Source organism: Labrys sp. HAY1-8F, from assembly GCF_056754975.1.
Genome location: NZ_JBPGWZ010000002.1, coordinates 1470302 through 1695194, shown reverse-complemented (window position 1 = coordinate 1695194; position 224893 = coordinate 1470302). Strand labels below are relative to the sequence as shown.

Sequence of the window (224893 nt, the reverse complement as noted above, 5' to 3'; positions counted from 1 at the left end):
GATGCCAAGAGCCCGGTCAAGGTGATGCGGGTGAAGGCGCCCAAGGGCACGGTGCTGCATTTTGCAGCGAACGGACCGGATGCCGAGACAGCGCTATCGGCTATTCTGGGACTGATCGAGGACAAGTTCGGAGAAGAGTGACGATGCTGCATCCGGGGGGCTGCCAAGGAGGGTGTCATGACTGAACGGCGGATGGCGGGACGTCCTGCATCGCCTGGGCTTGCCTCCGGACCCGTCTTCATGATCGGCAAGCCGAGGCCGCGGACCGGGAAAGCACCAGTGCAGGAAGATGGCGACGCCGCCTTGCGGACCGCCATCGATGCGGCGCTGGTCGATCTGGTGTCCCTGGTCGAGGCCGTCGATGAAGAAGGAGCCGACATCATCGGCTTCCAGATCGCCATGCTTGAGGACGAGGCCCTGTCGGAGGGCGCCTTCGATGCGATCGCAGCCGGGGTGGGCCCCGTTCACGCCTGGCGTTCGGCCCTCGACGCGGAAATTGCCGATTACGAACGCAGCGAGGATGCCTATTTTCGCGCGCGTGGCACCGACCTCGCCGATATCCGCGACCGCGTGCTCGCCCATCTCACCGGAGCAGCCGAAAGCGAGAAGGTGCCGCCCGGTTCGGTCCTGGTGGGCGAGGACCTGCCGCCATCCCTGTTCCTGTCGGTCGACTGGAGCAAGGGCGGCGCGATCGCCCTGGGTGCCGGTTCGCCATCCTCCCATGTCGCCATGCTCGCGCGCAGCCGCCGCGTGCCGATGGTGACCGGGCTAGGCGTGCTCGGGGAGGCAAGCCAGGCCATCGTCGACGGGGCGGCGGGAACGGTGACCTTCGATCCCGACAGTGCCTCGCTCGCCGATTTCGGCCCGGCCCTCGCACGCCGGCACGAAGCCGATGCCCGGGCGGAGACAATGAAAAGCGAGCCGGTGTTTCTTCCCAATGGCACCCGCGTCGACATCATGATCAACGTCGCCTCGCCGGATGATCTCAAGGGCATTTCGCCTCAGATTTGCGATGGCATCGGCCTGGTGCGCACCGAGTTCCTGTTCGAGCCTGGCCGCCCCCTGCCGGACGAGGAAGCCCAATATGCCGCCTATGTCGCCATCGCCGCCTGGGCGGCCGGGCGGCCGGTGACGATACGCACCCTCGACGCCGGTGGCGACAAGCCGATCGCCGGGGTCACCAGCGATGGCGAGTCCAATCCTTTCCTGGGTCTGCGTGGATTGCGGCTGTCGCTGGCTCGTCCGGAAACTTTCCGCGTCCAGCTCAGGGCCTTGGCGCGGGCCAGCCTGCATCACGAGATCCGCATCATGCTGCCGATGGTGACGGTGCCGGGAGAACTGGCCGAGGCCTCCGCCCTGCTCGACGAGGTGGTGGCTTCCCTCATCGCCGAAGGCACGCCCTGCCGCCGGCCGCCGCTCGGCATCATGGTCGAGGTTCCCGCTGCCGCCCTCGGGGCGCTGCGTTTCCCGGCGGATTTCTATTCGATCGGCTCCAACGATCTCACGCAATACACCATGGCCGCAGCCCGCGACATTGCCGATGTCGCCGGCCTCAACGATGCCGGCGATCCGGCCGTGCTGGAATTGATGGCCCGCGCGGTTGGGGCCGGCAAGGCCCGCAAGGTTCCGGTCTCGATCTGTGGCGATGCCGCCGGCGAGGTGCGCCTGGTGCCGAAACTGCTCGGCGTCGGCCTGACCTGCCTGTCCGTGCCGCCCGCTCTGGTGGGAGCCGTCAAGGCGGCGATTGCGGATCTCAAGCATGTCTGACGCCCGCGATGCCAGCACGCGCTCGATAGCCGCCTACAAGGCGCTGCTGCGGCGCGCGCTGGACAATCGCCCCTCGGGCACGAGGCTGAAACTGGCCGCCGCGCTCGGCACCAACAGATCCTTCATTTCGCAGATCACCAATCCCGGCTACCCCATTCCGATCCCGGCCCAGCACCTCGACGTCATTTTCGAAGTCTGCCACCTCGCGCCGGCCGAGAAGGCGGAATTCCTCAAGGCCTATCAGGCCGCCCATCCAGGGCGGACGCAGGCCCAGGGCAGGCCGGCACAAGGGCGTAGCCTGACGCTGACCCTGCCGGATCTCGGCGATGTCAGGCGCAATCAGGCGATGGATAAGGCCATTCTCGATTTCGTCACAAGCCTGGTCCACTACACGCGTGCACTCGATCGCAAGAGCAAGGGGGAGGAGGAACCGGCATCCGATGAATCCGGAGACAGCCAGGTTCAGAATTGACAGCCGGAGATCGGTTCCTGCTGCGACACGTCCTAACCAAGAACAAAGGGAGGCCCATGGAATGAAAAAGCTCATCAACGCAGTCGACGACGTGCTGGCGCAGAGCCTGGACGGATTCGCGGCGGCTCACGCCGATCTCGTCACCCTGGGCGAAGAGCGTAAATTCGTGCGCCGCCGCCAGGTCAAGCCGGGCAAGGTGGCCCTGATTTCGGGCGGTGGTTCCGGTCATGAGCCGCTGCATGCCGGCTTCGTCGGCTTCGGCATGCTCGACGCAGCCTGCCCCGGCCAAGTCTTCACCTCGCCCACGCCCGACCAGATGATGACCGCTGCCGAGGCCGTCGATGGCGGCGCCGGCACGCTCTATATCGTCAAGAACTACGAGGGCGACGTGATGAACTTCGCCATGGCGGCGGAGATGGCGTCGGGCCCTGTCGAAAGCCTGATCCTCGACGACGACGTCGCCGTGGAGAACTCGACCTGGACCACCGGCCGGCGCGGTGTCGCCGGCACGCTGATCGTCGAGAAGATGCTTGGCGCCGCGGCCGAGCGCGGCGACGACCTCGCCAGCCTCAAGGCGCTGGGCGCGCGCGTCAACAGCCATACGCGCTCGATGGGTGTGGCGCTCACCTCCTGCACGGTGCCGGCGGCCGGCAAGCCGACCTTCAACCTCGGCGAGGACGAGATGGAGATGGGTGTCGGCATCCATGGGGAGCCCGGCCGGCGCCGCGTCAAGCTGGCTTCTGCCGATGCCATCGTCGACGAGATGCTGGGCGCCATCGTCGGCGACCTCTCGCTGACCTCTGCCACCGAAATCCTGCTCTTCGTCAATGGCTTCGGCGGTACGCCGTTGATGGAGCTCTATCTGATGCAGGATCGGGCGCGTAAATGGCTTGACGCCAAGGGCATCAAGGTAGCCCGCTCGCTGACGGGCTCCTATGTCACTTCGCTCGACATGGCCGGCTGCTCGCTGACGGTGTCGGTGCTGGACGAGCAGGCCAAGGCGCTGTGGGATGCGCCGGTGCATACGCCAGCCCTGCGCTGGGGGGTGTGAGGGACGAAACTACGACATTCGTCGGTTCTGACCGAGACGAATGAAGCGCGAGGCCCTTCTCCCGCAGGGGGAGAAGGTGCCCCAAAGGGGCGGATGAGGGGTGAAACATGCCCCATCCAAACGTTCGCCGACACCCCTCATTGCAGCGCAATGCCACCCAAGGCACTTCCAAAGGAAGCGCCAGGTCCCGCAAGGGGAGAAGGTAAGCCGCGCCTCTTTCTACTCCACCTTACCCCGCCAGCAGCTCGTCGGTCGAGACGAGCTTGGCATAGCCGAAGGCGAGCGATGCCATGGCGGCGGCATGGACCTGCGCGGCCGGCACGGTGACGCCGCCGAATTCCAGGTCCCGCGTGGCCGCGGCGTCATGGGCGACGGTGACCGCATAGCCGAAATCGGCCGCTGCCCGGGTCGTCGCCTCGATGCACATATGGCTCATTGCGCCGGCGATCAGGACGTCGGTGACGCCGGCATCGTCGAGCAGTTTCTTGAGGCCGGTATCCCTGAAGGAATTGGGGAAGTTCTTGACGACGACCTGCTCGCCAGCGCGGTTGGCTACGCCCGGGTTGATCTCGGCGCCCGGCGTACCGGCCACGAAGAAGGGAGCATCTGGCTTGGCTGCTTCATGGCGCACATGCACCACGACTTCATCCTTCGCCCGGGCCGCCTCCAGCAGGCGCGCGGCGTTGGCGGTGGCTGCCTCGATGCCGGACAGGGTCCATTTGCCGCCCGGGAAATAGTCGTTCTGAATATCAACGAGGATCAAGGCGCGCTTGGACATGGGGTATTTCTCCAGTTTCAACAGACGTTGTGATTGCTGAAATAGGACGCCCCGGGCAGAATGCCGATTGGCACATGTGACAAAAATCAGGGCGAAAGTGACAAATGACCATGCCTCCCTCCGAGATCGGCCTGTTGGCCTATCCCGACGTACAGCTGGCAGCGCTCTATGGTCTGGCCGATCTCTTCGCCATCGCCGACAGGATCGCCAGGGAGCGCAGGGAAGGCAGTGGTCCGCTGCTGCGGGTGAGCCGCTGGGAGTGTGACGACAGCGGCCAGGTCCGCAATCGTGACGGCGACGACAGCGCAATCCCGAGCATGATCATTCTGCCGCCGAGCTTGGCAAAGCCGCCGAGCGAGGCCTGGACCGCTGATCTGGCCGACTTCCTTCGTCGCTGCCATGGCCGCGGCAGCGTGCTGGCCTCGGTCTGCGTCGGTGCTTTCCTGCTCGCTGAAACCGGCTTGCTGGACGGGCGTCAGGCGACCACCCATTGGAGCTATGCCGAGCTTCTCGCCGAGCGTTTCGGCAAGGTCCGGGTGGATTCGGCCAAGATCGTGATCGATGATGGCGACATCGTTACCGCAGCGGGGCTGATGTCCTGGACCGATCTCGGCCTGAAGCTGGTGGAAAGGCTGCTCGGCACCAGCGTCATGGTGGAGACCGGGCGTGCCATGCTGGTGGATCCCCTGGGGCGCGAACAGCGCCATTACAGTGTGTTCTCGCCCCGGCTCAATCATGGCGACGAACCCATTCTCGTGGTTCAGCACTGGCTCCAGCAGGCCTATGCCGGTGAGATCGACGTATCGGCCATGGCAACCAAGGCAGGGCTGGAGAGACGGACGTTCCTGCGCCGCTTCGGCAAGGCCACGGGTCTGAGGCCTGTCGAATACTGCCAGCAGCTTCGCGTTGCCAAGGCCCGCGACATGCTGGAGACGACGCGGCTTTCCTTCGATCGCATCGCCTGGAATGTCGGCTATGGCGACCCGGTCTCCTTCCGCAAGATCTTCGTGCGGACGATGGGGCTCACCCCGGGCGATTATCGCCGCCGCTTCGGGGCGGCGTGAGCGTTTTTGACGCTATTCCTTCAGGCTTGCATCGATCAGCATGTCGGCGATCACGGCGACGGAGCTGGCCGGTCCGCCTTCGTGAAAGATCTGGCCGCTGATGAAGGCGCCTTCGATCAGCAGCAGCAGCCCGTCTGCAAGCAAGCCCGGCTTCCTGGCGCCCATGCGCTCGGCCATGCCTTCCAGGCGCTCGCGCAGCAACACCTTGCCGCCCTCGGCGACCATGCGGGCGGGATTGTCCTCTTCCGGATATTCCACCGCAGCATTGCTCAGCCCGCAGCCGCGATAGCCCGCCAGGGTCGCCCTTTCGCCGAGGCCTGTCAGGTAGTTGCGCAGATGGGTGCGCGGGTCGTTCTCGAAGCCGACGCCTGCACCCTCGAAGCGGGCCCAGAACTCGGCATCGTAGACCCGGACATAGGCGGCGGCCAATTCGTCCTTCGAGTTGAAACAGCGATAGAGCGTGGGTTTGGTCACGCCAGCTTCCGAGGCGATGGTGTCGACGCCGACAGCCCGGATTCCCTCCTTGTAGAAGAGCTCGCGGGCGGTCTTGAGGATGCGATCTGCCGCGCGTGGCTGCGGCGGCGAAGCGACGTTTGCAGATCCGGTCATTTGCCTCTTTCCAATTTCCAGCAACGATGTTACAGACCGGTACGTATCAAGTCAATCTCGACAGTGCAGGTCTTCCGATGCAGCCCGTGAGCCGTCGGCCTTTCGGCCAGAAATATGCCTTCGTCGTGGTCGCCGTCATCTTTCTTTGCCTGCTGGTGGCGGCCGGCGTGCGAGCCTCTCCCGGGCTGCTGCTTCAGCCTCTGCACAAGGCGTTCGGCTGGGGTATCGACACGATTTCGCTCTCCGGTTCGATCGGCATCCTCCTCTACGGCCTGGTCGGCCCGTTTGCCGCGGCCCTGATGAACCGCTTCGGCATACGCCAGGTGCTGGTCATCGCACTGACGCTGATGGCGGGCTCCATCGGCCTCAGCCTGCTGATGACGGAATCCTGGCAGTTGATCGCGACCTGGGGCGTGCTCTCAGGTCTCGGGTCCGGATGCGTCGCCATGGTGCTCGGCGCCACGATCGCCAATCGCTGGTTCAAGACCAATCGCGGCCTGATCATGGGGCTGATGGCGGCCAGCGCGGCAACGGGCACGCTGATCTTCCAGCCCGGGCTCGCCAAGCTCTCCGAGATCGGTGGCTGGCAATTGGTGGTGGCGGCGGTGGCGATCGCCTGCGCCGTCTTGATTCCGCTTGCCTTCTTCCTGGTGCCCAACCATCCCAGCGACATCGGTCAGCGCCCCTATGGCGCCGATCCCTCGGCCCCGGTTGAGCCGCCACAGGCCCAGACCGGTCTTATCGATGCTTCGCTCGGCGCGCTGGTGCGGGCGGCCCGCACCCGCACCTTCTGGTATCTCTTCGCCACCTTCTTCATTTGCGGTTTCACCACCAACGGCCTGGTGGGAATGCATCTGATCTCCTTTTGCGGCGACATGGGCATCCCCGAGGTGCAGGCTGCCAGCCTGATGGCGATGATGGGGATCTTCGACCTCTTCGGTACCACCTTCTCGGGTTGGCTGACCGATCGCTACGATCCGCGCAAGCTGCTCTTCGTCTATTACGGCCTGCGTGGCATTGCCCTGATCTACCTGCCCTTCAGCGGCTTCAACATCTATACGCTCACCGTCTTCGGCGTGTTCTACGGCCTCGACTGGATCGCCACAGTGCCACCGACCGTACGCCTGACCAACGAGGCCTTCGGCGATCGCGATGCCCCCGTGGTGTTCGGATGGATCGCGGCAGGGCACCAGATCGGCGCAGCCAGCGCCGCGGCCCTGGCCGGCTATATGCGGGTGCTGCAGGGAAGCTATGTCGAGGCCTTCCTCTTCTCCGGCCTCACCGGCATCGTCGCCGCGCTGATCGCCCTCCTGATCGTGCGCCGGCGCGTGACGGCCGTTGCGGCTGCCTGAACAGGTGGCGCTGGAAAATGGCTGGCCGCGTCAAGCTGCCGGTTTGCGCCGGGCATTGGTTAGACTAATGTCCGGCCAGTTTCTCTATCTTCAGGATTGCATCGATGACACTGCACGCCCGTAACTTCATCGCCGGCGAATGGGTCGCCTCGTCCGATCTCGCGCCGGACGTGAATCCCTCCAACACCGCCGAGATCGTCGGGCATTTCCCGCGGGCGACCAAGGCCGAGGCCGAAAAAGCTATCGCTGCGGCCAAGGCTGCGTTCCCGGGCTGGAGCCGCTCGACCCTGCAGGAGCGCCATGATGTGCTCAAGCGCATCAGCGACGAGATCCTGGCGCGCAAGGAAGAACTCGGCGCCATCCTTTCGCGCGAGGAAGGCAAGACCCTGCCCGAAGGCATCGGCGAGGTGGCGCGGGCCGGCCAGATCTTCGGATTCTTCGCCGGTGAAGCCCTGCGTTTGGCCGGCGAGATCATCGGTTCGGTGCGCCCCGGCGTCGGCGTCGAGGTCACACGCGAAGGCATCGGCGTGGTCGGCCTGATCACGCCCTGGAACTTCCCTGCCGCCATTCCGGCCTGGAAGATCGCGCCGGCGCTGTGCTACGGCAACACCGTGGTGTTGAAGCCGGCCGATCTCGTGCCGGCCACCGCCCATGCATTGGGCGAGATCATCGCGCGTTCCGGCCTGCCTGCCGGCGTGTTCAATCTGGTGATGGGCCGCGGCTCGGTGGTCGGCGAGGCGCTCTTGTCCTCGCCTGACGTCGATGCCATCTCCTTCACCGGCTCGGTCGGTACCGGTCGCAAGATTGCCGCGACCTGCGTCGCTTCTTCGCCGATGAAGAAGGTGCAGCTCGAAATGGGCGGCAAGAACCCCTTCGTCGTGCTCGACGATGCCGACGTCAAGGTGGCCGTGGAGGCCGCCGTCAACGGTGCCTTCTTCTCCACCGGCCAGCGCTGCACCGCCTCTTCGCGCCTGATCGTCACCGACGGTATCCACGATGCCTTCGTGGCGGCGTTGGTCGAGCGCCTCAAGGGCCTCAGCGTCGACGACGCCATGAAGAGCGGCACCCATATCGGCCCGGTGGTCGACCAGAGCCAGCTCGACCAGGACCTGAACTACATCAAGATCGGCAAGGAAGAGGGCGCCAACCTGGCCTTCGGCGGCGATCTGGTAAAGCGCGAGGCGCCCGGCTTCTATCTGACGCCGGCCCTGTTCACCGGCGCCAGCAACGACATGCGTATCGCCCGCGAGGAGATTTTCGGGCCGGTTGCCGCCGTGGTGCGCGTCAAGGATTACGACGAGGCACTCTCCGCCGCCAACGACACCGAATTCGGCCTCTCCGCCGGCATCGCCACCACCAGCCTGAAATACGCCACGCATTTCAAGCGCAATGTCCAGGCCGGCATGGTGATGGTCAACCTGCCGACGGCGGGCGTCGACTATCACGTACCGTTCGGCGGTCGGAAGGGCTCGAGCTACGGCTCGCGCGAGCAGGGCCGCTACGCCGCGGAGTTCTACACCACGGTGAAGACCAGCTACACGCTGGCCTGAGGAGGCTGGTCGCCTGACAGGTTTGCGAGGGAGCGCGCGAGATTGGCGCGCGCTCTTTCCTCCAGCTTTTCGGCGAAGAGATTGCTGAAATAGAGCCTTGGCCGGACCATGAAGCGCTGCAGCACGGCAGTCCGCCCGATGCGCCAGGCCGTTTCAGGCACATGCGCATATTCTCGGCGCACCGCGGCCTCATAGGCATCGAAGCGTTCCGCTTCTGCGCCGAGGATCTGCAGGTCGAGATCGAGGAAATAGGCCAGGTCGGATCGCTCCTCAGCTCCTGTGCCGTCAGTGAATTCATGCTTTTTGGTGGCCAGGATCAGCGCTGCCACCCGTTCCAGTCTTTCTATCGAGAACCTGTCGGGCGAGATCGGCGCTGCGCTCCTCATTGTCCGGGGCCGCTGCATCGTACACGGCATCGTGGAACCAGATTGCGAGTTCGATGGCTCCGGCATCATGGAGGAGGGGCGACAGTCCTGAAAGCCCGCCAGCATGGCCTCGATATGGCCGATATCGTGATAATGTCGGCGCGGATCCCGATAGGCCGTAAGCAATTCGGCGAAAGCCGGCTCGGAAATGGCCGGCGGCCTGGAAAGGTGATCGCCAACGCTCATGGCAGCAACTCCCGGCGTGCCCATTCGGCCAGATCGCCGGAATCATCGCGGGCTCCAGCACCGGATTGAAGTTTGGCAAGCAGGCTCCGGCTGAAGGCCGCCTCTCCGACCTCACCGATCAGTCTGAGAATGACGGCCTGCGCCTCGTCCTGATTGGCCTGTACCTCGGCAGGTGTATGCCCGCTCCACAGATAGCCCTTGTCGTTATAGCCGGCGATGGCCTGGAGATGATCGACGAGACGCTGGCGGGCTGTAATGGGCGTTTTCATGCAGCAGCTTTCGGAGTTCGGCGGATTGTCGACGCCACCAGATCTCCAAGTCAATCAACTGTCATGCTTTTCGACGAGGTCTGCCGTTGGCGCCTGGATAGTCCAGGCGCCCGTCGGGGCTTTAGTCGTAGAAGCCCGGTGATTGCTTGAAGGCCGGCCAGGCGTCCGGGTCGTGGCCGGTGACCACCTTGGCCTCGGTCTTGGCAGCGAGGGACCGCAGCTTCTGCACCGAGCGCACCGTGTCCACGGTCGAGGCAAGGAAGCCGGGCAGGGCCTTCTCATTCCAATGGTCGAGCGTGTAGGCGGCATCGACCGCGAGCAGGATGGCGCCGCTGTTGGGCAGGGTGACCAGGAAGGATTGGTGGCCCGGGGCATGGCCGGGTGTGAAGATCATCTTGAGCGTACCGTCGCCGAACAAATCATAACCATCGGTGGCCTCGGCCTCCAGGAACTGCCATTTCAGGCCAGGCCGGTCGAAATCCTTGCGGATATAGCCGCCGGCGGCGAACCAGTCGGGTGCGTAGGCATATTCGTATTCGCGGCGCTGGACGATATGCACGGCATTGGGGAAGCGGCCGATCGCGCCGGTATGGTCGAGATGCAGATGCGACTGCACGACATGGGTGACGTCATCGGGCCGGATGCCCATGGCTTGCAGCTTCTGCACGCAGCCATCGCTTTCCTGCATCACCGGCCAATAGGTCCTGGAAATGCCGCCCCAATAGCCGCGCGGATCGCTGGCGCACTCGACGGCATTGCCGCCATCGATCACCACCAGCCCCTTGGGATGCTTGAGCAGATACCAGGGGACCGGAATTTCGTAGTCGGTGTTGGCGCCCTGGTTCATCTTGATGTTGTGCAGCTTGCACTTCAGCGTGCCGCACTGGAACATGTGCAGTTCGATCTCACCCATGGTTTCCTCCTGGTCATTCTTCCGTCAGCACGCCTACCAGTTGCGCAGGGATTGGCGCATGACGGCCTCGATCCCGGCGGCGTCGATGGGTTTGGGGGCACCGACCAGGAGGCGCTGCTGCTTGAGCGCGCCCTGCACCAAGGCTGGAATGTCTTCCTCGCCATAGCCGAGCTCGGCGATGCCCGATGGCGCGCCTACCGCCTTCATCAGCCTGATCAGGGTGTCCGGCAGCGAGTCCGGGCCCGGATTGGCGATCGGTCCGGCATTGAGCAACTCGGCGGCCTGGATGTGCTTGTCCGGTGCAGCATCATAGGTGAAGCGGAATACCGCCGGGGAGGTGACGATCACCGAGAAGCCATGTGGCACGAAATTGTGGCTCGTCTCGTAGCCGGGGGCGCTGTAGCTGTGCTTCAGGCCGGCGAGGGGATAGGCACAGGCATGGGGGATGTGCACGCCCGCCGTGCCGAAGCCGATGCCTGCCATGGTGGCGCCGAGCATCATGGTGCCGCGCGCTTCCAGGTCGTTGCCGTCACGTACGGCGCGCTCGAGAAAATGCCCGCCGAATTCGATCGCCTTGAGGGACCAGATGTCGGCCACCGGGTTGCTGCCCTGATAGGGCGGACGGTCATCCGGCGTGGCCGGGCGCGGTCGGGCGTCGAAGGGGCGGGAAATGAAGGATTCCACCGCGTGGCAGACCACGTCGAGGCCGCATGAGGCCGTGACGGCTCCCGGCGTGGTGCGCGCCAGTTCGGGATCGACGATGGCCAGCGTCGGCCGCATATAGCGGTGCGAGATACCGGTCTTCATCTTGAATTCGGGAATGTCGAGAACGGCGACCGTGGTCGCCTCCGAGCCCGAGCCGGAGGTGGTCGGGATGGCGATCAGGGGACGCAGGGGTGAAGGTGGCTTGCGGCCCCCTCCGACGGGCGCATTGACATAGTCGATAATGGCGCCGCCATGGCTGCGGATGAGGTTGGCGACCTTGGCGGTGTCGATGGTGGAGCCGCCGCCCAGGGCGACGAAGCCGTCTACGTCCTGGGATGAAGCGAAGGCGGCAGCCTCCCCCAGCGACTCGATGGTTGGTTCGACGAGAATGCTTTCGAAGACGCTGATCTCGACGCCGGCGCGCGCGATGATTTCGGTGACACGTTCGGTAATTCCTAGCCGGCGCAACCTTGGGTCGGCGACCAGCAATATCTTGCGAAGCCCAAGGCGCTTGAGCTCCCAGTCGAGTTCCTCGACCGCCCCGTTGCCGAATTTGAGCTGCGTTGCCTCCAGGGTGAAGATGGTCTCGTTCGCGCCCCGATCGGTGGGTGCCATCGTCATGTCCTCCTGCGCCGACGATCATTCGACCAGGCGAGGCAGCCAGGCTGCGCAACCATGCTCGCGATCGGGTCGTGTGTCCTGACTTGCGAAGTTGGCGGAAGGCTTCCACAATGGTAAGAACATGTCAATATCACATGGTGACATGGTCATATGATGAATTCTGTTTCTGTGTGTTTTGAAACGAGCAATCGATCCGCATAACATCCTGAAACCGGGCAGGGCTCTGTCCGAAAGCCGAAGAGGAGGGGTGTTTGGCCCTCAAAGAGCGAGTGCGCCCGGCCCCGGAACCTGCCGGGCAAGATGGTGAGGCGGACAGGCGTCTGGGGCGCCCGCTTCCTCTGGCCGATCGGGTGGTCGCCGCACTGCAGGAGGACATCGAGAAGGGGCGCTTCGAAGCTGGGGCCCGCCTGCCCACCGAACCCGAACTTGCCGCCAGCTTCGGCGTCAGCCGCACGGTCATCCGCGAGGCGGTATCCCGCCTTAAGGCCGACGGCATCGTGGTCAGCCGGCAGGGAGCTGGGGTCTTCGTCAGCGCCGCCCCGCTGCAGCGTTCCTTCCGGATCCGAGACGCAGAAGTCGGCAGCGGGGTCGCCCTGCGCGAGATCTTCGAACTGCGCCTGTGTCTCGAAGTGGAGGGGGCCGGGCTTGCGGCGATCCGTCGTTCGCAGGACGACCTGGCCGCACTCCGGCATTGGCTGGAGGAGATGGATCGCACCAAGCTCGGCCAGGATCTCGGTGTTGGCGCCGATATCGAGTTTCACCGGGCCGTGGCGGCGGCGAGCGGCAATGGCAAGGTTGCCGATTTCCAGCGCTATCTATCCTTGCTGCTGCACCAGAGCGTGACCGTCGCCCGCAACAATACCCTGCAGAAAGGCCCGGCCCACGTCGACAGCGTCATCGAGGAACATGGCGACATCTACCGCGCGGTCGAGGCGTGTTCGGCTGCCAATGCGCGCAACGCCATGCGCCGCCACCTTCTGCTGGCGGCGACGCGGTTGGGTGTGATTGGGGTGGAAGAGGCAGCGCTTCTGGCTTAGAGCGCCGTTATTCGTCGTAGCCGCCGGCCGGAACCTCCTGGATCGAGCCGGTATAGTCATCGGAAGGCGGCGGCGCACCGCCGGCACCACGTTGCGCGGCGGCCACCCAGCCGGCGGGAGCGCGCGGACGGCAGATGCTCTTGCTGCGCGCGCCATGGCGGGCAAGATCGAGATGCAGATGATTGTCGTGTAAGGGGGCGCCGGGCCCGAGCACGGTGGTGAATTTAGGGCAGGCGCCAAAGGCGATGTCACGCCAGAAGCTGCGCTCCTGGGCCGAGCCGCGCCAGCCGGTCAGGATGCGCGTCTCGCGTCCGTCGGCCAGTTTGAAGCCCTTGACGTCGACAGCATTGGCAAAAGCATGTTCGGACATTCGGCCGAAATGGCCGTTGTTGCGCCGGCGGCAGGAATAGCTGCCGAACGTCGTCATCTCCACGATGGGTGAGCCGAAATTCGCCATCGCCGCTGGCTGCACGTCCTGAACCAGCCAGCGGGTCAGGGCCGGGATCATGGAGCAGGACAGCACCAGGCTGCGGTCCATCGAAACCGCGAAGGGGCCGCCATCGGCAATACGGACGGGACCAGGCGACGGGGCTGCCCGGTAGGACATCGGCGCGGAAGCGCCGCTATCGCCGAGTGCGCCGGTCTGGTCGCCGACGGCTGCGGGCGGCAGCAAGCCGTCTGGTGTCCCCGAAGCCGGAGGCGCATATTGTGGCTGAGGCTGAGGTGCGTAATTGGGCTGCGGGGCCACGGTCTCTGGCGCCCGAGGCTGAAGGGTCGCGTAGACCGGGGCGGACTGTCCGCCATTGGTATTGAGGGCTGTGACACGGAAGGGATGGTCGACACCGCATACCCCGGGCCCCTCGATCGCCTGGGCGATGCGAATGCCGGCGCTTTCCCGGACCGCGCCCGAGGCCAGGCACTGCGACTCCGCCTGGGCACGCCAGGGCTCACGCTCTTCGAGATTGAAGAACGACCCGCAACCAGCCAGGCTACCGAGAACCGTACCCAGCACGAGAGAACACACAACGCGACGCAACATGGCCACAGCTTAACGGCCATTTTCAAAAAGAAGCGTTAACCGCGCGGCCGTGATTGATTTCGTCGACGCGAGACGCTTCCATGATGGCCAAGCATGATAAAACCGTGTATTCGGCTTTGCCTTTCCCAAAGAGCGAAGTGTCATCCATGCCCTCGGACGATGATCAGCCTTTGGCGAATTACATTGCGATCGTTCTCGCCGGCGGCGAGGGGCGACGCATGGGGCGCAACAAGCTGTTGCTCGACATTTCCGCCCGCCCGATGATCCGCCATGTCGTCGAGACCATCCGCGGCGTCATCGCCGACGTCATTGTCGTGACCGGCCACCAGCGGGAACGCATCGAGGAGGTGCTCGTTCGTACGCCGGTCGAATTCGTGGACTCGCCCTCGGCCGATGGTCCAGCGGCGGCGATCCGGCGCGCTTTTGAGCGGGCAAGCCTGTTGGCGGCCAAAAGGGGCTGCGACGGTATCATGTTATGTGTCGGCGACCAGCCGCGCCTGACGGAACGTGAAATTGCCGGGTTGATCGACCAGTACCGCGCCGGCGACCGGCGCAAGGCCCTGGTTCCGGTGCGTGGTGACCGGCGGGGTTACCCTGTGATGGTACCGCCGGATTTCGACGTAGGGGGCATTGATCTTTCGAGTGAAAGTCTGATTGCCGATTATCCCGACCAAATCGCGGCTTTTCCTACACGCAATCCTGTTTATGATTCCAGCTTGGACACGCCGGAAGATTTTCGGAGCTTTTTTGCAATCTCGAAACTTCCATAGCACGTACTTTAATACCTAAGATGTGCCCTATCCTGGTGAATTCGTCCGACTAGTCGCATGCGGGAGATGGCCGAACCGGGACGTAAACGCTAAGTTTTGTGTGTTAAACTTTTAAAACAAAGCCTAATACGAAAATATTAACGTTTCATTTTTTGAAATATTTTGTATCCATCTCGTTGTATATTAGATGACCGCCAAAAATCATGAGAATACGATGATAGTCAATTTTGGCTACCGCTTTATGGCTGTTGAGTTAGTCCACATTCATAGGGCGCATATCTTTGTATACCGCTTATGCAAGTCTTGCCCCTCCGCACGGTTGACGCTAAGGGCAGGTTGATAGAGTTCTCACCACTCGCGAGGCCCGCAATGTCGTTCACGCTCACCCCCGAAAATACCCTCCCGGTCGACGGTGTCGCCGGGACATTGATCGGGCGTGTCTGGCTGCCGGATGTCGAAGGGCCGGCCGTCGTGGTTGCCAAGGAGGATGGTCTGCATGACATCACCTCCAGCTTCCCCACGGTCAGGGACCTCTGCGAGGCCCGAAATCCGGCCCAGGCCGCCAAGGCGGCCCCCTCGACCGAGATCGGCCCCCTCGCCGAAATCCTCGCCAATACGCCGCCGGTCAACCGCGACCTGCGCAAGCCCTGGTTGCTGGCGCCGATCGATCTGCAGGCCATCAAGGCGGCGGGTGTCACTTTCGTGGTTTCGATGCTCGAGCGGGTGATCGAGGAAAAGGCGCGAGGGAACTCGGCTGCGGCGGCATCCCTCAGGGCCGAGATCGTAAAGCTGGTCGGTGACGACCTTGCGCGCCTGCGTCCCGGCTCGGCCGAGGCGGCGCGGTTGAAGGAGGTGCTGATCGCCCAAGGTGCCTGGTCGCAATATCTGGAGGTCGGTATCGGACCGGATGCCGAGATCTTCAGCAAGGCCCAGCCCATGGCAGCCGTCGGCACCGGCGCCGATGCCGGCCTTCATCCGAACTCCACCTGGAACAATCCCGAACCCGAAGTGGTCTTGGTGGTGTCTTCGGCCGGCAAGATCGTCGGAGCAACGCTGGGCAATGACGTCAATCTGCGCGATTTCGAGGGGCGTTCGGCCCTTCTGCTTTCCAAAGCCAAGGACAACAATGCCTCGGCGGCGATCGGTCCCTTCGTGCGCCTGTTCGATTCCACCTTCTCGCTCGATCATGTCAGGCGTGCCGATGTGACGCTCGAGGTGCGCGGGCCCGAGGGCTACCGGCTCACGGGTGTCAGTTCGATCTCCAAGATCAGCCGCGATCCCGGCGACCTCGTTTCCCAGATGATCGGCGTGAACCATCAATATCCCGATGGTGCAGTTCTCTTCCTGGGTACCATGTTCGCGCCAATCGACGACCGCGACGAGAAGGGCAAGGGCTTCACCCACAAGATCGGCGACGTCGTCACCATCGCGGCCCCGGAACTCGGCTCGCTTACCAACCGCATGGTGCGCAGCTCGGATGCACCGCCCTGGACTTTCGGCGCCAGCCACCTCCTGCGTAATCTCGCCAAGCGCGGTTTGCTGTGATCGCCTGTCGGTGAATTAATCACGTAGCGGCTGATCCTGGCTGAAGGTCTGAAAGGGGCGGCTTCGTCCGCCCCTAGCGTCTCCGCTGCTTTTCAGGCCAGCTCTTGCGAGCGCAGCTCTTCAGGCGGGTGGCCGGCGGCTACGAAGCCACGGACGGTCAGTCCGATTTTCCAGTTCTTCTGCTTGCCGGTGATCGAGAAGAGATTGTAGGAGGCCGGCCAGCGGGCACGCTCCGGCGCAGCCGAGGCCGAGGGCGTGCAGACCACCGGGATCGTTCCCTTCGGGCCCTTGAGACGATGCACCAGTCCGGTATGGATATGCCCGTGCAGGACGAGCTCCGCGCCCGTCCGGCGCAGCACGGCGTTCAGCCGGTCGCAATCGATCAGCATCGCGGTCGGCCCGGCATCTTGGCGGCGCACAGGGTGGTGCAGCATGACCACCCGGCAATAGCCCTCATGCTCCAGATGTTCGAGAATGGGACCGAGCTTGGCGATCTGTCGTGGGCCGAGCTTGCCGGTCGCCATGAAAGGCGCTGTCGGAATGGCGCTGGACAGGCCGACGAGAGCTACCTTTCCGCGGATGCGTACATAGGGAAAGCGTTCGTCTTCGTCGAGCGGATGGGCACCGGTGTTGTCGCCACGCATCCAGGGATCGAAGGCCGAGAGCAAGTGGAGGGCGCCGCCCTTGGTGTAGGCGTCATGATTGCCGGGCACCAGCGAGACGAAGTCGGGCGCGCCGACCGTTTCAAGAAAGGCGCGCGCCGCCGGGTACTCGCCGGGCAGAGCGAGATTGACCACGTCGCCGGTCAGGGCGATGTGGTCGGGCGATTGTGCATGCAGGTCTGCGAGAAGCTGCTGCAGCACGTCCATGCGATGGACGTCGCGGCGCCCTCGATTCCAGTTGATCCAGCCCAGAACCCGCTTTCCCGCCAGTTCCTTGGCCCTGGCTCGCGGCAAAGGCCCGATATGGGGGTCTGAAAGATGCGCGAGCTTGAACATCAGGAGACAATCGGGGAGGCAGGTATCACGAAGCGACAACCGATGATGCTATGGCGTTTTGCGATTCGACGGAGCCACCGAGGACCGCAAAAAGGCGTTGAAACAAGAGGCTAGAGCAAAGTGCGTTCAGCCGTGAACGTGCTTTGCTCTAGCGTGGCCATAGGACCTGTCTGTGTCAACGCAAAACGCCTGCGCGTTCTCGTGAACGGCAGGCGTCGTTTCGGCCGGGGATCATCGACCACCGTTGTGGGGCGGGACGATCGTTAAGCTTTGCTGAAGGTCAACAATGCGACAGTGTCGCGGGTAGCCTGGGTCTTGGCATGAATACGAACGGCGCTGGCAAGCAGCCGGAAATAGGTCAACATTGATCTCTACCGGGGCGAAGGCCCCTGGGTCTCCTCTATTGGGGTGACGCATCTATAACGTGAGATTAGGTATTTTACCATCCGATAAAGGCTGCTTGGCACGCTGGACAGCCATGCATGGGCGGGATGGCAGGGTGCTGGAAGTTTTTTGCCGCTGCTATCTCGAACAAGCCTTAGCCGTTCTCTTTCAATCACTGAGCATCGACGGATGATTTCTTCTTCAATTACATTACGACAGAAGATCGGACGTCTGGTGACTCCGCTTTTCATGATCTTTTTTCGAATGCAGCGCGGTATGACTTTGGGGGTGCGTGCCGCCGTGCTCGACGGAGAGGACAGGGTCTTTCTGGTGCGGCATACCTATGTGCCGGGCTGGTATCTGCCGGGCGGTGGCGTCGAGACCGGAGAAACCGCGCTGGAAGCCTTGGCCCGGGAGTTGGAGGAGGAGGGGCATATCCGTCTCAAGGGGCCGCCTGAGCTGCAGGGCCTCTATTGGAACCGGGAGGTCAGCCGTCGCGATCATGTCGCCTTCTTCGTGGTCCGGCACTACGCCCAGGCGCAACCCCGCCTGGCGGATCACGAGATCGCCGAGGCAGGCTTCTTCGCCCTCGACGCCCTGCCGGAAGATACCACCAAGGCGACCCGCCGCCGGCTCGATGAAGTGGCGGGACGGCGCCAGCCGGATGGCCTGTGGTGACACGGTGACCCGCGTCGGCCGCATCTGGAGCAGGTCGATTCTCGAAATGGCACGATCGGCGCGCCAAAATATCGTTCGATCGCTAAATCCGGTTGTAAGGCGACCGCTTTTGTTGTACGCGCCGGCCATGATGACGAAGAGCCTTCAGCTGCGACGACGAACCGTGGTTTCGCTCCACCCCCTTTCGCGCGCCTGAACCGTTGAGCCGGCGGGCGCCTCTGCCTGTCGGAACCATCGCAAATGCCTGAAATCGCCATCGACCTCACCCTGGAGACGCCTGACGACGGCGCCGTCATCGACAAGCTGCACGAACGGGCTTTTGGTCCCGGACGCTTCGCCCGCACGGCTTTTCGGCTGCGCGAGGGAGTGCCGCCCCATCCCAAATTGTCCTTCGTGGCACGCATCGGTTCGATGATCGTGGGTTCGATCCGGCTGACGCCCATCCATGTCGGCGAAACCTCGGCCCTGCTGCTCGGACCTTTGACGGTGGAGCCTGCGTTCCGCTCGCTCGGCATCGGTCTCACGCTGATGCAGGCCAGCCTGACCGAAGCCGCGACGATCGGGCATCGGCTGGTCATTCTGGTGGGCGACGAGCCCTATTACAGCCGTGTCGGCTTCAAGCGCATCGCGCCGGGAAGAGTACTGCTGCCCGGACCGGTCGATCCGATGCGTTTCCTGGTGAAAGAGCTCGTCGAGGGGGCCTTCGAGGGGGTCACGGGCGCTGCCCGCGGCGGCTGATCACGGCCGCCTGTTCCCCACGGAGCAGCCGGTTATGCGGTCTTACGCACGGCTTCTTCCAGGATAGCTTGGCGCTGCACGCCATCCTCGGCAAAGCCGCCGTCGATCCAAGCTCTTTCTGCGCGGGCAAGAATGCGACCGATGCGCGGGCCGGGCTCGATGCCGAGGCGCGCCAGATCCCTGCCGCTGAAAGGCGCATCGGGAACGACCCAGCGATCCGGCAAAATGAGAACCTCGGTAAAATCCTCGTCGGCGTGATGCGCGGCCGCGACCAGCATGGCGTCGCGATAAAGCTCGGGACCCAGGCGATAGAGCCACTCCCGGGCCTTGGGAAGCGTCGGAGCGCGCCTGACGCGCTCCAGCACCATGGCAATCGCCGCGAGGCGCTTGGCTTCGGCCTTGGAAAGGCGCAGCCGTGCCGCCAGACGCTCGGCATCGAGGCGCGTGAACAGGCTGAGGGCGGCCAGCCGCCTGATGGCGTCTGGTTCCACCAGGCTCCTGGCCTCCAGCCCTGCGATGCGCCGGAACGCCTCGACACGTGCCACGCCCCCCAGCAGAATGCCGAGAAAGCCGGCATCGTCGATCTCGGCGAGGACCCCCGCCGCCTGGGGGGCTTTGAGTAATTTGAGGAGTTCGGCCCTTATGCGTTCGGCCGAGAGCTGGCGCAGGCCCTCGCGCCCGCGTATCGCCGCCGCAAAACTCGCCCCGTCGAGCGGTCCCGTGCCGAAACGGGCATGGAAGCGAAACAGGCGCAGTATCCTTAGGTAATCCTCGGCGATGCGCTGATCGGCATCGCCGAGAAAGCGCACGCGCCGGTCGGCAATGTCGGTGAGGCCACTGGCATAGTCATGCAACCGGCCATCGGGGGAGAGCGAGAGGGCGTTGATGGTAAAGTCGCGCCGGAAGGCGTCGGCCCGAAAGTCGCGGCCGAAATGCACCACGGCGCGGCGACCATCCGTCTCGATGTCCTCCCGCAGCGTCGTGACTTCGAGGGGGTGGCCGTCGATGACCACGGTCACCGTGCCGTGCTCGATGCCTGTTGGTACGACTTTCCAACCCCGGGCCCTGGCCCGGGCCTGGGTCTCGGTGGGCAGGGCGGTGGTGGCGATGTCCCAGTCGGCGACGGCCTCGCCCAGCAGGGCATTGCGCACGGCTCCTCCCACCACCCGTGCTTCTTCCCCGTCGCGGTTCAGAGCCGCAAGCAGCATCGACAAGGGAGGCTGGTCGAGCCAGGGAAAACGCTCATCCATCCGATCATGCATCCAAAAGCATTTTCTGGAAAAGCTGACAGGCCTTTCGACTAAGAAAATGCGTCAAAACAATAGGTTAGAGCAAGGCTCGATTCGGAGAAATCGCACTTTGCGCTATCGCGTCTCAGGCTCGACCAGCTTGCCATTTTCCATATGCGCAGGGACGTAGGCACTCCCGGCAGGAGCTCCGCCATAGTGGGCAAAGAGAGCGAGGCCAGCCGCCATGCACATCACACCAAGCGCGATCAGCCGCAGCAGCGGGATACCCGTCGGTGCGGGGGCGTCGGGCCGCTCGCCGCGCAGCAGCAGCCAGATCCCGTAAATCAGGAAAGGCAGAATGAACAGTACTGCCTCGAACAGGAAAGGCCGGAACATCAGCGTGCGACTTTCATCGTCTCAGCCATAGAGCCGCTCGTAGAGGGTATGGATGATCCCCGCCGTCACACCCCAAATATAGTGGTCCTGCCAGGGAATTGCATAATATTGGCGCATGGCGCCGCGCCATTCGCGGCTTTCGGCAATGTGATTGACCGGATTCATCAGGAAGGCCAGCGGGCATTCGAACACGCTGTCGACCTCGGCGGGATTGAGACGCAGCACCATGCCCGGATCGGCCAGAGCCACCACCGGCGCGATACGATAGCCTGAGCCGGTGAGATAGAGATCGAGATAGCCGATCGGCCTGATCAGGCTAGCAGACAGGCCGACCTCTTCCTCGGCCTCGCGCAAGGCGGCCGCGAGCACGCTGCCGTCGTCGGGATCGATGCGACCGCCGGGAAAGGCGATCTGGCCCGAATGATTGCGCAGCGCGCTCGAGCGGTGGGTGAGCAGCACCGTCGGCCCGTCGGGCCGGTCGATGAGCGCGATTAGCACGGCGGCCGGCTTGGAGGGCGTCGCGGGCAATTCGGCGAGCAGGCCGGGGGAGAAGCGGTGATCGCCATGATCGGGCACGCTGTCGAGATGGAGCCCGACTGGCGGCTCCGCGGCAAGCCGGTGCCGGGCCCGCTCGAGAAAGGCTTCGAGCTCGGGATGGTGGGTCGACGGGGGAAGGGCGGTCAGCATGTCGGGACCTGACACATCAGGGCTTGGCACATCATCATGACTTCACACATCATGCCTCGGCGCCGATTTCATCCGCGGGCGCCATGGCAAAGAAGCTGCCGCCTGAGGTGACGCCGAACATGGCGACACCGTCGATCTCGCGAACTTCGCCGAGATCGGCAAGGTCGTAATACAAAGCACGGTTGACCCGGGCCCAAAGGCCGGCACGCACATGCACATAGGGCTTGAGCCCTTCGGAAGCCCCGATCTCGAACCGCATCGGATGATCCGGGCCGGCTTCGGTCCAGTCGTCGACATTGGTGCGGAAGGCCAGAGTTCGCCCGCTTGCACCCTCTTCCACGCGCATCTCCACGGCGACGAAGGGCACGTCATCAACCACGATGCCGACGCGCTCCACCGGCGTCACCAGGACATAGCGATCCTCGTCGCGGCGCAGGATCGAGGCAAACAGCTTGACGAGCTCGATCCGTCCGATCGGGCTCTTCATGTAGTGCCAGCTGCCATCGGCTGCGATGCGCATGTCGATATCCCCGCAGAAGGGAGGATTCCACAGATGCACGGGACGGGCGCCAGCTTGCTTGCCGGCCTCCTTGATGGCTTTGGTCAATCCGGCCAGATCGGTCTGGGCCATATTCGAAATCACTCGGTGATAAAACGGACGTGAAAACGGCAGAGAAACTCTCGCTCCTGCCTTAGTTGCTCTCTAGTATCCTGCGATACAAGGGAATCGTGCAAGCTTCCCATTCTTAAGCGCCGCCGCCCGGCGCCCTTCCTGCGAGGCATGATGACGGCCGATACTGCCACCAATCTCGACGAAGCCATCATCCGTTCGGCGGAAACCACCGCTGATCTGATCAGGCAGGCCCGCGAAGCGGTGCATGGCGTGATCTTCGGCCAGGAGGCCGTGGTCGATGGCGCCCTGATCACCTTGCTGTCCGGTGGCCACGGTCTGCTCGTCGGCGTGCCCGGCCTTGCTAAGACCAAGCTGGTCGAGACGCTCGGTGTGGTGCTCGGGCTCGATGCCAAGCGCGTGCAATTCACGCCTGACCTGATGCCTTCCGACATCCTCGGCACCGAAGTGCTCGATGCCAGCGAGACCGGCAAGCGCAGTTTCCGTTTCGTGCGCGGGCCGGTTTTCGCGCAATTGCTGATGGCGGACGAAATCAACCGCGCCTCGCCGCGCACGCAGTCGGCCCTGTTGCAGGCCATGCAGGAATATCACATCACCGTGGCGGGCGAGCGCCATGACCTGCCCAAGCCCTTCCATGTCCTGGCAACCCAGAACCCGCTCGAGCAGGAAGGCACCTATCCCCTGCCGGAAGCCCAGCTCGACCGTTTCCTGATGCAGATCGACGTGCCCTATCCCGATCGCGAGGATGAGAAGCGCATTCTGCTCTTCACCACTGGCGTCGAGGAGAGTCCCGCGCGGCCTGCCATGAGTTTCGAGGATCTTCTGAGCGCGCAACGCCTGGTCCGGCGGCTGCCGGTTGGCGAATCGGTGGTGGAAGCGATCCTCACGCTGGTGCGCTCGGCCCGTCCTGGCGAGACCCCCGACCTTGCCGGCAAGATCGCCTGGGGACCGGGGCCGCGCGCCAGCCAGGCCCTGATGCTCGCGGTGCGGGCGCGGGCTCTGGTGCAGGGCCGGTTCTCGCCCTCGATCGACGATGTGGTTGCCCTCGCCGAACCGGTGCTCAAGCACCGCATGGCCCTCAGCTTCGCTGCCCGGGCCGATGGTGAAAGCATTGAGGGCGTGATCGGGCGCCTCGCGCGCAAATTGGGCTGAGCCGGATGGTGGTTTCCACGCGGCTGATCGACGAGCACAAGGCGGTCAGATCCGCTGGCCTGCAGCAGGCTGCGCTCGATCTGGCCGAAGCCATGCCCAGACTTGCCTTGGAGGCACGCCGCGTGGCGGCGACGGCGCTGCACGGCCTGCATGGCCGCCGCCGTGCCGGGCAGGGCGAGAATTTCTGGCAGTTCCGCCACTTTGCTCCGGGAGAGGCCGCCGCCAATGTCGACTGGCGCCGTTCGGCGCGCGGCGACGAACTCTATGTGCGCGAACATGAATGGGACGCGGCCCAGACCCTGTGGCTGTGGGTCGATCGTTCGATCTCGATGAATCTCGCTTCCAGCCTGGCGCAGACCTCCAAGCTCGAACGGGCCTTGGTGCTGTGTCTGGCTTTTGCCGACCTCCTGGTGCAGGGGGGGGAGCGCGTCGGCCTGATCGGCCTGGCCCGGCCGACCTCGCAGCGGGCGATCATCGAAAAATTTGCCCTCGCCTTGATGACGGCGGCTCTGCCCGCTAGGGCGGAGCGCAGCGGCCTGCCCGAGCGTATCGCGCTCGGCCCCCGCAGCGAAGCCATCCTGATCGGCGATTTTCTCGACGAGCCGGAGGTGACGGCCGGCACCATCGCCGCCTTGGCGGCGCGCGGCGCGCGCGGCCATCTCCTGGTCATCGCCGACCCCATCGAGGAGACCTTCCCCTTCGCCGGCCGCACCGAGCTCATCGATCCCGAAACCGGAGCCAAGTTCCAGGCCCCGCGTGCACAGGATATCCGCCAGGCCTATGAGGATCGGCTTTCGGCCCATCGCGATGCCTTGCGGGCGATCACGCACCGCTATGGCTGGAGCATGACTCTGCACCGCACCGACAAGCCGGCTTCCCAAGCCGTGCTCGCCCTGCATCCGCTGCTGCAGCAGGGAGAGGGTGTGTGATGGTGGCGATCGAGAGGCTTGATCGATGCTAGGTTCGCTGGCTCTCGCATCACCCTGGATGCTGGCGGCGCTGGCCCTGCTGCCGGCGATCTGGCTTCTGCTGCGCCTGGTGCCGCCGCGGCCGCAGCGCATCGACTTTCCACCGTTGCGCCTGCTCTACGGCCTGTTGCCACGCGGACGTGTGGCGGCGCGCTCTCCCTGGTGGCTGACGGCTCTGCGTCTGGCTCTCGCCGCCTTGGTAATTGCCATGCTGGCCGTGCCGACGCTTCGGCCTTTCAATCAGGTCGGGCCGACGCGTGCGGCGCCGCTCTTGTTCCTCATCGACAATGGCTGGGGTTCCGCAGCGACCTGGGCAAAGCGCCGGGAAGTGATCCAGGCCGCGCTTGCCGCAGCCGATCAGGATCGCCGCCCGGTGGCGATCGCGGCCCTGGCCGAACCGCTCACGGATCTCTCGCTCAGCCCCGCCGCGAGCCTCGGTCCTCGCCTTACGGCGCTGGCTCCCCAGCCCTGGCAGGCCAGTCGCGGTGCCTATGCGCCCGCCATCGCTTCCTTCCTGCGCGCCGCGCCAGAGGCCGAGATCGTCTGGTTCTCCGATGGTCTGGCTGATGACGGCGACGACGTCTTTCTCACCGCTCTGTCGGAAGCCGGCAAGCAGGGGCGCGTGACGGTCTATCGTGACGATGCCCGCAGCTCCCTGGCGCTCGCCGGCGCGTCCAATTCGCCGAGCGGCATCTCGGTGCGCGTCCTGCGCATGAGCAAGCTCGACCGCACCTTGTCCGGCACGGTCAGGGCACTCGACCTCAAGAACCTGCCGGTCGGCCAGGCCGATTTCAACTTCCCGGCGGGCGCGGCCGAGACGACGGCCCAACTCGACTTGCCTGTGGACATCCGCAACGATGTGGCGCGGCTCGAAATCGTCGGCGATGCCTCGGCCGGCGCGGTGCAACTGCTCGACCGCACCTGGCGCCGCCGCATGGTCGGCATCGTCTCGGGGCAGGACAAGGATGTCAGCCAGCCCCTGCTCTCGGCGAACTACTACCTCACGCGGGCGCTCGAACCCTATGCCGATGTGAGGACCGCCGAGGGAACGTCTCCGGCCGAGGCGATCGGCCGCTTTCTCGACGACAAGCTGCCGGTGTTGATGCTGGCCGATGTCGGCAATCTCGGCGATGCGGAAGCCAAGCTTTCCGCCTGGATCGAGAATGGCGGTGTTCTGGTACGCTTCGCCGGTTCGCGTCTTGCCGCCGCCGAAAATACGCTGCTGCCGGTGAAGTTGCGCCAGGGCGGGCGCACGCTGGGCGGGACGCTCTCCTGGGAGAAGCCGCAAAAGCTCGGCAGTTTCGACGCCAACTCTCCCTTCGCCGGCCTGGCCTTGCCGGATGACGTCAGCGTCAAGCGCCAATTGCTGGCCGAGCCCGATATCGATCTGCCCGGCCGGACCTGGGCAGCCTTGGCCGACGGCACGCCGCTGGTCACGGCCGAGAAACGGGGCAATGGCGTCGTTGTGCTCTTTCACGTGACGGCGGACACTACCTGGTCCAATCTTGTCTTGTCGGGGACCTTCGTGGAGATGCTGCGCAAGGTGGTGGGGCTGGCCAAATCTGCGCCGGTTGCGGGCGCATCCGCAACGCCGGCGGGCGCTGCGGCACCGGTCTATGCGGCGCCGAGCCGGACGCTCGACGGGCTGGGGGCCTTCCAGGTCCCGCCGGCGACCGCCCAGCCCGTGCGGGTGGACCAGCCCGGCATCGGCCGGCCCGATCATCCGCCCGGTTTCTATGGGCCGCCCGATGGTCTGGTGGCCGTCAATGCATTGGCAGCCAATGCCGTGTTGAAACCCCTGGACTACAAGGCGCTGAATGCCTCCCTGGCCGATTATACGGTTGCCAAGCCGGTCGCCCTTGGGCCCGTCCTGCTGCTGGTCGCCTTGGCGCTGCTGCTGGCCGATGCATTGATCGTCTTCTTCATGGCGGGCGGCTGGACGCGCCTTGCCCGCGCCGGCGCTGGTTCGGCGGCTTTGGTTGTGTTGGCTCTGACCTTGCTCGCGCCGCCGGACGCCCAGGCGCAGAGCCGTCCCTTCGACGCGGCACTGAAGACGCGCCTTGCCTATATCGTGACCGGCGACAAGGAGACGGATGAAACCAGCCTCGCCGGCCTCAAGGGCCTGACCGCCTATATCGCCGAGCGCACGGCGTTGGAGCCGGGGCCGCCCGATGGTATCGATCCAGCCAAGGACGAACTCGCCTTCTATCCTCTGATCTACTGGCCGATCGTGCCGGGCAAGGAACCTCCGCCGCCGGCGGTGATGGCGCGTATCGACGCGTTCATGAAATCGGGCGGCACCGTCATTTTCGATACGCGCGACGCGGTACAACAGGATGCCGGCGGGGCAGCGACGCCGGCCGGCGAAACGCTCAAGCGCCTGCTCTCGGGGCTCGACATTCCCGAACTCGAGCCCATCCCGGCCAAGCACGTGCTGACCAAGACCTTCTACCTGCTCGATAAATTCGTCGGGCGCTATGACAATGGCGAGACCTGGGTGCAGGCCACCGCGCCGACGTCGGAGGACAGCGACAAGCCGGTGCTGGGGGGAGACGGCGTATCGCCCCTGATCATCACCTCCAACGATCTGGCTGGGGCCTGGGCCGTGGATGCCCAGATGAACCCGCTCTTTCCTGTTTCCACCGGGCTGGAGCGCCAGCGTGAGCTGGCCTATCGCGCCGGCGTGAACATGGTGATGTATGCGCTGACCGGCAATTACAAGGCGGATCAGGTGCATGTGCAGGATCTGCTGGAGAGGCTCGGACGCTGATGAGCGATTTCTCCCTCCAATTCCTGCCTCTGCTGCCCTGGCCTGTCGTCATCGGACTGGCCGTGCTGGCGGCTGCCGTCGCGGGGCTGTGCCTGCTGGCGCGGTTGCGCGGGGCCTGGCTGCGCACGCTGGTGCTGGGCCTGTTCGTCCTTGCTCTCACCGGGCCCATTCTGACACGCGAGCAGCGCGCCGTGCTGCCCAATGTGGTGGCGCTGGTGGTCGACCGCTCCGCGTCCCAGTCGCTGGACGAAAGGACGCGGCAGACGGACGAGGCGCGCGACGCGCTGAGCCGGCAGATCAAGGCGTTGGGCAATACCGAGCTGCGCGTGGTCGAAGCAGGCGGCGGCGTCAACTCCGGCGCTGACGGCACCCAGCTTTTCGCTCCATTGGCCACCGCCTTGTCCGACGTGCCGCCCGACCGGGTCGGCGGCGCCATCCTGCTGACGGACGGCGTGGTCCACGACGTGCCGGCACGGGCGGCAGCCCTCGGCTTCAAGGCGCCGCTCCATGCCTTGATCACGGGCCGCGAGGATGAACGCGACCGCCAGATCACCCTGGTCGAGGCGCCACGTTTCGGCCTGGTGAAGCAGGCCACCACTATCCGCTTCCGGGTCATCGATCGCGGCCCGAACATGCCGTCGACGGCGGCAGTGATCCTGCGCCGTGATGGCGAGGAGATCGCGCGCACCACCGTACCGGTCGGCGAATTGTCCTCGCTGCAGGTGCCGATCGAGCATGCCGGCGTGAACGTGGTCGAGCTCGAGGCCGAAACCGTGCCGGGCGAGCTCTCGCCCGTGAACAACCGGGCCGTGCTGCAGATCGAGGGCATCCGCGAGAAGATGCGCGTCCTGCTGGTGTCGGGGGAACCCAATGCAGGCGAGCGCACCTGGCGCAACCTGCTCAAGGCTGACGCCAATGTCGAACTCGTGCACTTCACCATTCTCCGGCCACCGCAAAAGGGTGATGGCACCCCGATCAACGAGCTCTCCCTGATCCAGTTCCCGACCCATCGTCTGTTCGACGAGGAGATCAGCCGCTTCGACCTGATCATCTTCGACCGTTATGCGCAGGAGGGCCTGCTGCCGGCCGCCTATTTCGACAACATGACGGAATTCGTGCGCAATGGCGGCGCCATTCTGCTCGCGTCGGGCGCCGATTACGCCTCAGAGAACAGTCTGTGGGGCACCGGCCTGGCGGAGATCCTGCCGGCCGCGCCTTCAGGCAATGTGCTCTATCAGCCTTATCGGCCCGAGATCAGCCCGCTCGGCAAACGCCATCCGGTGACGCGGGACCTGCCGGGCGGCAATGCCAATCCGCCGGCCTGGGGCCAATGGTTCACCACGGTGGAGACCAAGCTGCGCGAGGGCAGCGCTGTGATGACCGGCGCACAGGGCGATCCGCTACTCGTGCTGGCTCATCAGGGCAAGGGGAGGGTGGCCTTGCTGCTGTCGGACCATGCCTGGCTGTGGGCGCGCGGCTATGAGGGCGGCGGTCCCCATGTCGACCTGCTGCGGCGCCTGTCGCACTGGCTCTTGAAGGAGCCGGATCTCGACGAGGAAGCTTTGCGTGCACGGGCTGTTGGCCGCGACATCACCATCGAGCGCCAGACCATGGCGGAGACGGCGGCGCCTGTCGAACTGACTGGCCCGAACGGCGAAAAGGTCCGGCTCGCCCTCAAAGCGGAGAAGCCCGGCCTGTGGAGCGCGGTCTATTCCACCGACGTGATGGGGCTGTGGCGAGCCCAGGACGGCGCCTTGCAGGCGATCACCAATGTCGGCCCCGCCAATCCACGCGAATTCCAGGATCTGCTCTCCACGCCTGACAGGCTGAAGGGCCTGGTTGGCGAGACCGGCGGCAGCGTGGAACGTCTCGCCACCGCGTCCGGCCTGTCGATCCCGGCGGTCCGCGCAGTCGGTGCCGGCTCCGCCTACGGTGGCAGTGGCTGGATCGGCCTCAAGCGCAGCGAAGCATCGGTGGTGCAGGGCATCGACACCATCCCACTCTTCGCAGGGCTGCTGGGCCTCGCCTTGCTGCTCGGCGGCGTCACGCTGCTCTGGGCCCGGGAAGGCCGGTGATTCCAAAGCGCTGATGCTGCTCGATGGGCAGGATTTAGCGCCTGCCACACGCGACGTTGCGATTCGACTCTTGAGCCGTGAGGCCCTAAATTGCAGATGCAGGTTTCCGATCGGGCCTGCCTCAACGGAATGGGCCGAGGATACGAGAATGCGTAGCGACGAGATCCGGCCAGGGACGCTGGCCAAGCGCCATGCTGACCGACGGTCGCAGATGTCGCTGGGGTTCCGGCGCGAAAGTTTTACTTTGCCGCGCGAGGAAGCACGCGCCAAGGCGCGTGATCTGTTTACTCGCTACCCCAAGGCAGCCTATATGACCGAGATCGAATACTGGGAAGAACTGCCGGACGGGCAGATCTTCGTCACCATGCGCCATTTGCCGACCGCCGATTGAGAAGGGCGGCTTTCGCGGCCGGCCATTCCGGGGCGATCATCGCTGCTGAACTCTCCTCGCCATTACGTCTCGCGACGTCTCGCGCTTGCCGGGCGTGGGCTCGGTTACAGCCGGTCCAGCAGGCCAGGCAGTTCCGCCAGGAAGGCATCGCGCGCCTGGAGGCCGGCTCGGATATCGCCTTTGCCGGCCAGTTGCACCTGGCGCACGAAGGCTACGTTGCGTCCGTTCCTGTTGGCCCAGCCTACGAACCAGCCATAGGCATGATCGAGGTCGAGCTTGCCGTCGGAGCGCCGGGGCGCCCCGGAACCGGTCTTGCCGTGAACTTCCCAGCCATTGGGCAGCGGCGCCAGTTCCAGGATGCGGGTGGTCATGTCATAGGCTCGGTTCGAGACCGGCAGTTGGTGGCGCACCATCCGCTCCAGGAACCTGAGCTGCTGGAGCGGCGTGATCTTCAGGGACGAGCTCAACCAAGCATGGGTGAGGCCGTTCTGCTTGCCCGGATCGCCCGCGACGTCCTGGTTGCCGTAATCGAATTCGGCGACATAGCGCTTGAATCGCAGCTTGCCGAGGCTGCGCGTGACCTGTTGCGAGTACCAGACCACCGAATTCTTCATCCAGCTTGTGGGGTCGGTGCTGGTACGCCATTCCGGCACCCAATCGGCATAGCCTTCGCGAAAGGGCAGGGCCGGCACATGCTCGTTCTTCAACAGGCCCGAATCATAGCCCATCAGGCTGATGGCAATCTTGAAGGTCGAGGCCGGCGTAATCGGCTGGTCGCAACTGCCTTCCTGAGTGAGCAGCTTGCCGGTTGCCACATCGGCCAGCAGCGTGCAGGCGCTCGCGACCGCAGCTCCCGAGGGCTGAGCCAGGGCGTTGCCCGTTCCGGTCGAGATCGTCAAAAAGACGGCGGCGGCAAAAGCCTCCAGAGCGGTCGTCGGGCGGGGCATGCAGCAGGGTCTCCGGGATCGACGCGCATCTGTCAGAGACATTGTGGCCCGATCTTGTCGATGGCAGCAACAGGCTGCGCTGCACGAGCGCAAAGTGCGGTTTCTCCGAACCCACTTTGCTCTAACTCACCATTTCGACGCGACTTTGCGATTTGAGGCGATTCCGTCAAATCGCAAAACGCTTTGGTTTAGAAGCAGGCTGCGGACCTGTCCGGGAAATTCCGCTTAGCGGGTCAAGGCCATTTCACCGTGGGTGGCATCGAGGACAGGATCGAGGAAACATTGCCGCCGGTCTTGAGGCCGAACAGCGTACCGCGGTCATAGAGCAGGTTGAATTCGACGTAACGCCCGCGGCGCACCAGTTGCTCGTCGCGTTCCGCCTCTGTCCAGGGCTTGTCGAAATTGCGCGTGACGATCTCCGGATAGATGGCGGCGAAGGCGGTGCCGACCGCCTGGGTGAAGGCGAAATCGGCCTGCCAGTCGCCGCTGGCCAGCCCATCATAGAAAATGCCGCCGATGCCGCGCGACTCATTGCGATGCTTGAGGAAGAAATAGTCGTCGCACCATTTCTTGTATCGGGCATAGTCCGCCACGGGATGGGCCTCGCAAGCCCGGCGCAGGGCGGCGTGAAAATCCTGGGTGTCCGGGTCTTCCTGCGTGCGGCGCCTGTCGAGCATCGGCGTCAGGTCCGCGCCGCCGCCGAACCAGGCCTTGGTAGTCACCACGAAGCGGGTGTTCATGTGCACCGTCGGCACATGAGGATTCCAGGGATGGGCGATCAGGGAGATGCCGGAGGCCCAAAACCGCGGATCTTCGGCGGCACCGGGGATCTCGGTGCGGAATTCGGGCGAGAATTCGCCATGGACGGTCGAGCAATGCACGCCCACCTTCTCGAACACCCTGCCATGCATCATCGCCATCACGCCGCCGCCGCCGGGGCGGCCCGTGTGGTCGGTGCGTTGCCAGGGCGTGCGTTTGAAGTGTCCCGTTGTGGTGCCGGCCGGCGCTCGGGCCTGCGGCAACGCTTCCTCGATGGCCTCGAAGGCGGTGCAGATCTGATCGCGCAGCGATTCGAACCAGACACGGGCCTCGGCCTGATGGGCGGCGATCTCGGCGGAAAGTGGGGCGGAAGCGGGCTTTGTCATGCTGCCTCTATAGTCCGTTTCTACCAGCAGGCAATTGCGCAGGATCAATGGCGGCCGGAAGAAGGCCGGTGTTCGCTCAAGCAGAATCTGCCGGGGAAGGGAAGCCATCGGTCTGGCGCAGGGCCTCGCCGAGCACCATGGCGGCAGCAACAGCCACGTTCAGCGAACGCAACCCCGGACGCATCGGCACGATCACCCGCGCGTCGGCTGCAGCATGAACCATATCGGGCACGCCGGCCGATTCCCTGCCGACCATCAGGATGTCGTCCGGTTGAAAGACATGGTTGGTATGAGGCACCGCGCCCCTGGTCGTCAGCAAAACCAGCCTTTGTTTGTTCGCGGCTCGCCATGCCTCGAAGGCCGGAAAGGAAATGTGGCGGTCTATGGCGAGGCGATCGAGATAGTCCATGCCGGCCCGGCGGAAGGCCCGGTCCGAGACGGGAAAGGCCGCCGGCTCGATGATGGCCGCCTTTACCCCGAGGCAGGCGCATAGGCGCAGCATGGTGCCGGCGTTCTGGGGGATGTCGGGCTGGAAGAGGGCGAGAGTGAGGGGCATTCGGGTTTTCGTGGCGGAAAGCGAAGAGTGTCTTCATAGGACACCTGCCCGGCATCGGGCATGGAGAATCTGCATGATTGGCGTTGATGTCATGCGACATAGCGCCATTTGCGGGCTGCACGATCTAGACAACTTCGCAACAGAGTGGCATGAGCCCCTTGATAAGGTTTGCCCCAGTTTCGCCGCGATCCGGTTTTGCGCGGCTGGGGTGGCCGAGATTTGGCAGAGTTGGATGGTGCGGGACTGATGCGTCCGGTTCCTCCATCATCCCGGCGGTGGCCGGGATGCGACGTATGAGAAGGATCGATCCGTGTCAGTCACGAACGAACACGCCGCAGAGCCCACTCGTCGCGATTTCATTTACATTGCCACCGGCGCGGTCGGTGCTGTGGGTGTCGCTGGCGCAGCTTGGCCTTTCATCAGCCAGATGAATCCGGACAAGGCAACCATCGCGGCGGGCGTGCCGGTCGAGGTTGACCTGGCCCCGATTCCCGAGGGGCAGTCGGTGAAGATCTTCTGGCGCGGCAAGCCGATCTTCGTTCGTCACCGCACCAAGGCTGAAATTGCTGCGGCCGAGGACGTCAAGCTGGGTGATCTGAAGGACCCGCAGGCGGATGCGGACCGGGTCAAGAAAGATCAGGCGCAATGGCTCGTCGTGGTCGGCATCTGCACGCATCTGGGCTGCATCCCGTTGGTCAACGAGGGGGCCTATCATGGCTGGTTCTGCCCCTGCCATGGTTCGGTCTACGATACCTCGGGACGCATCCGTCAGGGTCCGGCTCCGCTCAACCTGGAAGTTCCGCCCTATAATTTCGAGAGCCCGACCAAGATTATGATCGGCGCCGAATCGAACGCACAAGCTTAAGGTCACAATTCATGAGCGGAACCTCGACCTGGACTCCGAAATCCGGCCTTGGACGGTGGTTCGAGAGCCGTCTGCCGATCGGCGGGCTCGTCCACTCCTCGTTCATCGCCTATCCCACGCCGCGCAACCTCAATTATATGTGGACCTTCGGCGCCATCCTCTCCTTCATGCTGGGTGCGCAGATCCTCACGGGCGTGGTGCTGGCGATGCACTACGTCTCCGATTCGAGCCTGGCCTTCACCTCGGTGGACCTGATCCGTCGCGACGTAAACTGGGGTTGGCTAATCCAGAAGCTGCACGCCAACGGCGCCTCGATGTTCTTCATCGCCGTCTATCTCCACATTGCCCGCGGCATGTATTATGGCTCCTATAAGGGCCCCCGCGAGGTGCTGTGGCTGCTCGGTGTCGTCATCTTCCTCTTGATGATGGCGACCGGCTTCATGGGTTATGTGCTGCCCTGGGGCCAGATGTCGGGCTGGGGTGCTACCGTCATCACCAACCTGTTCTCCGCCATTCCCGTGTTCGGCAAGTCGATCGTGACCTGGCTGTGGGGCGGGTATTCGGTGGGCAATCCGACCCTGAATCGCTTCTTCTCGCTGCATTATCTGCTGCCGTTCATGATCGCCGGCGTCGTCGTGCTGCATATCTGGGCGCTGCATGTGGTCGGCCAGAACAATCCGACCGGCGTCGACATCAAGTCAGACAAGGACTCGGTACCCTTCACGCCGTATGCGACGCTGAAGGATGCCTTCGGCATCGCCTGCTTCCTCGTCTTCTTCATGTATTTCGTGTTCTACATGCCGGACTATCTGGGTGATCCGGAGAACTACATCACCTTCGATCCCGGCAAGACGCCCGCGCATATCGTGCCCGAATGGTACTTCCTGCCCTTCTACGCGATCCTGCGTTCCATCCCGGACAAGCTGCTGGGCGTCATCATGATGTTCGCCGCGATCGTCATGCTGGCGCTGCTGCCCTGGCTCGACACATCGAAGGTGCGCTCGGCGGTCTATCGTCCGGTGTTCCGCTGGGTGTTCTTCATCTTCGTGGCTATTTGCATCGGCCTCGGCTGGATCGGCTCGCAGCCGCCGGAAGGCTCGAAGGTACTGATCGGCCAGATTCTGACCGCGCTGTACTTCGCCTACTTCCTCATCGCCCTGCCGTTGCTGGGGTTGTTTGAGCAGACCAAGCCGGTTCCCGCTTCGATCGCCGATGCCATTCTGGCGAAAACGGGCGGCATCCCCCTGCCGGCCGCAAACACCGCCGAATCGCAAAGCAAGGGCTGAGGGGCGAACGAGATGATTGAGATGTTCAAACCTTCACGTGTGGCCGGCCTGGCTGTCGCCCTGGCCACCCTGTTCGGCGCCGCCGGTCTGTCCCAGCCCGCCTTGGCGGAGGGCGGCGAGCAGCCGACCCGCCAGCAATGGAGCTTCGCGGGCCCGTTCGGTCGCTATGATCAGGGCCAGCTGCAGCGTGGCTTCAAGGTCTATCGCGAAGTCTGCTCGGCCTGCCACAGCCTGCATCGCGTTGCCTTCCGCACCCTATCCGATCCCGGCGGCCCCGGCTTCACCGAAGGGCAGGTGAAGGCGCTTGCTGCCGAATACACCGTCATGGACGTGCCCAACGACAAGGGCGAGGTGCTGGAGCGCAAGGGGCGTCCCGCGGACTACTTCCCGCTGGTCTATCCGAACGATCAGGCCGCCGCCGTCGCCAACAATGGCGCGGTGCCGCCGGACATGTCCCTGCTCGCCAAGGCACGGGGCGTGAAGTCCGGCTTCCCCGGCTTCGTCTTCGACATCTTCACCCAGTACCAGGAGCAGGGGCCGGACTATATCCATGCCCTGATCACCGACGGTTATCTGAAGGATGACGAGAAGCCGCCGGAGGGCGTCACCGTTCCCCCGAACGGGCATTACAACAAGATCTTCGGTGCTTCGCTTGGCATGGCCAAGCCGCTGGCCGACGGTCAGGTGGAATATACCGACGGCGCGCCGCAGACGGTTGACCAGTACACGCGTGACGTGGCCGCTTTCCTGGCCTGGGCCGCCGATCCCTCGCTTGAAAAGCGCAAGCAGACCGGTTTCGTGGTCATCATCTTCCTGATCGTGCTGGCCGGCCTGCTCTATTACACCAAGAAGAAGATTTGGGCCGACGCTCATTGAGGGCTTCGATCGAGACTTGATTGACGAAGGCCGGGGATCGTCGATCTCCGGCCTTCATTATTTTAATCGGCTGTCTGTGAAGGGGAATGCGGGCCTTTCTGCGCCAGCCCGGCCTCGACTCTTGGGCAAGGGCGTGGTCTTTTTCGGCATCGAATCCGTGGAAGGCAGACTATGACCGCCAAGACAGAACTCTCGGGCTCGACGGCCCGCATCCTCAAGGACGCGATCCGCACCATTCCGGACTATCCCAAGCCGGGAGTGGCGTTCCGCGATATCACCACCTTGCTGGGGGACGCCTGGGCCTTCCGGCGTGCGGTCGACGAACTGGTCCAGCCTTGGGCGGGTGCCAAGATCGACAAGGTTGCCGGGATCGAGGCGCGTGGCTTCATCCTGGGAGGGGCTCTGGCCCATCAGCTTTCATCCGGCTTCGTGCCTGTGCGTAAGAAAGGCAAGCTGCCGCACGAAACCGTGCGCATCGCCTATTCCCTGGAATACGGCCTCGACGAAATGGAGGTCCACAAGGATGCGGTGAAGCCGGGCGAACGGGTCCTTGTCGTGGACGATCTCATTGCCACCGGCGGTACAGCGGAAGCGGCGGTCAAGCTGTTGCGTGAAATCGGTGCCGATGTCCTGGCGGCGGTCTTCATCATCGACCTGCCGGACCTGAAGGGGGCCGACAAGATCCGGGCGCTCGGCGTGCCGGTCCACACACTGGTATCTTTCGAGGGACATTGAACGGCGAGGAGGCTGCATGGTGCGCCCGTCTTCAGACCGGCCATGGCACCTTTGGACGGGCATGGCACATTCATGCCGATCCCGCACCATCTCTTGATGGAGCTGAGAAGACGGGAACACCAGGCTTCTTGCATTTCGCCCCCGATACGTCTATGAGAACGCCGTTCCGCGACCAGACACCCCTGGAGGCAATGCGGGACGACCGAACCGGCCGCGCCAGCGGCCTTTTTCTTTGAACAACCTAGGAATACACAATGTCCGTGAAGCAGATTTCCGCCACGGCTCGCACGCAAGTGGGCAAGGGGGCCGCGCGTGCCGTTCGTCGTGAAGGCAAGGTGCCGGCCGTGATCTACGGCTCCGGCAAGCCCCCCGTTTCCATCGCGCTCGATGCCAAGGAAACCAACCGACTAGTTTATGCCGGCCACTTCCTCACCACCGTGTTCGAGATCGAGGTGGATGGCAGCAAGACCCGCGCTATTCCGCGCGACTATGCTCTCGATCCGGTGAAGGACACCGTCGAGCATGTCGACTTCCTGCGCATCGATGCCGGCTCGCGTCTGCGCGTCGACGTTCCCGTCCATGCCGTCAATGCCGCGACCTCGGTGGGTGTGAAGCGTGGTGGTTCCGTCAATATCGTGACGCATTCGCTCTCGGTTCTGGCCCCGGCCGACAGGATCCCCGATTCGATCGATGTCGACGTTGCCGCTCTCGACATCAACGATTCGATCCACCTCTCGCAGATCAAGCTGCCGGAAGGCGTTTCCTACGCCGGCCAGGACGATGCGACGCTGGTTTCGATCCTGCCGCCGGCCGATGAAGAGGCTGCTCCCGAAGCCGAAGTGGCTGCCGAGCCTGCCGACGCCGCCAAGAAGTAATCCGACTTCGAATATTGCTGCGATGGCCGGGCTCGTCCCGGCCATTCGCACAAGAGCGTTTGGCGATTCGACGGAGTCACCTAGAACCGCAAAGACGCTCTAGCCAATCCGTTGGATTGGCTTGGAAACAAGGAGCTGGAGCAAGAGAGCGTATCCGCTTAAACGCGCTTTGCTCTAGTGGGGGCTATCATGCGTCTTTTTGTCGGGCTCGGTAATCCGGGCGCCAAATATGCCGGCAATCGTCACAATATCGGTTTCCTTGTCATCGACGAGATGGCGCGGCGCCACCGTTTCGCGCCCTGGCGCGCCCGCTTCCAGGGCCAGATCAGCGAAGGCAGCATTGGCGGCGAGCGTGTCATGCTGCTCAAGCCCCAGACTTATATGAACGAAAGCGGACAGTCGGTTGGGGAGGCCATGCGCTTCTTCAAGATCGGTCTTACCGATCTCACCGTCTTTCACGACGAACTCGATCTGGCGCCCGCCAAGCTGCGCGTGAAGGTCGGCGGCGGCAATGCCGGTCATAATGGCTTGAGATCGATCACCGCCCATTGCGGCAACGACTATCGCCGCGCTCGGCTCGGCATCGGTCATCCCGGTGACAAGGCGCTGGTGCATCATTTCGTGCTCAGTGACTTCGCCAAGGCGGAGTGGCCCTGGGTCGAGGATCTGTGCTCCGCCTGCGCGGATGCGGCACCACTGCTGGCGAGCGGGGAGGAGGCGAGCTTCCAGAACAAGGTCCACCTGTTCATGGAGGCAAGGGGACACGGTGCGGCCAAGCCGGCTTCATCTGCATCATCCACGAAGGGGTGAAGCAGATGAAGCCGGCAAGTGTTTGAAGTCTTGCAGATCAAACGCGGTCTGCATTGGCTCGCAGGGGCTTGAAGAATCGGCTGGACGAGCCGTCCGGCTCGGCCGAGCGATTGACGTTGCGCTGCTTCCTATCTACCCAGCGCCTTAACGGTTTTCGTCGGCGGCAAAAGCGCGCCGGCTACAAGATGAACGAGCGATCACCATGGGTTTCAAATGCGGAATTGTCGGCCTGCCCAATGTCGGCAAGTCGACCCTGTTCAACGCGCTGACGCAGACGGCGGCGGCACAGGCGGCCAACTATCCCTTCTGCACCATCGAACCTAATGTCGGTGACGTGGCGGTGCCGGACGAGCGCCTGGAGAAGCTCGCGGCCATTGCCAAGTCCGGTACCATCATTCCGACACGGCTGACCTTCGTGGACATTGCCGGCCTGGTGCGCGGCGCCTCCAAGGGTGAAGGGCTGGGCAACCAATTCCTCGGCAATATCCGCGAATGTGATGCCATCGCCCACGTGGTGCGCTGCTTCGAGGACGGCGACGTCACCCATGTCGAAGGCAAGATCGATCCGGTGGCCGATATCGAGACCATCGAGACCGAACTGATGATCGCCGACCTCGACAGCCTGGAGCGTCGCATGGTGGCGCTGGAGAAGAAGGCGCGCAGCGGCGACAAAGAGGCCAAGGAAAGCCTCGACCTGATCAACCGGGCGCTGGTGTTGCTGCGTGAGGGCAAGCCGGCTCGCCTGGTCGACGTCAAGCCGGAGGAACGCCGGGCCTTCGACATGCTGCAGCTTCTTACCGCCAAGCCGGTCCTCTATGTCTGCAATGTCGAGGAGGCCTCTGCCGACAAGGGCAATGGCCTGTCTGAAAAGGTGAAGAAGCGTGCTGCCGAGGAAGGCGCCAAGGCGGTAGTGGTATCGGCCAAGATCGAGAGTGAGATCGCCATCCTGCCGCCCGAGGAGCAGAAGGATTATCTCGACGCCATCGGCTTGAGCGAACCGGGTCTCAACCGCGTCATCCGCACCGGCTATGAACTGCTCGACCTCGTCACCTATTTCACGGTGGGGCCGAAGGAGGCACGGGCCTGGACCATCACCAAGGGCATGCGCGCCCCGCAAGCCGCCGGCGTGATCCACTCCGATTTCGAGAAGGGTTTCATCCGTTCCGAAACCATCGCCTATGCCGACTATGTCGCTCTCAACGGTGAGGCGGGCGCCAAGGAAGCCGGCAAGTTCCGGCTGGAAGGCAAGGATTATGTGGTCGTCGACGGCGATGTGCTGCATTTCCGCTTTGCGACTTGAGCGCAAATGGATTGCGCTCGGTTCGAAGATCTTGAAAGACCTTTGACACCTGGTCGATCCGGCGTAATTTAATATCAATACGTCAATTGGCAGCCTTCAATGAAGGGAGCCAATTGACAGAAGAAAATCGATTTATCTGTGTTATCATCGCGTGAGTGTTCGTTCGTGACAGGGGCGGGGGCCATGCAATCCAACGAACCGCCGCGCAAGATACCGGGTGAGCGGGCAACTATTCATGATGTTGCCCGGCTTGCGAATGTCTCGCCTGCCACCGTTTCCAAAGTGCTCCGCGGCCTCGGCGCAGTGAAGGCCGAGAGTGTCGCGCGTATTCATGCCGCCGTTCGGGAACTTGGCTTTCGGGTGGACCCGCTGGCTGCCAATCTGCGCCGGTCGCGCCGTTCGATCGTCGGGCTGATCGTCCCGGACTTCCGCAATCCGTTCTTCGGTTCCATGGTTGCCCATTTCGAGCGTCTGGCGGAGGGCAGCGGCTATCGTCTGGTGACCGTTTCCAGCGCCGAGAAGGCCGAGCGGGAGGCCGCCCAGACCGAGGCGCTGCTCGACTGGCGCGTCGCCGGCATGATCGTCGTGCCGACGGATGGGCGCCCGGCGGCGGAAGGCTCGCTGCTCGATCAGAAGGTCGCCACGGTCCTGCTCGATCGCGTCCCGGACGAGACCGGATTCGATCGCGTCAGCGTCAACAATATCGAGGCCAGTGCTGCAGTCATTCGCGAACTCGTGGCCCTGGGACACCGGCGCATCTTGCTCGGGCCCTCCTCTCTCGACCTCACCAATATGCGCGATCGCGTCAACGGCGCGATGGCAGCGGCACACCAGGCGGGCGTCGCCGATAATGTCGAAGTTCTGCTGTGTGGTCCCGATGTCGCATCGGCCATGGAGGCCATGGCTGCACGTTTCGACAGGGGAGAGCTGCCGACGGCCGTCTTCGCGCTCTATAGCCCTGCTACGCTCGCGGCCCTGCGGGAAGTGGAGCGACGCGGCCTCGTCATGCCCAGGGATCTGTCGGTTGTGGGCTTCGACGACATCGAATGGATGCAGGTGACCCACCCGCCGATCGCCGCGGTGATACAGCCGGTGGAGGCGATCGCCGAAGTTGCCTGGGCCCAGCTCATGCAGCGCCTGGCGGAACCCGGCGAGGCGCCTCGGGCCGTCGAAGTGCCCTGTCAGCTCGATTTGCGGGGATCGGTTGCCGGCCCGCGAGCCTGAACGCCCAATAGGCCGATCCAGCCTATTCCACCGCCTGAACTTGCCCCGAAAGTTCGGCCTGCAGATGGGCGATCAGCCTGTCGATTGCCGCTTCCACCGGTCCGTCGTTGCTGATGATGAGATCGGGGGCGAGGGTGTCCTCGCGATCGATCTTGCGAGCCAGCCGCGCCCGGATCATCTCTTCGCTTTCGCGGCCGCGGGCAGCCAGACGCTGGGCGATGATCTCGGCCGGTGCGGTGATCAACACCACGCTGAGGCCGGCGAAGCGCTGGCGCGCCTCCGGCAGGCTGGAACGGGAGAGATTGCAGACGGCGTGGCGGCCCTCTTCGGTTGCCAGCCGCACCTCAAGGGGCAGGGCGTAGCTGAGGCCGTGGGCGCGCCAAGAGAGCGAAAAACCACCCTCGGCCTCCAACTCGGCAAAATGCTGCTCGGTCAGGGTCTCGTGATCTTCCGCCGAATTGCTTTCCCGCGTGATGACGCGCCGCGGGAAGATCAGGCCGGGATGGCCGGCGAAATGGGCACGGGCCGCATCGATCAGCGTATCCTTGCCCGCGCCGCTCGGTCCGACGATGGCGATCAGTTTGCCGAACCGAGGTTTGGGCTGGATCAAAGCGGGTTCGTCGGTCATGCCGCGATCTTGCCCTCGTTCCAGACGCGGCGGATGATCGGCGTGGTGCTGGCGCCCGAGGCAACCTGGGTCACGCGCACCAGATCGGCCCGCCGTCCTTTTTCCAACCGACCGCGATCGTCGAGGCCCGTGGCGCGGGCCGGCGTATCGCTGACCATGCGCACGGCGGCCGGCAGATCGATCGCGGGCACCCGCTCGGGCAGCTGGAAGGCGGCCAGGAGCAGGCTGGCGGGCACATAGTCGGAGGAGAGGATGTCGAGCACACCCTGGCCGGCAAGGTCCGCCGCCGCGATGTTGCCGGAATGGGAGCCACCGCGCACGACGTTCGGCGCACCCATCATCACGCTGATACCGGCGGCGTGGGAGGCGAGGGCGGCCTCGAGCGTGGTCGGGAATTCGGCAATGGCCACGCCATCGGCCACGGCTTCGTCCACATGGGTCGCGCTCGCATCGTCGTGGCTGGCGAGCACGATGCCATGTTCGCGCGCCAATGCCACCAGATTGGTGCGGCTGTGCGCAGCAAAGCGGGCATGCCTGTCGAGCTTGGCCTTGATATAGCTCTCGACATCGGTCTCCCCGCGCGCACGGCGTGGAAAGTAGAAGCTCATCCAGGTTTCGAGATCGCGAAACTGGCGCTGGCCGGGCGTATGATCCATCAACGAGGCCAGATGAACGGGGTAGAGTTCCCGGAATGCCTGGAAGGCGGTGAGGACATCGTGTGTAGCGAGCTCGCAGCGAATATGGGTGCGATGCTCTACGCGCAGATGGCCGTGCTGGCGTGCCTCTTCCAGGGCCCCGGCCAGGGCCGTGCCCTCCTTGGAGATCGTGCCCTCCTCCGTCTCGGAGCCGAGGCGGATGGAATCGAACACGGTGGTGATGCCGGCGGCGGCGATCTGGGCGTCATAGGCCATCACGGCGCTGAGGGCATGCCAGCGCACCGAGGGGCGCGGCGAGTAATGAGCTTCCAGATGGTCGGTATGAAGTTCCACCAGCCCGGGCAGGATATGGTCTCCCGCCATGTCCAGGCCTTTTTCCGGCGCCTCTCCCTCGCCCATGTCCACGATGCGGCCCTTGTCGACCGCGATCCAGCCCTTGTCGATCACATGATCCGCCAGGACGAGGCGGGCGTTTGAGAGAACAAATTGCTCAAGATCAGGCATGATTGAAATGTCCGTTCAGGCGGCAAGTGAGGTTGCGGAAAACTGGGTGACGTCGACCACGCGGTCTGCGACTCGCTCGCGCACATCCTCATCATGAAAGATGCCGACAATTGCGACGCCATTTTGTTTCTTGGTGGTGATGAGCTCGACGACGACGGCCCGGTTGGCCGCATCGAGCGAGGCGGTTGGCTCGTCGAGGAGCAGGAGGGGCCGGTCGGATGCGAGGCCGCGCGCAATGTTGACACGCTGCTGCTCACCGCCCGAGAAGGTTGCAGGCGGCAGGCGCCACAGTCGTTCCGGCACGTTGAGCCGGTGGAGCAGGTCCTGGGCGCGCCCAATGGCCGCGTCCTCAACCATGCCGGTTTCCCGCGCCGCCTCGGCGACGATGGCGAGGGCCGAGACACGCGGGATGACACGCAGGAACTGGCTGACATAGCCCATGGTGCGTCGGCGCAAAGCGAGGATACGCCGAGGTTCAGCCGTGGCGATATCCACGGCGTCTTCGCCTTCGCGCAGCAGGATCGATCCCCTATCGCAGCGGTAGTTGCCGTAAATCATCTTGAGGATCGAGGATTTGCCGGCTCCGGACGGACCGCCCAGCACGACGCATTCACCGGGGGCGACGGCGAAGCTGACATCCTGCATCACGCCGATGCTCTGGCCACCCTGGAGATGCAGGGTGAAGCTCTTGGAAACGCCTTCGAGGGTAAGGATGGGGGAGGTCATGCTGCCAGCACCGAAGAAACCAGGAGTTGGGTGTAGGCCTCGTGCGGGTCGTCGAGGACCTGGTCGGTCAAGCCCGTCTCGATCACCCGGCCCTGCCGCATCACCATGATGCGATGCGATAACAACCGTGCGACAGCGAGGTCGTGCGTGACGATGATGACCGCGATACCTGTTTCGGCGACGAGGCCGCGCAGGAGGTCGAGCAGGCGAGCCTGCACCGAAACGTCGAGGCCGGAGGTCGGCTCGTCCATGAAGACGAGGCGGGGGCGGGTGACGAGGTTGCGGGCGATCTGCAGGCGCTGACGCATGCCGCCGGAGAAACTGGCCGGCGTGTCATCGATGCGGTCGGCCTCGATCTCCACCCGGCCGAGCCAGTCCAGTGCCGATTCCCGAATGCGTCCATAATGCCGGGCGCCGACGGCCATCAGGCGCTCGCCGACATTTGCGCCGGCCGAGACGCCCATCCGCAGCCCGTCGCGGGCATCCTGGCGCACGAAGCCCCAGTCAGTGCGCAGCAGGAAGCGACGCTCCGCCTCGCTCAGCGAGAAGAGGTCGCGAGCGGCGCCGTCGCGCATGCGATAATGCACAGAACCGGCGGTCGGTTCGACTTCACAGGACAGGAGACCGAGCAGGGTCGATTTGCCCGATCCGGATTCGCCCACCACGGCGAGAACCTCGCCCTCATAGAGGTCGAAGGAGACGTCGGCACAGCCCAGGCGCGTGCCATAATGCTTGGTCAACCCGCGTGCCTGGAGCAGCGGGGAATCGTTGAAGGTCATGCGACTTTCTCCGGCAAGGATAGGCGGAAGGACACGCCGTGACGCTCGAAGCCGAGTGAATCGTAAAAGGCATGGGCGCCGGTATTGTGCAGGCTGGAGGCGAGAATGGCCTTGTAGCAGCCCTTCTCCTGCGCCAGGCGGAAGGCGGCCTGCAGCATGAGGCGGCCAATGCCTTCGCCTTGCTTGTCGGAAGCGATCACGACGTTCTCGATCACGGCGAAAGGGCTGCCGCGCCGGGCGAGGTTGTCGACCGCCATCAGGCAGAAGGTGCCGATGATCCTGCCGTCCTGTTCGACGACATGGAGCGTGTAATCGGGATAGAGGCCGAGGCGCTGGAGCTTGTCCTCGGCCTCCTCGAGCGTCAGGACGTTGTCGCCGTTGAAATCGGGCTGTCCGTAAAGGGTGAGCACGGCGGGCAGGTCAGCCTTGTCGCCGATGCGCACGGATAAGGAAGGGATGGCGCTCATGGTGCGGTCTTCCCGGCTTCGGCCGGCAAGGGCGAATTCGCACCCTGGCCGCTCAGTGTTTCGGGCGCCGTGCCCAGCATCGCACCCTTGTGTCCTTCTGCCCGCCTGGTCTCGCAATGGTCGGTGTCGGAGCAGACGAACATGCGGCCGCCGCGATCGTCGAGGACGACCTCGTCGAGATAGACGCCTTGCGCGGCGCAGAGGGCGCAGGGCTGCTTGAAGCGCTGCACGCTGAAAGGATGATCCTCGAAATCGAGGCTCCTCACCCGAGTATGCGGCGGCACAGCATAGATGCGCTTCTCGCGCCCGGCGCCGAAGAGCTGCAGTGCCTCGCAATCGTCGATCTTGGGATTGTCGAATTTTGGCGTCGGCGAGGGATCCATGACATAGCGCCCGGCGACTTCCACCGGATAGGCGTAAGTGGTGGCGATATGGCCGTGGCGGGCGATGTCCTCGTAGAGCTTCACATGCATCAGGCCGTAATCGGCGAGGGCGTGCAGCTTGCGGGTCTCGGTCTCGCGCGGCTCCAGGAAGCGCAGCGGCTCGGGGATCGGTACCTGGTAGACCAGAACCTGGTCGGGCTTGAGCGGAGCCTCAGGCACGCGGTGGCGTGTCTGGATGATGGTGGCGTCTTGCGTCGCGGTGGTGGTGGCAACGCCGGCCGTCTTGGCGAAGAAGCGGCGGATCGAGACGGCATTGGTGGTGTCGTCGGCGCCTTGGTCGATCACCTTCAGCACGTCGTCAGGGCCGATGATGGCAGCCGTCACCTGCACACCGCCGGTGCCCCAGCCATAGGGCATCGGCATCTCGCGCGAAGCGAACGGCACCTGATAGCCGGGAATGGCGATGGCCTTGAGGATCGCCCGGCGGATCATGCGCTTGGTCTGTTCGTCCAGATAGGCGAAGTTGTAGCCGGCCTCCGCGGGGATGCGCTCGCTGCCGGTGGGCAGGGCCTGAGTCTCGATCATGCTGCGTCCTCCTGTCCGACTTCGGCCAGTGCCGCCTTGCGGCGTTCGGCATGTTCGGCCCGCAGGCGCCGGACCAGGTCGAGTTCGGCCTGGAAGTCGACGTAATGGGGCAGTTTCAGATGCTCGACGAAGCCGGTCGCCTGCACGTTGTCGCAATGGGACATCACGAATTCTTCGTCCTGGGCGGGCGCAGTCATCTCCTCGCCGAATTCGCGCGCCCGGAGCGAACGGTCGACCATCGCCATGGACATCGCCTTGCGCTCGGCCTGCCCGAAGACCAGGCCATAGCCGCGCGTGAATTGCGGTGGGGCCTCGGCAGAACCAGCGAATTGATTGACCATCTGGCACTCGGTGACGGTGATCGACCCCATCGGCACGGCAAAACCGAGCTCCTCGGGCACGAATTCCACCTCCACTTCTCCCACACGGATCTCACCGACAAAGGGATGGGTGCGGCCAAAGCCGCGCTGGCTGGAATAGGCGAGCGCGAGGAGAAAGCCCTCGTCGCCTCGGGCCAGCGCCTGCAGCCTGAAGTCGCGCTCGGCCGGGAAGGACAGGGGCTCGCGGGTGAGGTCGCCCACCGGGCGTTCGGGATCGGGATCGGCGTTGCGTTCGATCAAGTCTTCGCCGCCGAGCAGGTCGCTGACGCGTGGCGTCTTCTCGTCCGTGGCGGGTTTCTCCCGGGGCGGTTCGATTTCGGCACCGGCCGCTAGCATGAAGTCGAGCAGGCGGTGGGTGTAGTCGAAGGTCGGACCGAGCACTTGGCCGCCGGGCAGATCCTTGAAGGTTGCCGAGATACGGCGGCGGATGGCCATCTCGTCCGTGTCCACAGGCACCCCCACGCCGAAGCGCGGCAGAGTGGTGCGATAGGCGCGCACCAGGAAGATCGCTTCGACCAGGTCGCCGCGGGCCTGCTTGATCGCCAGCGCCGCGAGATCACGATCATAGAGCGAACCCTCTGCCATCACGCGGTCGACGCCGAGCGTGAGCTGCTCGCGGATCTGGTCGGTGGCAAGATCGGGCACCGCCTTGTCGCCGCGCCTGACATGGGCGAGCAGGCTATGGGCATTGTCGATGGCTTCCTCGCCACCCTTGACGGCGACATACATCAGGCTGCTCCAACTTTCTTGTCTGCTCCAAGAATTTTTGACGAGCGCGGCAGGGCGGCGATCTTGCCCGGTGCCGTGAAGACGAGGTCGACGCCACGCGGGAAGGCCGCGTGATTGGCGGCAAGCTGCCGGGGCAGGCCGGAGGGGAGCGGAGCAATCACCAGGCCGGCTTCTTCCCGGCTGCTCTCGGCCTTGATGCCGGGGCCGGTGAAGACGAGATCGTGGCCGGGTTCGAGCCGCTCGAGAGCGATCAGCAGCGTGGTCGAGCGGTCGGGATATTCGTCGCTGCCCTGGGCGAAATGGGCAAGATCCGGACAGGCAGCCACGTCTGCGATCAAGGCGAAGGCCGCCTCCTGCGGATCCTCCGTCAGGCGGGCTCCGGTATGGAAGGTGAGAAAGGCGCGCACCGCCGGTGCCTGCAGCCTTGCATCGAGCCAGAGAGGGGCCTCGTGATCGGCCAAGGCAAGGGCAAGCGCGGCCAGTTCCGGCGTCAGCGGCGCCGGCGGTGCGAGGTTTGTTTGGAGGGGCAGGGGACGGGCGGGACGGGCCAGCGCATTCATGCAGGCCCGGAAGACCGCCTGGGATTCGAGCGCGGTATTGGTGAAGCCGGGCGCGAGGTCCAGTGCAAGGTTGGTCATCAGTCCTCTCCTCGTACCATGGTGAAGAAATTGACTCTGGTTGCCGCTGTTTGGCGGGCTGAAACCTCCGCATCGGCCGCGAGGCGGGCTGCGACAGGACGCAGCGCCCGCTCCACGGCATCGCGGCGGGGCTCGTCTTGCCAGAGTGCGTCGATCAGGGCAGCGGCGCTGGCTTTGGTGCGATCGCGGCCGAGATGATAGGCAAAGCCGATCGGCCCGTTCTCCAGCCGGACGGTCGCACGCGAGGTGCTCGCTTCACCCAGGTTGAAGGCGCCACCATCGCCGCCGACCCTGCCCTGCAGCATGACGAGGCCTGTTGCGGCTGGTCGCAGCGCCACATGAACAGGAAGCGGGGCCAGGGCCGAAAGAACATGATCGAGTTCGGGGCCGGTAGCATGGGCGCACAGGCGCATGACGGCTTGGCGCGCCTTCACTCCGGCAGCCGGATTGGCTGCCATCTGGCGATGACGATCTGGAGAGGATTCATTCATGATGGAACCATGGGGGTTGCCTTCGGTCACAACAGGCTGGGCTCGAAACAGGGCTGGCGAAGCAAGTTGTCTAGTGATATAGACAACTATATGAGGAACCTTGCAACGCTTCCATGACAAAACCAGTCCCGACCCGGAATTTTTCGCCGCTGGGCGCAGCAGACGAACGCGCCGCCGCTGAAGGCACGGTTTTGCCAGGCGATGGCATCGCCATGGATGGTGCGGTCTTTCGTGGCGATGGTATCGCCGCCTGGCGCAAGATTGCCGATCTCGTCGAGGCTGAGATTGTCGGCGGCATGCTGGCACCCGGCGCCCAATTGCCGACGGAGGCCGTGCTGGCCGCACGTTTCGGCGTCAACCGGCATACGGTACGTCGCGCTCTGAGCGAGTTGGCCGGTAAAGGCCTCGTGCGCACGGCGCAGGGCAAGGGCACTTTCGTCGAACTTTCCCGTCTCGCCTATCCGATCGGCGCGCGCACCCGTTTCAGCCAGAACATGGCCCAGGAGGGGCGCGAAGCGGGGGGCACGATGTTGGAAGCCAGCGAAGTCCAGGCCGATCCGCGTCTCGCCAGCCTTCTGGCGATCGCGCCCGGCAGTCTCGTGCTCAGGCTGCTGACCCTGCGTTCGGCGGATGGTGTCCCGATCGCCTTCGGCAGCGCTTTCCTGCCTCTGCCGCGCTTTGCCGGCTTTGCCGATGCCTATCGTCGCTTCGGGGCCGTGACACCGGCCTTGGCCGAATGCGGCGTCGACGACTACAAGCGCCAGGCGACGCGTCTGGGCGCCCGCTTTGCCTCTCCAGACGAGGCAGCCAGGCTGGACATTGCGGCGGGCCGCCCGGTACTGACGGTGGAGGGCGTCAATGTCGATAGTGACGGTGTGCCGATCCAGGCGATTTTCAGCCTGTTCGCCGCCGACCGTACCGAAATCGTGGTCCAGAACTGACGGTAACACCTAGAGCGTTTTCCAGAAAAGTTGATGGACTTTTCGATGAAGAAAACGCGTTAAAACAAAGAGTTAGAGAAGAATGACAATTCGGGGAAAAGTCATTTTGCTCTAGCCCCGATAGGCGTGCACGCCGCCACGCGGGTCCGTGACGAGATGGCCGTCTTCGCCCTCGGCTGCAAGATAGCTCGGTCCAATCGGCACCTTGCCGTGGCCCCCGGGAATGTCGAGCACATAGGTGGGCTGGCCGAGGCCGGTGAGGCTGCCGCGCAGCTCCCGCATCACCGCCTGGCCCTCGGCAATGCTGGTGCGAAAATGGCCGGTGCCCTTGGCGAGGTCGCCATGGTGCAGATAATAGGGCTTGATGCGCAGGCCGAGCAGAGCCCGGAAGAGGGCCGATAGCGCTTCGGCCGTGGCATTGACACCCTTGAGCAGCACGGTCTGGCTGACCATGGCGATGCCCGCCTGCACCAGCCGCGTACAGGCCTCCCGCGCGGCGGGAGTGAGTTCGCGCGCATGGTTGGCGTGTAGGGCGACGAACACGCCCTTCGGGCTGTCGAGGTTTTCGATGAGTTCGGCGGTGATCCGTTCGGGGGCTACCACCGGCACGCGCGTATGAAACCGAATCACCCCGATATGGTCGATGGCCGATAGTGCTTTGACGATCCGGCCGATGCGCCGCGGCGACAGCGCGAAAGGATCGCCGCCGGTGACGATGACCTCGAAGATCGCAGGATTGTTGGCGATGTAAGCCAGGGCTGCGTCGAGTTCGCTGCTGGTGAGCGTATCGCCCTCCGGCCCCACCATTTCGCGGCGGAAGCAGAAGCGGCAATAGACCGGGCAGACATGCAGCGGCTTGAGCAGGACACGGTCGGGATAGCGGTGCACGATGCCCTTCACGGGCGAGAAGGCGTCATCCCCGATCGGATCGGTGAGTTCGTCCGGGCTCGATATCAGTTCGCGGCCGGTTGGCACGAACTGGGCGGCGATGGCATCGTCCTGGGGAGAGCCGGTGATGAGGTCGGTCATCGCCGGGGTGATCGCCACCGAGTAACGCCGCGCCACCTCTTCAATGTCGAGACGCTCAGCCGAGGAAATGAGCCCGCTGGCTTCCAGATCGGAAGCGCTCCGAAGGCTGGAATGCTTGTTCATTTCGATGCTCTTGCCATGATGCCGGCTGGATCGTCACGGCGAGGCAGCCCTTTAGCAGGCAATGGCTGGATATGCCAACCCAGGAACAAACAGGCGTTTCCGCCATAGGCGCTAACCTTGCGGCCAGAGGCGCCGGTAGCCTGGAGGGTCGATCTCTACAGCTCCATCAATTGATGGAGCGAGATCGACCACCTTTGTCCTCTATCTGGCTCGACATTTCCAAGATGGTCGATCTGGAGATCGACCCTCCAATCTGGTGCCACCACCCAAAGTTAGCGCCTATGGGCGTTTCCGCTAAAATGCGTTTTGCCGAAAACCGGTCTCCACTTTTCGGCGCGATGCTCTAGCGATAGCGATCGATCAGGTCTCGGGCGCAGGCGGCAGGCTGGGGCGGGTCGTTTTTCCCATGACCGTCGATCACGCCGATGTCGCTCAGCAACCGATCGGAGAGACCGTGCAACCCCTTCTTCGGCATTGCCGGCGGTGTTGTCGGCCGTGGCTTGCTCCCCTCCGTCTCGCTCCCTCGCAAACAAGATCGCTCAATCCATCCAATCTGAGCCATCGTCATGGCTCGATCTCCAAATTGCCAAGGTCTCCGGCGTTGTCGGCCCCATGGGCCGTCGTCGCCGATCCCTCATGCGGCGCAAGCCTGAAGGGGGCGACGTCATGGCGGGTGAAGCAGGCGATCATCATGGTGTCCCGGGTTGAAAGCGACCGGGACAGGCTAGGCGATTGAGCAGCGTCGATGCTTCGGCTATGGTCGTAGTATGAAAGACGGACCGATGATCGCCTCGGTTGCCGCCCTGATCGGCGATCCGGCGCGCGCCAACATGCTCACTGCGCTGATGGACGGCCGGGCGCTGACGGCGAGCGAACTCGCCGAGGCCGGTGGCATCAGCCTGCAGACGGCCAGCGGCCATCTCGCCAAGCTCGATGCCGCCGGCCTGCTCTGCGCCGAAAAGCAGGGGCGGCACCGCTATTTCCGCCTGTCCGGCCACGACGTGGCCCAGGTTCTGGAAGCCCTGATGGGATTGGCCGAGCGCACCGGTGCGATAAGAGTGCGGACCGGCCCGCGTGACGAAGCCATGCGGACGGCCAGGATCTGCTACGACCATTTGGCCGGAGCACGCGGTGTTGCCCTGCTGGATGGCTTCGTGTGTCAGGGCTTGATCAGCGGCGACGAGGATCCCGTGGTTACGGCGATGGGCAAGGATTTCTTCGTCGGGCTCGGGCTCGACGTCCCCGGCATGGCCAGGAGCCGGCGTCCTGTCTGCCGACGCTGCCTCGACTGGAGCGAACGCCGCAGCCATCTCGGCGGCGCCCTTGGCGCGAGGCTCCTCGACTGGATGATCGAGCGCGACTGGGCCCGGCGCAAAGAAGGGCGTGTGATCGCCTTCACGACCACCGGCGCGAAGGCGTTCGATGCGACATTCGGCCTGGCGGGATAGGCCTCAAGGCCGCTGCGGTTGGCCGATGATCGCAAGTCGGAGACGCGACGAAATCACGTCGATGACGGCGACGGTGACGAGGATCATGAAGATCAGCACACCAAGCGGCGGCAGGTCGAGCACGCGCAGCAATTCGGCGAGATACTGGCCGACCCCGCCGGCTCCGACGATGCCGATGATGGTGGCCGAGCGGACATTGGATTCGAAGAAATAGAGCACCTGGCTCGCCATGACCGGCAGGACCTGCGGGATCAGGGCGAAACGGATGCGGTGGATCCGATTGCCTCCCGTGGAGAGCACGCCCTCGCTCGCCCTGTTGTCGGTGGTTTCGATGGCTTCCGAGAACAGTTTGCCGAAGGCTCCGAAATCGACGCAGATGATGGCGAGCACGCCGGCAAACGGACCGAGGCCGACGACGCCGACCCACACCAATGCCCAGATCAGCGCATCGACGGACCGGATCACATCGAGGCTACGGCGGACGGCAAAGCGGACGAAGACATTGGGGATGACGTTGCGTGCCGCCAGGAAGGCCACGGGCGCAGCCAGCACAGCCGCTGTGAGCGTGCCGGCAAAGGCGATGGCGAGCGTCTCGGTGAGAGCCTCGACGAAGAACCAGAACTTACCCTCGTCATTGGGCGGGAACATCTGCACGACGAAGGTGCCGAGCCGCGAAAGCCCGCTGAAGAACCGCTCCGGCGTCACCTCGAGCCGGACCATGGCGACGACGGCAAGGGCGAGCAGGACGACTATCACGCCTCCGGCCAGGAAACGTGTCCGCCAGGAGGTTTCGAAATGGGCACGGTGGCGGGCTGCCACGGAGGCGAGCCTTTCGGGGCTGAGGGAGGCGAGAGGGCTTGCCGACCGCGGTGCCGAGCCGTTGATGCCGTTGTTCATGGTGTCGCCTCCTGACCGATCAGACGATGGCGCAGCTTCTCGGTGGCGAAATCGATGATGAAGACCGTGACGATGATCATCAAAAGAATGGCGCTGACGTCGGCATAGGCGAAGGTACGGATGGCGACCAGGAGTTCCTGGCCGATGCCGCCCACGCCGATGAAGCCCATCACGCCGGCTTCCCTGACATTGATCTCGAAGCGGAGCAGGGAATAGGAAGCGAAGTTCGGCAGGGTCTGGGGCAACACGGCAAAGCGTATGCTTTCCAGCCAGGATCCACCGGTGGCGACAGTGCCCTCGACCGGCTTCATGTCGGCATTCTCGACCACTTCGGCAAACAGCTTGCCGAGCGCGCCCATGGTGTGGATGGCGAGTGCCAGTGCGCCGGCCATCGGGCCGGACTTGAAGGCGATCAAGAAGATCATGGCGAAGACGATCGTCGGCACCGTGCGGCAGAACTCAAGCCATCGGCGCACCAGCGCGCGCAATAGCCGGCTACGCGTCAGATTGGCGGCAGCCGCAAAGCACAGGAGGAACGCACCGAGCACGCCGAGCAGCGTGCCGAGATAAGCGACGAGCAGCGTATCGCCGAGCAGCACCAGCCATTTGCCGAAGCCCCAATACCATTCCCTGACATCGCCGACGAAATTGCCGAGGCTGAGCGGCGGGGCGATGCGGCTGAAAAAGGAGGTGAAGTTGCCAAGATGGGTCCACAGGAAGCCCGGCCGGATCGCCGCCACATGGGCCGAAAGGGCGTAGAGGCCGATGCCGACGATGACGGCGAGCCAGATCCTGCGTTTCTTGGCAGCAATGGTTGCCTGATAGGCCCTGAGCAGGGCTTGGGCTTGCGCCTGGGGCAGGCTATTGATAGCCGGCAATTGTGTATCCTCCTGCCTGGTCGAACGCGCGCGGTTCCAATGGAAATCCACCTGGCGTCATCCGCTTGCGCAAAGGGCGCGCACCTTTCGGTGCGCGCCCTTCATTGCGTCGTTGCGACCCCTTACTGGGTCTTGCGGAGCGCGTCGTTGAACTTCACCATGTCGACGATCGGCTGATATTCCTTGGCGCTGATCGCAGTGAGTTCGAGATCCTTGCCATCGGAAAGCTTGTCGAAATTGGCCTTGTCGTTCTTGGCGTAGTCGATCAGGGCGGCGCCGATCTTCTTCTTCAGATCGTCGGGCAGCGAAGCGAGCACCGTATAGGGGCCTTCGGGCAGGAAGGGCGTCTTGTAGATGACGCGGAAGTCGCCCTTGGTCATCGGGGTGCCGTCATCCTTCTTGAGGATGCCGCGGCTGAGCATGCGGGTCAGGTTGGAATCGTCTTCCGAGTTCCAGCTGTTGGCAGCAGCATCTGCGGTACCCTGGGCGAGGGCCAGCACGGCATTGTCATGACTGCCGGCGAAGACGACCGAGGAGAAGAACTTGTCGACGTCGATGCCCTGGCTGTGCAGGCCGAAGCGCGGCGCATTGTTGCCGGAGGTCGAGTTGGGGTCGACGAGGGCGAGCTTCTTGCCCTTGAGATCCTCGATGGTCTTGTAGGGGCTGTCGGCCTTCACATAGATCACCGAATAGTAGCCGGTGAGGCCATTGTTGTGGCGGGGAACGGCGACCGGCTCGGTGGCCACGCCGGTGATGATGGCGCGGGCGTAGGAGGCCGGGCCGTACCAGGCGATCTGGGCAAAGCCGGCGCGCTGGGCTTCGATCACGGCGGCGTAGTCGTTGGCGATGTTGAGCTTGACCGGCACGCCGACCTGCTTGGCGATGTAGTCGGCCAGCGGCTGGTAGCGGTCATTGGTGGTGGAGGCATTCTCGGCCGGGATGACGGCAAGCGTCAATTCGGGATACTGGGCCTTCCAGTCCTCGGCCTGGGCGGTACCGGCGGCAAAGCTCATGGCTGCTGCGGCAAGGCCGAGCAGCGTGCGGCGCGAAAGCATAGGTCTCTCCTGTCGGAAATATCGTGTTCTTGTGGCTCTTGAAGATGCGCAGCCGGCCTGTCAGGCCGCGACGCTGGCAGGGCGAGCCAAACCTGCCGAGTTTGTGTCGCCTGCCCATTTGGCGTCGGCATCGGCATCCATGACTTCGCCGGCCTCAAGGCCGTAGAGGTCGCGCGCTGCATCGGCGGTGAGCATGGCGGGGGTGCCGTCGAACACCACTCGGCCGGCGGACATGCCGATCAGGCGGTCGCAATAGCCGCGGGCAAGATCGAGCGAATGAAGATTGCAGATGACAGTGATGCCGAAATGCTTGTTGATGCGCAGCAGCGCATCCATCACGACCTTGGTGTTGCGCGGATCGAGCGAGGCGATCGGCTCGTCCGCCAGGATGATCGAGGGTTCCTGCACCAAAGCGCGGGCGATCGCCACGCGCTGCTGCTGGCCGCCGGACAGGCTGTCGGCACGCTGGCCGGCGAGATTGGCGATGTCGAACTGCTCGAGCGCAGCGAGCGCCATGGCCTTGTCCTCGAGGCCCCACAGCTGCAGCACGGCACTGGCGGTCGAGACCTTGTTGAGGCGGCCCATCAGCACATTGGTGAGCACGTCGAGGCGGCCGATCAGATTGAACTGCTGGAAGATCATGGCGCAGCGCGCACGCCAGTCGCGCAGGGCCTGGCCGCGCAGAGCCGTGACATCGACGCCGTCGAAGGAGATCGTGCCCTCGCTCGGATCGACGAGGCGGTTCAGCATGCGCAGCAATGTCGACTTGCCGGCACCCGAACGCCCGATTACGCCGATGAAGGCGCCGGGCGCGATTTCCAAATTGACGTCCGCGACGGCAGCCTTGCCGCCGAAGCGCCTGGAAACTCCTTTGATCGCCAGCATGAACAGATCCCTTCTCGTGCAGCTTTCCGAAGTCGGTAACGCTGGGCCATTACAGAGGGATGGCAGTTCAATGATGTTTCGGTGACGATCCCCCGCGGATTTCGCGGGCCTTTGCGACAGATCGGGCGCTCCGGCGGATGCTTGTCACGTGGCTGTCGCAGCGGAGTGGGAAGCAGGGCCCTTCCATCACCGTTGGATCGCCCTTTGCCCAAACTCAGCCTGACGCCTTTCGTCGACCCGGCGGCTTTGATTTACGCAAGCCGGCTCGGGCGCTACACCGAAGTAGGTCCCCGTACCAGCCTGCATGAGGTCGAACTCGGCGACTATTCCTATGTCGTCAACGATTCGGACATTGCGTACAGCCATATCGGCCGTTTCGTGTCGATCGCGGCCCATACACGCATCAATCCGGGCAATCACCCGATGAACCGCGCGAGCCAGAGCCATTTCAGCTATCGCGCCTCGGCCTATTTCGAAGGCGAGAGCGACGAGGACGAGTTCTTCGCCTGGCGCAGGGAACATGACGTCCATATCGGCCATGATGTCTGGATCGGCCATGGCGCGATCGTGCTGCCGGGGCGCCGCATCGGTATCGGCGCCGTGGTGGGGGCCGGCGCCGTGGTCACCCGGGACGTGGAAGCCTACACCATCGTCGCCGGCAATCCGGCACGGCCGATCCGCCGTCGTTTCGAGGAAGCGATTGCCGACCGCCTGCAGGCCCTGGGCTGGTGGAATTGGTCGCACGAGACCCTGCGCGCCGCCTTGCCCGACTTCCGTAAGCTCCCGGTCGAGGCCTTCCTCGACAAATATCAGGCTCTTGCCGTTGAGGGCCTAATCGGTCCATCCTGAGGGCATGGCTGATACCCTGCTCCATTTCGAAGATTTCCCGGTCGGCGAGATTGCCACCTACGGATCGTACAAGCTGACGCGCGAGGCCATCCTCGCTTTTGCCAGGGAATACGACCCCCAGCCGTTTCATCTCGATGATGAGGCGGCAAAAGGCACCATGCTGGGCGGGCTCGCCGCTTCCGGCTGGCATGCCTGCTGCATCTTGATGCGGCTCAACTGCGATGGCTTCATGCTCGGCTCCACCTCGATGGGCGCGCCCGGCATCGACGAGGTCAAATGGCTGGCGCCGCTCCGCCCGGATGTCACGCTGAGCGTTCGCCGCACGACCCTGGAGGCGCGCGCTTCCAAGAGCCGCCCCGAGATGGGCCTGGTGAAGTTCCTGTTCGAGCTCGTGGCTGATGGAAAGACGGTGGTGACCACCCAGACCGGCTCCATCATGTTCGGCCGGAGGCTGGTGGCATGAAATATTTCGAGGATCTCGCCATCGGCGATACCGACGAGATCGGTGCCTTCACCTTTTCGGTCGAGAACATCAAGCGCTTTGCGGTGCTCTACGATCCCCAGCCCTTTCACGTCGACGAAGCGGCTGCGGCGGCCAGCCATTTCGGCGGCCTGGTGGCGTCGGGCTGGCAGGTTGCCGCGGTCTGGATGAAACTCCTGGTGGCGCATCAGGAGGTCGAGATCATCAGGGCGCGCCAACTCGGCAAGCCGGTGGTCAAGCTCGGCCCGTCACCGGGCTTTCGCAACATGGTCTGGGCCAAGCCGGTGCATGCTGGTGATACGCTGCGCTACAGCGTGGAGATCACGGGCAAGAAGGAGAGCGCTTCCCGTCCCGAATGGGGCATCGTCTCGATGCTGAGTTCAGCCATCAACCAGCATGGCGAGCAGGCCTTCCGCTTCGAGGGCACGGTGTTCTGGGAAAGGCGGGGGTAAGGGAAATATAGCGTGCCCCGCAATTGGCTCGAACCTATGTCACTATGGCCGGCCTCTCCAGTTCCGCATAGAAGGCGTAGCCGCGGTAGAGGTCTTTGGTCCGAAGCCGCAGTCCCTCGCGGCTTGCTAGGTCCGCCAGCGCTGTGGGCAATGCCGCGATGGGATGGACGTGGAAGCGTGCCAGCCAGGCGAAGAGCAGGTGCTTGAACCAGCCCGGCAGGCCGTCCTGCTGGCCGAAATCCACGATCAGAAGGTGCCCGCCTGGGTTCAGGCCGGCAATGGCGCGTTCCAGTACGGCGCGCCAGTCGGGGATCATCGAGAGCGTATAGGAGATGTAGATGCGCTCGAAACCCTTGCGCCCGAGCTGTTCAGGCGAAAAGCGGGTGGCATCGGCCTCGGCCACGGTGACTCGCGCCAGGCGATTGCGGTCGAGCGAGTGCCGGGCCGTTTCGAGCATCGCCGTCGAAATGTCGAAGCCGTAAAGTGGTGTGGCGGGATAGCGCCTGGCTACGGCGATGAGGTTGCGGCCGGTGCCGCAACCGATTTCGAGAATCGCATCGCTGGCGGCCGGTCGCAGCGAGGCGATCAGGTGATCCCGGCCGAGCAGATAATATTTGCGCGTGAGATCGTAGATGTAGCGCTGGTGGCGATAGATCCGGTTCATCGCCGCCGCAGCATCGCCTGTCTGCATCTCGATGCTCAATGGAGGGCTCGCAGCTCGTAGAGATGGAAACCGCCATAGATCGCGGAACGGTCGCGGGCTGTCCAGGCCCGGCAACGCTCGCGGTCATAGAACCAGCGTGCCAGCAAGTCGGCGGGGATGCGGCCCGGGAGCAGGCTCTCCTCGGCGGCGGTACGGAAGATCACCCGGGCGCCGGGGCGGGCAGTCCGGGTGATCTCGCTCCACAGCTTGGTAAGGATGACATCGGTCATCCAGTCCTGCGCATCGAGCAGCACATAGGCGTCGAGGCTGGCTGCTGGCTGGGCCTTGAGGTGGTCGATCAGGTTGACGTGGCGCACCTCGATGCGGTCGGCCCGATCGCGCACGGCCTCATAGGCGGCGCGCTCGAGATAGGGCGGCACCGGCCCGTCGCCCTCCGGTTTGTAGCCGCGGCCGAAGGCCTGCCAGGCAAAATAATTGTCCTTGAGGTCGAAATCGCAGGCGAGACGCTCCAGTCGTTCGCGCAGCACATCGGCAATGCCTTCCCCGTCGGCGGCGGCGCCGGCCAGGGCGTCATACTGTTCCGGCGGAATGCCCAAGCCATAGAGCGAGGCCCGCCGGCGGGTCAGCCATTTGATATGCGGGCGATCGAACAGGGGAGCGATGCGCTCGTCGAAGACACGACGCTGCTCGGCGAGGCCGCGGGCTGCCAGCAGGTCGGCCGGATCGATGCGATGCAGCCGTCCGATCAGGTGGCCGAGACCAATGAAACGGCCGAGCAGGCCATAGCGATAGAGGTTCTTGCCAAAATAGCCGATGCGACGGCGGCCAAGCAGGTCGCGGCCATCCCAATAGGCGCGTGTCTCGGCGTCGAGATGCGGACGAAGCGCGGTTTCATAAGCCGAGACATTGCGGCGCTGATCGGCGCGCGCAAAGAAATCGTAGAAGGTGGCATGATCCGGCAATTGCTGGGCCGCGGCGATCTTCAAGCGATTGAGCGCGATGTGATGGCGGTTGAGATCGACGGCGGTGATCGAGGCCGGGCCGGCCTTGAGGTAGCTCATCACGTTGCAGCCGCCCGAGGCGATTGCGACCAGCCGATCGTCGGGCTTCAGCGCCAGCGCTTCCATGTCGATTTCCGGGTCTTCCCAGATCTGGGCGTAGACGAGGCCGCTGAAAGCCAGGGTGAAGAGCCGATCCTGGATGCCGCGCAATGACAATAGCCGATGGTGCTCCACGGCTTGTTTGACGTGGCCCTGCTTGGCTTGGCCCTGGCTCTTGGCTCGTGCCTGTGTCCCGATGCTGTTCACATCCGTCATCCCCAGCCGCTCCTTCGTCGAATCCAGGTTGCGTGATGGGATTCGCGGATAAGACCAAGCGATGACGGGGGGATGACAGGGCTCTTCAAAGCGTCGTGGAGGCGACAGCTTTCCGCTGCCTCCTCAGTAGGCCAACAGTTTGGCCCGGCTGATGAAGAAGCCGTGGCCGTCTCGTCTGCGGCAGGTCAGGCCATCCTCGGCCGAGACGCATTTGAAAGGGCCATTCTCCCAGGTCTGACCATAGCCGACAGTGGTGTCGCCGTCACAGCAGAAGGGATCGCTGATATCCTTGTAGATGGCGCCTTTTCCGCTCGGCCCGAGAATGATCCGCGCGGGTGATTGCTTCTCCCTTTCGCAGCTCAGGGTCGGCAATTCCAATCCCGCGCTCGCGCCCTCGCCCTCGCTCTGCGGAATGAAGCGGCAGGAAATATTGCCGCTCGGCATGGCAAAGCTCACCATCGAATCGTCAGCCAGGGCCGGCACGCTCAAGGTGGTAGGCATGAGTGACAGCGCGAGGGTGACGGGCAGGATGAATCTGGGTTTCTTCATTTGATATTTCCGTTGGAAACACAGGCGGGGGGAAGACGAAGAATGATGCTCTGCAAGCGTGATGGGGCGAAGTTTCGAAGGATACTCACGACACCCCCCGGCACTACAGCCGCAGTTCACGTTTGAAGGGGATATACGGAGCGTCAGCCTCCTGGCTGACGCTCCGTATATCCCGCCTCCTTAGGGCTCGTCCGCCGATAATAGAATCGAATTGGCTCGACCTTTGTCATTGCCGGGCTTGACCCGGCAATCCAGCCCCTTCCAGGTATCGAAGACGGGGCCGCTGGATGCCCGGGTCAAGCCCGGGCATGACAAAGGAGGCGTTTCAATTATTTTCGGACAATGCTTTACCTGTACAAACGCAACTGTCGTGCCAGGCCTCAAACCGTATTCGTGGCCTCGACGCGCTCCTTGCCCAGCGCCGCCGCCATCAGGGTCTGGGTATATAGTTCCCGCGGCGCATCGAAGATCTGGGCGGTCGCCCCTTCCTCGACGATGCGGCCTTCCTTCATCACCACGACATAGTCGGACAAGGCCCGCACCACCGATAGATCATGGCTGATGAACAAGTAGGACAGGCCATGCGTGGCCTGCAGTTCGCGCAGCAGTTCGACGATCTGTTTCTGCACCGAGCGGTCGAGCGCCGAGGTTGGCTCATCCAGCACCACCACCTTGGGCTTGAGGATCATCGCCCGTGCAATGGCGATGCGCTGGCGCTGGCCACCGGAGAATTCATGCGGATAGCGGTTGCGGGCGGCAGGATCGAGACCAACCTCGGTCAGAGCCTGGATGGCCCGCTTGTCGCGATCGGCGGCCGATAGATTCGGCTCGTGCACCCTCAGGCCCTCGGTGACGATGGAACCCACCGACATGCGCGGAGAGAGCGAGCCGTAGGGGTCCTGAAACACCAGCTGCAGGGCGCGCCGCAGCGACCGCATCTCGAGCACGCTCGCTTTCGAGATGTCCCTGCCGTCGAAGCGGATGTCGCCCTCGCCAGAGTTCAGTCGCAACAAGGCACGCCCCAGGGTCGACTTGCCCGAGCCTGATTCACCCACGATGCCGATGGTCTGTCCCTGCTGCAGGCGCACGGAAACGTCGTCCACCGCCTTCAGGTCCATGGCCTTGTGGCCGCCGAACATACTACCGCTGAGATGATAGGTGACCCGGATGTTGCGGCCCTCGAGCAGCACGGGGGCATCGGGCTGCGGTGGATCCTTGTGGCCTGACGGCTCGGCTGCCAGCAGCATCTTGGTGTAGTCGTGCCGGGGATTGTCGAAGACCTCTTGCGTGGTGCCGGTCTCCACCACTTCGCCACGACGCATGACATAGACGCGATCGGCGAAGCGCCGCACGATGTTGAGGTCGTGGCTGATGAAAACGATGGACATGCCCAGGCGCTGCCTGAGCTCGGCGAGCAGGGACAGGATCTGCGCTTGTACGGTGACGTCGAGCGCGGTGGTCGGCTCGTCGGCGATCAAGAGGTCGGGATCGTTGGCCAGTGCCATGGCGATCATCACGCGTTGACGCTGGCCTCCCGACATCTCATGCGGATAGGCATCCACCCGCCGCTCCGGATGGGGGATGCCGACGAGCTTGAACAGGTCGATCACTTTCTTGCGGGCTTGCTTGTAGCTGCCGCCGCGATGATGGACGATCGGCTCGGCGACCTGGCGCCCGACCTTGTAAAGCGGATCGAGCGAGGTCATCGGCTCCTGGAAGATCATGGTGATCTTGTCGCCGCGTACCTTGTTGAGCTCCCTCGGCGATAGGCCGAGCAATTCCCTGCCGCGATATTTGGCCGATCCACGCACTTGGCCGTTGCCGGCCAGCAAGCCCATCAGCGCCATCATGGTCTGGCTCTTGCCCGAGCCGGATTCGCCCACGATGGCGACGGTCTCGCCACTGTTGACCTTGAGGTCGATGCCCTTGACCGCCTTGACCGTGCCGTCGGGGGTGCTGAAGCTGACCTCCAGACCGCTGATGTCGAGGAGGGTGTCTGTCGCGTCCTGATCCGAGGGTGTGTGTTGCATCGGTCTTCCTCAGCGATCTTTGGGGTCGAAGGCGTCGCGCAGGCCGTCGCCGATGAAATTGAGGCAGAACAGGGTGGTGACCAGGAAGATGGCTGGGCAGATCAAGAGGTAAGGCGCTGCTTCCATGGAATCGGCGCCTTCCTTGATCAGCGCCCCCCAACTGGTCAGAGGAGCCTGCACGCCGAGACCGAGGAAGGAGAGGAAGCTTTCCAACAGGATGATGCGCGGAATACGCACCGTCAGGAACACCAGCACCGGGCTCAGCGTGTTGGGAATGATATGGCGGCGGATCACCGCGCCCTCGCTGAGCCCCAGGGCGTGGGCTGCCGAGATGAAATCGCGCCGCTTCAGCGACAGGGTCTGCCCCCGCACGATGCGGGCCATATCGAGCCACTCGATGGCGCCGATGGCAACGAAGATCAGCCAGAAGTCGCGCCCGAAGGAAGCCACCAGCAAGATGACGAAGAACATGAACGGCAGCGAATAGAGGATCTCGACGAAGCGCATCATCAGATTGTCGGTACGCCCGCCGATGAACCCCGAAACAGCGCCGTAGGTGACGCCGATGATGAGACTGACCAGGCTGGCGAGCAGGCCGACGAGCAGCGAGACCTGGCCGCCGATCATGATCCTGGTCATCAGGTCTCGGCCATTGCCATCGGTGCCGAGCAGGAAATACTGGCCATTGATGTCGCCCTGCATGACCACCGTGCGGCCGTCGTCCCGGGTCTCGGTGACCTTGGTGTTCCGGAACTCGTCGATACGATCGACATAGCGGGTGGCGCGCGGATCGATCGACCGGCTGGAAGTCAATGTCGCCGTGAACTGCGTGCCTGAGGTCTCGAAAGATTGGACCTGCAGACGGGCCTGGGAGGCCGCCCGCTTCATGGCCTCCTCGAGTGTCGCGTGCTTGGGATAAGGCGAGAGGCTGGGGGGAACCTTGACGTAGGACCCGTAGACCTGGTCGTAGCCATGAGGCGAAAAAAACGGCCCCAGCACGGAAAAGAGTACGATGGCCGCAAACACGAACAGGCTGACCATGGCGGCCTTGTTGCGGCGGAGGCGGAGCCAGGCAAGCTCGACCAGACTGCGGCTGCGACGAGGAGCGCTTGTTGTCAAATTCGTCTCAGTCATTGCGCACCCTCGGATCGAGCCAGGCGTAGAGCAGGTCGACGATCAGGTTGAAAACGATGATGAAGACCGAGACCAGCACGACGGTCCCCATCACCAGCGTATAGTCGCGGTTGAGGGCACCTTCGACGAAATCCTTGCCGACACCGGGGATGCCGAAGACCTTCTCGACCACCACCGAGCCCGTCAGGAGCGAGGCGGCGGCGGGGGCAAGGTAAGTGACGATCGGCAGGACGCCGGCCCGCATGGCGTGGCCGATGATGGTCAGCTTGGCCGGCAAGCCATAGGCCTTGGCCGTGCGGATATGGTCGGCATGCAAGGCTTCCAGCATGGAACCGCGCATCAGGCGGGCAAACGTCGCCAGCTCCGGCAGAGCCAGGGTGATCATCGGCAGGAGCAGGTAGCGAAACGAACCGTCGCCCCAACTGCCGGTCGGCAGCCAGTGCAGGGTTTGTCCGAAGAGGAGCGCAAGGACCGGACCGATGACGAAATTGGGGACGGTGATGCCGATATTGCCGATCGCGGTCACGGCGACATCCACGATCGAATTCTGGCGTAGAGCGGCAATGGTGCCGATGAGAATGCCGCCGACGACAGCCAAGAGCAATGCCATGCCGCCAAGCTGCAAAGAATACGGCAGTTTTTGAAGTATGATTTCGGAGACCGTATAATCACGATAGACATAGCTGGGGCCGAAATCGCCCCGCAATACATTCCAGATATAGTTTAAGTATTGTTTCCAGACCGGGTCATCGAGATGATAGACCCGGTTGAGGTTGTCCATGATCTGCGGTGGCAGCGGGCGGGCAAGATTGAAGGGGCCGCCTGGTACCTGCCGCATCAGGAAGAAGGAAAGCGTGATGATCACGAACAGGGTCGGAATCGCGCTCGCCAGGCGCTTCAGTACAAATGAAAGCATGACATCGCCTCGGATTGGCTGCCCGCGAAGCGTTCAGGCCTGGCATCAGCGAGGCGAGCGCGCTTCCCTAGAGCAAAGCGCGTTTAAGTGGAAACGCTTCTTAGCTCTAACTCTTTGTTCGGACGCGTCTTTGCGATTCTCGCCGACCCCGCTAAATCGCAAAACGCTTTAGCCGCGGATGAGAGGCAGGCGGTTGGGCCGCCTGCCTCTCACATACGGCGTTTCATTCCTTGGTGAGGAAACGCGTGCCGTGGTGGTTGGCGAGGTTGTCGTGCCAGCCCTTGACCTTCTTGGAGACCAGCCAGGGGTCGTTGTAGACCAGCAGAGGCGTGACGGAGGCGTCGCGCAGCAGCATGGCTTCGGCGTCATGCAGGATCTGCATGCGCTTGGCCACATCCCGCTCGGCGAAGGACTTGGCCATCAAGGCATCGAATTCGGGATTGTTGTAGTGGCCGTAGTTGAAGACCTTGTTGGTGGAGACACCCAGGGTCAGGAAGTTCTCCGGATCGGCGTAATCGGCGACCCAGCCGGCGCGGGTGATGTCGAAACTGTTGCCTTGCTGCAGATAGGCGTAGTGGGACTTGAGATCGGAATTGAGCATGGTGACCTCGGCGCCGAGGCCCTTCCACATATCGGCGATCGCCGTGGCGACTTTCTTCCAATTCTCGTTGGTGTTGTAGCGGATCTCGACCTTGAGCGGCTTGCCGCCCGGACCGTAACCGGCTTCTTTCAGCAATTCCTTGGCCTTATCCTCGCGGTCGAGCTGAGGCATGTCGGCGAAGTCGGCCTTGGCCGGCGTGTAATTGACGATGCCGTCCGGGATCCAGCTATAGAGCGGCTGATAGACGCCGTTCAGCACGTCATTGGCCAGGAAGTCGCGGTCGATAGCCATGGCAAAGGCCCGTCGGACCCGGACATCGTCGAAGGGGGGCTTGCGGGTGTCGAAGGCATAATATTCGCTCGACGTCGATGGCGAGACGTGAACCTCGTCGCCGACCTTCTCCTGCAGGAACTTGCGCTGATCGGCCTGGAATTGATAGGCGAGGTCGAGCTCTCCGGCGAGGAAGCGGCGTTGGATGGCGGCCTGGTCCTCGCTCGGATAGGCAACGACGCGATCGATCTTCACATTTGCCGCACCCCAGTAGTTGGGGTTCTTGACAAAGGTGAGGTGGTCGCCGGGTATCTGCTCGGTGACCGTATAGGCACCGTTCGACACCAGATTGCCCGCCTTGGCGAAGTCGCGGCCATATTTCTCGACATTGGCCTTGTTCACCGGCACCACGCTTTGATGAGCCAGGAGTTCGGGGAAGAAGGGAACCGGACTTTCGAGGGTGATTTCCAGCGTGCCGGCATCGATGGCCTTGACCCCGAGAGTATCGACCGCTGCCTTGCCGGTGTTCACCGCCTGAGCATTCTTGATCGGATAGGACAGGCTGGCATATTCGCCGGCTTCCTTGGGATCGAGATTGCGCCGGAAGCTATAGACGAAATCTTCCGCCGTGACCGGATCGCCGTTCGACCACTTGGCACTGGATCTCAATTTGAAGGTGTAGACGAGCCCGTCCGGGGAAACCGTCCAGCTTTCGGCGACGGCGGGACCCACCTTGCCGGCGCCGTCATAAGCGGTGAGACCTTCGTAGAGGTCGTCGATGATGAACTGCTCGATATTGGTGGTTGTGTGGATAGGATCCAGCGATTGAGGTTCGCCGCCAAGGCCCTTGTTCAGCACTGTTTCGGCCGAGGCCGGCAGGGCCGTGCCGCCGAGCATGCCGATGGCGAGCAGGGCGCCGAACAGGCGCGTTCGAATAATCGCTGTCATCCTGATTTCCCCTTGAAGCCAGTTGTTCCGGCTATTGGTTGAAGGCTGGCAGTAAAGGCTCTCGCGTTCGCTACGGCAACCCGCGATTTTCGACGGGGAGAGGAAGGGTAGTGCTGCGCGCGCCGCGTGCAGGGGAACAGTATGTCGAAGGGTATAGTGATCGTCTGAAAATTGCAGATGGCCGGGATACGACGCAATATTCGCCATAACCGACTGCGCTTTATGCCTTCTGTATTGCGGAGACTGATGGCGCGAAGATCGGGCTGAAATATGGGGATAAGCCGCGGACAACCTGGCCGCGAGTGGCGCGGCAGGAGGAAGCCCCGATGTCGAGGCCATAGGAAGCCGAACCGCCGCGAGAAGGAGGCTGCGCGGGCGGTTCTGAAAAAGCCAATCCGAACGGAGGGACGGGCAGGCTCAGTTGAACAGGCTGGAGACGCTCTCTTCGGATGCGGTACGGCCGATGGCCTCGCCGATCAGCGGCGCGATCGAGATGACGCGGATATTCTGGGCCACGCGTACGGCCTCGGTCGGCATGATCGAGTCGGTGATCACCAGTTCGCGCAGCTTGGAGGAGGCGATACGGGCAACCGCGCCGCCCGAAAGCACACCATGCGTGATGTAGGCCAGCACGTCCTTGGCACCACGTTCCAGCAGAGCCTCGGCGGCGTTCACCAGCGTGCCGCCGGAATCGATGATGTCGTCGATCAGGATGCAGGTACGGCCCTTGACGTCACCGATCACGTTCATGACCTCGCTCTCGCCGGCGCGTTCACGGCGCTTGTCGACGATGGCGAGAGGGGCGTCGATGCGCTTGGCGAGAGCGCGGGCGCGCACCACGCCGCCGACGTCGGGCGAGACCACCATGAGCTTTTCGAGCTCCATGCGGGCCTTGATGTCGCGTTCCATCACCGGGGCGGCGAAGAGGTTGTCGGTGGGAATGTCGAAGAAGCCCTGGATCTGCCCGGCATGCAGGTCGAGGGTCAGCACGCGGTCGGCGCCGGCATGGGTGATCAGGTTGGCGACCAGCTTGGCCGAGATCGGCGTACGGCCGGAAGCGCGGCGATCCTGCCGGGCATAGCCGAAATAGGGGATCACCGCCGTGATGCGCCGTGCCGAGGAGCGGCGCAGGGCATCGGTGATGATCAACAATTCCATCAGATGGTCGTTGGTGGGGAAGGAGGTCGACTGGATGACGAAGACATCCGCACCGCGGACATTTTCCTGAATCTCGACGAAGATCTCCATGTCGGCGAACCGCCGCACCGAGCACTTCGTCAGGGGGGTTTTCAGATAGGTCGCAATCGATTCGGCCAGTGCACGATTCGAATTGCCGGCGACGAGCTTGATCTCGCCCGAACCGTGGCCCCTGTCACCTGCCGCCATGAAGCCGGCTCCCGCTTTGAGAAAAATGCACCCGGCTCTTAGCAACTGGCCGCCCCGCATACAATGGGGGCGTCACAAGGAGTTCACACTTGCATGGCTGGAATGCGTGCGGATTGGGATGATTTGCCGCTGTTCCGATGCCCGGTCCGGCCTGGGCTGCCTTCCCGTCGCATCAGCGCATCTGCAATCCGGCATCGGCTCCGTTCAACACTTCGCTGCCATTCTGGGTCGTCAGGCTGGTGCGCCCGAGGCACATGGCGGTGCCGCTGTCGGAATCCATCAGGATCATATGGGCGAACATCACCATGCCCGGCTCCAGCACCCAGTCATTGCCCTCGTAGAACATCGGCCGGTCCATCCAGGAGGGCGTGAACTTGGCGCCGAGCGAATAGCCGCAGGCGGCAAGCCGATGGTTTTCAAGCCCATGCGAATCCATCACCCGGGCATGGGCGGCGAAGACGTCGCCGGCTGTGCGCCCCGGCCGAATCTCAGCCTCGCAGGCGAGAAGGGCTTCATGCGCAGCCGTGTAAAGCTCGCTGTGGCGGGGCGAGACGTCGCCCACGGTGACCGTGCGCATCAGCGCCGCATGATAGTGCCTGTAGACGCCTGCGAATTCGAGCGTGATCTGGTCGCGCTCGGCGAGCTTGCGGCGGCCGCTCTTGTAGCGGCAGAGCAGGGCGTCGCGTCCCGAACCGATGATGAACTCGTTGGCGGGGTAGTCGCCGCCAGCCGAGAAGATGGCATTGTGCTGGGCTGCGAGGATATCACCCTCGTCCGCGCCAGGAAACACGGCGGCGATGCCGGCCGCATCGGCGGCATCCGAGAGGCGGGCCGCTTCGCGCACATAGGCGATTTCGGCAGCCGACTTGACGGCTCGTAGATGGGCGATGACATCGGAGGCATCGATCAGTTCGAAATCGCCGGCGAAGGCCGCCTCCAGCTTGCGGCCATTGGCATGGGTGAGGCCGTAGGAATCGAACTCCGCGCCGATGCGGCCGCCGGTCACGCCGAGATCGCGCACCATGGCCAGGAGCTGCTGGGCCGGAGTTGCATCCTTGCTATCGGTCCAGATGCGGATGTCGCTGAGAATCGAGGTGTGCTGGGCCTGGCGCAGATCGGCCGTCCGCGTGAGCAGGGCCATCGTGCCGTCGGCGCGGACCAGCAGGGACTGGAAGAAGCAGAAACCGAACGTATCGTAGCCGGTGAGCCAATACATGCTCTCCTGCGCAAAGAGCAGCATGGCGTCGAGCTTGCGCGCGGCCATCTCGGCCTGCAGGCGCTTCAGGCGCGCGGTGAATTCGTCGTTTGAAAAATGCAGCATGGCAGATCCTGCCTCGAATCCCGTTCCTGTCAGTCCACCAGAGCGATAGCATGCAGCAGGCGGCCATAATCGGGCTCCTTGCGATGGGTTACCCGGCGATAGGAGAAGAAGCGTTCCTCATCCTGATAGGTGCACAGCGCCATGTCCTCGAAGCGGCCGATCCCGGCGGCTGTGAGCCGCATGGTGATATAGGCAGGCAGGTCGAACATGGCGTGGCCGGCATTGGGGCTCGGGCCAAAGAAACGTTCATTGTCGGTATCGGCTTCGATGAAGCGCTCCCTGAATTCGGGGCCGACCTCGTAGGCCGCGCGCGAGATCATGGGGCCAAGCACCGCGACGATGTCGCCGCGCGTGGCGCCGAGGCCCACCATGGCGTCGAGCGTGGTTTCGAGCACGCCTGTGAAGGCGCCCTTCCAGCCGGCATGGGCCGCGCCGATCACGCCGGCTTTTGCATCGGCGAACAGGACGGGACCGCAATCGGCGGTGGCGACGGCCAGAGCGAGATTGCGCTCGCGCGTCACCATGGCGTCGACCTTGGGCGCATGCTCGCGGGACCAGGGGGCGGTGACGGTGACCACGTTGGGTGAATGCACCTGATAACAGGTGATGAAGCGGTCACGTGGCACGCCGAGGCTGTCGGCCATGCGGCCCCGGTTCTCACGGACATGATCGGGAACGTCGTCGGAGCCCGATCCCCCGTTGAGGGAGGCGTAGATGCCGGCCGATACACCTCCCTGGCGCGTGAAGAAGCCGTGGCGGATGCCGGGCAGGTCGAGGGCGGCGTGCTGGAGCGCGATGGCGGGCGAATCGATCATGGCGGCAGGATCGGGAGGAAGGCGGGGGATGTCAAACGGGTGCCGGGAAGGAAGTCGATGCCAGCCAGGATTGTGACGCCGGCGATTTCGCTCCGGGAACCGTTGCGTTTTGAAGCCGTTGGTTCAAAGTGCTCAGCTATCTGGCCGTGGCCAGAAAGATTTGTTGAAATAGGTGCCCCATGAAAATCACGAAAATCCTGCCCGCCCTCGCGCTGGCGGCCTTGCTGGCGCCTGCGGCGGCCGGCTCCGCACAGGCGGCCGTCAGGACGGGAACGCTCACCTGCGATATCGGCGGCGGCATCGGCGTGGTGCTGGGTTCGCGCAAGTCGGTGTCCTGCCGGTTCTCGGACTTCAACGGCTACAGCGAACTCTATGATGGTACCATCACCAAGATCGGCGTGGATGTCGGTTTCACCTTCGGTGGCCGAATGGTCTGGGCCGTGTTCGAACCCTCCAACCGCCACGCGCCCTTGGGCGGCAATTATGCCGGCGTGTCGGCCGAGGCCAGCGCCGCGGTCGGTGTCGGGGCCAATGTGCTGCTCGGCGGCGGCAATGGCGGTGTGACGCTGCAGCCGATCTCGGTGCAGGGGCAGACTGGCCTCAACGCTTCGGCCGGCATTGGCAGCCTGCATATCCGCCCGGTCGCGGCGCCGGTGATCATTCAGTCTGAGCGGGTCTATCGCCCCCGCCACAAGGCGCATCGGCATCACTACAAGGCGAAGAAGCATCGCAAGAGCTGCCGCTGCAAGGTGTGAGGCTGACCGGGCCTTTCTCAGCTTCGCTGGGTTCCTGGCGCTGAAACGGCCAGCACCTTGAACAGCGAGCCCATGGCGCGCGGGGCATCGTCGGTGAGGCGTTCGAGCGCCTTGGCAATCGCCTCTGCCTGCTCCGGCGTGGCATGGCGGCTGAGATTGGCCGCCATCGGGCGGATGCCGAGTTCGTTGAGGAATTGCGCCTGCGTGGCGAGGATGTCGATCGCAAGGCGCTTGTCGGCGGCGATCCGCGCCAGTGTCTCGAAACAGACATGGGTGGTGAGATCGGCTTCGCCGGGCCGGGCCAACGGGTCGACGAAGGCATGCGCCGCCATGGCCTGCAGCGTGTCGCCGACGCCGAATTCAAGATGGCCATAGTCGATGATCAGGGCAGCACCGCCGAATCGGGCGAGCCGATCGCAGAGGCCAGCCATCACCTGCGAACCGGCTTCCGGGTATTCGACGATGGTGCCGTCGAGTGCGGTGTTAGAAAGGGAAGGGGCCTGGCTGGCCGGCACGGGCTCGGCAGCGAGGCCGAAGGCCAGTTCGTCATCGACCAGGCCGACGAGACGTTCATGCCAGTGTCCGCTGCGATGGACCAGTTGATGCACGGGCAAGGCATCGAAGAACTCGTTGGCGATGACGATCGATGGCCCGTCCGGCAAGGTGGCGATGTCGTCGTGCCAGATCGGAGATCGGCCGGCGGGGCTGGGGCCGAGAGCCTCGGCCAAGATGGTGGCTTGGGCCTTGCGCAGCGTGGGGCTGGTCTCGACCAGATGCAGTTCGATGGCGGCTGCAAAGGCCGGCAGGACCTTGCCGATGGCACGCAGCGCATCCGCCATCAGCGTGCCGCGTCCCGGCCCCAATTCCACCAGGCCGATATGGGTGGGCGAACCCAGGATCATCCAGCGATGGGCAGCCCACAGGCCGAGGATCTCGCCGAACATCTGGCTGATCTCGGGAGCAGTGATGAAGTCCCCGGCGGCGCCGAGCGGATCGCGCGTGATGTAATAGCCGTGACGGGGATGGCCGAGCGCGAGCGCCATATAGCGCGCTACGTCGATCGGCCCGTCCTGGCGGATGAGATCCTTGATTTCGCGGGCGAGCGGCGTTTCGCTCATGCCGATTTGGGCGTGTCGGAGGCCTTTGGCGCCTCGGGCCGATGCATCAGGGCGTAGATCACCAGGCCAAGGCCGGCCACGATCATCGGCACGGAGTAGGCCTGGCCGATAGTCAGCACATTTTGAATCCACCAGCCGTCCGGCTCGCGATAAAGTTCGCTGAAGGAGCGGGCGGCGGCATAGCCGATACCGAACAGGCCGGCGATCAAGCCGGGCCGTTTCAAGGCGCCGAAGCGTGTCATGACGGCAAACAGCACGAACAGAGCAAGGCCCTCCAGAGCGGCCTCGATCAACTGGCTCGGATAGCGCGGCGTCGGTCCCTGTTGGGGCACCAGGGCGAAGGGGCTCGAAGGCGAGATCACGCCCCAGTAAGATCCCCAGGCTGGCCGACCCCACAATTCGTCATTGATGAAATTGGCGATGCGGCCGAGAAACAGGCCAATCGGCGCCACGCAAGCGGCAATGTCGAGATAGGACAGGATCGGAATCTTGTTGCGCCAGGCGAACAGGATGATCGCGAGGGCCGCGCCCAGGAAGCCGCCATGGAAGGCCATGCCGCCCTCCCAGACCTTGAAGATCTCGATCGGATTGGCGAGATAATAATCGGGCTCGTAAAGCAGCATGCCGAGCCGCCCGCCGACCACCACGCCGAGCGTGACCCAGATCAAGAGGTCGTCGAATTGCAGCTTGGTGCCGGGTTGTACCAGCCAAAGCCTGGCATTGCCGATCAGGCGACGTCCGTACCACCAGCCGCCGAGCAGGCCGAAAATATAGGCCAGCGCATACCAGCGGACGACGAGGGGGCCGATGCTGAAAATTTCGGGGTGGATGTAGGGGACGATGAAATATTGCTCAGGCATGGGTGCCTTTTGGTGACTAGAGGTGACAGCGTCAAGGCAGAAGCTTCTATCGGGGCCAAGCTTTTATCGAGGTCTGGCCCGTGCTATCGACGCCGCAAAGGAGTTTCGTGATGCCACAGCAATCCGGCCGTATCTATGACGAGTTCGCCAAATTGATGACCGACGCCGCCGGCGTAGCCCAGGGCGTGCGCCGGGAAGTCGACAGCGTCGTGCGCAGCCAGGCCGAGCGCATCATGCGCGATCTCGACTATGTCCGCCGCGACGAGTTCGACGCCGTGCGCGAGATGGCGATCAAGGCCCGCGACGAAAACGAACGTCTCGCCGCCCGTGTCGCCGAGCTCGAGGCCAAGCTTGCTGCACGCTGAGCGCAAGACTGTCCCGCCGTGCGACAATAAGACCGGCTAAGAATGAGAGGCCTCCTTGTGGACGGCGGGAACGAATCCTTGCCGATTCAGCCCGAATGCCTGAACTCTCCCCTCACAGGCTGCGTATCGATCGGTGTTCGCAGCGCCAATGCGCCTCCTCGGAGGCGCCGGGAGTTGCAATGTCGGTAATCGAGCTCCAGAGCGAGCGGGCCGGTCATCCGGTTGATCTCGTCGAACATCTGGCGAGTCTTCATGACTGGGCTTTCGACAGACTCGGCGAAGATGAGATCTCCATCGTCGTGAAGGGGCATGGCTGCGACTATGCTGTCTCCTTCACCTGGATGGACGATATCGAGTCGCTGCATCTGGCCTGCTCCTTCGACGCCAAGATTCCCAAGCGTCGCCACGCCGATCTCCTGCAGACGATTGCGCTCGTCAACGAACAGTTGTGGATCGGCCATTTCGACGTCTGGAACGCTGATCAGGTCATCATGTATCGCCATGCCCTGTTCCTGGCCGGCGGCGCCGAGGCCACGCCGCGCCAGTGCGAAGCCCTGATCGAGATCGCGGTGGAAACTTGCGAACGCTATTTCCAGGCCTTCCAGTTCGTGATCTGGGCCGGCAAGACCCCCAAGGAAGCGCTCGAGGCCGTGCTGTTCGAGACCGTGGGCGAAGCTTGATGTACGGTTGCATGGTCGTTTGACCGAGCGCGGGAAACGCGGAGTGTTGGCCTCTGGTCGACAAATGTCAGCCGGAGGCTGACACTCCCGACACCCTTTCCCCCTCGGCATTCCCCATTCGCAGGAGTTTTTCCCATGGCTGAGACATTGGACATTGGCGGCAAGCTGTTGCTGCTGGGCGCCGGCAAGATGGGCGGGGCCATGCTGGAGGGGTGGCTGAAGCTCGGCCTCGATCCCGCCCAGGTGGCGGTTATCGATCCGCATTTGCCGCCGGAGGTTGCCGGTGACCTTGCCGTGAAAGGTGTCGCGGTCAACCCGATGCTGGCCTCCTTCGGCACGCCGGCCGTGGTGCTCCTGGCGATCAAGCCTCAGATGATGGATGTCGCCATGGCCTCCGTCGCGCCGCTGTTCGGGCCTGATACCCTCGCCGTCTCCATCATGGCGGGCAAGACCATCGCCAGCATCGCGGCGCTGCTGCCGGCCGATACCGCCGTCGTGCGCGCCATGCCGAACACGCCGGCGGCCGTCGGCCGCGGTATCACGGCCGCGGTGTCGAATGCCTTCGTCACCGCTGACCAGGAACGGGCCGCCGATGCTCTGCTGCGGGCGACCGGCGCGGTCGAGTGGGTTGTGGATGAAAGCCTCATCGATGCGGTGACGGCCGTCTCCGGATCGGGGCCGGCCTATGTCTTCCATCTCGTCGAGGCCATGGCCGAAGCCGGAGCGGCGGCGGGGCTCCCCGCCGATCTCGCCATGCGGCTGGCGCGCGCCACCGTGGCGGGTTCCGGCGAATTGCTGCACCAGTCTGATCTGCCGGCCGCCACGCTGCGGCAGAACGTCACCAGCCCGGGCGGCACCACCGCGGCGGCTCTGGACGTGCTGATGGCTGAAAACGGCTTGACGCCGCTGATGAAGCGGGCGGTCGAGGCGGCACGCCGGCGCGCGGGCGAACTCGCTTCCTGACGGACAGAAGGGCTCCTGTCTGCCAATGCGCCGCATTGATCCGGCTCGCGATCGGCCTATCTTAGGATGGGCAAACCAGAAAGCGAGGTCTGAGCCATGGTTGCCAAGTCGAAAGCAGACAATGCCGTCGATCCGCGTCAGGCTGCGATCGAGGCCTTGCTGGCGTTGTGCGCCGACAATCCCTGGGGCGAGATCGGTCTGGCCGATATTGCCGAGAAGGCGGGGCTGTCCCTGTCGCAATTGCGCGGCCTCTATCCCTCCAAGGGAGCCATCCTCGCCGCTTATGCGCGCCAGGTCGACCAGAAGGTGCTCGAAGGCATTGACGAGAGCATGGCCGCGGAACCGGCCCGCGAGAGGTTGTTCGACATTCTGATGCGACGCATCGATGTGCTTTCGCCGCATAAGACGGCCATCGCCAACATTTCCAGGGCCTTCGCACTCGATCCCCTCGCGTTGACCGCCTGGAACCGTGTCGTCACCAATTCGATGCAGTGGATGCTGACGGCTGCCGATATCGACGCCGAGGGCCCGATGGGAGCTGTGCGCGCGCAGGGGCTGGCGCTGGCCTGGGCCCGCATCGTCAAGGTCTGGCTGAAGGACGAGGATGAGGGCCTGGCCACGACGATGAAGGAAGTCGATCGGCAGCTTCGTTCGGGCGAGCGCTGGATGGAGCGGGCCGACGATCTCTGCCAGATCTTCGCGCCGTTCCGCCGCATTGCCGAACGCTCCCATGCGCGCCGTGCCCGCATGCGCGAAAGGCTGCGCGAGCGTTTTCACGATTTCGCCGATTCTCGCCGGCGGGGCAGGGATGATCGCGACGATGCGGAGGCGGTGTGAGTACGAGTAACGGGCAGCCGGCAGCGGAGATCGGCTTCGACGATTTCCTCAAGGTTGATATTCGCATCGGCACGGTGCTGGAGGCGGTGCCCCTCGAAGGGGCCCGCAAGCCGGCCTACCGGATGCGGATCGATTTCGGCGATGAGATCGGCATCAAGGCTTCATCAGCCCAGCTTACCGCGCTCTACAATGCCGAGGAACTGGTCGGGCGCCAGGTAATGGCGGTGGTCAATTTCCCACCGCGCCAGATTGGCAAATTCATGTCACAGGTGTTGACGCTCGGCTTTCCTGGCGCCGACGGTGCCGTCGTGCTGGCGACGCCGGAACGCAGCGCCCCGAACGGCTCGCGCTTGTTCTGACAATGGAGTGAGGGGCAGCGCGACATCCGCGGAAGAATGGGCGGTTACCCAAACGCCTGCGCCCCCGGTCACCTCCAATTACACGATCCTCTCGATCGCGATGGCGGTCGCCTCCCCGCCGCCGATGCAGAGCGAGGCGATACCGCGCTTGAGGCCGTTGCCGGCGAGGGCGTGCAGCAAAGTGACGATGATGCGCGCGCCGGTGGCGCCGATCGGATGACCGAGAGCGCAGGCGCCGCCATGGATGTTGAGCCGGTCGGCTGGGATGTCGAGGTCGCGTCGGGCCGCCATGGCCACCGCTGCGAAAGCCTCGTTGATCTCGAACAGGTCGACATCGCCGACGCTCCAGCCGGTGCGTTCGAGCAGCTTGCGGATGGCCGGGATCGGCGCCGTGGTGAACCAGGCCGGATCCTGGCTGTGGGTGGCATGGCCCTTGATCTCGGCAAGCACGGGCAGTCCATCACGATCGGCGATGGAGCGGCGGGTGAGGATGAGAGCAGCCGCGCCATCGGCATTGGCCGACGAGCTTGCGGCGGTGATGGTACCGTCCTTGCGGAAGGCCGGCCTGAGCTGCGGGATCTTGTCGGGTGAGACCTTGAGCGGGTTCTCGTCGTCGGCAATCAGCCTGGGGCCGCCTTTGCCGGGCACCTCCACCGGCGTGATCTCGGCGGTGAAGGCGCCGGTTTCGATCGCCTTGCGGGCGCGGGTCAGGGTCTCCACCGCATAGGCGTCCTGGTCATCGCGGCTAAGCTGATAGGCCTGTGCCGTCGCCTCGCCGAAATCGCCCATCGGGCGGCCACCCTCATAGGCATCCTCCAGGCCGTCGAGCATCATGTGGTCGAGAAGGCGGTCATGGCCCATGCGGTAGCCGCTGCGCGCCTTGGCCAGCAGATAGGGCGCATTCGACATCGACTCCATGCCTCCCGTCACCACGATATCGGCGGAGCCGGCGCGAATGAGATCATGACCGAGCATCGCGGCCTTCATGCCGGAGCCGCACACCTTGTTGACGGTCGTTGCGCCCGTGGCGTCGGGCAGTCCCGCATTGCGGGCGGCCTGACGGGCGGGTGCCTGGCCAAGACCGGCGGGGAGCACGCAGCCCAGCACGACCTCGTCCACGCGGTCGGCGGCCAGGTTCGCCCGTGTCAGGGCCGCTTTCACGACATGGGCACCGAGCGCGGGGGAAGCCAGGCTCGAGAGATCGCCCTGGAAACGCCCCAGCGGGGTGCGTGTGGCGGAGACGATGACGACGGGGTCGCTGTTGGACATGGTTCAATCCTCGCTGGCGCAGGCACGGCGGAGTACCCATTGCATGATGAATGACATATTATATTATGATCATAATATAAAGAGGAGAAAGCCATGGATCTTTCGGAACGCGTCGACCCGCGCGAACTGGCTCTGCAGATGATTACGCCCCGGCGGCTTGCTCCGCGTGCCATTCCGCTTCCCAAAGGTGCGAACCGTTTTTCCGTGGCGCATGAAGGCGGCCTCGTCGCCGGGTGGCGCTGGGACCAAGGCGAGCCGGTGCTCCTGGTGCATGGCTGGGAAGCCTCCCATGTCGACATGCTTGCCTTCGTCGAACCCTTGCTGGCGCGCGGCCTTGGCGTGATTGCAATCGATCTGCCCGCCCATGGCGTGTCCGAGGGCGTGTCGGCGACCATTCCGCACATGGCCAGGGCCGTGGCCGCCGTCGGCAAGGCCTGCGGGCACCTGCATGGCGTGATCGGCCATTCCGTCGGAGGGCCGGTCCTGACCGTCGCACTCGCCGGAGGGCTGGATGCCGGGCGGGTCGTCCTGATCGCCTCACCAGCCAATTACGGCCGTCAGATGCGGGCTGCCGCGATGGCCTCGGGGGTCGTCGACACCATGGATCTCGCCCACCTGGCAGACGAACTCATTCGCCTGGGCACCGAACTGCCGATCATGGACCTGCCCAGTTTCGCCGAACGGTTGACGCAGCCAGCCCTTCTCATCCATTCCGGCGATGATCGCGTCGTCGCCATTAGCGAAGCCCGCGAGATCGCCAGATATTGGCGGGGATCGCGATTGATCGAGATGGATGGACTTGGCCATGGCCGCATTCTCGGCGATGCTGGCGTGATCGGCCACGCAGTGGATTTTCTGGCGGCGCGATTCCTGGTGGGAGACGAGGCTGTTCATGCGCTATGACAAGGGGCACAAGGACGAGACGCACCGGCATATTCTTGAAACCGCCGCGCTGCGTCTGTTGCGCGATGGCATCGACGGCACCGGCATTGCGCCGTTGATGGCGGATGCGGGCCTGACCCATGGCGGTTTCTACAGCCATTTCGCCTCGAAGGATGCCTTGGTTCGCGAAGCCGTCACCCATACGCTGACCCAACGGCGCGGCAAGTTGCGCCGCTCCGCCGAACGCGCCGATGATCCGATCGAGGGATTGATCCGCTATTATCTGCGTCCCATCCACCGGGATACGCCCGGGCAGGGCTGCGCAATCGCAGCGCTTTCCGGTGAGATTGCGCGCCAGTCCGAGAAGACCCGGGCTGCCTTTACCGAAGAGCTCTTCGGCAGCATCGGCGTGATCGCGGATCATCTGCCCGGTGGCGATGCCGAAGTGCGTCGCAGCACTGCGCTCGCCATCATGGCCCTGCTGGCGGGAACGCTGCAGCTTGCACGCGTCGTCCCCGATCCCGAACAGTCCGACGCGATCTTGGAGAACGGCGTCGAGGCGGCGCTGAAACTGGCTCGTGGCCCTGCCGTGGGCGATAAGGAAATCGGCGGGAAATAACCCTCTTCGTGTCGGCCTCTGGCCGTCATCGAGCCCAGCCCAGCTCTGCCAGCAGCAGGCGGGCGAGTTCCTCGGGTGAGCGACCGTCCGTCTCCAGCCTTATCGCTCCATTGTCCGCCTCTCCTGCCATGCGCTCTGCCTGTGCCAGCGTGCGCTCGAGCTGGTCGTCCAGTCCTGATCCGATTTCGCGCTGAATGAGGCGCTCGGTCAGCGTGGTTCCGTTGGCCTGCAGGCGCACGACGGTGATGCGCGCATCGGGAATGGCGGCAAGGATCCAGCGCCGGTCGAAGTCGAGATGCAGCATCACGCCCGACATGATCAGGCGCCGATGGCCGAGAGCGCGATAGGTCGCCCAGATCGCCGCCAGATTGAGCGTGCTGATATCGAGCGTGCCCGGACGCAGGCGCTCCAGGTCCGCTCGGCTTGGGCGCGGATACACCCTGTCGAGTTCGTCCGTCTCCACGATGGCATGGGCAATGCCGGCTGCCGCCAGTTGCCTCCCGACTTCCCAGGTCAGCGTCGACTTGCCGATCCCCGCGGGACCGGTGATCACTACGATGTTGACGGGATCGGGCGCGATGTCATTGGGCATGAGGCTTGGCATAGTCCTGGCGGATCGAGATGGTGTCTTACCAAGTCACCAAGATGCTGACGCCTCCGTACCTTGAACACCTGATGATTTTCGATTCCAAATCATGAGAAGGAACCAAAAGTCATCCCCGACGCCTCTTGGCATCAGACTGGAATGCGCACAATCGCCCTCAGGCCGCCCAACTGGCTGGTGGCAAGGGTGATGTCGCCGCCATGGAAGCGCGCGATGTCGCGCGCAATGGCGAGGCCGAGGCCGGTTCCGCCATGATCCTGGTTGCGGGCCTCGTCCAGCCGGAAGAAAGGCTTGAACACGTCCTCACGGCTTTCTTCGGGAACGCCGGGCCCGTCGTCATCGACGGTAACGATGAGATAGCGCTGCTCGCGCACGCCGGTGATGAGGATGGTCCTGGCAAAACGCTGGGCATTGGACACCAGATTGGTCAGGCAGCGCCGGAATGCGTCCGGACGCACCACCACGATGGGATCGCCCTGGAAGCTGACCCGTGCGTCCTGGCCCTGGCGCATGGCATTGGCGCGCAATTCCTCCAACAGGGCGGCGATGTCGGTGGCTTCGGCTTGCTCGGCCGCATCGCCGCGCGCGAAGGCGAGATAGGCCTCTAGCATGCGGCTCATCTCGTCGACGTCTTTCTGCAGGTCCTCATATTCGGGACTGCTTTCGTCGAGCAGGGCCAGCGAGAGTTTGAAGCGGGTGAGGATGGTGCGCATGTCATGCGAGACGCCGTTGAGCATGGCAGTGCGCTGTTCGAAGGCGCGCTCGACACGCCGGCGCATTTCGATGAAGGCACTGGCCGCCTGGCGCACCTCACGCGCACCGCGCGGACGGAAATTCTGGACATCGCGCCCCTTTCCGAAATCCTGCGCGGCATTGGCGAGCTGCTGGATCGGCCGAATCTGGTTGCGCAGGAACAGGATCGCCACTGTGATCAGGATCAGCGAGGAGCCGAGCATCCAGAGCAGATAGATATAGGAGTTGGAGGCGAAGGTCTGGCTGCGACGGGCAAAGACACGCAGCACGGCATCGTCGAGCTTGACGCGGATCTCGACGAAGTCCGAGCGGCCGACCGTATCGATCCAGAAAGGTAGGCCGATGCGCATGCGGATCTCGTCCGACAGCGCCTGGTCGAGAATGTCGAAAAAGGGGCGGGCGCCGCGTGGCGGCAAATCCTCGAGTGGACGAAACTCGATACCGAGTGCGAGCTGCTTTTGGGCCACCAGTTGGAGCAGGTCTGTCGTGTTCTTGTCATGGGGCATTTGCTGGTAGAGCTCGACGATCGCCGCGATGTCCTTGGTGGTGGCGGCCGATAGCCGCGCCGTCACGCCCTGCCAATATTTTTCCATGAACATATAGGTGACAATGGCCTGCAGCAGCACCATCGGCGTGATGATGATCAGCAGCGAGCGGGCATAAAGGCCCTTGGGCATGCGGTCGCCCAGCGCCGAAAGCACGCGCCCGGGACCAGCAGAGAGTTCACGTACCCTGGGCCAGGCAATGCGTGCGGCCTCGGAGACCCCGGACAGGCATTTGCGGAGCAGGGCCCCGGCAAACTGGAGGGCCGGCAGACGAGGCTCCATCACATGTCGACCATCAGGCGGTATCCGGTGCCGCGTACCGTCTGCAGATAGACGGGATTGCCCGGATCCCTCTCGATCTTGCGCCGCAGCCGATTCACCTGCACGTCGACGGTGCGTTCATTGGCGATGTCGGCGGCGGGGCCGGCGAGTGCCAGCCGATCGACCGTCTCGCGCGGAACTTCGACCAGCAGGCGCAGCATGTCGCGCTCGCGTTCGGTGATGCGGACTGTCTCGCCGCCCTGCTGGAGTTCGCCGCGCGAGACATGAAAGGTGAAGTCGCCAAAGGTGACGATGTCGCTCGCCGGTTCCGCCGGTGGCGGAGCAACCGCCCGTTTCAGGATGTTGTTGAGGCGCAGCAACAACTCGCGCGGCTCGAATGGCTTGGGCAGATAGTCGTCGGCGCCGATCTCCAGGCCCTTGATGCGATCGTCCGGATCGCCGCGCGCCGTCAGCATCAGGATCGGCACGCTGGAACTGCCGCGGATCCAGCGGGTCAGATCGAAGCCGTTCTCTCCCGGCATCATCACATCGACGATCATCAGGTCGAAGGTGAACGCCTCAATGCGCTGGCGGGCGCTGGCGGCATGCTCGGCCGTGGTTACGCGATAGCCATGCTCGCCGAGATAGCGCGAGAGCAGCGTACGGATGCGGCTGTCGTCATCGACCAGCAGGATATGGGGGGCGTCGTCGGGAAGGACGGCAACCTTGTTCATTTCTTTTCGCCCCGAATCTTGTCACCTCTGGTGACATTGCCGTGGATGAGCCGAGCGACTTCCGCCCGCCCGTCCGGATCGACCATGGCGAACAGGAAGCGTTGCGCCAGTTCGGGACCGGTCAGGCCGGCTTCGGAGAGCGCCCGCGCGATGCGTTGGGATTGAGTCGTTGCCAGCTCGACGGCCAGTTGCTTGCCTTTCACCGTGGTGGTCAGCAAGCGTTGGCGCCGGTCCTCCCGGCCTTCTCGCTGCAGGATGAAACCCTGGTCGACCAGGTCTTTCAGCACGCGGGCCAGCGACTGCTTGGTGATCTTCAGAATATCCAGCAATTCGGCGACAGTAAGATCCGGATTGCGGTCGACGAAATGCAGCACGCGGTGGTGGGCCCGCCCAAAGCCATAGGCTTCGAGGGCATGATCGGGATCCGCGACGAAATCCCGATAGGCGAAGAAGAAAAGTTCGATCAGCTCATAAAGCGGAGGCTCGCCCCGCTCGGTTTCCGAGCGAGGGGCGGGGGTAGGCGAGAACGAGAAATTTACGTCAGTCATATTGACATATTTTCGTCAGATCATTACGCAAACGGGGCTCACGGCGAAAGGATGTTCCGCAAGGGCGGGTGGAGACCTCAACGCGTGAAGTGCGGTGCCGTTTCCGGTACGAAACATAAGGGGATTTGGGCCCCGACGCAAAAGCGACGGTTGTTCTTATCCAGCCACGTCCCGAGCGGAAAAAGATGCTCGCGGCGAACGGAACAGTTTCCGCAACTGCCCGCCAATGGCTATAACATTGCGGTCATCAAGGTGTTTTGCGATCCGGCGGAGTTGCCGACAATTGCAAGGATACCTTGAGGCAAGGAGTTGGAGCAAACGAGCGCTCGGACATGAACGCGCTTTGCTCTAAAGCGTTTTGCGATTTGATGGAGTTGTCCAAAATCGCAAAGACGCGTCGAACTGAGAGTGAGAGCAAACAAGCGTTTTCGACAAAACGCGCTTTGCTCGAGGAAGCGCGAGGCGCTGGAGGATTTGTCATGTCGATGTTGCCCTTCGATCAACGCGATGGCTTTATCTGGTTTGATGGCCAGATGCTGGCCTGGGGCGATGCCAAGCTTCATGTTCTGTCGCATGGGTTGCATTATGGCGGCGCCGTCTTCGAGGGCGAGCGGTCCTATGGCGGCAAGATCTTCAAGTCCTCCGAACATTCGGCGCGTTTCCGCCGTTCGGCCGAGATTCTCGACTTCGCCATTCCCTATTCTGTCGAGGAACTCGATGCCGCCAAGCAGGCCGTGCTCGACAAGAACGGCCTGAAGGACGCCTATGTCAGGCCGGTCGCCTGGCGTGGCTCGGAAATGATGGCCGTGGCCGCCCAGCATGCCACCATCCATACCGCGATTGCGGTGTGGGAATGGCCGAGCATGTTCGACATGGCGACCAAGATGAAGGGCATCCGCCTCGACGTGGCCGAATATCGTCGGCCCGACCCGCAGACCGCGCCCTCGCTGTCGAAGGCCGCCGGCCTTTACATGATCTGCACCATCTCCAAGCATCGCGCGGAGCGTCGCGGCTATGCCGATGCCCTGATGTATGACTGGCAGGGCCGTGTGGCCGAATGCACCGGCGCCAATGTCTTCTTCATCCAGGACGGCAAAATCCACACGCCGATCGCCGACTGCTTCCTGGATGGCATCACCCGCCGCACGGCGATCGATCTCGCCAAGGCTCGCGGCCTGGAAGTGATCGAACGGCGCATCATGCCGGACGAGCTCGGCAGCTTCAGCGAGTGCTTCCTCACCGGTACGGCCGCCGAGATCACGCCGGTCTCAGAGATCCTCGAGCATCGCTATACGCCGGGCACCATCACCCGCACGCTGATCGAGGATTTTAATCAGGCCGTGCGTCCGGAGAGCCAGTCGGCCGCGGCCTGACCGGGCTGAGATCAGCGAGACGAAGCAAGGAGGCAGGCCCACAGGCCTGCCTTTTGCGTCTATGGTACGTAAGGAACGAAACCTGTTGCGGTGGCAACAGCGACAGCCTCGCCGCCGTGCTGGTATAGATGAGGTTGCGGCCAGGATGGGAGCGCGAGCGATGCGGGCATTTCGGCATCTGACCCTAAAGCGTTTTGTGATTTGACGGAATCGTCCAGAATCGCAAAGACGCGTCGAAACAAGGAGTTAGAGCAAATAAGCGTTCGGTCTCGAACGCGCTTTGCTCTAGGGGCTGTCACGGCACTGGCATTCGCTGGCGCTTTCGCGCCGGCTGTCGGCATTGCACGGGACCGCTCGCAAATATTGCGTCTGGCGCCGCTTCAGATCATGTGCATTCGGGCACCATGTCCCTGGGGCGAGATGGCAATCAGATCAGTGGACGCTACCGATTCGCCGCACCCGCTCTATCGAGGGTCGTTGCCCAGGCTGCAGGCAAGGCCCGCCGATGCGGCCGCGATCCGTCGCGCCTGGCGGCAGCGGGCCTGCCTGATCGTCCGGGGCAGTGTGGAAAAGTCCGGCGCCGGCGCCGGCGCGAGCCTGCACGTATCAAGCATCTTGCGGCGATGCTGAGAGCCTGACGCATATTCCCAGGGCCTGCGGGAGATACCGCTCCATCTGTTCGCACCGGCCTGGCCCGATGGAGTTGCCGGCCAGGCCATCCGCAGCCTTGCGCCGCGCCACCTGACCGGCAGATTCGACTGAACGCCTTCCGCCGCTTTACGAGGCGTCGACCAGCGCCATGGCTTCCGGCATGTAGCGTTCGCCGCGGACGTTGGCCAGCGGCATGGCCGCGTCGATGGCGGCAAGGTCTGCTCCGCTGAGGGCAATCCCGGCGGCGGCCGCATTGTCCTCCAGGTGAGGCAACCGCCGTGCACCTGGGATCGGCACGATGAAGTCCCCCTGGTGCAGTATCCAGGCCAGGGCGAGTTGAGCCGGGGTTACCCCCTTGCCGTCGGCGATAAGGGAAAACTCGGCCAACAGGCGCTGATTCGCCTCCATGTTGTCTTCCTGGAAGCGGGGCAGGGATTTACGCCAGTCGTCGTCGGCGAGCGTGCTGTGATCCCGGATCGCGCCGGTCAGCAAGCCGCGGCCCAGCGGGCTGTAGGGCACGAAGCCGATGCCGAGTTCCTGGCAGACCGGCAGAACATCCGCCTCGACATCGCGGCTCCAGAGCGAGTATTCCGTCTGGACGGCGGCAATGGGATGGACGGCATGGGCGCGTCGGATGGTCGTCGCGCCGGCCTCCGACAGGCCGAGGGCCTTGACCTTGCCCTCTCTCACCAGATCCGCCATGGCACCGACCGTATCCTCGATCGGCACGGTGGGGTCGACGCGATGCTGGTAGAAGAGGTCGATGGCCTCGATGCCCAGGCGACGAAGAGAGGCCTCGGCGACGGCGCGCACATGTTCGGGACGGCTGTCCACGCCGATGATGCGGTCCCGATCCTGGCCTTCCGGCGCAATGCGGAAACCGAATTTGGTGGCGATGACCACCTTGTTCCTTACGTCCTTCAACGCCTTGCCGACGAGCTCTTCGTTGGTGAAGGGCCCATAGACCTCCGCGGTATCGAAAAGGGTGATGCCAAGGTCCACGGCGCGATGCAGCGTGCGGATGGCATCCGCCTCGGCTTGGCCGCCATAGGCAAAGCTCATCCCCATGCAGCCGAGGCCGATGGTGGAAACGTTGAGGTTTGAACCGAGCTTGCGTGTCTTCATGGGACGATCCTCCGTGGTGGCGGGGACCATGTACCCAAATACAATGTTCGATAATCCATGCTTTTATGAACAGCTTGTTCTATATGGCTTAACAATGAAGCGAGCCGACTTGCCTGCCCTCGTCATTCTCGCGGCCGTGGCCGATCAATGCAGCTTTCGTGCCGCTGCCCGCAAACTTGGCATGTCGGTCTCCGCCGTCAGCCAGGCGATCACGGGCCTCGAGGAAAGTCTCGGCGTGAGGCTGCTGACTCGCACGACGCGTAGCGTCGCCCCGACCGTCGCAGGGGAGCGGCTGTTGATCCAGTTGCAGCCAGCGCTTGCCTCGATCGAGGAGGCGCTCGATCAGGCGAGCGCCTCGCAGGCCGATATCGCCGGCATGCTGCGTTTCAGTGCACCACGCGCGGCCGTGCAGTCCGTGCTGCTGCCGCTGGCATTGCGGTTCATGCGCCGATATCCGGCAGTGACCGTGGAAATCCTGGCGCAGGATGCCTTCACCGATATCGTGGCGTCGGGGGTCGACGCCGGCGTCCGATTCGGTGAAAGCCTGCATCAGGACATGATCGCCGTGCCGCTCGGGGGTCCGCTGCGCTTTGCCATCGTCGGGGCGCCCAGCTATCTGAACGGTCGTCCTAGGCCGGAGCTGCCCGCCGATCTCCACGATCACGATTGCATCCAGCGTCGCTTCACCGATGGCTCCCTCTATCGCTGGGAACTCGAACGGGACGGCAAGGCGATCGAACTGGCCGTGACGGGCAGCCTGATCGTCAACGACGATGCGCTGATGCTCGATGCCGCCCTTGCAGGTCAGGGGCTGGCACTGCTGATCGAGGGACTTGTTGCCGAGGCGCTCGTGCAAGGCAAGCTCGTGCGCCTCATGGAGGATTGGTGCCCAGCCTTTCCGGGGCTCTTCCTCTATTACCCGAGCCGGCGCCTGATGCGCCCGGCCTTGCGTGCCTTTGTCGATTTCCTGAAGACAGAGGCCTAACCGAAGCCGTTACAGTTTGGCGTAATGCAGCACGGCCACGCCGCAGGGGAAGGGGCGGGCGTCGACGAGCATGAGCCGGGTCGTTTTGCGAAGCTCGCCGAGGACTGCCTTGCCGCTGCCGAGCAGAGCCGGATTGACGATGAAATGGAACTCGTCGATCAGCCCGGCCTCCGCCAGGGACGACACCAGGATGGGGCCGCCATAGACGATGATGTCCTTGCCGGGTTCCTGCTTGAGGCGGGTGACCTCTTCGGAGAGGCCTGACCTGGCGATTTCGGTATTGGCCCAGCGCGTCTCTGTCAGCGTGCGGCTGAACACGATCTTGCGCATGTCGCCGATCGCCTTGGCGAAACTTGACTGGGGGCTGGCGGAATCCTCCGCAACCATCTGCCAATGCTGGTGAAAGCCTTCCTCTGCCATCACGCGGCTGAGCAGGATACAGTCAGAGGAAAAGTTGAGATCGTGGTGGTAGCGGCGCAATTCCTCATCCCAGCCCCAATCCGGTGCCCAGTTCCACACCATCCAGTCATTGATGCCATCCTGGCTCGAACTGAAGCCATCGGCGGAGATCTGCATTTCCAGCTTGAGCTTGCGCATGGCCTGGCCTCGCTGTGGGAGAATTTCAGGGCGACACCTCGGCGAGATAGGCTTCGAGCCTGTCGAAGCTCTGGTTCCAGCCCTCACCATGGCCGTCCCGCGAGGCGAGGGAGGTGAAAATGGCCTGGTGAAAGCGCATCAAGGTCTGGCCGTTCTCATCCTTGAAGGTGACGGTGACGATGGTCTCGGGGCCGGGATTGCCGTCGTCGCCTTCCCAGGCATGGGTGAAGACGAGGCGGGCAGGCGGCTCCACCTCCAGATAGGTGCCGCGAACCCAATGATCCGTGCCATCAGGCGCATGCAGGCAGGTGCGGTAGAAGCCGCCGGGGCTGCAGTCGAACGCGTGGGATGTGGCGCTGAAGCCCTTCGGCCCGGGCCAGCGGGCAAGGTGCTGTGGGTCCGTCCAGGCCTTGAACACCAGTTCGCGCGGCGCCTTGAACAGACGGGTGATGACGAGTTCGTGCTCGCCGGCCGCCGGGGCAGCCTGGGAGTGGCTAGTCATGTTTGTCGTCCTTGTTGTTTCCTCGGGCCTGGAGTTCGGCGAGATAATCGTCGAGACGGTCGAAGCTCTCGTCCCAGAAGCGGCGATAATGCTGGACCCAGTCGAAGGCTTGCCGCAGCGGCTCGGCCTCCAGCCGGCACGGGCGCCATTGCGCCGTGCGTCCGCGGCTGATGAGGCCGGCCTTTTCCAGGACCTTGAGATGCTTGGAGATGGCGGGCTGCGTCAGCGTGAAGGGCTCCGACAATTGCATGACGGTTGCCTCGCCCCCGGCCAGCCGGGCCAGGATGGCCCGGCGGGTCGGATCGGCGAGGGCCGAGAAGGTGTCGCTGAGATGATCGGGCATCGTATATAGCCATATAGTTAATTAACCTAGTGGCTATATACGATATCTAGGGACGACGCGTCAAGGTTGATTTGTTCTGTGTTTGAAAGGGCGGATCCTGGTTAGGGCGCGCGACCCCTCATCCCCCTGCCGGGACCTCTAGTCAACTCAAGACAGTTGACGACACCCGCAGGGGGATGAGGGGTGATACGCGGCCTAGAAAGAAGGGGCTGGATCGCCTCAGCCGGCCTTCACCCGCAAGAGCCGGAGTGCGTTCAGGGTGACCAGCACGGTCGCGCCGGTATCGGCTAGGATGGCCGGCCACAGGCCGGTGATGCCGGCGATGGTGGTGACCAGGAACACCGCCTTCAATCCGAGCGCCATCGTAATGTTCTGATGGATGTTCGTCATGGTCCGCCGCGACAGCGTGACCATGCTGGCCACGTCGCTGACGCGCCCATGCAGGACGGCGGCGTCGGCCGTCTCCAGAGCGACGTCGGTGCCGCCGCCCATGGCGATGCCGATATCGGCCGCCGCCAGCGCCGGCGCATCATTGATGCCGTCGCCGATCTTGGCCACGGTCAGTCCCTGCGCCTTGAGTTCGTTGACGATGCGCTGCTTGTCCTGCGGCAGCAATTCGGCATGCACTTCCAACCCGAGTTTGCCGCCGATGGCCTGGGCGGTGCGGGCGTTGTCGCCGGTGAGCATGAGAGTGCGCACGCCGGCAGCACGGAGGGCCGACAAGCCGGCGATGGCATCCTCGCGTGGCTCGTCGCGCATGGCGATGAGGCCGGCCGGCGTGCCGCCGGCCAGGAGCACCGAGACGGTCTTGCCTTCCTGGTTGAGGGCCTCTATGCGCGCGGTGATTTCGGCGGAGAGTGCCGTTTCGCTCGCCGCGGCCTTGGGCGAGCCGAGGAAGAGCGCGAGGCCGTCGATGCTGCCGGTCACGCCTTTGCCGCCGAGCGCCTTGGAGTTCGTGGCAACGGACGTGAGGATGTTCTGTTCGGCGGCCTTGGCCAGGATCGCGGTGGCGAGCGGGTGGCTGGAACCGGCTTCAAGGGCGGCGGCCAGCCGCAGCACCTCGGCTTCCTGGCGGCCGAGCGGCACGATGTCGGTCACCTTGGGCTTGCCCTCGGTGAGCGTGCCCGTCTTGTCGAAGGCGGCGGCGGTGATCTTGCCGACGGTTTCGAGCACGGCGCCGCCCTTCATCAACAGGCCGCGGCGCGCGCCGGCTGAGAGCGAGGCGGCGATCGCCGCCGGCGTGGAGATGACGAGGGCGCAGGGGCAGCCAATCAAGAGGATCGCCAGGCCCTTGTAGATCCATTCGTTCCAGGAAGCGCCGCCGATGAGGGGAGGCAGGATCGCCACCAGGGCGGCCACCACCACCACGCCCGGCGTGTAGTAGCGCGAGAACCGATCGATGAAGCGCTCGGTCGGCGCCTTGCTTTCCTGGGCTTCCTCGACCAGCTTGACCACCCGGGCTATGGTGTTGTCGGCGGCGGCCGCCGTCACGCGGATGCGCAGCGCCCCGTCGCCATTGACGGTGCCGGCGAAGACGGTGTCGGCGGTCTCCTTGCGCTTGGGTGTGCTCTCGCCGGTGACCGGTGCTTCGTCGATGGAGCTCTCGCCCGAGACGATGACGCCGTCGGCGGGAATGCGGTCGCCCGGCCGCACCAGGATCACGGCGCCAACGGCGAGGGTTTCGGCCGGAACCTCCTTGGTGCGTCCTTCTTCTTCGAGAAGAGCGGTCTTCGGCACCAGGCTGGCGAGAGACTGGATGCTGGCGCGTGCCTTGCCGGCGGCGACGCCCTCCAGCAATTCGCCGACCAGGAACAGGAAGACCACGGCGGCGCCTTCCTCGGCCGCTCCGATGATCACCGCGCCGACGGCGGCGATGGTCATCAGCATCTCGATGGTGAAGGGCATGCCGTAGCGAGCCGCGACGAAGGCGCGCCGTGCGATCGGAATGAGACCGACCAGCATGGCGATCTCGAAAGACCAGACCGCGATCGAAGGGAAGAGGTGTCCGATGCCATAGGCGGCCACCAGCGCGATGCCGGCGGCGATGGTGAGGACGCCCTTGCTGGAGCGCCACCACGGGCCGGAGGAGGGGGCATGATCATGACCATGCAGGTCGGCGAGGGTCGGGGCCTCGCCCTGGGCGCCGTGATCGTGCTTGCTGTGGTCGTGTCCAGCGTGATCGTGTCCGGTATGATCGTCATGGTCGTGACCAGAGCAGGCGCCGTGATCATGATCATGCTTATGATCGTGAGCGGGCTTCGCTCCCACGGCCGCCGGCGTCGAGGCACTCAGGGGCGACACCTTGTAGCCGAGGCGGCGGACCCTGTCCTCGACGGCGCCGAGATCCTGGCCGTCGCCATGCTTGACCGTCATGGTGCCGGCCGTCACCGAAACCGAGACGTCCTCCACGCCGGTGACGCCGCGCACGGCCTTGTCGATCTTGCTGGCGCAGGAGGCACAGTCCATGCCTTCCACGCGGTAACGGGTCTGGCTTGCAGCGATTGCCATTTCGAGTCTCGCATTTCGAATGGGTTGTATCTTCTGCAAAGGGGACTACATCCTCTAGTGGCTAGAGGAGCAAGCGGAAAATGAAGCTTTCAGGCGTGGCGATCGGCGAGGCGGCCAAACGTAGCGGCGTCAAGGTGCCGACCATCCGTTACTACGAACAGGTCGGCCTGCTGCCGGCGCCGCCGCGCACCGATGGCAACCGGCGTCTCTATGAGGCAGCCGATGTGCGCCGGCTCGCTTTCATCCGCCATGCGCGGGAACTCGGCTTCGAGGTCGATGCGATCCGAACCCTGCTCGATCTGCAGGACAATCCCGGCCAGTCCTGCGCGGCGGCCGATGCCATCGCCCAGGCTCGCCTCATCGAGGTGGAGCAGCGCATTGCCAGCCTGCAGGCGTTGAAGGTGGAGCTGCAGCGCATGGCGGAAGGCTGCCGCCACGGCCGCGTCGACGAATGCCGCGTGATCGAGATCCTGGCCGATCACGACAAATGCCTGCATGTGCATCACTGAGCGCGGCGCGTCCCGGCGCCGCAGCGCTTTCTCAATGAGCGATCTCGTCATGCCCCCTGCGCCAATAGGCGACGATGAGATGCTTGTGCTGGCGCAGGCCGCGCTCGCCCAGAAGCTGGGCGCGCAAAGTGCGGAAAGCCTGGTATTCGCAGCCCACCCAGGCATAGAGGCGGGAACCGTCGCCGGGGAGAGCGGTGCGGCTGACCGCATCGACCAGTAGATTCGTGGTGCCGGCCGGCGCGCCGTTGCGGAACAACCATTCGATCTCGATGGCCGCTGCAAAATCGAGCTGCTGTATCTCGCTTTCGTCGGCGACCTCGATGAGGGCCTTGCCGCGCGCGCTTGCGGGCAGGCGCTCCAGCATGCGTCCGATTGCCGGAAGCGCGGTTTCGTCACCCACGAACAGATACCAGTCGGCCTCTGCCAGGCCGCCGCCGCCCGGGCCGAGAACGCCGACCTCCTCGCCCGGCTTCACGCTTTCCGCCAGGATGGAGCCCGGGCCAGCATCGGCATGGCGCACGAAATCGATATCGAGCGTACCCGCCGCAACGTCGAGCGAGCGCACGGTATATTTGCGCAGGCTGGGTTTGCGATCGGGATCGGGCCAATGGATCAGCCCGTCCGGACCGACGCTCGGCCATTGCGCCTCGGACAGGTCGGGGTGCTGGGCGAGGATGTTGAGATGCAGTGCCTCCATAGACTGATAGCGCGAGACGTCACTGGCGGAAAAGGTGATACGGCGCATCCGAGGCGTCACATCCTTTACTCCGATCACCCGGAAGATCTGGAAGTTGGGAGGACGTGAGATCTCCGTGCCATCCCCAGTCCAGGCGATGGCGGGCCGGCGGCCCTGGGCAAATTCCAGGATATGCGAGGCTACGGCCTGACGGATGAAGTAGAGTTCCTCGAGACTCTCCGCCTCGGTGTCGACCAGTGTGGCTGGGCCGGTCTTCGAAAAGCGAGCCTGGGCGCCGCGGAAACGAAGGATATGGGCGCCGTCGCGCTGCTCGACCGCCGCACCATGTTCGATGAAATGCTCGCAGAGCGGCCCGATCACCGCTTCGGGGTCAGGCAATTCGATGCGGGCCTGGGCGACAAAACGCTTCATGGGTTTGCCTTCTGGTGTTGATGGGTCGGGGGGATGTCCGAGCGGCTGCTCCGCTCGACCACACCGTCGACCATGATTTGCAGCCGTCCCTGCGAACAGTGCTCCACCCGAGCCTCGACGTCGTAGACATCGGCCAGCATGCGCGGGGTGAGGATTTCGTCAGGCGGTCCGGCGCCATGGAGCTTGCCCTGGCGCATGACGATGAGGTCGTCGGCCCATTGCGCGGCCAAGGCGAGATCGTGCAGCACGGCCACCACGATGCGCCCACCCGCGGCATAGTCCTTGATGCTGCGCATGATGAAATATTGCCGCGACAAATCGAGTGCGCTCGTGGGTTCGTCGAGAAGCAGCACGGGCGGTGCGCAGGCGATGGCTTGCGCCAGGCTGGCCACCTGCTTCTGTCCGCCGGAGAGCCGGTCGAGCGGCAGGGAGGCGAGATAGGGCACGCCGAGACGGGTGAGGACATCCAGCGCCTGCTCGGCATGCGAGCCTGCGCCTTCGCCGGCCTGGGCGACCCGCAGGGTCGCGATCACCGTTTCCAGCACGCTGAGGGAGACGTCGAGCGGCAGAGCCTGCGGCATGAAGCCGACCAGCCTCGCCCGTGCGGCGGGGCTGATGCGGGTGAGGTCGCGCTCGCCCAGCGCGACCTCACCGCGCATGCGAATGAGATGGGCCATGGCGCGCAGCAGGGTCGACTTGCCGGCACTGTTGGGGCCGACCAGCGCCACCAGCCGCCCCGGCTGCAGGGGGGGCAAAGTGAGATCGGCGATGATGTCATGCCCGCCATAGCCGGCATGAAGCCCGCGCACGACGAGTGTGGGGGTATGATCCGCTTTCATCGGCCTTTCCCCAGCGTTCGCAGCACCAAGGTGAAGAACACGGGCAGGCCGATCAGCGCTGTCACCACGCCGACGGGCAGCAGCAGGCCAGGTATGATCAGCTTGGTGACGATGGAAGCGACCAGCATGACCAGCGCCCCCACAGCCATGCTGGCGGGCAGCAGGAAGCGATGGTCCTCGCCGACCAGCAGCCGCGCAATATGGGGGCCGACCAGGCCGACGAAGCCGATCACGCCGACGAAGGCCACCGCGGTGGCCGAGAGCAGGCCGACGCGCAGCAGCGATCCAAGCCGCAGCCTGGCAATGTCGACACCGAGGCTGCGGGCGCGTTCCTCCCCCAGGCGCAGCAGCGTGAAGCGCGAGGAAGCCGCCAGCGAGAAGGGAATGCTGACGGCGAGCACGACGGCCAGGATCAGGGTGGAGCCGGCATCCGCGCGCACCAGGCTGCCCATGCGCCAGAAGACGAGCTGCTGCAGGGCATCGGTCGAGGCCATGAATTGCAGCAGCGACAGCAGGGCTTCGGCCGACAGGCCGATCGCGATGCCAAACAGGATCAGGGTCTGCGGACTGGCGCCGCGCCAGCGGGCGAGCGCGTGGATCGCCCCCAGCGAGAGGACGGCGAACAAGAAGGCATTGGCCGAAACCATCCAGCCCGCCGGTAACCCGGGCAGCGACAGGCCCAGCACGATCGCCACCGCCGCGCCGAGAGCGGCGCTGTAGGACACGCCGAGCGTGAACGGTTCGGCGAGGGGATTTCCGAGCACCGTCTGCATTTCCGCACCCGCCAAGGCAAGGGCGGCGCCGACCAGCAACGCCATCACGCTCATCGGCAGGCGAACCTGCCAGACGATAACCTGGATGGGGCGGGCCACCTCGTCCGTGCCGAACAGAGCCGCCAACGTGTTGTGCAGGCCGACACTGGACGGGCCGACGACGAGGTCGATCGAGAAGGCGGCGAGCCCGAGTGCGATCAGTGTAAGGACCAGGAGCAGGCGGCGGCGCTGGCTCGCGCGATAGTCGGTGAGGGCGGTGCGGCCGGAGCCATCGGTGGAAGGGACGGGGCTCATGGCGCCGACGGACCCGTCACAGGTCTCGCATCGATCCAGAAGGTTCCCTCGATCGGGGCTGCCAGGAAGCTCCGGTTGATCTCGGCCAGGGTCTGCGCCGGGTCGAGATCGGCGAACAGCTCCGGATGCGTCCATTTCGCCAGGCATTCGACCGCCAGGATGTTCAGGGCCGAAATGGCGACCTGGTGCGACAGGCCATAGGCGCGGCCTTCACGCACGGCGCTGAGTTCGCCGAGGAGATTGCGCTGGACCACGGCGCGCAGGGAGGTGCGGGCTGTTTCCGGCTCGATGCCGGCGCCGAGAACGAGGCCGCCGCGCTTGGCCAGATGCGAGCCGCCGGTGCCGACATAGACTTTTGGATCGGCGGCCAGGACATATTCGGGGCTGAGCTGGCCATCATAGCCGGGAATGATGTCCGCGCCGAGTACGCGGCCGCCGGCAAAGGCCAGGTCATGCGTGATGGGATTGTCCGCGCCGGGGGCGGAGCAGCATTGCAGGCCGGCATGGGCATCGACGAGGACCTGGGGCCAGGTGCCCCGGGGCTTCGTCTTCTCGCCTCGAAGTCGCTGTGCGATGGCGTCGTAGCGAGCCTTCAGGAAGGCCGCAAAGGCTTCGGCACGGGTATCCTGGCCGATGGCCCTGCCAAGCAGGCGGATCGAGGCGATGGTTGCCTCGCCGGCTCGCCTGCTGTTGCGGGGCGAGTCGAGAAAGATCACCGGCACGCCCGCGGCTTCGAGCTTGGCCGCGATCGCGTCCCAATCGGGCTGCCAGATGCTGACGACGAAAAGATCGGGCTGCGCGCCGAGGATCGCCTCGACCGAGCTGTTGGCGGGCGAAACCGCGCCGACCACGGCAGTGTTGTCGATCTCGGGGAAGCGGCGGCGAAAGGCATCGTAGAGGCCGCGATCGAAACGCTGCGGCGCGGCCCAGCCGGCCAGCTTGGAGATTGGCTGCGGATCGACGAGGGCCAGCGACAGCAGGACGAGGCTGTCATTGGTGACGATGCGCTTGGCCGGCTGTTGCAGGCGAACCTCGCGGCCGGCGGCGTCCGTCAGCCGGATCTCGGCCTGGGCCACCGATACCAGGCTCATGGCAGCCAGGATGAGGCTGCCGAGCAAGAGGAGGGTCATACGCACGCGAGCCACCATTCCGGTGACTGCGGCCTGCGGTTCGGTGCGGTAGAACTCTGCGATCATCACCATGTGTATTTCAGATTCGCGGTGATGGCGCGTGCCGCACCGTAATTGCAGCTGCCACCGGTCCTGTTGAGACAGTGTGAGACATAGGTCTTGTCGAACAGGTTGGTGACGTTGACCCGAAGGGTCGTGCCCTGGAGTTCCTTGCGCAGCGTGCCGAAATCATATTCCGCGCCAAGATCGACCAGCATGCGGCCGGGAATACGCAACTCCGGATAATAGGTGACATCGGTCTGATAGGAGGAGGTTGCGCGCATGCCGGCGCTCAGGGACAGGCCGGGCACAATGCCGGGGCGATAGAGAGCCCACAGGCTCGCCTGGTGCTCGGGCAGCCGCAGCATTTCCCTGCCACGCTCCACCGCATTGGTAGAAGATAGCACCTTGGAGGCCGAATAGGCGTAGGAGGCCATCACCTGGAACTGGGGCGAGAAATCGTATTTCCCTTCCAGTTCGATGCCACGAACGCGCTGTCGGCCACTCTGAACGGAGAAACGAATATCGCGCGAGTCTGGTGTCAGGGCATTATCGGTCGTGAGCTGGAAGGCTGACACGCTCACCATGGCCCCGCCGCCAGGCGGTTCATATTTCAAACCGACTTCGTACTGCTCTGCCGTCAGTGCCTTGAATGGCGCCTTGTCAAGGCTGGAACCAAGCAACGGCAGGAAGGAGGTCGAGTAGCTCGCATAGGGTGCCAGCCCATTGTCGAACAGGTAGGTTAGCCCTGCGCGCCCGCTCAATTGCCTGTCCTTGGTGGTAACAGGTGCCTTACCTCTGGGCATGCGGTCTTTCGTATCAATCTGCGAGATGTCGTAGCGCAGGCCGAGCGTTGCGACCCAGCGGTCATAGCGGACCTGGTCCTGGATGTAGGCGCCGACTTGGTTCTGTGTCTGCAGGCCGGAGCGCTGAAGCGGGGCCAGTGGAAACGGGCCATTGCCATAGACGGGATCGAGGATGTCGATCGGCCGTGTCGGGCCGCTATTGCCGAAATTGGTCGACGAGGTGCCATGCACATAGTCGAGGCCCGCCAGCACCGTGTGATCGAAGCGGCCGGTGGCAAATTTGGCCTCGATCTGGGTGTCGACCGTGAAGGCCGATAGCGTGTCCTGCGACATGGCAGTGACGCGGTCGAGGGTACGTCCGTCGGACTGCCAGGCAAAGGCGGGGTTCACCAGCACCAGTTTCATGCTCTGGTCGGAGCGGCCGTAGCGCAGGTTCTGGCGCACCGTCCAGGTGTCGTTGAAACGGTGCTCGAACTCGTAGCCCAGATGGAAATAGTCGCGGTGGAAGTGGCCCCAATCCGGCTCTCCAAGGAAGATGTCGCGCGGGATCTGGCCCTTGGGATTGCGCAGCAGCGTGCCCACGGCCGGATAGAAGCGCGGATTGAAGACCGGCCGATCATTCTGATAGTAGCCGTAAAGCGTCAGCGTGGTGTTCTCGTCGGGGCGCCAGCTCAGGCTCGGCGCGATCAGGAACTGCCGGTCGCGCTCATGGTCGATCTGGGTGTTGAGGTTCTTGGCCAAGCCGATCAGCCGATAAGACCAGGCGCCGTCGTCGCTGAGGGGGCCGGTGAAGTCGAAGGCGCCCTGGATGCCGCCGAAAGCGCTGGATTGCAGCGACATTTCGCGGCGGGCGGTGGTGAGCGGGCGCTTGCTGACCTGGTTGATGAAGCCGCCCGGCACCGTGCGCCCATAGAGCACCGAGGCCGGGCCCTTGATCACCTCGACGCGATCAAGCGTATAGGGGTTGATGGCGGGATTGGCGTAGGCGCTGGGATCGCCGGGCAGCCCGAGCCCGTCGAGCCAGGTTGTGGCGTAGGTGTTGAAGCCGCGGATGTAGAGCCAATCATAGCGGATATCGTTGCCGTTCGGGTCCGACATCACGCCCGGCGTGTAGCGCAGTGCCTCGGCAACCGTATTGGCACCCTGCGCATCCATCTGTCCGCGCGTGACGACGCTGACCGCCTGTGGTGTTTCGATCAGGGGCGTATCGGTCTTGGACGCGCTCTTGTTGCGCTTGGCCACCACGCTCCGCTCACCGCTCGGGCCACCTGTCGCCTGGACGACGACCGGATCGAGCTCGATCGGTTGCGACGTCGCCGTGCCATTCTGCTGCGCCAGGGCGGCGGGCGCGGACACGCCATGGAGAAGGACGATGGTGAGCGTCAGCCCGGAGACGTTTGCAACCATACGCAATCGCAACACAAATTCTGCGCAGTCTAGATTAATTCTAGATTTTGAATTTCGTAACGATCCACTGGTAACGCTGCGATTGTATTCTAGTTTTGATCTATTCAAAAACATGCGAGGCCCAGGGAATTGACTTACTAGGTGAGTTTAATTATCGGCTATGGCATTGTTTCGTACTTGGCAATGTTAAGGTCTTTGCGCGACGATCTTAGATCTTTGCGCGCCGATGAAATCTTTGGTGACGGATGATCGCGGCGTCCCAAGCCCTGACTCTGGGGTGGAGAGATGTCGGACGTAGACGGAAGGGCTTTGCCGATGAGTACAGTGTCAAGCCAGCGCGGGCAGGCTACCGGCGGCGAGCTCAAGGCCATTCGCGTGCGCGATTTCCTCGAAAGGGACCGGGTTGCCCTCGATAGCCCCGACAGCCGCCTGTCGATGGATGATATCCTGATGGAAGGCGAGTTTATGCACCGGGAATTGCGCCCGGGCCTGTTCTTGCATGGCGGCGATGTGGTCGAAGAGCACGCCTTTACGGTCACCTCGCATCTGCAGCCGGGCCTGTCCTGCATCTTCTTCGTGGACGGCAAGGTGGGGCTTGGGATCGGCGACCGTCATTTTGAGTTTCGGGGCGGGCCGCGCGGGGCGATGGAAGGCGTTGCCATCATGAGTACCACGCCCGAAATCTTCCGCAGGATCTCGCGGGAACGCCAGCATGTCCGCCATCTGGTCGTGTCCGCCTCGCCGGAATGGCTGCAGATCGAAGGCCTTGAAGCGGTGCATGGCGATGGGGTCGTGGCCGGGCTGCTCAAGGATCATCTGGGCGAGCATCGCTGGATGTTGACACCGCGCCTGGCCGAGCTGGTGCGGCAGGTCATGACGCCGACGGCCTTCGCGCCGGAACTGCGCAATCTCTATCTGGAGGGGCGCGCCGTGGAGATCGTAGCGGAGACCATCGCCGCGGCGACGCGGACGGATCGCGGCAAGCCCGCCAGCGGTGCTTTGGCTCGTCAGGATCTGGTCCGCCTGCGGCGCGCCAAGGATTTGATCGAAGCCCATCTGGCCGAGTCGCTCAGCATCGAGGCGATCGCCCGGGAGGCGGGGGTCTGCGCCAGCGGCTTGCAACGGTTGTTCCGGTTGGGGGAGGGCCATAGTGTCTTCGACTATGTGCGGCGCATTCGGTTGGAACATGCCCATGCCGCCCTGCTGTCGGGCGAGAAGAGCGTGCAGGAGGCCAGCGAGCTGGCGGGCTATGCCAGCCCGGCCAATTTTGCCACCGCTTTCCGTCGCCAGTTTGGCATCACTCCCCGCGAGGTGCTGGGCGCGCGACGGGCCCATTGAGGCCTCCGGACCATCCATGAACCCGCCTGGTGTCAGGCGATCAGCTTGGCACGCAGAAATGAGGCGAGCTGCTGTGTGGGATTGCTCGGTTCTTGCGCCAGGAACAGGCCGAAATAGGCAGCCGGCGGCGGTGGCAGGCGATATCGCGGCTCGAGGGTCTCGCAATCGGCCGGGAGCGTTTCCGGCAGCATCAGGCTGATGCCGAGACCGGCCCTCAGTGCCCCGACCAGTGCCGCGAAGGTGGTGACGTGGCAGGCGATCGTCCAGGCGATGCCGGCCTCGGCGAAGGCGACGGCCGTCCGATCCTGCCAGGTGCAGGATTCCTCGAAGGCAACCAGCGGTACCGGCTCGTCGACGGGCAGGTCGATCAGGCGGCTGCCACCCCAGACCAGCCGGCGCGACCAGTGGAAATGCGGTGACGACCCGAAACGGGAGGGGTCGGCGATGACGATATCGCAGCGACCGTCCCGCACGGCGAGGTCGAGGTCGGGGCTGTGGGCCGTCATCAGGTCGAGCTCGATCCGGGGGTGCTGCTGGCGGAAATCGGCCAGCAGCAGCGGCAGTTGCGTCAGCGCGAGATCCTCGACCAGTCCCAGCCTGATCCTGCCGGCCAATTGCTGGCCCTCGATCTGCCGCCGGGCATCGCTGGTCAGGGCGAGCAGGCGCCTGGCATAGGCCGCCAGTGTCTCGCCGGCCTGCGTCAGCGAGACGCCGCGCGAGGTTCTGTCGAGCAGTCTGGCACCGAGATCGCTTTCGAGCCGCTGCAATTGCATGCTGACCGCCGCCTGCGTCCGCGACAGCCGCTCGGCTGCCGCGCTGATCGTCCCGGTTTCGGCGGCCGCAAGCAGGGCACGCAAGAGATGGGGATCCAGATCCCTGACCATAAATTATCCTGATATCGAAATAATCATTATAAGAATACTTTTTAATTACCGGATCTGGCAAGTCTGCTCCCGCTAAATTGCAGGAGGCCATCATGCTCGCCAAACGGTTTCACGAACTCGGTCTCGCACCGCCGCTGGTCGCCCGCGCCGACCTGCCATTTGCGCCTTGCGTGCGTGTCGGCGACATCGTCTACATTTCCGGCCAGATCCCGGAGCGGGGGGAGGAAGTTGTCGCGATCGGCAAGGTCGGCGAGGATGTGAGCCTCGACGAGGCCCGCAAGGCCGCCGAATTATGCGCCGCCAACGTGCTGTTCTGGCTCGACGCGGCATTGCAGGGGGATCTCGACCGGGTCGTTCGCATCGCCAAGGTCGCGGTCTATGTCAATGTGGCGCCGGGATTCAGCCAGATCTCGCAGGTGGGCAATGGCGCCTCCGAACTGTTTCTCAAGATCCTCGGATCACGAGGCGAGCATGCCCGCTCCGCGCTGGGGATGGCGTCGCTTCCCCTCGGCGTAGCCGTCGAGGTCGATGCCATCGTGCATGTCCGATAGGCAAGATTATTCATAAGATATTGGAAAATGGAATGAATCTCGGCATAGATGGAAAACGCGCCTTGATCCTGGGCGGCAATAAGGGCCTTGGTCGCGGTGTCGCCGCGCGCCTGGCGGAAGAAGGCGCGGCGGTTGCCGCTGTCGGCCGTGACGATCAGGCGCTCAAGGGGACGCTCGACGACCTTCACCGTTTTTCGCCGGCCTCGTTCGGGATTCGGGCTGACCTCGACGATCCCTTGCAAGTGACGCAAATGCTCGAACAGGTCGATCGTGAATGGGGCGGTGTCGACATTCTGTTGCTCAATGGCGGCGGGCCGCCGCCCTATGGCGCCTGCGATACCGACGCGGCCCGATGGCATCGGCAGTTTGACGCCATCTTCATGACAGGGCTGCGCATCGCCGCCCATCTCCTGCCTGGCATGCGCTCCCGGCGCTGGGGGCGGCTCCTCGTGGTGTCATCCACAAGCGTGCGCGAGCCGATCAAAGGGCTCGCGGCATCGAATGCCCTGCGGGCGGCGGTGGCCGGATGGGCAAAGAGCCTGGCCAGCGAGGTTGCGGCCGACGGCATCACCGTCAACCTTCTGCTTGCCGGCCGGCTCGACACCGAACGCACCAAAGTGCTCGATCGTCTCGATGCCGAGGCGCGCGGCGTCGCGGCCGAGACGATCGCAGCGGAAAGCCAGGCCGAGGTTCCGATCGGGCGCTACGGTACGCCCGACGAATTCGGCGCCGTTGCCGCTTTCCTGGCCAGTGATCTGGCTTCCTATGTCACCGGCACGGCCATTCCGATCGACGGCGGCCTGGCGCGAGCGATCATCTAGTTGGGGAGCAGCCCCAACCGTTGCCTCGCGCTGGCCATCGTGGGACCACCGGCTACGACGATCGACATGTCGGTTCCCCTGACATCGGCACGGGCCAGCCCGATGATGCGGCCCATCTGGGGCGTGCTCTTGGCAAAGGAGAACGTCAGCACGACCGAATTTGCCTGTTTACGTGCGCCAATGAGGTGGCCGTCGATTCCCGCAAGGTTCGGAGAGCCCTCGGTAAGCAGCCGGAGTGCCTGGAAGAGCTTGGCGTCGGTGAGGGACCGATTGGCCAGCACGCCCCGGAAACCCTGTGCGCTGCCGTTCGACAAGGATGCAGTTCCGGTCATTACAAAGCCCGGCCCACCGCAGCGCGCGCTCCTGCAGATAAGCCCCTTGGAGAGGTGCGCGCCCGACGGCGCGTAGTATGCCAAATTGCGGGCTTCCTCCCAGCCTCGCAATGCCAGGCCGGCATCGGTCGCCGGTGAAAGCGATACGCGTCCAGCACAAGAGGCCAAGGCAAGGCAAACGGCGAAAATACCGAGAAGACGGATCAAGAGAGCCCCCAAAGCATAGAACAAGTGGTATATTCCACTACGTCATCAAGCTAGGGGCAGTCCTCGTCGTGAGCAAATGATTTCGAAGTTCAGGTCTTCGAAGTTCAGGTCAATGCCGGGGCGGGAAAAGAACAGGACAAGAAGAGCGCTACTCCGCCGCGATTGGAATGCTCACGCCGGGCTCTTCCTCGAACGGAGTTTCCAGCTCGACGAAACGGTCGGGGAAGAAGCCGTTGAAGTGGGTGCGCAGGCCGAGCGAATAGGCACCGATATGGCCGATCTCGATCCAGTCGCCGGTGTCGACAGTCTCGGGCAGATAGAAGGGGCGGGTCAGGATGTCGACGGAATCGCAGGTCGCGCCGCAGATGCGGAAGGGCAAGAGCTTGTCGGACGAGCCATTGCGGCGTTTGCGGGCGGGATCGGGGATGAAGCGGGTGGGCAGCAGCAGCTTGCCCGTCCATGAATCGGAGAGCGAGGCCCAGACGCCATCATTGATGTAGAGGCGCTGGCCCTTCTTGAGCAGCACGCGCACCATCACCGACAGGCAGCGCGCCACGATCACGCGGCCGGGTTCGGCCACCAGCGGCAGGTCGTCCAGTTTCCAGTCGGCGATATCGACGCCGATCTGGCGCATCAGGGCCTCGGTGGTCGGCGTGCCCTGGTTCGAGCCCTTCTTCTTGGGATCCACGCCATATTGCGCCGGAAAGCCGCCGCCGATGTCGAGGCTGACGATATCCTCCTTGATGCGCGAACGCACCCAGGCAACGGAAGCGAGTGCCCGCTCATAGGTCTCGGGATCCTCGACCTGGGAACCGACATGGAAGGCGATGCCGGTCTTGAAGCCGATGCCGGCCATGCGGTCGAGCAGCTCAACGGCATGTGTCGGCGTGGCGCCGAATTTCTTGGAGAGTTCATAGGCCGCCGCACCCTTGGTGGCCAGGCGCAGGAACAGCGTGATCTCCTCGGGCGGAATATCGAGGGCGCGCACGATGCGCAGGATCTTGGCGACCTCGTCCTCATGGTCGAGCGAGAGCTCGCGGATGCCATAGGTCTCCAACGCCAGCCGGATATGGGACTGGGCCTTGACCGGATGCATATAGAGCAGTTCGCAATTGGGAGAGGCTGCGCGGGCCGCCTCGAATTCGGCAGGGCTGGCCACATCGAAGGAGGTGATGCCGGCCTCGGCCAGCACCTTGAGGATCATCGGTTCGCCATTGGTCTTTACGGCATAGGCAGTCTTGCCGGGAAACTGCGCCATGAACTCGCGCGCATCGGCGGCCAGGACCTGCGGACGGAAACCATAGACCGGCTCGTCCGGGCGGAGCGCCAGCGCAGCTTCGCGGGCGGTGGTGAATTTCTGCATGGCCGAATCGACGCCCCGTTTCATGATCCATGTTTAAGCCTGTTCATGGCTGCTGCAAAACGACCGTCTTTCCTGACAGAAATGTGACGGCAGCGATGAGGGGAGAAGCGGCCCCGCCAAACTGGGTCGATTACGGCACGCACGGCCATGTGTTCTGCCTGAACGGTGTCTCCCGCCACCGTGACTCAAGCATGGTCCGAAATTCCTAGACACGGCGCTTCATCGGCCTGGACATTCGCCGCAGGCGGTGATTGCATCGGTCTTATCCGGACCGGAAGCGATTGGGGCTCGGCCGCACGGCTTGGCGCTTGACGGGCGGCCTCGGCACGGACAGATTCGCACAGTTGCTGATTTAAGGATTCTCATCATGCGTATTGCCGGTCTTGCCGCCGTCCTGCTGGCTGCATCCTGTGCGCCGGCGCTTGCCGCCTCGGCGCTGGAAAAGAATTTCTGGCTGTCCGGGCCCAACTACGACGCCATCCTGCCCCATTGCGCCGACAAGGCCGTCTCCGATCAGATCGCTGCGCGCTTTGCCCGCAAAGAGGCCAATTATTGGCACTCCAACCTGGCGATCCAGCAGATCGATCGTCATCGCCAGATTGCCTTTTCGCCCTGGGGCCCGAGCTATATTCCGCGCCGCTTCTGCGTGGCCCGGGTGCTGACCAATGACGGGCATTACCGTCGCGTTTCCTATGCCATCGCCGAGGATACCGGCTGGATCGGCGCAAGCTGGGGCGTGGAATGGTGCGTCGACGGCACCGATCACAATCTGGCCTACGCACCCGCCTGCAAGATGGCGCGTCCGTGATCCGTCTTCTGCTCGCGGCCATTGTCATGGTGGCGGCGAGCAGCGGCCTTGCCGCGCGTGAGATCCGCGGCGGGGCGCCGGGGGATTTCGATCTCTATCTGCTCGCACTGACCTGGTCGCCGGGCTTCTGCGCTACGGGCGGGGCGACCAAGCAGCCCGATCAATGCGATATGGGATCGCGCCTCGGCTTCCTCGTGCACGGCCTGTGGCCGCAGGGGGAGCGCGACTATCCCACCGAGTGCAATCCCGGTGCCTTCGTACAGCGGCGCGATCTCGCCGCAACCAGGGGGGTGATGCCCTCGGAGGGCCTTGCTCGCTATGAGTGGCGCAAGCACGGGGCCTGCTCGGGCCTGTCGCCGGCGCGCTATTTCGAGGCGATGGCGACGCTCTATCGCCGCATCGTCGTTCCCGAGGCCTATAGGAGCCCGGCACAGGATAGCCGCGCCGCGCCCATCGAGATCGAGCGGGCCTTTTCGCAAGCCAATCCTGGCTTGCGGCCCGACATGATGACCGTGGTCTGCAGCCGGGGCGAGCGCGGCAGCGTGCTGACCGAATTGCGCATCTGCCTGAGCAAGGATCTGCGCAGTTTCCGGACCTGTCCGACGCAGCTGCAATATCAAGGCTGCCGAACGCGAAACATTCTGATACCAGCGCTCAACTGACATTGGTCTTGGTGAACCGGCATGGCTCTATGGCTTAAATTCGCAGGCACGGGGGAAGGGGAGGCTGAGGCGGGAGCGCCCAAGCCCGAGCGGCTGGAGGCCGGCAATCCGGCGTTCCGCACCTGGAACAGCTATGAGAGCGCCGACGGCAAGACCTTCTGCGGCATCTGGGAGGCGACGCCGGGGCGCTGGCGCATCGTCTATGAAGAATGGGAGAGCTGCACCCTGCTCGAAGGCCACTCCATCGTCACGCCGGATGGCGGGGCGCCGGTGGAATTGAAGCCCGGCGACACCATGATCCTCGAGCCGGGCTTTGCCGGTAGTTGGGAAGTGGTAGAGACGACGCGCAAGAGCTACGTGATCCGGCTTTGAATACCAACCGAGTGGTCCTCTATGCAGATTGGTATGAAAGGCTGGGTGCGCGCGGCCTTTGAGTATTACTGAAGCGTTACCTGGCCCTTTCGCCTTCAATCCCTCGGTCGAATACTCGTGGCAGATGGAGGCGTTGAGATAGAGCTCGGCCTTGTTCGCGATGGAAACACGGGTTGCAGCTGCCGCGGCTATTTCCAGCTACATCACGAAATCGATGAAGGCATGCGCAGCCCGAGGGGGCAACGGATCCCTGGGAACGGCGAGCACCTGGATCACACTGGATTGCCGGACCGCCTGGCGGAGGCCGACGTGCCGGCGGCATGGGTCTGGTTGGAGAGTAAGCCCGAGCCGTAGACTTCCTCCTCCTGTGCCGCCAGGCTGCCATTTCCCCTCTTGCCACGCCAGCGGGTTCCCGGCGATATGGGGTGGGCGGAGGTAACAGGTACAATGACAGCAGAGCAGAGCGGCACCACTAGTTTTCTGCGCGAGCGCGATGGTCATGAGGCCCGCGTTTCCTATGCGGAACTCTTCTTCGATCTCGTCTACGTCTTCACGGTGACGCAGCTTTCCCACTCGCTGTTGGAGCATCTTTCCTGGGGCGGGGCGCTCCAAACCCTGGTGCTGTGGTTCGCCGTCTGGCTGGCATGGCAATATACCTGTTGGTTCACCAACTGGTTCGATCCTGAGAAGACGCCGGTTCGCATCTGCCTCTTCGCCTTGATGGCGCTCGGGCTGATCATGGCGGCGGCCTTGCCGGAGGCTTTCGGTGAGCGCGGGCTCATCTTTGCGCTCTGCTTTGCGGCCATCCAGGTCGGCCGCACCGCCTTCGCCGTGTTCAGTCTGGGCGCCGGCACGCCGATCTCCCGCAATTTCCAGCGCATGATCGGCTGGAACCTGATCGCGGCCTGCATCTGGATCGCCGGCGGCCTCGCGGAGGGCGAAACCCGGATCATGCTGTGGATCATTGCGGTGGCCTGCGAATATTTCGCCCCCTGGTTCGGCTTCTGGTTGCCCGGGCTCGGGCGCTCGGATCCCGGCAAGGAATGGACGGTGGAAGGTGGCCATATCGTCGAGCGCTGCGCGCTCTTCGTCATCGTGGCGCTGGGTGAGTCCGTCCTGGTCACAGGAGCCACCCTCGCCAAATCGCCGGCCTGGGATGCGCCCGGCCTGATCGCCTTCTTCGTCGCCTTCCTCGGTTCTATCGCCATGTGGTGGGTCTATTTCGACATCAGCACCAAGGACGCCACGGAGGCCATCGTCGAATCCGAGAATCCCGGGCAGATCGCCGCCTATACCCATTATCTGCACGTAGCCCTGATCGCTGGCGTCATCGTCACGGCCGTTGGCAATGATTTGTCGATCGCGCATCCCGCCCATCATGTCGATTTCGGGGGCATGGCGGTGATTTTCGGCGGGCCGGCCATCTATCTGATCGGCAACGCGCTCTATAAGCGCCTGATCTATGGCGGTGTGCCGATCACCCACGTCGCCGGCCTGCTGGCACTGGCCATTATGGCGCCGTTCGCCTTCATGACCGATCTGTTGATGATCAGCGGCATCACCACCGTCATTCTCCTCGTCGTGGCGATCTGGGAAGGCTATATCGGCAGGAAAGCAAAATCGAAGGCTCTGCATCACGCATCATGAACTATCGCCACGCCTTCCACGCCGGCAACTTCGCCGACGTACTCAAACATATCGTGCTGGCGCGTATCCTGACCCATCTCGGGGCCAAGGATGCGCCCTTCCGCGTGATCGACACCCATGCGGGCACCGGGCTCTACAATCTGGAAGCCAGCGAAGCCCGCCGCACCGGCGAATGGCTGGAGGGCGTCGGCTTGGTGGCCGAAAATCCGCCGCCGGCACGGGTCGCGGAACTGATCGCGCCTTGGTACGGCCTGTGCCAGGGGCTGATGGCCCAATCTCCGCCGCTCTATCCGGGCTCGCCCTGGCTTGCCGCCGATCTGACGCGGGACCAGGATCGCCTGGTCTTTTGCGAAAAGCATCCGGAGGATGCCGACAGGCTGCGGGGGAACTTTGCCCGCGGTAAGCGGGTCAAGGTGATGGAGGGCGACGCCTGGGACCTGCTATCAGGCCTGTTGCCTCCGCCCGAGCGGCGTGGCCTCGTCTTCATCGATCCGCCTTTCGAGGAGGACAACGAGTTCCGCACCATTGCCGAAGGGTTGGCGCAGGCCCTGCGGCGGTGGGCAACGGGCGTCTACGCCATCTGGTATCCCATCAAGGGTATGCGCGAGGTGGAGAGTTTCGCCCGCAAGGTAGCAGTTCTGCCTGTTGCCGGCCGCATCCTGCGGTTCGAACTCAGCCGCTATGCCGTGCAGCGTATCGATCGCCTCAATGGCTGCGGCATGATCATCCTCAACCCGCCCTGGAAGCTGGACGAGGAACTGCGGGCCGTGGGTGCCTATCTCGCGCCGCTCTTCGCCAAGGAAGGCAGTGGTCTCGTGCGCCTCGACTGGCTCAAGCAAGACGACACGCCCTAGGGCGTGTCGGCCCGTGCGGACTCGCCCAGCGAGGTGATGGGACGGGCGCTGGCGGTCAGTGATGCTCGAGGTGCGAAATCGATGAAAAGCGGCAGGCTCGCCGCGCCCAAGGCATGGGCGATCGAGCCGAATGTTCCCAGGCGCAACACCGGCGCGGTGCGGGCCTCGGGAATGGCGGCGGCGAGCGCCGTTTCGAGGCGCGTGACGATTTCCTGCATGATCGCTGGCCCGAGGTCGCCATCGACAACCACATTGGGAACATCGAGCAGGGCCTGCGCCGACAGGACCGGGCCGACCAGGGCATCGACGCAATCGGTGATCCATTCCTCCAGTACGGCGGGACTGCCGGCAATGGCCGCCGGCAGGTCGTGCGGCCCGGCGATCTTGCGGCCATGCCAGCTAAGATGGCGCATCAGGGCTGCAATGGATGCGCGGGCCAGCAGGATGTCGTAGGAGCCTTTGGGCGCGGGTACCGAAGGCAAGCGGGAGGGTGGCACCGGCAGCATGGCGACATCGCCGGCATTGCCCTGGGAGCCGCGACGGTAGTCGCCGCCCAGCACCACGCCGCCGCCAATGGCCGGACCGAGGAAGAAATAGACGAAATCGTCGGATTCCCGGCCGAAGCCATAGAAGAGTTCGGCGATGGCGGCAGCCGTGCCGTCATTTTCGGCATGGACGTCGAGACCAGTCAGGCTCTGCAGAGCCGCGGCGAAATCATAGCCATCCCACAGCGCCAGCGTGTCGATCTCCAGATTGAGCCGGTCGAGCCAGGCGCCGAGATTGTAGGGTTGGGCCAGGCCGATGCCGAGCACGCGCCCGGGCGACAGGCTGTCGGCAATGGCCTTGAGGTCGGCTACATCGGCCGCGACCACGGCCAGGGCCTCCTGAGGGGCGGGCAGGGGATAGTCATGCGAACGTTTGTCGACCAGTTGGCCGCCGAGATCGACAAGGGCGGTCTCGATGCGGTTGCGGTCGATCCGCACCCCGATGCCATAAGCGCCTGTCGGCTCCAGGCGCAACAGCGTTGCCGGCTGGCCGCGCTGGCCGTGATAGCGCTTGCCGACCACGGAAATCAGCCCGAAGGCCTGCAGGTCCGAGACGATCTCGCCGATGGCGGTGTTGGTAAGGTTGGCGGCGCGGGCAAGGTCCGCCTTGGAGGCTTCGCGCAGGCGTCGCAGTCGTTGCAGCACGACACGGTGGTGGTAGTGACGGATGCGCGCGGAGGTCAATCCGCGTTCCGCCATCGACGCGGGCGCCATGGCTTCCTCCCCATTACCGCTAAGCATAATTTCCTGGCGAGATCCACGGATGAGCCTCGCCAGGAAATTCTGCAAATGTTTGATATCTTGCAGATTCTTCCTGATCGGGCCGGTGACCCGATCAGGAAGAATCTGCTTAGAGCAAAACACGTTCAGGTGTGAACGCTTGTTTGCTCTCATTCTCTGGTCCCGAGCCAACCATACGGATTGGCTGGATCGTCTTTGCGATTTGACGTGATTCAATCAAATCACAAAACGCGCTGGGCGTGGGCACGGTCATCACGCCGCCCTTTATTTATTGCCGTTGAGTAAATTCAAGATGAGCAAAGGTGTCAAGCATCATGCGACGGTCCTACCTGCCGGTGCACGAAGAACCCGTGCCGTCCTCTCACCGTTCCCATGGTCGCACCCGGATTGACGCCGGGCAGGGGGTATTGTCAGATCATTGCCGGGTGCCTGGCTTAACCGGCGCCATGGTGGTTGGATTATGCAATTCGATTTCAAAAACAGGCTGGTGCTGGTCAGCGGCGGCACCAGCGGCATCGGGGCCGCGATTGCGGCGGGGTTTGCCGAGGTCGGAGCTTCCGTGGTGGCTGCCGGCTTGCCCGGCGTGGCCGCGCCTGCCGGCATCGAGACGGTGGAGCTCGACGTGAGGGATGGCGCGGCCATCACGGCGCTGGCGGGGCGCTATCGGCGGCTCGATGTGCTGGTGAATGCTGCCGGTATCATCCGGCGCGGGGCCGAGCACGAACCGGAGGTCTTCGAAGAGGTCGTCGACATCAATCTCAACGGCACGATGCGCCTTTGCGCTGCCTGCCGCGGCGCGCTGGCGGCGTCGGGCGCCGGCGCCGTGGTCAACCTCGCCTCCATGCTGTCCTTCTTCGGCGGCGGCCTGGTGCCGGCCTACAGCGCCAGCAAGGGCGGCATCGCCCAGCTCACCAAGTCGCTCGCCATCGCCTGGGCGGGTGAGCGTATCCGCGTCAACGCCATCGCTCCCGGCTGGATCGAGACGCCGCTCACCAGAGCACTGGTGGAGGATCCTGCCCGCAGCGGCCCGATCCTGGCGCGCACCCCGCTCGGGCGCTGGGGCGTTCCGGCAGACCTGGTCGGACCCGTGCTGTTCCTATGTTCCCCCGCCGCCGCTTTCGTCACGGGCACGATCTTGCCCGTCGATGGCGGCTATCTGATTGGATGAAACCATGAGTGTGTCCGACCGCAAGCTCGACCAGAGCCGAATGCCCTATCAACTGCCCATGCCCGCGGAGGCGGCCCCCGAGATCGTGGTGCCGCATGTGCTGCCCGACGACGAGCGCGTCTGGGTGCCGCAGATGGAGAATGTCTGGTTTCGCCCGCTCTGCCTGCATGTCGGGCAGGGCTACTGGGTCAACCTGCTGCGCGTGCGTAAATCCGGCGTGCTCTCGCGTCACCGCCATCCGGCGCCGGTGCATGGCCATGTCCTCAGAGGGCGCTGGCATTATCTCGAGCATGACTGGGTGGCCGAGACCGGCTCCTATGTATTCGAGCCGCCCGGCGAGACCCATACCTTAGTGGTGCCGGAGGATTGCGAGGAGATGATCACCCTGTTCCACATCACCGGCGCCATGATCTATGTCGATCCCTGGGGCAAGGTGACGGGCTTCGAGGACGTCTTCTCCAAGATCGACATGTGCCGTGCCCATTATGCCGCCAATGGCCTGGGCGCCGACTATGTGGAGCGTTTCATCCGGCTCTGAGCGAGCCTATTTGGGGGCAGGGTGCTGCACCGGCGTGGCGGGCGTGCCGGCGCCATGGGGGCGGGGCGCCATGGCGAGTACGGCGGCTTCGAGCGACTTGTCGCGGTGCTTCAGGCAATAGCCGCGCAGATGCGCGCGCAGGCTAGCCGGATCGGTGAGGTCGGCAAGCGCGCGCTCGTTACCGAAATGACCGGGATTGGCCTTGGCATAGCCTTCGACATAACCGCTTGCCCAGGCGATGATCTGGCTGTCGAGAATGTCGCGACGGCGCACGGCGAAACCGCAGCGCATGTCGCCATAGTCGACGGCCTGGCTGACGGGTACATGCGGCTTGGCGGGTGTCGCGGGCTTGACGGCGGCAGGCGCGGCCGCCTCCGGTTTCGTCGGTGCCGTCTTGTCGGCAGGGGGCTTTTCTGTCGCCAGCGCCAGTGGAATCGAGAGGGCGCCTGCACAAAGGGCGCCTGCCAGGACTGCTGCCATCGTCACGCGCACATTCGCCTCCATCGCATTGATTTGCCGCGCCATGCTGCGCAAACAAAAGGGCAGCCGCAAGGCGTCAGTCTGGTGCAGAAACGCAAATCTTCGCCCGCCTGTCCTCGACACGCTGGCCACAACCGCCAATGTTCGGCATGACGGGCATTTGTTCTACGGAGCCGAGAGAAATCTGGCTGGGGCGGGAGGGTTCGAACCTCCGAATGGCGGAATCAAAATCCGCTGCCTTACCACTTGGCTACGCCCCAATCGGTGCGGCTCAATAAACGGTTCCCTCGGAGGCCGCAAGGCATGGCTACAAAAAAGCGCTACGAATTTCATCATCAAAAAAGCGCATATCCTGCTTGCGGCTCGGCGATGATCCCGCTATAGACCCGCCCACGACTGGAATACGGAGTGTGGCTCAGCCTGGTAGAGCACTACGTTCGGGACGTAGGGGTCGCAGGTTCAAATCCTGCCACTCCGACCAGTCGATTTTCCCGAGATCCAAGCCACAGATTTGCCAAATCCGTTAACGCCTCCATTGTGGCGTTTGCCGCGTGCGTGCGCTGCCGTCGATGCTGCCGTACTGGTACGTGAAGCAGTATTTTGGTTTCTTCCCTGTTTAAAGTCATGATGATACCGTCCTTGAGAGGTGCAGCGTCTCTGCCTTGCCAAGTATGACTGTGCGGATGCCTCAACGCTACGCAACTGTTACGTGGGTAACTGAATACAGTGTAACAATTTTATGACAATGCGCCGGCGTGCAATAGATTGCCGCTTGTTTAAGCTTCGTCGTTATTCCATCTCCGGCGTAGCGATATTGTCTTTAATGTGGCATTTGGTTATCTGTGCGATTAACGATTCGTTATGAGGATTGGGAATGCAGAAGCTGCTGGCCGTAGGCCTTTTTGTCCTGCTGGGTAGCTGCTCCAGCCCGTCCGACGGCCCGAGTGCCGGCAGTTTTCTCAATGCGCGCCAGCCTTATACGAATGAGCGCGTTCCGGTCATCGATATCACCTACGCTGCGCAGACGGCCCTGGCTCCGGGCGCCTCGCCCTTCGCCGGCACGCCTGGTCTTTCGAAACTGCGTTCCGCTGGATATACCGGCACGCAGATCAGCCGCGGCGACGTCCTGCAGATCACCGTGCTGGATACCGGCGAGGACGGCCTGTTCTCGCCGACGAACAGCAAGACGCTGGATCTCGGCCGCTTCACGGTCGACGACAATGGCTCGGTCGACATTCCTTTCGTCGGCAAGCAACGGGTAGCGGGTTCTTCGCCGGAGTCGGTGCAGAAGCGTATCGTCGGCAGCCTGAAGGGTTCTTCCGTCAATCCCCAGGCGGTCGTGACCATCGTCGACCGGCCCAATAGCGCGGTTGCCATTTCCGGCGCGGTGCGTGGAGCCGGCCGCATGGCGATGGCTTCGGGCAAGGAGCGCGTCCTCGACGTGGTGGCGAGGGCCGGTGGTGCCACCGGGCCCGCCAACGCAACGACGGTGACGGTGATTCGCGGCAATCAGCGCGCCGATCAGAGCCTCGACCAGGTGATGGCCGATCCCAAGCAGAACATCTATCTGCAGCCGGGCGATCAGGTCATCCTGGGTGGCGATACGCCGAGCTTCACCGCGATGGGGGCGTTCAAGAGCGCCGGCGAGTTCAATTTCGAACCCGGTCAGCTCACCTTGGCGCAGGCCATCGCACGTAGCGGCGGTCTGCTCGATGACCGGGCCGATTCCCGCTACGTCTATCTGTTCCGTAAGCGCGCCTATTACTGGACGACCAAGGATTGCGTGCTGGTGCGGCCATCGCCCTATGGCAACGGCACCATGCCGCCGCGGACCAATTGCCCGCAAGCCATGGCCTCGCCACCGCCGCCGCGTGCCGTGATCTTCCGCATCAACATGCGGGACGCCTCCAGCCTCCTGATGATGCAGCAAGTCCAGATGGAAAGCGGGGACATGCTGTTCGCCAGCAATGCCGGCATGGTCGATTTCGCCAAGCTCTTCACCGTGTTCCAGAAGAGCGTGCCGACGGCGGCGGCGCCGCAACCCTCGGGAGGAATACCCTCCAGCCCGCCTCCGGCGCCGGGTGTCTCGCTGAACCTGCCGTCTCAATAAGGCAGGAGGGCTTGAAGAAGCCTTTCAGTCGCCCCGCAGCATCGCCAAGGCGACGCCTGCCGATGACAGCCGCACCTCCGGATCAGGATGGGCGAGTTTCCCGGCGAGTTCTTGCAAGGGGTCTTCTCTCAAGGGGTCTTGGGCACCCTGGCCATCGGCGCATCGTTCCAGCAGCATCTGCAGGATCCGTCCGCAGGCATATAGGTCCGCCCGGCCATCGAGAGGCTTGCCGGCCTGCTGCTCGGGGGCACTGAAGCTTTCGCGGCCGGCCCTTGCCAGGTCGACATCGGCGTGGCGCTGCCCGGTTTCCAGAGCGATGCCGAAATCGGCGATGCGCAGCGTGGCGAGATCCTCGCCGTCATAGAGCAGATTGTCCGGTGCGAGATCGGCATGCACCAAACCTGCGGCGTGCACCGCTTCCAGCCCCGACAGCAGGGCGGCGGCGATGGTGGCGACTTCGTCGCGACGAAACGGGGCCTTCCGCATCCGATCGGAAAGGCTGGAGGGCAGCCAGTCCATCAATAGGGCCGGCCTGCCGTCGGCAAGCCGCAGGGCAGCGGTAGCCGCGGCGACATGGCGGTGGCGCAGCCTGGCGCCAAAACCGGCCTCGCGCAGCAGGAGGTCGCGGGCGACGACATTGTCGGCCTGATCCGGCCGCAGCGCCTTGAGGGCGTGGAGGGTGCCGAGGTCGCGATGGCGAAGCTGGTGAATCTGCGTGAGAGCGCCGTCATGGACCATTGCTTCCAGGGCAAAGCTGTTGGCGATGAAGGAAGTCTCCACCGCTTCCAGCCGGCCGACGCGCCGGTCGAGTGCATCGCGCACGCGATCGGCCAGCAGCCGGGTTTCGGCAGGCGGGCGCAGTTCGCCGTCAGCCTGGCTGAGCGCCTGCCACAACGCGGCAAAACGGGTGGCGATCGCCTCCAGATCTTGCGGTGGCGCTTCCCCGCTCATGCCGTTTGGACGGTCACGACGACGGCGCTGACATTGTCCCGCACATTGGCAATCAGGGCATCCTGGATCAGGGCGGCGGCGGCTTCCTTCGCCGGCTGCTCGGCGATGAGGGTGGCAATGGTGCGCTCATCGAGAACCCGGGCCAGTGCGGCACTGCAGAGCAGAAAGCGATCGCCCGGCTGTATCGGGTCATGCACGATCTCCGGTACCAATTGCCGAGGCGCCCCGATGCTACGCGAAAGCGCGAAACGCAGGCCGATCTCGACATGGTCGCGCGTCAGGCAACGCATCATGCCCTCGCGCATCAGATAGCAGCGCGCATTGCCCGCCCAGATCACGGCGAAATCCCTGCCCTGCATGGCGAGGGTAACGACGCTGGCGCTTGGGGGTTCCACGGCGCCGGGAAAGCGAATCGACTGCACTAGGCTGTGCGCGCGCCCGAGCTTGCCCTTCACATCCTGCACCAGGGTTTCGAGCCTATCAGCCGCTGAGACATCGGCCAGCGTGTTGGTGACGATCTTTGCTGCTTCCGCCGCGCCATTGCCGTCGCCGACGCCATCGGCAACCGCGAAAAGGCGAGGATTGTCGGAGACCAGCAACGCGTCGGCATTAACAGACAGGCGCGTGCCGGCATGGGTGGCATAGCCGCGCTCTATGGCAAGCAAGGGAGCCGGCGTTGGGGTGGATGGGGGAGGTGCTTTGGTCGGGACAGGGGGAGAATTAAGCTGTGAAGGTGGCTTCACGATGGGGTTGCCGCCTCTCAGGAGGCGCACGAAATCGCCGGCGCGTGGTGCCCCTTGGGTCTTGAAGCCGCTGGCTCGGCCCGTCTCGCTCTCTATGGTCCACCACAGCGATACACGGCCGTCCACGGCTCCGGGCGGCGGTGGAGGCGCGGATTTGGCCCGTGGAAGGCGCAGCCGCTTCAGCCCGGCCAGAAAGGCGGCGATGTCGAAGTTGCGCAGCGTGGAAGTCTCGGCAATCGCTTCGGCGGCCGTGAACCAGCTCTCGTCGAAACAGAACAGGCGGGCCGGCCCGTCATAGTTGCTGACCCTGGCTGCGATCACCAGTGGGAAGCTGCGGCCAACCCTGTCCTTGCTCGGCAGCAGGATGCCGACCATGGTGGCCCGCCCCCAGAGAGAACGCTCGATCACGAAGCGCCAAGGCGGTGTAGCGTGGAACAGGTCCTGCCATTGTGCGCCGAGCGTCTGTTCGCTTTCCTGCAGGCCTGATTGCAGCCAGTTGACGAGTTCGGTCTCGGCCTGGCGGCCGAGACCGGTCGAGACGAAATCGCCATGGCTCGGCACCTTGCCGAAAAAGCCGATACCGTCCTGCTCGGAAGGAGCCGCATGAGGGGCGCCGCGCTGAGCCATCGATCCGCCTTAGAACTGCGACGGGCACTTGAAATCCGCTATCGCCTTGAGGCGATAGGGATTGAGCGTACCGCCGAATTGCACCCGGAATTCGCCGCTCCTGCTATCCTGAGTGAAGCGGGCACGGAAGAGATCGGTGCCTTCCTCGGTGATGCCGGCCTTGTCGAGCAGCCGGAAGAGGGCCCATTCACCGGTCGCCTCGGATTTCCGACTAAAGTCGCCGGGGGTCAGCATCACCCAGGCACTGGCCGAGCTGTCCTTGGTCGGCCATTCGAAGATCTTCGCCTGCTCGATGCCCTTCACCGCGCGGATCGCCTCGCCCGGAGCGAAAGTGAAGACAGCCGAATTCGTCGCCTCGTTTACGGCGAGACCGGTTACGGTGATCCGGACGGAGGGCATCTCGGCGTCATTGGGGAAGAAAGCCTTGCGGATCTTGTCGGCATTCTCGAACTGGACAAGCGCCTCGCTCGCGATGCCCTCGCTGCCGGTGGCGCCCTTCCAGCGCCAGGGATTGGCCGTGGTGTCGACGAAGGGCTCGAGCTCTTCCTTGAAGAAGGTATGGAAGCGTCCCTTGGGGCCGAACAGGCGGGAAAAATCGGTCAGCGCCATGTCTTGCCGGGCGTTCCGGTCGAAGGGATAGCGCCCCACCATGATGGTGGAGCAAAGCCCGGCACCATCGGCCGCCCATTTGTCGGAGGCCTGATTGCGGGCGGTCCGGGACGACAGTGCACCGACATCGCCGGCGACACCGGCCATCAGGGTATCGAGCGGTGGCGGCAGGCGCCGGCTCTCTTCCTGCAGCGACTGGATAGCTGCGGTGAGCTGGCTGTCGACGTCGAAGATCTTGCTGACCGGCGCCGTCGAACTAGCGGCGCGCGAGAGCTGGGTATACATGGCGCTGAGCAGGGGCTTGAGGCCTGAGATCTGCGAGCGCGGCTTTTCCGAACTGTTGCCATCGCTCTGTTTGGGCGTCTCCAGGGCCTCCCGCAGACGGCCATAGGGATCGGGGACACTGATCGCACTGCTGTTCAACGCGGTGCTTTGGTTGCTCTGCTGAGCCGTGGCGACGGAGGCGTTCGCCGGGGGCCTGAGGTCGGCTGCGTTAGCAATGGAACGTGCCAGGGTCTCGATCGGACCGGGCTCGCTGGAGAGAACCCGAAGCGTATCGGCAGCATCGGCGAGCGACTGGAAAGGCTTTACGCCGAGATCGGCCAGCAGGCTGGCCCAGCGTTTCTCATACTGATCGAAATAAAGCTGCAATGCGGCCAGGGACAGGCTCTCCACCGTCATGCCGGCACTCGCGGGTTCGCCGCGCACCCAATGCTCGTCCAGCGCCTGGCGGGCAGCATCGGCGGCTTCGGGCAAGACGACGGAGCGATAGCCTTCGCCGGTGAACAGGCCGGGAATGCCTTCGCGCAGCGAGGCCTTGGATTTGCGCTGGAACACCCGTTCACCCAGCGGACCAAGTGCGTCGGCGGGAATCCAGGGCGCCAAAGCGCGGACCTGCCGGTTCTCCTCCAGGATGTCATAGGCTCGCGCTGCCAGGCTCTGCCCGCGGATCGCCTGCCGGGCCTTGGCGACCAGAGTCTGGTCGATATCGATCGGCGGCAGCCTCCTTGCCATCAACTGCTCGACATGCTGGAGAAGCTCGTTGCGAGCGGCTACCCGTCCCTCTCCGGGATAAAGGCTGTAGAAGATCTGCTCGGCTTCCTGCGCGGCGAATTTGGCGTCGACCTGGCCCAGCCCGCCGAGCATGCCGTAGAGCTTGAGGGCATCGAAGGTCTGGCGGACATTTGAGGTGTCGGCCAATTGCTTTTGCAACTGTACCATCAGGCGGGGCAGCAGCAGCGAATTGAGGGCGCGCTGATAGGCCTCGCGCTGCCGGCCCGCGATCTTGTCCCGCTGGTCCAGGCCGAAGCCAACTTGCCAAATTTCGGTGTTCGAGAAGCCGTCGCTCACGCCCCTGAGATCGTTCAGCGCGGGCAGGATCCGCAGGAAATCAGTGTCGGCGACATCCCGCACCGGGATGCCTTGCACCAGCCTCTCATAAGAATTGATGCGTTCGTCAGCCTGCGCCAAGGCGCGGGAATTCTGATAATAGGTCGCGATCCAGCTTGAGAAGACCACACCGAGCACCACCGCCGATGCGCCATAGACAACGCGGCGCAGCATCAACTGGCGGCGGGTCAGGCGCTTGTCGCGTGCGACAAGGGCAGCTTCCCCGAAGATGACCTCCTTGAACAGGCGCGGCAGGAAATAGCTTCGGCGCATGCGTGGCGCACCGGCCGCACCCGGCACCTCCGCCTGGGTACCGGAGGCGAAATAGATGCCGCGCAGCAGCGGAGATTCCACCAGTTTCGACCCGGCGCACAGTTCGACGAGCACCTCGTGCAGGCGTTCCTTGAGGGCGGCGAGTTCGGCGGGGAAACGAAAGATGCGTCCGCGCACCTCGCTGTCGGGTTCCTGTTGCAGGCGCTCGAGCAGCAAGGCGTCGACGCGCTGCTGAAGCAGGCTGAATTCCTCCAGGAAACGCTCGGGCAGGTTGTCTGCCTGGTAGCTTTCGTCGAGACCGAAGGTAGTGCCCCAGACCTGCTCGCGATCGCTGGCATTAAAGCCGTCGAAGAATTCCACGAAGCCGGTGAGCAGATCCGATTTCGTCAGCACGAGATAGACGGGCACGCGGGCCTGCAGATACTCGTCGAGCTCCGACAGGCGCTGGCGGACGGCGCGCACCTCTTCCAGCCGCGCCGTGGGTTCGCGGTTCAGGATGTCGGCGATCGACAGCGTGACCAGCGCGCCATTCACCGGCTGCGAGCGACGGTATTTCTTCAGGAGCGTCAGGAAGCCTTCCCAGCCGGCCTTGGAACTGCCGTTGAGGTCGTCCTGGGTGGTGTAGCGGCCAGCGGTATCGATCAGGATGGCTTCATCGGTGAACCACCAATTGCAGCTGCGCGTGCCGCCGATGCCCTGCACGGAATTGGCGCCGAGCGCATCGCCGAGCGGGAATTTCAGGCCTGAATGGGTGAGGGCCGTGGTCTTGCCCGATCCCGGCGCCCCGAAGATCACATACCAGGGCAGTTCATAGACATAGCCGAAGCGCTTCTTGGTGATACGGCGCAGCAGTGCCAGGGCCTGCTTCAGCCGGTCGCGAATTTCGCTGACCTCGGCCTGCTGGCTGGCGGCCGCCTCGGCCTCCGCGCTCTTTTCGAGATCGGCGACCAGCGCCTTGTCGCGCTTGCGCGCCTTGTAGATGCTGACGCCGATATAGGTGAGGCCGGCGATCAGTATGACGCTGATGGCGATCAGCCGATTGGTGGTGCTGGCCAGCGGATAGAATTCGCCATAGCCGATGAGGTGGCCGTAGAACCAGATGATGAGGCAGAGTGCCGCTATCCAGACGATGGGCAGGAAGCGCTGGCCGAGCAGGGTCCCGTAGGCTTCGACATAGGACCGGATCGTATAATAATAGCTGAGCGGGTTCATGGTGCGACGCTTCCCGGCCCTGTGACGTTGCGATCGACAACCGGCAGGCTCATCACGAGAGGCGAGCCGGTATAGCCGTCCTCAGGCCGGCCGATCACCAGGATCTCCGTGCGGCGGTTCTGCGCGCGTCCGGGTTCGGTATCGTTGGAAGCGATCGGGTCGGCCTCGCCCCGCCCTTCGGTCGTGACGCCATCGCGAGCATAGGTCTTCAGGATGTTGCCGACGGCATCGGCCCGCTCCTCCGACAATTGCTGATTGGTGCGGGCGCGCCGGTTGCCGTTGAACGGCCTGTTGTCGGTATAGCCGATCACCTTCGCCTTGAATTGGGCTGTTGCCAGGGCGGTGCCGATCTTGTCGATCAGGTCCTGAAAACCGGGTTTGACATCCGCCTTGCCCGTATCGAACAGGCCGGCATTGTTGATGCGGACCAGCACATGGCCATTGTCGTTCCACAAGCTCACGAGCTTCTTGTCGACCTCCGGCTGCAGGAAGTTCATGAAGCCGCGCAGGCGGGTCACGCCCGCAGGCTCCGGGGGAACCTCTGCCTTGGCCTGGACCTGAACCGGTGGTGGCTCCTTCGCCTTGGGCGGCGGCTCGATGTAGATGCTGGGCGCTTCATTGGGCGGCAGATCACCGAGGCGCGCGAAGGTGCCGTCGGAGGCCCGGTCGAGCGACAGCGAAAAGAAGAGGTAGCCGAGCCCGAACAGGAGGGCGAGGATGCTGAGCAGCGTCCATAGCGCCGCGGCGGTGCGCAACGGCTTGTGCCTGGCGGCAACGCCGCGCCAGTGTGGGGACAATTCACGCTCGAATGCGCCATATTGGCCGAGCAGCGTCTTGTAGAGGCTGTCGCGGATGCGGCTGAGCTCGAGGGCGCCGCGCGGGGAGACGCGGGTGCGGCCTTCGAAGGCGAGCGACAGGCACAGATAGATCAGCAGCAGCAGGTCCTTGTTGGCGCCCGGGCTCTGGTGGAAATGGTCGAGCAGGTCGAAGACCTTGTCGCCGCCGGTGACATCCATGTGATAGGTCGAGACGAGGCCCGAGCGGGCCCAGCCGGCGCGCACGCCCCAGGGCTTGCTCAGCACCACGTCGTCGACAGTGGCGCACACGACATAATGGGCGGCGCGCGCCCGCTCCGGGCTGACGCGGGCACCGGCGAGATCGTGCTCGTATCGGTTGATTGCTTCCGTAGTGGTGCGGCGAAGCTGCTCGATGTCGGGCTGGTCCGCGGTGTGGCGCAAGGCATGGGCGAGGTTGAGCAGGGGAGCGGCCGAGGCTACGATGGTCGGCACTTCTTCGCCGCCGAAACGGAAATTGCGCACCAGCGTATCAGTCGACCAGCCACCCGACCGCAGCGGCTCGGCCGGAGCCGAGCCATCCTGTGGAGCGTCATCCAGCATCTCGGCCATCTTGCGTGCCGTCTGCTGTTTCTTGGCGCCGTCTTCGGTGAGCTCAACCACCGTCGGCAGGGACTGCCAGGGGGCTGTCGTTGCCTTGTTCATCGGCTGGCGTCCTTCACTCCCTCAGGGCCCACAGTTCCATCTCCAGGCTCGGAAAGTCGCCGGCGAGATGGAGGGCGATGGCGCCCGAGGTATCGAGCTGTTTCCACAGCGGGTTCTTGGTATCGAGTTCGAAATAGATCGTGCCCGAGCGGTAGGGCAGTTGGCGCGGCAGCACCGGCAGGGGCCGGACGGGAATACCAGGCAAGGCGACATTGACCAGTTCGGCGATGCGCTCCACCGGCCCGACCTTGATCTGGGCGGGCAGGCGGCGGCGCACGTCCTCGGCCGGCATCTCGGCCCTGACAGCCAGCACGAAGCCGGCATCCTTGAGCAAAGTGCGATCGTTGATGGTGCCGACCCGCACGCCATGCCGGCGTTCGGCGAGCTCAATGGCAACGGCGGCCTGCTCGAGCACGGCCGAGAGCGAGGTCCTGAGATCGTCGAACACCGCGGCGAAGGTTGCCTTGAGATCTTCGTGCCGATAGGGCGGAAACTCGCTGGCGCGCTTGGAATCCATGGTGAAGGTGGCAAGTTCCCCGGCGAGCTGGATGCAATGCTCATAGAAGGTCATCGGGTGTATCCGCGTCGCGTTGGCCGCGATGTGGCTGAGCAAGGGATCGGCCCGATTGAGGATATGGAGCAGGAAGTAATCGCCGACCTCGGCCGTGCCGCGGATGGTGGGGTCGCCGATGCGCTCGGCGATGGCCGTCGCGCGATGGCGCACGATGCCGAGGAGTTCGGTCATGAGTTCGCCGAGCCGCGCCTCGGCAGCGCAGTTCAGGCTGGGCGCGATATAATCGGGATCGAGCAGCACGGCCTTGTCCGAGCGCACCTCGATGACGCGGGCGATGCCGATCAGCTCATAGCCGGCGAGGTCATCGCCGCTCTTGAGATAGCGCAGGCTCAGCCGGCCGACATCGATGGGTGCCATGAAGTCGGTCTCGACATTGGCGTCGGGCGCTTCGTAATGCGAGGCGACCACCCTGACGCCGGGCGAGGAAGCGCCCCCATTGATGGCGATGTCGGCGCGCCCGGGCCGCCGGGCCGGCAGCGCCAGATAGATGATGGCGTTCTTGGTGGCTTCGTCGAGCTCCAGCGGCGGCGGCAGATCGGTGTCGAAGGGAGCCTCGAAAGGCGTGCCGTCCGGCAGGGTGCCGCGCAGATTGGCCAGGGCGAACTGCCCGATCGCCAGGGCGCCGCGGTCGATGCCAATCTCGGCGATGCCCCAGGGATAGGCGGCAAGCTCACGCGTGGTCGCACGAACCAGCCGCTCGGTCCAGCGATCGGCCTGCTGGAAATGCTGCACGCGAAGGAACATGCCTTCGCTCCACGCAACCCTGTTCTCGTTTCTCATGCGACTTCGTCGTCCTTGCTTGTCGTGCCGTCCGCCGTCCGGGGCGTCTGGCCACCAGCCGGTTCGTTCCTAACTTGGCCAAGCGAACTCAGCATTGCCCTGCGGAACAGGTCTCGGACTGAAAGATCCCGGCCGTCGGCGTTGAACTGCCGTCGATAGGTCTGCCAATAGGCCCCGTTGCGGCGCCAGGGCAGGCCGATCGTCCGGGCATCGGTGCTTGCCTCGATGATGCGCGGCTCCAATTGCGGGCTGACCTCGCGCACCAGGGTGCCGAGAGCCTCCGCGAGTGCCTGCTGTCGCGTGAGCAAGGTCTCGAGCCGCGCCAGCATGGCCTCTTCCCGATCGAGACCGAAGAGATCCGGAGTTTCCGCCAGCGATTCGGTGCCGATCTCGAATGTGGCGAAAGCCTTTTCGAGGGTTTCCTCGCACTGCGCCAGCAGGCCTTCGCAGCGTGGCTGCCAAGCAAAGACAGGTGTCAGGTCGGCAAGGAATTCGGCGGGATCTTCGTCCCGGTCCGAAGAGGGAATTGCCTGGGTCGTATCGTCGTTTGCCGGTGCTGCTTCGGAGTCGCTCTTGCCGCGGTCGCGCGTCATGGGCACGGAAACGAAGGTGGCCCGGCCATGTTCGAGGCGATTGCCGTAGTCGAAGTCCTCGTTCCAGTCGTTGGGCAACACCGGCTTGATCGCCTTGGGATCCGGCGGGCCATTCCAGCCGATCTCGACATGGCGCGAGGAGGGCGCCGCTTCAGCCTTGCGCCCGGCAGGACGGGAAGCATTCGCCTGCGGCAAGGGCCAGTCGTCCGAAACGCGTCCGCCCATGACCCCGGTCGCGGTCTGCCCGCCCGGTGCGATATCGGCAAGGATGGCGGTGATCGTCAGATTCTCCTCGCTGACCACGAGGCCCGCTGCGGGGTCGACGATGTCGCGGTCGGCCTCGCCGATGACGGATACCGAGAACGCCTGGCCGCCCAGTTCAAGGCGCGACTGATGCCTGAGGCGGGCGGTCTCGCCCTCCAGGACCAGGATGCCGTCCACACGGGTGCCGTTGGCGCTTTCATCGCGCAGCAGATAGCCGTCACGATCACGCAGAATGGTGCAATGATGTTTGGAAAGGGTGCGGCCGGCGTCAGGCACCTGCCAGTCGCAATCGACCGAGCGGCCCAGTGTTCGGCGCCCCCGCTCCAGAATCCAGCGTTGGCCGCCTGCCCTGGTTCCGCTCTCTTCGACCTGCTTGAGTTCCAACCGCATGGCCATCTCCTTACGAGACCGGTTGCAGCGTTGCTTGACGCTCGGTGATGACGGCGTCGTCGCTGTCCCGAGCTGCCGGCGCGCTCCGCGCCCAGCTGTTCCAGCCCAGGCGTGGCGGATCGCCCGCCTGGCCGAGCTGGCAGAAGGGAACATGCTCCTTCTTGAGAACGACCTGGATGTCGAAATCGAGCCCGCAGCCGATGAACAGGCGCGTGAGCGCGAAGAGCTCGCCGATATTGCGGCTGCCGGGCGCCAGCGAGAGATAGTCCCGATAGTCGAGTGGGCCGATCACCACACGGAAGGTGCTGGAAAGATCCCGGATAGCCGAACCCGCCATGGCATCGACGCCGAGCCGCACCGTGGCCTCGCGTGTCATCTGGCTTTGTTCAGGCTCGGGCACACCAAGCCAACGGCCCTGGAAGAGCTCGATCTCAACCGGCAGGCCGCTGACCTCGCGCAGCATGGCCCTGAGATTGCTGACATTGCGGGTGCGTGCCGCAAAGAAGCCGCTGAACCGCAGCAGCACATCGTCCTCGACGTTGCTGCGCTCCCGCAACCTGGCGGTGCCGAAGCCGGTGAGGGACAGCAACGCCCTGATGAAGCCGTTGCGGCCCTCGCGGCTGCCCCAGCGCAACAGCCGGGCAAGCCGATATTTCTCGCTGGCATCGACGAACAACTCGTCCATGCGGGCGCCGAACAGCTGCAGGAAGGCCGCGAGGGAGGAGGATTTGTTACGCTCCTCGCGCATGATGAGTTCATTATAGGTCGGCGGCAGCGAGCCCAGCGGCCCGGCAAGCCCGGCCAGGGCGCTACGCAAGGTGGCCTGGCCTTCCTTTCGGCGAAACTCCGATACCGGGAGGGCAGCTGGTGAGACGCCCGCATGCGCGGTGATAGCAAGCTGCCCGTCCGCCGCCTGCTCTTGCGCCGCCTGGGCGACGCGAAAAGCCGTGGTCGGCTCGAAGCGGCCGGGGTCGCGTTCGAGCAGATCGGCAAGATCATCTGAGCTACGGTCGGGAAGCATGGTGCGCGAAGGTCTCCTAGAGCAGGGGGCGTTCGGCCGCCCGGGCGGGCCAGGTGGCGATCGGCTTGGATTGGCCCTTGATGGAGACCGTCAGCCGCGTGAAGCTGTTGACCGAGGTGTAGAGGCCGCAAAAGCGATCGAGCACGCTGCCGAACAGGAAGGCTGATGGGCGATCGATCGCGGCCGGATCGAACTCGATCGCGATCTCGGTGCCGGGCACCATGCCGCCCCGGATACGGGCGGTGGCAGCCCTTGCCTCCACCTGGATGATGGCATCGACGAGCTGGCGCGTCTCCGGCAGGTCGCGGAAGGCATAGAGCGACAGGATGTCCTTGAGCGCTGCCCCGCCATTGTCGAACAGCGAGACATGATTGAGCAGGAGATGCGACATCAGCCGCCAGTTGCGGCCGTCCTCGTCGTTCATGCGCACGGCCGGCGTGGGCGCGATCAGCGCCTCGATCCGTCCGACCGCCTCGTTGCCGGCCGCGAGCTTGAGATGTGGATGGCCGCCACCGAAGGGCAGGCGCTCGGGCAAAGCGCGATTGAGACACCAGGCATCGACGCTCGCCACGGCATCGAGATTGCCGGTGGCACGACGATTGTGGTCGACGAAGGCGATGTCGAGGTCGCAGGTGCCGTCGTCTGGGTCGAAGCGGCGATAGCTCTGCCAATAGGCGGCCGCCGCGCCTGAGCGCTGGGTGCGCCCGAAGAAGGGCTGGCAGGATTGCTGCTCGCCCTTCGATCCAGTCAACATCACCCGCTCGACAGCATAGATCTCGCGCGTCTTCTGCCGCCGCGAGTCGGACAGTAGCCGATATTCGGTACGGGTGCCGTCGAGCGCGAGGGGCTCGCAGGTCTGGCGGAACAGATTGACTACCGGCGTGGCATGCAGCACCAGGTCCCGGGCCGTAACCGAGCGTTCCAGCTTGCCGTCCGTCTCACCGAGATAGACGAAGATCTCCAGCCCGTCGCCGTGCCAGCGCTGCAGTCCGTCGATCTCGAAGAACAGGAATTTCTGCGGCAGCGCGAAGAATTCCGTGAGCAGGCGATAGCCGGTGAAGCTCGTGCTCGGATAAGGCAGCATCGTCTCGTCTGGCGAAAAACCGACCGGCTTGAGATGATCGGCCGGCAGGAAGATCACCTTGTCATCGTCGGCGTGCCGCGCCAGCGCGATTCCGAGCGTGTGGTTTGCGAGCAATTCGTAGAGCGCGCTTGCTTGCCGCCAGGGCGAGGCGATGTGAAAGCGCAGGCGCTTGAGCCCGAGTTCGGACAGGGGCCGGCGGCCCGCCAGCGAACGGATCGACAGTCGCAGGCAACCGGCCGCGCCGGCATGGCGGGAGAGCGGTGCCTGGATCGGTTGTCCCGACAGCGAGACCGCGCTGACCTCCACCGGTGCGATTTCGACGTCCTGCGTGGTCAGGAAGCGGCAGGTCTCGCCGCCGACCGGTTCGGCCTGAACTTCGGTATGGCGCAGCAGAATCTGCGCGGCGGCCAGCGTCTCGCCGGGCGAGAAGCGCATGATGCTCATGGAGGGTAGGGGCGCGAGATAATGCGGGTAGAGCGTTTCGAGCAGGCCATCGGTCAGCTCGGGAAACTCGTCGTCCAGTTTCTGGCGTACCCTGGCGGCGGAATAGGCGAAGCTCTGGATGAGGCGCTCGACATGGGGATCGTCGGCAACCTCGCCGGTCAGGCGCAACCGTCCGGCGATCTTGGGGAAGGCATCGGCAAAGCGCGACGCCCGTCGGCGCAGGGCCGATAATTCCTCGTTATAGCGTCGCAGAAAGCCCTCAACCATGCGCCGCCTCCACCTGGAAGCGCTGGCTGGTGGGATCGATGGTGGACTCGAAATTGATCGGCGGCATGCCGTCATAGAGGCGGAAGGTCGCCTCTATGCGCATACGCAGCGCTCTTTCGCCCTGGGTGCGGTTCTTGAGGATGGTGACGCGTATGTTCGACAGCCTGGTCTCGAACAGGGCGATGCGCCGCTCGATGGCGCGCGCCAAATGCAGCTTGGCCTCGTCGGTTACAAGGTTGGCTGAGACGATGCCTTCCACCCCGTAGCTGACCAGCGCATCCTTGAGTTCCGCCAGCTTGTCCGGCGGGCTTGTCGGACAGCGCCTGGTGTTGAGCAGGGCTTCAAGGTCGCGGCGGATGGCTTCGCGCATCTCGCGTGCCTGATCCGCGAGGCTCAGGGCAGGGTCCCGAGGGAGATCCGGGGCTGCGTCGAGCAGCCGGTCCAGGATGGAGCGCGACAGGACCTGCTCGCGGGCCCGGAAGCGTTCGAGCGGATCAACCATGGGCAGCCTGCTTCTGCCTGATGATTTCGGGCATGCCCAGGCTCTGCATGTCGTGGAAGGAAACCAGCTCGTCACCAGCGAGGAAGCAACGCTGGCCGCGGCCGGCGGTGATGCCGCTGGGTTCTGTGATCCATTCGGTCTCGCGCCCCAGCAACAGCGTCTCGCGGTCTTCGGTGCCCTGATAGATCGCTGGCAGCAGGACCGAGGCGGAGGCGCCGTCGGCCAGCGACAATTCTGCCCGGCGGAAAGCGAGGTCGCGTGGCCGGGCGATCGGCTCCACCGCCACGGAGGCGATCTTGGCGAAGTCGATCCACAGATAGGACCCGCCCGTCATGATCACTTCGAGCGCATGGGGAACCCGATCGTCCAGGTCCCGGAAATCGCCGACCGGCTTGCCGTTCCACAGCATCGGCCGTTCACCGCGCAGTCCGTCCAGGGCCGCCAGCGCCGGCCCTGCCGGGCTGCCTTCACGGTTGATGATGGCGAGTTCGATTGCCGCCCTGTCGAGTGCGCTTGGCCCATGCGGAAATTCGGGGACGGCACCGGTCTCGAACCAGGCCTTGCGGGCCGCCATGGCGCGCAACTGATTGCGGAGCAGGGCAAAGCCCATGGTATCCTGCGGCGCCAGGGTCACGGCGAGGCTGCATTGCGTGTCGGCCCGCTCATAATCGCCGGCGAGGATGAGCAGGTCGATATAGAGATGACGGGCATCCTTGTCGGAGGGGTGGGCCCGCATATGCTCCCTGGCGTGGTCGAGCGCCTGACTCAGTGCCCCTTCGGAAAGAGAATTGGCGATGCTGGCGGCGAGCGTCATGCTGTCATCCTTCTGGGCAAAGAAGCGGTATCGACGCTGCTCGTCGGCGGCGCCATTTCGGCGATGAGGTGGAAGCTGGTCGAGACGTCGTCGAGCTGGAAATGCGGTTGCAGCCGCACCGTGCAGATGAAGGTGCCGGGCTTGCCGGGCAGTTCCTCCACGCTGATACCGGCCGAGCGCAGCGGATAGCGGGTGCGCAGCGGCAGGTCGGCATCGTCATTGCCGAGCGTGTAGCCCGACAGCCAGTCCTCGAGCTTGCGCTGCAGCGAGGCGGCATCGGCCAGCCGGCCGACCTGGTCGCGCATGATCACCTTGAGATAATGGGAAAACCGCGAAGCGCAGAGCACATATTGCAGCATGGCAGCGAGACGGGCGTTCTGGCGCGCGTTCTCGTTGGCGTAATGCTGCGGCGCATGGAGCGATTGGTTGGCGTTGAAGATGGCGCAGGCGGACATATAGGTGGTGCCGATCGGCACCAGGCCGTGATCGCAGAACTGCTGTTCCTGGCCGCCCGTCAGGCGAACCTCGACGGGCGCCTGGGCAGACAGTCCCTGGCTCTCCGTGCCGAAATCATAGGCGGCAAGTTCGGCGCTGCTCAGCATGCCACCGTCGACGGCATCCTGGGTAACGCCGCGAATGTCGGCGAACCAGCCGAAGTGAATGAAGTTGCGGATGACGACGCTTGCGAAGGCGAAGGCGCCATTGCCCCACAGCAGGCTGGCGCCGTCCTGCGAGATCGCCTCGCGGAAGGGAAAGCCATCGTCGCGCCGGCGCGAATAGGGCTCATAGGGCTGCCGCATCAGGATGCGTGGCGCGACCAGTCCGAGAAAGCGGGTATCCTCATGGGTCCGCAGGCGGTTCCAGCGTATGCGGTCGGGACTGGTGTCGAGCCAGTTGAGATCCTGCACGCGGTTGAGTTCTGAAAAGCTCTCCAGCCCGATCGCATGGGGTGAGGCGGCCGCCACGAAGGGGCAGAAGGCCGCTGCGGCCACCAGGGCCAATTGGGCAAGTGTGCCAACCACATCGCCATTGGCCTGGGGATCGGTGGGCGAGAGGTGATAGTCCCCGACGAGCAGGCCATAGGGCTCCCCGCCGGGCATACCGAATTCGCGATTATAGACCAGCTCGAACAGGCGGCTCTGATCGAAATCGGATGCGCGCTCCATGGCGCGTGCCAGCTCCTTCCAGCTCAGGCTGAGCAGCTTGATCTTGACCTCGCTCGAGCGCGAGGCCGCGCGCACCAGCATCGCCAGCCCGCGCCAGCGTGCTTCCATCGCCTGGAATTCGGGATGATGCAGGATCGCGTTGACCTGGCGATTCAATGCCTCGTCGATCAGGGCGATGAGCTGATCTGCTCTGCCTCGCAGCAAGTTCTCGAACCTATCGTCGGAATGGGCTTTCCTGGGAAAGCCGAAGGTGCCGCCGGGCAGGCCGGCGGCACGGCTCAGGATATATTTGCCGGCTTAGTTCTTGGCAGGAATGCGAGCGACCATGCGCAGTGAGGTCGTCAGTTCCTCCATCTGCAGCCAGGGACGCATCCAGGCCACGGCGTTGTAGGAGCCGGGCTTGCCCGGGACCTCCTGCACCGTCACCTTGGCGTCACGCAGCGGATAGCGCGCCCGGGTTTCCTCACCCGCCTCGTCATTGGCGTTGACATAGTTGGAAATCCAGCGGTTGAGCCAGGCCTCACAATCCTTGGCCTCCATGAAGGAGCCGATCTTGTCGCGGCCCATCACCTTAAGATAATGGGCAAAGCGCGAGGTCGCCATCATGTAGGGCAGGCGTGCCGAGACGGCGGCATTGGCATTCGCCTCGGGCCGATCGTAAAGCTTGGGCTTGTGCGTCGTCTGCGCGCCGAAGAACACCGCATAATCGGTGTTCTTGTAGTGGCACAGCGGCAGGAAGCCGAGCTTGCCGAGTTCGGCGTCGCGCCGGTCGGTGATACCGACTTCGGTGGGGCATTTCAGATCGAGGTCGCCGTCGTCGCTGGAGAAGATATGCATCGGCAGGTTCTCGACCCTGCCGCCATTCTCGGCGCCGCGGATGGCGGTGCACCAGCCATATTTGGCAAAGGCCTCGGTCAGGCGCGTGCCCATCACATAGGCGGCATTCATCCAGCAGTAATTGTCATGCGGCAGCTCGCCGGTCTTGGAATCGCCGGTCTCGTCATAGCCGAATTCATCGATGGGATGCGTCTTGGGTCCATAGGGCATGCGGGCCAGGACGCGCGGCAGGGCCAGGGTGACGAAGCGTGAATCATCGCTTTCGCGCAAGGAACGCCACTTGGCATACTCAACCGTCTCGAAGATCTTCTCGAGATCACGCGGGCGTGCAAGGTCGCGATAGTCCTCGAAGCCGAACATGCGCGGGCTCGCCGCCGAGATGAAGGGGGCGAAAGCCGCTGCCGCGATCGAGGACAGGCCCTGCAGCAGCTGGACGTCATCGAAGGAGTTGTCGAATTCGTAGTCGCCCACAATGGCGCCCATCGGCTCGCCGCCGGGTGTGCCGAACTCGTCTTCGTAGATCGACTTGAACAGGCGAGACTGGTCGAACTCGACGGCCTTGGACAGGTCCCTGGCGAGATCGCGCTTGGAGGCATTGAGCACCCGGATCTTCAGATTGACGCTGGTCTCGCTGTTTTTCACCAGATAGTTGAGGCCACGCCAGGCGCCTTCGAGCTTGGTGAATTCGGGCGACTGCATGATCGCCGCCAATTGGCGCGAGATCGTCTTGTCGAGGGCGGCGATGGCGTTGTTGAGCGTCACCGTCAGGTTGCGGTCGTAGACGACCGTACCCTTGAGAGCTTGGTCAGTCAGGGTACGCAGCAGGTCCTGGGCGCGGTCCGGCTCGGTCTGACGCGTGGCCGCGACGACCTGGGTGAGCAGGTTCTCGTCCGCGGAGGTTTCGACGACAACATCGCGCTGGGCTTGAGTCTTGGCATTCATGGCTCGATCCTCGTATCGCTCAGGCGTCAGTTCGCCGAGCCGTCCTTGTTGTTGCCGTCGAGTTGGCCGACCAGTTTCTTGATGTCGGACTGGCTCTGCAGGATGCTTTCGAGCAGACGCTCGAGATCCTCGGAACGGTCGGCCTTGCTCATCAGGTCGCGCAACTGGTTGCGCGCGTCGAGCAGGGCCTTGAGCGCCGGAACCTGGTTGACGATCGAGCCGGGCTCGAAGTCTTCCATGCTCTCGAATTTGAGGTTGACGGCGAGATCGGTGCCATCATCGGCCAGGGTATTCTCGACCGCGATATTGAGGCCGGGCGTCATGCGGCGCATGACGTCGTCGAAATTGTCGCGGTCGATCTGCACGAATTTGCGCTCACCGAAGGGTTTGAGCGGCTGGGTCGGATTGCCCGAGAAATCGCCGAGCACGCCGACGACGAAGGGCAGCTCCTTGACCACCATCGCCCCTTCGGTCTCGACTTCGTACTTGATGTGAACTCGGGGCTTGCGCACCCTCTCGAGCTTGGCGTGAACGCTTTCCATCTTGGTCTTCCTATCTGTGCCATGAAGCACGCTGATAATTTCTTGTATCGTCGGGACGGGAGATGCTGGCGGGGGCGAGGGCCTCAGCCCCCGTCAAGCCCGCTGGCGCCTCTCAAGTGTCCCGCTTCTCGGCTTTGGCCTGAATCCCGGCCGCGGTCAGGACGGCATTGCGCGTCTGCGCCTCGGGAAGGAGTTCGGCCAGCAGTTCAGAAAAGTCCATGCGCCCTCTGCGCACCAGTGTTTCGATGGCTAAGGAAATCGGGGAATGCGGTTCCGTCCGTCGAAAATGGCGGGCAACGGCGAGCAGGATCTCGAAAGCTTCCTCGCGCGAGCCGATGACGCTGCCGGGGGCAAGAGAGCGCGGTGCTGCCAATGCTGGAGCGGCGTCACCGACACTGGCCGCCTGGATCTCGGCCGTGGAGACTGGCGCCGTATCGCCTTCTTCCCCACCAAGGCCGGTGAGATCCCGGATGGCTGCCGCAACTTCCTGCAATACGTTGCGGGTGTTGGAGCTCGGCGGTGCCCGATCCCCACAGCGCTCGGTCAGCACCGCTGCCAGCTTGGCGAAGGAGGCGATGCAGTCGTTGACGACGGCCAGATGTGCGGCCATGGCGGTGATTCCCGCCTCCGTGGCTGCCTCGTGCAGGAGATCGCGACGTTCGGTTTCTCCGGCGCGCTGAGCGAGCTGGTAGTCCCATAGCGAGTGCTGGGCAAAACTGCCATTGGGCACCAGCGAGGCCAGTCGAATCGCCTGGATCAGCGAGCCTTCGCTGTTGACGCCATTGAGACCGGCAAGGGGGGCCAATCGCTCCTCGATGTCGTCGTCGCCAATGGAATGCAGTTGCTCCCAATAATTGTCTAAAAGCGACATCATGGCCGCGAAACTGTCCCGCAGCCCTTCGAAGCCACGCAGCCTAAGCTGGGCCTCGGCGAGCCAGGCAAGGATTTCGATATCCTTGCTATTGGACGACAAGATCTGCAGACCTAGTTCATTGACTTCATGCCAGGCCGGCGTAAGTCGAATATTTTCATTCGGAGACGCACTACGTTCAACGCTTCGAGCAGCATTTCGAGCGTCCTTAATCCGATAATACTTTTCCTGATATTTGGGTGTTACCCTGATATTCTCGCCGCATGGGCTGTCCTGCCCAAGTGGAGAGATAATCTCCCTCAAATCCATCAGCACAGCGGCCCCAAGCTTTAAACTCCTGACACATCCCGATGGCAGTCTGCTTCCAAATGCTCAAGCATTCTGTTTCCAAAGATACAGTAATGTCAATGCCACAGCCGGTATGATGAATTAATGACGGACTATGGTATTAGCCTACAGTTTTCCAATCGATGAAGAATTATATGAATCATGTCGCGCGAATGTCATCAAATTGTCATGTACTATCGTACCGCCATTTTAGAGATAGACTCGCAGTGGTGTACCGGTATCTTGGCTTTTGTAATAATAGCTCTATAGACGGAAAATGGGAATCCTGCTTAACTCGATTGACGTTACGGCGCACTTGTGCATGAGCAGAAAAACCTACGTGGAATTCGTGGATGCCGAATATTGATCTCAACCAACTTGTCAGGATGTTGGGACCGGAGCTACGTGTCGCTCTTGAGACAGCTGCGTCCATCGCCGCACGCAATGCGAACCCCACTGTGGAGGTCGCGCACTGGCTGAGCGGGCTTGTCCAAGCGCCCGATCTGGTGGCGCGTTTTGAACAGGCAGGGCTCCGCGTCGAAGCTCTCAGGCGCGAGCTCGACATGGCCATTGCCGACCTGTCGCGGGACGGTCAGGCGCAGCTGACTCTGTCGCAGAATGTGCTGACGCTTGCCCGTGAGGCGTGGCTGGTGGCTTCGCTGCAGTTTGGTCGCAGCCGCGTGGAATTCGGCGATCTCCTGGTGGCGCTTTCCACCGAGCAGAGCCTTCGCATCGTAGCGCGAGCCACGGCCCCAAGCCTGCGGGACATCGATCTCAAGGCCGTCGAAGCGGCACTTGCCGATCTCAAGACCGGGAATGCGGATCAGGCGCTGGCTGGGGTGGCAGCACCGACCGGGGCGGCCGCCGGCGAGAGCGATTTCCTGCGTCTCTACACCCAGGACATGACGGCGGATGCCCGCTCCGGTCGCATCGATCCGGTGATCGGGCGTGACCGTGAACTGCGCCAGGTCATCGACGTCTTGATGCGCCGTCGGCAAAACAACCCGATTCTGGTCGGCGAGGCCGGCGTCGGCAAGACGGCCATCGCCGAGGCGCTGGCCCTGGAGATTGCGGGCGGCAATGTGCCGGCCATGCTGAAGGGTGTGCGCCTGCTGTCGCTCGATCTCAGCCTGCTGCAGGCCGGGGCCGGGGTGAAAGGCGAGTTCGAACGCCGGCTGCATGGCGTGGTGGATGCGGTCAAGGCCTCGCCTGTGCCGATCATCCTGTTCATCGACGAGGCGCACAGCCTGATCGGGGCCGGCGGCCAAGCCGGACAAGGCGATGCCGCCAACATTCTCAAGCCCTCGCTGGCACGCGGCGAACTGCGCACCATCGCCGCCACGACCTGGAGTGAATATAAGCGCTTCATCGAACGCGACGCGGCGCTGACCCGCCGCTTCCAGACCGTGAAGGTCGATGAGCCTGACGAAGAAACCGCGATCCGCATGCTGCGTGGCGTGGCCGGTGCCTTCCGGTCCCATCACAAGGTGCGCATTCGCGACGAAGCGCTGGCTGCGGCGGTACGATTATCCGCACGTTATATTCCAGCTCGCCAATTGCCGGACAAGGCGATCAGTCTCATCGATACAGCCGCAGCTGCGGTATCCCTGGGGCGGCAGGCCGTTCCGGAGGCGATCCGATCGCTGCGTGGCGAACGCGAATTGCTGGAAGTCGAGGCCGCCTGGCTCGTCAAGGAGCCGGAGAGCACGGAAGGTCTCGAACGGCGCGGGCAGATCGATAACCGACTCGCGGTGATCGCCGACGAGATCGAGGGGCTTCAGACCCGCTTCGAGGCCGAGGCGCGTTTGGTGGAGGAGGCCGATCGGCTGGAGGCAATCCTGTCGGGCGAAGACGAGGCAGGCGAGCCCTCGTCGCCAGTCGGTGATGACGGGAATGTCGCGCCTTTCCCCGAGCAGCCCGGTACCCGCGAAAGCGCCCGCGCCGCGCTTGCGGTCGCCGAAGACAGCCTCGCAGAACTCACCGGCGAAACGCCTCTCTTGCCGCGCGCCGTCGACCGCGAGGTGATCGCTTCGCTGGTGGCCCGCTGGACAGGCATACCCGTCGGCAAGCTGCTCACCGACCAGATCGAGACGGTCAAGACGCTGGAAGCGCGCCTGAAGGAGCGTGTGATCGGCCAGGACGGCGCCATCGGTCGTGTCGCTTCGGCGATGCGCACGGCCCGGGCCGGGCTTTCCGATCCGCGCCGGCCGCCGGCGGTGTTCCTGTTCGTCGGCATGTCCGGCACCGGCAAGACCGAGACGGCGCTGGCGCTTGCCGACCTGCTCTATGGCGGCAGCCAGCATCTGACCACCATCAACATGTCGGAATTCAAGGAGGAGCACAAGATCTCCATGCTCCTTGGTTCGCCGCCCGGCTATGTCGGCTATGGCGAGGGCGGCGTGCTGACGGAGGCCATCAGGCGCCGGCCTTATGGCGTGCTGCTGCTGGACGAGATCGACAAGGCCCATCCCGGGGTCCAGGAGATCTTCTACCAGGTCTTCGACAAGGGCACGCTACGCGACGGCGAAGGCCGCGACATCGATTTCAAAAACACCACCATCGTGATGACGGCCAATACCGGCTCGGAACTGCTGGCCACACTGGCTGGCGATCCCGACACCATGCCGGAAGGCGAGGCGCTGGAGGGGCTGCTGCTCGGCGAATTGCAAAAGCAATTCAAGCCCGCCTTCCTCGGCCGCACCACCATCCTGCCCTTCATGCCGCTCGACAAGGCGGCGTTGTCGGGCATCGTCGACATCCAGATCGGGCGCATTCAGGGCCGCGTTTCGGCGAGCTATGGCAGCGACGTTGTCCTTCTGCCTGCGGCGCGTGAGGCCCTGGTTACCCGCGCCGGCACCAGCGAGATGGGCGCACGTGCCATCGAAGCGATGATCGCGCGCGAGCTTCTGCCGGATCTGTCCACCTTTTTCCTCGATCAGGTCGCCGCCGGAAGCAAGGCGGCGCGGATCGAGATCGGATTTGACGGACGCCGTTTCAGCATTGGCGCTGAGCCGGCGGCGGCCGCCAAGGAATTCGCCGGGCCGAGGAAACGGCCGGCGGATAAAGCAGCCTCGAATGGCAAGAAGGCTCATTCGGATGCGGTACGACCCAGAAAGGCGCGAGCGCCTTGACCTGACAAGGCCGATTCAACTTCGAACAGGAGAGAAGTAGTATGCCGATTTATCTGCAGCTCGATGGTATCCAGGGCGACGCCACCCAGGAACAGCATAAGAAGTGGATGGATATCGAAGCCATTCACTGGAATGTTTCGCGCAACATGAACACCTCGGCGGGTTCCGCCGCCAACCGTGAAGCGTCCGAGCCGACGATTTCGGAAGTGATCCTGACCAAGGTCAGCGATTCCTCCTCCACCCGGCTGTTCCAGGAAGCCTGCTCGGGCCGCACTGGCAAGACGGCGGTGATCCACCTGGTGTCCACCGGCAGCCCCGGCAACACCTATATCGAATACACGCTAACCAACACGCTGCTGGCCAATTATTCGGTCGATTCGAATGGCGACCGCCCGGTCGAGACGATCCGGCTCAACTTCACCAAGATGCAGGTGAAGTACACCCCCTACGGCGAGGACAACAGCAACGGCTCGCCGACGATCGCCACCTACGATCTGGCCACGACGAAGGCCGCCTAAGAGCTGCGCCGCACTGGACGCCGGCCTTCATCGGCTGGCGTCCAATTCGTTCGTTTACGCCTCGGGATCTTCGATCGAGGCGCCACCAACACAGGCTTCACATCAGCGAAGGGGAGTACGATGGGATTCCAAGACGGTATTCGAAAGGTTTCTCTCACACCCCAGCATCTCATTGTCGAAGAAAAATATACCAGCAGCCCTTTGTTCGACATGGTCGCGCCGAGCCAGAAGGTGAAGGGGATCAAGGTCGCCGGTGTGAAGCACGTGCATGGCTTGCGGCGCGTTGTCACTCTGGCCAGGGTCGAAGACGTCTATTTCAAGGGGCGCAAATTGCCCGGCATGCCCGGGGCCAGGGAGCTGTTCGAGGAATGGATTACGCCAGGCCAGCAGCTTACCACCCGTGCGACCGGCGAATTGACGCTATCGCTCACTTATGTCGGGAAATACAACGCCTTCAACGCCAACCTATTTGGCAGTACTGCGAAAAAGATTCCTCTCGGGTTCATTGATTATTGGGGAGAAGATCCCGCACCCGGCGTAATTTTGCAGACCAATGCTGCGGTACCCTTTGTCCAATATGGGGACGAAAATCTCATCGCTGCTGCCTATTACAACACCAAGACCAAGCGCTTGGAAATATTGCGGCAATTCAATGTCAAGACGCTCGCCGACGACTTCATTCGGCGCTTCGCTCCCGAATATTCGTCTGGGTCGTAAGTGACTGTTCGATGGCCGGGAGGGCGGCGCTCCCCGGCTTGCGTGAGGTTTGAATTCAAGCATCAGATCAGGAATTGCATTCGATGGACGGCGACGCCAGCTCAGCATCCTACATCCAGGCCGAACGCATCCTGCGCATCGAGACGCCCTTGGGCTCGGATGTGCTGCTGCCCGAACATGTGGAGATGCGCGAGGCGGTGAACGATCTGTTCACGCTGGTGATCGCGGTGCGCTCCAAGAAGACCGACATCAAGCCGAACGAGATTGTCGGCAAGCTGGTCGACGTCTCCCTCGAACTCGGCCAGGGCGAGCGGCGCACCTGGAATGGGCTGGTGGTGCGCCTCGTCGAGGGACCGCCGGTGACTCGGGGCCTGCGCGCCTATCAGCTCGAGATCCGGCCCCAGCACTGGCTGATGAGCCAGCGTTCGGACTGCCGGATCTGGCAGGACAAGAGCTCGCTCGACGTTGCCCGCACTTTGCTCTCCGAGCACAAGCTGCAGGCGCCGGTAACCTCGGGCGTCATCCCCGAACCCAAGCCCCAGCATTATTCGGTCCAGTTCAATGAAACGGACCTCGCTTATCTCACCCGCCGCCTGGAGGAGGACGGCCTGTTCTTCTGGTTCGAGCATGAGGACGGGGAGGCCGGCTCGGTCGCGGCCAGGCACGTCATGCATATCGCCTCGCATGTCTCGGGCTACACCAGCGGGCCGGAGACGGATGTGCGTCTCGCCATGGGCTCGAGCGACCGCAACCACCTCACCAAATTCCAGCGCAGTTTCACCTATGTGCCCGGCAAGCGTTCGGCGGGGGACTGGAACTTCCTCACCCCCGGTTCCGTGCCTTCCGGCGAGACGCCGAGCCTGGTCTCGCTGCCGGGCAACGAAGCCTATGAACTCTATGAATACCCCATGGTCGGCGGCTACGGTTCCGACAGTGCCTCCGAAGGCATCGCCAACGATCGGGTGGAACTCCAGTCCAAACTGAGGATGCAGGCCGCCGAGGCCGATTTCGAGCGCATCGAGGGCGCTTCCTCCATCCGCACGCTCCAGCCCGGCCGGCGCTTCAAGCCCTATGACGTCGCCAATCCCGGCAACGCCTATGAGGAGCACGTCACCTTCCAGATCGTGCATATGGCGCGAGACCGCTCCTACGAGACGAATGAGGGCGAGCCGGAGTATTCCAACCGCTTCATCGCTTTGCCGAGCCGGGTGCCCGCCACGCCCCATCGCTCGACGCAGCGCCCGCGCATCGATGGCACCGACATCGCCATCGTCGCCGGGCCGCCGGGCGAAGAGATCCATCCCGACAAATATGGGCGGGTGAAGGTGTGGTTCCCCTGGGACCGCCGCGCCAGGAAGGACGGCACCGACACCTGCTGGATCCGGGTGGCGCAGAACTGGGGCGGCGGCAACTGGGGCGGCCAGATCATCCCGCGCGTGGGTATGGAAGCGATCGTTTCCTATCTCGGCGGGGACCCCGACAGGCCGATCATCACCGCGCTGGTGCCCAATGCCAGCCAGCAGGTGCCCTACCAGCTGCCCGAGCACAAGACCAAGAGCATCTTCCGCTCCAACACCTACAAATCCAAGGACCCGACCAAGTTCAACGAGTTTTCCTTCGAGGACGCGCCGGGCCAGGAGAATTTCCACCTGCATGCCCAGAAGGACATGACCTCGAAGGTGCTCAACAACCAGATCCACACGGTGGATGCCAGCGCCTTGCATTCCTATGGCCAGCAGCACCAGCTCACCGTGGGTGCCAACATGAATCACCAGGTCGGCGGCGGGCTCAACCAGGTGGTGGGCGCGACCACCGGCATGGGCGCGGCCGCCCTGCTGGCGCCGCTCGCCGGGCTGATGGGCCAGAGCGCGGGCATGCTGCAGCAGGCCATGGCGATCGCGGCCCAGGCCGCCGCGAGCCAGCCCGGCAGCGCCGCCAGCAAGACCGCCGGCGCGGCGGCCTCGGCGGTGACGCAGGCCGCTCTGGGCGGGTTGGGCGGCGGATCCGGCCTCGGCGCTGCGGCGGCGGCAGGGGGAGGAAGTAGCGGCAGCGATGGCGGTATCCTCTCCACCCCACCCTTCGTTCCGCCGGCCGATGCCGGCGGGCAGGGCGGCATCGCGGGGGGCATTGCCGGCTCCTTGATGAACAACGTGCTCGGCGTCGCCTCCGGCCTCTTCGACCAGGGCCTGAAGGCCGCCGCCAATGTCGCCCCCCAGGCCCTGTTCCAGGCTGGCGGCGCCCCGATGGCCGCGGCTGGGACATCGGCGCTTGGCACGCTGGGTGGGCTGTTGGGCGGGGGCAATCACAGCATCACCGTTGGCAGAATGCAGGCTCAGAATGTGGGCGTGGCGAGAACCACGCAGGTGGGAACTGCCGATGTGTTGAATGTGGGGAGCGTGGCGCTGGAAAAGGTGGGGCACGCCAAGAAGATTACGGTTGGCGAGGAGTTCGTCATTGAAGTGGGCAAGAGTTTACTGGTCATGAAGAAGGACGGCACAATCGTAATCAAAGGAGTCAAGTTCAATTTTGAGGCGGAAGGGCCGTTTCAGCAGGTCGCAAAGGTCATTGATCTACAGGCTGGCAGTAAGCAGGCCTAAGTGCGCATTACGCAACGGTCTATGGTAGCAGATGAGCATGGATATTCGTAACTTCACACCCTTTCCGAGTATGCGTTATTCCAATACGCTAAGCGACGGACGAACCTTCGGCATCGCCATGGTGAAGGTGGCCTTCGATATTGGTGAGGATGGTACTTGCACAGTGTCTCCGGAACAGGAGCCGTTCAATTTTACTGACGTGCCGCATGGTGAACTCAATGCTTCCTCGCTGCGTCATCCTTCCGATTTCGTGCCGTATAAGCCGGCTACCGACCTCATTATCAATGCCATTGCCCACGCGCCGGATGGCAAGCCCGCTCAATCATGGCTCTGCGGTGTGGAGATAGCCGATGAGGCCGGCAAGCGTATCGCCAAGCGGCTGCGTGTAACCGGACCCCGTTTCTGGCGACCACAATGGCGGCGGCCTTTGAGTGAGCAGGAGCAAAGCAAGTGGCAAAGGCACCGCGATCTTTTCAAGGGCTGGGAATTATCAGAACCGGAACCGATCACCGAACTGCCGATCCGCTATGAGTATGCCTATGGTGGCATGGTGGCGAGTGAGCGGGATAAGGATGGCAAGCGCCAGAGCGAAGTCAATGAACGCAATCCACTTGGGTATGGTCTGATTCATCCTGACTGGACTGATCATACCAAGCCGCAGCCGGCGCCGCAGATCGAAGCCGATAGTCAACCAGTGGCCGATGCCGAGGAGCGTTATACTCCGCAGGGCCTTGGCCCCATTCCCGCCCATTGGCTGCCGCGCCGACCCAAGGGCGGTACCTACGATCAAAACTGGATCGACAGTGTCTGGCCGAAATGGCCAGCAGATTATGATTTCACCTTTCACAATTCGGCGGCGGAAGGGTTGGCGATTTCACCCCATTGCATGGGCGATTTGCGCCTGCGGCTGCATTATCTGAGACGCGGCAATAGCCATTTCGATCTCACCATCCCAGATCCCAAGCTCCTTGCTTTGGTCACGCCACAGCAGGGCGAAGACCTTTATTGTCGTCCGCGTCTTGATACCGTCTTCGTGGAAATGGCAGAGGACGACCTCTTCCATTGCCGCGTCAGCCTGACCTGGAGGCTTATCTATAATCGCGCTTCGACATTCGAGATTGCGTTGTTCGCCTTTGATCAGGCTCCCGAATTGTTTGAACGCCTGAGCCGGGATTGGGACTCGCTTCCGTTTTCCCTCGCACCGGAAGAGTGCGCTTCCGAGCTTGAGCTCCCGGAGAACACCATATGAGTAATCCCGTCTCCGCTCGTCGCGATGGCACCAACTACGTTCATTCGATCTTTCCGGATGTATGCTGGACCCCGATTGGGGACGTGATGGTGCCAGTGCCCTACAGTTCCATCTGTTTGTTTGATGAGGGCTCAATCACTCGGCAATCCCGGACGATTCGTAACAACGAGGACCATGATTTCCAGCTCAACACCCGTTGTACCAAGACCACGGGACATGAGCCTGGCACTGGCAAGGGAGTGATCGTGGCGGGGTACATGCAAGTCTCGCATATCATGCAAGGGGCTAGTGCCCTTTTTTCCGAGGGCTACGCCATCGTTCGCAACGAGCATATGGCCTGGATGAATCGGCCTGATGAAGGCCCTCAGGAAGGTCGTCGCAGCTCGACCACAACTTCTATTGAACATATCTGACGGGAATTCGAGCCATGACGCCCCCTGACGACAATGGCACGCCGGAGACCCCAGCTCAGTTGCCTCCTATCGCCGTCTCTCCAGAGGATTCTAAAAAGCAGACCGACATTACCGAAAGTGATGGCGGTACCGCGGACTCTTCTTCGAAGGGTAACACTATAGGTGAGGATGTCTCTCCCGGAGAAGATGAAGGTAGTGATGACAAGGACATTACATCAGACTTCGATGAACTGATCCGTCATTTAAAGGACGAAGCAAAGCAGCATTTCAACACCTGGGGAGAGGACGCTCTCGGGACGGATGCTTTATTGCGAGCGCAGATGGTTGAGTTCGTTCGTGATATGAACGCCAACCCGAGTGATCCTTGGTTGCTTGCCGAGGCCGAGAGTTACATCAAGGATGGAAAGACTCTTACTGAAAAATATCTTGATGTTGCGTCTGATAATTCCTTTGTTCTTACTGAGGACAGATTTGCAAAATTAAAAGACCATATGTCCACGGCTTCGAAGCTAAACTCTGCTTATAATTGGATATCTAGTATACCGATAATATCGATTAAGAAAAAGATTATTAGATATCTTGCGGATAAGGCGGGCCGGAGGGCCCTTATTAGGCTGCTAAAGCGAAAAATACGAGAAATAATCAAAGGGAAAGCCATAAGGAAGCTAGTAAGGGATTGTCTTGCCAAGAGGGCCGCAGCCAATCCCGTTCGTGTGTCAAGTGGCAAGCCGATCGAAACTGATCCTGCGTTTTTTATCCTGGGGACGTTTTCTCTGGATTTGGGCTCAGTCTATAGCGGAGATATTGGAGCATCCGGTCCCCTGGGACAGGGGCGCACGTCTATGATCGATGCGACGATCATTCGCTTGGTGGATGGACGATTGCAATTGCTCGACGAGGATCTTTTCCCGGTCCACTTCGATCAACCGCGGCCAGATCCCGGAAAATGGGAAGGAGGCGATACTACGCGTGGCCTGGAGATTGCTGCCGGCCCCAAGCGTTCGCTGATTGTCAAGGAAGAGCATACTAAGCGGTATTTCCGGAAGTTCGAGGATGGGATCTGGCGCCTCGCCGTCATCGAGAACCGCGCGGGATCGCGGATCACGCTTCGTCGCAGCGAGCAGGGAGTGTTGGAGAGCCTCGACCATCCCGACGGCTTGTGCGTCGAATTCGATAATGATCCGAGCGGCCTGCGCCTTGCCGCGCATCTGGTTGGTTCGAATGGCGAACGTCGAACGGTGCTGCGCTACAGCTACGATGGCGCACGCAATCTCATTGTCGCTGAAGCGCCCTATGGCGGTTCAATGCAATACCGTTACGATGATCGGGGACGCCTGATCGAAACCCGCAAGGGACACGGCTACCAGTCGCGCCGGGACTATGACGATATGGGCCGGGTGATCGCCCTACACACCAATGGCCCATATGATGGTAGTCGCTTCGAATATGATGACGAACTCGACATCACCACCTTCTATCCAAATGGCAATCCCGATCAACTCGAGAAATTCTACCTCGATGCGTATGATCGCGCGGTCGTAACCGAGGCCAACGCTCTGGGCTATTTCAAGCGGAGAGAGTTTGATGCTGCAGGCTATCTTACCGCCGAGATCGATGCCGAAGGCAATCGTACTGAGTTTTCGTTCGATAGGCGCGGAAATGTTCGCTCGATCAGGGATGGCGAAGGGCGCGAGACCTTCTATTACTGGGGGCCCGGCACCGAACTCGATATGCTGGTTGATGGCGAAGGGAAGGCCTGGAACTATGAATATGGTACCAATGGCGCGTTGACGGCGGTAACGGACCCCCTTGGCACCCGCACGGAGATCATCGCGAATGATGCCGGGCAACCGATCAAAATCATGCGTGCCGACGGTTTGATGGAAACGCGTGATTATGACCAACACCATCGCTTGATCGCTATTCGGGACTTTCGCGGCGAACTCACCCAATTTGACTATGATGCCTTTGGACGACTGACAAGCGTCGCGGACGCATTGGGACAGACCACGCTCTATGTCTACGAAGACGGATCCGGCCTCGATTTCTGGGAACCCTCGCGAATCACTCGTCCCGATGGTGTGAGCGTCGTGGCGACAGTTGCAGCCGGCCAGGCCGAACGGCTGGTGACGGATGGCGAGGGCCGGCAGACGATTTATCGCTACGGTTTCGGCCCCAATAACATCCTGACCGAGATGGAAGATGCCAGTGGTGGCATCTTGCGCTTTGGTTATGACGGCCTGGAGCGACTCGTTAGGGTGGAGAACCAGCTTGGCCGTATCTGGACTTTTGAGCGTGACGCCGCAGGCCGCGTCATCCGAGAGGAGGATTTCGATGGTCTTGTGATCGACTATACCTATGACAAGGCCGACAGGCTGATCGAGACCCGTCACGCCGACGGAGCCCGTTTGCTTTATAGTTACGACAAGGCAGGCTTGCTCGTTCGGGAGGAAGCCTATGGACCGGGCCGAATTCCAGGCAAAGATGAGCCGGAGGAGATTACGCGTTTCTGGCATGACGGGCGCGGTCTGCTCGTGAAGGCGGAGAACAAGGCCGCGTTGATCGAATATGAGCGCGATGCAATGGGGCGCGTCACGGCTGAAACGGTGAATGGCCGGCGGGTCGAAAGCGCCTATGATTGCTGCGGCAATCGCATCGAACGACGGATCGGCGGGAGGATGGTTGCGTCGAGCTACGATCCGCTTGGTGCGTTGCAGAGCGTAACGATCGCCGCTCACCTGCCCCTCGTGTTCGAGCGGGATGCGCTGGGGCAGGAGTTGTCGCGTGCCACTTCGACTGGTTTTGCCGTCAATCAGCGTTATGACGCCGTGGGACAGCTGCGCGCGCAACATATCGGCCCAGCTGCGCGCCCCTTTGGCGCGGCTCTTGACATGAAAGGGAAGCATCTTGCTTCCGCGTCGCGGGGAATAGGCGGCGGCGCGATGGTCGAGCGTGTTTATGCCTGGGACAAGGCATTCGCTCCAACCGCTATCAAAGACGGTATCTGGGGTGGACTCGGCTACGACTACGATATCAATGGGCAGATCATAAGAACTCACTTTGGTGATGGTCATACTGAGCGCTTCGATTACGACGCAGCCTTGAACACCATTGGCTACGGAGAGGGGCCAGCTGAGGGCGGTGGCGGTATCGGCCCTGCCATTGCTGGTGCCGCCTACAGCACTTACGATACGAATTTACAGAATTGGTCACTGTCGGCGGGCGGGCGAGTGAAACAGGCGAGCGGCCCGCATGGAGAACGTATCAAGCTCGATCATGATGGCAGGGGGCGAGTGATCGAGCGCCGCGTAGAGCGCAATGGCTTTCGGCCGAAGGTCTGGCGCTACGAATGGGACGCCAAGGATCGGCTAGTCCGCTGCATCACGCCGGAGAGGGAGGCTTGGCGCTATGGCTATGATCCTTTTGGGCGGCGGGTATGGAAGGTGCGTGAGCTGACGTCGGCGGAAGCAAAAAGCCATGCGGTACGTTTCCCTCACCTGATCGATCCCCAGCATGTGATGCCGGATTATGCCAGTCAACTATTGCCCGTTGTTTCAGATCAGCGGCGGGGCGTTTCGGGTGGACGAGACGAGGATGGCGGAGAAGGAGCGCCGGTGGTGGGCGTTGCCTATGGTTGGGATGGTGATGTCATTTCCGAGGAAGCGCCGCTGTGGCTCGATGGCTCTGTTGATTGGGACCGGGCTACGCGCTGGTATTATGAGCCGGGCGGCTTCCGGCCTATGGCTAAGGAGACACCGCAGGGAGAACTTTTCTATATCGTTACCGATCATCTGGGTACACCCAGAGAGATGTTCGATGAGGGAGGGAAGCTTGCCTGGGCGACTGAATATCGCACCTGGGGAGAGATCCGGTGTTTATGGCTCGCCGATTTCGCCAATGATAATATCCCAGGGAGAAGTGGCCGCTCCTTCTATCGGAAAGAAGGAATGCGACGGGATACAGAAAAGAACGCCATAAACAGTCCCGATAGCGATGCGATTGCAGAGTTCGGTAGTGCTGATGCTCTCCGTTCTCTCGCTGGTGGCCGCGTTTTTGGTAATCTTGCGCTTGAAGACGATGCTGCTGCCGTGAAGGCCCGTTTCCTTTGCCCGATCCGTTTTCAGGGGCAATGGGAAGATGAAGAGACGGCGTTATATTACAATCGATTCCGGTACTACGACCCAGCGGCAGGACAATATGCTAGTCCTGACCCAATTGGACTGCGAGGCGGCGTTAGGCCTCACGGATACGTCAATCAGACGAGCGGCTGGGTTGATCCGCTTGGTTTACAGAGATATCCTGCTTGGATGCCGGCTGTGCCTGGTTTCCAGAGGCATCATATTATTCCTTTTCATATGCAGAATGACCCATTTCTTCGAAGCCTAGGATTTGATATCAATAGTAGGCAAAATATGATGTATTTGCCAAGCAGGGCGTGCAGTGTTAGCGGCGGTGGTACTGTTGGTCAGCGTGGGTCGGCACAGCATCGTGGTTTTGGTGGGCATGTTGATTATAATCAATATATGGATGATAGATTGAACGTACTAAAAAATATGACAAGAAACATGGGGAAGGCGTGTAAGCAACTTGCTCTTCGTGAAATGTTGCTGGAAACCAGAACTATGCTGGGTACAGGCGCCCTTCAGATAGCTAAATGTGAGGAGTAGATGTGGTATGTACTATAGACTCGTAGAGCATAATAAGTATCACCCTTCTGCATATCTGGAGGCAAAAGATGTAAGTGCTTGTGATCAGGCCTTGTGCGAGGGAAAGGCATATGATGGCGATTTTATCGCGGACGCTTTTAATCCGGACGATTTTTATTTTATAGATTATATTAAATCTTTTTGTGTTTCAGTTTATTCTCATAAATTTGCCGATGCTATGAGGGAGCTCAATGTAAATTGCATAAAATTTAAAAAAACTACTTTATGGTGGGGTGGTGAAAATTTAACCAATATAATTGGTGATGAAGTGCTTGGTTTTTATACGGCCTCTTTAAAAATTTTGGATGTAATAGATACGAATGTTAAGCCGATTAAGTATTGGCCTAAATTAAAAAAGTTCAAACATGAAGATTTCGTTATTACAAGGAAGATGCCCGATGATTGTCAAATAGGGGTGGATTTGAAGAAGCCAAATATTATAATATGTAGGAGCGAATTCAAGAAATTATGTGAAGATAGCGGCTTGAAAGTGTCTTTTCGTGAGTTGCCGTGTGAGTTTGGATCTTAACTGTGCCTTTCGGTTGCGGTACTTGAATTAGGAAGTCTAATATCTATTATTATTGCCATGCATTGCAAGATTAGCGCGCGGTTTAGGAATAATTTCCAGATTTGGTTGTGCAGCGAAAATGGTCCACACTCTCCGTCCGCAACCGTGGGGCGGTTCATAGAAAGTGACGGCTGGGTATTTTTTACGCTGTCGCGTTGGCTCTGGAAGTGCCTTTCGACCAAGGGGCAGTTTGAACCCCCCTCCCCAAATCACCCCACTTCCCCTATTCCCCTGCCTCGCGCATGATGGCGTGCGCCTTTCCGGCGCCCATCATGCCAGCAGGGAAACAACCATGCCGAACCACCCTTCCGATGCCATCAGTGCCTTCGGGCCGGACTTTCCGTTTGCCTATGACGAATGGCTGGCCCATCCGGCCGGGCTCGGGGCGGTGCCGGCCGACAAGCATGGCAAGCGCGTTGCCATCATCGGGGCGGGGGCGGCCGGGCTGGTAGCCGGCTATGAGCTGATGCGCCTCGGTTTGAGGCCGGTGCTCTATGAATCGGCGCGGCTCGGTGGGCGGCTGCGCTCGCAGCGCTTCGAAGGCACGGATGGCATCATCGCCGAACTCGGCGGCATGCGCTTTCCGATCTCCTCTCGCGGCTTTTACCATTATGTCGACCTGCTCGGGCTGGAGACGCGGGACTTTCCCAATCCGCTCACGCCGGCAGCCGGCTCCACCGTGATCGATCTGGAGGGCGAGACCCTCTATGCCCGCACGCTGGACGATTTGCCGCCGCTCTACCGGGAGGTCGCCGACGCCTATCACCAGGCGCTGGAGGAAGGGGCCCAGTTCTCGGCCCTGCAGGCGGCGATGCGCGCGCGCGACGCCAAACGCATCAAGGAGATCTGGGATCCGATCGTGCGCGATTGGGACGAGCGCACCTTCTATGATTTCGTGGTGTCCTCCGAGGCTTTCCGCAAGCTCTCCTTCCGCCACCGCGAAGTGTTCGGGCAGGTGGGCTTCGGCACCGGCGGCTGGGATTCGGACTTTCCCAATTCGATGCTGGAGATCCTGCGCGTCAATCTCGGCGCCTTCGACGACGAGCAGCGTTATGTGGTCGGCGGGGTCGAGCAGGTGGCGCAGGGCATCTGGTCCAAGGCGCCGGAGAAGCTCGCGCATTGGCCCGCCGGCACCACGTTGGCCGGGCTCAATGCCGGCGCTACCAGGGGGCGCGCGCAGGCGATCGCGCATAACGGCAAGGGCGGCTTTACGGTGACGGACCAGTGGGGCAATCGCGAGGATTACGAGGCGGTGGTGGTCACCTGCCAGAGCCATCTGCTGACCACCTCCATCGCCGCCGAGGAGAGCCTGTTCGACCAGAAGCTGTGGATGGCGCTCGACCGCACCCGCTACATGCAGGCGGCTAAGACCTTCATCATGGTGGATCGTCCGTTCTGGAAGGACAAGGATCCGGCCACCGGCCGCGACGTGTTGTCGATGACGCTGACCGACCGCATCACCCGCGGCACCTATCTGTTCGACAATGGCGACGACAGGCCGGGCGTGATCTGCCTGTCCTATTCCTGGATGACGGATGCCTTGAAGGTGCTGCCGCTCTCGGCCGAGCGCCGGGTGGAACTCGCCCTTTCGGCGCTCGGCAAGATCTATCCCGGGCTCGACATCGCCAGCCACATCATCGGTTCACCGATCTGCGTGAGTTGGGAGGCGGACGAGAACTTCCTCGGCGCCTTCAAGGGCGCGTTGCCAGGGCATTATCGCTACAACCACCGCATGTACGGCCATTTCATGCAAGGGGACCTGCCGGAGAGCCAGCGCGGCATCTTCATGGCCGGGGACGGCGTGAGCTGGACGCCGGCCTGGGTCGAGGGCGCGGTGCAGACGGCGCTCAACGCGGTCTGGGGCGTGATGACCCATCTCGGCGGCCACTCGCCGGCCGAAAATCCCGGTCCCGGCGATCTCTATCCCACGCTCAAACCGGTCGATCTTGGGGATTGAGGGGAGGGGCGCCGACAGCCGAGTTGTCATCCCTGACGAGCCACGCAGTGACGAGGGAAGGGCATCCAGTAGCAGGCGCATCGCTGTTAGCCCCTCGATCCCCTTTCCACGGCCTTTGGCCGTGCCGGGGATGACAGATCCAAGCTGCCGGCTCCAACGGGCGGCCTCCTTTACGTCAGTCCGCCCGGAAAAATCCAGCGATGCGCTGGCGCAGCCATTGATGGGCGGGATCGCCCCGGCGGCGCGGGTGCCAGATCTGGGTGAACGGTACGGCCGGCAGGGCGAAGGGGGGGTCGAACAGGCGAAGGCCGTCAGCCTCGATCGCCGGCGGCAGGATGCTGCGTGCCACGGTCAGGACGATGTCCGTGCCGGCGGTCAGGCGCGGAGCCATGCCCCAATGCGGCAGGGTGAGGCAGATCCGCCGCTTGTGGCCGAGAATGGCAAGGGTGCGGTCGATCTCATTCTCGACATCGGCGCGCAGCGCCACCAGGGCATGCGGGCGGGCAAGATAGGAAGCGAGATCGAGCCCGTCGTTGGCTGACAGAGCCGCTGCATCGGCGAGGCAGATGTAGCGGTCTTCGAAGAGCAGGTCATGGGCCAGTCGCTCGCCGAGATCGGGAAACACGCCGAAGGCAAGGTCGATTTCGCCATCCAGAATCTGGGCCGCCATCGCCTCCCGGCTCGCCTGGGTGACGAGGAGGTCGCAGTGGGGCGCTTCGGTGCGCAGCAGCGGTACGAGTCTGGGTAGCAGCACGGCGGCGCCATAGTCCGACATCGCCAGCCGGAAGGTGCGCCTCTCGCTCGAAGGATCGAAGCCGGCGGGGGCCAGCAGATCGCGCATGCGGTCGAGCGCCTCGCCGAGATGGGGCTGGATCTGGAGCGCCCGCGCCGTCGGTTTGAGGCTGCCGCCCTGGCGCGTCAGCAGGGGATCGTTCAGCAGCAAGCGCAGCCGCGCCAAGGCATGGCTGACGGCCGGCTGGCTCTTGTTCAGGCGCAGGGCCGCGCGAGAGACGTGGCGTTCGGCCAGCAAAGCCTCGAGCACGGTGAGAAGGTTGAGATCGACGCCGGCAAGATTATTCATTGTGTGCATAGTACGGATATGAAATCGGAATTTCCATCCGATTTCGGCATGGCATAGCTTTTCCGCGATTGAAGGAGACTGCCATGACCAATCCCACCTCGCTCGTTCTGCTGCTGCCGGCTTTGGTGGCGGGCGCGGTCGTGCCGTTCCAGGCTGGCGCCAATGCCACGCTTGGCCGCCTGCTCGGCCATCCGCTCTGGGCAACGCTGGTTTCGCTGGCGGTGAGCATCGCGGTGATCTTGCCGGTGATGGCGGCCTTTCGTGTCTCGGCCCCCACCGTCGAGGCGGCGTCGAAAGGGCCGTGGTGGATCTGGACGGGCGGTCTTGCCGGCGTGATCTACATCACCGCCGCGCTCCTGCTGGCGCCCCGGCTCGGCGCCGCTAATTTCATGGTGGCGGTGATCGCCGGGCAGATGATCGCCTCGCTGGCGATCGATCATTTCGGCCTGATGGGCTTTGCGGCAAAGCCGGTCAATCCGGCGCGCCTTGCCGGTGTCCTGCTCATCGTCGGCGGCATGGTGGTGACGCAATGGGCCAATGCCGCCGAAGCAATCACCGCACCGGCCCGCTGAGAAACTGGCCTGAGATGCCTAGGCCTCCTTCGACACCAGGATCTTGTCGATGCGCCTGCCATCGAGGTCCACGACCTCGAAGCGCCAGCCGTCGCGCACGAAGCTCTCGCCCGTTTGTGGCAGGCGGTTGAGCTCGGCCAGGATGAAGCCGGCCGCGGTTTCATAGTCGCCGCGCTCGATCGGCATCGACAGGGTCTCGGCCAGTTCGTCGGCCTGCATCCAGCCCGATACCAGATAGGAGCCGTCCGAGCGCATGGTGATGGCCGGTTCGTCCCCATCGTCGTCCTGGAAGGCGCCGGCAATGGCCTCCAGCACGTCATTGGCGGTGATGACGCCCTCGAAATGACCGTATTCGTCGAAGACCAGCGCCATGTGGGCCTTGGAGGAGCGCAGCGACGGCAGCATGCTGAGCGCCTCATTGGTGTCCATCACGATGGGTGCTGCCTCGATATGATCGCGTACATTGAGGGCCCGGCCGTCGAGCTGGGATTGGAACAGGTCCTTGACGGTGACGACGCCGATGATGTTGTCGTCCTCGCCGTCCTGCACGGGCAGGCGGGAGCGGGCGGTGGCACGCAATTGCGCCATGATCGTCTTGGCGGAGTCGGAGAGGTCGATCACCTCGACTTCGCGCCGCGGTGTCATCAGCGAGCGGGCGCTGCGATCCCCCAGGCGCATCACGCCGGAGATCATGTCACGCTCGGCCGTTTCGAGGACGCCGGCGCTCTCGGCCTCCCTGAGAATGGTGCGCACTTCCTCTTCCGTGACCTTTTCCTCCGACTTGCTGTTCTGGCGGAGCAGCGTCAGCACGGTCCGGCCGGAAATGTCGAGCAGCCAGACCAGCGGCGCTCCGCATTTCGACAAGAGCCGCATGGCCGGCGCCACGCGCGCCGCCACCCGCTCGGGGTCGCGCAAGGCGATCTGCTTGGGCACGAGTTCGCCGATGATCAGCGACAGATAAGTGATCGCCACCACCACGAGGCCGACGCCGAGCGTATCGGCAGCGTTGACGGACAAGCCTTGGGCCTGCAGCCAGCCGGCAAGACGCGCGCCGAGCGTGGCTCCCGAAAAGGCGCCGGAGAGCACGCCGACCAGCGTGATGCCGATCTGCACGGAGGACAGGAAGCGGCCGGGATTTTCAAGCAATTCCAACGCTGCCGCAGCGCCTCGCTTGCGGTCGGCGAGCGCACGCAGCCTGGCAGGGCGGGAGGAGACAATCGCGAGTTCCGACATGGCGAGGACGCCGTTGAGAAGCGTCAGGAAGACGATGATGGCGATGTCGAGGAACAAGGTGCCTTTGAGGGGTTGCGGGCCCGCGACAAATGTCGGACCGCTTGACGGGGCGGAGCATAGCGGTATCGGCCAGCGTGGGATAGGGGGAGAGGGCAGACTGGCTGGGAACGACGGCTGTCGCCGGCTCTGTCCGCCATGTGAGTCTGCCGGCCCGATCAAGTAGAAGATTTATATTCCCTTCGGGAAGCTAAAGTCCGGCTGTGCAAACAGAACGAATATGGCATAACGAGTCGCGTGTTGTTGCCACTTTCGGCACGGCCAATTGAGGGATCGAACCGATGTCAAAAATTTCCTTCGCGATCATTGCTCTCGTGGTGTCCGCGCTCACCCTGAGCGCCTGCGCCAACACGGTCACCGGTGTCGGCCGGGACGTGAAGTCGACTGGCCGCGCCGTCAAGCACGCGGTGCAATGAGCTAAAGTGCTTTGCGCGTCAGCGTAACCTGCAAGACGGGCAGCGCTCCTTCGATGCTGCCCGCATCATTTGTCTCGAAGACGACAACATCGCCGAAGGCGAATTCGATCGTCGTCCAATCGTGCCGGATAGAGCCGGCACCGAGCGCCACCACCAATCGCAGGTCGCCTTGCGGCAGCGCCAAGCGGCCAGCGGCAAGGTCGTGCCTGGTCACCTGATGGCCAAACCGTCCTCGCCGGGTCATCACGTTGAAGTCGCGGATGGGTCCTTTGGCCAGGCTGGCCGAAACCGGTACGTCGCCGGGAAAGGATAGGGGCGCGGAGGCCGCCGTGAGCGTCACCGTCCCACGCCCCTCGACGGTCATGACCAGGCCTTCACCCTCGATCACGGTCAAAGTGCGGTCGATCCCGGGAAACAGGGAGAAGGGGCCGTCGCTGGCCACCTCCGCCACCGACAGGCGCCAGTCGAAATCGTCGAACCCGGCGCCTTCGGGCGAAACCGCGATCTCCGTCGTGGTGCCTCCGCCATTCTTCCATGGCTTGGGGGTGAGGTCGGCGAAACGGATCAGCTTCATGGCGGGGTTCCGGTGTGCCGGTCTTATCAGCTCCATCGATACATCGATGAAGCGAGGTCGGCATGAACGCAATATGAGTCAGATGCCGGTCCGAAGACCGGCACTCCAACTATTTCAGCGCCCGGGCGAAGACCAGGCAGGCATTGAGGATGCTGCCGAGCGTCTCGCGCAAGGGCTGGGCATAGGCGGCATCGAAGGCAACAGGCCAACCGGCTTCGCTGACCGGGCCGAGTGGCTCGTCGATATAGGAGCGGCAGGCGAGTTCCATCTGCACGGCGTGCACGCCCTTGTCCGGCCGGCCGAGGCTGCGCGTGATGAAGCCGCCCTTGAAGCGCCCGTTCATCACGGTCTCGCGCCCGCTGGAGCGGCAGAGCGCTTCGATGGTCTCGGCCAGGGCAGGATGGCAGGTCGTGCCACCATTGGTGCCGATGTTGAACTCAGGCAGCGTACCCTCGAACAGCCGCGGAATGACCGAGCGGATTGAGTGGCAGTCATAGACGACGAGATTGCGATGGCGTCCCTTCAGCCTGGCGACCTCGTCGGCCAGGGCCTGATGGTAGGGATCGAACCAGGTGGCGCGCCGCTCGGCCACCTCGGCCGCGCCGGGCGCTTCGCCGTCCTTGTAGAGCGGCTCACCGTCGAAGCTGGTGGTCGGGCAGAGCTCCGTGGTGGCCTGTCCGGGATAGAGCGAGACGCCGGAGGGATCGCGGTTGACGTCGATGACCGTGCGCGACATGGGCGTACGGATGACCGTGGCGTCGAGCCCGACGGCGAAGTCGTAAAGCGTCTCGATCCACCAGTCGGTGTCCTTGCGGGCCAGCCAGGGCGAGACCAGCCGCGCTTCGAGCGCGGCCGGGATCTCAGTGCCGGTATGCGGCAGGGAGACCAGCAATGGTGCCTGTCCCTGCCGGATCTTGAGCCAGCCGGGCCGGCTCATGCCGTGCCCTCCACCACGCTTGCGAGCGTCTTCAGGCCGGCGGCCTTCTGCGCAGCGCCGCTCCAGATCAAGGCGGTAGCGGCGGCGATGTCGGGCGCGAAATACCGGTCGTCGCTGAGATGGGCAACCTCGGCCCTCAGCGTTGCCCGGGCCCGCTCGAGCGCTTCGCTCGACGTCAGCGGTGCATGGAAGTCACAGCCCTGCACGGCGGCGAGATATTCGATGCCGATGACATTGGCGGTGTTGCGGCTCATCTCCAGGAGGCGACGGGCGCCATGGGCGGCCATGGAGACGTGGTCCTCCTGGTTGGCCGAGGTCGGAATCGAGTCGACGCTGGCCGGGAAGGCCCTCTGCTTGTTCTCCGAGACCAGCGCGGCAGCGGTGACCTGCGGGATCATGAAGCCGGAGTTGAGGCCTGGTTTGGGCGTGAGGAAGGCCGGCATGCCGGAGAGAGCCGGGTCGACCAGCATGGCGATGCGCCGCTCGCTGATGGAGCCGATCTCGCACAGCGCCATGGCGATCATGTCGGCGGCGAAGGCGACGGGCTCGGCGTGGAAGTTGCCGCCCGAGATCACCTCGCCCGTATCGGTGAAGACCAGCGGATTGTCGGTGACGCCGTTGGCCTCGATCGCCAGCGTCGTGGCGGCCTGGCGCAGCAGATCGAGACAGGCGCCCATCACCTGGGGCTGGCAGCGCAGGCAATAGGGATCCTGCACGCGCTCGTCGCCGGTGAGATGGGAGGCGCGGATGGAGCTGCCTGCCATCAAAGCGCGCAGCGTATCGGCGACCTCGGCCTGGCCGCGATGGCCGCGGACCTTGTGGATGCGCGGATCGAAGGGGCCGTCCGAGCCACGGGCCGCGTCGGTCGAGAGCGCACCGGTCACCAGCGCGCCCTGGAAGACGCGCTCGGCCTGGAACAGGCCGGCCAGCGCCAGGCCGGTGGAAACCTGCGTGCCGTTGAGGAGGGCAAGGCCTTCCTTCGGGCCAAGGACGAGCGGCGACAGCCCGACGCGCTTGAACGCTTCGGTGGCCTCGACCTTCTCGCCCTTCACGAAGAAGGCGCCGACGCCGGTGAGCGCCGCAGTCATATGGGAAAGCGGTGCAAGATCGCCCGAGGCGCCGACGGAACCCTGGCCAGGTACGACGGGGATCAGATCCCTGGCAAGACAGTCACGCAGCATGGTGATGGTCGACCATTGCACGCCCGAAGAGCCCTGGGCGAGGCTGCCGAGCTTGAGAGCCATGATCAGCCGCACGACCTCGACCGGCAGGGGCTCGCCGACGCCGGCGGCATGGGAGAGCACGATGTTGCGCTGGAGGATGGCAAGATCGGCATTCTCGATGCGCACGCTCGCCAGCTTGCCGAAGCCGGTGTTGATGCCATAGACCGGCTCGCCCTTGGCGATGATGTCGGCGACGGCCTTGGCGCTGGCTTCGACCAGCGGGCGGCAGCCTTCGTCCAGGGTGACGGCTGCGCCTTCATAGATGGCCCGCCATTGTGCGAGCGAGACACTGCCGGGACGCAGCAAAACGGGGTTGGTCACTGGCCTCTCCAGATGCGTTGATGTAGCGGATTGAATCCTAGGCGATAGACGAGTTCAGCCGGGCGCTCGATATCCCAGATGGCGAGATCGCATTGTTTGCCGGCTTCGAGCGTGCCGATGTCATGGGCTTTGCCGAGCGCCTTGGCGGCATTGCGGGTGACGCCGGCGATGCATTCGTCGACGGTCATGCGGAACAAGGTGGCGGCCATGTTCATGGTTGTCAGCAGCGAGGTCAGAGGCGAGGTGCCGGGATTGCAGTCCGTCGCCACGGCCATCGGCACCTTGTGAGCCCTGAACAAAGCGATGGGCGGTTGCTTGGTCTCGCGAATGAAGTAGTAGGCGCCGGGCAGGATCACGGCCACCGTGCCGGCCGCATGCATGGCCGCGGCACCTTCCTCATCGGTATATTCGAGATGGTCGGCCGAAAGGGCGCCGTAATCGGCCGCGAGTTTGGCACCATGAAGGTTGGAGAGCTGGTCGGCATGGAGCTTGACCGGCAGGCCCGCCTTCCTGGCTGCGTCGAAGACCTTGCTTATATGCTCGGGCAGGAAGGCGATGCCCTCGCAAAAGCCATCCACGGCGTCGGCGAGCCCTTCTGCAGCCACGGCTGGGAGCATCTCCCGGCAGACGAGGTCGATATAGGCGTCCTTGTCGCCCTTGGCCTCGACGGGCAGGGCGTGGGCGCCAAGGAAGGTGGTTGAAACATTGACCTTGCGCACTTCGCCGAGCTTACGGGCCGCACGCAGCATGGCGAGTTCGGTGCGGGTCTCCAGGCCATAGCCCGATTTCACCTCGACCGTGGTGACGCCCTCGGCGATCAGGTGGTCGAGGCGGGGCAGAGCGCTGGCTAGAAGCTGGTCGTCGCTGGCGGCGCGTGTCGCATTGACCGAGGAAACGATGCCGCCGCCGGCCCGGGCTATCTCTTCATAGCTGGCACCCTTGAGGCGCAGCTCGAATTCATGGGCGCGGTCGCCGCCGAAGACGAGATGGGTATGGCAATCGATCAGGCCGGGCGTGATCCAGCGCCCTTCGAGGTCGACAGTCCTGGCCTTGTCGCGCATCGTGGAGGGCAAGTCGCTCTCGGGACCGGCGAAGACGATGCGCTCGCCCTCGGCAAGCACTGCACCCTGCTCGACGATGCCAAGGCCATCCCCGACCAGGGTTGCCAGGCGCGCATTGCGCCACAAACGGAGCCCATGGCTGTTTGTCGACATCGATTTCTCCACCCTGCTATTATGCGGGAACATGTATAGACATATTAATTGACGCGCAAGTGGAATGATGAAAGTTTAATGCCGATTGGCTTGACCGTGAAAGCAGAACTTGGCGAGGGAAGCGGCGATGGCTAAGCAGGCGGAGTTCTTCGAGATCGTCGAGATTGCGCCGCCCGTCCGGATCGGCCCATATGGCTGGGGGAGCCTATCATGAACAACACCGCCTCCCTCGAGCTGGATGCCAAGGCGCAGACGCTGCATCAGCGCATCCTCGGCGATATCGAGCGCCGCATCGTTTCGGGCGAATGGCCGCCCGGCTATCGCATCCCGTTCGAGACCGAGCTGACCGAGATCTATGGCTGCTCGCGCATGACCGTGAATAAGGTGCTGACACAGCTTGCCGCCGCCGGGCTGATCGAGCGCCGGCGCAAGGCCGGCAGCTTCGTGGCGCAGCCGCGCAGCGAGGCAGCCGTGCTTGCCATTCACGGCATCGAGGCGGAGGTGACCGCGCTTGGGCTGCCCTATCGTTTCGAATTGATGCAACGTCGGCAACGACGGCCTACCCCGGCTGAGCGCCTGACATTCGCTCTGGAAAGTGCGCGGCCGTTGCTGGCGTTGACCTGCCGTCATTTTGCCGGCGACAGCCCGTTCTGCCTGGAGGAACGCCTGATCGATCTCGAGGCGGTGCCGCAGGCCGGTGAAACCGACTTTACCAAGGAGCCGCCCGGCGTCTGGCTCTTGGGCCATGTGCCCTGGACGGTGGCCGAACATCATATCAAGGCAGCGGCGGCACGCGGGGAGGAAGCGGCCTTGCTGAAGCTGGAGCCTGGCAGCGCCTGCCTGGTGGTGGAGCGGCGCACCTGGCGCGGCGACCAGTTCGTCACGGCGGTTCGCTTCACCTACCCGGGTGATCGCCATCAATTGGTTGCGCGTTTCTCGCCGTCCTGAGAATGGTGCTGCTGCTTCCGGCAAACCCGTTTGCGGGGGCTGGCCGTTACTCGCCATCGGGGTATAGAGTTTGCGCAAAGCCGACTCGTAGGACCAATCCGGGAGGACCGCAGATGACAAGGGCCGAGGCCGCATGAGCGCAGCGCAAGCCATTGCGCTGAAGGGCGTTTCGATTTCATTCGCGACCAGGGATTCGCGTTTCGATGCCGTTGATGCCGTTGACCTTGTGGTGGGCGATCACGAGTTCGTCGCCATCGTCGGGCCTACAGGCTGCGGCAAGTCCACGCTGCTCAATGCCACGGCCGGGCTGCTGACCCCGGTGGCCGGAACGGTCGAGGTCTTCGGCAAGCCGCTCAAGGGCTTGAACGGGCAGGCCGGCTATCTCTTCCAGCAGGAATCGCTGATGCCCTGGAAGACCGTCCTGCAGAATGTCGCCATTGGCCTGGAAGTTGCCGGCACGCCGTCCGAAAAGGCGAGGAAGGCGGCGCAGAGCTGGCTGGAGCGGGTCGGTCTCGCCCGTTTTGGCGATCGTTATCCGCGCATGCTGTCCGGCGGGCAGCGCAAGCGCGTCGGGCTGGCGCAGGTGCTCATCCGCAATCCCAAGCTGCTGCTCATGGACGAGCCCTTCGGGCCGCTCGATGCGCAGACCCGTCTGGTCATGGGCGATCTGCTCCTGAAGCTCTGGTCCGAAGACCGCAAGGCGGTGATGTTCGTTACCCACGACCTCGACGAGGCAATCGCACTGGCCGATCGCATCGTCATCATGTCGGCCGGCCCGAAGGCGCGCATCATCGGGGATTTCGCCGTGCCACTGCCCCGGCCTCGCGCCATAGCGGAAATTCGCCACGATCCCGCTTTCATCCGCCTGCATCGCGACATCTGGGATGCCCTGCGCGACGAGGTGATGAAGGCCTACAGCTAGTTCGCTGGCTTTTTCCATGTCTTCGATATCTTCACGACACCCTGATATCTTCACGACACCCTTGGGACTCCAATGAACAACAAGATCGTTTTGCTCGTCCTGCAGGTTCTTGTCGCGGTCATCGGCATCACTGTTTGGCACGTCGCCTCGACGACCTCGCTGTTCGGTTCGCCCAAGACGGTGGCGTTCTTCTTCGCCGATCCGCTCAGCGTCTGGAACAGGATCGTGGAATGGTTCACCGACGGCTCCATCTGGTATCATTTGTGGGTCACCCTGGCTGAATCGGCGTTGGCCTTCCTGTTCGGTGGGTTGGGCGGCGTGGTTCTCGGCTTCTGGTTCGCGCGCCAGCCCGTGGTCGCCGCCATTTTCGACCCTTATGTCAAGGCCGCCAATGCGCTGCCCCGGGTGGTGCTGGCGCCGATCTTCGCTTTGTGGTTCGGCCTCGGCATCTGGTCGAAGGTGGCCCTCGGCTTCACCCTCGTGTTCTTCATCGTCTTCTTCAACGTCTATCAGGGCGTCAAGGAAGTGAGCCCGGCCGTGCTCTCCAATGCCCGCATGCTCGGCATGAACGAGCGCCAGCTGCTACGCCACGTCTATCTGCCTTCGGCGATGTCCTGGGTGTTCTCCAGCCTGCATACCTCTGTCGGTTTTGCCGTGGTCGGCGCGGTGGTGGGGGAATATCTCGGCTCCTCGGCGGGCCTGGGCTATCTCATCCAGCAGGCCGAGGGCGTATTCGACGTCACCGGCGTCTTCGCCGGCATGTTCGTCCTGATGGCCTTCGTTCTGATCGTCGACTGGCTGATGACGGCGGTGGAGCGCCGCCTTCTGGTCTGGCGCGGCTAAATGATATTGGAAATCGAATTGGGAGGAAAAAACATGAAACGCAGAACTTTCCTGATCGGCGCTGGCGGCATGGTGTTCGGTGCCTCGCTCGGCGGAGCGCTGCCGGCCTTCGCCGAGGATGCCAAGCCGGAGAAGCCCGATCTGACCATTGGCGTCGGCGGCAAGCCATTGCTCTATTATCTGCCGCTGACGGTGGCCGAGCAGAAGGGCTTCTTCAAGGAGGAGGGGCTCAGCGTCACCATCAACGATTTCGCCGGTGGTTCCAAATCCCTGCAGGCGCTGGTCGGTGGCTCGGTGGACGTGGTGACGGGTGCTTACGAGCACACCATCCGCATGCAGAACAAGGGGCAGGATATCGTCGCGGTCTGCGACCTCGGCCGCTTCCCTGGCATCGTGATCGCGGTGCGCAAGAGCCTGGCCGGCGAGATCAAGACCATTGCCGATCTCAAGGGCCGCAAGATCGGAGTTACCGCGCCGGGGTCCTCCACGGCTCTCCTGCTGCAATATGCCTTGCACAAGAACGGGCTGGCCTCGGCCGATGTCGCGCAGATCGGCATCGGTGGCGGAGCCAGCGCCGTTGCTGCCATCAAGAATGGCGGCATTGACGGGCTGTCGCATCTCGATCCGGTGATCAGCCAGCTGCAGCATGACGATGACATTGCCATCGTGCTCGACACGCGCACGGAGGAGGGCACCAAGGCCCTGTTCGGCGGCACCAATCCGGCGGCAACCGTCTATCTGAAGCAGTCTTTCGCGCAGGAGAACCCCGTGACCACACAGCGCGTGGTCAACGCCATGATGAAGGCTCTGAAATGGCTCGGCCAGGCCAAGCCGGAGGACGTCGCCGATATCGTGCCGAAGGAATATCTGCTGGGCAATCGTGACCTCTATATGCAGGCGTTCCAGAACTCGCGGCAGATGTATTCGCCGGACGGCATGGTCACCAAGGACGGCTATGAGTCGATGATGAATGCGCTCAAGGCCCTCGACCCTGAACTCGCCAACGCCAACGTTCCCTACGAAAAGACCTTCGATCCGAGCTTCGTCAAGGCGGCCAAGATCTGACGTTTGAGACGTGACGGATAGGAAGTGTCAGCCCCCTGGCTGACATCTGGAAACGAAACGCTCGCCGGCAAGCATCGTGTCAGCCAGGAGGCTGACACTGCGCCGCAACTGCAGGGCTAGCTCAGCGGCAGGCGACGGAACACGCCGGGGCGATCCGGGTCGTGATATTTGTTATAGGGACCATCATCGAGGAAGAGTTGATGCAAATGCCTCAGTTTGTCCTGTGACAGCGTCACGCCGAGGCCCGGCCCCTCCGGTACCGGCACGACATTGTTCTTGGGACGAAACGGACCTTCCTCGATGACGTCGAGCGGCTGCATGCGGAACAGCGACTGGTTGGGTTCGCGGATATGCGGCATGGCCGCGCACAGATGCAGATAGGCGGCGCTCGCCACCCCTGAATCGCCGGAATAGCACCAGAAATCGAGGCCGAGCTGCTCGCAGGCGCCGACGAAGCGCATGGTGCGGGCAATGCCGCCATGGGTCGCGATATCGGTGACCACGGCATCGGGCACGCCTAGATGTGCCGCCTGGCGCAAGTCGAGGCTGTGGACCGAGAAGGGAATCGATGTGTGCTGGCGCAGGGCCTTGAGGTCATAGAGCGAGCCGCACGGATCCTCCCAGTTGCGGATGTTGAGCGGCTCGAGTTCCCGCGCGATCTGGCGCGCCGAGGTCAGCGAATGAGCCATGTTGCCATCGATGCGCAGCATGGCGCCAGGTCCGAGCGCCTCGCGCAGCAATTCCATCATGCGTACGCTGGGGCCGATATCGGCGGTGTAGAACTTGCCCTCGAAAAAAGTGGTGCCATGCGCTTCCCTGAGGCCAAGGCAATAGTCCACGACCGCTTCCGGCGTGGTCTCTCCGCCATCGGGTCCGGCCTTCTCGCGGAAGGAGAAATAATCGGTGACCGGGATGGCCTTGCGCACCGCACCGCCGAGCAGCGCATAGAGAGGCAGGTTCCAAAGCTTGCCGCGCAGGTCCCATAGCGCCATCTCGATGCCGCCGAAGGCGCGAATGAGATTGTAGTCGATATTGTTGGAAACGCCCTGCCAACTCGGCAGCGAGATCAATTCGGCCCCGGCGATGTCGAGGGGATCGCGCCCGACGAGGCGGGGGCCGAGGCTCAGATTGATGATCGCCGCATGTGCATAGGAGGGTGCTTCGCCGATGCCGGTGAAGCCTTCATCGGTCTCGACCTCGACGATGGCTTTGGAAAAGCCGGCCAGCGAGCCGTAGGACCACAGATAGGGCGCCTCCAGCGGTATGTTGACGGGGGTGGCCCGGACCGCCGTGATCTTCATCCTGCACTCCTATTTTGTATAGGCATAAGTCGGCGTGAGGAATTTGGGAAGGCTGAGGATACAAGGGCGGCCTTCGGCCCGCGCCCGGGACTCCGATCGCCGGCCGCGTCTTCGACAGCCTTGACGGTCCGGCCCGAATGGTGCCGGCTTTGCCCTCGCAACCCCGCACGGGCAGGCGCCCCAAAATCCCCTCTGGACTCAGTCTTTCTCCAAGGGAATAAAAAGCTGCCAGAAGAGTTTATAGCAGGCTGGATTCGGCTTTGGCCGCATCCGCAGCGGCAATCTTGATGGAAGATTGTCGCAATACCGGGGGAAATGCCATGAAATATCTGCTTCTGCTGGTACCTTGCGTACTGGCATTGCTGACACCGCTCTATAACAGCATCGATCCCGTGCTGTTCGGAGTGCCCTTCTTCTATTTCTACCTCCTCGTCCTGGTGCCGATTTCGTCGCTGTTCGTCTACCTCGCCTGGAAGGTTGAACGCTGATGCTGGACAATCTCAATTGGACGGCGGCGATGGTGTTCGTCTTCTTCTTCGCTGTCGTGACCGTGGTTGGCTTCGTGGCGGCACGCTGGAAGGCGGGGGATCTCGATCAGTTGCACGAATGGGGCCTCGGCGGCCGGCGCTTCGGTGCCTGGATCACCTGGTTCCTGCTGGGTGGCGATCTCTATACGGCCTACACCGTCATCGCCGTGCCGGGCTTGATGTACGCGCTCGGCGCCTATGGCTTCTTCGCCGTACCCTACACCATTCTGATCTATCCGCTGATCTTCCTGATCATGCCGCGGCTGTGGAACGCCACGCACAAGCATGGCTATCTCACCGGCGCCGATTTCATCGCCGGGCGCTACGGCAATCGCTGGCTGGAACTGGCGGTAGCCTTCACCGGTATCCTCGCGACCATGCCTTATATCGCCCTTCAGCTCGTCGGCATGGAGAAGGTGATCCAGGCCCTCGGCTTCTCGGCAACGGGCATGGCCTCGCACCTTCCCCTGACGATCGCCTTCATCATCCTGGCGCTCTACACCTATAAGAGCGGGTTGCGTGCGCCGGCGATGATCGCCTTCGTCAAGGACATCATGATCTATATCTTCGTGATCGCCGCGGTCATCGTCATCCCCTATCAGCTCGGCGGTTTCGGTTCGATCTTCGAGAAGGCGAAACTCGTCTATGACGCCAAGGCAGCCGCCGCCGTTGCCGCCGGCAAGCCGGCAGCCGTGGGTCTCACCCTGGCGCCTTCGCAGATCTGGCCCTTCATCACGCTGTCGATCGGCTCGGCCATGGCGCTGTTCATGTATCCGCACGCCCTCACGGGCACGCTGTCGGCCACAGGACCGAACGCCATCCGTCGCAATGCGGTGTCGCTGCCGGCCTATTCGCTGGTGCTCGGCCTCATCGCGCTTCTGGGCGTGATGGCAGTCGCCGCCGACATCAAGACCGACGATGCCCAGGCGGCGATCCCGCTGCTGGTCAACAAAATGTTCCCCGATTGGTTCGCCGGCTTCTGCTTTGCGGCTATCGCCATCGGCGCCCTGGTGCCGGCGGCGGTGATGTCGATCGGGGCTGCCAATACCTTCACGCGCAATGTCTGGAAGCCCTTCATCGAGCCGGATATGTCGTCGCAGAAGGAATCCTACCTTGCCAAGCTGATGAGCCTGATCGTCAAGGTCGGCGCCTTGGTGGTGATCGTGTTCCTGCCGACCAAATTCGCCATCGATCTGCAATTGCTCGGCGGCGTTTGGATGATCCAGATCTTCCCCGCCTTGGTGGCAGGCCTTTATACGCGCTGGTTCAATGGCTGGGCCTTGCTGATCGGCTGGGCGGTGGGCATGCTGGCCGGCAGTTATATGGCCTGGGGGCCAACCTCCGTGGTCTCGACCTACACCCTGTTCGGCACCTCCTTCTATATCGGTGTGATCGCCGTGGTGCTGAATTTCGTCGTCTCCGTGGTGCTGACCATGGTGCTGGGCTCCTCGGCGCAGGACGAAACGACGGCGGCGGACTATGAGGACGCCGTCACCACGCCCTGAAAGGGGTCGCAATCGAGGCGGGAGAGGCCGGCGGTGACGCCGGCCTTTTCATGTCCGCCGGATGTATGGTGGTTGAACAATTGGCCCGGGCCGGGCAGTTTGTCTGATGAATGATTGCGGATTCGCTTTTCCTCAGTATTGGAGCCACCTATGACTTATGTCGCGGATGAGGCGCGTTACGACGCCATGCAATATCGCCGGTCCGGCCGCTCGGGCCTGCAGCTTCCGGCTCTTTCGCTGGGCCTGTGGCATAATTTCGGTGGCGACATCCCTTTCGAGAATGCCAGGGCGCTCTGCCGCAGGGCCTTCGACCTCGGCATTACCCATTTCGACCTAGCCAATAATTACGGGCCGCCGCCCGGCTCGGCCGAAGAGACCTTCGGGCGCATCCTCAGGACGGACTTCGCCCATCATCGCGACGAACTGGTGATCTCCACCAAGGCCGGCTATCGCATGTGGCCCGGCCCCTATGGCGAGTGGGGCAGCCGCAAATATCTGCTCTCCAGCCTGGATGCCAGTCTCAAGCGGATGGGTATCGAGACGGTCGACATCTTCTATTCCCACCGCTTCGATCCGAACACGCCTCTGGAAGAGACTATGACCGCGCTGCATGACGCGGTGCGCCAGGGCAAGGCCCATTATGCCGGTATCTCGTCCTATAGTGCCGAGAGGACCAGGGAGGCGGCTGCGATCCTGCGCCGTCTGGGCACGCCGCTGCTTATCCATCAGCCGAGTTATTCGATGCTCAATCGCTGGGTCGAGAAGGACAGCCTGCTCGACCAGCTCGAAGCCGACGGCGCTGGCTGCATCGCCTTCACGCCGCTGGCACAGGGCTTGCTGACCAACAAATATCTCAGCGTGACCGGCATTCCCGCCGACAGCCGCGCTGCGGCCGGCAAGTCGCTCTCGCCCGATCAACTCACCGAAACGAATCTGACCAGGCTGCGGGCCCTCGATGCGATCGCTCGCCGCCGCGGCCAGACCCTGGCCCAGATGGCGATCGCCTGGGTCCTCAGGGACGGTCGCATGACCTCGGCGCTGATCGGGGCCAGCCGCCCAGGCCAGATCGAGGACTGCGTCGGCGCCTTGAAGAATCTCGCTTTCTCCGCCGAGGAGCTGGCGGAGATCGACCACTATGCCGAGGAAGGCAACGTCAATCTCTGGGCGGCATCGAGCAAGAGCTGATCCCCGACCTGGCGACGATCAACCTGCAACGGGCCACTTTGTGGCCCGTTATGTTGTGATGGTTTACCAAGGAAATAGGAATTTGCTTCCGTAGTGTTGCCGTCGATGTATTGGTAGCTCGTCAATAAAGAAATAATCCTGTTTTTTCAGTCAATAGTATATCGGTGATTAGTGTTCGATTGCCTTCCAAGGCGGAAAATATCTGAGAATATGGACAATATGTAGAAATTGTGGCAGTGATTTCTTGCCGATCAACGTCGTGATAAGGTGGGGATCATGAAGAAAATCGTTTTAGCGGCACTCTTTCTTGCGCCAATGCCGGCACTTTCAGCAGACCTTGCGCCGGCGCCTGTGGAACCTATTGTGCCTGTGACGCCCTTTAGCTGGACCGGCTTTTATGTCGGTGCCCATATCGGCTATGGTTGGGGACGGGAAAAGGACGATTTGAGCAGGTCGACGCCCGTGCCGGCCGATAACTTCAACGTCAATGGTGTGCTCGGCGGCCTGCACGCCGGCTACAATGAACAATTCTCCAACAATATCGTCGTCGGTCTGGAAGGCGACATCGACCTCAGCAGTATCAAGGGCAGCCATACGGTCATCGACGCCCAGAACGGCAACAGCCGGCTGCATATGACCAATCGCTGGCAGGGATCGGTCCGCGCGCGTCTGGGCTATGCCTTCGACCGTATTCTCGTCTATGCCACCGGCGGCGTCGCCTTCGGCGATATCCGTGAACGCTGGAACCTCTTCGATGGTGACGTCGTGGGTTCCTCCACCAAGACCAAGGTGGGCTGGACCGCCGGCGCCGGTGTGGAATATGCCTTTACCGACAACTGGATCGGACGCGTCGAGGTCCGCTACACCGATTTCGGCAAGTCGCGCTTCCGCGTAGCGCCCGACACCCGCTTCAAGGCCGGCTTTCATGAGACCGTTGCCATGGTCGGCGTCAGCTACAAATTCTGAGTCGTCTGAGCAGGGGCGAGACAGCCCCTGCGTCGCCCTTTCGCCACCTTCCGCCTCCCGTACTAGCCCGCTAAGCTGACGCCGATGGGAGACGGACGGCCTGCATGAAATCGATTCTGTTCTATGTCCTGGCGGCGGCCGGCGAGATTGCCGGCTGCTACGCCTTCTGGGGCTGGCTGCGCCTCGGCAAGCCGGCCTGGTGGCTGGTGCCTGGCGTGGCAGCCCTCATTGCCTTCGCCCTTCTGCTCTCGCGGGTCGAAACCGATGCGGCCGGGCGGGCCTATGCCGCCTATGGCGGGATCTATATCGCCGCCTCGCTGCTCTGGCTGTGGGGCGTCGAAGGGATCAGGCCCGATCACTGGGATCTGATCGGAGGGGTTCTGTGCCTGGCCGGCATGGCCGTCATCCTGTTCGCACCACATCGCATCGCCTGAAGCGGCCGCTTCACCCGGCCAGTTGGCGACCTCCCACCCACACGCCGCGCGCGGTCAGATGCTCGTCGAGATGCACGATATCGGCACGATAGCGCGGAGCCAGCCGTCCCCGGCGGCTGTCGAGGCGGAGGAACTGGGCGGGATAGAGGCTGGCCATGCGCAGGGCCTCCCCGAGATCGACGCCAAGATGGCCGACGCTGTAGCGCAACGCCGCGTCCATGGTGAGGTCGGAGCCGGCCAGCGTGCCGTCTTCCAGCGTCAGGGCGCCGTTGCGCCGCGTCACCTTGCGTCCATTGAGATAGAAGACGTCGTTGGCATCGCCAGCAGTGGGCATGGCGTCGGTGACGAGGAAGAGCCGCCCCGGTGCCTTTTTCGCGCGCAAGGCGAGCGAGAGCGAGCCTGGATGCACATGGAGACCGTCGGCGATGATGCCGACCCACAACCCGCCATGGTCGAGCGCGGCGCCGGTGACGCCGGGGTGACGACCCTGCAAGGGCGACATCGCGTTGAAGAGATGGGTGATGCCGGTGGCGCCGGCATCCGCTGCCGCCATCACTGCCTCATAGCTGGTATCGGTATGGCCGAGGCTGACGATCACGCCCCCATCCGCCAGGCGCCGGATCAGGTGAAGCGGCGCATTCTCCGGCGCCACGGTGAGCAGGACGGTCTCGATGCCGCTGCCGAGAATGAGCTCGACATCCGTGTCCGTCAGCGGCCGGATCAGGGCCGGGTCATGGGCGCCCTTGCGCGGCACCGAAAGGAAGGGCCCCTCCAGATGAATGCCGGCCATGCCTGGCACCCCATCGGCGATCGCCTGGCGGGCGGCGGTGATGGCGCTCTTCATTCCATCGGCCGTGTCGGTGATGTAGGTCGGCAGCAGGGCGGTGCTGCCATGGCGCCGATGCGCTGCGACCATGCCCGCAAGCGTCGCCACGTCGGGTGACTGGTTGAACAGGAAGCCGCCGCCGCCATTGACCTGGGCGTCGACGAAACCGGGTGCCAGCAGCCCGGAGGGCAGGGTGGTCACGGCGGCATGGGAAGGAATGTCGAACCGCGGCACCAGGCCGACGATCACATCGGCCTCCACCAGGACGGCGTGGCCCTCGATAAAGGTTTCGCCGTTGAACAGGCGCGGGGCGGTGAGAGCGTTTAGAGACATCGTCAGCGGCCCCTTTTCGCCAGGGTCAGGGCTCCGGCCAGGGCATCTCCCTTGGGCGGAACCAGGATCTCATCATAGCGCACCGGCAGATAGGGCCGATAGGGTTCGGCGAGCCCTCCCATCAGGGCGATCCTGGGGGCGCCAAGGTCTTTCAGGCGGTCGAGCATGGCGACGATGGCGCCGGTGGCTCCGGCAATCAGACGGTCCGCCACCACATCCCCCCCGGCGGCCTCGAACACCAGGGGAGCGAAGCGGCCATAATCCCTCGGCGTTGCGGTCCTGGCCCAGATCACCGCCTCGTTCGGATCGTCGTGGAAATGCGCCAGCAGGCGGCGGGTCAGATCGCTCATGGGGCCGAGCAGGTCGACGCTGAGCAGGGCGGCCCTGAGTGCGGCCCGTCCGAGCACGGCGCCGGAGGCGTCGTCGCCAAGGGCGAACCCCCAGCCACCGACCGAGGTCTCCCTGCCTCCCACCAGGGCGAGGCCCTGCGAACCCGTGCCGAGAATGAAGATGCCGCCATCCTGGCCGGCATGAGCACCGAGGCAGGCCGTGACCGCGTCCGAGGTGACGGTGAGGGCGCCATAACCGAAGGGAAAAGCAGCGATACTGTCGGCAAGGGCGGGAATATTGCCGCCGGAAAGACCGAGGCCGGCCCGGATCCGGGTCTTGGCTCCGGGGTCCAATCCGGCAGCGGCAAGTGCGGCATTGCCGGCTGCGGCGATGGCCGGGCCTGCAATATCGGTGCCGAGAGTCAGGTTGGAGGAGCCCGACAGGCCTTCGCCGATCAGCTTGCCGCTCTCGTCATAGAGGCGGGCGCGTGTATTGGTGCCACCGCCGTCGACCGCGAGATAGTAGATAGCCGTCATGCCTGTCTCCCAGGGCAAGGCGCCTGAACGCTGCTTGCCCTAACTCCTTGTTCCGACGCGTCTTTGCGATTCTTGACGATCCCGCGAAATCGCATGGCCCCATGGCCGTGGCATATCATCATCGCCCGCGGAATTCAGCCAGGATTCCGCCGCAGGCGCATACTCTCCACGGTCATGAGCAACAGCATAGGGCTGCTTTGTGCAGGCGACGCACAAGGTGGACGAGCCATGCAGAACAGACATATGAGGTGATCATGGCAGCGCATCCGGCCATAATCACAAGATATCAGTGTTTTTGCCTACATCTTATGCAAAAGGGGCACTCGTAACCAGGCGGCACTTGGGTTAAGGAGCACCGTCCTGGGATCAACGATCGAGAAGTGACACATGACTTCAACGTTGCACGACAAGCTCTATTCGGCCGAAGCGGCGATGGCTGTCGGTGATGAGGCGGCCAAGCTGCCCGAGGCGACCGGCGAGGCGCGGGCCTTCCGTGACCTGATCCTCGCCAAGCTGACCTATGCCGTCGGCAAGGACCCGATCGTGGCGCGCGACCATGATTGGCTGCGGGCCGTGAGCCTGGCGTTGCGCGACCATATCGTCGACCGCTGGATGGCGACGACGCGCGGCGTCTACCGCATGGGCGGCAAGCGTGTCTATTATCTCTCGCTCGAATTCCTGATCGGCCGCCTGCTCAAGGATGGCCTCAACAATCTCGGCCTCGTCGCCACGGCGCGCGAGGCTCTGGCTTCCGTCGGCGTCGATCTCGACATGATCGCCGAGATGGAGCCCGATGCCGCCCTCGGGAATGGCGGCCTCGGCCGCCTCGCCGCCTGCTTCATGGAGAGCATGGCCACCGTCGGCATTGCCGCCTATGGCTACGGCATCCGCTATGAGAACGGCCTTTTCCGCCAGAACATCGTCGATGGCTGGCAGACGGAATCGCCCGAGAACTGGCTGCAGAACGGCAATCCCTGGGAATTCCCGCGCCGTGAAGTCGCCTATGAAGTGGGCTTCGGCGGTGCCGTCGAAGCGACGGACGGCTGGGATGGCTCGGCCGTGCATAGCTGGAAGCCGGCAGAAACCGTGCTCGCTGTCGCCCATGACACGCCGGCCGTCGGCTGGCGCGGCAACCGCGTCAACACGCTGCGCCTGTGGTCGGCCCGCTCGCTCGATCCGATCTCGCTCGACGCCTTCAATGCCGGCGACCATATCGGCGCCCTGAATGACCGCACCAAGGCGGAATCGATCTCGCGCGTGCTCTATCCGGCCGATTCCACGCCGGCCGGCCAGGAATTGCGCCTGCGCCAGGAGTATTTCTTCACCGCCTCGTCGCTGCAGGACATCGTCCGCCGCCATTTGCAGCAGCATCGCGACATCAAGACCCTGCCTTCCAAGGCGGCCGTCCAGCTCAACGACACCCATCCGGCCATCGCCGTGGCCGAGCTGATGCGTATCCTGATCGACATTCACGGGCTGAACTGGGCCGACGCCTTCGCCATCACCCGCGAGACGATCTCCTACACCAACCATACGCTGCTGCCTGAGGCGCTGGAAACCTGGCCTGTGCCGCTGATCGAGCGCCTGCTGCCGCGGCACATGCAGATCATCTACGCCATCAATGCCCGCGTGCTGACCGAGGCGCGCGAGAGCGGCGCCTCCGATGCCATGATCGCCACCGTCTCGATCATCGACGAGAGCCATGGTCGGCGCGTGCGCATGGGCAATCTGGCCTTCGTCGGCTCGCACAAGGTCAATGGCGTGTCGGCCCTGCATTCGGAGCTGATGAAGGAGACGGTGTTCCGCGACCTCAACACGCTGTTCCCGGGCCGCATCACCAACAAGACCAACGGCATCACGCCGCGGCGCTGGCTGATGACCGCCAATCCGGGGCTGACCACGCTGCTGCGCGAGACCATCGGCGATGGCTATCTCGACGATGCCGAAAAGCTGGTGGCGCTGGAACCCTACGCCACGGATGCCTCCTTCCAGGAGGCCTTCGCGGCCGTCAAGCATGCCAACAAGGCGCGCCTGGCCAAGGTGCTTCAGCAGACGGTGGGCCTGCGTGTCGATCCTTCCGCGATGTTCGACGTCCAGATCAAGCGCATCCACGAATATAAGCGGCAGCTTCTCAACATCCTCGAGACCATCGCGCTCTACAATGCCATCCGCGCCCATCCCGAGCGCGACTGGGCGCCGCGCGTGAAGATTTTTGCCGGTAAAGCGGCGGCGAGCTACACGGCGGCCAAATATGTGATCAAGCTGATCAACGACGTCGCCAAGGTGGTGAACTCGGATCCGGCCGTGCGCAACCTGCTCAAGGTCGTGTTCATGCCGAACTACAATGTCAGCCTCGCCGAGGTGATCATTCCGGCCGCGGACCTGTCCGAGCAGATCTCGACCGCGGGCCTGGAAGCCTCGGGCACCGGCAACATGAAGTTCGGCCTCAACGGCGCGCTCACCATCGGCACGCTCGACGGCGCCAATGTCGAGATGAAGGAGCATGTCGGCGACGACAACATCTTCATTTTCGGCCTGAAGGCACATGAGGTCGAGGAGAAGAAGCGCCAGGGCCGCAATCCGGCCGACGCCATCGCGGCCTCGCAGGCCTTGGCCGAGGTGCTCGATGCGGTGGAAAGCGGCGTGTTCTCGCCGACCGACCGCGAACGCCATCGCGGCACGGTGCAGTCGCTGCGCTCCAGCGACTGGTTCTTCGTCACCGACGATTTCGACGCCTATGCCGCCGCGCAGCGCAATGTCGATACGCTGTGGGCCAACAAATCGGCCTGGCGCGAGAAGTCGATCCTCAACGTCGCACGCATGGGCTGGTTCTCCTCGGACCGCACCATCCGCGAATATGCCGACGAGATCTGGGGCGTGCAGACGACGCCGGTGGAGTAGACGCTGCTATTCCGGCAATCTCGATAAGATTTGCGTCCCGCGAGGCATGAAACACAGCTTCGCGGGATGTTGTTTGTCTGGAGACCAGTGTCTCAGGCCTTGATCCCATAGAGCAGTGGCATCAAGCCGACCATGGCCCTGAAGCGGTCCCAGGATTTTTTGGGCGGGGCCGTCCATCCGGTTTCCGCCAGGGCCGAAATGCGGGGAAAGATCAGGCGGTCGAACACGCCGCGGTCGGTCATCGGTTCGGACCAGATGCAGGTCTGCACGCCCAGGAAATGTTGCCTCTGGGTATCCGACCAGCCTTCCACCGGATCGAAACGGTAGATCTTTTCGGCGTCGGACCAGCCGGCCCAGCCGGCGCCCGGCTCTGACCAGGCCGGACTGTTGGCCATGTCCAGATAGTAGACCTGTCCGGGGCAGACGACGATGTCATAGCCTTCGGACGCCAGCCTGGCGCTGATCTCTACCGTGTGCCAGCCATTCAGGTAGCAATTGGCCTTGTCGATGCCGCCGCCATGCGCCGCCTCTTCCCAGGCGCCCGTGATGCGGCCCCTGGCGGTGAGCGAGGCCTGGACGCGTTGCAGGAAGTGGGCCTGCAATTCGGCCGTGCTGCCGCCGCCCAAAGTCTTGAGATGCGCCATGGCCTGAGGAGAGCCTTCCCAGGCACCCGCCGGGACCTCGTCTGCGCCGACATGGATGGTGCGGGAGGGAAAGAGCTCGAGCAATTCGTCCAGGAGCTTCTCCACGAAGGCATAGGTCTCCTCACGGGCGGGATTCAGGCAGTTGTTCGGAAAGCCCTGGATGGAGAAATATTCGCCCTGTTCATCTGGATCGCGCAGCGAGGGCAGGGATTGCAGCACCGAGTAGCAATGGCCCGGCATGTCGATCTCCGGCACGACGTCGATGCCGAGGCGCGTTGCGAGATCCACGATCTGCCGGATCGCTGTCTTGGTATAGTAGCCGCCCGTAGGTGCCGCTCCGGAGCCGAGCAGCGAGGGGATGGCCAGGCCATGGCCGCGCCAGGCGCCGGTGGCGACCAGTTCCGGATAGGCCTCGATCTCCACGCGCCAGGCCTCGTCGTCGGACAGGTGCCAGTGGAAGCGGTTCAGCTTGTTCCAGGCGAGAACGCGCAGGAATTGCGCGATCTCGGCCGAGCCGTAGAACTGGCGGGCGACGTCGAGATGGGTGCCGCGCCAGCGAGCCCAGGGTTCGTCCCGGATCTCGCCCTCCAGAGGGAACAGGAAGGTCTGCGGATGCAGGCGAGTGCCGCGCAGTATCTGTCCAAGCGTGATCAGACCGTAGAGGAAGCCGGCGCGGCTTGCGGCCGTGAGCGTTACGCCCTCTTCGGCGAAAAATATCCGGTAGGCTTCGGCTGCCATGTCGTCCTGATGCTGCAGGGTAACGGCGAGTCCGCCTTCGGCCTCGGGCCGGACGATGCCTTCCACCGGGAACAGGCTGGTCGCCAGTTCGCCAAAGGCGGCGATGGCCTGGCCGGCCTCACCGGAGCCGGCCTGGGGGGCAAGCCCCAATGGCACGCCGCGCCGGCCGGTGACTGAAACTTCGTTCGGCCAGGGAACGATGGAGACGGCCACGGGCGCGATATCCGGCACGGGATAGACGTCCGCGCCCCGCTTGGGCGAGGCATTGTCGCCGCTGGACCGGCTGGGTATGACCGTGACCGGCAGATTGGTTCCGTCGTCGAAAACGACATAGGCGGTGTTGGTTCCATCGGTCCAATGCCGCAGCGGATAGCTGAGGCCCCGGGCGGTGACGGTCCAGGCCGTGTTCGGCTGCAGAACGAATCCTTCGGGTGGCGCGAACTCGGCATAGTTCGACAGGCGGGTTCGAAGCGAGCCGCCTTCGATCGTGGCGGCAGGGTCTATGCGTCCCGGCCCGCTGATGCAGAGCCGAAATCCCGATATGGCCCTGTCGGATGTATTGGTCAGGGTCAGGGCATATGCGAGCTGCCGATCCTCGCTGGATGGTGTCCAATGAGTTTCGAGGCGAAGAAGATTGCGCACGGATATCGTCATGAAAGTCTCTCGAAGGGCAAAGATCAACTGGAAGCTTTGAGGAGGCCGGCGAAGATGCCGGGCGTGGAATCGGCGATCGGTGTCGCGCCGACCGTGCGGGCATAGAATTCCACCGGCCCAACATCGCCGATGGCGGCGTAGGCATAGCCCTGCGCACGCATGTCATTGAGGCAGGCGAGAAGCAGGGCATGGCCGATGCCGCGGCCGCGTTCGGCCTCGTTCACGCCGGTGGGGCCGAAGAACCCCCGGGCGGTAGCGTCGTAGCAGGCGAAACCGAGCAATTGTCCCTGCCTGACCGCAATGAAGCATGAGACCGGCTGGCGGCAGAGAGCTACGGTCGCCTCGCTGGCCCAGCCGGCGGTGAAATGCCGGCGGATCCACTCCGTTATTGCGGCAAGCTCCGGGGGGAGGGCACGCCGGAGCGTGATGCCCGCGTCGTCGAGGCGGGTGTCCAACACCTTGTTCGGCACGAGGTCGTAGAGTTTGACGAGAAGGTCCATGCAAAGTCCTGTTCAGTCTGAAGCGTTCTGTTCTGGAGATCCGGCTATCCGGACGAAATGGTTCGGGCCTGCCTGCTCGATCGTGTTCGAGGCGGGGCGCGAAATGCGGCGAATGTCTTCGGCTCGGCTGAGAAAGGCGCTGCTTTGGCCCGGGATGAACGGGCGGTTCGGATCGGGAACCGCGGAGAGCAGCAGCTTGGTGTAGGGGTGGCGCGGATTGGTGATCACCGCCAGGGCATCGCCCCATTCCACCATCTGCCCCGCGAACATCACGACGATCTCCTCCGCGACATGGGCGGCCGTGGCGATGTCATGGGTGATGTAAAGCACAGCCAGATTGCGCTCCCGCTTGATGCCGGCAAGCAGGTCGAGGATGCCCTGCCGGATCGAGACGTCGAGCATCGAGGTGGGCTCGTCCGCCAGCAGGACCTGTGGGCGAACCGCAATGGCGCGGGCGATGATGACCCGCTGGCGCTGCCCGCCGGAGAGCTGGTGCGGGAATTTGCCGATCGTCACCTCGGGATCGAGGCCGACGCTCTCCAAAAGCTGCTTCACGCCTGCCTGGCCCTCGGCGCGTCCCCGGGCATGGCCATGCAGCAGCAGGGGCCGGATGAGGTGGTGACCGATGGAAAAGACCGGGTTGAGCGAGGCGAAGGGATCCTGGAACACCATCTGCACCGCGCGCCGATAGGCTTTTTCTTCCTCGTGGGTGCCGGGTTGCGTGACGTTCCGGTTGTGGAAGTGCAGCGTTCCCCCGCTCGGCCGGTCCATGCGGGCGATGATGCGGGCGCAGGTGGTCTTGCCGCAGCCGGATTCGCCGACCAGAGCCAGCGCCTTTCCGGGGACAAGCGACAGGGTGATGCCGCGCAGGGCCTGCACGATCCCGTAGGAGCGGGTGATGTTCTCCAGCCGGATGATCGGGGCAGTCGCCGGCTGCAAACGGGTCGGGGAAGCCAGCATGTTCATCAAAGGCTCCCCTCGAGATGGCGGGCCACCGGCAGGGCCGGGATGGCGCTCCACAATTTGCGGGTATAGTCGTGCCTGGGGGCCATGCTGATCTGGCTGGTATCGCCGACCTCCACGAGTTCGCCCTTCAGCATCACGCCGATGCGGTGGCAGATCTGCGCCATCAGATGCAGGTCATGGGTGATGAAGAGCACCGAAAAGCCCTGGCTTTGCTGCAAATCCACCATTTGTTCCAGGATTTCCCGCTGCACCACGACGTCGAGTGCGGTGGTCGGCTCGTCCATGATGATCAGTTCGGGATGGAGGGCGAGGCAGATCGCGATGACGATGCGCTGACGCATGCCGCCGCTGAACTGGTGCGGATAATGGCCCAGGCGATCGACGGGAATGCCGACCAGGCGAAACATGTCCTCCGCCCTGGCGCGCGACTGTTCCCGCGAATAGCCCTTGTGAAGCCGCAGCACGTCGTGGAACTGCGCCTCCACACGCAAGAGCGGGTTGAGGGAGTTCATGGCGCTCTGGAAGACCATGCCGATCTTGCGCCAGCGGATGCGTCTGAGCTCGTCCTCCGGCAAGGTCAGGATGTCCTGGCCGTTCAGCAGGATGCGGCCGCCCGTGGTCAGGGCCGGGGGCTTGGCCAGGCGGGTGATGGCATAGGCGATCGTGCTCTTGCCGCAGCCGGATTCGCCGGCAAGCCCGAAGAGTTCGCCGCGCCGGATCTGGAAGGAGACTTGCCTGACCGCATGGAAGGCTCCCTTGTCGAGCAGATAGTCGACGCTCAGATTCTGGATGTCGAGAAGTACCTCGCTCATGATCGGCTCCTCGACAGGCGTTTGCGCCGGTTGCTGAGCTGCAGCCAGCGGGTCAGGGCGGGGCCCGATCGCAATTGCGGATTGGCGATCTCGTCGAAGGTGAAGTTGAGCAGCGACAGGCCGAATCCGACCAGCATGATGCCGATGCAGGGCGTGGCGATGTCCCACCAGGCGCCGACGATGATGGCAGAGGAGTTCTGCGCATTGTAGAGCATGGTGCCCCAGCTGACGTTCAGCGGGTCGCCGAAGCCGAGATATTCAAGCGTGGTCTGGGCGACGATGGCGTAGATGACGCTGCCGACGAAATTGAGGGCCAGCAACGGCAGAAGGTTGGGCAGGATCTCGACGAAGACGATGCGCCAGCTCGGTTCGCCGATCATGCGCGCGGCAACCACGAATTCACGGTTGCGCAGCGCCAGCATCTGGGAGCGCGTCATGCGAGCGCCCCACGGCCAGGACGTCAGGGCGATGATGCTCATGATGGCGACGGGGCCGACCTTGCCGGCGAAGGAAGCGAGCAGGATCAGGAGCGGTATGTTGGGTATGACCAGCACCGCATTGGTGAGGAGGTCGAGGGCGTTGTCGGTACGTCCACCGGTATAGCCGCCGATCAGGCCGAGCAGCGTACCCAGCGCCGTGATGGCAAGGCCTGTGGCAAACCCCACCGTCAGGGAGGAGCGCGCCCCCCAGACAAACTGGCTGAAGACGTCCCGCCCCATCTTGGTGGTGCCGAGCACGTGTTCGGCGCTGGGCGGCTGGTGAGGGCGGCCGACACGGGCCGCCGGATCGTTGGGGGCCAGAACCGGCGCCAGGAGGGCCATCAGGCACAACAGCACCACGATGACGAGGCCGACGACGGCTTTCTTCTGTTTCAGGACGGCCGTCATGCCCGGGCCTCCTCGATGCGCGGATCGATCGCGCCATAGATGAGGTCGACCAGGAGATTGGCGCCGAGCGTCGCCAGCGTCATCAGCAGGAGCTGGCCCTGGATGACTGGATAGTCGCGCGCCACGCTGGCCGTGTAGAGCGTCAGGCCCAGGCCCGGATAGTTGAAGACGATCTCGGTGACGATGGAGCCACCGAAGACCGCGCCCAGGATCAGCGCGAGGTTGGTGAGCACGGGCAGCAGGGCGTTGCGGGCGGCATAATTGAACATCACCGCCATTTCCCTCAGACCCTTGGCCCGTCCCATGGTGACGTAATCCTCCCCCAGAACCGAGATCATGCTGGTGCGCATGGTGGTCAGGAATTCGCCGATGAGCGCAGGGGAAAGGGCGAGCACCGGCATGGCCGCATGGAGGAGGACGCTGCCGATGAAGCTCGGCGAGAAGGACGGATCGAGGGACGGATCATAGGCATAACCCACCGGCAGCCAGCGCAGGGACACGCCGAAGACGAACAGGATCGACAGGCAGATCACCACCGGCGGTACCGATTTCATCACGATGGCCAGCGGCGAGACGATGGTGTCGAAGCGCCCGCCGCGCCGCCAGGCCGCCAGTGCACCGAGCAGGACGCCGACGATGAGCGAGAAGGTGATGGCACCCAAGACCAGGAAGGCGGTCCAGCCGGCGGAGCGGGCAAGGACTTCGGTGACGGTCTGGGGATAATATTTGACCGATACCCCCAGATCGAACGTAGCCAAGCCTTTGATATAGTCGATGAACTGATGCCAATAGGATTGATCCACGGCGCCGAAGCGGGCGCGGATGGCGTCGACGGCCGCGGGCGTGGCGCGCGGGCCGAGCTGGGCGATCATCCCGTCGACCGGGCTGCCGGGCATCAGCCGCGGCAGCAGGAAGCTGACTAGGATGGCGAAGACGAAAGCGGTGCCATAGACCGCCAGCCGGCGGGATGAGAGCCGCATCAGTTGGCGTTCGCGACCGGCTGCAGGCGCAACAGATGCATGAGCCTGATGCGGTTGTCGTCATGGTTCTCAGGATTCATCGCGGGATCATCCTTGGTTACCCAGCCGGTGAAACGCTTCGAGCTGTACTGATACCAGGTCGGGCCGTTGAACAGCGGCACCATGGGGAAGTTGTCGGCGATGTGGAGCTGGATCTTGTCGAAGATTGCCCTGAAATCCGCTTCCTTGGAGGCGCGCTTATAGTCCTCGAACAGTTTGTCGAGCTCGGTATTGGTATAGCGCGAGGCGGCGAAGGACGACCGGCCGACATAGGGGGTGGCAAGGGTCTGGTAATAGGCACGGAACGGTGTCGGGCCATCGGGCCGGGACTGGAATACCGTATCGTAATTGCCTTCGACGATCTGCTTGTTCCACTGCTCGTATTCGGGCGTGGCCACCGAGGCGTTGATGCCGGCTTTGCGCAGGCCCTCCACGCCGATCTGCACCGCGTCGATCCAGTCCGTCCAGCCATTCGGCACGGCGACGGTGAAGGCGATCGGCTCGCCCTTCGGGGTCTTACGGAAGCCATCCGATCCCTTCGCGTAGCCTGCGTCGTCGAGGAGCTTGCCGGCCTTGTCGATGTCATAGGCCATCCAGGCGTCCTGACCCTGCTGGGCCTGTGGATTGGCCCAATTGTCGAAATGCAGCGGCAGGCCGGTGGCGTGGGGATTGACCTTCGGATAGCCGAAGCCGGCGATATCGACCATCGATTTGCGGTCCATGAGCAGGCTGACGGCCTGGCGGAACTTGATGTCGTCGAAGGCCGCCTTGTTGCCTGGATTGGTGGTCTTGAGGTTCATCTCGAAGGAAACGGTGTTGGCCGAGGGCTGCCAGTAACCATTATGCTTGGGATCGAGCGAGACATAGGTCTTGTCGATTTCCGGCAGGAACGAGCCGAACCAGTCGATGTTTCCCTCCGGCAAGGTCGCGAGCATCTGGTCGTTGCCGCTGATCTGCGGCAGCTTCAGGCAGTCCACCTTCAGATGTCCGGCATCCCAGTAATTGGGATTGCGGCATTGCTCGTAGACCTGCGGGGTGAAGCGGCGGATTTCGGTCATCGGGCCGGAGCCGACGGGGTTCTCGTTCTTGTAGGCGAAGGGATCGCCCACATCCTTCCAGACATGCTCGGGCACGACTGTGAAATCGGCGAGAGACTCGGGAAACTGGGAATCGATGTCCTTGAGATTGACCTTGACCTGGTTGGGCGCCGGCAGCTCCACCGACTGTACCGCGGCGCCGACTCCGACGATGTCGATGGAAGGGTTCTTCATCATCAGGTCGAAGGTGAATTTGACGTCCTTGCCGGTCAATGGCTGCCCGTCCGACCATTTGACGCCGTCGCGGATGGTGTAGGTGACGGACTTCAGGTCATCGGAGAATTTGTAGCCGGTGGCCAGGCGATAGATCGGCTTGCCATTGTCATAGGCGTTGAAGATGACCAGGGGCTCGTAGATGAAGTCGAGCGTGCTCTGCCGGCGCCCGGCTGCGTCGAACGGGTTGAAATTGCGCACCCAGCTGGTCTGCTCCTCGATATGCATGGTGAGCAATGCCTCCGCCGAGGCACTGCCGATGATGCTGCTCGCACATAAAGCAATCAGGATGCGTCTCATGTTCCACCTCTGTTATGGGATCGATCCCACATTTATTTATGGTCATTGACAGAACTCATCCCGGCCGGTGCTCGGCACAGATCGGGATGAGCTTTCCTACACTCTTGCTGCCTCCACGGCGTGGTCCGTCTGATGTCTTGCCGAAGGATGGACGACGCTTTCCCTAACGATCAGTTCGGCGGGAATGACGACGTCATCCGGAACGAAGTTCCTGTCGGCAATCATGCCGAGCAGGAGTCTTGCAGCCGTCTGACCGGCTATCTCCGTCGGCTGGCGTATGGTCGTCAGCGACGGGGTGAGATGCCTCGCGTGGAAATTGTCGTCGAAGCCGAGGAGGGAGATCTGTTCCGGCGCCTTGACGCCATGGTGCCGCAGCGCCAGCAGGACGCCGGCGCCAATATCGTCGTCGCCGGCAAAGATGGCGCTGACCTTCCGGCCCGACGCCAGCAGCCGTTCCGTCGCTTCGTAGCCGAAGCGTTCCTTGTAATCGCCGGCTTCCAGATAGATGTCGGCCCGGCTCATGCCGACTTCCGCCAGGGCGGTGTCGATGCCGCGCAGACGCTCGCGCGTGTCGAAATAGGTGGGCGTGCCGGCGAAATAGGCGATGTCGCGGTGACCCATGGTCAGCAGGTAGCGCATGCCATCGAGAGCGCCATTGTAGTTGTCGATGCCCACTCTCGCCCAGGCGAGCGAGGTCGGCTCTCCGCCGATCGCCACGATTGGAATATCGGCCTTGGCCACCACGTCCTTGACCTCGTCGCTCACGGCATTTTCGAGATAGAGGATCAGGCCGTCGCAGGAACGGTCGATCAATTCCAGGATCGCCTGCGATTCCTCATGCGCCTGGGCATAACCGCTGGCGAGCAGGATCGACTTGTCGGCAGCCCGGCATACGCTCTGCATGCCACCGACCATCTGAGCGTAGAAGGGGCTGGCGACGTTGACGACGACCGCGCCGATGATCTCCGAGCGATTGGAGCGCAGCCCCCGCGCCATGGTGTTGGGCCGGTAGCCCAGTTCCGCGATGGCCGCTTCCACCGCCTGCCGGGCATTGTCCGAGACATAACCATTGCCGGCGATGATCCGCGATACCGTCGATCGCGAAACACCGGCGCGCCTGGATACGTCTCTGATCGTGGCCACGAAGGCTCCGCAGCTTCATTATGGGATCGATCCCATATCTAGAACGCATGTTTGCGACGATGTCAAATCTCCCCATGGATTTTCGGCTGGTCCTTCCTGAGGCAGCCGCGCCGGCGGTTGTACGAAGTCCGCCGACGGGTTGCTTTGAGGCGGAACAACCAAATTTTTCACCCTGCGGGGTTCCCGGCATAACCCATTTGGGCAGGCTGCGTTTAATCGTTGACCGGTGTAGCAAAAGCCCTAGCTTGTGTTCGAGAGGATCACAGGAAGACGCCTGATCCCCGGCAAGACAGGCGTTTCGATCCAGTCCGAAAAGGGGTCGCGGCGCTTGGCAAAAACAACGAAGACGAACGCTCCCACCGCCAGAGCCGTAAAGCCGGCGCCCTTGGCCAAGCGGCCGGCCAGCCGCGGCAAGACAGCGGATTGGCGTTTGTCGGACGTGGAAGTCGCGGCGCTCGCGGCGGGACGCCATGCCGATCCATTCGCCGTGCTCGGTCCGCATGAGACGCCGGCTGGTCTGGTCATTCGTGCCTTCATCCCCAATGCCGAGACGCTGTCGGTGCTTGCACCCAATCTGGTCGGGCCTGTCGCCCTGGAGCGGCGGCATGGCGATGGCGTCTTCGAAGGCCTGGTGCCCGACAGCGTCGGGATCTATCGCTTGCGTGCCGTCAATGCTGGCGGGCAGTGGGAGGTCGAAGATCCCTATCGCTTCGGGCCGCTGCTGGGACAGGTCGACGACTATCTGCTGACGGAAGGCACGCATCTGCGGCTGTGGGACAAGCTCGGTGCCCGCCCCCTGCGCCATGGCGATATGGAGGGTGCGCATTTCGCCGTCTGGGCGCCGCATGCCAGGCGGGTATCGATCGTCGGCGATTTCAACGATTGGGACGGTCGCCGCCATCCCATGCGCAAACGCGTCGACACTGGCGTGTGGGAAATCTTCCTGCCGGGCGTCGGCGTCGGCGCCTACTACAAATACGAGATTATCGGGCCGAACGGCGCACTGCTGCCGCTGAAGAGCGATCCCTTCGCCTTTGCCAGCGAATTGCGACCGGGCACGGCCTCGAGGGTCGTCTCATCGGAGCCTTTCGTCTGGACGGATCAGCAATGGCTCGAAGAGCGGGCGCATCGCGATGCCAGGCGGGCGCCGATGTCGATCTATGAGGTGCATCTCGGTTCCTGGAAGCGGGGCGAGCAACAGCGCTTCCTCAGCTACGACCAGCTTGCCGACGAACTGATCGCCTATGCCGTGCACATGGGCTACACCCATATCGAATTGCTGCCGGTGACGGAGCATCCCCTCGATGCCTCCTGGGGTTATCAGCCGACGGGCATGTTCGCGCCATCAAGCCGTTTCGGTTCGCCCGAGGGGTTCGCCCGTTTCGTCGACCGTGCCCATGCCGCCGGGATCGGCGTGATCCTCGACTGGGTGCCCGCGCATTTCCCGACCGACTCGCATGGCCTTGCCTGGTTCGATGGCAGCGCGCTCTATGAACATCCCGATCCACGGCGCGGCTTTCATCCCGATTGGAACACGGCGATCTACGATTTCGGCCGGCGCGAAGTCGCCAATTTCCTGATAGCCAACGCCCTGTTCTGGCTGGAGCGCTACCATATCGACGCGCTGCGCGTGGATGCCGTCGCCTCCATGCTCTATCTCGATTATTCGCGCCGGGATGGGGAATGGCTTCCCAACATCCATGGCGGGCGCGAGAATCTCGATGCCATCGCCTTCCTGCAGCGCATGAACACGGAGGTTTATGCGGCCCATCCCGGCGTCATGACCATCGCCGAGGAATCCACCGCCTGGCCCGGCGTGTCGAAACCGGTGCATGATGGCGGGCTCGGCTTCGGTTTCAAGTGGAACATGGGCTTCATGCACGACACGCTCAGCTACATGCAGCGCGAGCCGGTCTACCGCCAATATCACCATGACGATCTGACCTTCGGTCTCATCTACGCCTTTGCCGAGAATTTCGTGCTGCCGCTCTCGCATGACGAAGTGGTCCACGGCAAGAATTCCATCGTCAACAAGATGTCCGGTATGGACGGCGACAAATTCGCGACCCTTCGGGCTTACTACGCGCTGATGTGGGCCTATCCCGGTAAGAAGCTGTTGTTCATGGGACAGGATTTCGGCCAGCGCCGCGAATGGAACGAGAATGTCGGGCTGGACTGGGACCTGATGCAATATGGCCCGCACAAGGGGCTGAGCGACCTCGTCCGCGACCTCAACCATCTCTATTGCGGCCGCGCGGCACTGCATCAGCGTGATTGCGAAGGTGACGGCTTCGAATGGATGGTCGTCGACGATAATGCGAATTCGGTGTTCGCCTGGGCGCGCTATGCCACCGATGCGATGCCGATCGTGGTGGTGGCCAATCTGACGCCCGTCGCGCGCGACGACTATCTGCTGCCCCTGCCGCTGGCGGGGCAGTGGTGGGAAATTCTCAATACCGACTCCGAGCGTTATTTCGGGCTCAATCGCGGCAATGCCGGTGGAGCCTATGCATATGCTAGCGATTGGAAGGGAAAATCGGCGGCTGCGCGGATCAATTTACCGCCCCTGACGGCCATCATGCTGGAATGGGCGGGGAACTAGACCGGGAAGTTGGCGTTGCATGTCTTTGAGAGTCGACGCCGCGACAGGGCCGAGACTGAAGAAGAAGGCAGCAGCGTCCAAAGCGTTTTGCGATTTGGCGGAATCGCCAAGAATCGCAAAGACGCACTGGCCAATCCGTTGGATTGGCCAGGAAACAGGGAGTTGGAGCAAAAAAGCGTTTAGTCAGGAACGCGCTTTGCGCCAGGGATTATCAAGTGGGAGGAACTGTATGACGGAACCGAGGCATTCGAAGGGTGGGCCGCTGGCACGTTCGGCCATGGCTTATGTGCTGGCCGGAGGCCGTGGCAGCCGCCTGATGGAACTGACCGACCGGCGCGCCAAGCCCGCGGTCTATTTCGGAGGTAAGAGTCGCATCATCGATTTCGCCCTTTCGAACGCGATCAATTCGGGTATCCGTCGGATTGGCGTGGCCACGCAATACAAGGCGCACTCGCTGATCCGCCACCTCAGTCGAGGCTGGAACTTCCTGCGGCCGGAGCGCAACGAAAGCTTCGACATCCTGCCAGCCAGCCAGCGCATTTCGGAGGACATGTGGTATCGAGGCACCTCCGATGCGGTCTACCAGAACCTGGACATCATCGACGGTACAGGGGTCGAATATATGGTCATCCTCGCGGGTGACCACATCTACAAGATGGACTATGAGCTGATGCTCAAGCAGCATGTCGAGCAGAACGCCGACGTCACCATCGGCTGCCTCGAAGTGCCGCGCATGGAGGCCACCGGCTTCGGCGTCATGCATGTCGACGAAAAGGATCGCATCGTCGCCTTTGTCGAAAAACCCAAGGATCCGCCCGGCATTCCCGGCAATCCGGAGATGGCTCTGGCCTCTATGGGTATCTATGTGTTCTCGATGAAGTTCCTGACGGAGGAGCTGAACCGGGATGCCAATGATCCCAATTCGAGCCGCGACTTCGGCAAGGACATCATTCCCCACATCGTCAAGAACGGCAAGGCGGTGGCGCACCGTTTCCCGGCGAGCTGTGTGCGTTCCGAGCACGAAAAGGAGTCCTATTGGCGCGATGTCGGCACGGTGGATGCCTATTGGGAAGCCAATATCGACCTCACCGACGTCGTCCCGGCGCTCGACCTTTACGACCAGGAATGGCCGATCTGGACCTTCGCCGAAATTACGCCGCCGGCTAAGTTCGTGCATGACGCCGAAGGACGGCGTGGCACGGCGATCTCCTCGCTGGTCTCGGGCGGCTGTGTCGTCTCCGGGGCACTATGCAAGCACTCGCTGCTTTACACCGGCGTGCGCATCAACTCCTTTTCCAGTGTCGAAAGCGCCGTGATCCTGCCCTATGTCGAGATCGGCCGCTCGGCCCACCTCAAGAATGTGGTGATCGATCGCGGCGTGGTGATTCCGGAAGGCTTGGTGGTGGGTGAGGATCCCATACTCGACGCCAAGCGTTTCCGGCGGACCGACAAGGGTATCTGCCTGATCACCCAGCCCATGATCGACAAGCTGAACCTGTGAAGACAGGCCCAATTTTTCGATGACCGAAATTTCTCGATGATCAAAGTTTCTCGATGATCAAAGTTCTTGCCGTTGCGTCCGAAATCCATCCGCTGGTCAAGACGGGGGGGCTCGCCGACGTCGTCGGCGCGCTGCCTGCCGCCTTGAAAGGCCATGACGTGGTGGTGACGACCGTGATCCCGGGCTATCCGGCCGTGATGGCCGCGGCCGACAAATGGGAAACGGTGGCCAAGCTGCCGGGCTTCTTCGGCGGTCGCACGACCATCAAGCGGGCGTCGATCGGCGAGCTCGATCTTCTGGCCGTGGACGCGCCGCATCTGTTCGACCGGCCGGGCAATCCCTATGTCGACGCGGATGGGCGCGACTGGCTCGACAATCCCCAGCGCTACTGCGCTCTGTCGAGCGCCGCCGCCGAGATCTGCCAGGGGCTGGTCAAGACTTACAGGCCCGACATCGTGCATGTGCATGACTGGCAGGCGGCGATGACGCTGGCCTATCTCAACTACACCGAGGCCGTCAGGCCGAAATCGGTGATCACCGTGCATAATCTTGCCTTCCAGGGCCAATATCCTCGCTCGATCCTCGGCAGCCTGGGCCTGCCGCAGCGGGCCTTCGCCCTGGACGGCGTCGAGTATTACGGCATGATCGGCTTCCTGAAGGCCGGGCTGCATTTTGCCGACCGCATTACCACCGTCTCGCCGCGTTATGCTGCCGAGATCAAGACGGCGGAAGCCGGCATGGGGCTGGAAGGCCTCCTAGCCGGTCGCGCCGATGTGCTCTCCGGTATCGTCAACGGCATCGACGAACGGGTCTGGAATCCCCAGACCGATCCGAATCTCGCTGTCAATTACGACGCCAAATCCCTCGCCAAGCGCGCGGGCAATCGCAAGGCGCTCGAAGAGCGTTTCGGCCTCGATCACGACGACTCCCCGCTGTTCTGCCTGGTCAGCCGCCTGACCTGGCAGAAGGGCATCGACATTCTCGCAGAGGCGCTGCCGCATCTGGTTGCCTCGGGGGCGCGGTTCGCTTTGCTCGGTTCGGGTGACAGGGAGTTGGAGGGCATCTTCCGCCAGGCCAGCCTCCAGCATCCGGGACGTGTCGGCGCGGTGTTGGGCTTCGACGAGGCGCTCTCGCATCTGATGTTCGGTGGCTCGGACATGACCTTGGTGCCGTCCCGCTTCGAGCCCTGTGGCCTCACCCAGCTCTATGGCCTGCGCTATGGCTGCGTTCCCGTGGTTGCGCGTGTCGGCGGGCTCTCCGACACCATCGTCGATGCCAACGATGCCGCATTGACGCTCAAGGCCGCCACGGGCGTACAGTTCCAGCCGATCACGCCGGACATGCTGCGCGACGCCATTTCCAGGGCTATCGGCCTCTACAACGACAAGCCCGTATGGCAGGCGATGCAGCGCCGTGGCATGGGGCTGGACCAGTCCTGGGATCTCAGGGCCGCCGGCTATGCCAAGCTTTATCGCGAGCTCTTGGGGTGAGGGGGGCTTGTCGACAGCTTTTCAAGGGTAGCGCTGCCCCTCACCCTTACCCTCTCCCCGTGAAAACGGGGCGAGGGGGACTTCGACGTCGCGACTTGTCCAGCAGGCGAGACGTCTCGTATCGAGACGCCGCGTTTGGCGCCCCTCGCCCCGTTCTTACGGGGAGAGGTAAGGTGAGGGGCATCGCGCCTTTGCCTTTGATCGACCGAACTTCGGATAAACCAGAACCGGAACCTCACTATGATCCGCACTGTCCCGACCCAACCCTTCGATGGCCAGAAGCCCGGTACGTCCGGCTTGCGCAAGAAGGTGCCGGTGTTCCAGCAGCCGCATTACGTCGAGAATTTCGTGCAATCGATTTTCGACACTTTGGAAGGATTTGCCGGCAAAACATTGATCGTGGGAGGCGACGGGCGCTATTACAACCGCGAAGTCGTTCAGACCATCCTCAAGATGGCGGCAGCGGCGGGCTTCGGCCGCATCAAGGTGGGACAGGGCGGCCTGATGTCGACTCCAGCCGTCTCGGCCGTCATCCGTAAATATGGGGCCTTCGGCGGCATCGTGCTTTCTGCCTCCCACAATCCCGGCGGGCCGGACGGGGATTTCGGCATCAAGTACAATATCGGCAATGGCGGTCCGGCGCCCGAGAAGATCACCGACGCCGTCTTTGCCCGCACCAAATCGATCAGCGAGTTCAAGATCGCGGATGTGCCGGATCTCGACATCGACCAGCTTGGCGAGACTGCGATCGGCGACACCGTCGTCGAGGTCGTCGATCCGGTCGACGACTATGCCGAGCTGATGGGCAAGCTGTTCGACTTCGATGCCATCCGGGAGCTGTTCAAGTCCGGCTTTACCATGCGCTTCGACGCGATGTCGGCCATCACCGGCCCCTATGCCCGCCGCATCATCGAGGATCTCCTTGGCGCAGCGCCAGGTAGCGTAGTGAACTCGACGCCGCTACCCGATTTTGGCGGCCATCATCCCGACCCCAACCCGGTCAACGCCAAGGATCTCTACGATCTCATGATGGGGCCTAATGCTCCCGATTTCGGGGCGGCTTCCGATGGCGACGGCGACCGCAACCTGATCATTGGCCGCGGCATCTTCGTCACGCCCTCCGACAGCCTCGCCATCCTGGCAGCCCATGCTCATCTGGCGCCGGGCTATGCCAAGGGCATCTCCGGCATCGCCCGCTCGATGCCCACGAGCCTTGCGGCGGACCAGGTCGCCAAGGCGATGGGGGTGGGCATCTACGAGACGCCGACCGGCTGGAAGTTCTTCGGCAACCTGCTCGATGCCGACCGCGTCACCATCTGCGGCGAGGAAAGCGCCGGCACCGGCTCGAACCATGTTCGCGAGAAGGATGGCCTGTGGGCGGTACTGCTCTGGCTCACCTTGCTGGCCAAGCGCCGCCAGCCCACGCTCGACATCGTCCGCGAGCATTGGGCCAAATATGGCCGGAACTATTATTCGCGCCACGACTATGAAGCCGTGCCCACAGAGGCCGCCAATGCGGTGATGGAAGCAGTCCGCTCGCAGATCCCCAGCCTGCCCGGCAAGAGCTTCGGTGCGCTCAAGGTCATTTCGGCCGACGATTTCGCCTATCACGATCCCGTCGACGGCTCGGATTCGAAGAACCAAGGCCTGCGCGTCCTGTTCGAGAACGGCTCGCGCATCGTCTACCGCCTCTCCGGGACGGGTACGGAAGGCGCGACGCTGCGTGTCTATCTCGAGCGCTACGAAGCCGATCCCGCCCATCACGGCATCGAGACGCAGGCAGCCCTCGCCGATGTCATCGCCGTCGCGCGCCAGCTCAGCGGCATCGCCGAGAAGACGGGCATGGCGGAGCCGAGCGTGGTGACCTGAGGAGGGTGATTTACCTTCTCCCACAAGGGGAGAAGGTAGTCCTACCCTCGCGGTGCGCAGAGCTTCGGCTGGTCCAGCGCCACCGGCTCGAGAAGGCCGGCGGCGATGCGCTTGGCGGTGCGGTCATCGGTCAACTGGCCCGCCAGGGCATAGGTGCGGCGCATCAGCTCCATCGCGACCGCCTTGCGATCGCTGGCGGCCGCGATGGCCGCCCCGTCAATGGGATCGCCGATGGCGATCGGCAGGATCGTGCCGATGCGATCGCGCACCTCCTTGAAGATCAGCGACAGGCGCAGGGTTTGGTTGAGGTGGCTGGCGATCTGGAAGAGGCGGCTGTTCTGGCCGCCGAAGAAGATCGGCACCACAGTGGCCTTGGAGCGCTGGATAAGCTGTACCGTGAAGGGCTGCCAGGGCGCATCCATGGCGGGACGCCGGCCGAGTTTGTCGGGCGAGGTCGAGACGCCGCCGGCCGGGAAGACGATCACGCAGCCACCGCGGTCGAGCAGCCGGCGCGCTTCGGCCCTCGTGCGCAGATTGGTCTGCATCGCCTCCTCGGTCTCCGCGAAATCGACCGGGAGCAGAAAAGCCTGCGTTTCCGGCGCATGCAGCAGCACGGCGTTGGTGAGGATGACGAAGTCCTGGCGAACGAGGCCGATCAACCAGGCGATGGTGACGCCGTCGAGAACGCCATAAGGATGGTTGGCCACGATGACGCAGGGGCCCGTCTTCGGAATCTTGTCGAGTTGGGCTCTGTCGAATTGGACGTCGAGCCGGAGTTGGCGAACCGCGGCGGCGAAGAAGGTCTCGCCGGCCACGGGGTTGCGCTGGTTCTCCAGATAGAGCCGCTTCAGCCGAGGTTGCCCCGTCACCTTTTCGATGGCGCGGATCAGGGCGCGTTTCGGCTTGGAAAAGGTCGGATCCGCATAGGTGAACTGGACGGCTTCGGCCCCGGCGGGGTGGGCATTGTCGCGAACCATGGGTTTCCTCAGGGCGCTCCATCGCGCCGGGATGTTCCTATAGCAAAACACACGGCAAGGACATTGGCAGGCTTCGATCCACGCGCAACTGGCGCTACGGCAAGAATTTAGCGGAGGCCTGTCATCTAGCCTTTGCGTTTTGATCGTCCAAGATGTCAGGAAAGTACGACAGGCATTCGACAATCGAGGCAAGGACCGTATGGCACGTTCAAGCATGGCGAACCCCGGCACGGAAGCTCCGCTTGGAGCGAGCTGGATCGGGAAAGAGGTCAATTTCGCCGTTCACGCCGCCGAAGCCGAGCGGATCGAGCTTTGCCTGTTCGATGCCGATGGTACCGAGAGCCAGAGGATCGCGCTCCCCGGCCGCAGCGGTGCCGTGCATCATGGCCGTATCGGCGGCCTCGCGGAGAGGCAGCTCTATGGGCTGCGGGCTCACGGTCCCTGGCGCCCGGAGGAAGGACTGCGCTTCAACCCGGCGCGCCTCCTGATCGATCCCCATGCGACGAGACTCGTCCTGCCCGAGGGCATGACCTCCGCCTTGCCGGTGAAGGGAGCACAGGGCGTGGACGATCTCGTCCTTGACGAGACCGACACCGCCGCGATCATGCCGAAAGCCGTGCTGGAGCGGATAGTGCCGGACAAGACCCGTCCTTCCGGCGTGAAGCCCGAAACCCGCATCATCTATGAAGTCCATGTGAAGGGCTTCAGCCAGGCCCATCCCGGCATCCCGGCCGATCTGCGCGGCACCGTCGCGGCCCTGGCCCATCCGGCGGCGATCGCGCATTTCACCGAACTCGGCATCACCACGCTCGAATTGATGCCGCTCGCCGCCGCCATAGACGAGCGGCATCTCGAGCCGCTCGGACTGAGGAACTACTGGAGCTACAATCCCGCCTGCTTCCTTGCGCCCGACCCGCGCCTTGCTCCCGGCGGCATGGCCGAGATCGCGCAGACGGTGGACCGGCTGCACGAGGCCGGTTTCGAAGTGCTGCTCGACGTCGTCTACAACCACACGTCCGAAAGCGAGGAGCGTGGCGGCACCCATTCGTTGCGCGGGCTCGACAATCGGTCTTATTACCGGCTTGCCGACAATCCGCGCTTCTACGCCAACGATACCGGCTGCGGAAACACGCTGGCGCTCGATCGCGAGCCGGGCCTCGGCCTCACTCTCGCCGCCCTCAGGCATTGGGCCGAGGCTGGCGGCTTTGACGGCTTTCGCTTCGATCTCGCCCCGGTGCTGGGGCGCCGGCCTGATGGCTTCGATCGAGAGGCGCCCTTGTTCGCCGCCATTGCGGCCGATCCCGTCCTCAGCAACCGGCTGATGATCGCCGAGCCCTGGGATATCGGTCTCGGGGGCTATCAGCTCGGCCATTTTCCGCAAGGGTGGGCGGAATGGAATGATCGCTACCGCGACGATGTCCGGCGGTTCTGGCGCGGCGATGGCGGCATCGGCACACTGGCGACGCGCCTGGCCGGCTCCTCGGATCTGTTCGATCCCGGCAGTCGCCGCCCCACCGACAGTATCAATTTCGTCGCGGCCCATGACGGCTTCACACTGGCCGATACGGTGAGCTTCGCCGGCAAACACAACGAAGCCAATGGCGAAGGCAATCGCGACGGGCATGCGGGCGAGATAAGTTGGAACAATGGCGCCGAAGGGCTGAGCACGGCGCCGGAGATCGTATCGCTCAGGCGCAGCCATGTCCGGGCCATGCTGGCGAGCCTCCTGCTATCGCGTGGCACGCCAATGATCGCCATGGGCGACGAGCTTGGCCGCAGCCAGCGCGGCAACAACAATGCCTATGCGCAGGACAATGCGATTACCTGGATCGATTGGGCCAATGCCGATCGTTCGCTGATCCAGTTCGTCGCAAGCCTGACGCGCCTGCGCAAGTCGCTGCCCCTGGTGAAAGTGAACACGTTCCTGACCGGCAAGCCCTATCCCGACAACGGGGCTGAGGGGGAGTCCGACGTGACCTGGCTCGGGCCGAGCGGCCAGCCTTTGCAGGATAATGAATGGGGCAATCCGGCTTTGCGCAGCCTCGGCATGGCCCTGACGGGGCCAGATGGCACGAAAGCGCTGATCTGGTTCCATGCCGGCGCCGAACCGCTTCATGCCCGCCTGCCCGACCTTGCACCCGGGCAAGTTTGGCGGCTGGCGCATGTCAGCGACGAATATCAGGCCTTCGCACCGCCGGTGCTCTACGGTGCCTTCGACATCATGGAACTCGCGCCGCGCTCGGTCGGCGTGTTCATCGCCGAGCCTGGCCGCGCGCCGCGGCGGGACGGGGATACACCGCCAGAAGTGATCGAACTCCTGGCCAAGGCGGCGGGCATCGCGCCGGAATGGTGGGAGGTTTCCGGCCGCCACACTTTGGTCTCCCAGGACACCAAGCGCGCTCTGCTCACCGCCATGGGCCTGCCGCACCATTCGCTCGCCCAGGCGCGCGAGAGCCTGGACCATCTGCGCTCGCTCGGCGCTCCCATCGGGAACGGGCAAGCCAGGGCCCATCTGCCGCCGGCGCTCGCCGAGGGCGGCAAGCGCTTTGGCCTTTCCGCCCAGCTCTATACGCTGCGACGGCAGGGAGACCAGGGTGTCGGCGATTTCCGTACGCTGGAGAGCTTTGCGAAAGACTCGGCCGGCAAAGGCGCCAGCCTGATCGCGCTCAATCCCTTCCATGCCATGTTCCCGTCCGACCGGCAGCGGGCCAGTCCCTATCAACCCTCCGACCGCCGCTTCCTCGATCCGGCCCTGATTGCCCTTGATGCCGTGCCCGAACTCGAAGGCCGGCTCACGGTCCCACCGCCCACTGGGCGTCTGGTCGACTGGCCCGAGGTCTGGCGCCACAAGCGCGCTGCGCTGGTGGAGGCCTTCGCCATCCTGTCCGAACGGCCTTCACGTCTGGCTACCTTTCGAGCCTTCCAGGCCGCGGGAGGCGAGGCGTTGGCCCGTTTCTCGCTGTTCCAGGCGCTGGAAGAGCTGGCCGGCTCGACGGCTATCCCGGCGATGTCGACGGCGGCCTTGTCCCCGGAACTGAGGCAGTCCGCCGACTTCGCCGGCTACCTGCAATTCCTGGCGGAGGAGCAGCTTGCCGCTGCCAGCCGCAACGGTCTTGCCATCGGCTTTTGCCGAGACCTGGCCGTCGGCGCAGCGCCCGATGGTGCCGAGGTCTGGACGGCGCCCGAGGCCTTCCTCAAGGGGGTTTCGGCCGGGGCACCGCCCGATCCCTTCTCGGCCAGCGGCCAGGTCTGGCATATTCCGCCGCTTGATCCGGTGGCTCTGCGCCAGAGCGGCTTTGCCCATTATCGCGAGCTGCTCGCCGCCAATATGCGCCATGCCGGAGCGCTCCGCATCGACCACGTCATGGCGCTGACGCGCCTCTTCGTGGTGCCCGACGGCGCACCGGCCAGTGAGGGCGCCTATCTGACCTATCCGCTCGAAGGCATGCTGGAGGTGCTGGCCGAGGAGAGCCAGCGCCATCGCTGCATGGTAGTGGGCGAAGATCTCGGCACCGTGCCGGAAGGCCTGCGCGAGCGGCTCGCTGAAGCCGAGCTCTATTCCTACCGAGTGCTGTTCTTCGAGCGCGACGGCGCGGTCTTCCGTCGCCCCGACGTCTATCCGGCCGCGTCGCTGGCCTGCGTCGCCACGCATGACCTGCCGACTTTGCGCGGCTGGTGGAGCGGCGCGGACATCGCGCTGGAGCGCTCGCTCGGCCGGCCCGTTGCCGATGATGCCGAGGCGGCACGCGCCGAGGACAGGCAGGCGCTAATGCAGGCCGTCGGCACCGAGGAGAGCACCTTGACGCCTGCGCTCGTCGGCGCCATCCACGGCTTCCTGGCCTCTGCTTCCTCGGGGCTTGTCGCTGCGCAGGTCGAGGATCTCGCCGGGGAGGCAGAGCCGGTCAACGTGCCGGGGACCAATCGCGAATATCCCAATTGGCGCCGCCGCCTCGACCTCGATGTCCACGCCATGCTGGATACCGACGAGGCCAAGACGGTATTCGAGGCGATGCGGCAGGCGGGGCGGGCAGCTTAGTCATGACGCAGGCCGGCAAGCGGCATGAGAGAAGCCTGGCGCTGGGAGCCATGATCAGTCCCTGGACAGTTCCTGGCGGTCTTCCCCTCCTGTTCATCGCGCTTGAGCTTGTGGTCGGTGGGCACGACGATATCCCGAGCTCGCAGATAGCCGGTGTTTTTGCCGCCTTTCTCCTGTTCGGCCTGCCTTTCACCTATGCTGTAACCTTGGTTCTGGTTGTTCCGATGGCAGTATGGCTGCGGCGTTGGCAGGCACTGTCTGCCGTGAGGCTATGTTCGTGGTGCACGTTGTTGGGACCGACGACGATGTATGCCTATGCTTGGTTGCTGCGCGGTCAACCTGCGAAAATCATCGAGCTCGACGGTATCTTGTTGTCGGCAAGTTATGGACTGGCGTCCGGTATCGTTTTCTGTCTAGCCTCTGGTATCCGGCTTTTCGCCCGCTGAACCGACAGGCAACAGGGGGGCCCTGCCTATGTTAGGGTTTCTGCCGGATCGAGACAGAGCCTGAAGCATTTTGTGATTTCACGGAATCATCTGGAATCGCAAAGATGCGTCGAGACAATCAGTTGGAGTAAAAGTGCGGTTCGGAGAACTCGTACTTTGCTCTTGTGAACGCCATGCATCCCAGATTGCTCAAGACCTTTCTCGCCGTCACCCGTCATCGCAATGTCACGCGGGCGGCCGAGGCGGTGCATCTGGCCCAGTCGAGCGTGAGCGACCAGATCCAGGCGCTCGAAGCCGAACTCGGCACGCCCTTGTTCACGCGTTCGCGCTCAGGCTTGCAGTTGACGGCGGCCGGGGCGGCGCTGCAGCCCTTTGCCGAACAGATCCTGATGCTGACGGACGAGGCGCACAGCGCCGTGGCTTTGACCAGTGGCCGGGAGCGGGGAGCGGTGTCGATCGGCGCTCTGGAGACGATTGCGGCGACCCGCCTGCCGGCCTGGCTCTCGCGCTTCGGGCAGGTCCATCCTGAAATCGCGCTTCGCTTGTCGGTGGCGGGCACGAATGACCTCCTGCGCAAGCTGGAAGATGGCGAGGTGGACGTCGCCTTCTGTTTCGACAAGGGCAAGGCCGACGAACGTTTTGCCAGGCGCAGCATTTCCAGGGAGCCGCTGATCCTGATCGCACCGGCCGGCGAGCCGTCCCTGCCGGTTGGCGAGGGGCTGTCTGCTCTGGCCGCAAGGCGGTTCGTGGCGACGGAGGCGGGCTGCGTCTACCGTCACTTGTTCGACGTGGCTTTCGCCGCCGCGGGACTTGCGGCGCCAAAGCTCGCGGCCGAAGTCGGCAGCATCGGTGCGATCGCCCGATTGGTGGCAGCGGGAACGGGGCTCGGTCTGGTGCCGCGTCTGGCGGTTGCCGAGGCATTGGAGCGGGGCGAGGTGACCGAACTCCCCTGGTCGGGGCCTGCCCAGTCCGCGGATCTGGTGATGATCTGGCGCCGGCGGCGGGTGCAGCCGCCGGCCCTGAAGCAGTTGCTGGCCTCGGCGAGTACTGGGCTCGACGCGCTCAGACCAGGCGATGCCCGCCTTCGACATGCAGCACCGAGCCCGTCGTGAAGCCGTTGCCCATCACGAAGGCGAGGGCATCGGCGATGTCCTCGGGCCGGCCGACCCGGCCGACCGGCAATTTCCTGGCCATGGCACCGAGGGTCTCGTCCTTCCTGTCGCCGGCGACGAAGGTCCAGATCGGGGTGTCGACCCAGCCCGGCGAGACGGCGTTGACTCTTAGCGGCGCGAGCTCGACCGCCAGGGCCTTGACCAGCCCTTCCAAGGCGGCATTGACGGCGGCGACCGCCGCGCCCCTTGGCAGGGGGCGGTAGGCCGCGATGCCGGAGACGAAGGTCAGGGAGCCGGTCGGGGCAAGCTTGCCCGCACCGTGCTTGGCCAGGAGGAGGGGGCCGTAGACCTTGCTTTCCACGGCCTTCTGGACGGCCTTCAGATCGAGTGAGGGCAGAAGCTCATAGGCGCCCTCGATGTCCGCGGCGGTGCTGACGATGTGATCGAGCGGGCCGATCCGCTCGAACAAGGACGCGACCTGCCGTTCCTGCGTGATGTCGACGGCGATGGTGTCGAGGGCGGTGGATTCCCCTAGGCTCGTACGGGCCTGGGCCAGCCTGCCTTCGCTGCGCCCGGCGATGCTGACACGCGCGCCGGCATTGAGACAGCGCCGCGCCAGCGCCAGACCCATGCCGGAACTGCCGCCGGCGATAAGAATTCTCGATTGTCCAAGGTCCATGATGATGCGTTTCCTTTCGATCCCGATGGAACTGACATCGGGATCGCAGATCGGCGATGGCCGGGAAAACGGAAGAAACCGATAGCGCCATCGGTGTTTCCGATGGTGGCGCCGTGCTTGCCAGGTCGGAGAGGCGGACGTCTTGTCCCCCCTTGACACCGTCAAGCATGCCGAAGATCCGATGCACCAGTACCTGCCGGCCTATCCGTCGGGTTGCGCGAGGCTCGCCGACTGAGCCATGATCGCGGGCTACATCGCGAATCTGGACAGTCCCGTGAGTCTCTATGCCCTCAAGCCCCGTTTTCAGGCCCTTTTGCGCCCGCGCGTCACGCGGTTGGCCGAGCGGGGCACCACCGCAAACCAGGTGACGCTGGCGGCGGCGGCGGGCTCACTTGCCGTCGGCTTCGGCGTAACCTGGCTTTCGGACCTGCGCATTCTCTTCCTGCTCTTGCCGGTCTGGCTCGCCATCCGCATGGCTCTCAACGCGGTTGACGGCATGCTGGCGCGCGAATTCGGCCAGAAAAGCCAGCTCGGCGCCTATCTCAACGAGATCGCCGACGTCGTCTCCGATGCGGCGCTGATCCTGCCCTTTGCCACCCTGCCGGTCTTCGGCCCGTTCTGGACCGGGGCGGTGATCGTGCTCGCGGTGATCAGCGAATTCGCCGGTGTGATGGGGCCGATGGTGGGGGCCTCGCGGCGTTATGACGGCCCGCTCGGCAAGAGCGACCGGGCCTTCCTGTTCGGCGCACTCGGCCTATGGATCGGCCTCGGCCTGCCGCTACCCGGCTGGTTTGGCTGGATCATGCCGCTTGCCGTGCTTTTTCTCACACTGACCATCGCCAATCGTGTGCATAAGGGCCTGCGCGAAGCGCGCGCCTTGCAGGAGTCATGATGCGTCCCTCCAACACCAGTTTTTTCCGCAGCCATGACGGCGTCGAGCTGTTCTACCGCCATTGGCCGGCGGTCAACGGATCAGCCAAGGGCGCGGTGGTGCTGTTCCATCGCGGGCATGAGCATTCGGGACGCATGGCGCATCTGCCCGATGAGCTGGCGATGCCCGATTATGAGTTCTTCGCCTGGGATGCCCGTGGCCACGGCGATTCGCCCGGCGAACGCGGCGATGCCCCGAGTTTCGGTGCCCTGGTACGCGACGTGCAGAGCTTCATCGACCATATCGGCACTGCGCATGGCTTCGCGCCCGCCGATATCGCAGTGATCGCTCAGAGCGTCGGGGCCGTCGTCGTCTCGGCCTGGGTGCATGACTATGCCCCCAAGATCCGCGCTCTGGTGGTCGCCTCGCCGGCCTTCAAGGTGAAGCTCTACGTGCCCTTTGCCCGGCCGGGCCTGAAGCTTTGGCAGGCCTTCAAGGGGAATTTCTTCGTCCAATCCTATGTGAAGGCCAAGTTCCTCACCCATGATCACGAGCGTCAGGCGACCTTTGACGCCGATCCCAAGATCACGCGGGCGATCTCGGTGCGCATCCTGCTCGGGCTCTACGACGCCGCGCAGCGGGTGGTGGAAGACGCCCGCGCCATCACGGTGCCGACGCAACTCCTCGTCTCCGGCGCCGACTGGGTGGTGCATCACGGGCCCCAGCACCGCTTCTACGAAAATCTGGGATCGGCAATCAAGGAACGGCATGTGCTGCCCGGCTTCTATCATGACACGCTGGGTGAGAAGGACAGGGCGGTGGCAACAGGCCATGTCCGGCGCTTCCTCAGCGAGCGCTTCGCGGCGCCGCTGGAGCGGACGGTCCTGACCGAGGCCGATCGGCAAGGCTTCACGCGCGACGAGGCCGACAGGCTCGCTTCGCCCTTGCCGCTCGTCTCGCCGAAGGGCCTCTACTGGGCGGGCACCAGGCTCGGGCTGAAGGCGACGGGGCTGATCTCGGACGGCATCAAGCTTGGCCATGAGACCGGCTTCGATTCCGGCTCAACCCTCGATTATGTCTACCGCAACACGCCGTCGGGACGTTCGGCTTTCGGGCGGCTGGCCGACAGGAACTATCTCGATGCCATCGGCTGGCGAGGCATCCGCCAGCGCAAGCTTCATGTCGAGGAATTGCTGCGCATTGCCATCGCCCGGCTGCGGGCGGAAGGCAAACCGGTCTCCATCGTCGATATTGCCGCCGGCCATGGCCGCTATGTGCTCGAGGCCCTGGAAGCGGAAGGCGTGTCGCGGCCGGATTCGATCCTGCTGCGCGACTACAGCGACATCAACGTCGAGGCGGGTGGCCGGCTGATCGCCGAGAAGGGCCTCGCCGACATCGCCCGCTTCGTCAAGGGCGATGCCTTCGATGCCGCAAGCCTTGCCGGCATCGAGCCCAAGCCCACTCTGGGCCTGGTCTCTGGCCTTTATGAGCTGTTTGCCGACAACAACCTGATCAAATGGTCGCTGGGTGGGCTTGCCGCCGCCATCCCGGCAGGAGGCTATCTGATCTATACCGGCCAGCCCTGGCACCCGCAGCTCGAATTCATCGCCCGCGCTTTGACCAGCCACCGCCAAGGTCAGGCCTGGGTGATGCGCCGGCGCACGCAGGCGGAGATGGACCAACTCGTCGAGGCGGCCGGCTTCGAGAAGCTCGAGCAGCGCATCGACGAATGGGGCATCTTCTCGGTCTCGCTTGCCCGGCGCAAGGCCGCATCATGACCCTTGTTTTGGACCGCGGACTTCTCAGCGACATGCTTGCATGTCGCGATTTCCGCTTCTTCCTTGCCCGGTGGTGCGGCGGTTCCAAGAGCGGACATCACGCCATGCGAGCATGGCGCTGTGATGTCCGCGCTCCGGTATCGTCATGAGCATGGCGGTACCGGCAAGGCCCGCCGATGGGCGTCCCTGGGGCAGGGCGCTTGTCTGGCTCGCAGGCCTCGGCATCTTCTTCTATTCGAGCTATGGCCTCGCCAATTATCTGGCCGACCAGCGTGCCTTCGTGCCGTCCATCGTGTTCGGCTGGGAACGGGATATGCCGTTCCTGCCCTGGACGATCATTCCCTATTGGTCGGTCAACCTGTTCTATGCCGCTTCGCTGTTCGTCTGTACCAGCCGGACGGAGTTGGACACGCTGGGCCGCCGGCTGCTCACGGCGCAGGTCATCGCCGTCGCCTGCTTCCTCGTCTTTCCGCTGCGCTTCAGCTTCGCCAAGCCGGAGATCGGCGGTGGGCTGCCAGGCTTCATGTTCGATGCCCTGCTGAGCTTCGACAAGCCCTATAATCAGGCGCCTTCTTTGCACATCGCGCTCCTGGTGATCCTGTGGGTGCATTACCTCAGTCATCTGCCGACACGGGCTCGATGGTTACTCCATCCCTGGTTCGCCCTGATCGGCCTTTCCGTCCTCACCACCTATCAGCATCATTTCTTCGACATTCCGAGCGGTGCCTTGCTCGGCCTGTTCTGCCTGTGGTTGTGGCCGGATTCATCCCCGTCCCTGGAGGAGGAAAGTGAAGCGGGCAAACGTCGAAAACTCGCCACCTGTTACGGTCTTGGCGCGCTGGTTCTTGCCGTTGTCGGCATCGGGATTGACGGCTGGGCGCTCTGGCTCTGCTATCCGGCGGTATCTCTCGGCCTGGTCGCGTCCAATTATCTCTGGCGCGGCGCTGCTGGTTTCCAGAAGCGCGCCGACGGCTCGATGCCGGTAGCAGTCCGGCTTCTGTTCGCTCCCTATCAGCTTGGCGCCTTCGTCAATTCGCGCTGGTGGACGCGCCATGAGCCATCGGCCGGCGAGGTCCGTCCGGGGGTCTATCTCGGCCGTATCCCCTCGCGCTTCGATCGGGCGCCGGGGAAGTATGGCAGCGTTGTCGATCTTGCCGCCGAACTGCCTGCCTGGCCGGGGTCCCTGACACAGGCCGTGCCGATGCTCGACCTGATTGCGCCGCAGGCGGCGAAGCTGATGGCGGCGTCCCAAGCGATTGAAGCCGCGCGTGGACAAGGTACGGTACTGGTGTGCTGTGCGCTCGGCTATTCGCGCAGCGCCGCCGCGCTGGCGACCTGGCTGCTTGCCAATGGCGAGGCGAAGACGGTGGACGAGGCGATTGCGATCATAGGTGCTATCCGCCCTCGAATCGTGCTGGGGTTGGAGGCACGTGCCGCCATTGCGGCGGCTGGAAGGATTGATAGCGTCGATGGCTGAGGCACAGGAAAATCCAGCGGTGATTGCTGCCATCGCCGCAGCCTATCTGCGGCAGGGTAGGGCGCTCGACCGGATTTCGCGCGGGCTCACCTTGCTCGGTGTCGGCGGTCTTCTCGCCGCTACCTATGCCTCGGCGCCCCTGTTGGTCAGCGCTCCTGTGCTGCTTGCGCTGGTCTTCGGGCTCGTGCAGAGCTATTTCGCCTTTCGCGCGGGCTTCGATGCCGAGATATTCGGCCATCTTGCCGGTAATGCCTTCAGCACCACCAATTTCGACGGGGCAATGAAGCGTCTCGGGCTGTTCGCGCAGGACCGCGCCTCACGCCCGATGTCCGAGCGGGCACGCGGCGCCATGGCCCTGGTCCGTCGGCAGGCCATTTTCCTGGCCTTGCAGGTTTTGTGCTTGTTGGCCTTGCCATTGCTCGGGATCGTGTTGTGAGTGACATCGTGGTGCGGGATGGCCGGTCTCTGCTCGGCCGGCTGGTGGGGACCGCCACCATCGGTTTTGCCCGGCTCGTCACCGGTGTGCGTGGCAATTGGCAAGGCTGCCTGCCGGTGCGCAAGCCGCGCATCTATTTTGCCAACCATGCCAGCCATGGCGATTTCATCCTGGTCTGGACGGTCTTCCCGGGTGTCCTGCGCTCGGCGGCGCGGCCAGTGGCGGCGCGCGATTATTGGAATGCCGGAGCGCTGCGGCGTTTCCTCGCCCATAATGTCTTCGACGCCGTGCTGATCGATCGTGAAAGCGCCACCCGCAGTGTCGATCCGATCGGCCAGATGGCCTCGGCCCTGGAAGCGGGATCCTCGCTGATCCTGTTTCCGGAGGGAACGCGCAACATGGGGGAGGAGCCGCTGCTTCCCTTCAAGTCCGGCCTGTTCTGGCTCGCCAAGCGCCAGCCGGAGGTGGAGATGGTGCCGGTCTGGATCGAAAACCTCAACCGCGTGATGCCCAAGGGCGAGTTCCTGCCGGTTCCCTTCCTGTGCACCGTGACCTTCGGAGCACCGTTGCGCCTGCGGCCTGGCGAGGAGAAGCAGGCCTTCCTCGATCGCAGCCGGAATGCCCTGCTGGCCCTCAAGCCGCATGAGGGGGACGAGGGCTGATGTTCGAGAACCATACCCTGACCCTGTTTGGCGGCATCGTCGCCTTCCTGGTCCTCGCCTCCCTGATCGGCTGGCAGCTCGATCGCCGGGCCGGGCCGCAGGGCCATGCCGCCATCGACAATCTCAATGCGCGCATCCGCGCCTGGTGGGTGATGGTAGCGCTGATGGGAGGCGCTTTCCTCCTCGGCAAGGCCGGAGTAGTCGCCCTCTTCGCCTTTGCTTCCTTTGCCGCCCTGCGCGAATTCCTGACACTGACGCCGACGCGCCGGGCGGATCATCGCACCCTGTTCGCCATGTTCTTCGTGGTGCTGCCGGTGCAATATTACTTGATCTGGATCGAGTGGTACGGGCTCTACTCGATCTTCATTCCCGTCTATGTCTTCCTGCTCCTGCCGATCCTGATCGCGCTCAGGGGCGACACGGCCAAATTCATGACCCGCATCGCCGAGATGCAGTGGGGCATGATGATCGCCATCTTCTGCCTCTCTCATGTGCCGGCGCTGCTGACGCTGGACATTCCAGGTTTCGAGGGTCGCAAGCTGCTTCTCATCGCCTTCCTGGTCATCGTGGTGCAGATGAGCGACGTGCTGCAATATGTCTGGGGCAAGCTCCTCGGCCGGCACAAGGTGGCGCCGAAACTGTCGCCCTCCAAGACCTGGGAAGGCCTGATCGGCGGGGTGGCGAGTGCCACGCTGCTCGGCGCCGGCCTGTGGTGGATCACCCCGTTCTCCTTCTGGCAGGCCGGGCTGGTGGCGCTGGTGGTCACCTTGATGGGTTTCTTCGGCGGGCTGGTGATGTCGGCGATCAAGCGCGATCGCGGCGTCAAGGATTGGGGGCATCTGATCGAGGGGCATGGCGGCATGCTCGACCGGCTCGATTCCGTTGTATTCGCCGCGCCGATCTTCTTCCATGTGGTCCGTTATTGGTGGACTGTGTAGAAACGAGTCGCCGCTGCCTTGGCGGTGCTGGCCCAGCTTCACGTCTCATCCCTACCAAGGAAATCCCATGTCCAAGCCTGTCCTGTTCGGAACCTTCAACGGCGCCGATGTGCTCGAGGTCACCCTGCGCTCCGATGCCGGTGCCGAGGCCCGGATCATCACCTATGGCGGCGTGGTGCGCGATCTCCTGGTGCCCTCGAAGAATGGGCCGCAGCGTGTGGTGCTCGGCTTCGAGAAATTCGAGGACTATCCCAAATATTCCCCGCATTTCGGCGCCGTTCCCGGCCGGGTCGCCAATCGCATCGGCTTCGGCCGTTTCACCCTGGATGGCGTGACCTACGACCTCTCCAAGAGCCATGGCGGGCCGCACACGCTGCATGGCGGCGCCACCGGCTTCGGTAAGCGCGTCTGGTCGCTGGTGCAATCGGACCAGCGCTCGGCCACTTTGGTGCTGGTCTCCGAAGATGGCGACATGGGCTTCCCCGGCCGCGTGGTGACGACCTGTACCTACCGGCTGCTGGAGCCGGCGACGCTGCAGGTGATCTTCACCGCCACCGCCGACAAGGCGACGCCGATCAATCTCGCCCAGCATTCCTATTTCAATCTCGATGGTTCTGCCGACGTGCTCGACCATCGCATTGAGATCGACGCCGATTTCTACACGCCCACCGATACCGATCTCATCCCCACCGGCGAGATCCTTTCGGTGGCGGGTACGCCCTATGATTTTCGCGCGCCGCGTCCGCTGCGTTTCGATACGCCGGAGGGCCCCTTCAAATACGACATCAATTTCGTGCTGCGCAGTGCCGGCACGCTGACGCGGGCTGCGCATGCTTGGTCGCCCAAAAGCGGCGTCAGCCTCGAGACCTGGACGACCCAGCCCGGCGTCCAGCTTTATGATGCCGCCAAGCTGGATATCGCGGTGCCGGGCCTGGGCGGCGCCAAATATGGGGCCTTCGCCGGCTTCTGCCTGGAGACCCAGAACTTGCCGGATGCCGTGAACAAGGCGCATTTCCCATCCTCGATCATCCGGCCGGGCCAGGTCTACGATCAAGAGACGCAATATCGCTTCGGACAGGTGTGAGCGGGATAATCCGGTTCTCGTTCGGGTGCGCGGGCATAGTGGCTTCGCATCCGGGACGGAGCTGCGCCATGGTTGATCTGTCTGGTACTTTCTGCACCGCAGGAGCAAGTCGGATCTTACCCGATGGCGAATTCGATCACCTATGAGGCGCGGCCTGATCTGCCATTTCTGCAGATGAACAATTCACTGACGTCGGTGTTCATCGGCGTATTGGCGTTGGCTGCCTCGTCATTGGCTGCGACCTGTCGGCATTGCCAGCTTGCATCCTGGATCGCCGCAAGGGACCAGGGCGTCTATGGCCTCGGAACCGTGGGCTTCGATGTTTCGGAGATGCCCTGGGAAATCGAGAGTTTCGTCGAAGACCGCTCCTTCCTCCTGCGCACGATTGCTACTGCGAAAGCGAAAGAGGGCTGGCACGGGCTCGGCTATGAGCCGAAGGAAGAATGGCTCATGCCATGCCTGGATAAATTCCAGGTGCTGCTGGCGGCGTTCGCGCCGGCGGATATTCGCGCCGAGGCGCAGAATGACAGGAATCGGTGGTCGGCTCCCGAGTTCGACCGTTGCCAGGTGCACGGCCTGATCAAGCATGTCCATGGCTGCCCGATCTGCAATGGGTCGTGATGGAGGGCATCAGCCCAACAGCAAGCAGCCACCCTGGCCTAAATCTCGCTCAGATAGACGATCTCGGTTTCAATCTCCCCGTCGTTGGTCTCCACGATGCGATAGCCGCATCGCGTCGCATCGACTTCAAGCCGATCGGCCTCCTTGACGATCTGGTAGGAGACGGCGGGGGTGCAGAACTGTCGGATGTTCGCCTCGTGCCGTTCATCCGCCATGTGATAATGGCCTGAAAACACCGATATGCCGCACTGGCTGCCGATCAGAAGCGCCTTGAGAGCGTCGCGTTCCTTCAAGGAGGCTCCGGCATGCTCCACCGGCGTGTCGATCGGCAGGATGGGATGATGCAGGAACAGCAGGAGCTGGCGCGTGCCTTGCAGTTCCCGCGCGAGCCAGCCGAGCTGGTCCTCGTCCACCCGGTTGGTTGATGAATCGAGAAACAGCCATTTCAGCGCCGGATCGCCTTCGGAAAAGCAGGCCTTGCCCTGAACGGCATGGGTCTGATCGGAAAGGAAGGGTGAAACCGCGTCATAGTCGTCGTGGTTGCCCAGCACTATTTTCGAATTGAAATCGTAGGATCCCAGAATCTCGAAGAAATCGGGGACGGCGCCGCGTGCTCCGATATCGCCGCCGAAGACCACGTCCGATATGTCTCTTGCCGCAATGTCGTCGAGGACTTGGCGCAGGTGATCCCAGTGTTCGGCAGGCTCGTTGGCATAGCGCATCTTGTCGCTGTCCATCGCACCGCCCATGACGAGCCTCTGACCGAGATGGGCGTCGGTGAAATAGGCGAATTTTCTTGTCATCAGGGCGGCCCGCCAGTTGCGTGGACTTGTCGCCCCGTTCTAGCGGGCCGTGTCGGCCAATGTTTCGACTTGCGTCGAAGCATGCTCAATCGACGCCGTCCACCCGGATCAGGTTTCTGCTCAGGGCCTTGCCACGAAAATTCAGGGCCTCGGCATATTCAGGGGAGGCATACCAGGCCTCGACGGCCTCCCGGTCGGGAAATTCTACCAGGACGATCAGGCGAGGCGACCAGTTTCCCTCCATGTTTTGCACCGATCCGCCGCGTGCCAGATAGCGGCCGCCATATTTTTCGATCGTCGCGGGGGCCAGCCGCACATAGGCGTTCCAGGCTTCCACGTCCTGCGGAACCACGTCGGAAATGACATAGGCACTCATGATTTTCGTCCTTTTTCCAGTTCAGCCAGGTCCAGGATCTTCTGCTGGATGACGACGAGACAGGATTGAAGGTCCTCGATCTGGGCTGCCACCCGCCGGCCTTGCTTCTCAAGCATGTCGCGGCGCGCGGCCTCGGTACCGGCGCCCTGCTTCCACAAGAGCGCATAGGCCGCGATGTCCCGGATCGGCATGCCCGCAGCCTTCATGCGGCCGAGGAATTCGATCCAGCCGAGGATGGCGGGGTCATAGTCCCGCTGGCCCGAACGGTTCCGAAAGGCTGGCGGAAGCAGGCCGGCTTTCTCGTAGTAGCGAAGCGTGTGCACCGACAATCCCGAGCGACGCGCCAGTTCTCCGATTTTCATCTGTCTTCATCGCACTCCTGAACTGTCGTCGAGGCTACTTGCTGGAGTGCACTCTAGATCAAGTGCTGATTTGCGGGATATCTGACGCGTGGCGAGTGCCGTCCAGGGAGCGACTTGCATGGGGCCTTCTCTGCCGAGAATGCTGACAGGTAGTTGTCAGCAGCGGCGGACTAAGGTCCCGGCTTCAACCAACCGGAAGGGCAGATGGCCATGACAGGTTTCGAGACATTGTCGGTTTCGATGGTGCCCATGCGCCTTCTGACGTTTCAGGCTCCGGTGGAGGATGTCGATCGTATCATGGCGGCGGTCATTGCCATCACTCCGCTCACGATGGGGGCCTATGACAGCAATGCCTATCAATCCGCGCCCGGGACCGAGCGCTATCGCCCATTGGAAGGGGCGGCGGCCGGCGCCGAAAGTAAGCTTCGCCAGCGCCCCGGCGTGGTGGAAGTCTGTTTCGAGCTTCCAGATGTGCAGGAGATTACGGAGAGGGTGATCGAGGCGATCTTCCAGGCCCATTCCTACCAGGAGCCGGTGATCAGGCTGCAGACCATCCTGTCCAGCCGTTCCAAAGGGCTTGATGACAGCAAGAATCCCAATCGCTGGTGGAACAGCACGGGTGATTGGAAGAAAGCGGCCTCGACCTGAGGAAGAGCGACAGGGCGCCGCTTCAGGCCAATGCCCCCGCCAGGCGGAGCCTGGCCACCTCGATGCCGTTCCAGTTCTTCTGCACGGGTTCGAGGAAGCGTTTCAACGCCTCGGCCTCGTTTTCGGACAAGGGCAGCAGCTTGGCGATCACGCCGGCCATCATCAACTCGGCGGCTCTGGTGCCGCCATCATCGCATTTGAGGGCGATGCCGTAACCGAGTTCGGGAAAGGCGGCGCAGAATACGCCCTCGGCGCCGGTCTTCACGAAGACGCGCTCGCCGAAGATCGTCATGATCTCGGTACAGAAGCGCTTGGTGCCGGCAATCAGGAATGGTTCGGCCGCCGCGGCGCGGCGGATGCGGGTCGCGGCCCTCCCTCGCTCGGGGCCGAGATGGGCGCCGGTGCCGAAGCGGGCAAAGCCCCGTGCCACGCCGGCCAGCGGCGCGGCCTGGGTGGGAATGGAGCAGCCGTCGATGCCGACGCCATCGCCGGTGAGGGCGGCGCCGCTCATCTCGTTCACCGCCCCCATCACCTCGCGCATCACCGGATGCCCGGCTTCGACGTAGCCATGCGGATCGCGATCTCCGGCGCAGGCAAGGCAGATGAAGCCGGCGTGCTTGCCCGAACAGTTGTTGTGCAGGGCCGAAGGCTCCTCGCCGGCACGCAGCAGGGCCCAGGCGGCCGGGCGGAAACTCGGCGCATGAACGCCGCATTCGAGCGCGTCGGCATCGCGGCCGGCCTTGGCCAGCATGGCGGCGGCCGTCTCGACATGGCGCTGTTCGCCGCCATGGGAGGAGACGGCGAGGGCGATGTCGGCGTCGGTGAGGCCGAGCTTGTCGGCGGCTCCGGATTCCAGCAAGGGCAGGGCCTGGAACGCCTTCACGGCCGAGCGGGGAAAGATGGGCCTGGTGACGTCGCCAAGTGAAAGCACAAGGCGGCCTTCGGGATCGCTGACGGCAACGGCGCCGCTATGCCGGCTTTCGACCATACCGCCGCGTATGAGTTCGGCCAGGACGGGATTGGACATCGCGACTTGCTTTCTTTATGTGCAGCAAGCCTATTCCTCCTGATCGACCAGGGAGGATGAGGAGGAATAGGCAGGATCTAAAACGCTTGCAGAATATCCCGATACCGTCCACGGATCGACGATATCGGGATATTCTGCTTGGCCTCCATCGCAGGCTTCGCGAGGAGAGGCAACACCCGAATATGTGATCACATTTCTACATTGATCCGCGCGCGCCGAACGCCTATCTAAGCGCCAGCGAGAGACATAACGGAGGAAGGCGCATGTTGGAAAAGCTGGCGCAGACACTCGAATTCAAGCGTGAGGCCGCCTACGTCAACGGTCAATGGATCGCTGCCGATAGCGGCAAGACCTTGCCGGTTACCAATCCCGCCACGGGCGAACTCATCGGCAGCGTGCCCAATTGCGGCAAGGACGAGACGGCGCGCGCCATTGCCGCCGCCGATGCCGCCTTCCCGGCCTGGCGCGCCAAGACCGCCAAGGAGCGGGCCAAGATCCTGCACAAGCTCGCCGACCTGGTCGAGGCCAATGCCGACGCACTCGGCGTGCTGCTCACGGTCGAGCAGGGCAAGTCGCTCGCCGAAGCGCGCGGCGAAGTGGTGTTCTCGGCTGCCTATGTGCGCTGGTTCGCCGAGGAAGCTCAGCGCGTCTATGGCGATGTGATTCCTTCTCCCTGGCCGGGACGCCGCATCCTGGTCACCAAGGAGCCGGTCGGCGTCGTCGGTGCCATCACGCCCTGGAATTTCCCCTCTTCGATGATCGCACGCAAGCTCGGCCCGGCTTTGGCCGCCGGCTGCACCATCGTGATCAAGCCGGCCCTGCAGACACCCTATTCGGGCCTTGCCTGGGGTGTGCTGGCCGAGATGGCCGGCGTTCCCGCCGGCGTCGTCAACGTCCTCACCGGTTCGGCGAGCGCCATCGGCGGCGAGCTCACCTCCAATCCGCTGGTGCGCAAGATCACCTTCACTGGCTCCACGCCGATCGGCAAGCTGCTGGTCGAGCAGTCGGCCAAGACACTCAAGAAGGTCTCGATGGAGCTCGGCGGCAACGCTCCCTTCATCGTGTTCGACGATGCCGATGTCGATCGGGCGATCGAGGGCGCGATGATCGCCAAGTACCGCAATTCCGGCCAGACCTGCGTGTGCACCAATCGCTTCCTGGTGCAATCAGGCATCCACGATAAGTTCGTCGAGAAGCTGATCGCTGCTTCCAATGCGCTCAAGGTCGGTAACGGCCTGGAGGCTGGTGTGCAGCAAGGCCCCCTGATCGACGAGAAGGCGGTGGAGAAGGTCGAGGAGCATATCAGCGACGCCGTTGCCAAGGGCGGCAAGGTGGTGGCGGGCGGCAAGCGCCATGCGCTCGGCCACACCTTCTTCGAGCCGACGGTGGTGACCGGGGTGACCCAGGACATGCTGGTGGCGCGCGACGAGACCTTCGGGCCGCTGGCCCCGGTGTTCAAGTTCGAGACCGAGGAAGAGGCCGTCCGGATGGCCAACGATACCGAATTCGGCCTGGCCTCCTATTTCTACACCAAGGATCTCGGCCGCGCCTTCCGGGTCGCCGAAGCGCTGAAATACGGCATGGTTGGCGTCAATGAGGGCCTGATCACCACCGAAGTCGCTCCTTTCGGTGGCGTCAAGGAATCCGGCATGGGCAAGGAAGGCTCCAAATACGGCATCGAGGATTACATCGACGCCAAATATGTCTGCCTCGGTGGCCTCGACTGAGGCTTGCTCGCCTGCTGACAGCTGAATCGGGAAGGGCCGGCACCACGCCGGCCCATTTTGTTTGGGTCAGTCGAATACCGTTGTCAGTTGCCTGACGTCGGCGCCTTCTTTCACGCGGAGGAGCTGGAAATAGGCCATCGCCGACGCAACGAAGGCAAAGCTGGTCGACAAGGCATCGACGCCGATGGTTGCGACATATTTCAGGTAATTGACTTGATCCGGCGCTGCACCCGGATCTTGGAAGGCAGCGATGATTTCCTCGAAATTGATGGCCAGTCTCGGTGCAATTTGAAGAAGTAGGAGAAGCAGGCCGAGGATCAGCAATTTCCATCGGTAGCCTCTCGTCAGTTCTGCACTTCTTTTCAGCGCTTGGAGGGGCCCGGTTCGCTCGACCACGCAGACGGGGACTGCCACGAAGTAACGGCAGAGCACCATCAGCCCGGGGATGATCAGGACGACGAGCCCGAGATAGAAGGCCCCGAGGAAGATGATCGTGGTCGCAAAAAGGGCAAGAAAACTGCGGCGGGCGTGCGTAAAAGCCGCTCCAAACGAGAAGGGTTGATGGCTCAGGATCTGCTGGACGCCCAGACAAGTTATCGCTCCGGCCGTTGCACTGAGTGCAAGGCTGAGCAGCAGGGTCGACCAATACTCGACCGAGGTGAGGAGGCGATCCTGCGGTATCGGGAAGAAAGTCAGGATCAACGGGGGAGGCAGCACCGCAACCAGGGCCAGCAGCGTGAGCCGCAGGAATTGGCTGCGGTAGACGGCCCAGCTTACGCGCAATACCAGGCCGAGACCAAAATGATGCGCGGCCGATCTGGCTACGGCGATATTCTCACTTCCCGATATGGCTGGACGAACTTCCCTATGGCGTTTTGCGATTTGACGGCTTCACTCCAAATCGCAAAGACGCGCCGAGGGCGTTTCTGCCAAAACGCGCTTTGCTCTAGAATGCACCGACACAACCTCCACGATGTCATCGCGAGGCACAAGGTTCGGCACCTCTTGAATAGGTCGATTGCGTGACATTTTTGCCTCTATTGAGCAGAAAGCGCCATGAAATCGGGAAATTTTTGCCTGGAGGGCGCTGTCGCCTCAATTTCGCCTGTTCACTGACTATTCACCCCTTGCGCTGCATTGAAAGCAGCTCGGCAAACGGGATTGGGTTTCGATGCGGGTCGCCTCGCTCTTCGCTTTGGTTGCTTCGGCTTTGGTTCTGACGGGCTGCGTCGGGATCGATGACGATTCTGGCGACGCAACCTCGTCCTTGAAGCCGGTGCTCACCAACACGGCTTCCAACGATCAGGCGGCCAACGCCGCCCCGCTCGGCATCTGGCGCGGCGGCATGACCATGCTGATGATGACCACGCGCAATTCGACCGGCAGCAAGGAGCCTTGGTTCGGCGCCAAGCGCGCTTCTGATCCGACCGCAGCCCGCCTCGTGATGTATCCGCCGTCGAAGTCGCTGCTGGCCGCCGTCAATCCGGTTTCCACACCCGGCTGGTCTGTGGCCGGGGTGAGCGCCCTGCCGGGCGACCAGCCCGCCACGGCCCTTGCGGCACAGGCAGAAGGGCGCGACGTCATCGTCTATGTCCACGGTTATAACGAGACCTTCGACAGCGCGGCGACGAGCTATGCCAAGCTGGTCGATGGCATCAAGTTCTCGGGCGTACCGGTGCTGTTTTCCTGGCCCTCTCGTGCGGCGCTGCTGGACTACGTGACCGACAAGGACAGCGCGATGTGGTCGCGCGACGCCTTGGAGGACACGCTCACCGCGCTCGCCAACGATCCCAAGGTCGGTCGCATCAACTTGATCGCCCATTCCATGGGCAGCATGGTGATGATGGAAGCCCTGCGCTCGATGTCCGATCGCATGGGGGCTTCTCTCCCCAATCATTTCGGCGCCATCGTGCTGGCCAATCCGGATGTCGACCTCGACCTCTTCCGTCGCCAGATGAAGCGCCTGTCGTCGCTGTCGTCGAAGATGACGGTGATCGTCTCCAAGAACGACCGCGCCCTGGAAATCTCGACCAAGCTCGCGGGCGGCGTGCCGCGCGTCGGCTCCGGCGACAGCGAGGAGTTGCAGAAGACCGGCGTGAAGGTGGTCGATGCCTCCGATTTCGGCTCCGGCTTCATCAACCACGACATCTTCATGAGCCGCGAGGAAGTACGGGCCGTGGTCGCCCGCGCGATCGAGAACGCGGATCAGTAGTCTTCTGCGCTGGTTGCAGAACCGCGCCAAAGCGGGATCATGCCAGGAAATCGGCGCGGTGCGGGGTGAAACAGTCCACTAGGCGGCCCTTCTCGAGTGCTTTGACGCCATGTTCGAGGCCGGATGGCACGATGAAGCTGTCGCCGGTGGCGAGCGTTTCGGTTCTTCCTCCAATGGTGACCTCGAACCGTCCCTCGGCGACATAGCTGGACTGTATGTGGGGATGCGAATGCAACCAGCCCACGCCATCCTTCTCGAAGGCGAATTCGACCATCATCAGTTCGTCGGTATAGGCCAGGATGCGTCGCCGGTTGCCATCGGGCGTGAACCGCCATTCGGCGTCACCGGAGCGGGCGAATAGCTCCTTGCTGCGGATCATCGGACTTCACCTCGCTGTCCAGCTACGACCGGGAAGATAAGCACAGGTTTGGCGCGCTGTCCCGCAGACCGTCGGACGGGGCTGTCTATTGCCCGGCCGTCTTCTCGATGGCGCGCGGCGCATTGCGCAGGGCCTCCAGCATGCGGGCCCGCGAAATTTCCAGCAATTGGCTCATGGCCCTCGAGGCCTCGTCCGCCTTGCGGGCGAGAATGGCCGAGACGACGACCTGATAGGGCTGCAGATCCAGCGCCTGCCCATTGGTGCTGCGCTGGGTCAGGCCGAAGGAGACTTTCAGCGCCGTCTTGACCGCCCGCCCAATGGTGACGAACAGGCCGTTATGGGTGGCCGTCATGATGGCGAGGTGGAATTCCGTCTCGGCGCCCGCCGCCAAGGCTGGCTGCCCGAGCATGGATACCAGATCGGAGAAGCGCATCCGGATGCGTTCCAGATCATCCGCCGAACCGTCCCGCGCCGCCAGGAAGCAGGCGCGTGGCTCGAAGCAGTTCCGCATTTCATAGAGATCCTCGATGATGCGCTCGTCGAACTGGGCATTGAGGCGCCAGGACAGCACGTCCTGGTCGAGCAGGTTCCAGTCGGCGAAAGGCAGCACGCGCGTGCCGGTCTTGGGGGAAACCTCGACCAGTCCTTTGGCAGCCAGGTTCTTGACGGCCTCGCGCACCGTCGAGCGGCTGACGCCATACGCCTGGCAGAGTTCGTTCTCGATGGGCAGGGTGTCGCCGGGACGAAATTCTCCCGAGGTGATGCGGGTGCCGATGATGCGCGCGACCTGCGCACTCATCGTGCTGATGGCGGTATCCCGCTCGAACATACTCATCTCCAAACCAGCCCGCGGCCGTACACCGGCGGGAAGGCGCCCTTCGCTTGGGCAGCTTCGATCGTGCCCGGGAAGGCCTTCCACCTCTTATCACCGCTATCGGGGGCGAACAAAGCGCCCAACAACCCTCCTGCCAATTATGAATCCTCCTACAAATTGCCGATATCCGGCTCGGCGACGGATTGACACTGCGCCGCGATTACTCATATCTTATCATCAGATGATAATAAGAAAAGATGGTAGGAGGAAGAGGCCTTGAGTGCCATCGACATCGACAGGGTGTCCAAGACCTTTGGCGCCGTGAACGTCATCGCGGACCTTTCTTTGAAGATCCGCTCGGGCGAATTCATTGCCTTCCTGGGGCCGTCAGGCTGCGGAAAATCCACCTTGCTGCGCATGATCGCGGGGCTGGAGCGCGTCGATGGCGGCTCGATCTCGATCGGAGGCCAGAGGGTCGACCAGCTTCCCCCGGGCGCTCGCGGTGTCGCCATGGTGTTCCAGCATTATGCGCTCTATCCGCATATGACGATCTACGAGAACATGGCTTTCGGCCTGCGCAACATTGCCGTGCCCAGCCAGGAGATCGATCGCCGGGTGAAGGAAGCGGCGCGCATCCTGGAGATCGAGCCGCTGCTCGCCCGCAAGCCAGGCCAACTTTCCGGCGGCCAGCGACAGCGCGTCGCCATCGGCCGCGCTCTGGTGAAGAGCCCCAAGGCCTATCTGTTCGACGAGCCGCTTTCCAATCTCGATGCGGCACTACGCGTGCGCACCCGCGTCGAGCTGGCGCGCCTGCACCAGCAGGTGCAGGCCACCACCATCTTCGTCACCCATGACCAGGTCGAGGCGATGACGCTGGCCGAGCGCATCGTGGTGATGAATGCCCGCAAGATCGAGCAGGTGGGCACGCCGATGGAGGTCTATTCCCGCCCGACCACGGAATTCGTCGCGCGTTTCGTCGGCTCCCCCGCCATGAACTTCCTGCCCGTCACCATCGCCGAGCAGGGTGGTCTTGCCGCCGCCAGGCTCGCGGATGGCACCGGCTTCGCCACCCGCGTGCCCATCGCGGTCCTGCCGCAGGGTGCCAGTCTGCGCCTCGGCGTCAGGGCGGAGGCCGTCCGGGTCGATCCGGCGGGCTCTCTTGCAGGCCGGATCGAAGTGGTCGAGCGCCTCGGCGATCGCACGCATCTTTATGTGCGCCTGCCCGATGGCACCTCGTTGGTCGCCGAGGACAAGGGCGCGTCGACCGCTGTCGCAGGGAGCGAGGCCCGTTTCTCGATGGATTCGCAGGCCGCACATCTGTTCGACGATGGCGGCCGTGCCTTCCATGCCGCGTGAGGAGGGGGCGATGTCCACGCAGAGCCTTCCTTCCGCCGCGACCGTGATACCCGTCCCCCGCTATGCCGGCGCTTCGATCGGGCCGAGCTGGCGCAATCTTCTGTTCGTCCTGCCTTTTCTTGCCGTCTATGTCGTCCTCTTGGTCTATCCGCTGTTTCGCGGCATCTGGATCAGCCTGCAGGAATACGACATGTTCGACCAGACGGCCTCCTTTGCCGGCCTGGCGAATTTCCGGCGCCTGTTCGCCGACAAGATCTTCCTGGGCACGGTGAGTAATACGTTCGTCTTCGTGCTGATGACCGTGCCGGTTTTCGTCGCCATCGGTCTTGCTCTCGCCCTCGCCCTCAACCGGGAGAGCAAGGGCAGTGCCGCCTTGCGGGCGATCTTCTTTGGCACCTCCGTGCTGTCGGTGACCATCGTCACCATCATCTGGAAGATGATGTATCTGCCGGACCGGGGCTTGATCGCCGGTATCCTGTCGATCTTCGACCTGCCGCCCATCCAGTTCCTCACCAGCCAGGAACTCGCCTTGCCGGCCATCGCGCTGTGTACGCTATGGTGGGTTATCGGCCTGCCGATGATGCTCTTCCTCGCCGCCTTGCAGCAGATACCGGGCGAACTCTATGAGGCGGCCGCGCTCGACAATGCCGGGCGTTGGCGCTCCTTCTGGTCGATTACGCTGCCTTCGATCCGGCGCAGCGTCGTCGTCGTGGCGATCTACGAGATCGTGGCGCAGTTCCAGCTGTTCGGCCAGGCCCAGCTCCTCACCAGGGGGGGACCCAACAACGCATCGCGCCCCATCGTGCAGTTCATCTACGAGGAAGGCTTCCAGCGCTGGAACGTCGGCTATGCAGCCGCGGCCTCCGAGGTGCTGTTCCTGTTGATGGCCATCGCTGCGATCCTGCAATATGTCGCCGCCCAGCGGCGCGCGGAGGGCTAGGCCATGGCGAGCGCGCAGCAATTCGTCGGCCGCACCGCTGGAGACAGGGTGATCCTGGCTTGTGTCCTGCTCCTGGCTTTCGCCTGGATGGTTCCTGTCGCCTGGGTGATCGTGCTCTCGTTCAAGCCCAATGCCGAACTGATGCTCTCGACCGCCACGGTTCTGCATCCGCCCTACACGTTGAAGAACTACACCGACATCCTCGCTTCCTCCGGCGTCTTCCGCTGGCTGCTCAACAGCATGATCGTGGCCGGCGGCATGACTATCGGCACTTTGGTGCTGTCGTCCCTGGCCGGCTACGGCTTCGCCCGCACCGAATTTCCGGGCCGTAACATCCTGTTCGTGCTGGTGCTGCTGGGTCTCGCCATTCCCGAGCAGGCGGTGATCATCGCGCGCCATCAGATGTTCACCGACTGGAAGATGCACAATGGCTATCCGGCACTGATCCTGCCGGGGCTCTCCCATGCCTTCGGCGTCTTCCTGATGACACAATATTTCAAGGCCATCCCGCGCGACATCGACGAGGCGGCAATGCTCGACAACGCCTCGCGCTTCAAGATCTTCTGGAAGGTGGTGCTGCCGCTGACCATCCCGGCTCAGGCCACCCTCGGCATCTTCACCTTCCTGTCGGCCTGGAACGACTATCTGTGGCCGCTGATCTCGGCGACCAAGCCGGACATGTTCACCCTTACCGTCGGCATGGCCTCGACCCAGACCAATTTCGCCCAATCCGAGGGGCTCGGCTTCCTGATGGCGCAAGCCGTCTTCGCCGGGCTGCCCGTCTTCATCGTCTACCTGTTCTTCCAAAAATACATCGTCCGCGCCGTGGCCGGCGCCGCGATCCGCTGAACCCGACGAGATCTCCTGGTTCCGCGTCCCGGCCGCGCGCTCGACCTTGAACAAAATCGGCCGAAACGGAGGAAATGCATGATCGGTTTGAAACGATTGCTCTATGCCGGGGCCCTCTTGCTGCTGTCGTCGCAGGCCGGCCTCGCCCAGGACAAGACCGAGATCTCGGTGTCACGCTTCTTCGGTGCCTGCGAAGCCGACTATGGCGCGGTGACGGATGTTGCCAAGGCCAATGGTGAGTGCGGCATCATCACGGCGTTGATCAACAAGTTCAATGCCGAGAGCAAGGCTACCCGCGTCAAGGTCGATATCGTCGAATGGCCCGGTTACGACCAGCTTACTGCCCGCATCCGTTCCGGCGAGCCGCCGACCATCTCGGTCATGCATGAGGCCGTCATCAGCGACTATTCCTCGCGCGGCCTGCTGGAGCCCCTGGACGAGGGCTTGAAAACGGCAGGCGTCGATACCGGCGACTTCACCGACGCTGCCAAGGCCGGCGTCACCAAGGATGGCAAGACCTATGCCTTGCCATTCGATACCCATACCTGGCTCTGGCACATCAATCTGAACCTGTTCAAGCAGGCTGGGCTCGTCGATGCTGCCGGCAAGCCGATCCTGCCCAAGAATGGTGAGGAATTGCTGGCCCAGGCCAAGCAGTTCAAGGAGAAGACGGGCAAGCCTTATTTCGTCTGGACCATCGCCAATGAGCGAGCCTTCTTCACCCGGACCTTCGATACGCTGCTCTATCAACAGAATTCCGATTTCTTCGCCGACCCGACCAAGGTCAATTTCTCGACGCCTGAGGCCAAGAACGCCGCGACGCTGCTGAAGACGCTTTACCAGAACGGCGACACCACCAAGGGGCAGGACTATGCCGCCTCGGTCGCCAGCTTTGCGGCCGGCGATGCGGGCGTGTTCATCTGCGGTACCTGGCTGGTCGATACCTATGACCAGGAATCCAAGAAGAGTGGCGCTCCCTTGTCCGGTGGCTATGCGGTGGTGCCTTTCCCGCAGCTCTATCCCGGCAGCCCGCGTGTCTGGGCTGACGGGCATAGCTGGGTGGTCCTCAAGGCCGATCTCACCGATGCTCAGCGCAAATCGGCCTACGAGTTCCTGAAATTCCTGTGGGACAATGATTTCCAGTGGGCACGCACCGGCCATCTGCCCATCCGCAAATCCGTGGCCGGCAGCGCCGAGTTCAAAGCCCTGCCGCATCGGGCCGATCTTGCGCCGCTGACCAGCAATGGCGCCGCCCGCCCGGCGGCGGTGAAGCGCCAATTCGCGATCCAGGAGATCGAGAATGACGAGGTCACCGCCGGCGTGACCGGCGACAAGGAGATCGACGCCGCGCTCGCCGACGCGCAGTCCCGCATCAACGAATTGCTGGCGAACGCGAAGTAACGCCGCGTTTCGCCACATTCAGGACCCACGGCTCTCCTCCCGCCGTGGGTCCCTTTCCCGCCAAACATTTCCCAGGTTCAAAGGTCAGTTTACGCCATGCCGTCCGCCCGCCTGATCGTCGATCACGATTTCATCATCTCCGATCTCGACCGCCGCATTTTCGGTACGTTCGTCGAGCATATGGGACGGTGCGTCTACACCGGTATCTTCGAACCTGGCCATCCCACCGCGGATGACCAGGGTTTCCGCCAGGATGTCGCCGAGCTGACCCGCGAACTCGGCACCACCATCGTGCGCTATCCGGGTGGCAATTTCCTGTCCGGCTACAATTGGGAGGACGGCGTCGGCCCGGTCGAGCAGCGGCCGCGCCGGCTCGATCTCGCCTGGTTCTCGACCGAGACCAACGCCTTCGGCACCAACGAATTCATCGACTGGTCCCGAAAGGTCGGGGTGGAGCCGATGTTCGGCGTCAATCTCGGCACCCGCGACCATGACGAGGCGCGGCGCTTCATCGAATATTGCAACCATCCGGGCGGTACCGAGCTGTCGGAACTGCGCAAGAGCCACGGCTATGACAAGCCGCACGACATCAAGTTCTGGTGCCTCGGCAACGAGATGGACGGCCCCTGGCAGATCGGCGCCAAGACGGCGGGCGAATATGGCCGCATCGCCCATGAGACCGCCAAGGTGATGCGCTGGGTCGATCCCTCGATCGAGCTGGCGGCCTGCGGTTCATCCAACCGCGACATGGCCACCTATGCCCGTTGGGAATACGAGGTTCTCGACCATTGCTTCGACTATGTCGACTTCATCTCCCTGCACACCTATTTCCAGAACCCGCATGACAGCACAGAGGAATTCCTCGGCAATATCGAGCTGCTGGAAGCCTTCATCCGCGAGGTGGTGGCGATTGCCGATGCCGTGGCCGCCACGCGCCGCTCGCCCAAGAGGATCATGCTTTCCCTCGACGAGTGGAACGTCTGGTACAAGGCGCGCACGCATGAGCATCTGCGCAAGCCCGGCTGGCCCGAGCACCCGCCGCTGATCGAGGAGGTCTACAACACCGAGGATGCGCTCCTGGTGGGCGGTGCGTTGATCACCCTGCTCAACAATGCCGACCGCGTGAAATGCGCCTGTATCGCCCAGCTCGTGAACATCATCGGCCCGATCATGACGGAGCCGGGCGGAGCGGCCTGGCGCCAGACCATCTTCCATCCCTTCGCGCTGACGGCGCGCCATGCCCATGGTCGCGTGCTGCGCTCGCTGATCTCTTCACCCTTCTATGCCGGCAAGACAGCGCCGGAAATTCCCTACCTCCATGCCTGCGTCACCGAGGACGAGGCGACCGGCCAGGTCACCATTTTCGCCCTGAACCGTCATCTCGGCGAGCCGATGGATCTCGAGGTCCTGCTGCGAGGCTTCGGCTGCAACCGCCAGGTGGTGGAGGCGCTGCAGATCCACCATCCCAACATGAAGGCTGTCAATACCAAGGACGCCCAGGACACCGTCGCACCGGCTCCAATCGAGAAGGTGAGCCTGGAGGGAGATCGCCTGCAGGCCAGGCTGATGCCGGGTTCCTGGAACGTGATCGTCACCGCTCCGCGCTGAGCGGGGAGGGGAGCGATATCGTCATCGGGCTGAACAAGGCGCGATTTCAGAATTGAGCGCTCCAATCCCTCCCCGTTTGCGGGGAGGGTGGCCCGAAGGGCCGGGTGGGGGAGAATGGCGCCACAGAGCTTTTTATTGCTCGATTTGAACCACTCTCCCCCTTCCGTCGATGCTTCGCATCGCCCCCTTCCCCGAAATCGGGGAAGGATTGGCGCGTCTCGCTCGTCCTGGCCGTGCTCCTCGGAATGAGAGGCAAAGATAGGAGCGGTCTCATCAACCCGGCATTTGTGCTGAAACGCCGGCTTTCATTTCTGATCTGACGTTATAGGGTCTGGAAAAGCCAAATGGGGGCAAAGGCTGATGGATCCTATTCACTTGTTCGAACTGGTGATCGCGATGTTCTTGGCGATTATCGTCCTGCACTTTGCTGCGCACAAGCTGGGGCTGCCGCCCTCCGTCGCGCTACTTGCCGGAGGAGCATCGCTCGCCTTTCTGCCGGGCCTGCCCGCCATCGCGCTCGATCCCAACCTGGTGCTCGTCATCTTCCTGCCGCCGCTCTTGATGGACGGCGCCTGGTTTATCGCGCTCGGGCGGTTGCGACGCCACATGATCGGCATTGCCTCGCTTGCGGTCGGGGCGGTGGTCTTCACCTGCGTCGTCGTCGCCGTGGTGACTCATCTCGTGTTCCCGTCCTTGCCCTGGGCGGCCTGCGCTGCACTGGGAGCGATCGTCTCGCCGCCCGACGCCGTCTCCGCTCGTGCCATTCTGCAGCGGGTGAAACTGCCTCGGCGCCTGCAGATCCTGCTCGAGGGCGAAAGCCTGTTCAACGATGCGAGCGGCCTGGTGCTTTTCCGCTTCGCCATCGCGGCCGGCGTTACGGGTGCCTTCAGCGCGGTGGACGCGGTCGGCGAGTTCTTCCTGTTGGCATTGGGAGGCGTTCTTATCGGCATTGCCGCCGGCGCGGCATGGGTGCTGCTCGCCCGCCGTCTCGGTGACGAATATCTGATCATCGCTGCCACGTGCCTGTTGTCCTGGTCGTCTTATCTGCTGGGTGAGATGTTCCATGTCTCCGGCGTCATCGCCACGGTCACCACGGGCCTGATTGCCGGCTGGTATCAGCACACCGTGTTTTCGGCCTCGGTACGCATGCGCGGCACCTCGTTCTGGTCCGTGATGATTTTCCTGATGGAGGCGGCGGTCTTCATCCTGATCGGTTTCACCCTGCGCGGTGTGGTGGAACGGGGCGGCGGTTTCGGCGTGGTGTTCGAAACGATGGCCGTGCCCATTCTCGTGATCCTGCTGGCGCTCACCCTGGCGCGATTTGCCTGGGTGTTCGGTTCGGATCTGGTGATCCGGCTTTGCGAGGTGTTGGGCGTCGATCGCTACAAGCCGCTTGGCGTCCCCGGCGCCATCGTGCTGAGCTGGGCGGGTGTGAGGGGCGTCGTCACCCTGGCCCTGGCGTTGAGCGTGCCGGAAGGGTTCCCCGGCCGTGATTTCATCCTGGTGACGTCGTTCGCCGTCATCCTGGGAACGGTGCTCGTGCAGGGCACGACCCTCGGGCGCGTGATCGGCTGGGTGAAGCCGGTCGAGCCAGAGACGGAACGGGCGCGCCTTACCATGGCCCAGGCCGAATCCGCCATGGCGCAGAAGCAATTGGTCACCATCCAGCAGCTTGCCTATGACAGCGAGGGTACGCTCATTCATCCCCGGTTGCTGGAACGCTACCAGCGCCGGGCGACGATGATCGTCGATTATGCCGAGCGCACGGAAGACTTTACGCCGGGACTGCATGCCCATTTCGATGTCGTGCTGGCCGCGATCGCCACCGGGCGCAACGAACTCATACGTCTCCACCGCGCTGGCAAGATCGACAACGAGACGCTGCACGAACTGGAACGTGACCTCGACCTCGAAGAGTTGAGTGCGATTTCCGCAAAATCGTGACGGGCCAAATCCTGCTGTGGCCTCGGCAGGTTGGGCCCGCGGGCGGGCTTGGGCGGTTGTGAGCCGTCGGCCTGCACGGGGCGCTCGGTCCTTTCGGGCCGAACCTACCGGCCATCGCGCGGTTTGTTATGGTGACGATGGCGCAGCTGGCTCAGCAATTCGTCGAGCAAGCTGCTGGCGGCTTCGGTGATGACCGTGCCAGGTGGGAAGATCGCCTGGGCACCCGCCGCATAGAGGGCCTCGAAATCATGTTCGGGTACCACGCCGCCCACCACGATCATGATATCCGGCCGGCCCTCGGCCACCAGAGCCTTGCGCAAAGCCGGAACCAGTGTGAGATGCCCGGCGGTAAGGGAGGAGACGCCGACGATATGGACGTCGCTGTCGGCAGCCTGCCTGGCGACTTCCTCAGGCGTGGCGAAGAGGGCCCCGATATCGACCTCGAAACCGAGATCGCCGAAAGCCGAGGCGATCACCTTCTGGCCGCGGTCGTGCCCGTCCTGCCCCATCTTGGCGACCAGGATCCTGGGCGGGCGGCCTTCTTCCTCGCGGAAGACCGCAGTCTTCTGCTGCACCTTCTCGATGCCGCCACCACTCATCGCCGCCTTGTAGACGCCGGAGGTTGCGCGGATCTCAGCCTTATGGCGGCTGAACACCTTTTCGAGTGCCGAGGAGATCTCGCCGACGGTCGCCCTGGCCCGGGCCGCATCGACCGCAAGCGCGAGGAGGTTGGCATTGCCTTCCGCGCCCTTGCTCAGGGCGTCCAGGGCCTGCTCCAAGGCCGCCGGATCGCGCTCGGCCTTCAGCTGCTCGAGCTTGGCGATCTGAGCTGTTCGCACGGCTGAGTTGTCGACCTTGAGCAGTTCGATCGCCGGTTCCGACTGCGGCTTGTAGACGTTGACGCCGATCACGGCCTGCTCGCCGGCGTCGATGCGGGCCTGGGTCCGGCTGGCGGCCTCCTCGATGCGCAACTTGGGCAGGCCGGCTTCGATCGCCTTGGCCATGCCGCCCATGGCCTCGACCTCCTCGATATGCTGCCAGGCCTTGGCGGCGAGGTCGGCGGTGAGATTCTCGATGGCGTGGGAACCACCCCAGGGATCGATCAACCGCGTGGTGCCGCTCTCCTGCTGCAGCACGAGTTGGGTATTGCGGGCGATGCGGGCCGAGAAATCCGTCGGCAGCGCCAGGGCCTCGTCGAGGGCATTGGTATGCAGGGACTGGGTGCCGCCCTGCGTGGCCGCCATCGCCTCGATCAGGGTGCGGGTGACATTATTGTAGACATCCTGCGCCGTCAGCGACCAGCCGGAGGTCTGGCAATGCGTGCGCAAGGCGAGGGATTTCTGGGACTTCGGATTGAACTGCTGCACCAGGCGCGTCCACAGCAACCGGGCGGCACGGAGCTTGGCCACCTCCATGTAGAAGTTCATGCCGATGGCGAAGAAGAAGGACAGGCGCGGGGCGAAATGGTCGATGTCGAGTCCGGCCTTCAGCCCGGCCCTGATATATTCGACACCGTCGGCCAGGGTGTAGCCGAGCTCCAGGTCCTGTGTCGCGCCGGCTTCCTGCATGTGGTAGCCGGAGATCGAGATCGCGTTGAACTTCGGCATATTCTGCGCGGTATAGGCGATGATATCGCCGACGATGCGCATGGAGGGGCCGGGCGGGTAGATATAGGTGTTGCGGACCATGAACTCCTTCAGAATATCGTTCTGAATGGTCCCCGCCAGCTTGTCGGGCGAAACACCCTGTTCCTCGGCCGCGACGATATAGAGCGCCAGGATCGGCAGCACGGCGCCGTTCATGGTCATCGACACCGACATTTCGTCGAGCGGAATGCCCTGGAACAGAGTGCGCATGTCGATGATGGAATCGATCGCGACGCCGGCCATGCCGACATCGCCGGTCACGCGCGCATGGTCGGAATCATAGCCGCGATGGGTGGCGAGATCGAAGGCGATCGAGAGGCCCTTCTGGCCCGCCGCGAGGTTGCGGCGATAGAAGGCGTTGGACTCCTCGGCGGTGGAGAAGCCGGCATATTGGCGGATGGTCCAGGGCTGCTGGACATACATGGTCGGATAGGGACCACGTAGGAAGGGTGCCAGGCCCGGCCAGGACTCGACCGCCTGCAGCCCGATCAGGTCGCTCTCTCTGTGCACCGCCCTGATGTCGATGCCCTCGGGCGTCTGCCAGACTTCGCCGGTGAGGAGCGGTCCTGGCACAGGGCGCCGGAAGGCGAGCGTAGAGAAATCGGGGATGCGGCTCATAAGGTGCCTCCTGCCGTGCTCTCCGCCGTGACCTCGAAGGGCATGGCATTACGCTGGCGGTTCAAGGCCGGGGCAGGCGGTGTGGCTGGATTGGGTGCCGGTCGCAACACGGGGACGACAGGTTCTTCGGCCAAGGCATATTTGCTGGTGCCGATGATGGTGCCGACCGGGGGACGCAGCCCGTCGATCTCCTCCTGCAGCCAGCCCGACTGGATCACATTGATGATGCCGCCCTGGTGTTCGATGGCCTGGAACTGGGACCAGCCGGCCTCGCACAACGCCTGTGTCAGCGCTTCCAGCCCGCCGGAACCGGCGGCCGGATCGGCGATGCGGTGCAGATTGGCTTCGCTGATGAGGACGTGCTGGCAATTGCGGGCGATGCGCCTCGTGTGCGCATCGGCCAGGCCGTTTGCGGCCGTGTAGGGCAGGGTGGAGATGCTGTCCGCACCGCCGAGCCCGGCGGCCGCCGTGGCCAGCCCGTTGCGCAGCATGTTGGTGGGCGGATCACGCCGGCTCAGCATGCGCCAGGCGGTTTCCGCGTGGATATGGATGGGGTTTGGAGCGAGGTCGCAGGCTTCCTCGATCTGCTGCCAGAGCAAACGCAAGGCCCGAAGCTTGGCGATGGTGGTGAAGGCTTCCTGGTCGGCGGCGATGGTAAAGCCGATGCAATGACGTGCTTCTTCGAGGCGCAGCCCGGTCGCTTCCAGCACGCGCAGATAGGACAGGGCCGAACTCAGCAAGCTGGCGAGCTCGAGCCCCGGGGTTGCGCCCGCCTCATGGAAGGGTCGGCTATCGGCTGTCAGCACCGTGCCGCCCTGCCGATGATTGGCGAGAACCGAAGCGGTGGAAGGCCATGCCGTCGGCAAGGTGCCTGTGGTCGCGAGCAGGCCGATCGGATCGTAGCCGTAATGGACGGTGCCACCTTCGATTTCGCTGAGCCAGCGCCCAATCTCGAGCGTTTGCGGGCCGGCTTCGATGCGAATCTCGATTGCATTGCGCAAGACGCCCGCCAGCAGGCCGTCCAAGGCGTTCATGGCATTGACCGCGACGCCGAAGCCGCGCGCGAACGGACTGTGGGCTGTCGCCAGCACGATCCCGCCGGCGCCACCTTCCAGATCTTCGAGAAGCTGGGTGTTGGCTGCAGCGACGTCCGGATGGTCGGCTCGCTGAACCACGGTCCAGGGTGCAGCCGGCGGCCGCCCGGGAATGGGCAGGGCGCCGGCCATGCGGGCATAGAGGGGCTGCAGGCGTGCGCCGTCTGGCAGCAGGCTCGTCAGTCTGTCCTCGAAGGAGGCTCCCTTGAGCACACCGGCGACGGCTTCGCGCCAACGGGCCTCATCCGCACCCGCCTCTGCCATGGTTCAGACGAACTGCCCGAGTTCGGGAATCTCGGCGACGATCTTGCCGACCACTTCGGGCCCGGCTTCCTTTTCGGCATAGGCGAAGAGTTCCTTGCCGATTGTCTGGATCTGGTTGAGGTCGAGACCGAGGGCCATCAGTTGGCCACCCAGGCCGGCGATGCCGCCGCCGACATGGCCGACCATACCGGCCAGCATGCCCATGAAACCGCCGCTCTGGGCATTCATGGCCTCATTGGTGACTTCACGCGCGCCACGGATCGAATCGACGAGCTTCGATACCGCTTCCGCAGGTCCTTCCCGCTCCAAGAAGGCAAGCACGGCGCCGATAGCCTGCGTCGCAACTTCGGGGCTCACGCCAATTTTAGCACCCAGTTGGGCGACCAGCTCTTCCATCTTTCTTCTCCCTGACGTGACGCGGATGCCACCAAAGATTCACGATAGGCAAACCGCTCTTCTCTGTTTCGCATTTTGCCATGGAGATCAAGGCCGTGGGCATAAATTGCTGTAATGCTTCTTCAAGTCATTGCCCGTAGCGATACGATGCGCGGGCAGTTATGGTTCGTGCTGAGATTTGACTGTTCAGGACAGGAAGTGATGATCGATCAGAGCCGGATTTTTGTCGCCAAGAGCGCGGAACCCCAATATCTCGCGCTGGCCTTCGGCAATCGCCACGGGCTGATCACCGGGGCAACCGGAACCGGCAAGACGGTGACCCTGCAGGTTCTGGCCGAAGGGTTTTCGGCACGCGGCGTGCCCGTCTTCGCCGCCGACATCAAGGGGGACCTGTCCGGCGTGTCCCAGCGCGGCGAAGCCAAGGACTTCATCGTCAAACGCGCCGCCGATGTCGGCATCACCTATGAGCCCGACCAGTTTCCCGTACAGTTCTGGGACGTCTTCGGTGAGCAGGGCATGCCGATCCGCGCGACCGTCTCCGATGTCGGGCCGCTCCTGCTCGCCCGGATGCTGCAACTCAACGACGTCCAGGAGGGGGTGCTCAACGCCGCCTTCAAGCTTGCCGACGACCAGGGCCTGCTGCTGCTCGATCTCAAGGATCTTCAGGCGCTGCTGGCTGATATGGCCGACAGGGCGGCCGAACTGATCAAGACCTATGGCAATGTCTCCAAGACGACGGTGGGAGCGATCCAGCGTCAGCTTCTGGCATTGGAGCAACAGGGAGGCGATAAATTCTTCGGCGAGCCTGCTCTGTCGCTCGCCGATATCGGCCTGCTCGATGCCAGGGGACGTGGCACCATCAACATCCTGGCGGCCGACAAGTTGATGATGGCGCCCCAGCTCTACGCCACCTTCCTGCTTTGGCTCTTGTCCGAACTCTTCGAGCAATTGCCCGAGGTCGGTGATCTCGACAAGCCCAAGCTGGTGTTCTTCTTCGACGAAGCGCATCTCCTGTTCACCGATGCTCCGCCGGCGCTGCTGCAGAAGATCGAGCAGGTCGTGCGCCTGATCCGCTCCAAGGGCATCGGCATCTATTTCGTCACCCAAAATCCGCTCGACGTGCCCGACACCGTGCTCGGCCAGCTCGGCAATCGCGTGCAGCATGCCCTTCGCGCCTTCACGCCGCGTGATCAGAAGGCGGTCAAGGCCGCCGCGGAGACCTTCCGCCCCAATCCCGACCTCGATACCGCCAAGGTCATCTCGGAGCTCGGCAAGGGCGAGGCCCTCGTGTCCTTCCTCGAAGGCAATGGCGTGCCATCGATCGTGCAGCGGGCCCTCATCCTGCCTCCGGCGGCACGGGTGGGCGCCATCTCGCCAGCCGAACGCCAGGCGATCCGGCAGGCCTCTTCGCTGCGCGGCAAATATGAAACCGTGGTCGATCGCGAATCCGCCTTCGAAATGCTGCAGCGTCGCGTGACCGAGGAGGCTGCGCCAGCCGAGCCGGCGGAGGAGGGGGGCGGTTTTCTCGGCAGCGTCTTGGGAAGCGTGTTTGGTTCGGGCAGTGGTGGCGGGCGCTCGTCCGGTCGTATGACGACGTCGCAGGCTGTGGTCCGCTCCGTCACGCGCACCATCGCTACCACGGCCGGTCGTGAGATTACCCAGGCGATTCTTAGGGGCGTTCTTGGCGGGCGTTCGCGGCGCTAGGGCCTGTCGTCGCAACGTCATAGCTGAAGAGTCAGTATATAAGTACTACCGGTACACCGTTATTCGGGTCGCCTACGTCAAATTTCCCGTATTGCATTCCCAGCCTTCCTGGTGAGGTATTGGATCAGCATATACGTTTGGGTACCCTTGGCGTATGAGCTTTTGAAGCGCGATTGCTGGAGGCTCTTGGGCGATGGATGGCGCATCTATACTGAATGATCGTTCGAATAGAAAAGTAATACAATCTGCCGATGTTTTGGTGGTCAATCCAAACCAGGAGGTTGCCGAGTTTTGGCGCGAGAACCTCCTGGATTTCGGTATGACCAAAGTCAGACTTGCTTCGGGCATCGTGGATGCTTTGGAGATGGCGCGCCGGGATCCGCCACTGGGTGTGGTGATCGCACTGCCGGTGCTTGCCGATGCCTTTGCGTTGTTGGGGGCACTCAGCCAGGATGAAGGGGGCGAGTTGCGCGAAGTGCCGATTCTGCTGATCGCAAACCAGCCCAACCGTTCCGCGCTTCTTACCGCCACTCAGGCTGGTTTCGATGCCGTGCTGACCGAGCCGGTGTCGCCGCGGCAGATCTATCGGCGGGTGGGATCGATGATCCAGCGTACGCGGCTCACCGCTCGGATGCGGAGCCTTGCGAGCTGACCATGTGGTTGCCCTCCCCTTACGAGGGGAGGGCAAAGTTATAGGCCGAAAACGACGTTGAGAGGCAAGTCGGCCCTACCCAGAGTGGGCAAGGCGCGCTAGCTTGGCGCTTTCTCACCCGCATCGTTAAGGCCCATGTCTGACATCAATAAAGCGCTCGATGCTGCCGACAAGGCACTCGATGCCAGCCTCGACCGGCTGTTCGAATTTCTCCGCATCCCCTCGATCTCCGCCGACAGCGCCTATGCCGGCGATTGCCAGAAAGCTGCCGAATGGGCGGCCGCGGCCCTGAGGGACGTCGGCTTCGATGCCTCGCCTCGCAAGACGATCGGCCATCCCATGGTGGTGGGGCATCGCCGCACCGGCAAGGCCGGCGTGCCGCATGTGCTGTTCTATGGCCATTATGACGTGCAGCCGCCGGATCCGCTCGATCTGTGGCACACCAAGCCGTTCGAGCCGGTACGCAAGCCCGGCCCGCATGGCGACATCATCATCGCCAGGGGGGCTTCCGACGACAAGGGCCAGGTGATGACCTTCATTGAGGCCTGTCGCGCCTTAATCGAGACCCAGGGGGAACTGCCCGTCGACGTGACGGTCTTCCTGGAGGGCGAAGAAGAATCGTCCTCGCGCAGCCTCGTGCCGTTCCTCAAGGAGAACAAGGACGAGTTGAAGGCCGATTTCTGCCTGGTTTGCGATACCGACCTGTGGGACCGCGATACCCCTGCCATCACCACCATGCTGCGCGGCATGGTCTATGAGGAAGTCACCATCAAGGCGGCCAGCCGCGACCTGCATTCTGGCATGTATGGCGGTGCTGCCCAGAACCCGATCCGGGTGCTGTCGAAGATTCTGGCCGCTCTGCATGACGACAATGGCAGCGTCACCGTGCCGGGTTTCTATGACGGCGTGAAGGAATTGCCGGACGCAGTGAAGGCCGAGTGGGCTGCCCTCGATTTCGATGGCGAGGCCTATCTGGCCGAAGTCGGCCTGAAGGTGCCGGCGGGAGAGAAGGACCGGACGGTGCTCGAGCAGATCACCGTGCGTCCGACCTGTGACGTCAACGGCATCAGTGGCGGCTATGAGGGCGAGGGCGCCAAGACGGTGATCGCCGCGCAGGCTTTCGCCAAGGTGTCGTTCCGCCTCGTGGCGGGCCAGGAACCCGAAAAGGTGCAGGCTGCCTTCCGCAAATTTGTGACCGATCGCCTGCCGGCGGACTGCAAGGCCGAATTCCAGTCGCATGGCATGGGACCGGCGATCGCCGTACCGACGGACAGCGAACCGCTGGCCAAGGCGCGCGCGGCACTGGCGGAAGAATGGGGCCGCACGGCGCCGATGATCGGGTCGGGCGGGTCGATCCCGGTGGTCGGCGACATGCAGCGCATCCTCGGCATCGATTCGCTCCTGATAGGCTTTGCCCTGGAGGACGACCAGATCCATTCACCGAACGAGAAATACGACGTGCGCAGCTTCCACAAGGGCATTCGCTCCTGGGTGCGCATTCTCGACGCTCTCGCCAAATAAGGGTCATCTTGATCAGGGCCGGCACGAGGCTGGCCCTGTCGCCCTTTCGCGACATGGGATGCGGGTCGATCATGAAAGCCGTCGTCTTCGAACAATTCGGGCAGCCGCCGAGAATACAGACCGTGCCCGATCCGACCCCGGCGCCGGAAGGCGTCGTCGTCAAGGTCGAGGCTAGCGGCCTGTGCCGCAGCGACTGGCATGGCTGGATGGGGCACGACCCCGATATCGTGCTGCCCCATGTGCCCGGCCATGAACTGGCGGGCACCATCGTGGCGGTGGGCAGCCGGGTCGGGCGCTGGCGCGCGGGGCAGCGCGTTACCGTGCCTTTCGTTGCGGGCTGTGGCCGTTGCCGCGAATGCGCCGGCGGCAACCAGCAGGTTTGCGAACAGCAGTTCCAGCCCGGCTTCACGGGCTGGGGGTCTTTCGCGGAATTCGTTGCGCTCGATTTCGCCGACGCCAATCTGGTCGAGCTGCCCGAAACCCTCGATTCGGCGACGGCGGCGAGCCTGGGCTGCCGCTTTGCCACCTCCTTCAGGGCGGTGGTCGACCAGGGCCGGGTCCGGCCAGGCGACTGGGTCGCCGTGCATGGCTGTGGCGGCGTCGGGTTGTCGGCGATCATGATCGCCAGCGCCGTCGGCGCCAATGTCGTGGCCATCGACCTGACCGAGGAAAAGCTGGATTTCGCCCGCCAACTAGGTGCGGTGGCGACGATCAATGCGGCGCAGACCAAGGATGTCGTAGCCGCGGTCCGCGATCTTACGGGAGGCGGCGCGCAAGTCTCTCTGGACGCGCTCGGCCATCCCGTCACCAGCGTCAATTCGATCGGTAATCTGCGTCGGCGCGGTCGTCACATTCAGGTCGGCCTGATGCTGGGCGACCATGCCAGGCCGGCCATTCCGATGGATCGGGTGATCGCCTATGAACTCGAGATCCTCGGCAGCCATGGCATGCAGGCTTTCCGCTACCAGGCGATGTTCGACATGATCGCCGCTGGCAAGTTGGCGCCTCAGAAGCTGGTCGGCAGCCGCATCGGCCTCGACGAGGCACCCGAAGCCCTGATGCGCATGGACCGTTTCGACGGCATCGGCATCAGCGTCGTAACGCGCTTTTGAAATTCATGCCCGCCGTGCCGAAGGCGAAGTAGACCGTGGCGCCGTAGAAGGCGGCCCCGACGGTGCCGACAAGCGCGAGGCTGACGATGTCGCCGACATGCGACAGCCCGGCCAGGAGCGGCACCAGGCCTGTGGCCGCCGCATACATCGCCAAGCCGGCTGTCACGGTCGCCAGGGCGACGCAGGCCAGCATGGCATAGAGGCGGCGATCGAGATGCATGAAGTGGCGGCGGCTCGCCAGGGCAGCCAGGATGCCGAGATTGACCCAGGCGCCGAGCGAGGTCGCCAGGGCAAGGCCCGCCTGCTGGAGCGGTCCCATCAGGATGATCTTCAGAAGGATGTTGACGCCGATGCCGGTGAGGGAGGCCCAGAGCGGCGTCGCCGTATCGCCGCGGGCATAGAAGCTGGCCACGGCCGACCGGATCAGCACCACGGCCGGCAGGCCCGCGCCATAGGCGAGAAGGGCACTGGAGGCCGCCTCGGCATCGGCGGCCGTGAAAGCGCCGCGCATGAACAGCGCGCGCATGATCAGATCGGGAACGGCAAGAAAACCGGCGAGAAAAGGCGCGGCCAGCAGCCAGGTCAGGAAGATGGTGCGCCGTTGCGCGGCGTGCGCTTCCTCGACCTGTCCGGCCGCCAGAAGCCGGCTCATCTGCGGCAGGATCACCGTGCCGGC

Annotated in this window: 205 protein-coding genes, 2 tRNA genes and 1 pseudogene (2 of these 208 cut by a window edge); 101 read left to right on the top strand and 107 right to left on the bottom strand. The window is 63.6% G+C overall.

The window, feature by feature from the left end; translation table 11 throughout:
* From ACR9ZN_RS16840 to dhaK, 4 genes are all read left to right on the top strand, one after another.
* Positions 1-141 carry the end of an HPr family phosphocarrier protein gene (locus ACR9ZN_RS16840; RefSeq protein WP_434957551.1) on the top strand. Its footprint begins 150 nt before the window's first position, so only the last 141 of its 291 coding nucleotides appear in the window; the start codon falls outside the window, past its left edge; its stop codon occupies positions 139-141.
* A 36-nt stretch (positions 142-177) separates the two neighbouring features.
* A complete protein-coding gene (locus tag ACR9ZN_RS16835; protein WP_481272723.1) occupies positions 178-1767 on the top strand; it encodes a putative PEP-binding protein in 1590 nt (529 codons plus the stop codon).
* Complete coding sequence (locus ACR9ZN_RS16830) at positions 1760-2239, top strand: hypothetical protein (RefSeq protein ID WP_441770442.1); 480 nt, start codon at positions 1760-1762, stop codon at positions 2237-2239. The genes ACR9ZN_RS16835 and ACR9ZN_RS16830 overlap by 8 nt, the downstream gene beginning before the upstream one ends.
* A 61-nt stretch (positions 2240-2300) precedes the next feature.
* Complete coding sequence (gene dhaK, locus ACR9ZN_RS16825; protein ID WP_481272722.1) at positions 2301-3290, top strand: dihydroxyacetone kinase subunit DhaK; 990 nt, start codon at positions 2301-2303, stop codon at positions 3288-3290.
* Between the two features lie 229 nt (positions 3291-3519).
* Here the strand turns inward: dhaK and ACR9ZN_RS16820 are convergent, their stop codons facing one another.
* On the bottom strand, positions 3520-4068 hold the full coding sequence (locus ACR9ZN_RS16820) for a cysteine hydrolase family protein (protein WP_441770444.1): 549 nt from the start codon (positions 4066-4068) through the stop codon (positions 3520-3522).
* Between the two features lie 104 nt (positions 4069-4172).
* On the opposite strand from ACR9ZN_RS16820, the gene ACR9ZN_RS16815 reads away from it, so the two are divergent.
* Positions 4173-5132, top strand: coding sequence for a GlxA family transcriptional regulator (locus ACR9ZN_RS16815; protein ID WP_434957546.1), 960 nt, complete (start codon positions 4173-4175; stop codon positions 5130-5132).
* A gap of 12 nt (positions 5133-5144) precedes the next feature.
* On the opposite strand, the gene ACR9ZN_RS16810 is transcribed toward ACR9ZN_RS16815, so the two are convergent.
* Entirely contained in the window at positions 5145-5741 is a 597-nt protein-coding gene (locus ACR9ZN_RS16810; RefSeq protein WP_434957545.1) for a TetR/AcrR family transcriptional regulator, read from the bottom strand.
* Positions 5742-5818: 77 nt separating this feature from the next.
* Here ACR9ZN_RS16810 and ACR9ZN_RS16805 point away from each other — a divergent pair, with 77 nt between their 5' ends.
* Positions 5819-7093: an MFS transporter gene (locus ACR9ZN_RS16805; protein ID WP_434957544.1), complete on the top strand. Its 1275-nt coding sequence runs from the start codon at positions 5819-5821 to the stop codon at positions 7091-7093.
* 104 nt (positions 7094-7197) lie between these two features.
* Positions 7198-8643 (top strand): aldehyde dehydrogenase family protein, encoded by a 1446-nt coding sequence (locus ACR9ZN_RS16800; RefSeq protein ID WP_441770446.1) that lies wholly within the window; start codon positions 7198-7200, stop codon positions 8641-8643.
* On the opposite strand, the gene ACR9ZN_RS16795 is transcribed toward ACR9ZN_RS16800, so the two are convergent.
* From ACR9ZN_RS16795 to ACR9ZN_RS16780, 4 genes are all read right to left on the bottom strand, one after another.
* On the bottom strand, positions 8628-9254 hold the full coding sequence (locus ACR9ZN_RS16795) for an HD domain-containing protein (protein ID WP_481272721.1): 627 nt from the start codon (positions 9252-9254) through the stop codon (positions 8628-8630). The genes ACR9ZN_RS16800 and ACR9ZN_RS16795 overlap by 16 nt on opposite strands.
* Positions 9251-9523 (bottom strand): hypothetical protein, encoded by a 273-nt coding sequence (locus tag ACR9ZN_RS16790; protein WP_481272720.1) that lies wholly within the window; start codon positions 9521-9523, stop codon positions 9251-9253. The genes ACR9ZN_RS16795 and ACR9ZN_RS16790 overlap by 4 nt, the downstream gene beginning before the upstream one ends.
* Before the next feature lie 121 nt (positions 9524-9644).
* Positions 9645-10436, bottom strand: a complete 792-nt coding sequence (attM, locus tag ACR9ZN_RS16785) for an AttM family quorum-quenching N-acyl homoserine lactonase (protein WP_481272719.1) — start codon at positions 10434-10436, stop codon at positions 9645-9647.
* A 33-nt stretch (positions 10437-10469) separates the two neighbouring features.
* Positions 10470-11762, bottom strand: coding sequence for a hydroxyacid-oxoacid transhydrogenase (locus ACR9ZN_RS16780; RefSeq protein ID WP_441770448.1), 1293 nt, complete (start codon positions 11760-11762; stop codon positions 10470-10472).
* A gap of 251 nt (positions 11763-12013) precedes the next feature.
* On the opposite strand from ACR9ZN_RS16780, the gene ACR9ZN_RS16775 reads away from it, so the two are divergent.
* A complete protein-coding gene (locus ACR9ZN_RS16775) occupies positions 12014-12799 on the top strand; it encodes a FadR/GntR family transcriptional regulator (RefSeq protein WP_434957538.1) in 786 nt (261 codons plus the stop codon).
* Positions 12800-12806: 7 nt separating this feature from the next.
* Here ACR9ZN_RS16775 and ACR9ZN_RS16770 read toward each other — a convergent pair whose 3' ends face one another.
* Positions 12807-13838 carry an extensin-like domain-containing protein gene (locus ACR9ZN_RS16770; protein ID WP_454815188.1) on the bottom strand — a complete coding sequence of 344 codons (1032 nt, stop codon included), beginning with the start codon at positions 13836-13838 and terminating at the stop codon, positions 12807-12809.
* 80 nt (positions 13839-13918) lie between these two features.
* Between ACR9ZN_RS16770 and ACR9ZN_RS16765 the strand changes: the two genes are divergently transcribed.
* Together ACR9ZN_RS16765 and ACR9ZN_RS16760 are read left to right on the top strand one after the other, a co-directional pair.
* Positions 13919-14608, top strand: coding sequence for a nucleotidyltransferase family protein (locus ACR9ZN_RS16765; protein ID WP_454815186.1), 690 nt, complete (start codon positions 13919-13921; stop codon positions 14606-14608).
* Between the two features lie 369 nt (positions 14609-14977).
* The gene (locus ACR9ZN_RS16760) at positions 14978-16153 is read left to right on the top strand and encodes a fumarylacetoacetate hydrolase family protein (RefSeq protein ID WP_481272718.1); all 1176 of its coding nucleotides are present in this window, start codon (positions 14978-14980) and stop codon (positions 16151-16153) included.
* 92 nt (positions 16154-16245) lie between these two features.
* Here the strand turns inward: ACR9ZN_RS16760 and ACR9ZN_RS16755 are convergent, their stop codons facing one another.
* Complete coding sequence (locus ACR9ZN_RS16755; RefSeq protein WP_434957534.1) at positions 16246-17151, bottom strand: metallophosphoesterase family protein; 906 nt, start codon at positions 17149-17151, stop codon at positions 16246-16248.
* Positions 17152-17811: 660 nt separating this feature from the next.
* Between ACR9ZN_RS16755 and ACR9ZN_RS16750 the strand changes: the two genes are divergently transcribed.
* Positions 17812-18213 (top strand): NUDIX domain-containing protein, encoded by a 402-nt coding sequence (locus tag ACR9ZN_RS16750; RefSeq protein ID WP_481272717.1) that lies wholly within the window; start codon positions 17812-17814, stop codon positions 18211-18213.
* Positions 18214-18453: 240 nt separating this feature from the next.
* Positions 18454-18951 carry a GNAT family N-acetyltransferase gene (locus tag ACR9ZN_RS16745; protein WP_481272716.1) on the top strand — a complete coding sequence of 166 codons (498 nt, stop codon included), beginning with the start codon at positions 18454-18456 and terminating at the stop codon, positions 18949-18951.
* Between the two features lie 32 nt (positions 18952-18983).
* On the opposite strand, the gene ACR9ZN_RS16740 is transcribed toward ACR9ZN_RS16745, so the two are convergent.
* The 4 genes from ACR9ZN_RS16740 to ACR9ZN_RS16725 all read right to left on the bottom strand — a co-directional run bounded on the left by ACR9ZN_RS16740 (position 18984) and on the right by ACR9ZN_RS16725 (position 21894).
* Positions 18984-20201, bottom strand: coding sequence for a CCA tRNA nucleotidyltransferase (locus tag ACR9ZN_RS16740; RefSeq protein ID WP_481272715.1), 1218 nt, complete (start codon positions 20199-20201; stop codon positions 18984-18986).
* Positions 20202-20315: 114 nt separating this feature from the next.
* Positions 20316-20576 carry a DUF6111 family protein gene (locus tag ACR9ZN_RS16735; RefSeq protein ID WP_434957530.1) on the bottom strand — a complete coding sequence of 87 codons (261 nt, stop codon included), beginning with the start codon at positions 20574-20576 and terminating at the stop codon, positions 20316-20318.
* A gap of 21 nt (positions 20577-20597) precedes the next feature.
* Positions 20598-21263, bottom strand: a complete 666-nt coding sequence (locus tag ACR9ZN_RS16730) for a CoA pyrophosphatase (RefSeq protein ID WP_434957529.1) — start codon at positions 21261-21263, stop codon at positions 20598-20600.
* Between the two features lie 49 nt (positions 21264-21312).
* On the bottom strand, positions 21313-21894 hold the full coding sequence (locus tag ACR9ZN_RS16725) for a DUF1285 domain-containing protein (protein WP_441770454.1): 582 nt from the start codon (positions 21892-21894) through the stop codon (positions 21313-21315).
* Positions 21895-22047: 153 nt separating this feature from the next.
* Between ACR9ZN_RS16725 and ACR9ZN_RS16720 the strand changes: the two genes are divergently transcribed.
* The 5 genes from ACR9ZN_RS16720 to ACR9ZN_RS16700 all read left to right on the top strand — a co-directional run bounded on the left by ACR9ZN_RS16720 (position 22048) and on the right by ACR9ZN_RS16700 (position 29250).
* On the top strand, positions 22048-23046 hold the full coding sequence (locus tag ACR9ZN_RS16720) for an AAA family ATPase (protein WP_441770455.1): 999 nt from the start codon (positions 22048-22050) through the stop codon (positions 23044-23046).
* An 8-nt stretch (positions 23047-23054) separates the two neighbouring features.
* Entirely contained in the window at positions 23055-23975 is a 921-nt protein-coding gene (locus tag ACR9ZN_RS16715; RefSeq protein ID WP_441770532.1) for a DUF58 domain-containing protein, read from the top strand.
* A 25-nt stretch (positions 23976-24000) separates the two neighbouring features.
* Positions 24001-26784 (top strand): DUF4159 domain-containing protein, encoded by a 2784-nt coding sequence (locus tag ACR9ZN_RS16710; protein ID WP_481272714.1) that lies wholly within the window; start codon positions 24001-24003, stop codon positions 26782-26784.
* Positions 26784-28859 (top strand): hypothetical protein, encoded by a 2076-nt coding sequence (locus tag ACR9ZN_RS16705; protein WP_434957525.1) that lies wholly within the window; start codon positions 26784-26786, stop codon positions 28857-28859. The genes ACR9ZN_RS16710 and ACR9ZN_RS16705 overlap by 1 nt, the downstream gene beginning before the upstream one ends.
* 148 nt (positions 28860-29007) lie before the next feature.
* Positions 29008-29250 carry a hypothetical protein gene (locus ACR9ZN_RS16700; protein ID WP_434957524.1) on the top strand — a complete coding sequence of 81 codons (243 nt, stop codon included), beginning with the start codon at positions 29008-29010 and terminating at the stop codon, positions 29248-29250.
* A gap of 104 nt (positions 29251-29354) precedes the next feature.
* Here ACR9ZN_RS16700 and blaOXA read toward each other — a convergent pair whose 3' ends face one another.
* From blaOXA to ACR9ZN_RS16685, 3 genes are all read right to left on the bottom strand, one after another.
* A complete protein-coding gene (gene blaOXA, locus ACR9ZN_RS16695; protein ID WP_434957522.1) occupies positions 29355-30197 on the bottom strand; it encodes a class D beta-lactamase in 843 nt (280 codons plus the stop codon).
* Between the two features lie 233 nt (positions 30198-30430).
* Complete coding sequence (gene hemF, locus ACR9ZN_RS16690; RefSeq protein WP_481272713.1) at positions 30431-31342, bottom strand: oxygen-dependent coproporphyrinogen oxidase; 912 nt, start codon at positions 31340-31342, stop codon at positions 30431-30433.
* A gap of 76 nt (positions 31343-31418) precedes the next feature.
* A complete protein-coding gene (locus ACR9ZN_RS16685) occupies positions 31419-31898 on the bottom strand; it encodes a tRNA (cytidine(34)-2'-O)-methyltransferase (protein ID WP_441770459.1) in 480 nt (159 codons plus the stop codon).
* A 310-nt stretch (positions 31899-32208) separates the two neighbouring features.
* Here ACR9ZN_RS16685 and petA point away from each other — a divergent pair, with 310 nt between their 5' ends.
* The 7 genes and pseudogenes from petA (at position 32209) to ACR9ZN_RS16650 (ending at position 39869) form a co-directional block, all read left to right on the top strand.
* A complete protein-coding gene (gene petA / locus ACR9ZN_RS16680) occupies positions 32209-32763 on the top strand; it encodes a ubiquinol-cytochrome c reductase iron-sulfur subunit (protein WP_454815169.1) in 555 nt (184 codons plus the stop codon).
* A gap of 11 nt (positions 32764-32774) precedes the next feature.
* A pseudogene (locus ACR9ZN_RS16675) lies at positions 32775-34925 on the top strand (cytochrome c1).
* 171 nt (positions 34926-35096) lie between these two features.
* Positions 35097-35660 carry an adenine phosphoribosyltransferase gene (locus ACR9ZN_RS16670; RefSeq protein ID WP_434957518.1) on the top strand — a complete coding sequence of 188 codons (564 nt, stop codon included), beginning with the start codon at positions 35097-35099 and terminating at the stop codon, positions 35658-35660.
* 254 nt (positions 35661-35914) lie between these two features.
* Positions 35915-36535: a 50S ribosomal protein L25/general stress protein Ctc gene (locus ACR9ZN_RS16665; protein ID WP_481272712.1), complete on the top strand. Its 621-nt coding sequence runs from the start codon at positions 35915-35917 to the stop codon at positions 36533-36535.
* Between the two features lie 189 nt (positions 36536-36724).
* Positions 36725-37345, top strand: a complete 621-nt coding sequence (gene pth / locus ACR9ZN_RS16660; protein ID WP_481272711.1) for an aminoacyl-tRNA hydrolase — start codon at positions 36725-36727, stop codon at positions 37343-37345.
* Between the two features lie 202 nt (positions 37346-37547).
* A complete protein-coding gene (ychF, locus tag ACR9ZN_RS16655) occupies positions 37548-38645 on the top strand; it encodes a redox-regulated ATPase YchF (RefSeq protein WP_441770462.1) in 1098 nt (365 codons plus the stop codon).
* 183 nt (positions 38646-38828) lie between these two features.
* The gene (locus ACR9ZN_RS16650; RefSeq protein WP_434957514.1) at positions 38829-39869 is read left to right on the top strand and encodes a LacI family DNA-binding transcriptional regulator; all 1041 of its coding nucleotides are present in this window, start codon (positions 38829-38831) and stop codon (positions 39867-39869) included.
* 22 nt (positions 39870-39891) lie between these two features.
* On the opposite strand, the gene phnN is transcribed toward ACR9ZN_RS16650, so the two are convergent.
* The 9 genes from phnN to phnG are packed head-to-tail and all read right to left on the bottom strand — an operon-like array spanning position 39892 to position 46802.
* Positions 39892-40497 carry a phosphonate metabolism protein/1,5-bisphosphokinase (PRPP-forming) PhnN gene (gene phnN, locus ACR9ZN_RS16645; protein ID WP_454815164.1) on the bottom strand — a complete coding sequence of 202 codons (606 nt, stop codon included), beginning with the start codon at positions 40495-40497 and terminating at the stop codon, positions 39892-39894.
* Positions 40494-41657, bottom strand: coding sequence for an alpha-D-ribose 1-methylphosphonate 5-triphosphate diphosphatase (locus ACR9ZN_RS16640; protein ID WP_441770463.1), 1164 nt, complete (start codon positions 41655-41657; stop codon positions 40494-40496). Before ACR9ZN_RS16640 ends, phnN begins: the two co-directional genes overlap by 4 nt.
* A gap of 15 nt (positions 41658-41672) precedes the next feature.
* Positions 41673-42383, bottom strand: coding sequence for a phosphonate C-P lyase system protein PhnL (phnL, locus tag ACR9ZN_RS16635; RefSeq protein ID WP_481272710.1), 711 nt, complete (start codon positions 42381-42383; stop codon positions 41673-41675).
* Positions 42380-43162, bottom strand: coding sequence for a phosphonate C-P lyase system protein PhnK (gene phnK / locus ACR9ZN_RS16630; RefSeq protein WP_481272709.1), 783 nt, complete (start codon positions 43160-43162; stop codon positions 42380-42382). Before phnK ends, phnL begins: the two co-directional genes overlap by 4 nt.
* Positions 43159-43629, bottom strand: a complete 471-nt coding sequence (locus ACR9ZN_RS16625) for an N-acetyltransferase family protein (RefSeq protein WP_481272708.1) — start codon at positions 43627-43629, stop codon at positions 43159-43161. Before ACR9ZN_RS16625 ends, phnK begins: the two co-directional genes overlap by 4 nt.
* Positions 43626-44597 (bottom strand): alpha-D-ribose 1-methylphosphonate 5-phosphate C-P-lyase PhnJ, encoded by a 972-nt coding sequence (locus ACR9ZN_RS16620; RefSeq protein ID WP_454815156.1) that lies wholly within the window; start codon positions 44595-44597, stop codon positions 43626-43628. Before ACR9ZN_RS16620 ends, ACR9ZN_RS16625 begins: the two co-directional genes overlap by 4 nt.
* The gene (locus ACR9ZN_RS16615) at positions 44594-45706 is read right to left on the bottom strand and encodes a carbon-phosphorus lyase complex subunit (protein WP_481272707.1); all 1113 of its coding nucleotides are present in this window, start codon (positions 45704-45706) and stop codon (positions 44594-44596) included. Before ACR9ZN_RS16615 ends, ACR9ZN_RS16620 begins: the two co-directional genes overlap by 4 nt.
* A complete protein-coding gene (gene phnH, locus ACR9ZN_RS16610; RefSeq protein ID WP_481272706.1) occupies positions 45706-46344 on the bottom strand; it encodes a phosphonate C-P lyase system protein PhnH in 639 nt (212 codons plus the stop codon). The genes ACR9ZN_RS16615 and phnH overlap by 1 nt, the downstream gene beginning before the upstream one ends.
* On the bottom strand, positions 46344-46802 hold the full coding sequence (phnG, locus tag ACR9ZN_RS16605; protein WP_481274363.1) for a phosphonate C-P lyase system protein PhnG: 459 nt from the start codon (positions 46800-46802) through the stop codon (positions 46344-46346). Before phnG ends, phnH begins: the two co-directional genes overlap by 1 nt.
* Positions 46803-46948: 146 nt before the next feature.
* Here phnG and phnF point away from each other — a divergent pair, with 146 nt between their 5' ends.
* Positions 46949-47776, top strand: coding sequence for a phosphonate metabolism transcriptional regulator PhnF (phnF, locus tag ACR9ZN_RS16600; RefSeq protein ID WP_481272705.1), 828 nt, complete (start codon positions 46949-46951; stop codon positions 47774-47776).
* Between the two features lie 111 nt (positions 47777-47887).
* On the opposite strand, the gene ACR9ZN_RS16595 is transcribed toward phnF, so the two are convergent.
* On the bottom strand, positions 47888-48928 hold the full coding sequence (locus ACR9ZN_RS16595) for a lysine-2,3-aminomutase-like protein (RefSeq protein ID WP_481272704.1): 1041 nt from the start codon (positions 48926-48928) through the stop codon (positions 47888-47890).
* Between the two features lie 564 nt (positions 48929-49492).
* A complete protein-coding gene (locus ACR9ZN_RS16590; RefSeq protein ID WP_434957502.1) occupies positions 49493-49621 on the bottom strand; it encodes a hypothetical protein in 129 nt (42 codons plus the stop codon).
* 74 nt (positions 49622-49695) lie between these two features.
* Between ACR9ZN_RS16590 and ACR9ZN_RS16585 the strand changes: the two genes are divergently transcribed.
* Complete coding sequence (locus ACR9ZN_RS16585; RefSeq protein ID WP_481272703.1) at positions 49696-50376, top strand: ArsR/SmtB family transcription factor; 681 nt, start codon at positions 49696-49698, stop codon at positions 50374-50376.
* Positions 50377-50379: 3 nt separating this feature from the next.
* Here ACR9ZN_RS16585 and phnE (ACR9ZN_RS16580) read toward each other — a convergent pair whose 3' ends face one another.
* From phnE (ACR9ZN_RS16580) to phnC, 4 genes are all read right to left on the bottom strand, one after another.
* A complete protein-coding gene (gene phnE, locus ACR9ZN_RS16580; protein WP_454815141.1) occupies positions 50380-51273 on the bottom strand; it encodes a phosphonate ABC transporter, permease protein PhnE in 894 nt (297 codons plus the stop codon).
* Entirely contained in the window at positions 51270-52151 is an 882-nt protein-coding gene (gene phnE / locus ACR9ZN_RS16575) for a phosphonate ABC transporter, permease protein PhnE (protein WP_454815139.1), read from the bottom strand. The genes phnE (ACR9ZN_RS16580) and phnE (ACR9ZN_RS16575) overlap by 4 nt, the downstream gene beginning before the upstream one ends.
* A gap of 122 nt (positions 52152-52273) precedes the next feature.
* Complete coding sequence (gene phnD, locus ACR9ZN_RS16570) at positions 52274-53206, bottom strand: phosphonate ABC transporter substrate-binding protein (protein ID WP_434957498.1); 933 nt, start codon at positions 53204-53206, stop codon at positions 52274-52276.
* A gap of 60 nt (positions 53207-53266) precedes the next feature.
* The gene (phnC, locus tag ACR9ZN_RS16565) at positions 53267-54091 is read right to left on the bottom strand and encodes a phosphonate ABC transporter ATP-binding protein (protein WP_481272702.1); all 825 of its coding nucleotides are present in this window, start codon (positions 54089-54091) and stop codon (positions 53267-53269) included.
* A gap of 204 nt (positions 54092-54295) precedes the next feature.
* Between phnC and ACR9ZN_RS16560 the strand changes: the two genes are divergently transcribed.
* The 3 genes from ACR9ZN_RS16560 to ACR9ZN_RS16550 are packed head-to-tail and all read left to right on the top strand — an operon-like array spanning position 54296 to position 55873.
* A complete protein-coding gene (locus ACR9ZN_RS16560; protein ID WP_481272701.1) occupies positions 54296-54940 on the top strand; it encodes an LbetaH domain-containing protein in 645 nt (214 codons plus the stop codon).
* Between the two features lie 4 nt (positions 54941-54944).
* The gene (locus ACR9ZN_RS16555; protein ID WP_481272700.1) at positions 54945-55403 is read left to right on the top strand and encodes a MaoC family dehydratase; all 459 of its coding nucleotides are present in this window, start codon (positions 54945-54947) and stop codon (positions 55401-55403) included.
* The gene (locus ACR9ZN_RS16550) at positions 55400-55873 is read left to right on the top strand and encodes a MaoC family dehydratase (RefSeq protein ID WP_434957494.1); all 474 of its coding nucleotides are present in this window, start codon (positions 55400-55402) and stop codon (positions 55871-55873) included. The genes ACR9ZN_RS16555 and ACR9ZN_RS16550 overlap by 4 nt, the downstream gene beginning before the upstream one ends.
* A gap of 34 nt (positions 55874-55907) precedes the next feature.
* Here the strand turns inward: ACR9ZN_RS16550 and ACR9ZN_RS16545 are convergent, their stop codons facing one another.
* The 10 genes from ACR9ZN_RS16545 to pgeF form a co-directional block, all read right to left on the bottom strand.
* The gene (locus ACR9ZN_RS16545) at positions 55908-56564 is read right to left on the bottom strand and encodes a class I SAM-dependent methyltransferase (RefSeq protein WP_481272699.1); all 657 of its coding nucleotides are present in this window, start codon (positions 56562-56564) and stop codon (positions 55908-55910) included.
* An 8-nt stretch (positions 56565-56572) separates the two neighbouring features.
* The gene (locus ACR9ZN_RS16540) at positions 56573-57853 is read right to left on the bottom strand and encodes a BtaA family protein (RefSeq protein ID WP_481272698.1); all 1281 of its coding nucleotides are present in this window, start codon (positions 57851-57853) and stop codon (positions 56573-56575) included.
* Between the two features lie 123 nt (positions 57854-57976).
* The gene (locus ACR9ZN_RS16535) at positions 57977-58402 is read right to left on the bottom strand and encodes a DUF6636 domain-containing protein (RefSeq protein WP_434957491.1); all 426 of its coding nucleotides are present in this window, start codon (positions 58400-58402) and stop codon (positions 57977-57979) included.
* A gap of 380 nt (positions 58403-58782) precedes the next feature.
* Positions 58783-60432 carry an ABC transporter ATP-binding protein gene (locus ACR9ZN_RS16530; RefSeq protein ID WP_481272697.1) on the bottom strand — a complete coding sequence of 550 codons (1650 nt, stop codon included), beginning with the start codon at positions 60430-60432 and terminating at the stop codon, positions 58783-58785.
* A gap of 9 nt (positions 60433-60441) precedes the next feature.
* The gene (locus ACR9ZN_RS16525; RefSeq protein WP_434957489.1) at positions 60442-61566 is read right to left on the bottom strand and encodes an ABC transporter permease; all 1125 of its coding nucleotides are present in this window, start codon (positions 61564-61566) and stop codon (positions 60442-60444) included.
* Complete coding sequence (locus tag ACR9ZN_RS16520; protein WP_434957488.1) at positions 61559-62482, bottom strand: ABC transporter permease subunit; 924 nt, start codon at positions 62480-62482, stop codon at positions 61559-61561. The genes ACR9ZN_RS16525 and ACR9ZN_RS16520 overlap by 8 nt, the downstream gene beginning before the upstream one ends.
* Before the next feature lie 223 nt (positions 62483-62705).
* Positions 62706-64301, bottom strand: a complete 1596-nt coding sequence (locus tag ACR9ZN_RS16515; RefSeq protein WP_454815124.1) for a peptide ABC transporter substrate-binding protein — start codon at positions 64299-64301, stop codon at positions 62706-62708.
* Between the two features lie 417 nt (positions 64302-64718).
* Entirely contained in the window at positions 64719-65687 is a 969-nt protein-coding gene (locus ACR9ZN_RS16510) for a ribose-phosphate pyrophosphokinase (protein ID WP_434957486.1), read from the bottom strand.
* Between the two features lie 172 nt (positions 65688-65859).
* The gene (locus ACR9ZN_RS16505) at positions 65860-67008 is read right to left on the bottom strand and encodes a M24 family metallopeptidase (RefSeq protein ID WP_481272696.1); all 1149 of its coding nucleotides are present in this window, start codon (positions 67006-67008) and stop codon (positions 65860-65862) included.
* A gap of 29 nt (positions 67009-67037) precedes the next feature.
* Positions 67038-67823: a peptidoglycan editing factor PgeF gene (gene pgeF / locus ACR9ZN_RS16500; protein ID WP_481272695.1), complete on the bottom strand. Its 786-nt coding sequence runs from the start codon at positions 67821-67823 to the stop codon at positions 67038-67040.
* 179 nt (positions 67824-68002) lie between these two features.
* On the opposite strand from pgeF, the gene ACR9ZN_RS16495 reads away from it, so the two are divergent.
* Complete coding sequence (locus ACR9ZN_RS16495; RefSeq protein WP_434957483.1) at positions 68003-68578, top strand: DUF992 domain-containing protein; 576 nt, start codon at positions 68003-68005, stop codon at positions 68576-68578.
* Positions 68579-68595: 17 nt separating this feature from the next.
* Here ACR9ZN_RS16495 and ACR9ZN_RS16490 read toward each other — a convergent pair whose 3' ends face one another.
* Positions 68596-69696: a class I SAM-dependent methyltransferase gene (locus ACR9ZN_RS16490; protein WP_481272694.1), complete on the bottom strand. Its 1101-nt coding sequence runs from the start codon at positions 69694-69696 to the stop codon at positions 68596-68598.
* Positions 69693-70556 carry a prolipoprotein diacylglyceryl transferase gene (gene lgt / locus ACR9ZN_RS16485; protein WP_481272693.1) on the bottom strand — a complete coding sequence of 288 codons (864 nt, stop codon included), beginning with the start codon at positions 70554-70556 and terminating at the stop codon, positions 69693-69695. The genes ACR9ZN_RS16490 and lgt overlap by 4 nt, the downstream gene beginning before the upstream one ends.
* Before the next feature lie 110 nt (positions 70557-70666).
* Between lgt and ACR9ZN_RS16480 the strand changes: the two genes are divergently transcribed.
* From ACR9ZN_RS16480 to ACR9ZN_RS16460, 5 genes are all read left to right on the top strand, one after another.
* Positions 70667-70921, top strand: a complete 255-nt coding sequence (locus ACR9ZN_RS16480) for an accessory factor UbiK family protein (protein WP_434957480.1) — start codon at positions 70667-70669, stop codon at positions 70919-70921.
* Positions 70922-71100: 179 nt separating this feature from the next.
* Positions 71101-71601 carry a type III secretion system chaperone family protein gene (locus tag ACR9ZN_RS16475; RefSeq protein WP_068288472.1) on the top strand — a complete coding sequence of 167 codons (501 nt, stop codon included), beginning with the start codon at positions 71101-71103 and terminating at the stop codon, positions 71599-71601.
* A gap of 135 nt (positions 71602-71736) precedes the next feature.
* Positions 71737-72564, top strand: a complete 828-nt coding sequence (gene proC / locus ACR9ZN_RS16470) for a pyrroline-5-carboxylate reductase (RefSeq protein WP_481272692.1) — start codon at positions 71737-71739, stop codon at positions 72562-72564.
* A gap of 96 nt (positions 72565-72660) precedes the next feature.
* Positions 72661-73401, top strand: coding sequence for a TetR/AcrR family transcriptional regulator (locus tag ACR9ZN_RS16465; RefSeq protein ID WP_481272691.1), 741 nt, complete (start codon positions 72661-72663; stop codon positions 73399-73401).
* A complete protein-coding gene (locus ACR9ZN_RS16460; RefSeq protein WP_434957477.1) occupies positions 73398-73760 on the top strand; it encodes a tRNA-binding protein in 363 nt (120 codons plus the stop codon). The genes ACR9ZN_RS16465 and ACR9ZN_RS16460 overlap by 4 nt, the downstream gene beginning before the upstream one ends.
* A gap of 78 nt (positions 73761-73838) precedes the next feature.
* Here the strand turns inward: ACR9ZN_RS16460 and ACR9ZN_RS16455 are convergent, their stop codons facing one another.
* Complete coding sequence (locus tag ACR9ZN_RS16455) at positions 73839-75029, bottom strand: acetyl-CoA C-acyltransferase (protein WP_481272690.1); 1191 nt, start codon at positions 75027-75029, stop codon at positions 73839-73841.
* Positions 75030-75122: 93 nt separating this feature from the next.
* On the opposite strand from ACR9ZN_RS16455, the gene ACR9ZN_RS16450 reads away from it, so the two are divergent.
* Entirely contained in the window at positions 75123-75932 is an 810-nt protein-coding gene (locus ACR9ZN_RS16450; protein ID WP_481272689.1) for an alpha/beta fold hydrolase, read from the top strand.
* Positions 75922-76530, top strand: a complete 609-nt coding sequence (locus tag ACR9ZN_RS16445; RefSeq protein ID WP_481272688.1) for a TetR/AcrR family transcriptional regulator — start codon at positions 75922-75924, stop codon at positions 76528-76530. The genes ACR9ZN_RS16450 and ACR9ZN_RS16445 overlap by 11 nt, the downstream gene beginning before the upstream one ends.
* 25 nt (positions 76531-76555) lie before the next feature.
* On the opposite strand, the gene ACR9ZN_RS16440 is transcribed toward ACR9ZN_RS16445, so the two are convergent.
* From ACR9ZN_RS16440 to ACR9ZN_RS16425, 4 genes are all read right to left on the bottom strand, one after another.
* A complete protein-coding gene (locus ACR9ZN_RS16440) occupies positions 76556-77122 on the bottom strand; it encodes a hypothetical protein (protein ID WP_481272687.1) in 567 nt (188 codons plus the stop codon).
* A gap of 143 nt (positions 77123-77265) precedes the next feature.
* Positions 77266-78660, bottom strand: coding sequence for an ATP-binding protein (locus ACR9ZN_RS16435; protein WP_434959678.1), 1395 nt, complete (start codon positions 78658-78660; stop codon positions 77266-77268).
* A gap of 53 nt (positions 78661-78713) precedes the next feature.
* Positions 78714-79427: a response regulator gene (locus tag ACR9ZN_RS16430; protein ID WP_434957472.1), complete on the bottom strand. Its 714-nt coding sequence runs from the start codon at positions 79425-79427 to the stop codon at positions 78714-78716.
* Positions 79424-79975, bottom strand: coding sequence for a MarR family winged helix-turn-helix transcriptional regulator (locus ACR9ZN_RS16425; protein ID WP_434957471.1), 552 nt, complete (start codon positions 79973-79975; stop codon positions 79424-79426). The genes ACR9ZN_RS16430 and ACR9ZN_RS16425 overlap by 4 nt, the downstream gene beginning before the upstream one ends.
* 479 nt (positions 79976-80454) lie before the next feature.
* On the opposite strand from ACR9ZN_RS16425, the gene ACR9ZN_RS16420 reads away from it, so the two are divergent.
* Positions 80455-81348, top strand: coding sequence for a branched-chain amino acid aminotransferase (locus tag ACR9ZN_RS16420; RefSeq protein ID WP_441770486.1), 894 nt, complete (start codon positions 80455-80457; stop codon positions 81346-81348).
* 777 nt (positions 81349-82125) lie between these two features.
* Here ACR9ZN_RS16420 and ACR9ZN_RS16415 read toward each other — a convergent pair.
* Positions 82126-83124, bottom strand: coding sequence for an aldo/keto reductase (locus tag ACR9ZN_RS16415; RefSeq protein ID WP_481272686.1), 999 nt, complete (start codon positions 83122-83124; stop codon positions 82126-82128).
* Positions 83125-83218: 94 nt separating this feature from the next.
* Here ACR9ZN_RS16415 and ACR9ZN_RS16410 point away from each other — a divergent pair, with 94 nt between their 5' ends.
* The gene (locus ACR9ZN_RS16410; protein ID WP_454815100.1) at positions 83219-84109 is read left to right on the top strand and encodes a LysR family transcriptional regulator; all 891 of its coding nucleotides are present in this window, start codon (positions 83219-83221) and stop codon (positions 84107-84109) included.
* Between the two features lie 9 nt (positions 84110-84118).
* Here the strand turns inward: ACR9ZN_RS16410 and ACR9ZN_RS16405 are convergent, their stop codons facing one another.
* From ACR9ZN_RS16405 to ACR9ZN_RS16390, 4 genes are all read right to left on the bottom strand, one after another.
* On the bottom strand, positions 84119-84706 hold the full coding sequence (locus tag ACR9ZN_RS16405; RefSeq protein WP_481272685.1) for a dihydrofolate reductase family protein: 588 nt from the start codon (positions 84704-84706) through the stop codon (positions 84119-84121).
* A 25-nt stretch (positions 84707-84731) separates the two neighbouring features.
* Positions 84732-85208: an SRPBCC domain-containing protein gene (locus ACR9ZN_RS16400; RefSeq protein WP_481272684.1), complete on the bottom strand. Its 477-nt coding sequence runs from the start codon at positions 85206-85208 to the stop codon at positions 84732-84734.
* On the bottom strand, positions 85201-85551 hold the full coding sequence (locus ACR9ZN_RS16395; RefSeq protein WP_454815095.1) for an ArsR/SmtB family transcription factor: 351 nt from the start codon (positions 85549-85551) through the stop codon (positions 85201-85203). The genes ACR9ZN_RS16400 and ACR9ZN_RS16395 overlap by 8 nt, the downstream gene beginning before the upstream one ends.
* A gap of 219 nt (positions 85552-85770) precedes the next feature.
* Positions 85771-88059: a heavy metal translocating P-type ATPase gene (locus ACR9ZN_RS16390; protein ID WP_454815093.1), complete on the bottom strand. Its 2289-nt coding sequence runs from the start codon at positions 88057-88059 to the stop codon at positions 85771-85773.
* An 80-nt stretch (positions 88060-88139) separates the two neighbouring features.
* On the opposite strand from ACR9ZN_RS16390, the gene ACR9ZN_RS16385 reads away from it, so the two are divergent.
* Positions 88140-88568 (top strand): MerR family transcriptional regulator, encoded by a 429-nt coding sequence (locus ACR9ZN_RS16385; RefSeq protein WP_441770491.1) that lies wholly within the window; start codon positions 88140-88142, stop codon positions 88566-88568.
* Positions 88569-88599: 31 nt separating this feature from the next.
* Here ACR9ZN_RS16385 and ACR9ZN_RS16380 read toward each other — a convergent pair whose 3' ends face one another.
* Genes ACR9ZN_RS16380 through ACR9ZN_RS16360 form a run of 5 tightly spaced genes read right to left on the bottom strand, consistent with a single transcriptional unit; the run spans position 88600 to position 94964 of the window.
* Positions 88600-89676 carry a DUF2218 domain-containing protein gene (locus ACR9ZN_RS16380; protein ID WP_481272683.1) on the bottom strand — a complete coding sequence of 359 codons (1077 nt, stop codon included), beginning with the start codon at positions 89674-89676 and terminating at the stop codon, positions 88600-88602.
* Positions 89673-90515 (bottom strand): ABC transporter ATP-binding protein, encoded by an 843-nt coding sequence (locus tag ACR9ZN_RS16375; protein ID WP_454815087.1) that lies wholly within the window; start codon positions 90513-90515, stop codon positions 89673-89675. Before ACR9ZN_RS16375 ends, ACR9ZN_RS16380 begins: the two co-directional genes overlap by 4 nt.
* A complete protein-coding gene (locus ACR9ZN_RS16370; protein WP_454815085.1) occupies positions 90512-91582 on the bottom strand; it encodes a FecCD family ABC transporter permease in 1071 nt (356 codons plus the stop codon). Before ACR9ZN_RS16370 ends, ACR9ZN_RS16375 begins: the two co-directional genes overlap by 4 nt.
* Positions 91579-92784 (bottom strand): ABC transporter substrate-binding protein, encoded by a 1206-nt coding sequence (locus ACR9ZN_RS16365; RefSeq protein ID WP_481272682.1) that lies wholly within the window; start codon positions 92782-92784, stop codon positions 91579-91581. Before ACR9ZN_RS16365 ends, ACR9ZN_RS16370 begins: the two co-directional genes overlap by 4 nt.
* Positions 92778-94964, bottom strand: a complete 2187-nt coding sequence (locus tag ACR9ZN_RS16360) for a TonB-dependent siderophore receptor (RefSeq protein WP_454815081.1) — start codon at positions 94962-94964, stop codon at positions 92778-92780. The genes ACR9ZN_RS16365 and ACR9ZN_RS16360 overlap by 7 nt, the downstream gene beginning before the upstream one ends.
* Positions 94965-95279: 315 nt before the next feature.
* On the opposite strand from ACR9ZN_RS16360, the gene ACR9ZN_RS16355 reads away from it, so the two are divergent.
* Positions 95280-96302 (top strand): helix-turn-helix transcriptional regulator, encoded by a 1023-nt coding sequence (locus ACR9ZN_RS16355; protein WP_441770497.1) that lies wholly within the window; start codon positions 95280-95282, stop codon positions 96300-96302.
* Positions 96303-96334: 32 nt separating this feature from the next.
* Here the strand turns inward: ACR9ZN_RS16355 and ACR9ZN_RS16350 are convergent, their stop codons facing one another.
* Positions 96335-97186 (bottom strand): LysR family transcriptional regulator, encoded by an 852-nt coding sequence (locus tag ACR9ZN_RS16350; protein WP_481272681.1) that lies wholly within the window; start codon positions 97184-97186, stop codon positions 96335-96337.
* 92 nt (positions 97187-97278) lie between these two features.
* On the opposite strand from ACR9ZN_RS16350, the gene ACR9ZN_RS16345 reads away from it, so the two are divergent.
* Both ACR9ZN_RS16345 and ACR9ZN_RS16340 read left to right on the top strand, forming a co-directional pair.
* Positions 97279-97737 carry a RidA family protein gene (locus tag ACR9ZN_RS16345; protein ID WP_454815077.1) on the top strand — a complete coding sequence of 153 codons (459 nt, stop codon included), beginning with the start codon at positions 97279-97281 and terminating at the stop codon, positions 97735-97737.
* 32 nt (positions 97738-97769) lie between these two features.
* Positions 97770-98558 carry an SDR family oxidoreductase gene (locus tag ACR9ZN_RS16340; protein ID WP_481272680.1) on the top strand — a complete coding sequence of 263 codons (789 nt, stop codon included), beginning with the start codon at positions 97770-97772 and terminating at the stop codon, positions 98556-98558.
* Here ACR9ZN_RS16340 and ACR9ZN_RS16335 read toward each other — a convergent pair.
* A complete protein-coding gene (locus ACR9ZN_RS16335; protein ID WP_454815073.1) occupies positions 98555-99097 on the bottom strand; it encodes a hypothetical protein in 543 nt (180 codons plus the stop codon). The two genes, ACR9ZN_RS16340 and ACR9ZN_RS16335, sit on opposite strands and share 4 nt — an antisense overlap.
* 148 nt (positions 99098-99245) lie before the next feature.
* Entirely contained in the window at positions 99246-100460 is a 1215-nt protein-coding gene (locus ACR9ZN_RS16330) for an alanine racemase (protein ID WP_481272679.1), read from the bottom strand.
* A 367-nt stretch (positions 100461-100827) separates the two neighbouring features.
* Here ACR9ZN_RS16330 and ACR9ZN_RS16325 point away from each other — a divergent pair, with 367 nt between their 5' ends.
* The 5 genes from ACR9ZN_RS16325 to ACR9ZN_RS16305 all read left to right on the top strand — a co-directional run bounded on the left by ACR9ZN_RS16325 (position 100828) and on the right by ACR9ZN_RS16305 (position 104803).
* On the top strand, positions 100828-101268 hold the full coding sequence (locus ACR9ZN_RS16325) for a hypothetical protein (RefSeq protein WP_434957451.1): 441 nt from the start codon (positions 100828-100830) through the stop codon (positions 101266-101268).
* Positions 101265-101930, top strand: coding sequence for a ribonuclease T2 family protein (locus ACR9ZN_RS16320; protein WP_454815069.1), 666 nt, complete (start codon positions 101265-101267; stop codon positions 101928-101930). The genes ACR9ZN_RS16325 and ACR9ZN_RS16320 overlap by 4 nt, the downstream gene beginning before the upstream one ends.
* Before the next feature lie 21 nt (positions 101931-101951).
* On the top strand, positions 101952-102302 hold the full coding sequence (locus tag ACR9ZN_RS16315; RefSeq protein WP_481272678.1) for a cupin domain-containing protein: 351 nt from the start codon (positions 101952-101954) through the stop codon (positions 102300-102302).
* 447 nt (positions 102303-102749) lie between these two features.
* The gene (locus ACR9ZN_RS16310; protein ID WP_454815067.1) at positions 102750-103949 is read left to right on the top strand and encodes a low temperature requirement protein A; all 1200 of its coding nucleotides are present in this window, start codon (positions 102750-102752) and stop codon (positions 103947-103949) included.
* Positions 103946-104803, top strand: a complete 858-nt coding sequence (locus ACR9ZN_RS16305; protein ID WP_481272677.1) for a 23S rRNA (adenine(2030)-N(6))-methyltransferase RlmJ — start codon at positions 103946-103948, stop codon at positions 104801-104803. Before ACR9ZN_RS16310 ends, ACR9ZN_RS16305 begins: the two co-directional genes overlap by 4 nt.
* Here the strand turns inward: ACR9ZN_RS16305 and ACR9ZN_RS16300 are convergent.
* Entirely contained in the window at positions 104800-106062 is a 1263-nt protein-coding gene (locus ACR9ZN_RS16300; RefSeq protein WP_434957446.1) for an ROK family protein, read from the bottom strand. The two genes, ACR9ZN_RS16305 and ACR9ZN_RS16300, sit on opposite strands and share 4 nt — an antisense overlap.
* A gap of 487 nt (positions 106063-106549) precedes the next feature.
* Here ACR9ZN_RS16300 and ACR9ZN_RS16295 point away from each other — a divergent pair, with 487 nt between their 5' ends.
* Both ACR9ZN_RS16295 and ACR9ZN_RS16290 read left to right on the top strand, forming a co-directional pair.
* Complete coding sequence (locus ACR9ZN_RS16295; protein WP_434957445.1) at positions 106550-107257, top strand: SDR family oxidoreductase; 708 nt, start codon at positions 106550-106552, stop codon at positions 107255-107257.
* 4 nt (positions 107258-107261) lie between these two features.
* The gene (locus ACR9ZN_RS16290) at positions 107262-107795 is read left to right on the top strand and encodes a 2,4'-dihydroxyacetophenone dioxygenase family protein (protein WP_481272676.1); all 534 of its coding nucleotides are present in this window, start codon (positions 107262-107264) and stop codon (positions 107793-107795) included.
* A gap of 6 nt (positions 107796-107801) precedes the next feature.
* Here the strand turns inward: ACR9ZN_RS16290 and ACR9ZN_RS16285 are convergent, their stop codons facing one another.
* On the bottom strand, positions 107802-108281 hold the full coding sequence (locus tag ACR9ZN_RS16285) for a hypothetical protein (RefSeq protein ID WP_434957443.1): 480 nt from the start codon (positions 108279-108281) through the stop codon (positions 107802-107804).
* Between the two features lie 179 nt (positions 108282-108460).
* Positions 108461-108535, bottom strand: a tRNA-Gln gene (locus ACR9ZN_RS16280).
* Between the two features lie 144 nt (positions 108536-108679).
* On the opposite strand from ACR9ZN_RS16280, the gene ACR9ZN_RS16275 reads away from it, so the two are divergent.
* Both ACR9ZN_RS16275 and ACR9ZN_RS16270 read left to right on the top strand, forming a co-directional pair.
* Positions 108680-108756: transfer RNA gene (locus ACR9ZN_RS16275), tRNA-Pro, on the top strand.
* A 393-nt stretch (positions 108757-109149) separates the two neighbouring features.
* Positions 109150-110385, top strand: a complete 1236-nt coding sequence (locus ACR9ZN_RS16270) for a polysaccharide biosynthesis/export family protein (protein WP_481272675.1) — start codon at positions 109150-109152, stop codon at positions 110383-110385.
* Between the two features lie 24 nt (positions 110386-110409).
* Here ACR9ZN_RS16270 and ACR9ZN_RS16265 read toward each other — a convergent pair whose 3' ends face one another.
* The 14 genes from ACR9ZN_RS16265 to tssA form a co-directional block, all read right to left on the bottom strand.
* Positions 110410-111336 carry a protein kinase domain-containing protein gene (locus tag ACR9ZN_RS16265; protein ID WP_481272674.1) on the bottom strand — a complete coding sequence of 309 codons (927 nt, stop codon included), beginning with the start codon at positions 111334-111336 and terminating at the stop codon, positions 110410-110412.
* Positions 111333-112706, bottom strand: a complete 1374-nt coding sequence (gene tagF / locus ACR9ZN_RS16260; protein WP_481272673.1) for a type VI secretion system-associated protein TagF — start codon at positions 112704-112706, stop codon at positions 111333-111335. Before tagF ends, ACR9ZN_RS16265 begins: the two co-directional genes overlap by 4 nt.
* A gap of 9 nt (positions 112707-112715) precedes the next feature.
* Positions 112716-116189: a type VI secretion system membrane subunit TssM gene (gene tssM / locus ACR9ZN_RS16255; protein WP_481272672.1), complete on the bottom strand. Its 3474-nt coding sequence runs from the start codon at positions 116187-116189 to the stop codon at positions 112716-112718.
* Positions 116186-117688: a type IVB secretion system protein IcmH/DotU gene (gene icmH / locus ACR9ZN_RS16250; protein WP_434957438.1), complete on the bottom strand. Its 1503-nt coding sequence runs from the start codon at positions 117686-117688 to the stop codon at positions 116186-116188. The genes tssM and icmH overlap by 4 nt, the downstream gene beginning before the upstream one ends.
* Before the next feature lie 13 nt (positions 117689-117701).
* Positions 117702-119042 (bottom strand): type VI secretion system baseplate subunit TssK, encoded by a 1341-nt coding sequence (gene tssK, locus ACR9ZN_RS16245; RefSeq protein WP_454815052.1) that lies wholly within the window; start codon positions 119040-119042, stop codon positions 117702-117704.
* A complete protein-coding gene (locus ACR9ZN_RS16240; protein ID WP_454815050.1) occupies positions 119039-120289 on the bottom strand; it encodes an FHA domain-containing protein in 1251 nt (416 codons plus the stop codon). The genes tssK and ACR9ZN_RS16240 overlap by 4 nt, the downstream gene beginning before the upstream one ends.
* Positions 120290-120299: 10 nt before the next feature.
* Positions 120300-121310 (bottom strand): type VI secretion system baseplate subunit TssG, encoded by a 1011-nt coding sequence (gene tssG / locus ACR9ZN_RS16235; protein WP_481272671.1) that lies wholly within the window; start codon positions 121308-121310, stop codon positions 120300-120302.
* A 16-nt stretch (positions 121311-121326) separates the two neighbouring features.
* Complete coding sequence (tssF, locus tag ACR9ZN_RS16230; RefSeq protein ID WP_481272670.1) at positions 121327-123105, bottom strand: type VI secretion system baseplate subunit TssF; 1779 nt, start codon at positions 123103-123105, stop codon at positions 121327-121329.
* Positions 123098-123607 (bottom strand): type VI secretion system baseplate subunit TssE, encoded by a 510-nt coding sequence (gene tssE, locus ACR9ZN_RS16225; protein ID WP_441770514.1) that lies wholly within the window; start codon positions 123605-123607, stop codon positions 123098-123100. Before tssE ends, tssF begins: the two co-directional genes overlap by 8 nt.
* The gene (locus tag ACR9ZN_RS16220) at positions 123600-124421 is read right to left on the bottom strand and encodes a type VI secretion system accessory protein TagJ (protein ID WP_481272669.1); all 822 of its coding nucleotides are present in this window, start codon (positions 124419-124421) and stop codon (positions 123600-123602) included. The genes tssE and ACR9ZN_RS16220 overlap by 8 nt, the downstream gene beginning before the upstream one ends.
* The gene (gene tssC, locus ACR9ZN_RS16215; RefSeq protein ID WP_481274362.1) at positions 124418-125851 is read right to left on the bottom strand and encodes a type VI secretion system contractile sheath large subunit; all 1434 of its coding nucleotides are present in this window, start codon (positions 125849-125851) and stop codon (positions 124418-124420) included. The genes ACR9ZN_RS16220 and tssC (ACR9ZN_RS16215) overlap by 4 nt, the downstream gene beginning before the upstream one ends.
* Positions 125852-125884: 33 nt before the next feature.
* A complete protein-coding gene (gene tssC, locus ACR9ZN_RS16210; RefSeq protein ID WP_481272668.1) occupies positions 125885-127366 on the bottom strand; it encodes a type VI secretion system contractile sheath large subunit in 1482 nt (493 codons plus the stop codon).
* A gap of 26 nt (positions 127367-127392) precedes the next feature.
* Positions 127393-127908, bottom strand: coding sequence for a type VI secretion system contractile sheath small subunit (gene tssB / locus ACR9ZN_RS16205; RefSeq protein WP_434957430.1), 516 nt, complete (start codon positions 127906-127908; stop codon positions 127393-127395).
* Between the two features lie 112 nt (positions 127909-128020).
* The gene (gene tssA / locus ACR9ZN_RS16200; protein ID WP_454816809.1) at positions 128021-129088 is read right to left on the bottom strand and encodes a type VI secretion system protein TssA; all 1068 of its coding nucleotides are present in this window, start codon (positions 129086-129088) and stop codon (positions 128021-128023) included.
* Positions 129089-129459: 371 nt separating this feature from the next.
* On the opposite strand from tssA, the gene tssH reads away from it, so the two are divergent.
* The 9 genes from tssH (at position 129460) to ACR9ZN_RS16155 (ending at position 144962) form a co-directional block, all read left to right on the top strand.
* Positions 129460-132237, top strand: a complete 2778-nt coding sequence (tssH, locus tag ACR9ZN_RS16195; RefSeq protein WP_454815039.1) for a type VI secretion system ATPase TssH — start codon at positions 129460-129462, stop codon at positions 132235-132237.
* A 41-nt stretch (positions 132238-132278) separates the two neighbouring features.
* Positions 132279-132755 carry an Hcp family type VI secretion system effector gene (locus tag ACR9ZN_RS16190; RefSeq protein ID WP_434957428.1) on the top strand — a complete coding sequence of 159 codons (477 nt, stop codon included), beginning with the start codon at positions 132279-132281 and terminating at the stop codon, positions 132753-132755.
* A gap of 120 nt (positions 132756-132875) precedes the next feature.
* Positions 132876-133472: a hypothetical protein gene (locus ACR9ZN_RS16185; protein WP_149254271.1), complete on the top strand. Its 597-nt coding sequence runs from the start codon at positions 132876-132878 to the stop codon at positions 133470-133472.
* 83 nt (positions 133473-133555) lie between these two features.
* Positions 133556-136069 carry a type VI secretion system tip protein TssI/VgrG gene (gene tssI / locus ACR9ZN_RS16180; protein WP_481272667.1) on the top strand — a complete coding sequence of 838 codons (2514 nt, stop codon included), beginning with the start codon at positions 133556-133558 and terminating at the stop codon, positions 136067-136069.
* 37 nt (positions 136070-136106) lie between these two features.
* Entirely contained in the window at positions 136107-137318 is a 1212-nt protein-coding gene (locus ACR9ZN_RS16175) for a DUF2169 family type VI secretion system accessory protein (protein WP_454815035.1), read from the top strand.
* Positions 137315-137731 (top strand): PAAR-like domain-containing protein, encoded by a 417-nt coding sequence (locus tag ACR9ZN_RS16170; protein WP_454815033.1) that lies wholly within the window; start codon positions 137315-137317, stop codon positions 137729-137731. The genes ACR9ZN_RS16175 and ACR9ZN_RS16170 overlap by 4 nt, the downstream gene beginning before the upstream one ends.
* A gap of 14 nt (positions 137732-137745) precedes the next feature.
* Positions 137746-142398 carry an RHS repeat-associated core domain-containing protein gene (locus ACR9ZN_RS16165; protein WP_481272666.1) on the top strand — a complete coding sequence of 1551 codons (4653 nt, stop codon included), beginning with the start codon at positions 137746-137748 and terminating at the stop codon, positions 142396-142398.
* A 7-nt stretch (positions 142399-142405) separates the two neighbouring features.
* Entirely contained in the window at positions 142406-142966 is a 561-nt protein-coding gene (locus ACR9ZN_RS16160; protein ID WP_481272665.1) for a hypothetical protein, read from the top strand.
* Between the two features lie 331 nt (positions 142967-143297).
* Positions 143298-144962, top strand: a complete 1665-nt coding sequence (locus ACR9ZN_RS16155) for a flavin monoamine oxidase family protein (RefSeq protein WP_481272664.1) — start codon at positions 143298-143300, stop codon at positions 144960-144962.
* Positions 144963-145137: 175 nt separating this feature from the next.
* On the opposite strand, the gene ACR9ZN_RS16150 is transcribed toward ACR9ZN_RS16155, so the two are convergent.
* Positions 145138-146043: a LysR substrate-binding domain-containing protein gene (locus tag ACR9ZN_RS16150; RefSeq protein ID WP_454815025.1), complete on the bottom strand. Its 906-nt coding sequence runs from the start codon at positions 146041-146043 to the stop codon at positions 145138-145140.
* Between the two features lie 83 nt (positions 146044-146126).
* Here ACR9ZN_RS16150 and ACR9ZN_RS16145 point away from each other — a divergent pair, with 83 nt between their 5' ends.
* Positions 146127-146615 carry a DMT family transporter gene (locus ACR9ZN_RS16145; protein WP_454815023.1) on the top strand — a complete coding sequence of 163 codons (489 nt, stop codon included), beginning with the start codon at positions 146127-146129 and terminating at the stop codon, positions 146613-146615.
* Positions 146616-146633: 18 nt separating this feature from the next.
* On the opposite strand, the gene ACR9ZN_RS16140 is transcribed toward ACR9ZN_RS16145, so the two are convergent.
* A complete protein-coding gene (locus ACR9ZN_RS16140; protein WP_454815021.1) occupies positions 146634-147905 on the bottom strand; it encodes a hemolysin family protein in 1272 nt (423 codons plus the stop codon).
* A 281-nt stretch (positions 147906-148186) separates the two neighbouring features.
* Here ACR9ZN_RS16140 and ACR9ZN_RS16135 point away from each other — a divergent pair, with 281 nt between their 5' ends.
* Positions 148187-148321: an EncA/B family entericidin gene (locus tag ACR9ZN_RS16135; protein ID WP_434957409.1), complete on the top strand. Its 135-nt coding sequence runs from the start codon at positions 148187-148189 to the stop codon at positions 148319-148321.
* A gap of 1 nt (position 148322) precedes the next feature.
* Here ACR9ZN_RS16135 and ACR9ZN_RS16130 read toward each other — a convergent pair whose 3' ends face one another.
* The 4 genes from ACR9ZN_RS16130 to hutI all read right to left on the bottom strand — a co-directional run bounded on the left by ACR9ZN_RS16130 (position 148323) and on the right by hutI (position 152590).
* Entirely contained in the window at positions 148323-148895 is a 573-nt protein-coding gene (locus ACR9ZN_RS16130; protein WP_454815019.1) for a HutD/Ves family protein, read from the bottom strand.
* 109 nt (positions 148896-149004) lie between these two features.
* Entirely contained in the window at positions 149005-149832 is an 828-nt protein-coding gene (hutG, locus tag ACR9ZN_RS16125; RefSeq protein ID WP_454815017.1) for an N-formylglutamate deformylase, read from the bottom strand.
* Positions 149829-151376, bottom strand: coding sequence for a histidine ammonia-lyase (gene hutH, locus ACR9ZN_RS16120; protein WP_481272663.1), 1548 nt, complete (start codon positions 151374-151376; stop codon positions 149829-149831). Before hutH ends, hutG begins: the two co-directional genes overlap by 4 nt.
* Positions 151373-152590, bottom strand: coding sequence for an imidazolonepropionase (gene hutI, locus ACR9ZN_RS16115; RefSeq protein ID WP_481272662.1), 1218 nt, complete (start codon positions 152588-152590; stop codon positions 151373-151375). The genes hutH and hutI overlap by 4 nt, the downstream gene beginning before the upstream one ends.
* A gap of 210 nt (positions 152591-152800) precedes the next feature.
* On the opposite strand from hutI, the gene hutC reads away from it, so the two are divergent.
* From hutC to ACR9ZN_RS16095, 4 genes are all read left to right on the top strand, one after another.
* Positions 152801-153538, top strand: a complete 738-nt coding sequence (hutC, locus tag ACR9ZN_RS16110) for a histidine utilization repressor (RefSeq protein WP_454815011.1) — start codon at positions 152801-152803, stop codon at positions 153536-153538.
* Positions 153539-153671: 133 nt separating this feature from the next.
* Positions 153672-154460, top strand: coding sequence for an ABC transporter ATP-binding protein (locus tag ACR9ZN_RS16105; protein WP_481272661.1), 789 nt, complete (start codon positions 153672-153674; stop codon positions 154458-154460).
* Between the two features lie 72 nt (positions 154461-154532).
* The gene (locus ACR9ZN_RS16100) at positions 154533-155303 is read left to right on the top strand and encodes an ABC transporter permease (RefSeq protein ID WP_434957402.1); all 771 of its coding nucleotides are present in this window, start codon (positions 154533-154535) and stop codon (positions 155301-155303) included.
* Positions 155304-155336: 33 nt separating this feature from the next.
* Positions 155337-156368: an ABC transporter substrate-binding protein gene (locus ACR9ZN_RS16095; RefSeq protein ID WP_454815008.1), complete on the top strand. Its 1032-nt coding sequence runs from the start codon at positions 155337-155339 to the stop codon at positions 156366-156368.
* 116 nt (positions 156369-156484) lie between these two features.
* Here ACR9ZN_RS16095 and ACR9ZN_RS16090 read toward each other — a convergent pair whose 3' ends face one another.
* A complete protein-coding gene (locus ACR9ZN_RS16090) occupies positions 156485-157669 on the bottom strand; it encodes a mandelate racemase/muconate lactonizing enzyme family protein (protein ID WP_481272660.1) in 1185 nt (394 codons plus the stop codon).
* 320 nt (positions 157670-157989) lie between these two features.
* On the opposite strand from ACR9ZN_RS16090, the gene ACR9ZN_RS16085 reads away from it, so the two are divergent.
* From ACR9ZN_RS16085 to ACR9ZN_RS16065, 5 genes are all read left to right on the top strand, one after another.
* Positions 157990-158157 carry a DUF3311 domain-containing protein gene (locus ACR9ZN_RS16085; RefSeq protein ID WP_434957399.1) on the top strand — a complete coding sequence of 56 codons (168 nt, stop codon included), beginning with the start codon at positions 157990-157992 and terminating at the stop codon, positions 158155-158157.
* Positions 158157-159701 carry a monocarboxylate uptake permease MctP gene (gene mctP / locus ACR9ZN_RS16080; protein WP_441772091.1) on the top strand — a complete coding sequence of 515 codons (1545 nt, stop codon included), beginning with the start codon at positions 158157-158159 and terminating at the stop codon, positions 159699-159701. The genes ACR9ZN_RS16085 and mctP overlap by 1 nt, the downstream gene beginning before the upstream one ends.
* A 150-nt stretch (positions 159702-159851) precedes the next feature.
* Positions 159852-160886: an L-glyceraldehyde 3-phosphate reductase gene (mgrA, locus tag ACR9ZN_RS16075; protein ID WP_481272659.1), complete on the top strand. Its 1035-nt coding sequence runs from the start codon at positions 159852-159854 to the stop codon at positions 160884-160886.
* Positions 160887-161249: 363 nt separating this feature from the next.
* Complete coding sequence (locus tag ACR9ZN_RS16070; protein WP_475422023.1) at positions 161250-161852, top strand: outer membrane protein; 603 nt, start codon at positions 161250-161252, stop codon at positions 161850-161852.
* 104 nt (positions 161853-161956) lie between these two features.
* The gene (locus tag ACR9ZN_RS16065) at positions 161957-162286 is read left to right on the top strand and encodes a YnfA family protein (protein WP_434957395.1); all 330 of its coding nucleotides are present in this window, start codon (positions 161957-161959) and stop codon (positions 162284-162286) included.
* Positions 162287-162296: 10 nt separating this feature from the next.
* On the opposite strand, the gene nagA is transcribed toward ACR9ZN_RS16065, so the two are convergent.
* Together nagA and ACR9ZN_RS16055 are read right to left on the bottom strand one after the other, a co-directional pair.
* Positions 162297-163445, bottom strand: a complete 1149-nt coding sequence (gene nagA / locus ACR9ZN_RS16060; protein WP_454814999.1) for an N-acetylglucosamine-6-phosphate deacetylase — start codon at positions 163443-163445, stop codon at positions 162297-162299.
* 2 nt (positions 163446-163447) lie between these two features.
* Entirely contained in the window at positions 163448-164311 is an 864-nt protein-coding gene (locus ACR9ZN_RS16055; protein ID WP_481272658.1) for a glucosamine kinase nucleotide-binding domain-containing protein, read from the bottom strand.
* Positions 164312-164698: 387 nt separating this feature from the next.
* Here ACR9ZN_RS16055 and ACR9ZN_RS16050 point away from each other — a divergent pair, with 387 nt between their 5' ends.
* On the top strand, positions 164699-167212 hold the full coding sequence (locus tag ACR9ZN_RS16050) for a glycogen/starch/alpha-glucan phosphorylase (RefSeq protein WP_454814997.1): 2514 nt from the start codon (positions 164699-164701) through the stop codon (positions 167210-167212).
* 92 nt (positions 167213-167304) lie between these two features.
* On the opposite strand, the gene ACR9ZN_RS16045 is transcribed toward ACR9ZN_RS16050, so the two are convergent.
* The 8 genes from ACR9ZN_RS16045 to ACR9ZN_RS16010 all read right to left on the bottom strand — a co-directional run bounded on the left by ACR9ZN_RS16045 (position 167305) and on the right by ACR9ZN_RS16010 (position 176185).
* Complete coding sequence (locus ACR9ZN_RS16045) at positions 167305-169248, bottom strand: beta-N-acetylhexosaminidase (protein WP_481272657.1); 1944 nt, start codon at positions 169246-169248, stop codon at positions 167305-167307.
* A 23-nt stretch (positions 169249-169271) separates the two neighbouring features.
* Positions 169272-169748 carry a GNAT family N-acetyltransferase gene (locus ACR9ZN_RS16040; protein WP_454814993.1) on the bottom strand — a complete coding sequence of 159 codons (477 nt, stop codon included), beginning with the start codon at positions 169746-169748 and terminating at the stop codon, positions 169272-169274.
* Positions 169749-169760: 12 nt separating this feature from the next.
* On the bottom strand, positions 169761-170708 hold the full coding sequence (locus tag ACR9ZN_RS16035; RefSeq protein WP_481274361.1) for an ABC transporter ATP-binding protein: 948 nt from the start codon (positions 170706-170708) through the stop codon (positions 169761-169763).
* Positions 170709-170713: 5 nt separating this feature from the next.
* On the bottom strand, positions 170714-171526 hold the full coding sequence (locus ACR9ZN_RS16030; protein WP_454814991.1) for an ABC transporter ATP-binding protein: 813 nt from the start codon (positions 171524-171526) through the stop codon (positions 170714-170716).
* Positions 171523-172413 (bottom strand): ABC transporter permease, encoded by an 891-nt coding sequence (locus tag ACR9ZN_RS16025; RefSeq protein WP_481272656.1) that lies wholly within the window; start codon positions 172411-172413, stop codon positions 171523-171525. Before ACR9ZN_RS16025 ends, ACR9ZN_RS16030 begins: the two co-directional genes overlap by 4 nt.
* Positions 172410-173393, bottom strand: coding sequence for an ABC transporter permease (locus tag ACR9ZN_RS16020; protein ID WP_481272655.1), 984 nt, complete (start codon positions 173391-173393; stop codon positions 172410-172412). Before ACR9ZN_RS16020 ends, ACR9ZN_RS16025 begins: the two co-directional genes overlap by 4 nt.
* On the bottom strand, positions 173393-175042 hold the full coding sequence (locus tag ACR9ZN_RS16015) for an ABC transporter substrate-binding protein (protein WP_454814987.1): 1650 nt from the start codon (positions 175040-175042) through the stop codon (positions 173393-173395). The genes ACR9ZN_RS16020 and ACR9ZN_RS16015 overlap by 1 nt, the downstream gene beginning before the upstream one ends.
* 96 nt (positions 175043-175138) lie before the next feature.
* Entirely contained in the window at positions 175139-176185 is a 1047-nt protein-coding gene (locus tag ACR9ZN_RS16010) for a LacI family DNA-binding transcriptional regulator (protein ID WP_481272654.1), read from the bottom strand.
* Positions 176186-176513: 328 nt separating this feature from the next.
* Here ACR9ZN_RS16010 and glgB point away from each other — a divergent pair, with 328 nt between their 5' ends.
* The 4 genes from glgB (at position 176514) to ACR9ZN_RS15990 (ending at position 183647) form a co-directional block, all read left to right on the top strand.
* Positions 176514-178787 (top strand): 1,4-alpha-glucan branching protein GlgB, encoded by a 2274-nt coding sequence (gene glgB, locus ACR9ZN_RS16005; RefSeq protein WP_434957384.1) that lies wholly within the window; start codon positions 176514-176516, stop codon positions 178785-178787.
* A 229-nt stretch (positions 178788-179016) separates the two neighbouring features.
* Positions 179017-180288: a glucose-1-phosphate adenylyltransferase gene (gene glgC, locus ACR9ZN_RS16000; protein ID WP_434957383.1), complete on the top strand. Its 1272-nt coding sequence runs from the start codon at positions 179017-179019 to the stop codon at positions 180286-180288.
* Positions 180289-180344: 56 nt separating this feature from the next.
* Positions 180345-181778, top strand: a complete 1434-nt coding sequence (gene glgA, locus ACR9ZN_RS15995; RefSeq protein ID WP_454816805.1) for a glycogen synthase GlgA — start codon at positions 180345-180347, stop codon at positions 181776-181778.
* 240 nt (positions 181779-182018) lie between these two features.
* A complete protein-coding gene (locus ACR9ZN_RS15990) occupies positions 182019-183647 on the top strand; it encodes an alpha-D-glucose phosphate-specific phosphoglucomutase (RefSeq protein ID WP_454814982.1) in 1629 nt (542 codons plus the stop codon).
* Between the two features lie 41 nt (positions 183648-183688).
* Here ACR9ZN_RS15990 and ACR9ZN_RS15985 read toward each other — a convergent pair whose 3' ends face one another.
* Positions 183689-184624 carry a lysophospholipid acyltransferase family protein gene (locus ACR9ZN_RS15985; protein WP_481272653.1) on the bottom strand — a complete coding sequence of 312 codons (936 nt, stop codon included), beginning with the start codon at positions 184622-184624 and terminating at the stop codon, positions 183689-183691.
* 199 nt (positions 184625-184823) lie between these two features.
* On the opposite strand from ACR9ZN_RS15985, the gene glgX reads away from it, so the two are divergent.
* From glgX to ACR9ZN_RS15970, 3 genes are all read left to right on the top strand, one after another.
* Positions 184824-188660, top strand: coding sequence for a glycogen debranching protein GlgX (gene glgX, locus ACR9ZN_RS15980; protein WP_481272652.1), 3837 nt, complete (start codon positions 184824-184826; stop codon positions 188658-188660).
* A 2-nt stretch (positions 188661-188662) separates the two neighbouring features.
* Positions 188663-189106, top strand: a complete 444-nt coding sequence (locus ACR9ZN_RS15975; RefSeq protein WP_454814976.1) for a hypothetical protein — start codon at positions 188663-188665, stop codon at positions 189104-189106.
* A gap of 173 nt (positions 189107-189279) precedes the next feature.
* Positions 189280-190218 (top strand): LysR family transcriptional regulator, encoded by a 939-nt coding sequence (locus ACR9ZN_RS15970; protein ID WP_481272651.1) that lies wholly within the window; start codon positions 189280-189282, stop codon positions 190216-190218.
* On the opposite strand, the gene ACR9ZN_RS15965 is transcribed toward ACR9ZN_RS15970, so the two are convergent.
* Positions 190169-190897: an SDR family oxidoreductase gene (locus ACR9ZN_RS15965; protein ID WP_434957377.1), complete on the bottom strand. Its 729-nt coding sequence runs from the start codon at positions 190895-190897 to the stop codon at positions 190169-190171. The two genes, ACR9ZN_RS15970 and ACR9ZN_RS15965, sit on opposite strands and share 50 nt — an antisense overlap.
* A 274-nt stretch (positions 190898-191171) precedes the next feature.
* Between ACR9ZN_RS15965 and ACR9ZN_RS15960 the strand changes: the two genes are divergently transcribed.
* The 8 genes from ACR9ZN_RS15960 (at position 191172) to ACR9ZN_RS15925 (ending at position 198764) form a co-directional block, all read left to right on the top strand.
* Complete coding sequence (locus ACR9ZN_RS15960; protein ID WP_434957376.1) at positions 191172-191789, top strand: CDP-alcohol phosphatidyltransferase family protein; 618 nt, start codon at positions 191172-191174, stop codon at positions 191787-191789.
* Positions 191786-193546: a bifunctional alpha/beta hydrolase/class I SAM-dependent methyltransferase gene (locus tag ACR9ZN_RS15955; protein ID WP_454814971.1), complete on the top strand. Its 1761-nt coding sequence runs from the start codon at positions 191786-191788 to the stop codon at positions 193544-193546. Before ACR9ZN_RS15960 ends, ACR9ZN_RS15955 begins: the two co-directional genes overlap by 4 nt.
* A gap of 145 nt (positions 193547-193691) precedes the next feature.
* Positions 193692-195023, top strand: coding sequence for a phosphatase PAP2/dual specificity phosphatase family protein (locus tag ACR9ZN_RS15950; RefSeq protein ID WP_481272650.1), 1332 nt, complete (start codon positions 193692-193694; stop codon positions 195021-195023).
* Entirely contained in the window at positions 195016-195459 is a 444-nt protein-coding gene (locus ACR9ZN_RS15945) for a hypothetical protein (RefSeq protein ID WP_434957373.1), read from the top strand. Before ACR9ZN_RS15950 ends, ACR9ZN_RS15945 begins: the two co-directional genes overlap by 8 nt.
* Entirely contained in the window at positions 195456-196121 is a 666-nt protein-coding gene (locus ACR9ZN_RS15940) for a lysophospholipid acyltransferase family protein (protein ID WP_434957372.1), read from the top strand. Before ACR9ZN_RS15945 ends, ACR9ZN_RS15940 begins: the two co-directional genes overlap by 4 nt.
* Positions 196121-197059 (top strand): phosphatidate cytidylyltransferase, encoded by a 939-nt coding sequence (locus tag ACR9ZN_RS15935; protein WP_481272649.1) that lies wholly within the window; start codon positions 196121-196123, stop codon positions 197057-197059. The genes ACR9ZN_RS15940 and ACR9ZN_RS15935 overlap by 1 nt, the downstream gene beginning before the upstream one ends.
* 67 nt (positions 197060-197126) lie before the next feature.
* Positions 197127-198143 carry an aldose epimerase family protein gene (locus ACR9ZN_RS15930; RefSeq protein ID WP_454814965.1) on the top strand — a complete coding sequence of 339 codons (1017 nt, stop codon included), beginning with the start codon at positions 197127-197129 and terminating at the stop codon, positions 198141-198143.
* Positions 198144-198266: 123 nt separating this feature from the next.
* Positions 198267-198764, top strand: a complete 498-nt coding sequence (locus ACR9ZN_RS15925) for a hypothetical protein (protein ID WP_454814964.1) — start codon at positions 198267-198269, stop codon at positions 198762-198764.
* A 38-nt stretch (positions 198765-198802) separates the two neighbouring features.
* Here ACR9ZN_RS15925 and ACR9ZN_RS15920 read toward each other — a convergent pair whose 3' ends face one another.
* The 3 genes from ACR9ZN_RS15920 to ACR9ZN_RS15910 all read right to left on the bottom strand — a co-directional run bounded on the left by ACR9ZN_RS15920 (position 198803) and on the right by ACR9ZN_RS15910 (position 200305).
* Positions 198803-199567, bottom strand: coding sequence for a metallophosphoesterase family protein (locus ACR9ZN_RS15920; RefSeq protein WP_434957368.1), 765 nt, complete (start codon positions 199565-199567; stop codon positions 198803-198805).
* An 85-nt stretch (positions 199568-199652) separates the two neighbouring features.
* Positions 199653-199943: a DUF1330 domain-containing protein gene (locus ACR9ZN_RS15915; RefSeq protein ID WP_434957367.1), complete on the bottom strand. Its 291-nt coding sequence runs from the start codon at positions 199941-199943 to the stop codon at positions 199653-199655.
* On the bottom strand, positions 199940-200305 hold the full coding sequence (locus tag ACR9ZN_RS15910) for a MerR family transcriptional regulator (RefSeq protein ID WP_481272648.1): 366 nt from the start codon (positions 200303-200305) through the stop codon (positions 199940-199942). Before ACR9ZN_RS15910 ends, ACR9ZN_RS15915 begins: the two co-directional genes overlap by 4 nt.
* 204 nt (positions 200306-200509) lie before the next feature.
* Here ACR9ZN_RS15910 and ACR9ZN_RS15905 point away from each other — a divergent pair, with 204 nt between their 5' ends.
* Positions 200510-200953, top strand: coding sequence for a YqfO family protein (locus ACR9ZN_RS15905; protein ID WP_434957365.1), 444 nt, complete (start codon positions 200510-200512; stop codon positions 200951-200953).
* A 22-nt stretch (positions 200954-200975) separates the two neighbouring features.
* Here ACR9ZN_RS15905 and ACR9ZN_RS15900 read toward each other — a convergent pair whose 3' ends face one another.
* Positions 200976-201980, bottom strand: a complete 1005-nt coding sequence (locus ACR9ZN_RS15900; protein ID WP_481272647.1) for an asparaginase — start codon at positions 201978-201980, stop codon at positions 200976-200978.
* A gap of 263 nt (positions 201981-202243) precedes the next feature.
* On the opposite strand from ACR9ZN_RS15900, the gene ACR9ZN_RS15895 reads away from it, so the two are divergent.
* Positions 202244-203707: an NAD-dependent succinate-semialdehyde dehydrogenase gene (locus ACR9ZN_RS15895; protein WP_454814956.1), complete on the top strand. Its 1464-nt coding sequence runs from the start codon at positions 202244-202246 to the stop codon at positions 203705-203707.
* Between the two features lie 66 nt (positions 203708-203773).
* Here ACR9ZN_RS15895 and ACR9ZN_RS15890 read toward each other — a convergent pair whose 3' ends face one another.
* Positions 203774-204409 (bottom strand): DUF7847 domain-containing protein, encoded by a 636-nt coding sequence (locus tag ACR9ZN_RS15890; RefSeq protein ID WP_481272646.1) that lies wholly within the window; start codon positions 204407-204409, stop codon positions 203774-203776.
* 469 nt (positions 204410-204878) lie between these two features.
* Between ACR9ZN_RS15890 and ACR9ZN_RS15885 the strand changes: the two genes are divergently transcribed.
* Entirely contained in the window at positions 204879-205919 is a 1041-nt protein-coding gene (locus tag ACR9ZN_RS15885; RefSeq protein WP_434957361.1) for an alpha/beta hydrolase, read from the top strand.
* A gap of 37 nt (positions 205920-205956) precedes the next feature.
* Here ACR9ZN_RS15885 and ACR9ZN_RS15880 read toward each other — a convergent pair whose 3' ends face one another.
* A complete protein-coding gene (locus ACR9ZN_RS15880) occupies positions 205957-206298 on the bottom strand; it encodes a cupin domain-containing protein (RefSeq protein WP_434957360.1) in 342 nt (113 codons plus the stop codon).
* 85 nt (positions 206299-206383) lie between these two features.
* Positions 206384-207127, bottom strand: coding sequence for a FadR/GntR family transcriptional regulator (locus tag ACR9ZN_RS15875; RefSeq protein WP_434957359.1), 744 nt, complete (start codon positions 207125-207127; stop codon positions 206384-206386).
* Between the two features lie 261 nt (positions 207128-207388).
* Here ACR9ZN_RS15875 and ACR9ZN_RS15870 point away from each other — a divergent pair, with 261 nt between their 5' ends.
* From ACR9ZN_RS15870 to ACR9ZN_RS15845, 6 genes are all read left to right on the top strand, one after another.
* A complete protein-coding gene (locus tag ACR9ZN_RS15870) occupies positions 207389-208468 on the top strand; it encodes an ABC transporter ATP-binding protein (protein WP_481272645.1) in 1080 nt (359 codons plus the stop codon).
* A 10-nt stretch (positions 208469-208478) separates the two neighbouring features.
* Entirely contained in the window at positions 208479-209408 is a 930-nt protein-coding gene (locus ACR9ZN_RS15865) for a carbohydrate ABC transporter permease (RefSeq protein ID WP_434957357.1), read from the top strand.
* Between the two features lie 3 nt (positions 209409-209411).
* Entirely contained in the window at positions 209412-210257 is an 846-nt protein-coding gene (locus ACR9ZN_RS15860) for a carbohydrate ABC transporter permease (RefSeq protein WP_481272644.1), read from the top strand.
* A 78-nt stretch (positions 210258-210335) separates the two neighbouring features.
* Positions 210336-211658: an extracellular solute-binding protein gene (locus tag ACR9ZN_RS15855; RefSeq protein WP_434957355.1), complete on the top strand. Its 1323-nt coding sequence runs from the start codon at positions 210336-210338 to the stop codon at positions 211656-211658.
* Between the two features lie 96 nt (positions 211659-211754).
* On the top strand, positions 211755-213266 hold the full coding sequence (gene arfA / locus ACR9ZN_RS15850) for an arabinosylfuranosidase ArfA (RefSeq protein ID WP_481272643.1): 1512 nt from the start codon (positions 211755-211757) through the stop codon (positions 213264-213266).
* A 360-nt stretch (positions 213267-213626) separates the two neighbouring features.
* Complete coding sequence (locus ACR9ZN_RS15845) at positions 213627-215210, top strand: Na+/H+ antiporter (RefSeq protein WP_434957353.1); 1584 nt, start codon at positions 213627-213629, stop codon at positions 215208-215210.
* Between the two features lie 104 nt (positions 215211-215314).
* Here the strand turns inward: ACR9ZN_RS15845 and scpA are convergent, their stop codons facing one another.
* The 3 genes from scpA to ACR9ZN_RS15830 are packed head-to-tail and all read right to left on the bottom strand — an operon-like array spanning position 215315 to position 219228.
* Positions 215315-217474 (bottom strand): methylmalonyl-CoA mutase, encoded by a 2160-nt coding sequence (scpA, locus tag ACR9ZN_RS15840; RefSeq protein WP_481272642.1) that lies wholly within the window; start codon positions 217472-217474, stop codon positions 215315-215317.
* Positions 217471-218832: a methylmalonyl-CoA mutase family protein gene (locus tag ACR9ZN_RS15835; protein ID WP_481272641.1), complete on the bottom strand. Its 1362-nt coding sequence runs from the start codon at positions 218830-218832 to the stop codon at positions 217471-217473. Before ACR9ZN_RS15835 ends, scpA begins: the two co-directional genes overlap by 4 nt.
* Positions 218833-218835: 3 nt before the next feature.
* Positions 218836-219228, bottom strand: a complete 393-nt coding sequence (locus tag ACR9ZN_RS15830) for a DUF2780 domain-containing protein (RefSeq protein WP_481272640.1) — start codon at positions 219226-219228, stop codon at positions 218836-218838.
* 201 nt (positions 219229-219429) lie between these two features.
* Here ACR9ZN_RS15830 and ACR9ZN_RS15825 point away from each other — a divergent pair, with 201 nt between their 5' ends.
* The 4 genes from ACR9ZN_RS15825 to ACR9ZN_RS15810 all read left to right on the top strand — a co-directional run bounded on the left by ACR9ZN_RS15825 (position 219430) and on the right by ACR9ZN_RS15810 (position 224217).
* The gene (locus tag ACR9ZN_RS15825) at positions 219430-220932 is read left to right on the top strand and encodes a helicase HerA-like domain-containing protein (protein WP_454814942.1); all 1503 of its coding nucleotides are present in this window, start codon (positions 219430-219432) and stop codon (positions 220930-220932) included.
* A 193-nt stretch (positions 220933-221125) separates the two neighbouring features.
* Entirely contained in the window at positions 221126-221584 is a 459-nt protein-coding gene (locus ACR9ZN_RS15820; protein ID WP_434957348.1) for a response regulator, read from the top strand.
* A 135-nt stretch (positions 221585-221719) separates the two neighbouring features.
* Entirely contained in the window at positions 221720-223105 is a 1386-nt protein-coding gene (locus ACR9ZN_RS15815) for a dipeptidase (protein WP_454814940.1), read from the top strand.
* 71 nt (positions 223106-223176) lie between these two features.
* A complete protein-coding gene (locus ACR9ZN_RS15810) occupies positions 223177-224217 on the top strand; it encodes a zinc-dependent alcohol dehydrogenase family protein (protein WP_481272639.1) in 1041 nt (346 codons plus the stop codon).
* Here ACR9ZN_RS15810 and murJ read toward each other — a convergent pair.
* Positions 224195-224893: the 3' portion of a murein biosynthesis integral membrane protein MurJ gene (murJ, locus tag ACR9ZN_RS15805; protein ID WP_481272638.1), read on the bottom strand. The gene runs 831 nt beyond the window's last position; the window shows 699 of its 1530 coding nt (coding positions 832-1530); its start codon lies beyond the right edge, outside the window; it ends in the stop codon at positions 224195-224197. The genes ACR9ZN_RS15810 and murJ overlap by 23 nt on opposite strands.

Bases quoted from the DNA above. Each gene is read 5' to 3' on its own strand.
- ACR9ZN_RS16835 (WP_481272723.1), top strand. From the start codon at position 178: ATGACTGAACGGCGGATGGCGGGACGTCCTGCATCGCCTGGGCTTGCC.
- ACR9ZN_RS16830 (WP_441770442.1), top strand. From the start codon at position 1,760: ATGTCTGACGCCCGCGATGCCAGCACGCGCTCGATAGCCGCCTACAAG.
- dhaK (WP_481272722.1), top strand. From the start codon at position 2,301: ATGAAAAAGCTCATCAACGCAGTCGACGACGTGCTGGCGCAGAGCCTG.
- ACR9ZN_RS16820 (WP_441770444.1), bottom strand. From the start codon at position 4,068: ATGTCCAAGCGCGCCTTGATCCTCGTTGATATTCAGAACGACTATTTC.
- ACR9ZN_RS16815 (WP_434957546.1), top strand. From the start codon at position 4,173: ATGACCATGCCTCCCTCCGAGATCGGCCTGTTGGCCTATCCCGACGTA.
- ACR9ZN_RS16810 (WP_434957545.1), bottom strand. From the start codon at position 5,741: ATGACCGGATCTGCAAACGTCGCTTCGCCGCCGCAGCCACGCGCGGCA.
- ACR9ZN_RS16805 (WP_434957544.1), top strand. From the start codon at position 5,819: ATGCAGCCCGTGAGCCGTCGGCCTTTCGGCCAGAAATATGCCTTCGTC.
- ACR9ZN_RS16800 (WP_441770446.1), top strand. From the start codon at position 7,198: ATGACACTGCACGCCCGTAACTTCATCGCCGGCGAATGGGTCGCCTCG.
- ACR9ZN_RS16795 (WP_481272721.1), bottom strand. From the start codon at position 9,254: ATGAGCGTTGGCGATCACCTTTCCAGGCCGCCGGCCATTTCCGAGCCG.
- ACR9ZN_RS16790 (WP_481272720.1), bottom strand. From the start codon at position 9,523: ATGAAAACGCCCATTACAGCCCGCCAGCGTCTCGTCGATCATCTCCAG.
- attM (WP_481272719.1), bottom strand. From the start codon at position 10,436: ATGGGTGAGATCGAACTGCACATGTTCCAGTGCGGCACGCTGAAGTGC.
- ACR9ZN_RS16780 (WP_441770448.1), bottom strand. From the start codon at position 11,762: ATGACGATGGCACCCACCGATCGGGGCGCGAACGAGACCATCTTCACC.
- ACR9ZN_RS16770 (WP_454815188.1), bottom strand. From the start codon at position 13,838: ATGTTGCGTCGCGTTGTGTGTTCTCTCGTGCTGGGTACGGTTCTCGGT.
- ACR9ZN_RS16765 (WP_454815186.1), top strand. From the start codon at position 13,919: ATGATGGCCAAGCATGATAAAACCGTGTATTCGGCTTTGCCTTTCCCA.
- ACR9ZN_RS16760 (WP_481272718.1), top strand. From the start codon at position 14,978: ATGTCGTTCACGCTCACCCCCGAAAATACCCTCCCGGTCGACGGTGTC.
- ACR9ZN_RS16755 (WP_434957534.1), bottom strand. From the start codon at position 17,151: ATGTTCAAGCTCGCGCATCTTTCAGACCCCCATATCGGGCCTTTGCCG.
- ACR9ZN_RS16750 (WP_481272717.1), top strand. From the start codon at position 17,812: ATGACTTTGGGGGTGCGTGCCGCCGTGCTCGACGGAGAGGACAGGGTC.
- ACR9ZN_RS16745 (WP_481272716.1), top strand. From the start codon at position 18,454: ATGCCTGAAATCGCCATCGACCTCACCCTGGAGACGCCTGACGACGGC.
- ACR9ZN_RS16740 (WP_481272715.1), bottom strand. From the start codon at position 20,201: ATGGATGAGCGTTTTCCCTGGCTCGACCAGCCTCCCTTGTCGATGCTG.
- ACR9ZN_RS16735 (WP_434957530.1), bottom strand. From the start codon at position 20,576: ATGTTCCGGCCTTTCCTGTTCGAGGCAGTACTGTTCATTCTGCCTTTC.
- ACR9ZN_RS16730 (WP_434957529.1), bottom strand. From the start codon at position 21,263: ATGCTGACCGCCCTTCCCCCGTCGACCCACCATCCCGAGCTCGAAGCC.
- ACR9ZN_RS16725 (WP_441770454.1), bottom strand. From the start codon at position 21,894: ATGGCCCAGACCGATCTGGCCGGATTGACCAAAGCCATCAAGGAGGCC.
- ACR9ZN_RS16720 (WP_441770455.1), top strand. From the start codon at position 22,048: ATGACGGCCGATACTGCCACCAATCTCGACGAAGCCATCATCCGTTCG.
- ACR9ZN_RS16710 (WP_481272714.1), top strand. From the start codon at position 24,001: ATGCTAGGTTCGCTGGCTCTCGCATCACCCTGGATGCTGGCGGCGCTG.
- ACR9ZN_RS16705 (WP_434957525.1), top strand. From the start codon at position 26,784: ATGAGCGATTTCTCCCTCCAATTCCTGCCTCTGCTGCCCTGGCCTGTC.
- ACR9ZN_RS16700 (WP_434957524.1), top strand. From the start codon at position 29,008: ATGCGTAGCGACGAGATCCGGCCAGGGACGCTGGCCAAGCGCCATGCT.
- blaOXA (WP_434957522.1), bottom strand. From the start codon at position 30,197: ATGCCCCGCCCGACGACCGCTCTGGAGGCTTTTGCCGCCGCCGTCTTT.
- hemF (WP_481272713.1), bottom strand. From the start codon at position 31,342: ATGACAAAGCCCGCTTCCGCCCCACTTTCCGCCGAGATCGCCGCCCAT.
- ACR9ZN_RS16685 (WP_441770459.1), bottom strand. From the start codon at position 31,898: ATGCCCCTCACTCTCGCCCTCTTCCAGCCCGACATCCCCCAGAACGCC.
- ACR9ZN_RS16670 (WP_434957518.1), top strand. From the start codon at position 35,097: ATGACCGCCAAGACAGAACTCTCGGGCTCGACGGCCCGCATCCTCAAG.
- ACR9ZN_RS16665 (WP_481272712.1), top strand. From the start codon at position 35,915: ATGTCCGTGAAGCAGATTTCCGCCACGGCTCGCACGCAAGTGGGCAAG.
- pth (WP_481272711.1), top strand. From the start codon at position 36,725: ATGCGTCTTTTTGTCGGGCTCGGTAATCCGGGCGCCAAATATGCCGGC.
- ychF (WP_441770462.1), top strand. From the start codon at position 37,548: ATGGGTTTCAAATGCGGAATTGTCGGCCTGCCCAATGTCGGCAAGTCG.
- ACR9ZN_RS16650 (WP_434957514.1), top strand. From the start codon at position 38,829: ATGCAATCCAACGAACCGCCGCGCAAGATACCGGGTGAGCGGGCAACT.
- phnN (WP_454815164.1), bottom strand. From the start codon at position 40,497: ATGACCGACGAACCCGCTTTGATCCAGCCCAAACCTCGGTTCGGCAAA.
- ACR9ZN_RS16640 (WP_441770463.1), bottom strand. From the start codon at position 41,657: ATGCCTGATCTTGAGCAATTTGTTCTCTCAAACGCCCGCCTCGTCCTG.
- phnL (WP_481272710.1), bottom strand. From the start codon at position 42,383: ATGACCTCCCCCATCCTTACCCTCGAAGGCGTTTCCAAGAGCTTCACC.
- phnK (WP_481272709.1), bottom strand. From the start codon at position 43,162: ATGACCTTCAACGATTCCCCGCTGCTCCAGGCACGCGGGTTGACCAAG.
- ACR9ZN_RS16625 (WP_481272708.1), bottom strand. From the start codon at position 43,629: ATGAGCGCCATCCCTTCCTTATCCGTGCGCATCGGCGACAAGGCTGAC.
- ACR9ZN_RS16620 (WP_454815156.1), bottom strand. From the start codon at position 44,597: ATGATCGAGACTCAGGCCCTGCCCACCGGCAGCGAGCGCATCCCCGCG.
- ACR9ZN_RS16615 (WP_481272707.1), bottom strand. From the start codon at position 45,706: ATGTATGTCGCCGTCAAGGGTGGCGAGGAAGCCATCGACAATGCCCAT.
- phnH (WP_481272706.1), bottom strand. From the start codon at position 46,344: ATGACCAACCTTGCACTGGACCTCGCGCCCGGCTTCACCAATACCGCG.
- phnG (WP_481274363.1), bottom strand. From the start codon at position 46,802: ATGGCAGCCAATCCGGCTGCCGGAGTGAAGGCGCGCCAAGCCGTCATG.
- phnF (WP_481272705.1), top strand. From the start codon at position 46,949: ATGACAAAACCAGTCCCGACCCGGAATTTTTCGCCGCTGGGCGCAGCA.
- ACR9ZN_RS16595 (WP_481272704.1), bottom strand. From the start codon at position 48,928: ATGAACAAGCATTCCAGCCTTCGGAGCGCTTCCGATCTGGAAGCCAGC.
- ACR9ZN_RS16590 (WP_434957502.1), bottom strand. From the start codon at position 49,621: ATGATGATCGCCTGCTTCACCCGCCATGACGTCGCCCCCTTCAGGCTT.
- ACR9ZN_RS16585 (WP_481272703.1), top strand. From the start codon at position 49,696: ATGAAAGACGGACCGATGATCGCCTCGGTTGCCGCCCTGATCGGCGAT.
- phnE (WP_454815141.1), bottom strand. From the start codon at position 51,273: ATGAACAACGGCATCAACGGCTCGGCACCGCGGTCGGCAAGCCCTCTC.
- phnD (WP_434957498.1), bottom strand. From the start codon at position 53,206: ATGCTTTCGCGCCGCACGCTGCTCGGCCTTGCCGCAGCAGCCATGAGC.
- phnC (WP_481272702.1), bottom strand. From the start codon at position 54,091: ATGCTGGCGATCAAAGGAGTTTCCAGGCGCTTCGGCGGCAAGGCTGCC.
- ACR9ZN_RS16555 (WP_481272700.1), top strand. From the start codon at position 54,945: ATGGCTGATACCCTGCTCCATTTCGAAGATTTCCCGGTCGGCGAGATT.
- ACR9ZN_RS16550 (WP_434957494.1), top strand. From the start codon at position 55,400: ATGAAATATTTCGAGGATCTCGCCATCGGCGATACCGACGAGATCGGT.
- ACR9ZN_RS16545 (WP_481272699.1), bottom strand. From the start codon at position 56,564: ATGCAGACAGGCGATGCTGCGGCGGCGATGAACCGGATCTATCGCCAC.
- ACR9ZN_RS16540 (WP_481272698.1), bottom strand. From the start codon at position 57,853: ATGACGGATGTGAACAGCATCGGGACACAGGCACGAGCCAAGAGCCAG.
- ACR9ZN_RS16535 (WP_434957491.1), bottom strand. From the start codon at position 58,402: ATGAAGAAACCCAGATTCATCCTGCCCGTCACCCTCGCGCTGTCACTC.
- ACR9ZN_RS16530 (WP_481272697.1), bottom strand. From the start codon at position 60,432: ATGCAACACACACCCTCGGATCAGGACGCGACAGACACCCTCCTCGAC.
- ACR9ZN_RS16525 (WP_434957489.1), bottom strand. From the start codon at position 61,566: ATGACTGAGACGAATTTGACAACAAGCGCTCCTCGTCGCAGCCGCAGT.
- ACR9ZN_RS16520 (WP_434957488.1), bottom strand. From the start codon at position 62,482: ATGCTTTCATTTGTACTGAAGCGCCTGGCGAGCGCGATTCCGACCCTG.
- ACR9ZN_RS16515 (WP_454815124.1), bottom strand. From the start codon at position 64,301: ATGACAGCGATTATTCGAACGCGCCTGTTCGGCGCCCTGCTCGCCATC.
- ACR9ZN_RS16510 (WP_434957486.1), bottom strand. From the start codon at position 65,687: ATGGCGGCAGGTGACAGGGGCCACGGTTCGGGCGAGATCAAGCTCGTC.
- ACR9ZN_RS16505 (WP_481272696.1), bottom strand. From the start codon at position 67,008: ATGCTGCATTTTTCAAACGACGAATTCACCGCGCGCCTGAAGCGCCTG.
- pgeF (WP_481272695.1), bottom strand. From the start codon at position 67,823: ATGATCGATTCGCCCGCCATCGCGCTCCAGCACGCCGCCCTCGACCTG.
- ACR9ZN_RS16495 (WP_434957483.1), top strand. From the start codon at position 68,003: ATGAAAATCACGAAAATCCTGCCCGCCCTCGCGCTGGCGGCCTTGCTG.
- ACR9ZN_RS16490 (WP_481272694.1), bottom strand. From the start codon at position 69,696: ATGAGCGAAACGCCGCTCGCCCGCGAAATCAAGGATCTCATCCGCCAG.
- lgt (WP_481272693.1), bottom strand. From the start codon at position 70,556: ATGCCTGAGCAATATTTCATCGTCCCCTACATCCACCCCGAAATTTTC.
- ACR9ZN_RS16480 (WP_434957480.1), top strand. From the start codon at position 70,667: ATGCCACAGCAATCCGGCCGTATCTATGACGAGTTCGCCAAATTGATG.
- ACR9ZN_RS16475 (WP_068288472.1), top strand. From the start codon at position 71,101: ATGTCGGTAATCGAGCTCCAGAGCGAGCGGGCCGGTCATCCGGTTGAT.
- proC (WP_481272692.1), top strand. From the start codon at position 71,737: ATGGCTGAGACATTGGACATTGGCGGCAAGCTGTTGCTGCTGGGCGCC.
- ACR9ZN_RS16465 (WP_481272691.1), top strand. From the start codon at position 72,661: ATGGTTGCCAAGTCGAAAGCAGACAATGCCGTCGATCCGCGTCAGGCT.
- ACR9ZN_RS16455 (WP_481272690.1), bottom strand. From the start codon at position 75,029: ATGTCCAACAGCGACCCCGTCGTCATCGTCTCCGCCACACGCACCCCG.
- ACR9ZN_RS16450 (WP_481272689.1), top strand. From the start codon at position 75,123: ATGGATCTTTCGGAACGCGTCGACCCGCGCGAACTGGCTCTGCAGATG.
- ACR9ZN_RS16445 (WP_481272688.1), top strand. From the start codon at position 75,922: ATGCGCTATGACAAGGGGCACAAGGACGAGACGCACCGGCATATTCTT.
- ACR9ZN_RS16440 (WP_481272687.1), bottom strand. From the start codon at position 77,122: ATGCCCAATGACATCGCGCCCGATCCCGTCAACATCGTAGTGATCACC.
- ACR9ZN_RS16430 (WP_434957472.1), bottom strand. From the start codon at position 79,427: ATGAACAAGGTTGCCGTCCTTCCCGACGACGCCCCCCATATCCTGCTG.
- ACR9ZN_RS16425 (WP_434957471.1), bottom strand. From the start codon at position 79,975: ATGACTGACGTAAATTTCTCGTTCTCGCCTACCCCCGCCCCTCGCTCG.
- ACR9ZN_RS16420 (WP_441770486.1), top strand. From the start codon at position 80,455: ATGTCGATGTTGCCCTTCGATCAACGCGATGGCTTTATCTGGTTTGAT.
- ACR9ZN_RS16415 (WP_481272686.1), bottom strand. From the start codon at position 83,124: ATGAAGACACGCAAGCTCGGTTCAAACCTCAACGTTTCCACCATCGGC.
- ACR9ZN_RS16410 (WP_454815100.1), top strand. From the start codon at position 83,219: ATGAAGCGAGCCGACTTGCCTGCCCTCGTCATTCTCGCGGCCGTGGCC.
- ACR9ZN_RS16405 (WP_481272685.1), bottom strand. From the start codon at position 84,706: ATGCGCAAGCTCAAGCTGGAAATGCAGATCTCCGCCGATGGCTTCAGT.
- ACR9ZN_RS16400 (WP_481272684.1), bottom strand. From the start codon at position 85,208: ATGACTAGCCACTCCCAGGCTGCCCCGGCGGCCGGCGAGCACGAACTC.
- ACR9ZN_RS16395 (WP_454815095.1), bottom strand. From the start codon at position 85,551: ATGCCCGATCATCTCAGCGACACCTTCTCGGCCCTCGCCGATCCGACC.
- ACR9ZN_RS16390 (WP_454815093.1), bottom strand. From the start codon at position 88,059: ATGGCAATCGCTGCAAGCCAGACCCGTTACCGCGTGGAAGGCATGGAC.
- ACR9ZN_RS16385 (WP_441770491.1), top strand. From the start codon at position 88,140: ATGAAGCTTTCAGGCGTGGCGATCGGCGAGGCGGCCAAACGTAGCGGC.
- ACR9ZN_RS16380 (WP_481272683.1), bottom strand. From the start codon at position 89,676: ATGAAGCGTTTTGTCGCCCAGGCCCGCATCGAATTGCCTGACCCCGAA.
- ACR9ZN_RS16375 (WP_454815087.1), bottom strand. From the start codon at position 90,515: ATGAAAGCGGATCATACCCCCACACTCGTCGTGCGCGGGCTTCATGCC.
- ACR9ZN_RS16370 (WP_454815085.1), bottom strand. From the start codon at position 91,582: ATGAGCCCCGTCCCTTCCACCGATGGCTCCGGCCGCACCGCCCTCACC.
- ACR9ZN_RS16365 (WP_481272682.1), bottom strand. From the start codon at position 92,784: ATGGTGATGATCGCAGAGTTCTACCGCACCGAACCGCAGGCCGCAGTC.
- ACR9ZN_RS16360 (WP_454815081.1), bottom strand. From the start codon at position 94,964: ATGGTTGCAAACGTCTCCGGGCTGACGCTCACCATCGTCCTTCTCCAT.
- ACR9ZN_RS16355 (WP_441770497.1), top strand. From the start codon at position 95,280: ATGAGTACAGTGTCAAGCCAGCGCGGGCAGGCTACCGGCGGCGAGCTC.
- ACR9ZN_RS16350 (WP_481272681.1), bottom strand. From the start codon at position 97,186: ATGGTCAGGGATCTGGATCCCCATCTCTTGCGTGCCCTGCTTGCGGCC.
- ACR9ZN_RS16345 (WP_454815077.1), top strand. From the start codon at position 97,279: ATGCTCGCCAAACGGTTTCACGAACTCGGTCTCGCACCGCCGCTGGTC.
- ACR9ZN_RS16340 (WP_481272680.1), top strand. From the start codon at position 97,770: ATGAATCTCGGCATAGATGGAAAACGCGCCTTGATCCTGGGCGGCAAT.
- ACR9ZN_RS16330 (WP_481272679.1), bottom strand. From the start codon at position 100,460: ATGCAGAAATTCACCACCGCCCGCGAAGCTGCGCTGGCGCTCCGCCCG.
- ACR9ZN_RS16325 (WP_434957451.1), top strand. From the start codon at position 100,828: ATGCGTATTGCCGGTCTTGCCGCCGTCCTGCTGGCTGCATCCTGTGCG.
- ACR9ZN_RS16315 (WP_481272678.1), top strand. From the start codon at position 101,952: ATGGCTCTATGGCTTAAATTCGCAGGCACGGGGGAAGGGGAGGCTGAG.
- ACR9ZN_RS16310 (WP_454815067.1), top strand. From the start codon at position 102,750: ATGACAGCAGAGCAGAGCGGCACCACTAGTTTTCTGCGCGAGCGCGAT.
- ACR9ZN_RS16305 (WP_481272677.1), top strand. From the start codon at position 103,946: ATGAACTATCGCCACGCCTTCCACGCCGGCAACTTCGCCGACGTACTC.
- ACR9ZN_RS16300 (WP_434957446.1), bottom strand. From the start codon at position 106,062: ATGGCGCCCGCGTCGATGGCGGAACGCGGATTGACCTCCGCGCGCATC.
- ACR9ZN_RS16295 (WP_434957445.1), top strand. From the start codon at position 106,550: ATGCAATTCGATTTCAAAAACAGGCTGGTGCTGGTCAGCGGCGGCACC.
- ACR9ZN_RS16290 (WP_481272676.1), top strand. From the start codon at position 107,262: ATGAGTGTGTCCGACCGCAAGCTCGACCAGAGCCGAATGCCCTATCAA.
- ACR9ZN_RS16270 (WP_481272675.1), top strand. From the start codon at position 109,150: ATGCAGAAGCTGCTGGCCGTAGGCCTTTTTGTCCTGCTGGGTAGCTGC.
- ACR9ZN_RS16265 (WP_481272674.1), bottom strand. From the start codon at position 111,336: ATGAGCGGGGAAGCGCCACCGCAAGATCTGGAGGCGATCGCCACCCGT.
- tagF (WP_481272673.1), bottom strand. From the start codon at position 112,706: ATGGCTCAGCGCGGCGCCCCTCATGCGGCTCCTTCCGAGCAGGACGGT.
- tssM (WP_481272672.1), bottom strand. From the start codon at position 116,189: ATGAACCCGCTCAGCTATTATTATACGATCCGGTCCTATGTCGAAGCC.
- icmH (WP_434957438.1), bottom strand. From the start codon at position 117,688: ATGAACAAGGCAACGACAGCCCCCTGGCAGTCCCTGCCGACGGTGGTT.
- tssK (WP_454815052.1), bottom strand. From the start codon at position 119,042: ATGAGAAACGAGAACAGGGTTGCGTGGAGCGAAGGCATGTTCCTTCGC.
- ACR9ZN_RS16240 (WP_454815050.1), bottom strand. From the start codon at position 120,289: ATGCGGTTGGAACTCAAGCAGGTCGAAGAGAGCGGAACCAGGGCAGGC.
- tssG (WP_481272671.1), bottom strand. From the start codon at position 121,310: ATGCTTCCCGACCGTAGCTCAGATGATCTTGCCGATCTGCTCGAACGC.
- tssF (WP_481272670.1), bottom strand. From the start codon at position 123,105: ATGGTTGAGGGCTTTCTGCGACGCTATAACGAGGAATTATCGGCCCTG.
- tssE (WP_441770514.1), bottom strand. From the start codon at position 123,607: ATGGTTGATCCGCTCGAACGCTTCCGGGCCCGCGAGCAGGTCCTGTCG.
- ACR9ZN_RS16220 (WP_481272669.1), bottom strand. From the start codon at position 124,421: ATGACGCTCGCCGCCAGCATCGCCAATTCTCTTTCCGAAGGGGCACTG.
- tssC (WP_481272668.1), bottom strand. From the start codon at position 127,366: ATGAATGCCAAGACTCAAGCCCAGCGCGATGTTGTCGTCGAAACCTCC.
- tssB (WP_434957430.1), bottom strand. From the start codon at position 127,908: ATGGAAAGCGTTCACGCCAAGCTCGAGAGGGTGCGCAAGCCCCGAGTT.
- tssA (WP_454816809.1), bottom strand. From the start codon at position 129,088: ATGGATTTGAGGGAGATTATCTCTCCACTTGGGCAGGACAGCCCATGC.
- tssH (WP_454815039.1), top strand. From the start codon at position 129,460: ATGCCGAATATTGATCTCAACCAACTTGTCAGGATGTTGGGACCGGAG.
- ACR9ZN_RS16190 (WP_434957428.1), top strand. From the start codon at position 132,279: ATGCCGATTTATCTGCAGCTCGATGGTATCCAGGGCGACGCCACCCAG.
- ACR9ZN_RS16185 (WP_149254271.1), top strand. From the start codon at position 132,876: ATGGGATTCCAAGACGGTATTCGAAAGGTTTCTCTCACACCCCAGCAT.
- tssI (WP_481272667.1), top strand. From the start codon at position 133,556: ATGGACGGCGACGCCAGCTCAGCATCCTACATCCAGGCCGAACGCATC.
- ACR9ZN_RS16175 (WP_454815035.1), top strand. From the start codon at position 136,107: ATGGATATTCGTAACTTCACACCCTTTCCGAGTATGCGTTATTCCAAT.
- ACR9ZN_RS16170 (WP_454815033.1), top strand. From the start codon at position 137,315: ATGAGTAATCCCGTCTCCGCTCGTCGCGATGGCACCAACTACGTTCAT.
- ACR9ZN_RS16165 (WP_481272666.1), top strand. From the start codon at position 137,746: ATGACGCCCCCTGACGACAATGGCACGCCGGAGACCCCAGCTCAGTTG.
- ACR9ZN_RS16160 (WP_481272665.1), top strand. From the start codon at position 142,406: ATGTACTATAGACTCGTAGAGCATAATAAGTATCACCCTTCTGCATAT.
- ACR9ZN_RS16155 (WP_481272664.1), top strand. From the start codon at position 143,298: ATGCCGAACCACCCTTCCGATGCCATCAGTGCCTTCGGGCCGGACTTT.
- ACR9ZN_RS16150 (WP_454815025.1), bottom strand. From the start codon at position 146,043: ATGAATAATCTTGCCGGCGTCGATCTCAACCTTCTCACCGTGCTCGAG.
- ACR9ZN_RS16145 (WP_454815023.1), top strand. From the start codon at position 146,127: ATGACCAATCCCACCTCGCTCGTTCTGCTGCTGCCGGCTTTGGTGGCG.
- ACR9ZN_RS16135 (WP_434957409.1), top strand. From the start codon at position 148,187: ATGTCAAAAATTTCCTTCGCGATCATTGCTCTCGTGGTGTCCGCGCTC.
- ACR9ZN_RS16130 (WP_454815019.1), bottom strand. From the start codon at position 148,895: ATGAAGCTGATCCGTTTCGCCGACCTCACCCCCAAGCCATGGAAGAAT.
- hutG (WP_454815017.1), bottom strand. From the start codon at position 149,832: ATGAGCCGGCCCGGCTGGCTCAAGATCCGGCAGGGACAGGCACCATTG.
- hutI (WP_481272662.1), bottom strand. From the start codon at position 152,590: ATGTCGACAAACAGCCATGGGCTCCGTTTGTGGCGCAATGCGCGCCTG.
- hutC (WP_454815011.1), top strand. From the start codon at position 152,801: ATGAACAACACCGCCTCCCTCGAGCTGGATGCCAAGGCGCAGACGCTG.
- ACR9ZN_RS16105 (WP_481272661.1), top strand. From the start codon at position 153,672: ATGAGCGCAGCGCAAGCCATTGCGCTGAAGGGCGTTTCGATTTCATTC.
- ACR9ZN_RS16100 (WP_434957402.1), top strand. From the start codon at position 154,533: ATGAACAACAAGATCGTTTTGCTCGTCCTGCAGGTTCTTGTCGCGGTC.
- ACR9ZN_RS16095 (WP_454815008.1), top strand. From the start codon at position 155,337: ATGAAACGCAGAACTTTCCTGATCGGCGCTGGCGGCATGGTGTTCGGT.
- ACR9ZN_RS16090 (WP_481272660.1), bottom strand. From the start codon at position 157,669: ATGAAGATCACGGCGGTCCGGGCCACCCCCGTCAACATACCGCTGGAG.
- ACR9ZN_RS16085 (WP_434957399.1), top strand. From the start codon at position 157,990: ATGAAATATCTGCTTCTGCTGGTACCTTGCGTACTGGCATTGCTGACA.
- mctP (WP_441772091.1), top strand. From the start codon at position 158,157: ATGCTGGACAATCTCAATTGGACGGCGGCGATGGTGTTCGTCTTCTTC.
- mgrA (WP_481272659.1), top strand. From the start codon at position 159,852: ATGACTTATGTCGCGGATGAGGCGCGTTACGACGCCATGCAATATCGC.
- ACR9ZN_RS16065 (WP_434957395.1), top strand. From the start codon at position 161,957: ATGAAATCGATTCTGTTCTATGTCCTGGCGGCGGCCGGCGAGATTGCC.
- nagA (WP_454814999.1), bottom strand. From the start codon at position 163,445: ATGTCTCTAAACGCTCTCACCGCCCCGCGCCTGTTCAACGGCGAAACC.
- ACR9ZN_RS16055 (WP_481272658.1), bottom strand. From the start codon at position 164,311: ATGACGGCTATCTACTATCTCGCGGTCGACGGCGGTGGCACCAATACA.
- ACR9ZN_RS16050 (WP_454814997.1), top strand. From the start codon at position 164,699: ATGACTTCAACGTTGCACGACAAGCTCTATTCGGCCGAAGCGGCGATG.
- ACR9ZN_RS16045 (WP_481272657.1), bottom strand. From the start codon at position 169,248: ATGACGATATCCGTGCGCAATCTTCTTCGCCTCGAAACTCATTGGACA.
- ACR9ZN_RS16040 (WP_454814993.1), bottom strand. From the start codon at position 169,748: ATGGACCTTCTCGTCAAACTCTACGACCTCGTGCCGAACAAGGTGTTG.
- ACR9ZN_RS16035 (WP_481274361.1), bottom strand. From the start codon at position 170,708: ATGCTGGCTTCCCCGACCCGTTTGCAGCCGGCGACTGCCCCGATCATC.
- ACR9ZN_RS16030 (WP_454814991.1), bottom strand. From the start codon at position 171,526: ATGAGCGAGGTACTTCTCGACATCCAGAATCTGAGCGTCGACTATCTG.
- ACR9ZN_RS16025 (WP_481272656.1), bottom strand. From the start codon at position 172,413: ATGACGGCCGTCCTGAAACAGAAGAAAGCCGTCGTCGGCCTCGTCATC.
- ACR9ZN_RS16020 (WP_481272655.1), bottom strand. From the start codon at position 173,393: ATGCGGCTCTCATCCCGCCGGCTGGCGGTCTATGGCACCGCTTTCGTC.
- ACR9ZN_RS16015 (WP_454814987.1), bottom strand. From the start codon at position 175,042: ATGAGACGCATCCTGATTGCTTTATGTGCGAGCAGCATCATCGGCAGT.
- glgC (WP_434957383.1), top strand. From the start codon at position 179,017: ATGACGGAACCGAGGCATTCGAAGGGTGGGCCGCTGGCACGTTCGGCC.
- ACR9ZN_RS15990 (WP_454814982.1), top strand. From the start codon at position 182,019: ATGATCCGCACTGTCCCGACCCAACCCTTCGATGGCCAGAAGCCCGGT.
- ACR9ZN_RS15985 (WP_481272653.1), bottom strand. From the start codon at position 184,624: ATGGTTCGCGACAATGCCCACCCCGCCGGGGCCGAAGCCGTCCAGTTC.
- glgX (WP_481272652.1), top strand. From the start codon at position 184,824: ATGGCACGTTCAAGCATGGCGAACCCCGGCACGGAAGCTCCGCTTGGA.
- ACR9ZN_RS15975 (WP_454814976.1), top strand. From the start codon at position 188,663: ATGACGCAGGCCGGCAAGCGGCATGAGAGAAGCCTGGCGCTGGGAGCC.
- ACR9ZN_RS15970 (WP_481272651.1), top strand. From the start codon at position 189,280: ATGCATCCCAGATTGCTCAAGACCTTTCTCGCCGTCACCCGTCATCGC.
- ACR9ZN_RS15965 (WP_434957377.1), bottom strand. From the start codon at position 190,897: ATGGACCTTGGACAATCGAGAATTCTTATCGCCGGCGGCAGTTCCGGC.
- ACR9ZN_RS15955 (WP_454814971.1), top strand. From the start codon at position 191,786: ATGATGCGTCCCTCCAACACCAGTTTTTTCCGCAGCCATGACGGCGTC.
- ACR9ZN_RS15950 (WP_481272650.1), top strand. From the start codon at position 193,692: ATGAGCATGGCGGTACCGGCAAGGCCCGCCGATGGGCGTCCCTGGGGC.
- ACR9ZN_RS15945 (WP_434957373.1), top strand. From the start codon at position 195,016: ATGGCTGAGGCACAGGAAAATCCAGCGGTGATTGCTGCCATCGCCGCA.
- ACR9ZN_RS15935 (WP_481272649.1), top strand. From the start codon at position 196,121: ATGTTCGAGAACCATACCCTGACCCTGTTTGGCGGCATCGTCGCCTTC.
- ACR9ZN_RS15930 (WP_454814965.1), top strand. From the start codon at position 197,127: ATGTCCAAGCCTGTCCTGTTCGGAACCTTCAACGGCGCCGATGTGCTC.
- ACR9ZN_RS15925 (WP_454814964.1), top strand. From the start codon at position 198,267: ATGGCGAATTCGATCACCTATGAGGCGCGGCCTGATCTGCCATTTCTG.
- ACR9ZN_RS15920 (WP_434957368.1), bottom strand. From the start codon at position 199,567: ATGACAAGAAAATTCGCCTATTTCACCGACGCCCATCTCGGTCAGAGG.
- ACR9ZN_RS15915 (WP_434957367.1), bottom strand. From the start codon at position 199,943: ATGAGTGCCTATGTCATTTCCGACGTGGTTCCGCAGGACGTGGAAGCC.
- ACR9ZN_RS15910 (WP_481272648.1), bottom strand. From the start codon at position 200,305: ATGAAAATCGGAGAACTGGCGCGTCGCTCGGGATTGTCGGTGCACACG.
- ACR9ZN_RS15905 (WP_434957365.1), top strand. From the start codon at position 200,510: ATGGCCATGACAGGTTTCGAGACATTGTCGGTTTCGATGGTGCCCATG.
- ACR9ZN_RS15900 (WP_481272647.1), bottom strand. From the start codon at position 201,980: ATGTCCAATCCCGTCCTGGCCGAACTCATACGCGGCGGTATGGTCGAA.
- ACR9ZN_RS15895 (WP_454814956.1), top strand. From the start codon at position 202,244: ATGTTGGAAAAGCTGGCGCAGACACTCGAATTCAAGCGTGAGGCCGCC.
- ACR9ZN_RS15885 (WP_434957361.1), top strand. From the start codon at position 204,879: ATGCGGGTCGCCTCGCTCTTCGCTTTGGTTGCTTCGGCTTTGGTTCTG.
- ACR9ZN_RS15880 (WP_434957360.1), bottom strand. From the start codon at position 206,298: ATGATCCGCAGCAAGGAGCTATTCGCCCGCTCCGGTGACGCCGAATGG.
- ACR9ZN_RS15875 (WP_434957359.1), bottom strand. From the start codon at position 207,127: ATGTTCGAGCGGGATACCGCCATCAGCACGATGAGTGCGCAGGTCGCG.
- ACR9ZN_RS15865 (WP_434957357.1), top strand. From the start codon at position 208,479: ATGTCCACGCAGAGCCTTCCTTCCGCCGCGACCGTGATACCCGTCCCC.
- ACR9ZN_RS15860 (WP_481272644.1), top strand. From the start codon at position 209,412: ATGGCGAGCGCGCAGCAATTCGTCGGCCGCACCGCTGGAGACAGGGTG.
- ACR9ZN_RS15855 (WP_434957355.1), top strand. From the start codon at position 210,336: ATGATCGGTTTGAAACGATTGCTCTATGCCGGGGCCCTCTTGCTGCTG.
- arfA (WP_481272643.1), top strand. From the start codon at position 211,755: ATGCCGTCCGCCCGCCTGATCGTCGATCACGATTTCATCATCTCCGAT.
- ACR9ZN_RS15845 (WP_434957353.1), top strand. From the start codon at position 213,627: ATGGATCCTATTCACTTGTTCGAACTGGTGATCGCGATGTTCTTGGCG.
- scpA (WP_481272642.1), bottom strand. From the start codon at position 217,474: ATGAGCCGCATCCCCGATTTCTCTACGCTCGCCTTCCGGCGCCCTGTG.
- ACR9ZN_RS15835 (WP_481272641.1), bottom strand. From the start codon at position 218,832: ATGGCAGAGGCGGGTGCGGATGAGGCCCGTTGGCGCGAAGCCGTCGCC.
- ACR9ZN_RS15830 (WP_481272640.1), bottom strand. From the start codon at position 219,228: ATGGAAGAGCTGGTCGCCCAACTGGGTGCTAAAATTGGCGTGAGCCCC.
- ACR9ZN_RS15825 (WP_454814942.1), top strand. From the start codon at position 219,430: ATGATCGATCAGAGCCGGATTTTTGTCGCCAAGAGCGCGGAACCCCAA.
- ACR9ZN_RS15820 (WP_434957348.1), top strand. From the start codon at position 221,126: ATGGATGGCGCATCTATACTGAATGATCGTTCGAATAGAAAAGTAATA.
- ACR9ZN_RS15815 (WP_454814940.1), top strand. From the start codon at position 221,720: ATGTCTGACATCAATAAAGCGCTCGATGCTGCCGACAAGGCACTCGAT.
- ACR9ZN_RS15810 (WP_481272639.1), top strand. From the start codon at position 223,177: ATGAAAGCCGTCGTCTTCGAACAATTCGGGCAGCCGCCGAGAATACAG.